The 230686-nt window shown below is 60.6% G+C and carries 208 protein-coding genes, 2 tRNA genes, 8 pseudogenes and 1 riboswitch (2 of these 219 only partly in view); of the genes and pseudogenes, 119 read left to right on the top strand and 99 right to left on the bottom strand.

All coding sequences use genetic code 11. The features are described 5' to 3' along the window. Window positions 1-480, top strand: the 3' portion of a protein-coding gene (locus AB4O22_RS19830) for a TetR family transcriptional regulator (RefSeq protein ID WP_003198664.1). It extends 153 nt beyond the left edge of the window; the window shows 480 of its 633 coding nt (coding positions 154-633); its start codon lies beyond the left edge, outside the window; its stop codon occupies window positions 478-480. Window positions 481-692: 212 nt separating this feature from the next. Here the strand turns inward: AB4O22_RS19830 and AB4O22_RS19825 are convergent, their stop codons facing one another. The 4 genes from AB4O22_RS19825 to AB4O22_RS19810 all read right to left on the bottom strand — a co-directional run bounded on the left by AB4O22_RS19825 (window position 693) and on the right by AB4O22_RS19810 (window position 4073). Further along, the gene (locus AB4O22_RS19825) at window positions 693-1319 is read right to left on the bottom strand and encodes a hypothetical protein (protein WP_013692457.1); all 627 of its coding nucleotides are present in this window, start codon (window positions 1317-1319) and stop codon (window positions 693-695) included. 183 nt (window positions 1320-1502) lie between these two features. Continuing rightward, the gene (locus AB4O22_RS19820; RefSeq protein WP_003198668.1) at window positions 1503-2552 is read right to left on the bottom strand and encodes an alkene reductase; all 1050 of its coding nucleotides are present in this window, start codon (window positions 2550-2552) and stop codon (window positions 1503-1505) included. A gap of 33 nt (window positions 2553-2585) precedes the next feature. Continuing rightward, a complete protein-coding gene (locus AB4O22_RS19815) occupies window positions 2586-3752 on the bottom strand; it encodes an MFS transporter (RefSeq protein WP_460097015.1) in 1167 nt (388 codons plus the stop codon). A gap of 18 nt (window positions 3753-3770) precedes the next feature. Continuing rightward, on the bottom strand, window positions 3771-4073 hold the full coding sequence (locus tag AB4O22_RS19810; protein ID WP_003198672.1) for an ArsR/SmtB family transcription factor: 303 nt from the start codon (window positions 4071-4073) through the stop codon (window positions 3771-3773). 156 nt (window positions 4074-4229) lie between these two features. On the opposite strand from AB4O22_RS19810, the gene AB4O22_RS19805 reads away from it, so the two are divergent. Continuing rightward, on the top strand, window positions 4230-4814 hold the full coding sequence (locus AB4O22_RS19805) for an acyl carrier protein phosphodiesterase (RefSeq protein ID WP_003198674.1): 585 nt from the start codon (window positions 4230-4232) through the stop codon (window positions 4812-4814). Window positions 4815-4927: 113 nt separating this feature from the next. Here AB4O22_RS19805 and AB4O22_RS19800 read toward each other — a convergent pair whose 3' ends face one another. Next, complete coding sequence (locus tag AB4O22_RS19800) at window positions 4928-5722, bottom strand: lysophospholipid acyltransferase family protein (protein ID WP_460097013.1); 795 nt, start codon at window positions 5720-5722, stop codon at window positions 4928-4930. Then, window positions 5722-6477, bottom strand: a complete 756-nt coding sequence (gene olsB / locus AB4O22_RS19795) for an L-ornithine N(alpha)-acyltransferase (RefSeq protein ID WP_003198679.1) — start codon at window positions 6475-6477, stop codon at window positions 5722-5724. Before olsB ends, AB4O22_RS19800 begins: the two co-directional genes overlap by 1 nt. A gap of 143 nt (window positions 6478-6620) precedes the next feature. Between olsB and AB4O22_RS19790 the strand changes: the two genes are divergently transcribed. The 5 genes from AB4O22_RS19790 to AB4O22_RS19770 all read left to right on the top strand — a co-directional run bounded on the left by AB4O22_RS19790 (window position 6621) and on the right by AB4O22_RS19770 (window position 10975). Further along, window positions 6621-7493 (top strand): acyl-CoA dehydrogenase family protein, encoded by an 873-nt coding sequence (locus AB4O22_RS19790; RefSeq protein ID WP_069971105.1) that lies wholly within the window; start codon window positions 6621-6623, stop codon window positions 7491-7493. A gap of 183 nt (window positions 7494-7676) precedes the next feature. Next, window positions 7677-8771 carry a serine hydrolase domain-containing protein gene (locus AB4O22_RS19785; protein ID WP_305443289.1) on the top strand — a complete coding sequence of 365 codons (1095 nt, stop codon included), beginning with the start codon at window positions 7677-7679 and terminating at the stop codon, window positions 8769-8771. After that, window positions 8768-9079 (top strand): hypothetical protein, encoded by a 312-nt coding sequence (locus tag AB4O22_RS19780; protein ID WP_003198684.1) that lies wholly within the window; start codon window positions 8768-8770, stop codon window positions 9077-9079. Before AB4O22_RS19785 ends, AB4O22_RS19780 begins: the two co-directional genes overlap by 4 nt. Before the next feature lie 128 nt (window positions 9080-9207). Then, a complete protein-coding gene (locus AB4O22_RS19775; RefSeq protein ID WP_460094637.1) occupies window positions 9208-9816 on the top strand; it encodes a YceI family protein in 609 nt (202 codons plus the stop codon). A 1-nt stretch (window position 9817) separates the two neighbouring features. Then, window positions 9818-10975 carry a phospholipase D-like domain-containing protein gene (locus tag AB4O22_RS19770; protein ID WP_460097011.1) on the top strand — a complete coding sequence of 386 codons (1158 nt, stop codon included), beginning with the start codon at window positions 9818-9820 and terminating at the stop codon, window positions 10973-10975. 129 nt (window positions 10976-11104) lie between these two features. On the opposite strand, the gene bglX is transcribed toward AB4O22_RS19770, so the two are convergent. Continuing rightward, window positions 11105-13396 (bottom strand): beta-glucosidase BglX, encoded by a 2292-nt coding sequence (gene bglX / locus AB4O22_RS19765; RefSeq protein WP_460097009.1) that lies wholly within the window; start codon window positions 13394-13396, stop codon window positions 11105-11107. A 251-nt stretch (window positions 13397-13647) separates the two neighbouring features. Between bglX and AB4O22_RS19760 the strand changes: the two genes are divergently transcribed. From AB4O22_RS19760 to AB4O22_RS19735, 6 genes are all read left to right on the top strand, one after another. Next, entirely contained in the window at window positions 13648-14256 is a 609-nt protein-coding gene (locus AB4O22_RS19760; protein ID WP_003198691.1) for a LemA family protein, read from the top strand. Window positions 14257-14392: 136 nt separating this feature from the next. Next, window positions 14393-15148 carry a TPM domain-containing protein gene (locus AB4O22_RS19755; RefSeq protein WP_460097007.1) on the top strand — a complete coding sequence of 252 codons (756 nt, stop codon included), beginning with the start codon at window positions 14393-14395 and terminating at the stop codon, window positions 15146-15148. A 27-nt stretch (window positions 15149-15175) separates the two neighbouring features. Further along, window positions 15176-15793 carry a TPM domain-containing protein gene (locus tag AB4O22_RS19750; RefSeq protein ID WP_460097005.1) on the top strand — a complete coding sequence of 206 codons (618 nt, stop codon included), beginning with the start codon at window positions 15176-15178 and terminating at the stop codon, window positions 15791-15793. A gap of 213 nt (window positions 15794-16006) precedes the next feature. Then, the gene (locus tag AB4O22_RS19745) at window positions 16007-17224 is read left to right on the top strand and encodes a class I SAM-dependent methyltransferase (protein WP_460097004.1); all 1218 of its coding nucleotides are present in this window, start codon (window positions 16007-16009) and stop codon (window positions 17222-17224) included. Between the two features lie 235 nt (window positions 17225-17459). After that, entirely contained in the window at window positions 17460-18041 is a 582-nt protein-coding gene (locus AB4O22_RS19740) for a DJ-1/PfpI family protein (protein WP_223470678.1), read from the top strand. 81 nt (window positions 18042-18122) lie between these two features. Continuing rightward, the gene (locus tag AB4O22_RS19735) at window positions 18123-18467 is read left to right on the top strand and encodes a YegP family protein (RefSeq protein WP_003198702.1); all 345 of its coding nucleotides are present in this window, start codon (window positions 18123-18125) and stop codon (window positions 18465-18467) included. A gap of 159 nt (window positions 18468-18626) precedes the next feature. Here the strand turns inward: AB4O22_RS19735 and AB4O22_RS19730 are convergent, their stop codons facing one another. Further along, entirely contained in the window at window positions 18627-19646 is a 1020-nt protein-coding gene (locus AB4O22_RS19730) for a DUF4917 family protein (protein ID WP_003198704.1), read from the bottom strand. Between the two features lie 140 nt (window positions 19647-19786). On the opposite strand from AB4O22_RS19730, the gene yiaY reads away from it, so the two are divergent. Then, the gene (gene yiaY, locus AB4O22_RS19725; protein ID WP_003198706.1) at window positions 19787-20935 is read left to right on the top strand and encodes an L-threonine dehydrogenase; all 1149 of its coding nucleotides are present in this window, start codon (window positions 19787-19789) and stop codon (window positions 20933-20935) included. Here the strand turns inward: yiaY and AB4O22_RS19720 are convergent. Then, window positions 20932-22095: an MFS transporter gene (locus AB4O22_RS19720; RefSeq protein ID WP_003198708.1), complete on the bottom strand. Its 1164-nt coding sequence runs from the start codon at window positions 22093-22095 to the stop codon at window positions 20932-20934. The genes yiaY and AB4O22_RS19720 overlap by 4 nt on opposite strands. A 13-nt stretch (window positions 22096-22108) precedes the next feature. Further along, window positions 22109-23344 carry an aminotransferase class I/II-fold pyridoxal phosphate-dependent enzyme gene (locus tag AB4O22_RS19715; protein ID WP_003198711.1) on the bottom strand — a complete coding sequence of 412 codons (1236 nt, stop codon included), beginning with the start codon at window positions 23342-23344 and terminating at the stop codon, window positions 22109-22111. 256 nt (window positions 23345-23600) lie between these two features. Between AB4O22_RS19715 and fos the strand changes: the two genes are divergently transcribed. From fos to AB4O22_RS19700, 3 genes are all read left to right on the top strand, one after another. Then, window positions 23601-24014 (top strand): fosfomycin resistance glutathione transferase, encoded by a 414-nt coding sequence (gene fos, locus AB4O22_RS19710; RefSeq protein WP_003198713.1) that lies wholly within the window; start codon window positions 23601-23603, stop codon window positions 24012-24014. 179 nt (window positions 24015-24193) lie between these two features. Further along, the gene (locus AB4O22_RS19705; RefSeq protein WP_003198716.1) at window positions 24194-25543 is read left to right on the top strand and encodes a sensor domain-containing protein; all 1350 of its coding nucleotides are present in this window, start codon (window positions 24194-24196) and stop codon (window positions 25541-25543) included. Between the two features lie 314 nt (window positions 25544-25857). Beyond that, a complete protein-coding gene (locus AB4O22_RS19700) occupies window positions 25858-26361 on the top strand; it encodes a DUF4142 domain-containing protein (protein ID WP_027911683.1) in 504 nt (167 codons plus the stop codon). Between the two features lie 89 nt (window positions 26362-26450). Here AB4O22_RS19700 and AB4O22_RS19695 read toward each other — a convergent pair whose 3' ends face one another. Then, window positions 26451-26855, bottom strand: a complete 405-nt coding sequence (locus AB4O22_RS19695) for a low affinity iron permease family protein (RefSeq protein ID WP_013692463.1) — start codon at window positions 26853-26855, stop codon at window positions 26451-26453. Between the two features lie 176 nt (window positions 26856-27031). On the opposite strand from AB4O22_RS19695, the gene AB4O22_RS19690 reads away from it, so the two are divergent. Further along, window positions 27032-27178, top strand: coding sequence for a hypothetical protein (locus AB4O22_RS19690; RefSeq protein ID WP_003198724.1), 147 nt, complete (start codon window positions 27032-27034; stop codon window positions 27176-27178). Window positions 27179-27329: 151 nt separating this feature from the next. Here AB4O22_RS19690 and AB4O22_RS19685 read toward each other — a convergent pair whose 3' ends face one another. From AB4O22_RS19685 to AB4O22_RS19675, 3 genes and pseudogenes are all read right to left on the bottom strand, one after another. Further along, on the bottom strand, window positions 27330-27740 hold the full coding sequence (locus AB4O22_RS19685; RefSeq protein ID WP_003198726.1) for a type II toxin-antitoxin system HicB family antitoxin: 411 nt from the start codon (window positions 27738-27740) through the stop codon (window positions 27330-27332). Window positions 27741-27780: 40 nt separating this feature from the next. Continuing rightward, window positions 27781-27957, bottom strand: a pseudogene (locus AB4O22_RS19680) (type II toxin-antitoxin system HicA family toxin); the annotation flags it as partial. 281 nt (window positions 27958-28238) lie between these two features. After that, window positions 28239-28868, bottom strand: coding sequence for a LysE family translocator (locus tag AB4O22_RS19675; RefSeq protein WP_223470681.1), 630 nt, complete (start codon window positions 28866-28868; stop codon window positions 28239-28241). A 144-nt stretch (window positions 28869-29012) separates the two neighbouring features. Here AB4O22_RS19675 and AB4O22_RS19670 point away from each other — a divergent pair, with 144 nt between their 5' ends. After that, window positions 29013-29492: an Lrp/AsnC family transcriptional regulator gene (locus AB4O22_RS19670; RefSeq protein ID WP_003198732.1), complete on the top strand. Its 480-nt coding sequence runs from the start codon at window positions 29013-29015 to the stop codon at window positions 29490-29492. 16 nt (window positions 29493-29508) lie between these two features. On the opposite strand, the gene AB4O22_RS19665 is transcribed toward AB4O22_RS19670, so the two are convergent. The 17 genes and pseudogenes from AB4O22_RS19665 to AB4O22_RS19585 all read right to left on the bottom strand — a co-directional run bounded on the left by AB4O22_RS19665 (window position 29509) and on the right by AB4O22_RS19585 (window position 45555). Further along, on the bottom strand, window positions 29509-29676 hold the full coding sequence (locus AB4O22_RS19665) for a type II toxin-antitoxin system ParD family antitoxin (protein WP_116643002.1): 168 nt from the start codon (window positions 29674-29676) through the stop codon (window positions 29509-29511). A 66-nt stretch (window positions 29677-29742) separates the two neighbouring features. Next, a complete protein-coding gene (locus AB4O22_RS19660; protein WP_460158232.1) occupies window positions 29743-30090 on the bottom strand; it encodes a DUF3077 domain-containing protein in 348 nt (115 codons plus the stop codon). Between the two features lie 573 nt (window positions 30091-30663). Further along, a complete protein-coding gene (locus AB4O22_RS19655; protein WP_003198738.1) occupies window positions 30664-30831 on the bottom strand; it encodes a hypothetical protein in 168 nt (55 codons plus the stop codon). Then, window positions 30819-31553, bottom strand: coding sequence for a zeta toxin family protein (locus AB4O22_RS19650; protein WP_460097731.1), 735 nt, complete (start codon window positions 31551-31553; stop codon window positions 30819-30821). Before AB4O22_RS19650 ends, AB4O22_RS19655 begins: the two co-directional genes overlap by 13 nt. Window positions 31554-31868: 315 nt before the next feature. Further along, the gene (locus AB4O22_RS19645) at window positions 31869-32429 is read right to left on the bottom strand and encodes a hypothetical protein (RefSeq protein WP_460097000.1); all 561 of its coding nucleotides are present in this window, start codon (window positions 32427-32429) and stop codon (window positions 31869-31871) included. A 126-nt stretch (window positions 32430-32555) separates the two neighbouring features. Then, window positions 32556-32629, bottom strand: a tRNA-Gly gene (locus tag AB4O22_RS19640). A 163-nt stretch (window positions 32630-32792) separates the two neighbouring features. Further along, window positions 32793-33677, bottom strand: coding sequence for an alpha/beta fold hydrolase (locus AB4O22_RS19635; protein ID WP_018606957.1), 885 nt, complete (start codon window positions 33675-33677; stop codon window positions 32793-32795). Between the two features lie 310 nt (window positions 33678-33987). Then, entirely contained in the window at window positions 33988-34680 is a 693-nt protein-coding gene (locus AB4O22_RS19630; RefSeq protein ID WP_223470683.1) for a pseudouridine synthase, read from the bottom strand. Between the two features lie 35 nt (window positions 34681-34715). Then, window positions 34716-34934, bottom strand: coding sequence for a cysteine-rich CWC family protein (locus tag AB4O22_RS19625; protein WP_003198746.1), 219 nt, complete (start codon window positions 34932-34934; stop codon window positions 34716-34718). Next, window positions 34927-35544, bottom strand: a pseudogene (locus tag AB4O22_RS19620) (GGDEF domain-containing protein); the annotation flags it as partial. The gene AB4O22_RS19625 and the pseudogene AB4O22_RS19620, both read right to left, overlap by 8 nt. 251 nt (window positions 35545-35795) lie before the next feature. Beyond that, window positions 35796-37573: pseudogene (gene atzF, locus AB4O22_RS19615) on the bottom strand (allophanate hydrolase). A gap of 22 nt (window positions 37574-37595) precedes the next feature. After that, entirely contained in the window at window positions 37596-41237 is a 3642-nt protein-coding gene (gene uca, locus AB4O22_RS19610) for an urea carboxylase (protein WP_460096996.1), read from the bottom strand. A gap of 241 nt (window positions 41238-41478) precedes the next feature. Then, a complete protein-coding gene (locus AB4O22_RS19605; RefSeq protein ID WP_003198754.1) occupies window positions 41479-42120 on the bottom strand; it encodes an urea amidolyase associated protein UAAP2 in 642 nt (213 codons plus the stop codon). Window positions 42121-42131: 11 nt separating this feature from the next. Continuing rightward, entirely contained in the window at window positions 42132-42857 is a 726-nt protein-coding gene (locus AB4O22_RS19600; protein WP_003198756.1) for an urea amidolyase associated protein UAAP1, read from the bottom strand. A 14-nt stretch (window positions 42858-42871) separates the two neighbouring features. Then, a complete protein-coding gene (locus tag AB4O22_RS19595; RefSeq protein ID WP_460096995.1) occupies window positions 42872-43660 on the bottom strand; it encodes an ABC transporter ATP-binding protein in 789 nt (262 codons plus the stop codon). Continuing rightward, window positions 43657-44472: an ABC transporter permease gene (locus tag AB4O22_RS19590; RefSeq protein WP_460096993.1), complete on the bottom strand. Its 816-nt coding sequence runs from the start codon at window positions 44470-44472 to the stop codon at window positions 43657-43659. The genes AB4O22_RS19595 and AB4O22_RS19590 overlap by 4 nt, the downstream gene beginning before the upstream one ends. A 15-nt stretch (window positions 44473-44487) precedes the next feature. Then, on the bottom strand, window positions 44488-45555 hold the full coding sequence (locus AB4O22_RS19585; RefSeq protein WP_460096991.1) for a putative urea ABC transporter substrate-binding protein: 1068 nt from the start codon (window positions 45553-45555) through the stop codon (window positions 44488-44490). Between the two features lie 60 nt (window positions 45556-45615). Beyond that, window positions 45616-45717, bottom strand: a riboswitch (guanidine-I (ykkC/yxkD leader). A gap of 304 nt (window positions 45718-46021) precedes the next feature. Here AB4O22_RS19585 and AB4O22_RS19580 point away from each other — a divergent pair. Beyond that, complete coding sequence (locus AB4O22_RS19580; protein WP_223470692.1) at window positions 46022-46432, top strand: hypothetical protein; 411 nt, start codon at window positions 46022-46024, stop codon at window positions 46430-46432. Between the two features lie 227 nt (window positions 46433-46659). On the opposite strand, the gene AB4O22_RS19575 is transcribed toward AB4O22_RS19580, so the two are convergent. Continuing rightward, window positions 46660-47772: an enoyl-CoA hydratase/isomerase family protein gene (locus AB4O22_RS19575; protein ID WP_003198766.1), complete on the bottom strand. Its 1113-nt coding sequence runs from the start codon at window positions 47770-47772 to the stop codon at window positions 46660-46662. Window positions 47773-47903: 131 nt separating this feature from the next. On the opposite strand from AB4O22_RS19575, the gene ung reads away from it, so the two are divergent. After that, window positions 47904-48596, top strand: a complete 693-nt coding sequence (ung, locus tag AB4O22_RS19570) for a uracil-DNA glycosylase (protein WP_460096988.1) — start codon at window positions 47904-47906, stop codon at window positions 48594-48596. 55 nt (window positions 48597-48651) lie between these two features. Here ung and AB4O22_RS19565 read toward each other — a convergent pair whose 3' ends face one another. The 5 genes from AB4O22_RS19565 to AB4O22_RS19545 all read right to left on the bottom strand — a co-directional run bounded on the left by AB4O22_RS19565 (window position 48652) and on the right by AB4O22_RS19545 (window position 54098). Beyond that, window positions 48652-49692, bottom strand: coding sequence for an AbrB family transcriptional regulator (locus AB4O22_RS19565; RefSeq protein ID WP_027911674.1), 1041 nt, complete (start codon window positions 49690-49692; stop codon window positions 48652-48654). Further along, complete coding sequence (locus tag AB4O22_RS19560; protein ID WP_003198773.1) at window positions 49685-51199, bottom strand: tripartite tricarboxylate transporter permease; 1515 nt, start codon at window positions 51197-51199, stop codon at window positions 49685-49687. The genes AB4O22_RS19565 and AB4O22_RS19560 overlap by 8 nt, the downstream gene beginning before the upstream one ends. Window position 51200: 1 nt before the next feature. Continuing rightward, on the bottom strand, window positions 51201-51662 hold the full coding sequence (locus AB4O22_RS19555; protein ID WP_003198775.1) for a tripartite tricarboxylate transporter TctB family protein: 462 nt from the start codon (window positions 51660-51662) through the stop codon (window positions 51201-51203). Between the two features lie 55 nt (window positions 51663-51717). After that, entirely contained in the window at window positions 51718-52710 is a 993-nt protein-coding gene (locus tag AB4O22_RS19550) for a Bug family tripartite tricarboxylate transporter substrate binding protein (protein ID WP_003198777.1), read from the bottom strand. A gap of 95 nt (window positions 52711-52805) precedes the next feature. Continuing rightward, complete coding sequence (locus AB4O22_RS19545) at window positions 52806-54098, bottom strand: OprD family porin (RefSeq protein WP_223470696.1); 1293 nt, start codon at window positions 54096-54098, stop codon at window positions 52806-52808. Between the two features lie 233 nt (window positions 54099-54331). Between AB4O22_RS19545 and AB4O22_RS19540 the strand changes: the two genes are divergently transcribed. Continuing rightward, the gene (locus AB4O22_RS19540) at window positions 54332-55003 is read left to right on the top strand and encodes a response regulator (RefSeq protein ID WP_003198779.1); all 672 of its coding nucleotides are present in this window, start codon (window positions 54332-54334) and stop codon (window positions 55001-55003) included. Further along, on the top strand, window positions 54996-56387 hold the full coding sequence (locus AB4O22_RS19535) for a sensor histidine kinase (RefSeq protein ID WP_013692481.1): 1392 nt from the start codon (window positions 54996-54998) through the stop codon (window positions 56385-56387). Before AB4O22_RS19540 ends, AB4O22_RS19535 begins: the two co-directional genes overlap by 8 nt. A 152-nt stretch (window positions 56388-56539) precedes the next feature. Here AB4O22_RS19535 and AB4O22_RS19530 read toward each other — a convergent pair whose 3' ends face one another. Both AB4O22_RS19530 and ygfZ read right to left on the bottom strand, forming a co-directional pair. Further along, window positions 56540-57361: an HDOD domain-containing protein gene (locus tag AB4O22_RS19530; RefSeq protein WP_003198785.1), complete on the bottom strand. Its 822-nt coding sequence runs from the start codon at window positions 57359-57361 to the stop codon at window positions 56540-56542. Between the two features lie 35 nt (window positions 57362-57396). Continuing rightward, the gene (gene ygfZ, locus AB4O22_RS19525) at window positions 57397-58338 is read right to left on the bottom strand and encodes a CAF17-like 4Fe-4S cluster assembly/insertion protein YgfZ (protein ID WP_460096986.1); all 942 of its coding nucleotides are present in this window, start codon (window positions 58336-58338) and stop codon (window positions 57397-57399) included. 149 nt (window positions 58339-58487) lie between these two features. On the opposite strand from ygfZ, the gene AB4O22_RS19520 reads away from it, so the two are divergent. Both AB4O22_RS19520 and AB4O22_RS19515 read left to right on the top strand, forming a co-directional pair. Further along, window positions 58488-58742 (top strand): FAD assembly factor SdhE, encoded by a 255-nt coding sequence (locus tag AB4O22_RS19520; RefSeq protein WP_003184348.1) that lies wholly within the window; start codon window positions 58488-58490, stop codon window positions 58740-58742. Then, a complete protein-coding gene (locus AB4O22_RS19515; protein WP_223470700.1) occupies window positions 58726-59178 on the top strand; it encodes a protein YgfX in 453 nt (150 codons plus the stop codon). Before AB4O22_RS19520 ends, AB4O22_RS19515 begins: the two co-directional genes overlap by 17 nt. On the opposite strand, the gene nadB is transcribed toward AB4O22_RS19515, so the two are convergent. Continuing rightward, on the bottom strand, window positions 59147-60763 hold the full coding sequence (gene nadB / locus AB4O22_RS19510; RefSeq protein ID WP_003198791.1) for an L-aspartate oxidase: 1617 nt from the start codon (window positions 60761-60763) through the stop codon (window positions 59147-59149). The two genes, AB4O22_RS19515 and nadB, sit on opposite strands and share 32 nt — an antisense overlap. 558 nt (window positions 60764-61321) lie before the next feature. On the opposite strand from nadB, the gene rpoE reads away from it, so the two are divergent. The 4 genes from rpoE to AB4O22_RS19490 all read left to right on the top strand — a co-directional run bounded on the left by rpoE (window position 61322) and on the right by AB4O22_RS19490 (window position 65148). Further along, a complete protein-coding gene (gene rpoE, locus AB4O22_RS19505; protein WP_003172477.1) occupies window positions 61322-61903 on the top strand; it encodes an RNA polymerase sigma factor RpoE in 582 nt (193 codons plus the stop codon). 31 nt (window positions 61904-61934) lie between these two features. After that, the gene (locus AB4O22_RS19500; RefSeq protein WP_460096985.1) at window positions 61935-62522 is read left to right on the top strand and encodes a sigma-E factor negative regulatory protein; all 588 of its coding nucleotides are present in this window, start codon (window positions 61935-61937) and stop codon (window positions 62520-62522) included. 13 nt (window positions 62523-62535) lie between these two features. Further along, the gene (locus AB4O22_RS19495; RefSeq protein ID WP_223470704.1) at window positions 62536-63483 is read left to right on the top strand and encodes a MucB/RseB C-terminal domain-containing protein; all 948 of its coding nucleotides are present in this window, start codon (window positions 62536-62538) and stop codon (window positions 63481-63483) included. 234 nt (window positions 63484-63717) lie between these two features. Then, window positions 63718-65148 carry a DegQ family serine endoprotease gene (locus tag AB4O22_RS19490; RefSeq protein WP_003198797.1) on the top strand — a complete coding sequence of 477 codons (1431 nt, stop codon included), beginning with the start codon at window positions 63718-63720 and terminating at the stop codon, window positions 65146-65148. 62 nt (window positions 65149-65210) lie between these two features. Here the strand turns inward: AB4O22_RS19490 and AB4O22_RS19485 are convergent, their stop codons facing one another. Next, window positions 65211-66644 carry a M48 family metalloprotease gene (locus AB4O22_RS19485; protein WP_003198799.1) on the bottom strand — a complete coding sequence of 478 codons (1434 nt, stop codon included), beginning with the start codon at window positions 66642-66644 and terminating at the stop codon, window positions 65211-65213. Window positions 66645-66742: 98 nt separating this feature from the next. On the opposite strand from AB4O22_RS19485, the gene AB4O22_RS19480 reads away from it, so the two are divergent. Beyond that, window positions 66743-66982: a sulfurtransferase TusA family protein gene (locus AB4O22_RS19480; protein ID WP_003198801.1), complete on the top strand. Its 240-nt coding sequence runs from the start codon at window positions 66743-66745 to the stop codon at window positions 66980-66982. Between the two features lie 29 nt (window positions 66983-67011). Then, complete coding sequence (locus tag AB4O22_RS19475) at window positions 67012-68082, top strand: AI-2E family transporter (protein ID WP_003198803.1); 1071 nt, start codon at window positions 67012-67014, stop codon at window positions 68080-68082. Window positions 68083-68226: 144 nt separating this feature from the next. Here the strand turns inward: AB4O22_RS19475 and AB4O22_RS19470 are convergent, their stop codons facing one another. After that, window positions 68227-68700, bottom strand: a complete 474-nt coding sequence (locus AB4O22_RS19470; protein WP_223470708.1) for a peroxiredoxin — start codon at window positions 68698-68700, stop codon at window positions 68227-68229. 10 nt (window positions 68701-68710) lie between these two features. Continuing rightward, window positions 68711-69271, bottom strand: a complete 561-nt coding sequence (locus tag AB4O22_RS19465; protein WP_003184325.1) for a glycine cleavage system transcriptional repressor — start codon at window positions 69269-69271, stop codon at window positions 68711-68713. A gap of 315 nt (window positions 69272-69586) precedes the next feature. On the opposite strand from AB4O22_RS19465, the gene dapA reads away from it, so the two are divergent. The 5 genes from dapA to AB4O22_RS19440 all read left to right on the top strand — a co-directional run bounded on the left by dapA (window position 69587) and on the right by AB4O22_RS19440 (window position 73275). Then, window positions 69587-70465: a 4-hydroxy-tetrahydrodipicolinate synthase gene (gene dapA / locus AB4O22_RS19460; RefSeq protein ID WP_003198806.1), complete on the top strand. Its 879-nt coding sequence runs from the start codon at window positions 69587-69589 to the stop codon at window positions 70463-70465. A 17-nt stretch (window positions 70466-70482) separates the two neighbouring features. Further along, window positions 70483-71598, top strand: a complete 1116-nt coding sequence (gene bamC, locus AB4O22_RS19455) for an outer membrane protein assembly factor BamC (RefSeq protein WP_003198809.1) — start codon at window positions 70483-70485, stop codon at window positions 71596-71598. Window positions 71599-71602: 4 nt separating this feature from the next. After that, window positions 71603-72361, top strand: coding sequence for an MBL fold metallo-hydrolase (locus tag AB4O22_RS19450; protein WP_003198811.1), 759 nt, complete (start codon window positions 71603-71605; stop codon window positions 72359-72361). Window positions 72362-72388: 27 nt separating this feature from the next. Next, on the top strand, window positions 72389-73102 hold the full coding sequence (purC, locus tag AB4O22_RS19445; RefSeq protein WP_223470709.1) for a phosphoribosylaminoimidazolesuccinocarboxamide synthase: 714 nt from the start codon (window positions 72389-72391) through the stop codon (window positions 73100-73102). 83 nt (window positions 73103-73185) lie between these two features. Next, window positions 73186-73275 (top strand) — tRNA-Ser (locus AB4O22_RS19440). Between the two features lie 207 nt (window positions 73276-73482). On the opposite strand, the gene AB4O22_RS19435 is transcribed toward AB4O22_RS19440, so the two are convergent. Further along, window positions 73483-73749 carry a hypothetical protein gene (locus AB4O22_RS19435; RefSeq protein ID WP_053162077.1) on the bottom strand — a complete coding sequence of 89 codons (267 nt, stop codon included), beginning with the start codon at window positions 73747-73749 and terminating at the stop codon, window positions 73483-73485. A 343-nt stretch (window positions 73750-74092) separates the two neighbouring features. Between AB4O22_RS19435 and AB4O22_RS19430 the strand changes: the two are divergent. The 3 genes and pseudogenes from AB4O22_RS19430 to AB4O22_RS19420 all read left to right on the top strand — a co-directional run. Further along, window positions 74093-74869, top strand: a pseudogene (locus AB4O22_RS19430) (HAMP domain-containing protein); the annotation flags it as partial. Window positions 74870-74938: 69 nt separating this feature from the next. Further along, on the top strand, window positions 74939-75727 hold the full coding sequence (locus tag AB4O22_RS19425; protein WP_373557672.1) for a methyl-accepting chemotaxis protein: 789 nt from the start codon (window positions 74939-74941) through the stop codon (window positions 75725-75727). Window positions 75728-75740: 13 nt separating this feature from the next. Then, window positions 75741-76487: a phytanoyl-CoA dioxygenase family protein gene (locus AB4O22_RS19420; RefSeq protein ID WP_460096982.1), complete on the top strand. Its 747-nt coding sequence runs from the start codon at window positions 75741-75743 to the stop codon at window positions 76485-76487. Between the two features lie 11 nt (window positions 76488-76498). Here AB4O22_RS19420 and AB4O22_RS19415 read toward each other — a convergent pair whose 3' ends face one another. From AB4O22_RS19415 to AB4O22_RS19405, 3 genes are all read right to left on the bottom strand, one after another. Then, window positions 76499-76867: a cupin domain-containing protein gene (locus tag AB4O22_RS19415; protein WP_223470711.1), complete on the bottom strand. Its 369-nt coding sequence runs from the start codon at window positions 76865-76867 to the stop codon at window positions 76499-76501. A 102-nt stretch (window positions 76868-76969) separates the two neighbouring features. Continuing rightward, window positions 76970-77776, bottom strand: coding sequence for a helix-turn-helix transcriptional regulator (locus AB4O22_RS19410; RefSeq protein ID WP_223470712.1), 807 nt, complete (start codon window positions 77774-77776; stop codon window positions 76970-76972). A 176-nt stretch (window positions 77777-77952) separates the two neighbouring features. Beyond that, window positions 77953-78144, bottom strand: a complete 192-nt coding sequence (locus AB4O22_RS19405) for a YegP family protein (RefSeq protein WP_069971090.1) — start codon at window positions 78142-78144, stop codon at window positions 77953-77955. Between the two features lie 281 nt (window positions 78145-78425). Here AB4O22_RS19405 and AB4O22_RS19400 point away from each other — a divergent pair, with 281 nt between their 5' ends. After that, window positions 78426-79349, top strand: a complete 924-nt coding sequence (locus AB4O22_RS19400; RefSeq protein WP_223470713.1) for a LysR family transcriptional regulator — start codon at window positions 78426-78428, stop codon at window positions 79347-79349. A 102-nt stretch (window positions 79350-79451) separates the two neighbouring features. After that, on the top strand, window positions 79452-79817 hold the full coding sequence (locus AB4O22_RS19395; protein ID WP_003198841.1) for a 5-carboxymethyl-2-hydroxymuconate Delta-isomerase: 366 nt from the start codon (window positions 79452-79454) through the stop codon (window positions 79815-79817). A 3-nt stretch (window positions 79818-79820) separates the two neighbouring features. Here the strand turns inward: AB4O22_RS19395 and AB4O22_RS19390 are convergent, their stop codons facing one another. Next, window positions 79821-80753, bottom strand: a complete 933-nt coding sequence (locus AB4O22_RS19390) for a LysR family transcriptional regulator (protein WP_223470714.1) — start codon at window positions 80751-80753, stop codon at window positions 79821-79823. A gap of 535 nt (window positions 80754-81288) precedes the next feature. On the opposite strand from AB4O22_RS19390, the gene AB4O22_RS19385 reads away from it, so the two are divergent. The 6 genes from AB4O22_RS19385 to AB4O22_RS19360 all read left to right on the top strand — a co-directional run bounded on the left by AB4O22_RS19385 (window position 81289) and on the right by AB4O22_RS19360 (window position 87786). Further along, window positions 81289-82656, top strand: a complete 1368-nt coding sequence (locus AB4O22_RS19385) for a glutamine synthetase family protein (RefSeq protein WP_460097730.1) — start codon at window positions 81289-81291, stop codon at window positions 82654-82656. 166 nt (window positions 82657-82822) lie between these two features. Beyond that, on the top strand, window positions 82823-84472 hold the full coding sequence (locus AB4O22_RS19380) for a phosphoethanolamine transferase (protein WP_460096980.1): 1650 nt from the start codon (window positions 82823-82825) through the stop codon (window positions 84470-84472). A 68-nt stretch (window positions 84473-84540) separates the two neighbouring features. After that, on the top strand, window positions 84541-85182 hold the full coding sequence (locus tag AB4O22_RS19375; protein ID WP_223470717.1) for a class I SAM-dependent methyltransferase: 642 nt from the start codon (window positions 84541-84543) through the stop codon (window positions 85180-85182). Between the two features lie 121 nt (window positions 85183-85303). Further along, entirely contained in the window at window positions 85304-86437 is a 1134-nt protein-coding gene (gene rnd, locus AB4O22_RS19370) for a ribonuclease D (protein ID WP_223470719.1), read from the top strand. After that, window positions 86434-86727 (top strand): YcgL domain-containing protein, encoded by a 294-nt coding sequence (locus AB4O22_RS19365; RefSeq protein WP_003198853.1) that lies wholly within the window; start codon window positions 86434-86436, stop codon window positions 86725-86727. Before rnd ends, AB4O22_RS19365 begins: the two co-directional genes overlap by 4 nt. 126 nt (window positions 86728-86853) lie before the next feature. Continuing rightward, window positions 86854-87786 carry a D-2-hydroxyacid dehydrogenase gene (locus tag AB4O22_RS19360; protein WP_003198855.1) on the top strand — a complete coding sequence of 311 codons (933 nt, stop codon included), beginning with the start codon at window positions 86854-86856 and terminating at the stop codon, window positions 87784-87786. A gap of 137 nt (window positions 87787-87923) precedes the next feature. Here AB4O22_RS19360 and AB4O22_RS19355 read toward each other — a convergent pair whose 3' ends face one another. Next, the gene (locus AB4O22_RS19355) at window positions 87924-88517 is read right to left on the bottom strand and encodes a nitroreductase family protein (RefSeq protein WP_003198856.1); all 594 of its coding nucleotides are present in this window, start codon (window positions 88515-88517) and stop codon (window positions 87924-87926) included. Between the two features lie 160 nt (window positions 88518-88677). Here AB4O22_RS19355 and AB4O22_RS19350 point away from each other — a divergent pair, with 160 nt between their 5' ends. Next, window positions 88678-89127 carry a YcgN family cysteine cluster protein gene (locus AB4O22_RS19350; protein WP_003198858.1) on the top strand — a complete coding sequence of 150 codons (450 nt, stop codon included), beginning with the start codon at window positions 88678-88680 and terminating at the stop codon, window positions 89125-89127. Between the two features lie 31 nt (window positions 89128-89158). Beyond that, window positions 89159-90388, top strand: a complete 1230-nt coding sequence (locus AB4O22_RS19345; protein ID WP_460096978.1) for a hypothetical protein — start codon at window positions 89159-89161, stop codon at window positions 90386-90388. A gap of 125 nt (window positions 90389-90513) precedes the next feature. Here AB4O22_RS19345 and AB4O22_RS19340 read toward each other — a convergent pair whose 3' ends face one another. Next, window positions 90514-90891 (bottom strand): YgaP family membrane protein, encoded by a 378-nt coding sequence (locus tag AB4O22_RS19340; protein WP_003198860.1) that lies wholly within the window; start codon window positions 90889-90891, stop codon window positions 90514-90516. Window positions 90892-90968: 77 nt separating this feature from the next. Continuing rightward, on the bottom strand, window positions 90969-91439 hold the full coding sequence (locus AB4O22_RS19335) for an RNA methyltransferase (protein ID WP_003198862.1): 471 nt from the start codon (window positions 91437-91439) through the stop codon (window positions 90969-90971). Window positions 91440-91624: 185 nt separating this feature from the next. Between AB4O22_RS19335 and AB4O22_RS19330 the strand changes: the two genes are divergently transcribed. Next, on the top strand, window positions 91625-91957 hold the full coding sequence (locus AB4O22_RS19330; protein ID WP_039010821.1) for a DUF2790 domain-containing protein: 333 nt from the start codon (window positions 91625-91627) through the stop codon (window positions 91955-91957). Between the two features lie 72 nt (window positions 91958-92029). Here AB4O22_RS19330 and AB4O22_RS19325 read toward each other — a convergent pair whose 3' ends face one another. The 4 genes from AB4O22_RS19325 to AB4O22_RS19310 form a co-directional block, all read right to left on the bottom strand. After that, window positions 92030-94189 carry a copper-transporting P-type ATPase gene (locus AB4O22_RS19325; protein WP_460096977.1) on the bottom strand — a complete coding sequence of 720 codons (2160 nt, stop codon included), beginning with the start codon at window positions 94187-94189 and terminating at the stop codon, window positions 92030-92032. A 2-nt stretch (window positions 94190-94191) separates the two neighbouring features. Beyond that, a complete protein-coding gene (locus tag AB4O22_RS19320) occupies window positions 94192-94440 on the bottom strand; it encodes a DUF2933 domain-containing protein (protein WP_460096975.1) in 249 nt (82 codons plus the stop codon). 290 nt (window positions 94441-94730) lie between these two features. After that, window positions 94731-95105, bottom strand: a complete 375-nt coding sequence (locus AB4O22_RS19315) for a YajD family HNH nuclease (RefSeq protein WP_003184246.1) — start codon at window positions 95103-95105, stop codon at window positions 94731-94733. Window positions 95106-95153: 48 nt separating this feature from the next. After that, a complete protein-coding gene (locus AB4O22_RS19310) occupies window positions 95154-95840 on the bottom strand; it encodes a spermidine synthase (RefSeq protein ID WP_003184244.1) in 687 nt (228 codons plus the stop codon). A gap of 72 nt (window positions 95841-95912) precedes the next feature. Here AB4O22_RS19310 and AB4O22_RS19305 point away from each other — a divergent pair, with 72 nt between their 5' ends. After that, window positions 95913-96200: a hypothetical protein gene (locus tag AB4O22_RS19305; protein ID WP_223470727.1), complete on the top strand. Its 288-nt coding sequence runs from the start codon at window positions 95913-95915 to the stop codon at window positions 96198-96200. A gap of 118 nt (window positions 96201-96318) precedes the next feature. On the opposite strand, the gene AB4O22_RS19300 is transcribed toward AB4O22_RS19305, so the two are convergent. Together AB4O22_RS19300 and AB4O22_RS19295 are read right to left on the bottom strand one after the other, a co-directional pair. Next, window positions 96319-96792, bottom strand: coding sequence for a cyclic nucleotide-binding domain-containing protein (locus AB4O22_RS19300; RefSeq protein ID WP_014337065.1), 474 nt, complete (start codon window positions 96790-96792; stop codon window positions 96319-96321). A gap of 163 nt (window positions 96793-96955) precedes the next feature. Continuing rightward, window positions 96956-99010 (bottom strand): S9 family peptidase, encoded by a 2055-nt coding sequence (locus AB4O22_RS19295; RefSeq protein WP_460096973.1) that lies wholly within the window; start codon window positions 99008-99010, stop codon window positions 96956-96958. A gap of 135 nt (window positions 99011-99145) precedes the next feature. Here AB4O22_RS19295 and AB4O22_RS19290 point away from each other — a divergent pair, with 135 nt between their 5' ends. The 7 genes from AB4O22_RS19290 to AB4O22_RS19260 all read left to right on the top strand — a co-directional run bounded on the left by AB4O22_RS19290 (window position 99146) and on the right by AB4O22_RS19260 (window position 105032). Then, the gene (locus AB4O22_RS19290; RefSeq protein ID WP_223470731.1) at window positions 99146-99643 is read left to right on the top strand and encodes an MFS transporter; all 498 of its coding nucleotides are present in this window, start codon (window positions 99146-99148) and stop codon (window positions 99641-99643) included. A gap of 32 nt (window positions 99644-99675) precedes the next feature. Then, window positions 99676-100452: a class II glutamine amidotransferase gene (locus AB4O22_RS19285; RefSeq protein WP_003198875.1), complete on the top strand. Its 777-nt coding sequence runs from the start codon at window positions 99676-99678 to the stop codon at window positions 100450-100452. A gap of 12 nt (window positions 100453-100464) precedes the next feature. Next, the gene (locus tag AB4O22_RS19280; protein WP_223470732.1) at window positions 100465-101007 is read left to right on the top strand and encodes a DUF2937 family protein; all 543 of its coding nucleotides are present in this window, start codon (window positions 100465-100467) and stop codon (window positions 101005-101007) included. Between the two features lie 304 nt (window positions 101008-101311). After that, window positions 101312-102598 (top strand): MFS transporter, encoded by a 1287-nt coding sequence (locus tag AB4O22_RS19275; RefSeq protein WP_223470733.1) that lies wholly within the window; start codon window positions 101312-101314, stop codon window positions 102596-102598. Between the two features lie 63 nt (window positions 102599-102661). Continuing rightward, entirely contained in the window at window positions 102662-103414 is a 753-nt protein-coding gene (locus tag AB4O22_RS19270; RefSeq protein ID WP_223470734.1) for a 5-oxoprolinase subunit PxpA, read from the top strand. Beyond that, window positions 103411-104115: a 5-oxoprolinase subunit PxpB gene (pxpB, locus tag AB4O22_RS19265; protein ID WP_223470735.1), complete on the top strand. Its 705-nt coding sequence runs from the start codon at window positions 103411-103413 to the stop codon at window positions 104113-104115. Before AB4O22_RS19270 ends, pxpB begins: the two co-directional genes overlap by 4 nt. After that, the gene (locus AB4O22_RS19260) at window positions 104112-105032 is read left to right on the top strand and encodes a 5-oxoprolinase subunit C family protein (RefSeq protein ID WP_223470736.1); all 921 of its coding nucleotides are present in this window, start codon (window positions 104112-104114) and stop codon (window positions 105030-105032) included. The genes pxpB and AB4O22_RS19260 overlap by 4 nt, the downstream gene beginning before the upstream one ends. Before the next feature lie 112 nt (window positions 105033-105144). Here the strand turns inward: AB4O22_RS19260 and AB4O22_RS19255 are convergent, their stop codons facing one another. Together AB4O22_RS19255 and AB4O22_RS19250 are read right to left on the bottom strand one after the other, a co-directional pair. After that, entirely contained in the window at window positions 105145-106323 is a 1179-nt protein-coding gene (locus AB4O22_RS19255) for a vWA domain-containing protein (RefSeq protein WP_003198888.1), read from the bottom strand. 34 nt (window positions 106324-106357) lie between these two features. Continuing rightward, on the bottom strand, window positions 106358-107203 hold the full coding sequence (locus AB4O22_RS19250; RefSeq protein WP_003184225.1) for an AAA family ATPase: 846 nt from the start codon (window positions 107201-107203) through the stop codon (window positions 106358-106360). Between the two features lie 198 nt (window positions 107204-107401). Between AB4O22_RS19250 and AB4O22_RS19245 the strand changes: the two genes are divergently transcribed. Both AB4O22_RS19245 and AB4O22_RS19240 read left to right on the top strand, forming a co-directional pair. Then, a complete protein-coding gene (locus AB4O22_RS19245; RefSeq protein ID WP_223470737.1) occupies window positions 107402-107578 on the top strand; it encodes a DUF4160 domain-containing protein in 177 nt (58 codons plus the stop codon). Window positions 107579-107619: 41 nt separating this feature from the next. Continuing rightward, window positions 107620-108120: a DUF2442 domain-containing protein gene (locus AB4O22_RS19240; protein WP_003198890.1), complete on the top strand. Its 501-nt coding sequence runs from the start codon at window positions 107620-107622 to the stop codon at window positions 108118-108120. Here AB4O22_RS19240 and AB4O22_RS19235 read toward each other — a convergent pair. Further along, complete coding sequence (locus tag AB4O22_RS19235) at window positions 108117-109193, bottom strand: DUF748 domain-containing protein (RefSeq protein WP_460096970.1); 1077 nt, start codon at window positions 109191-109193, stop codon at window positions 108117-108119. The genes AB4O22_RS19240 and AB4O22_RS19235 overlap by 4 nt on opposite strands. Window positions 109194-109340: 147 nt before the next feature. Here AB4O22_RS19235 and cysK point away from each other — a divergent pair, with 147 nt between their 5' ends. The 3 genes from cysK (at window position 109341) to AB4O22_RS19220 (ending at window position 112684) form a co-directional block, all read left to right on the top strand. Then, the gene (gene cysK, locus AB4O22_RS19230; protein ID WP_003198893.1) at window positions 109341-110315 is read left to right on the top strand and encodes a cysteine synthase A; all 975 of its coding nucleotides are present in this window, start codon (window positions 109341-109343) and stop codon (window positions 110313-110315) included. A gap of 226 nt (window positions 110316-110541) precedes the next feature. Further along, a complete protein-coding gene (locus AB4O22_RS19225) occupies window positions 110542-111480 on the top strand; it encodes an aspartyl/asparaginyl beta-hydroxylase domain-containing protein (protein ID WP_003198894.1) in 939 nt (312 codons plus the stop codon). A 340-nt stretch (window positions 111481-111820) separates the two neighbouring features. After that, on the top strand, window positions 111821-112684 hold the full coding sequence (locus AB4O22_RS19220; RefSeq protein WP_013692498.1) for a DMT family transporter: 864 nt from the start codon (window positions 111821-111823) through the stop codon (window positions 112682-112684). A gap of 121 nt (window positions 112685-112805) precedes the next feature. On the opposite strand, the gene AB4O22_RS19215 is transcribed toward AB4O22_RS19220, so the two are convergent. Further along, on the bottom strand, window positions 112806-113714 hold the full coding sequence (locus tag AB4O22_RS19215) for a DMT family transporter (protein ID WP_460096969.1): 909 nt from the start codon (window positions 113712-113714) through the stop codon (window positions 112806-112808). 130 nt (window positions 113715-113844) lie between these two features. On the opposite strand from AB4O22_RS19215, the gene aceK reads away from it, so the two are divergent. From aceK to AB4O22_RS19180, 7 genes are all read left to right on the top strand, one after another. Continuing rightward, the gene (aceK, locus tag AB4O22_RS19210) at window positions 113845-115566 is read left to right on the top strand and encodes a bifunctional isocitrate dehydrogenase kinase/phosphatase (RefSeq protein WP_114731094.1); all 1722 of its coding nucleotides are present in this window, start codon (window positions 113845-113847) and stop codon (window positions 115564-115566) included. A gap of 233 nt (window positions 115567-115799) precedes the next feature. Beyond that, window positions 115800-119711 (top strand): ATP-dependent RNA helicase HrpA, encoded by a 3912-nt coding sequence (gene hrpA / locus AB4O22_RS19205; protein WP_460096968.1) that lies wholly within the window; start codon window positions 115800-115802, stop codon window positions 119709-119711. Window positions 119712-120049: 338 nt separating this feature from the next. Further along, window positions 120050-121171 carry a beta-ketoacyl-ACP synthase III gene (locus AB4O22_RS19200; protein WP_460096967.1) on the top strand — a complete coding sequence of 374 codons (1122 nt, stop codon included), beginning with the start codon at window positions 120050-120052 and terminating at the stop codon, window positions 121169-121171. A 173-nt stretch (window positions 121172-121344) separates the two neighbouring features. Further along, complete coding sequence (locus AB4O22_RS19195; protein ID WP_460096966.1) at window positions 121345-121956, top strand: RNA polymerase sigma factor; 612 nt, start codon at window positions 121345-121347, stop codon at window positions 121954-121956. Beyond that, window positions 121950-122186, top strand: coding sequence for an anti-sigma factor family protein (locus AB4O22_RS19190; protein WP_003198910.1), 237 nt, complete (start codon window positions 121950-121952; stop codon window positions 122184-122186). Before AB4O22_RS19195 ends, AB4O22_RS19190 begins: the two co-directional genes overlap by 7 nt. A 223-nt stretch (window positions 122187-122409) precedes the next feature. Then, a complete protein-coding gene (locus tag AB4O22_RS19185) occupies window positions 122410-123720 on the top strand; it encodes an OprO/OprP family phosphate-selective porin (RefSeq protein ID WP_003198912.1) in 1311 nt (436 codons plus the stop codon). Window positions 123721-123862: 142 nt separating this feature from the next. Beyond that, window positions 123863-124987: a GNAT family N-acetyltransferase gene (locus AB4O22_RS19180; protein ID WP_003198914.1), complete on the top strand. Its 1125-nt coding sequence runs from the start codon at window positions 123863-123865 to the stop codon at window positions 124985-124987. A 16-nt stretch (window positions 124988-125003) separates the two neighbouring features. Here AB4O22_RS19180 and aqpZ read toward each other — a convergent pair whose 3' ends face one another. The 5 genes from aqpZ to AB4O22_RS19155 all read right to left on the bottom strand — a co-directional run bounded on the left by aqpZ (window position 125004) and on the right by AB4O22_RS19155 (window position 130276). Continuing rightward, window positions 125004-125693: an aquaporin Z gene (gene aqpZ / locus AB4O22_RS19175; protein WP_028236988.1), complete on the bottom strand. Its 690-nt coding sequence runs from the start codon at window positions 125691-125693 to the stop codon at window positions 125004-125006. Window positions 125694-126050: 357 nt separating this feature from the next. Continuing rightward, complete coding sequence (locus tag AB4O22_RS19170) at window positions 126051-127883, bottom strand: ABC transporter ATP-binding protein (protein WP_460106008.1); 1833 nt, start codon at window positions 127881-127883, stop codon at window positions 126051-126053. Window positions 127884-127966: 83 nt separating this feature from the next. Next, window positions 127967-128530, bottom strand: a complete 564-nt coding sequence (locus AB4O22_RS19165; RefSeq protein WP_003198920.1) for a peptidylprolyl isomerase A — start codon at window positions 128528-128530, stop codon at window positions 127967-127969. A gap of 4 nt (window positions 128531-128534) precedes the next feature. Beyond that, entirely contained in the window at window positions 128535-129338 is an 804-nt protein-coding gene (locus AB4O22_RS19160; RefSeq protein ID WP_223470745.1) for an alpha/beta fold hydrolase, read from the bottom strand. A gap of 14 nt (window positions 129339-129352) precedes the next feature. Next, window positions 129353-130276 carry a LysR family transcriptional regulator gene (locus AB4O22_RS19155; RefSeq protein WP_003198924.1) on the bottom strand — a complete coding sequence of 308 codons (924 nt, stop codon included), beginning with the start codon at window positions 130274-130276 and terminating at the stop codon, window positions 129353-129355. Window positions 130277-130326: 50 nt separating this feature from the next. Between AB4O22_RS19155 and AB4O22_RS19150 the strand changes: the two genes are divergently transcribed. From AB4O22_RS19150 to AB4O22_RS19135, 4 genes are all read left to right on the top strand, one after another. Further along, entirely contained in the window at window positions 130327-130641 is a 315-nt protein-coding gene (locus tag AB4O22_RS19150) for a hypothetical protein (protein WP_003198925.1), read from the top strand. 150 nt (window positions 130642-130791) lie between these two features. Next, window positions 130792-131391 (top strand): FMN-dependent NADH-azoreductase, encoded by a 600-nt coding sequence (locus AB4O22_RS19145; RefSeq protein WP_003198927.1) that lies wholly within the window; start codon window positions 130792-130794, stop codon window positions 131389-131391. A gap of 299 nt (window positions 131392-131690) precedes the next feature. Beyond that, window positions 131691-133559 carry an ATP-binding protein gene (locus tag AB4O22_RS19140; protein ID WP_460096964.1) on the top strand — a complete coding sequence of 623 codons (1869 nt, stop codon included), beginning with the start codon at window positions 131691-131693 and terminating at the stop codon, window positions 133557-133559. 142 nt (window positions 133560-133701) lie between these two features. Beyond that, complete coding sequence (locus tag AB4O22_RS19135) at window positions 133702-134568, top strand: carboxylate/amino acid/amine transporter (RefSeq protein ID WP_460096962.1); 867 nt, start codon at window positions 133702-133704, stop codon at window positions 134566-134568. A 111-nt stretch (window positions 134569-134679) separates the two neighbouring features. On the opposite strand, the gene AB4O22_RS19130 is transcribed toward AB4O22_RS19135, so the two are convergent. Next, entirely contained in the window at window positions 134680-135978 is a 1299-nt protein-coding gene (locus AB4O22_RS19130; protein WP_069971078.1) for a mechanosensitive ion channel family protein, read from the bottom strand. Window positions 135979-136171: 193 nt separating this feature from the next. On the opposite strand from AB4O22_RS19130, the gene AB4O22_RS19125 reads away from it, so the two are divergent. Then, window positions 136172-137518: a DEAD/DEAH box helicase gene (locus AB4O22_RS19125; protein WP_460096960.1), complete on the top strand. Its 1347-nt coding sequence runs from the start codon at window positions 136172-136174 to the stop codon at window positions 137516-137518. A 235-nt stretch (window positions 137519-137753) separates the two neighbouring features. On the opposite strand, the gene AB4O22_RS19120 is transcribed toward AB4O22_RS19125, so the two are convergent. Beyond that, window positions 137754-138029, bottom strand: coding sequence for a hypothetical protein (locus tag AB4O22_RS19120; protein ID WP_223470750.1), 276 nt, complete (start codon window positions 138027-138029; stop codon window positions 137754-137756). Between the two features lie 223 nt (window positions 138030-138252). On the opposite strand from AB4O22_RS19120, the gene AB4O22_RS19115 reads away from it, so the two are divergent. The 10 genes and pseudogenes from AB4O22_RS19115 (at window position 138253) to AB4O22_RS19070 (ending at window position 156805) form a co-directional block, all read left to right on the top strand. Beyond that, window positions 138253-139959 carry a ShlB/FhaC/HecB family hemolysin secretion/activation protein gene (locus AB4O22_RS19115; protein WP_460096958.1) on the top strand — a complete coding sequence of 569 codons (1707 nt, stop codon included), beginning with the start codon at window positions 138253-138255 and terminating at the stop codon, window positions 139957-139959. A gap of 23 nt (window positions 139960-139982) precedes the next feature. Beyond that, window positions 139983-152309, top strand: coding sequence for a two-partner secretion domain-containing protein (locus AB4O22_RS19110; protein ID WP_460096957.1), 12327 nt, complete (start codon window positions 139983-139985; stop codon window positions 152307-152309). Continuing rightward, window positions 152306-152590 carry a hypothetical protein gene (locus tag AB4O22_RS19105; RefSeq protein ID WP_223472343.1) on the top strand — a complete coding sequence of 95 codons (285 nt, stop codon included), beginning with the start codon at window positions 152306-152308 and terminating at the stop codon, window positions 152588-152590. Before AB4O22_RS19110 ends, AB4O22_RS19105 begins: the two co-directional genes overlap by 4 nt. Window positions 152591-152736: 146 nt before the next feature. Continuing rightward, window positions 152737-153126, top strand: coding sequence for a hypothetical protein (locus tag AB4O22_RS19100; RefSeq protein WP_223472337.1), 390 nt, complete (start codon window positions 152737-152739; stop codon window positions 153124-153126). Between the two features lie 308 nt (window positions 153127-153434). Then, a complete protein-coding gene (locus AB4O22_RS19095; protein WP_317846394.1) occupies window positions 153435-154109 on the top strand; it encodes a hypothetical protein in 675 nt (224 codons plus the stop codon). 103 nt (window positions 154110-154212) lie between these two features. Next, window positions 154213-154698: an AHH domain-containing protein gene (locus tag AB4O22_RS19090; RefSeq protein ID WP_317851100.1), complete on the top strand. Its 486-nt coding sequence runs from the start codon at window positions 154213-154215 to the stop codon at window positions 154696-154698. Window position 154699: 1 nt separating this feature from the next. Next, window positions 154700-155296 (top strand): imm11 family protein, encoded by a 597-nt coding sequence (locus tag AB4O22_RS19085; RefSeq protein ID WP_223472335.1) that lies wholly within the window; start codon window positions 154700-154702, stop codon window positions 155294-155296. 105 nt (window positions 155297-155401) lie between these two features. Further along, window positions 155402-155651, top strand: a pseudogene (locus AB4O22_RS19080) (transposase); the annotation flags it as partial. Window positions 155652-155694: 43 nt separating this feature from the next. Beyond that, on the top strand, window positions 155695-156144 hold the full coding sequence (locus AB4O22_RS19075) for a hypothetical protein (protein WP_223472334.1): 450 nt from the start codon (window positions 155695-155697) through the stop codon (window positions 156142-156144). A gap of 106 nt (window positions 156145-156250) precedes the next feature. Continuing rightward, window positions 156251-156805, top strand: coding sequence for a hypothetical protein (locus AB4O22_RS19070; protein WP_223472333.1), 555 nt, complete (start codon window positions 156251-156253; stop codon window positions 156803-156805). A 93-nt stretch (window positions 156806-156898) separates the two neighbouring features. Here the strand turns inward: AB4O22_RS19070 and AB4O22_RS19065 are convergent, their stop codons facing one another. From AB4O22_RS19065 to AB4O22_RS19040, 6 genes and pseudogenes are all read right to left on the bottom strand, one after another. Beyond that, window positions 156899-158284: an IS4 family transposase gene (locus AB4O22_RS19065; protein ID WP_223472332.1), complete on the bottom strand. Its 1386-nt coding sequence runs from the start codon at window positions 158282-158284 to the stop codon at window positions 156899-156901. A gap of 249 nt (window positions 158285-158533) precedes the next feature. After that, on the bottom strand, window positions 158534-158923 hold the full coding sequence (locus tag AB4O22_RS19060; RefSeq protein ID WP_223472331.1) for a barstar family protein: 390 nt from the start codon (window positions 158921-158923) through the stop codon (window positions 158534-158536). Window positions 158924-158925: 2 nt separating this feature from the next. After that, entirely contained in the window at window positions 158926-159279 is a 354-nt protein-coding gene (locus AB4O22_RS19055; protein WP_411740649.1) for a guanyl-specific ribonuclease, read from the bottom strand. Beyond that, complete coding sequence (locus AB4O22_RS19050; RefSeq protein WP_223472330.1) at window positions 159225-159593, bottom strand: hypothetical protein; 369 nt, start codon at window positions 159591-159593, stop codon at window positions 159225-159227. Before AB4O22_RS19050 ends, AB4O22_RS19055 begins: the two co-directional genes overlap by 55 nt. Window positions 159594-160038: 445 nt before the next feature. Then, window positions 160039-160164 (bottom strand): hypothetical protein, encoded by a 126-nt coding sequence (locus AB4O22_RS19045; protein WP_263292854.1) that lies wholly within the window; start codon window positions 160162-160164, stop codon window positions 160039-160041. 12 nt (window positions 160165-160176) lie between these two features. Continuing rightward, window positions 160177-160347: pseudogene (locus AB4O22_RS19040) on the bottom strand (DUF6862 domain-containing protein); the annotation flags it as partial. Between the two features lie 258 nt (window positions 160348-160605). Between AB4O22_RS19040 and AB4O22_RS19035 the strand changes: the two are divergent. After that, window positions 160606-161013 (top strand): hypothetical protein, encoded by a 408-nt coding sequence (locus AB4O22_RS19035; RefSeq protein WP_223472329.1) that lies wholly within the window; start codon window positions 160606-160608, stop codon window positions 161011-161013. A gap of 21 nt (window positions 161014-161034) precedes the next feature. Here AB4O22_RS19035 and AB4O22_RS19030 read toward each other — a convergent pair. Both AB4O22_RS19030 and AB4O22_RS19025 read right to left on the bottom strand, forming a co-directional pair. Then, window positions 161035-161226 (bottom strand): annotated as a pseudogene (locus AB4O22_RS19030) (addiction module antidote protein); the annotation flags it as partial. Between the two features lie 52 nt (window positions 161227-161278). Beyond that, on the bottom strand, window positions 161279-161551 hold the full coding sequence (locus AB4O22_RS19025; RefSeq protein ID WP_223472328.1) for a hypothetical protein: 273 nt from the start codon (window positions 161549-161551) through the stop codon (window positions 161279-161281). A gap of 589 nt (window positions 161552-162140) precedes the next feature. Between AB4O22_RS19025 and AB4O22_RS19020 the strand changes: the two are divergent. Continuing rightward, window positions 162141-162418 (top strand): annotated as a pseudogene (locus tag AB4O22_RS19020) (BrnT family toxin). Further along, the gene (locus AB4O22_RS19015; protein ID WP_053186480.1) at window positions 162396-162653 is read left to right on the top strand and encodes a BrnA antitoxin family protein; all 258 of its coding nucleotides are present in this window, start codon (window positions 162396-162398) and stop codon (window positions 162651-162653) included. Before AB4O22_RS19020 ends, AB4O22_RS19015 begins: the two are co-directional and overlap by 23 nt. 192 nt (window positions 162654-162845) lie before the next feature. Here AB4O22_RS19015 and AB4O22_RS19010 read toward each other — a convergent pair whose 3' ends face one another. Continuing rightward, window positions 162846-163577 (bottom strand): DUF899 domain-containing protein, encoded by a 732-nt coding sequence (locus AB4O22_RS19010; RefSeq protein WP_223472327.1) that lies wholly within the window; start codon window positions 163575-163577, stop codon window positions 162846-162848. Window positions 163578-163889: 312 nt separating this feature from the next. On the opposite strand from AB4O22_RS19010, the gene AB4O22_RS19005 reads away from it, so the two are divergent. Continuing rightward, window positions 163890-164282 carry a transcriptional regulator gene (locus tag AB4O22_RS19005; protein ID WP_223472326.1) on the top strand — a complete coding sequence of 131 codons (393 nt, stop codon included), beginning with the start codon at window positions 163890-163892 and terminating at the stop codon, window positions 164280-164282. A gap of 140 nt (window positions 164283-164422) precedes the next feature. On the opposite strand, the gene AB4O22_RS19000 is transcribed toward AB4O22_RS19005, so the two are convergent. From AB4O22_RS19000 to AB4O22_RS18990, 3 genes are all read right to left on the bottom strand, one after another. After that, a complete protein-coding gene (locus AB4O22_RS19000) occupies window positions 164423-165289 on the bottom strand; it encodes a DUF6279 family lipoprotein (RefSeq protein WP_223472325.1) in 867 nt (288 codons plus the stop codon). A gap of 81 nt (window positions 165290-165370) precedes the next feature. Beyond that, the gene (locus AB4O22_RS18995) at window positions 165371-166087 is read right to left on the bottom strand and encodes a TorF family putative porin (protein WP_223472324.1); all 717 of its coding nucleotides are present in this window, start codon (window positions 166085-166087) and stop codon (window positions 165371-165373) included. 195 nt (window positions 166088-166282) lie between these two features. Continuing rightward, window positions 166283-166471: a hypothetical protein gene (locus tag AB4O22_RS18990; RefSeq protein WP_172436054.1), complete on the bottom strand. Its 189-nt coding sequence runs from the start codon at window positions 166469-166471 to the stop codon at window positions 166283-166285. A 339-nt stretch (window positions 166472-166810) separates the two neighbouring features. Between AB4O22_RS18990 and AB4O22_RS18985 the strand changes: the two genes are divergently transcribed. Together AB4O22_RS18985 and AB4O22_RS18980 are read left to right on the top strand one after the other, a co-directional pair. Continuing rightward, window positions 166811-167647, top strand: coding sequence for a CvfB family protein (locus tag AB4O22_RS18985; protein ID WP_013692512.1), 837 nt, complete (start codon window positions 166811-166813; stop codon window positions 167645-167647). A 397-nt stretch (window positions 167648-168044) separates the two neighbouring features. Next, window positions 168045-169499, top strand: coding sequence for an NCS1 family nucleobase:cation symporter-1 (locus tag AB4O22_RS18980; RefSeq protein ID WP_013692513.1), 1455 nt, complete (start codon window positions 168045-168047; stop codon window positions 169497-169499). Here the strand turns inward: AB4O22_RS18980 and AB4O22_RS18975 are convergent, their stop codons facing one another. Further along, window positions 169500-170672: an MFS transporter gene (locus tag AB4O22_RS18975; RefSeq protein ID WP_223472323.1), complete on the bottom strand. Its 1173-nt coding sequence runs from the start codon at window positions 170670-170672 to the stop codon at window positions 169500-169502. Window positions 170673-170775: 103 nt separating this feature from the next. On the opposite strand from AB4O22_RS18975, the gene ptrR reads away from it, so the two are divergent. Further along, window positions 170776-171669, top strand: coding sequence for a putrescine utilization regulator PtrR (gene ptrR / locus AB4O22_RS18970; protein WP_003198970.1), 894 nt, complete (start codon window positions 170776-170778; stop codon window positions 171667-171669). Window positions 171670-171808: 139 nt separating this feature from the next. Continuing rightward, entirely contained in the window at window positions 171809-171937 is a 129-nt protein-coding gene (locus AB4O22_RS18965; RefSeq protein ID WP_003198971.1) for a PA1414 family protein, read from the top strand. Window positions 171938-172144: 207 nt separating this feature from the next. Here AB4O22_RS18965 and AB4O22_RS18960 read toward each other — a convergent pair whose 3' ends face one another. The 4 genes from AB4O22_RS18960 to speB all read right to left on the bottom strand — a co-directional run bounded on the left by AB4O22_RS18960 (window position 172145) and on the right by speB (window position 176651). Beyond that, the gene (locus AB4O22_RS18960) at window positions 172145-173533 is read right to left on the bottom strand and encodes a sodium:solute symporter family protein (protein ID WP_027911617.1); all 1389 of its coding nucleotides are present in this window, start codon (window positions 173531-173533) and stop codon (window positions 172145-172147) included. 186 nt (window positions 173534-173719) lie between these two features. Continuing rightward, window positions 173720-175234, bottom strand: coding sequence for a purine-cytosine permease family protein (locus AB4O22_RS18955; protein WP_223472349.1), 1515 nt, complete (start codon window positions 175232-175234; stop codon window positions 173720-173722). A 49-nt stretch (window positions 175235-175283) separates the two neighbouring features. Further along, the gene (locus AB4O22_RS18950; RefSeq protein WP_043042754.1) at window positions 175284-175691 is read right to left on the bottom strand and encodes a YybH family protein; all 408 of its coding nucleotides are present in this window, start codon (window positions 175689-175691) and stop codon (window positions 175284-175286) included. Between the two features lie 9 nt (window positions 175692-175700). Further along, the gene (gene speB, locus AB4O22_RS18945; RefSeq protein ID WP_003198979.1) at window positions 175701-176651 is read right to left on the bottom strand and encodes an agmatinase; all 951 of its coding nucleotides are present in this window, start codon (window positions 176649-176651) and stop codon (window positions 175701-175703) included. Between the two features lie 298 nt (window positions 176652-176949). On the opposite strand from speB, the gene AB4O22_RS18940 reads away from it, so the two are divergent. Further along, complete coding sequence (locus AB4O22_RS18940; protein ID WP_003184133.1) at window positions 176950-177843, top strand: LysR family transcriptional regulator; 894 nt, start codon at window positions 176950-176952, stop codon at window positions 177841-177843. 2 nt (window positions 177844-177845) lie between these two features. After that, the gene (locus AB4O22_RS18935; RefSeq protein ID WP_460096952.1) at window positions 177846-178442 is read left to right on the top strand and encodes a tRNA-uridine aminocarboxypropyltransferase; all 597 of its coding nucleotides are present in this window, start codon (window positions 177846-177848) and stop codon (window positions 178440-178442) included. 149 nt (window positions 178443-178591) lie between these two features. Here the strand turns inward: AB4O22_RS18935 and AB4O22_RS18930 are convergent, their stop codons facing one another. The 3 genes from AB4O22_RS18930 to AB4O22_RS18920 all read right to left on the bottom strand — a co-directional run bounded on the left by AB4O22_RS18930 (window position 178592) and on the right by AB4O22_RS18920 (window position 183722). Beyond that, window positions 178592-179956 (bottom strand): HlyD family type I secretion periplasmic adaptor subunit, encoded by a 1365-nt coding sequence (locus AB4O22_RS18930; RefSeq protein WP_460096950.1) that lies wholly within the window; start codon window positions 179954-179956, stop codon window positions 178592-178594. Between the two features lie 218 nt (window positions 179957-180174). Then, entirely contained in the window at window positions 180175-182334 is a 2160-nt protein-coding gene (locus AB4O22_RS18925; protein ID WP_028237341.1) for a type I secretion system permease/ATPase, read from the bottom strand. Between the two features lie 29 nt (window positions 182335-182363). After that, window positions 182364-183722, bottom strand: a complete 1359-nt coding sequence (locus tag AB4O22_RS18920; RefSeq protein ID WP_223472322.1) for a TolC family outer membrane protein — start codon at window positions 183720-183722, stop codon at window positions 182364-182366. A 455-nt stretch (window positions 183723-184177) separates the two neighbouring features. Here AB4O22_RS18920 and AB4O22_RS18915 point away from each other — a divergent pair, with 455 nt between their 5' ends. Next, window positions 184178-192025, top strand: coding sequence for a retention module-containing protein (locus AB4O22_RS18915; protein WP_460096948.1), 7848 nt, complete (start codon window positions 184178-184180; stop codon window positions 192023-192025). 67 nt (window positions 192026-192092) lie between these two features. On the opposite strand, the gene AB4O22_RS18910 is transcribed toward AB4O22_RS18915, so the two are convergent. Together AB4O22_RS18910 and AB4O22_RS18905 are read right to left on the bottom strand one after the other, a co-directional pair. Next, window positions 192093-192488: a YbaN family protein gene (locus AB4O22_RS18910; protein ID WP_003198995.1), complete on the bottom strand. Its 396-nt coding sequence runs from the start codon at window positions 192486-192488 to the stop codon at window positions 192093-192095. Between the two features lie 8 nt (window positions 192489-192496). Continuing rightward, window positions 192497-193084: a UPF0149 family protein gene (locus AB4O22_RS18905; RefSeq protein WP_003198997.1), complete on the bottom strand. Its 588-nt coding sequence runs from the start codon at window positions 193082-193084 to the stop codon at window positions 192497-192499. 438 nt (window positions 193085-193522) lie between these two features. Here AB4O22_RS18905 and recQ point away from each other — a divergent pair, with 438 nt between their 5' ends. The 3 genes from recQ (at window position 193523) to AB4O22_RS18890 (ending at window position 198274) form a co-directional block, all read left to right on the top strand. Further along, complete coding sequence (gene recQ / locus AB4O22_RS18900; protein WP_223472821.1) at window positions 193523-195649, top strand: DNA helicase RecQ; 2127 nt, start codon at window positions 193523-193525, stop codon at window positions 195647-195649. Between the two features lie 117 nt (window positions 195650-195766). Beyond that, a complete protein-coding gene (locus AB4O22_RS18895; RefSeq protein WP_003199001.1) occupies window positions 195767-196201 on the top strand; it encodes a MarR family transcriptional regulator in 435 nt (144 codons plus the stop codon). 114 nt (window positions 196202-196315) lie between these two features. Beyond that, window positions 196316-198274 (top strand): FimV/HubP family polar landmark protein, encoded by a 1959-nt coding sequence (locus tag AB4O22_RS18890; protein ID WP_460096946.1) that lies wholly within the window; start codon window positions 196316-196318, stop codon window positions 198272-198274. 181 nt (window positions 198275-198455) lie between these two features. Here the strand turns inward: AB4O22_RS18890 and AB4O22_RS18885 are convergent, their stop codons facing one another. Beyond that, entirely contained in the window at window positions 198456-200657 is a 2202-nt protein-coding gene (locus AB4O22_RS18885) for a patatin-like phospholipase family protein (RefSeq protein ID WP_223472823.1), read from the bottom strand. A gap of 71 nt (window positions 200658-200728) precedes the next feature. On the opposite strand from AB4O22_RS18885, the gene AB4O22_RS18880 reads away from it, so the two are divergent. After that, window positions 200729-201016, top strand: coding sequence for an Rdx family protein (locus tag AB4O22_RS18880; RefSeq protein ID WP_003199006.1), 288 nt, complete (start codon window positions 200729-200731; stop codon window positions 201014-201016). Here AB4O22_RS18880 and AB4O22_RS18875 read toward each other — a convergent pair. Both AB4O22_RS18875 and AB4O22_RS18870 read right to left on the bottom strand, forming a co-directional pair. Further along, a complete protein-coding gene (locus tag AB4O22_RS18875) occupies window positions 201010-201900 on the bottom strand; it encodes a DMT family transporter (RefSeq protein WP_053162091.1) in 891 nt (296 codons plus the stop codon). The two genes, AB4O22_RS18880 and AB4O22_RS18875, sit on opposite strands and share 7 nt — an antisense overlap. Before the next feature lie 208 nt (window positions 201901-202108). Next, the gene (locus tag AB4O22_RS18870) at window positions 202109-202858 is read right to left on the bottom strand and encodes a helix-turn-helix transcriptional regulator (protein WP_367862299.1); all 750 of its coding nucleotides are present in this window, start codon (window positions 202856-202858) and stop codon (window positions 202109-202111) included. A gap of 135 nt (window positions 202859-202993) precedes the next feature. On the opposite strand from AB4O22_RS18870, the gene AB4O22_RS18865 reads away from it, so the two are divergent. Beyond that, window positions 202994-203812, top strand: a complete 819-nt coding sequence (locus tag AB4O22_RS18865; RefSeq protein ID WP_003199013.1) for a UDP-2,3-diacylglucosamine diphosphatase — start codon at window positions 202994-202996, stop codon at window positions 203810-203812. A gap of 124 nt (window positions 203813-203936) precedes the next feature. On the opposite strand, the gene AB4O22_RS18860 is transcribed toward AB4O22_RS18865, so the two are convergent. Further along, window positions 203937-204527 (bottom strand): HD domain-containing protein, encoded by a 591-nt coding sequence (locus AB4O22_RS18860; RefSeq protein WP_436263084.1) that lies wholly within the window; start codon window positions 204525-204527, stop codon window positions 203937-203939. Between the two features lie 14 nt (window positions 204528-204541). Next, the gene (locus AB4O22_RS18855; RefSeq protein ID WP_460096943.1) at window positions 204542-204853 is read right to left on the bottom strand and encodes an Mpo1-like protein; all 312 of its coding nucleotides are present in this window, start codon (window positions 204851-204853) and stop codon (window positions 204542-204544) included. 160 nt (window positions 204854-205013) lie between these two features. Between AB4O22_RS18855 and AB4O22_RS18850 the strand changes: the two genes are divergently transcribed. After that, complete coding sequence (locus AB4O22_RS18850; protein ID WP_223472826.1) at window positions 205014-206075, top strand: AraC family transcriptional regulator; 1062 nt, start codon at window positions 205014-205016, stop codon at window positions 206073-206075. On the opposite strand, the gene AB4O22_RS18845 is transcribed toward AB4O22_RS18850, so the two are convergent. Beyond that, on the bottom strand, window positions 206032-207486 hold the full coding sequence (locus AB4O22_RS18845; RefSeq protein ID WP_003199020.1) for a TrkH family potassium uptake protein: 1455 nt from the start codon (window positions 207484-207486) through the stop codon (window positions 206032-206034). The genes AB4O22_RS18850 and AB4O22_RS18845 overlap by 44 nt on opposite strands. Window positions 207487-207648: 162 nt before the next feature. Between AB4O22_RS18845 and AB4O22_RS18840 the strand changes: the two genes are divergently transcribed. Further along, window positions 207649-208212: an NAD(P)H nitroreductase gene (locus AB4O22_RS18840; RefSeq protein ID WP_223472827.1), complete on the top strand. Its 564-nt coding sequence runs from the start codon at window positions 207649-207651 to the stop codon at window positions 208210-208212. Window positions 208213-208506: 294 nt separating this feature from the next. On the opposite strand, the gene AB4O22_RS18835 is transcribed toward AB4O22_RS18840, so the two are convergent. From AB4O22_RS18835 to phhA, 3 genes are all read right to left on the bottom strand, one after another. After that, a complete protein-coding gene (locus AB4O22_RS18835; protein WP_223472828.1) occupies window positions 208507-209700 on the bottom strand; it encodes an amino acid aminotransferase in 1194 nt (397 codons plus the stop codon). Next, window positions 209700-210056, bottom strand: coding sequence for a 4a-hydroxytetrahydrobiopterin dehydratase (locus AB4O22_RS18830; RefSeq protein WP_003184087.1), 357 nt, complete (start codon window positions 210054-210056; stop codon window positions 209700-209702). Before AB4O22_RS18830 ends, AB4O22_RS18835 begins: the two co-directional genes overlap by 1 nt. A 98-nt stretch (window positions 210057-210154) precedes the next feature. Continuing rightward, window positions 210155-210940, bottom strand: coding sequence for a phenylalanine 4-monooxygenase (phhA, locus tag AB4O22_RS18825; protein ID WP_003199027.1), 786 nt, complete (start codon window positions 210938-210940; stop codon window positions 210155-210157). A gap of 290 nt (window positions 210941-211230) precedes the next feature. Here phhA and AB4O22_RS18820 point away from each other — a divergent pair, with 290 nt between their 5' ends. The 16 genes from AB4O22_RS18820 to AB4O22_RS18745 all read left to right on the top strand — a co-directional run. Next, on the top strand, window positions 211231-212790 hold the full coding sequence (locus AB4O22_RS18820) for a sigma-54-dependent transcriptional regulator (RefSeq protein WP_460096941.1): 1560 nt from the start codon (window positions 211231-211233) through the stop codon (window positions 212788-212790). 121 nt (window positions 212791-212911) lie between these two features. Beyond that, complete coding sequence (locus AB4O22_RS18815; protein ID WP_123351120.1) at window positions 212912-213613, top strand: WbqC family protein; 702 nt, start codon at window positions 212912-212914, stop codon at window positions 213611-213613. A gap of 51 nt (window positions 213614-213664) precedes the next feature. After that, a complete protein-coding gene (locus AB4O22_RS18810) occupies window positions 213665-217210 on the top strand; it encodes a glycosyltransferase (RefSeq protein WP_460096939.1) in 3546 nt (1181 codons plus the stop codon). Window positions 217211-217255: 45 nt separating this feature from the next. After that, complete coding sequence (locus tag AB4O22_RS18805; RefSeq protein ID WP_032833238.1) at window positions 217256-217984, top strand: class I SAM-dependent methyltransferase; 729 nt, start codon at window positions 217256-217258, stop codon at window positions 217982-217984. Next, the gene (locus AB4O22_RS18800; protein ID WP_027912753.1) at window positions 217981-218829 is read left to right on the top strand and encodes an NAD-dependent epimerase/dehydratase family protein; all 849 of its coding nucleotides are present in this window, start codon (window positions 217981-217983) and stop codon (window positions 218827-218829) included. The genes AB4O22_RS18805 and AB4O22_RS18800 overlap by 4 nt, the downstream gene beginning before the upstream one ends. After that, window positions 218826-219803, top strand: a complete 978-nt coding sequence (locus AB4O22_RS18795) for an ATP-grasp domain-containing protein (protein WP_223472832.1) — start codon at window positions 218826-218828, stop codon at window positions 219801-219803. The genes AB4O22_RS18800 and AB4O22_RS18795 overlap by 4 nt, the downstream gene beginning before the upstream one ends. Further along, complete coding sequence (locus tag AB4O22_RS18790) at window positions 219784-220461, top strand: metallophosphoesterase family protein (RefSeq protein WP_460096937.1); 678 nt, start codon at window positions 219784-219786, stop codon at window positions 220459-220461. The genes AB4O22_RS18795 and AB4O22_RS18790 overlap by 20 nt, the downstream gene beginning before the upstream one ends. A 51-nt stretch (window positions 220462-220512) precedes the next feature. Then, entirely contained in the window at window positions 220513-221664 is a 1152-nt protein-coding gene (gene rffA / locus AB4O22_RS18785; protein WP_460096935.1) for a dTDP-4-amino-4,6-dideoxygalactose transaminase, read from the top strand. A 174-nt stretch (window positions 221665-221838) separates the two neighbouring features. After that, entirely contained in the window at window positions 221839-222576 is a 738-nt protein-coding gene (locus AB4O22_RS18780) for a flagellar basal body rod protein FlgF (RefSeq protein WP_003199043.1), read from the top strand. 49 nt (window positions 222577-222625) lie between these two features. After that, the gene (gene flgG / locus AB4O22_RS18775; protein WP_003199045.1) at window positions 222626-223411 is read left to right on the top strand and encodes a flagellar basal-body rod protein FlgG; all 786 of its coding nucleotides are present in this window, start codon (window positions 222626-222628) and stop codon (window positions 223409-223411) included. A 72-nt stretch (window positions 223412-223483) separates the two neighbouring features. Then, a complete protein-coding gene (gene flgH, locus AB4O22_RS18770) occupies window positions 223484-224179 on the top strand; it encodes a flagellar basal body L-ring protein FlgH (protein ID WP_003199049.1) in 696 nt (231 codons plus the stop codon). A 45-nt stretch (window positions 224180-224224) separates the two neighbouring features. Continuing rightward, a complete protein-coding gene (locus AB4O22_RS18765; protein ID WP_161796644.1) occupies window positions 224225-225295 on the top strand; it encodes a flagellar basal body P-ring protein FlgI in 1071 nt (356 codons plus the stop codon). A 10-nt stretch (window positions 225296-225305) separates the two neighbouring features. Continuing rightward, window positions 225306-226610 carry a flagellar assembly peptidoglycan hydrolase FlgJ gene (flgJ, locus tag AB4O22_RS18760; RefSeq protein ID WP_460096934.1) on the top strand — a complete coding sequence of 435 codons (1305 nt, stop codon included), beginning with the start codon at window positions 225306-225308 and terminating at the stop codon, window positions 226608-226610. A gap of 10 nt (window positions 226611-226620) precedes the next feature. Then, complete coding sequence (gene flgK, locus AB4O22_RS18755; protein WP_460096933.1) at window positions 226621-228687, top strand: flagellar hook-associated protein FlgK; 2067 nt, start codon at window positions 226621-226623, stop codon at window positions 228685-228687. 13 nt (window positions 228688-228700) lie between these two features. Next, complete coding sequence (locus tag AB4O22_RS18750; RefSeq protein WP_027912747.1) at window positions 228701-230266, top strand: flagellar hook-associated protein 3; 1566 nt, start codon at window positions 228701-228703, stop codon at window positions 230264-230266. A gap of 109 nt (window positions 230267-230375) precedes the next feature. Next, on the top strand, window positions 230376-230686 hold the 5' end (the start) of the coding sequence (locus tag AB4O22_RS18745) for a glycosyltransferase (RefSeq protein WP_223472836.1). Its footprint extends 3271 nt past the window's final position; the window shows 311 of its 3582 coding nt (coding positions 1-311); its start codon is at window positions 230376-230378; its stop codon lies beyond the right edge, outside the window.

Genomic DNA, 230686 nt, shown 5'->3' with positions numbered 1-230686 from the left:
TTCAGCAACAAGGCGGACCTGCTCCAGGCCATGCTCGATACCCTGCACGAGCCGCTCGATGAGTTGGCCCGTGCCAGTGAGAATGAAGAGGAGCTTGATCCGCTGGGCTGTATTCGCAAGCTGCTGGTACGGTTGTTCCAGCAGGTGGCCCTGGACCCGAAAACCCGGCGCATTAATGAGATTCTGTTCCATAAGTGTGAATTCACCGATGAAATGTGCGATTTGCGCCAGCAGCGACGCGAGGTCAGCCTCGACTGCAATGTGCGCATCGCCCTGTCGTTGCGCAATGCGATGAAACGCGGCCAGTTGCCGGATGATCTGGATCCCGAAAGGGCGGCAGTTGCCATTCATGCCTACATCGACGGCATCTTGTACCAATGGCTACTGGCCCCCGACAGCTTCGCCCTGGCGGCTGAGGCCGAGCGCTGGGTGGAGATCGGGCTGGACATGCTGCACTTGAGCCCTAGCCTGCGCAAATGAAACAAAATGCGTAATTGCGTCGGTTTGTGTCAATACGTCCACGTAAGGATGCTTTTATAAACCGCCACTGGCGCGGTTGATAGGCAATCAGCGGCGAATTTTGTAGGAAATTTGTTTCGCGCCTGTCAAAACGGATGAAAATTCCGCTCAGGCAAGGGCGTCTGAAGTGGTAGGTAGATGCCCCGTCAGACCGATCTGACGGGGTCGCCTGTTCAGCTCAGTGTGATCTCCACGGTAAAACCATACGGTTCCTCATTGGACGAATGAATGATCCGGGTCACGCATTTGATGGGGGTTGTGCCGATAGAGGCCACCTTGTTTGTTCGGACGGGTGTCAGCGTTGGTGAAATAACACCGAAAGAAGTATTGACGCGTAAACCGAAGTCGAAGCGAAAGCCGAGAGCCTGGTCGCCAAATATAATAAAGCGCTTGAATATATCCTTGCTGCGACTGCCCAGTGGTCTGGAATAAAAGAAGTCGAACTTCAGGGCTTGGATATCCCAGGGGAGAATATTCATGAACGCTTGCTCGTCGGCATTCAAGCTGAGATCGTTTTCGCCGACTTCAAGGGGCTGGTCGGTATGATTGATTAACTTCACCAGGAAACGGCTGCGGTTTGGGCGCACGCTTTCCTGTCTCCAGGCTTGAAGCTGCCTGTTGACATCGTCGTTCTGCCTGGCCTTTTCCATCAAGGCCTTGAGCATCTGGGTATAGTCTTGCGTGTCGAGCGACTTGATGTATTCATACAGGATCGTCAGTGGCGCGTAGTTGAATTGGGAGAGTAGGTTTTCGTAAATACTGCTGCTGACCGGTTGAGCGTTTTCAGTGAGGTTGTTCACTTTGAATTCCTTTTCAATATTGGTTGTTAGTGGCTGTGCTACGACAGCTCGGTTTGTTTTGTTGTTGGCGATAATATGATGAGTTGAACGGTTTTTAGAAAGTTTGGAAGTTTGACCGGATATTTAAAGGTAAATAAAAAGCCCTGGCTCTTTCGAGGCAGGGCTTTTTTTACCGGCTATTAATTAGAGCACAGGGTAATCGATGTACCCCACCGGCCCTTTGCCATAGAAGGTTTCCGGATGTGCTTCGTTCAGTGGTGCATCGGCTTTCAAGCGTGCTGGCAGGTCCGGGTTGGCAATGAACGGCACTCCGAAGGCCACGGCATCGGCCTTGCCCTCGGCCAGCCAGGCATTGGCGCTGTCCTTGGTGAAGCGTTCATTGGCGATGTACGGGCCGCCGAAAGCCTGCTTGAGTTGCGGGCCGATGCTGTCATCGCCTTCCTTTTCACGGGAGCAGATGAAGGCGATGCCACGCTTGCCCAGCTCGCGAGCCACGTAGCTGAAGGTTTCCAGGCGGTTCTCGTCACCCATGTCATGGGAGTCGGCGCGCGGTGCCAGGTGCACGCCAACCCGGCCGGCGCCCCAGACTTCAATGGCCGCGTCGGTCACTTCCAACAGCAGGCGGGCACGGTTTTCCAGGGAGCCCCCGTAGCTGTCGGTGCGCTGGTTGGTGCTGCTTTGCAGGAACTGGTCGAGCAGGTAGCCGTTGGCGCCGTGGATTTCCACGCCATCGAACCCGGCAGCCTTGGCATTCTCGGCACCGACGCGGTACGCCTCGACGATGTCGGCGATTTCAGCGGTTTCCAGTGCGCGTGGGGTCGGGTAGTCGGCCAGCGGACGCACCAGGCTCACGTGGCCCTTGGGTTGGATCGCGCTGGGCGCCACCGGGGTTTCGCCGTTCAGGTACGACGGGTGGGAGATCCGGCCCACGTGCCACAGTTGCAGGAAGATCTTGCCGCCAGCGCCGTGGATCGCCTTGGTGACGTTGGACCAGCCGCGCACCTGGTCGTTGGACCAGATGCCCGGGGTGTCCGGGTAGCCCACGCCCATCGGCGTGACCGAAGTTGCTTCGCTGAGGATCAGGCCGGCGGAGGCGCGTTGCACGTAATATTCGGCCATCAGCGCGTTGGGCACGCGACCTGCGTCGGCGCGGCAGCGGGTGAGCGGGGCCATGATGATGCGGTTCTTCAACTCGATGTCGCCGAGTTTGATGGGGTCGAAAATAGTCGCCATGAAATACAACCTCGAAAGTGGAAGGGTTAAAAATCAGTGAGTTGCCGGCACCAGGTCGGCATTACCGCCCTGGCGGAAAGTGATCAGGGTGACCAGCAGCGCCAGCACGGCCAGCGCGCCGGCGGCCAGGGGCACGGAGGTCAGGCCCAGGCCATGGTCGATGACACTGCCGCCGACCCAGGCGCCCAGGGCGTTGCCGATGTTGAAGGCGCCGATGTTCAGGGTGGACACCAGGTTGGGCGCATCTTTGCCGAAGGTCACCACGTTGACTTGCAGGGCCGGCACGGCGGCGAAGCAGGCGGTGGCCCAGAGGAACAGGGTGATTTCGCTGGGGATCAGCGCCACGCTGGTCCAGCTCAATACGGTGGACACCACGGCCATGGTGAGGAAGACGCCCATCAGCGTGTTCGCCAGGCTCTTGTCCGCCAGCTTGCCGCCGATGATGTTGCCCAGGGTCAGGCCCAGGCCGATCAGCACCAGGGTCCAGGTCACGCCGCGGGGCGATACGCCGGTCACTTCACCCAACAGCGGGGCGACATAGGTGAACAGGGTGAACACCGAGGCGGAGAACAGCGCGGTCATGCTCAGGGACAGCCACAGGCCGGCCCCCTTGAGCGCTACCAGTTCCGAGCGCATGTTGAGTGTTTCTTCATCGCGCTTGGCCGGCAGGAAGCGGATCAGGCCGATCAGCGCAATTACGCCAATCACAGTCACCGCCCAGAAGGTCGAGCGCCAGCCGGCTTCCTGGCCCAGTGCGGTGCCCAGCGGTACGCCGAGCACGTTGGCCAGGGTCAGGCCGGTGAACATCAAGGCCACGGCCGAGGCGCGCTTGTTGGGTGCCACCAGGCCGGCGGCCACCACCGAACCGATACCGAAGAACGCACCGTGGCACAGGGCCGTGACGACCCGGGCGAACATCAGCACGTTGTAGTCGCTGGCGATGGCGCAGAGCAGGTTGCCGACGATGAAAATCCCCATCAACACCACCAGGGCGGCCTTGCGCGGCAGCCGGGCGGTGGCCAGGGCCATGAACGGCGCACCGATGGCCACGCCCAGGGCGTAGCCGGTCACCAGCCAGCCGGCGCCAGGAATCGACACACCCAGGTCGGCCGCCACGTCGGGCAACAGGCCCATGATGACGAACTCGGTGGTGCCGATGGCGAAGGCGCTCAGGGCCAGGATCAGGAGTGAGAGGGGCATGATGAGGTCCTTGTCAGGTCAGAGCTCTTGGCTCATTTGCTTGAGGAACTGCTGGATCACTTCCTCGTTGCGTTTGAAGAAGTGCCATTGACCGACCTTCTGGCTGGTGATCAGCCCCGCCCGTTGCAACACCGCCAAGTGCGCAGACACCGTGGATTGCGACAGGCCGCAACGCTGGTCGATCTGTCCGGCGCAAATGCCGAATTCGTGGTTGTGCAACTGTTCCGGGAACTGGACCTTGGGGTCTTTGAGCCAGTTGAGGATGTCTCGCCGTACTGGGTGCGCCAGGGCTTTTATTATTTCGTCGAGGTCGAGGGTCATGGTTGGCAAGCTCGGGGTTGATAAAACGCTATATCGCGATGGAGCGAACCTTAAATCGTTATTTCGCGATATACAAATATGGATTTGATCTGAATGCCGAACAAATCGCTATATCGGGTTATAACGATATTGGCAGGGTGGTGCTAAGCTGCGGCCATGAACTATCTCGCGCACCTGCACCTCGGCGGCCCTGGCCGGGAACAACTGCTCGGCAGCCTCTACGGTGATTTCGTCAAGGGACCGCTGCAAGGGCTCTACGACCCACGGATCGAAGCGGCGATTGCCCTGCATCGGCGCATTGACATGTACACCGACCGCCATCCCGTGGTGGACATCGCGCTGTCGCGCTTTTCCACCGTGCGACGGCGCTATGCCGGGATCGTGCTCGACGTGTTTTTCGACCACTGCCTGGCCCGGGACTGGACGTTGTACAGCGAAGGGCCGCTGCTGGAGTTCACTTCCCGGGTGTACCAGGTACTCGGCACCGAACCGCAGCTGCCGGGGCGCCTGGCGCACATCGCGCCGCATATGGCGGCGGATGACTGGCTGGGGTCTTATCAGGAGTTCGAGGTGCTTGGGCAGGTGTTGCGCGGCATTTCCCGCCGTTTGTCCCGGCCCGAGGAACTGGCCGGGGCGATGCCGGAGTTGATCAGGCTCTATGAGCCGTTGAGCGAAGATTTTCGGTTGTTCTACCCGCAACTGCAGGATTTTGCTCAAAACCAAGTCACGCTGCAGGACTAATTGTGGGAGCGAGCTTGCTCGCGATAGCGGTGTATCAGCCAGCACATCTGCTGAATGTTAAGCCGCTATCGCGAGCAAGCTCGCTCCCACAAGGGGCTGCGTAGCGATCCGAATCAGGCCGCAATCGCAGCAGGTCGCATCGGCGCTTGCTGTTTCTCTGGAAGCGCCCCGAACAACGCCCTGTGCACCGCCTGCTGCGCCTGGAATGCCAGTGCCGCGCGTTCCTGGCCGTGGCAGGCAATCGGTTCCAGCAGATGGATTTCCACCTCACCCCGATCATTGGCAAACAAGCGCATCAGGTGCGACAGCAAATCATCATCGCCAATGAACGGCGCCAGCGAGTCCGGCTCGCCGTTGCGCAGGTAACGGATCGCCACCGGCTGTAACGCGACATCGGCATCGATGGCCGCCGACAACAAGCGGCCGTGGAAGGTGCGCAGGGTGCGGCCATCGGTGGTGGTGCCTTCCGGGAACATCAACAGCGGATGGGCTTGTTCCAGGTGACGGCTCATTTGCTTGCGAATCAATTGGCTGTCACCCGAACCGCGCCGGATAAACAGGCTGCCGGCCTTGGCTGCCAGCCATCCGGCGACCGGCCAGGTGCGCACTTCGGCCTTGGACAGGAACGACAGCGGCGTGAGCATCCCCAGCAACGGGATGTCGGTCCAGGAAACATGGTTGCTGACCCACAGCATCGGCCGTTGCGGCAGTTGACCGTGGACGGTGACTGAAAAGGGCAGGGCACGGCTCAGCCGTGCCATGAAGAACCGTGACCAGCGCTGGCGACGGACCATCGAGTTGGCGATTCCTGCACGTTCGAACAGGCCGAACACGCTGGCCATGCTCAGGCCCAACGCCACCACCAGCAATACTCGCGCGATTCGCGCGTACACCCGCAGCCGGCTCATCAGACCGCCGCCTTGAAGTGGCGGGCGTAGCGCGGGCAGAGCTCGTCGCGCTTGAGCAGGATGAACACGTCGGCCACCTGGAAATCCTCGTCCCAGCACGGTTCGCCGCAAATCTTCGCGCCCAGGCGCATGTAGGCCTTGAGCAGCGGTGGCATCTCGGCGATGACGTTGGACGGCACGTCCAGGGTCGGCAAGGGTTTTTTCGGCACGGCTTGTAGGTGTTCGGTGCACAGGTAGCGTTCGCGCAGACGCTGCATGATCGCCTGGGCCTGGATACCGCCGTCCTGCATCGGAATGCTCGCGCAGCCCATCAGGTAGCTGTAGCCGCCTTCGTTCAGGACTTCGGCCAGTTCGCCCCAGAGGACCGCGATGGTGCCGCCGTTGCGGTAGGCCGGGTCGACGCAGGTACGACCGATTTCCAGGATTGGGCCCTTGAGGTGGACCAGGCCGTGGAGGCTGAATTCTTCTTCGCTGTAGAACCGGCCCAGGCTGCTGGCGGCCTGGTGGTCGAGCAGGCGAGTGGTCGCCACGAGGCGGCCGGTGTTCAGGTCGCGTACGCCGATGTGGGCGCAGTGAACATCATAGTCATCCATGTCCAGACCCATTTCCGCGCCCTTGAGCTTGGCGTTGAATTCGCCGCTGAAGACGTTGAAACGCAGGGCCTGTGCTTCTTGCAAGGCTTGGGCGCCGATCAGGCGTTCGGCTTGCAGGCGGCGTTCATTGCCGGTGTCGCTGATGCGGGCGATCTGGGTCATAGCGAATCTCCGTGCGGGCTGTTCAGTTGCAGCCTGTCGACTTTCTTTATGCAGCCATGTTGTGCAAAGTCAGGCTATGTAGCCCCGGTGTCATCGCCATGAAGCTTTGGTGATGCTTATATGACAGCCCTCGAGGAGCCCCCATGCCCTGGCACACCCTGATCGAACGCGGCGAACGCCTGCCCGCCCATCCGGACCTGGCCGAAGGTTATGCTGCGTTGTTGCAACGCTTGGGGCCGGTGACGCCGTTCGAACTGGCCGTAACCGGGGCGCGGTTGATGGCGACACCGGGGCTGGCGTTTCTGGTGGGGTATCAGGCGGCGCTGCGGGTGCTTTGGCCCAGCGCGCCCCAGAGCCTCGGCGCCTTGTGTGCCACCGAACAGCGCAGCCTGCGCCCGGCGGACATGCAAACCCGCCTCGACGACTTGCGCCTGAGCGGACGCAAGGATTTCGTCACCGCCGGCGATGCCGCCGAGTGGCTGCTGATTGCCGCTCGCTGCGAAGCACCCGGTGAAACGCCACGGCTGAACCTGGCAGTGGCCTATGCGGGTGAGCCCGGCGTAACCCTGGAAAAACTGCCCGCCATTGCCCTGATGCCGGACATCAGCCATGGCCGGGTCCTGCTCGACGGCGCGTTGTGCGAGTTGCTGGCGGGCGACGGTTGGGACGCCTACGTCAAACCGTTCCGCACCCTGGAAGACCTTTATGTGCTCAGCGCTATGACTGCCTGGTTGTATGGCGTCGGGCAGGAATCTGCCTGGCCCCAGGCACTGCAATTGCGCCTGCTGGCGTTGCTCGCCGGTTGCGCGGAGGTGAGTCGGCATAACCCGTCCAGTGCGGTCGGGCATGTGCTGCTGGGCGGGTTGTTCGCCCAGTTCCAGGGGCTCGACGGCGAACTCAACGCTGCCCTGGCCGCCGGGCCTGCGACGTGGCGCGAGATGTGGACGCGGGATAAAGGGGTGATGGAGATTGGGGCGGCGGCGCGGGCCAAGCGCTTGGCCAAGGCGTTGGGTTAGTCCTTCAAGCGACTGACCCCTGTGGGAGCGAGCTTGCTCGCGATAGCGGAGTGTCAGCTAAGCATATGGCGACTGACAAACAGCTATCGCGAGCAAGCTCGCTCCCACAGGGGGGCACACAAGCCTCGAAACTGTCATCAAGTCTGAATAGGCTCTGAAGGTTCAATCCTGCGAGCCCCAAGCATGTCCAAAGGCTGGTTCCTGATCCCGCTGCTGTTGCTCAACCTGAGCGCCCACGCCGAAGACTGGCCCGGCGAGCAATGGCCAATTGGCTCGACCCCGAGCGGGCCAGCCATCGAAACCCTGGAGCAATACGCCTTCCCACCCCGGGACGATGCGAGCCGCGAGGGCATTCGCACCGACGCGCTGCTGGTGATCCAGGACGGTCGGCTGGTCTACGAACGCTACGCCGGGCCGACCAGCGCCCAGACCCCGCACCTGACCTGGTCCATCAGCAAAAGCCTGCTGGCGACGGTGTTTGGCGTGGCCTACGGTGAAAAACTGTTTGGCCTGCAAGACCCAGCCGCCAAGTACTACCCGCCACTGAGCCGGCACCCGGGCCTGACCTTGGCCGATCTTTTCCACTGGGCCTCAGGCCTGGACTGGCAGGAAGACTACGAATACGCGCCGCTCAACTCTTCAGTGGTGGCGATGCTTTATACCCGTGGGCGTCATGACATGGCGGCGTTCACTGCGCAGCATGAAAGCGCCAGTCCGCCGGGGCAGGCGTTCCGTTATTCCAGCGGTGACAGCAACTTGCTGGCGGTGGCCTTGAAAACCATCGTCGGCCCGGTGCGCTACCCCGACTACCCCTGGACGGCCTTGTTCGAACCCCTCGGCATCCGCCACGCCACCTGGGAAACCGATACCAGCGGCACGTTCGTGGGATCGTCCTATGCCTACCTCACCGCGCGAGACCTAGCGCGTGTCGGGTTGTTGATGCAACGGGACGGTCGCTGGGGCGAACGGCAACTGATCCCCAAGGCGTGGGTCGCGTTCAATCGCCAGCCTTTTGCCCACTTCCAGGCCGGCCAGGACGAAGCCGTGCCCGGCGGGCATTGGTGGCTCAACCACGCCGCCGATCCGGCAATCCACCCCTGGCCCGATGCGCCGCCGGATACCTTTGCTGCGCTGGGCCATTGGGGCCAGGCGCTATACGTCATCCCCAGCGCCAAACTGGTGATCGTGCGTTACGGCGACGACCGCGACGGCAGCTATCGCCATAACGAACTGCTCAAGCGCGCCATGGCGGCGTTCGCCGGGACGGTGCAACCATGAAGCGCAAAGTGTTGCTCACCCTGTTGTCGGTGCTGCTCATCGCCCTGTTCAGTTGGGTCTGGCTGGAGCGGGTGGCATTGCGGGCCTTCCCCGACATCATCAGTGCCTACACCGCCAAGGAATACTGCTCGTGCCGCTACGTGATGGAGCAATCGGCGGACTACTGCCGTGGCTATGTGAAGCAGTCGGTGCCCATCAGCGACTTTCTCGAGACCGCTGAAGCGAAACGCATCACCGTCAGCGGGTTGGGGCGTAGCAACAGCGCGCGGTGGATGGGGGAGCGGCAGGGGTGTCGGTTGGAGCCCTGAACCAACCTTTGGCAAGCCCTGCTCCCATAGATAAACCCCTTCACCCCAGGTTCTCTGTATTCCTGGGCAGTTGTTGAAACAGACAGTTTGCAAGCGCCCTCGGCCCGGTTAAGGTTCGCCACAGGTTTATGTGCCCTGCGAGTGTGTATGTTCAAGCGGTTTTCCCTCACGCTGCCGCCAGCTTGCTGCTGGCCTGCGCCGCGCTGCCAGCCCAGGCCGACTGGTACCTGGACGGCGAGTCGTCGCGGCTGTCGTTTATCAGCAGCAAAAACGGCAATGTTTCCGAGGTCCAGCGTTTCCTGGTGCTGCACGGTCAAGTCCAGCCCGAGGGCTTGGCGCGCCTGGAAGTGGAGCTGGAATCCATCAACAGCGGCATTCCTCTGCGCGATGAGCGCATGCGGGCCGAGCTGTTCGAGATCAAACAATTTGCCGAAGCCACCGTCACCGCCAAGATCGACCTGGCGCCGATCCAGGACCTGGCCAGCGGCGCGCAGTTGGAATTGCGCCTGCCGCTGACGGTGAACCTGCACGGCAAGCAGCACGAATACAACGTCGAACTGCTGGCGACGCGCCTGGACGAACGCCGCTTCCAAGTGGTGACCCTGGAACCGGTGGTGCTCAACGCGGCGGATTTCGATCTGGCGCCGGGGCTGGAAAAGCTGCGAAACCTGGCCGGGTTGTCGGCCATCAGCCTCTCGGTGCCGGTGAATGCGGTGCTGATTTTCACGGCGCGCTGACATGAGCGGCGCGGTTTTTCCCTGGCGAGAAGGCAATCGCTTCGAGCTGTTGATCGATGGCCCGCAGTTCTTCCCGCGCATGCTGGTGGAAATCGCCCGTGCCCAGGAACAGGTCGAGCTGGAACTCTATCTGGTGGAGGCGGGTACTTGCGCCGAGGCGATGGTCCAGGCGCTGGTGCAGGTCGCCGAGCGTGGCGTTCGCGTGCGGTGCCTGTTCGATGACTACGGCAGCCTGGCGTTTACCCTGGCCCTGCGCAAGCGTCTGACCGAGGCTGGGGTGGAGTTGCGTTTCTACAATCGCCTGAGCTGGCGCCGCTGGGTGCGCAACCTTTACCGGGATCACCGCAAGCTGTTGTTGGTAGACCAACGCTTGGCGGTGGTTGGCGGCACCGGGGTGACCGATGAATTCTGGAACCCCCTCGACGACCGCAGTGAGTGGCACGAGGTGATGGTGGAAATAGTCGGCCCGCTGGTGCTCGACTGGCAGTTGCTGTTCGACCGCCAGTGGCTCGCCAACCGCCATCGGCGAGCCTGGAAACCGGCGTCCAACTTCGGCTTGCCGCGTCTGCCGCGCGTACCACCGGTGGGTGAGGGCATGGGCCGGGTGGCGTATGCCGACGCCCGCCAGCATCGCGACATCCTGCAATCGCTGTCGCGGGCATTGAACAGCGGCCAGAAACGCATCTGGATGGCGACGCCGTATTTTTTGCCGACCTGGAACGTGCGCCGTTCCTTGCGCAAGGCCGCCGCCCGCGGCATCGACGTGCGCCTGCTGCTGACCGGCCCGCGCACCGATCACCCGTCCGTGCGCTACGCCGGGCACCGTTACTACCCGCGATTGCTCAAGGCTGGCGTGAAAATCTTCGAATACCAGCCATGTTTCCTGCACCTGAAGATGGTGCTGGTGGACGACTGGGTCAGCATCGGCTCCTGCAACTTTGATCACTGGAACCTGCGCTTCAATCTGGAAGCCAACCTCGAAGCCCTGGATTCCAGGCTCAGCAGTGCAGTGGCGGCCAGTTTCGAGCGGGACTTCACCCAGAGCCTGCAAGTCAGCCTCGACGCCTGGCAGCGCCGGCCATTGTGGAAGCGCTTCAAGCAGCGGGTGTGGGGGTTGGTGGATCGGGTGGTGGTGAACTTGCTGGATCGACGCGGTTAAGCGCTCACCGAAAACCAATGTGGGAGCGAGCTTGCTCGCGAAGGCGGCCTGACAGTCGATGATGCAGTGACTGATAGGCCCTCATCGCGAGCAGGCTCGCTCCCACAAGGTTATTGCAGTGTTATTGGATCAGAGCAACTCAAAACTCTGCTGCTTCACTTCCTGGGAGTCCAGGCCGATCTGCACGTTGAACTTGCCCGGTTCAGCCGCGTACTTGAGTTGGGCATTGAAGAACTTCAGGTCGTCCTCGGTGATGGTGAAGTGGATGACTTTCTTCTCGCCGGCCTTGAGCATCACCTTGCGGAAGTTCTTCAGTTCCTTCACCGGGCGAATGATCGAGCCGGTCACATCCTGGATGTACAGCTGCACCACGGTTTCGCCGTCACGCTTGCCGGTGTTTTCCAATGTCACGCTGGCATCGAGCTTGCCGGTCTTGTTCAGCGTGGTCGACGACAGGGCCATGTCCGACAGGCTGAACTCGGTGTAGCTCAAGCCGTAACCGAACGGATAGAGCGGGCCGGTGGTGTCATCGAAATACTGCGAGGTGTAGTTGCCCGGCTTGCCCGGTGTGAATGGCCGGCCGATGCTCAGGTGGTTGTAGTAGGTCGGAATCTGCCCCACCGAGCGTGGGAAGGTGATTGGCAGTTTGCCCGATGGGTTGTAGTCACCGAACAGCACGTCGGCGACGGCGTTGCCGCCTTCGGTGCCGCTGAACCAGGTTTCCAGGATCGCATCGGCCTGCTGCTTCTCGTCCAGCAACGCCAGCGGACGGCCATTCATCAGCACCAGCACCAGAGGCTTGCCGGTAGCCTTCAAGGCCTTGATCAGCTCGCGTTGGCTGGCCGGGATGTTCAGGTCGGTACGGCTCGACGATTCATGGGACATGCCACGGGACTCACCCACGGCGGCCACCACCACATCGGCATCCTTGGCGGCTTTTACCGCTTCGTCGATCAGCTCCTGGGCCGGACGCGGGTCGTCTACCACTTCCGGGGCATCGAAGTTGAGGAAGTTCAGGTAGTCGAGCACCTTCTTGTCGTCGGTGATGTTGGCGCCACGGGCGTAGATCAGCTTCGAGTCAGCGCCCAGGGCGCGGGTCATGCCGTCGAACAGGGTGACCGACTGCGCCGGCCGCCCGGCCGCAGCCCAACTGCCCATCATGTCGATCGGTGCCTTGGCCAACGGGCCGACCAGGGCGATTTTCGCCGTCTTCTTCAGGGGCAGGGTCTGGTTGCGGTTTTCCAGCAGGACCAGGCTGCGGCGCGCCACGTCACGGGCATCGGAGCGGTGCATGCGGCTTTCGGCGTAGGTGTCGGCCGGGTCGTCCTCGGCCTTGCCGATGCGCAGGTACGGGTCCTTGAACAGGCCCATGTCGTATTTGGCCGCGAGCACTTCGCGCACGGCGTTGTCGATGTCGCTCTGCTCGATTTCACCGGCCTTGAGCAAGCCTGGCAGTTCCTTGCCATAGAGCGAGTCGTTCATGCTCATGTCGATGCCGGCCTTGATCGCCAGTTTCGCCGCTTCGCGACCGTCCTTGGCGACGCCGTGCTTGATCAGTTCGAAGATGGCGCCGTGGTCACTGACCGCCAGGCCCTTGAAGCCCCATTCCTTGCGCAGCAGGTCGTTCATCAGCCAGGTGTTGGCCGTGGCCGGCACGCCGTTGATGGAGTTCAGCGCGACCATCACCCCACCGGCACCCGCGTCGATGGCGGCGCGGTAGGGGGGCAGGTAGTCCTGGTACATTTTCAGCGGACTCATGTCCACGGTGTTGTAGTCCCGGCCGCCTTCCACCGCGCCGTACAGGGCGAAGTGCTTGACGCTGGCCATGATGCTGTCGGCCGCGTTGGCGCCGTTGCCCTGGAACGCCTTGACCATCACCCCGGCGATGCGCGACACCAGGTAGGTGTCTTCGCCGAAACCTTCGGAGGTGCGGCCCCAGCGCGGGTCGCGGGAAATATCGACCATCGGCGCGAAGGTGATGTCCAGGCTGTCGGCGGCCGCTTCCTTGGCCGCGATGCGGCCGGAATGGTAGATCGCGTCCATGTCCCAGCTCGAGGCCAGGGCCAGGGGAATCGGGAAAATCGTGCGGTGGCCGTGGATCACGTCATAGGCGAAGAACATCGGGATCTTCAACCGGCTGCGCATGGCCGCGTCCTGCATCGGACGGTTTTCATCGCGGGTGATGGAGTTGAACGTGCCACCGATGTTGCCGGCGGCGATTTCCTTGCGAATCATCTCCCGGGGCATTTCCGGGCCGATGCTGATCAGGCGCAATTGGCCGATCTTCTCTTCGAGGGTCATCTGCTTCATCAGGTTGCTGATGAAGGCGTCCTTGTTCTCTATGGGGGCTGGCAGGTTGTCGGCAAATACGGGGTGACTGGCCAGACTGACAAACAGGCCCAGCAAACACAGCTTCTTCATGAATAATTTTCTCGCAAGCCTAAAGGGCGGTGATCAGGACACGCCGGTCAGCCAAAATGTGAGGAGCGGCTATTGTTGTTCAGTTAAATGCAGCACACTTTCGAACCCATTGGGCTGAACTTAGTTTCGCACTGCGCATCTTTTAGCCCATCGACCCGTTTCAATCCAGTGCGGCGGCAGATTATGCCCCAGGCGCCGGTGAGATAGGTGGCCGTGTTTTTCCAATGTCATGCAACGGAGAGCTCCACCCGATGAATCCACGACTGAACCACCTTCGCAGCTTGCCGATGCTGGCCCTGATGCTGCTCACTACGTTGCTGGCCGGTTGCGGCATCAATAACATCCCGACCCTGGACGAACAGGCCAAGGCCGCCTGGGGCCAGGTGCAGAACCAGTACCAGCGCCGCGCCGACCTGATTCCCAACCTGGTGGAAACCGTCAAGGGCTACGCCCAGCACGAGCAGGAAACCCTGACCGCAGTGATTGAAGCGCGGGCCAAGGCGACGTCGATCCAGGTCGACGCCAGCACCCTGGACAACCCGGAAAAACTCAAGCAGTTCCAGCAGGCCCAGGACCAGCTGACCGGCGCGTTGAGCCGGCTGATGGTGGTGTCCGAGCGTTACCCGGACCTCAAGGCCAACCAGAACTTCCTGGCGTTGCAATCGCAGCTTGAAGGCACCGAGAACCGCATCGCCGTGGCCCGCCGCGACTTCATCCTGGCTGTGCAGAAGTACAACACCGAGATCCGCACGTTCCCGGGGCGCCTGTGGCACAGCGTGATGTACAGCGACCTGCCGATCCGCGAAACCTTCGAGGCCACCAGCCCCAATGCCGAAAAAGCCCCTGAAGTGAAGTTCTGAAAAAACTGTGGGAGTGAGCCTGTGGGAGCAAAGCTTGCTCGCGATGAACGATAACGCGGTCATTGGAAAGACCGAGGTGCCTTCATCGCGAGCAAGCTCAGCTCCCACACCAGCTCGCTCCCACACAGGAGTTCCAATGCGCGTGTTGAAATTTGGCCTGGTGCTGTTGCTCTGGGTGTTTGCCATCACGGCCCAGGCCGAGCTGAAGTTTCCGGCATTGACCGGGCGGGTGGTGGACGCCGCCCAGATGCTCGAACCGTCGGTGCGCGCACAACTGGAAGCGCAGCTAAAGGCCCATGAACAGGCCACCGGCGAACAGGTGGTGGTGGTCACGCTGGCGGACCTGCAAGGCAGCAGCATCGAAGACTTCGGCTACCAATTGGGGCGCCATTGGGGCATCGGGCAGAAGGATAAAAACAACGGCGCGCTGCTGATCATCGCCCGGGATGACCGTAAACTGCGCATCGAGGTGGGCTACGGCCTGGAGGATCGCCTGACCGACGCGCAGAGTTCGGTGATCATCAACCAGGTGATCACCCCGGCCTTCAAGACCGGCAACTTCAACAAAGGCATCAGCGATGGTGTCGCGGCGATGCTGGTGGTGCTGGGCGGCAGCCCGTTGGACGAGCCGGCGCCGGCATACAGTACGGACGAGCAGCAAGAGCCGAGTGATTTCGTCGAGCGCCATCCCGGGCTGTTCGTTTTCCTGGTGATACTGTTTATTTTGACGATATTGGTCTGCCAGATGCTCGGTATCCTGCCGACTGGTAGTGGCGGCTCGGGCGGTTCCGGTGGGGGCGGTTTCAGCGGCGGAGGCGGAGGCGGAGGCGGCGGGGGCTTCAGCGGTGGCGGTGGCAGTTTCGGGGGCGGCGGTTCGTCGGGCGGCTGGTGACAATAATAATGAGCAGGCACTTTTAACATGGCATTACTGACTGAACACGAACAACGCAAGGTCGCCGAGGCCATCGCCCGGGTCGAGCGGCATACCGACGCCGAGCTGGTCACGGTGCTGGCCGCCCGCGCCGACGACTACGCTTATATCCCGCTGCTGTGGGCCAGCCTGCTGGCCCTGGTGATGCCCGGCGTGGTCCATTACCTCTCCGGCTGGCTGACGATGCACAGCCTGTTGCTGGTGCAGTGGGTCAGTTTCATTGTGCTGTGCCTGGTGTTTCGCATCCCCCGGATCACCACGCACCTGATCCCCCGCTCCGTGCGTCACTGGCGGGCCTCCAACCTGGCGCGCCGGCAATTCCTCGAACAGAACCTGCACCACACGGTGGGCAGCACGGGAATGCTGATCTTTGTCTGCGAGGCTGAGCGGTACGTGGAAATTCTGGTGGACGAAGGCATTTCCAAGCGCCTGGACAACAAATGCTGGGATGCCATCGTCGCAGCGTTCACCCAGCAGGTTCGCCAGGGGCAGACCTTGCAGGGTTTCGTGACCTGCATCGAAGCTTGCGGCGAATTGCTCAAGGAGCACGTGCCGGTGACCCACGAGCGCAATGAACTGCCGAATCGGTTGGTGGTGCTGGGCTGAAAATTTCCTGCCAGCACAAGCCTGTGGGAGCAAAGCTTGCTCGCGATGAACGATGGCTCGGTTTAGCCTGCTGGATCGCGGTGTATTTATCGCGGGCAAGCCTTGCTCCCACAGAGGCTACTGCTCGCCACGCGAACTTTTCCGTGCCCTCGCTGCCCATCCCCCCTAAAATACCGCCATTCCCGATTCGCCCCGCCCCGAGGCCGCTTGTCCATGTCTGCCACCGCAACGCCCGTCCGTCCCGCGCCGGATCACCACGCCCAGTTCATCGAGCTGTTGCGCACCAGCCTTGAACAAAACGCTTTCATCAAACTGGTGCTGGCCAAGTACGTGGGTGAAGAAGCGGAGCTCCAGCGGCTGATCATCAAGCAGCTGACGGTCAAGGACCAGCCGTGCCTGTCCTTCGTCTACCGCTACAAGACCCGCGACATCACCAAGAATTTCCCGCTGGCCGAAGGGGTGCAAACCATTGCTGCGCTGTTGCCGGCATCGTTCAAGAACGCGCATTTGCTGGCGGTCACCGACGAGGCCCAGCTGGAGTACAGCAAGAAGGGCAAGAGTTCGCTGTTCAAGAGCAAGCCCCAGCAACTGCGGGAAGTGCCATCTGCCGAGCACAACCGTGAGAAAAATCGCTTCCTCGACTTGAGCCGGCCATTTCTGGCCGACCTGGGCGTGACCAACCACAAGCACGAGCTGATTCCGGCGATGTCGCGCAAGTGGAAGCAGATCAACAAGTTCATCGAGGTCTTCAGCCATGCGCTGACGTCTTCGCCGCTGGCCCTGGACAAACCGGTGCGGGTTTCGGATTTCGGTTCGGGCAAAGGCTACCTGACGTTCGCCATCCACGATTACCTGCGCAACACCTTGCAGGCTGAAGGCGTGGTGACCGGAGTCGAGCTGCGCGAAGACATGGTCAAGCTGTGCAACGAAGCCGCTGCGGGCCTGGAACACCCGGGCCTGAGCTTCCAGCACGGTGACGTGCGCAGCGTGGCGCCGAGCGCGGTGGATGTGATGATCGCCTTGCACGCCTGCGACATCGCCACCGACTACGCGATCCACATGGGCATTCGCTCGGGCGCCTCGATCATCATGTGCTCGCCGTGCTGCCACAAGCAGATCCGCTTGCAGATCCAGAGCCCGGCCTTGCTCAAGCCGATGCTGCAATACGGCCTGCACCTGGGCCAGCAGGCGGAAATGGTCACCGACAGCTTGCGAGCGCTGTTCCTGGAAGCTTGCGGCTACGAGACCAAGGTCTTCGAGTTCATTTCCCTGGACCACACTAACAAGAACAAGATGATCCTGGCCGTCAAACGCGCCGAACCTGCGGACCCCACCGAGCTGCTGGCCAAGATCCAGGAACTCAAGGCCTTCTACCACGTTACCGAGCATTGCCTCGAAACGCTGCTGCGTGCGGATGGTTACCTCGCCTGAAGCAGCTATACCGAACCCTGTGGGAGCAAAGCTTGCTCGCGATGAGGACGACACGGTTTAACTGCTAGAACCGCGCCATCGTTCATCGCGAGCAAGCTTTGCTCCCACAGGACTCGCTCCCACAAGGGGCTGAGGTGCAGCCCGTCAGGTAATGAGCGGTTATCGCTCGCCTGCCAACACTCCGGACTACCTTTAATGCGTTAACCACCCACGCATTCCCAAAGGAGCCCTTCCCATGCCCGCCAAGAAAATCCTCATGCTGGTCGGCGATTACGTCGAAGATTATGAAGTCATGGTGCCGTTCCAGGCCCTGCAGATGGTCGGCCACACCGTGCACGCCGTGTGCCCGGACAAAACCGCTGGGCAGACGGTGCGCACGGCGATCCACGATTTCGACGGCGACCAGACCTACAGTGAAAAACCGGGGCACTTGTTTGCCCTCAACCATGACTTCGCCAACGTCCAGGCCGCCGACTACGACGCGCTGCTGGTGCCGGGTGGGCGAGCGCCGGAATATCTGCGCTTGAATGAAACCGTCCTGCAACTGGTGCGCGATTTCGATCTGGCGGGCAAGCCGATTGCTGCGGTGTGCCACGGTGCGCAGTTGCTGGCGGCGGCGGGTATTCTCGAAGGGCGTGAATGCAGCGCCTACCCGGCGTGTGCTCCGGAAGTCCGGCTGGCGGGCGGGACCTATATCGACATTCCCGTGACCCAAAGCCATGTCCAGGGCAACCTCGCAACCGCACCGGCCTGGCCTGCGCACCCGAGCTGGCTGGCGGGTTTCCTGACGCTGCTGGGCACGGCCATTACCTTGTAATGACGCTACACAGCGAACTGGCGGGGCAAGCGCGGCGGGTCTTTACTCTCGGGGCATGTCTTCATTGCCAGGAGAAAAATCATGTCCGGATGGTACGAAATCAGCAAAAGCAGCAGTGGCCAGTTTCGGTTTGTGCTCAAGGCGGCCAACGCCGAGACAATCTTGACCAGTGAGCTGTACACCACCCGCAGCGGTGTCGACGGTGGCATTGCTTCGGTGCAGAAAAACAGTCCGTTGACCGAGCGTTATGAACTCAAGAACACCAAGGATGGCCATCCGTACTTCAACCTCAAGGCTGCCAACCATGAAGTGATTGGCAGCAGTGAAGCTTATTCATCGGACGCCGCCCGGGACAAGGGCATCGCCAGCGTAAAGGCCAACGGACCGACGACTGTCATCAAGGACAAGACCGTGGCTGCGCTCTGACGGGACGGCAACAAGGGCGCCTAGCCTGTGGCGGGGGAATTATGTGTGGGGGCAAAGCTTGCTCGCGATGCAGGCGCTGCGGTTGTGCAGGCTAACCGAGTCATCGTTCATCGCGAGCAAGCTTTGCTCCCACACATGGATCCCCTCTCCACACGTGTTTTAAACCTCCACCGGCACCGACAGTTTCGGATCGCCCAGCGGATGGCTCTTGGCATCGAAGAAGCGCAATTGCACTTCCAGTCCCTGGAACACCTTGGCGTAATGCCGCTTCTGATGCTGGATGAACGCCTGGCTACGGGGATAGATTGAAATCGCCACGGTTTTCGGTGCGGCCAGGCGCAAGGCTTGCACAATGTGGTTGTCCTGCTCGCCCAGGGCATGGCCGAACAGGCACAGGTTGTCGCCGTGCTGCAGCAACTGGTCGTAGCAGAACGACAGGTAATCGCTGCTGCGGATGGTCTTGAGCTTGTCCTGGCTTGGGCCTTCATTGACGAACAACGGTACGTCGTCGAGGGTCTTGATCGTGTTGTTGATGGCGAAACTGCCCAGCAGGGTGCCTTCGGTGGACGTGAGCTTGCGCGCCGTGCCGTCCTGGTTGCGCACCATGTGCAGGCCGCCGTGCAGGTACAGCAGGCGCGGTTTGTCCGTGGTCGCCCGGCTCAGGTCGAAACTGTGGTCTTCGCCGAAGAACAGGTCGCTGATGCTCTCGGGTGCCTGCTGGATCGCCCAGTAGTTGAGCAGGTCGTAGTTGCTGGTGAACACCGTGCGGTAGCGGCTCAGCTCCTGGTTGAGCGTCGCCAGGGTCGACGGTTGCACCAGGCGCCATGGGATGTGCACCGCATGCACGGTGTTGATCAGCGCTTCCTTGATCGCGTAATAGCGGTTACGCGGGGCGGCGGAGCTGACGGCCAGGGCCTTGTTGACCCGACTGGTGGTTTTCAGCGCAGCGAGCACCTGTTCGAAGCTGCGCGTCTGCATCGCATCGAACACGCTCAGTTCCGACGGGCTCAGGGGTTTCTCCTCGACGGTGCGGGCATTTTCGAACAGCGAGTCATAGCCGAAATCATCCCACACTGCGCGGCTGGCCCCATTGCCCACCAACAGGCCGCTGAAGGCGGTGTCGGCGCGCAAGGCCTCCCAGTCTTCGAGCCGGGTGTCGTATTCCTGGAAATCGGTCATCGCAAGGATCATCTCAAAACGTGGCAAAGGCAGGGCGCGACTTTATCACGACCCAGTCTTGAGCCAGATCAAGATGCGTCATGACTACTCGGTCATTCTGTAGGCCCTGCCGATCCGGCCTCAACCAGGAGCGTGACCCCATGAGCAGCACTTTTTTCATTCCCGCCGTGAACATCATGGGGCTCGGCTGCCTCGATGAAGCGATGACCGCTATTCGCAACTACGGCTTTCGCAAAGCTTTGATCGTCACCGACGCGGGGCTGGCCAAGGCCGGCGTCGCCACCAAGGTGGCCGAGTTGTTGGCGATACAGGACATCGACTCGGTGATTTTCGACGGCGCCAAGCCCAACCCAAGCATCGCCAATGTCGAGCTCGGGCTGGGGCTGCTGAAGGAGAGCCAGTGTGATTTCGTCGTATCGCTGGGTGGCGGTTCGCCCCACGATTGCGCCAAGGGCATCGCCCTGTGCGCCACCAACGGCGGGCAGATCCGTGATTATGAAGGTGTCGATCGTTCGAGCAAGCCGCAGTTGCCGCTGATCGCCATCAACACCACGGCGGGCACCGCCAGCGAAATGACCCGTTTTTGCATCATCACCGACGAGACACGCCACGTGAAAATGGCGATTGTCGATCGCAACGTCACCCCATTGATGTCGGTGAACGACCCGGCGCTGATGGTGGCGATGCCCAAGGGCCTGACAGCCGCCACCGGCATGGATGCACTGACCCACGCGATCGAGGCTTATGTCTCCACTGCGGCCAACCCCATCACCGATGCCTGCGCCCTGAAGGCCATCACCCTGATCAGCAACAACCTGCGCCTGGCCGTGCGTGACGGCAATGACCTGGTCGCGCGGGAGAACATGGCCTACGCGCAGTTTCTCGCGGGGATGGCGTTCAACAATGCATCGTTGGGTTTCGTGCACGCGATGGCGCATCAGCTGGGTGGCTTCTACGACCTGCCTCACGGCGTATGCAACGCGGTGCTGTTGCCTCATGTGCAGAGCTTCAACGCTTCGGTGTGTGCCGTTCGCCTGACCGACGTGGCCCATGCCATGGGCGCCGATACGCGCGGCTTCAGCCCGGAAGAGGGCGCCCGCGACGCCATTGCGGCGATCCGTAAACTGGCCCTTGACGTGGATATTCCGGCCGGTTTGCGTGATTTGGGCGTACGCCTCAATGACGTACCGGTGCTGGCCGCCAACGCCTTGAAAGACGCCTGCGGCCTGACCAACCCACGGGCGGCGGACCAGCGGCAGATCGAAGAGATTTTCCGCAGCGCGTTCTAAGCGACCCGGGGCGGCACGAACTTCACACAGAGCATCGCCGCCGCCCCCAACAGTGCGCACAACGCCGCCAGCGGCCAGGCCTGTTGGCTCAACAACAGGCTGGCCATGGCACCGATCACCGAGGCCATCAGTTGGTGCAGGAACCCACTCAACGCCATGGCATACGCGCCGGCCACCGGTGAGCCTTCGTTGGCCAGGGACAGGCTGATGGGGTAGATCAACGACTGGCCAAACACCGCGAAGCAATACGGCAGCCAGAAGAGCAGCGCGATGCTGCTCAGGGTGAGGCTGCCTGCCAGCATGGTCATGCTCCCGCCCAGCACCAGGGCGATGCCCCAACCCATCATTCGCCGTTGACCGGTACGCAGTACAAAAGCGTTCACCACCAGCGCCCCAAGCAAGTACGCGGCACTGACCGGCCAGCCCAGCAGGCCGTATTCAATGGGCGACCAGTGGAAGCTCTCCTGCAGGATCAGCGGCGCGGCGGTGTTGAAGGCGACGATCACGCCGTAACCCAGCCCACCCGCCAAGGCCGGCAGCAGGAACGCGCGTCGACGCAGGATCTGCCCGTAGATGCTCCACGCCGATTGCCCGTTGCCGGCTTGCACCAGCACCGGGAACCTGGCCCGGGACACCGCCGCTGCCATCGCCAGGCTGACGGCGCCCAAGCCCTGGAAAATCGCCTCCCAGCCGAAAGCGGCCTGGATCAGCGAGCCCAGGTACTGGCCGATACCGAGGGCAATCACAAAGGCGATCGATATCCAGGACAGCGCCTTGGCCAACAGATCGCCGCTGAAACTGTCCCGAATCAAGACCCGCGCCATCACCGAGATACCGCTGGCGCCGATACCCTGGATCAACCTGAGCGTCAGGAACGCCTCCACGGTTGTGCCCAGCGGCAGGGCCAGGTTGCCCAAACCGTACAACCCCAAGGCCGCCAGCAAGACCGGCTTGCGCCCCAACCGCTGGCCCAGGCTGCCCCACAGCAACATCGGCAGCGCCATGCCGATCAGGTACACCGACAAGCCCCAGGAAACCCGGGACGCATCGGCGCCCAGGTCCCGGGCGATATCGGGCAGGGCCGGCAAGTAGATGCTCATGCCCAGTTGGGCCAGGAAAACGGTGGTGCAGGTGACGATCAGGGTTGTACGGTTCTTCATCGAGCGTCCTGTCTCAAGGGCGGATGTCACGCCCGTGGGTCAGCAGCAGTTCGGTGATCTTTTCGCAAAACGAGCGAATCACGTTCGGCTCCATATCGGCGCGCAGGGTAATGCGAATGGCGGCCTTGCCTTGCGGCACCACGGGGAAAAAGACCGCTGAAGTGAAATACCCCAGTTCGGCCAGTTCGACGGCCAGGCTGTTGGCCAGGGCCGCTTCACCGCAGGGCACCATGCGGATTGCCATGGGATTGCCGCGCTGTTCAGTGCGCACGAGGCTGTCGAAGAAGCGGATATTAGCTTGCAAACGCTCCTGCAGGGCGCTGAATTCTCGACTGCGGTGCAGGCGGATCGACGCCATGCCGGCGCCGATGGCCGCTGCGTTCAGGCTCTGGGACCAATTGCTCGGGCCACCGTAACGCTGCACCAGCGCCTTGTGCCGTTCACTGCCAAACATGACCAGCCCGCCACTGGCGCCGAATGACTTGGCCAATGAAGCAACGATCAGGGTGCGTTCATCCACGGCAGGGACGCGCGAACGGACCAGGCCTGCGCCGGACTCCCCGACCGCAGACAGCGCGTGGGAGTCGTCCAGATAGAGAAACAGGCCATAGCGCTGCTTGAGATACATCAGGCTGTCCAGGTCCGCCAATCCGCCCATGCTATAGGCGCTGTCGGCCACGTACGCCACGCAGCGCTGGCGTTTGCACAGGTCTTCGATGAAATCCATGTCGTTGTGCGGGCAGGTGACGACCTGGGTTTCATCGGCGCAGGCGGCCTTGCTGTGGTTCATCGAGTAATGGGCGTGTTTGTCGAACACCATGACCGGCGAACACTGGTTGGTGAACGCGCCGCTGGCCAGCAGCGGCAGGATACCGGCGCTTGCCGCACTGCACGACAGAGCACTGAGGCAACTGGCGCCAAACAGCTCCGACAATTGGGTTTCGTACTGGTCCAGGATCGCCAGCTTGCAGCGATTCCTTGAGTTGGCGACCCGCAGGGTTCCGGTTTCCCACAGGGCAGTCATGGCGCCGTCCAGCAACGCGGGGTGATAGTCCAGGCCCAGGTAGGACGTGGTACAGAAGTGATGGAAGGTGCGACCGTATTGGTCGACCAGCACATTGGGTGTCTTGACCTCGACATTCAGCCCTGAGATTTTTCCGGCTTCGGTGCCCTGCCAGTTCTGGTCTGCGAGGGAAATCACCTTGCGGTAGTGAGTGAAATGATGGGGCGCTTGAGCAGTCTGGTTCATGGTGCGATTACATTCCTTGATGAGTGGTGCTGTCCGTGGGTGTTTCGATAGCGGTGTGTTTCCAGACTTTACAGATTGTTGTGCAGGGCTTTGAATCGGCTGTTTCCGGCGTGCTTGAGTGTCACTGGAGAGTTCTGCGTAGGACTTTGCCTAGGGCCTTGGACGGGGAATCCGTCGGCGATGTCGGAGCTTGGAAGTACCCTGGGTTCGCCCCAAGCCCGCTGGGTTATCACTCTTTTCTGAAGGTTGCTTGCTGATGCTCTCAGGCCTCAATCATCTGACCCTTGCCGTCACCGACCTGGATCGCAGTGTGGTTTTTTATGGCGAGCTATTGCAGCTGCGTCTCGAAGCCAAGTGGGACCATGGGGCCTATTTGTCGCTGCCGGGTTTGTGGTTGTGCCTGGCTTTCGACCCGTTGCGCAGGCCTGAGCCGGTGGCGGACTACACCCATTACGCTTTCAGCATCGATGCCGAGAGTTTCCCAGTGCTGGTGGCGCGGCTGAACGCGGCCCAGGTGTCATCGTGGCGCGACAATCGCAGCGAGGGTGATTCGTTCTACTTTCTCGACCCGGACGGGCACAAGCTCGAAGTCCATGTGGGCGACCTGGCGTCCCGGTTGAAGGCCTGCCGGCAGGCACCGTATGCCGGTATGGCGTTTTTTACGGAGTGAAGGGCTGCGTTGAAGCGAGTGGCTGCATCTCCCGGGCGTTTCGCTCCCTACAGTCGATCCCCTGCGCTATCCTCATCGGTATTGGTGGGGCGCGTCGGTCTCGCTCGTTGTATCGGCGTCACGAACTGACGATCACCCGCTTCGCTCACCGTTGCATTATCCGGATGACCTCCAGCCCCATGGACACTCGAAGTTCCGCGCCGCTGGCCAGCTACATCGACCTTCTGCTGGACGCCGTGTGTGCCGTCGACGGCCAAGGGCGTTTCGTGTTTGTCAGTGCTGCCTGCGAACAGATTTTTGGCTACACCCCGCAGGAGCTGATCGGCCAGCCGATGATCGACCTGGTGCACCCCGCCGACCGTCAGCGGACCCTTGAGGCGGCGCGGGAGATCATGGACGGCGAGCCCAAGCTCAATTTCGAGAACCGTTACCTGCGCAAGGACGGTCGGGTGGTGCACATCCTGTGGTCGGCGCGCTGGTCGCCGGTGGACCAACTGCGCATTGCCGTGGCCCGGGACATCACCGAACGCAAGCAGGCCGAGTCCCGGCAGGCGGCGTTGTATGCGATTTCCGAGGCGGCCCATGCCGCGGCAGACCTGCTGGCGCTGTTCAAGCGCATACACCTGATTATTGGCGAGTGGCTGCCGGCGCTGAATTTTTCGGTGGCGCTGTATGACGAACAATGTTCGCAACTTAACTTCCCCTATCACGTCGACGACCGGGAAGGGCAGCCGGAATTGCCGGGCACGGTCACCGGGCGTTTGTGCGCCGAAGTGATTCGCAGCGGCCAGCCAATCCTGCTGACGCCTGGTTGCAACGACTTGCCGCCGGGGTTCGACGACCTTGTAGCGCGGCCAGATGCGCCGTGTTGGCTGGGCGTGCCGCTGAACTCGCAGAGCGGCACGATTGGCGCGCTGATCGTCAAGAGTGCGCCGCACAACGAGCGCTACACCGAGCAGGACAAGGAACTGCTGCAATACGTCTGCGCACAGATCACCGTCGCCATCGAGCGCAAGCAATTGCACGCCCGGTTGCAGCACATGGCTCAGTACGATCAATTGACCCAGGTGCCCAACCGCGAATTGCTCCGGGAGCGGTTCAAGTGCGCACTGGCAAGCGCGCGCGCGGCGTCCGGGCGCATGGCCTTGCTGTACATCGACCTGGACCGTTTCAAGCAGATCAACGACACCTATGGCCACGGGGTTGGCGACATGCTGTTACAAGCGGTGGCCAATCGTCTCAAGGGCTGTATCCGCGACACCGACACCGTGGCACGTATTGGCGGGGACGAGTTCGTGGTGCTGCTGCACAGCATCCAGGCCTTGGAGGATGCCCAACGCGTGCAGGAAAAAATCCGCCATGCACTGGCCCAGCCGCTGCGTCTGGACGGGCACTGCCTGAGCATCGAACCGAGCATCGGCGTGGCCTGTTTCCCCGACCATGGCACTGAAGATGTTGCCCTGTTCCGCCACGCCGACGAGGCGATGTATGCGGCCAAACGCCAGAATCACAGGGTGTTCGGTATCTGATAGCGTGCCACCGTTCGTCGTGGCACAAGCACCTTTCTCAAACCTTCAGCCCATATCCAATTCGAATACAAGAAGGGCTCTGCGTGCCCTGCATTCGAGAATAGGGAGGGTTGGATCATTCCCGGCCCAAGCGGTATTTATCTGGCAAACATTGCTCATGATCGAACGAAGGTGTCCGAAGCGGGTCGCAGAAGTGGGAGAACCACCATCACGACCGTCGAAAGCCAAGTCGGACATCTCGCTGAGTATTCATGGCTGGTTCTGATTCAACGGTGGATAACCCACCAGAACTTTCATCAGAGGAGGGCGCGACCATGAGCCGTATGGCCAGCTTTTTTCGCACCACCAGTGTTGTCGTGTTGATGGGCCTGGGCGCCAACAGTGCCTGGGCCCAATCGCCTGCCGAATTCATCAACGATGCTTCAGCCAAAGGCATGGCCGACATCGAGACAAGTCGCATGGCCCACGGGAAAGCCGAATCCAGGGAGGTCAAGGACTACACCATCATGGTGATCAACGACCGCACCACGGCCAATCAACACCTGGCGAAGATCGCCAAGAAGCTCGACTTGCCTGTCGCCCCCCGGGAAGAGGTGGCGGACAAGGCCAAGGCCCTGATGCCGCAGGTCAAGGAAGGCGAGTCGTTCGAGGCTGCGTATGCCGCCACCCAGGTCAAGGCCACCGAGGAGGCCATCGCGCAGATCCAGCAAGAGGCCCAGACCACCGAAGTGCCGGAGATCAAGGCCTTCGCCGATGAAACCCTGCCTAAACTGCAGACCCATCTCGAAATGGCCAGGGCGCTGCAAGCCAGCCGCTGATCCGCTGCGTTTTTTGTATTCAGGGCCGGGACGTTCGCGTCCCGGCTGATTTTTGCCCGCCAAAAGGAGAACCTTCCAGCGCGTCTGCGTCAGCACTGGTTCAGGTCTACTTTGTTCTTTTCTTCCAGCCCTTCAAGACTCTTGGCTTCGCCGTGACCCATGGCCTGGTAATGCTTTCTCAGCGCCTCCAGTTGCTTGAGGTCCAGCGACTCAAGGCCGAGCATTGCATTCTGTGCCTCCTTGGTCGCTCGCAATAACTCATCGACCTTGAGGTGCAAGATGTCGGTATCGCGGTTCTGCGTGTTTTGAATCAGGAACACCATCAGGAAGGTAATGATCGTCGTTGATGTATTGATGATCAGTTGCCATGTGTCATTGAAGTCGAAAAGCGGTCCGCTGAGGGCCCAGAGCGCCAACAACACGATGGCCCCCAGAAACGTCTTGGGGCTCCCCGCCCAAAGGGCCAGTTTTTGCGCGATTTTTGCGAAGGTCATTGCTGTGTTCCTTATGGATGCACCTGTCTGGTGTGACAGCAACGAAACGGTGAAAATTCTGCTTACATTTTCAGGCGCCGCTGTTCGGCAGGGTTTTTCGTGCAGCCTGAAAATCATCGCAACCAATTGCCGTGTTGGCGGGTCACTCCTTAAGGCCCTCAGCTTCGGAGTCCACCATGAACCTCGCACGCACTGTTTGCCTTGCCTGCTGTTTGTTTGCCCTGCAAGGCTGCTTCGACAACTCGGGTAACGAGACCAAGGACAACACCGATGGCACCAAGTCCTCGGTGCAGATGCAAGAGTCTGGAGCGGAAAAGAAATAGGCAGCCCGCAACCCCTCGAATGGGCTGTCGCAAAACCCTGTGGGAGCGAGCCTGCTCGCGATGGCGTCGGGTCAGCAACATCAAGGGTGTTGACGTACCGCTATCGCGAGCAGGCTCGCTCCCACAGGCTCTTTTCTCCAGCATTGATTGCTCACCGCCCTTGCTGCAACACCTTGAGCGCTGCCGAAGCCAGGAAGCCGGAACGGCTCTTCTCTTCAGGATGGTGCAACACGTATTCATCAATACGATTGAGCAGATAGCCGGGCAACGTGATGTTGAGTTTCTGCGCCTTGCCCAGGTACTTGGTCACATCGATGTCCACCAGCGCCCAGGTGCAGCCGGCATATGCCGGATTGGCGGCGTGCAAGGTGACGGTGTTGGCCGAAGGAATCGGCGAGCCGTCCTCAGCCAGAACCTCGAAATGCCCCTCGATGGCCTCACGCGCCATCGCCATGGCCTCGTCCAGGTCATCGCCTGCGGAAAAGCATCCGGGAATATCCGGTACTTCAACACCCCAGGCGTGCTTGTCATCGCCCATGGAAATCGCAATCGGGTAAAGCATATTCATCGTCCTCCGGGAACGTCGCGCAACGGGCCGGCTGAAGCAGCGCCTGTTGCAAAATACTGATGGCCGTTTTCTTGAGCAGGTCCTTCTTCGGATGAGGAACCGTGACCAATCCCGGCTTGGTCGGGTGCTTGAAGTGATGGTGGCTGCCCCGAACCCGCACCAGATACCAACCGTCTGCAATGATTTGGCTTATCAAGAATCGGCTATTCACAACACCTCCGTGTGGTGTGCTTGGTGGGTACTATACCTACTGAAAATGAATGATCAACACTATAACCACCGAAGGTGGCCTCGGCAGGTATGCGCAGTCATCGCAACGAAGTCTAGAAGCGGCGTCGCACAAGGGCGGCAGAGGGGCGGGGTGGGTTTATTTCGGGATGTGAAACCGGACGAAAATGCTTGTGTGGCGAGGGAGCTTGCTCCCGCTGGGGTGCGAAGCAGCCCTGGATTTACAGCTCAAATACCAGGAGCCACTTCGCGAAACTACGGTCGCTATGACTGCTGCACAAACGTCAGCCGTACCGCAAAACCAATCAGAAGACTGCCAAACAGCCACTGCTGTACGCGCTGGGCCGAAGGCGAACGCTGAAGCCAGCGACCGAGTGCGACACCCACCAACGCATAAGCGCTATCGAACAGCAGGCCGACGCCGACCAGTACCACGCCCAGGGTCGCGAATTGCCCTAGCACTGGTCCGCCTTGTGGATCGATGAACTGCGGCAACAGCACCGAGCAAAACAGCAAGGCCTTTGGATTGAGCAGATTGGTCAGGAGCCCACGCCGAATCGCCTGGTGCCAACGCCGCTTTCCGGCCTCGACAGCGGCGTATTCAAAATTCGGCAACAAGGTGGTCCGCAGGCATTGAAAACCGATCCATAACAAGTAGGCCGCCCCGGCCAGACGCACGACATCGAACGTCCACGGCGCGGTCTTGAACAAGGCCGAAAGCCCCAACGCCGCCAATGCAACATGACACCCACGAGCAACCCCCAGGCCCACCGCCGTCGCCAGCGCCGCGCCCCTGCCCTGACGGGCACCGGTTTGCAGCAGCAGAATCATGTCCGGCCCGGGCAACAGATACGCCACCGTCAACGCCATCAAAAACAACCCGAGCTCTGCCATGCCACACCCCTTCATCAACGATTCGCAAGTGCCCAGTCTATGGCTGAGAGGCAGGGCAGGTGGTTGCGAAGTCATCTTCTAAAGCTTCGCGAATTGGCATAACCTGCCACGTATCTGCATCATCCAATCGGAAAATGCCAACTTATGAAACTGGACGCCTTCGACCGTAAAATCCTCGTCGCGCTGCAACGAGACGGCCGCCTGAGCAACGTGCAACTGGCCGAAGAAATCGGCCTGTCCCCGTCGCCCTGCTTGCGCCGCGTGCGGATGCTTGAAGAAGCCGGTGTCATTCGCGGTTATCAAGCCGTCCTGGACCGCGACGAAGTGGGCCTCGGGCTGACGATCTTCGTCGGCGTCAAGGTCGAACGGCACAACGACGAGCGAGCCGAAGCATTTCGCCAGGCAGTGACGGCATTGCCCGAAGTGATCTCGGCGTTCCTGGTATCGGGCGAGTCGGATTTTCTACTGCAAGTCGTGGTGCCGGACCTGCGGGCTTATGACCGTTTTGTCACGGGGCATTTGTTGAAATTGCCCGGCATCAGCGATATCCGGAGTAACTTTGCGATCAATACGGTGAAGACGCCGGGGGCGTTGCCGTTGGGGCATTTGCCTGGGGCTGAATAGTTTTTACGATGGGGATTTATCCACGTCCTAATAACATTCGCTGTTTGAATGCGTCGGGATTGAATGGGCGAGGGGGGCCGCTGGACTCACCGTCTTCAAGGGCCGAGCGGATATCCTTCAGTTCGGCATTACGTTCCTGAGCGCGCTGATTGGCAACGGTTATAGTTTTTCGAACGCTTCCCATGCTTGAGCCTCTAGGGACGTCGGTATTGCTAAGCCCCGCTGCGAAAGAAGCAGGGCTTAGCGCTGTCTATCGGATGGGGTTCCCTATGTCCCCATTCTCAGGACTTACTGTCGATCTACTGCGCCTCGGATTTTTCTTGGACTCAGCCGCCGGCCTTGGCGTAATGACCTTCACAACGTCATCAATCACCGCCTTGCTCATCTCCAACAAAAAGTGCGCAGCCCAGGCGTATCGGTCGGTGCTCTTTTCAAACGCCGCGTCTTCGGCAAGCCGGTGAGCGAGATGCAAAAGATCCGACGCTCGTTCCAATGCCTCTTGGATGGGGACACCGCCGTTGACACGGAACAGTGCTCGATCAGCGGAATAGTTGAAGGGGGTGTAGCCGATGGTTTTTAGCTCAGTGTTTTCGTTCATGGCCTGCCCCCGTCGATCGAGAAACAGTAGGTTCGAGGCCTGAGCGTTGGCTGGTTTGAATGTGATTTGATTTGCTGCGAGGTACGCATTGTCTAGCTCCCGTGAAGCGCGGTTGCTTGACTCACGGGTTTCCAAGCCCGATCGCCTGATTTGCAGCGACGTCTGGGAGAGTAGCCATCGAAGGACAAGGGCAACAAGGCGAAAACTCGCCGAAAAGCCAATTAAGCGCACCCCCTACGCAGTTTTCGGATTTTGCCTACAAATCTCCCGGGGACATGCGATACGTGGCGAGGGAGCTTGCTCCCGCTGGGTTGCGCAGCAGCCCCTCTTGTGAGCGCTTCGCACTCAAGCGGGAGCAAGCTCCCTCGCCACGGGACTCATTTATTCTCAGTACTATTGTCTATCTTTCCTTCAACGGTCCCGTTGTTGAGGTTGTGCAATGTCTCGTTGGCCGTAGTCAGCTTTCCAAAGCTTGCCGACGAGCCCGTAGGCGCCAGAGCGTGAAAAGCAGGTTAACGACAGAATGAAAAAGCCCGGCGTTAGGCCGGGCAGTTTTGGAATCCAGTAACGTGATCAGGCTTGTTTTGCACGTGCAGCCAACATCACTTCATTCTGTTTTTTGGTAGCTTCGGTCAGCACTTCACTGTAGACGCGTTTTTTTTCTTCCGATTTCGCATTACGAATGAAGTCTGCGAATGGGCTCGTGGACTCCTTTGTGGATCCGAGTTTCATGGTAAACATGGAGTTGCTCCGTCATTTATCCCAAGCATGGCCATCAGCTCGTGTCGCGTATGCTTCTCGGGGATATGGTAGTCGATCTTGTCAACGCCAGCCTTGTAAAGGCGCCCAGAATTATCAATGTGCTTCACAAGCAGATCGACATGTAGATTCTTGCCAAACTCTAGCTTAAGTGTGTTTACCACGTCACGTGCTGCAAAGTATTGGTCGACGAAATGCTCAGGTCGAATCCTCCGTCCTTCGGCTTCCTCACGGGCCGTTACAAAGGCCCAAGCAAGCCTAGGATCTTGATAGACGTAGAGTATTTGTACAAATCTCCCCTTGTCGAGGCACCGCTGCACATTTTTCCTCGCAATCTCTATATTTGAAAGAGTCCCATCCAGCAGAAAAGACTGCTTTCGATCTGGGGCGAGGTCAATCAGCTTCTCAACAAGAATTGAAACGGCACCTTGGAAAAGCCAGGCATTGCCACCCTGATACGCTTCAAATTCGTTTCTGAGCTCGTCTGGATCAATTCGTAGGATGGGCGTATCACAGAAAAGGTTCAGCAGCGCTAAAGATGCTTCTGTTTTACCCGCGCCCGGCGACCCCGCCATGAAAACCGAAACAGGTTCTTTTTCGGGGGGATACTTGGTCTGATCCGTGAGCCGCTTGCCAATAGCCTTCTTGTTTGATCGGGAAAACCTGATCGCGTCATCCCAGATGGCCTGCTCTTCTCCCGTCATTCCAAGCCTTTTGTCTTCTTGCACTGAATGCGGACCCTCTTCGTGTGACTGGTGATTTGCCGTTTGTGCTCCGGGCTTTACCGTACCGCATGCGACAGCTGGGAGGGGGAATTACGACGTAATCCGCCGTGCTTACCTTGTCCAAGTGTTTCTAACCTGGAGGTGGCAAGGCCCCATTGGCCGGTGCGCTTCGCATAGCTAGTAGGTGATGAATCGAGATGTGCGTCACATGACATGACGCAGAGATCCGCCTCAGTCAATGGCTTCACTTTGAGCGTCTCTTGGTGACAACAGATCTGTATTGCGATGAAGAATTTAAAAAGCGCCTGCTACGCAACGCCTCGCAATAGCCTTCAGCATGCGCCGACGGATAAGCCCGCTGACCGGACGAATCAAATACCAATACGACGTAAAACTTCGCAATGCATCCGCGTCGAGGCAATGCACCCGTGTCTGCGTGGTGACCCTCGTCAAGCCCGGTCGCAGCAACTGGCAGGTGAAGCTAATGACCAGCTTCACATTCCCCGGCTCATTGAACAGCTCGAACGCTTCGGCATCCGCGACAACGACTTGGCCGTAGTCGGCTTTCCACAGCTTGCCGGCGAGCCCGTAGGCGACTTCTATGTCGCCGTTGCGCTGAAGCAACGTGAAATTATCCATGCCGAATGAAGCGCGTTGATCAGCGCCTGGGTGCCGAGATCGACCCAACAGGCGCATGGGGAGTTCGCGAAGCTTGATTGCATACCGAAAAAAACGGTCGTCTTCGGGGCGGTGGGCGAGGATTGCCGCCATGGCATGGGAAGGGTCTGCGGGGATGTCCACGGTATGCAATTCACTGAACTGATACGTAGGCAGATATGAGTCAATCAGGTGCATCCTTGCTCTCCTTCATAGGTACTCGGGCGCCAATCCCACAAAATTCCAGACCAAAAAAAACCGGCCACCAAGAGCCGGTTTTTTAATCCCCCGCCAAAAACGTACGACGCAGGACCAGAATTCGATTGGAGCGGGTGAAGGGAATCGAACCCTCGTTATCAGCTTGGGAAGCTGGAGTAATGCCATTATACGACACCCGCTCAGAGCGGCTGACTTTGTACCAGATGTGGACACGGATTTGAAGTTTTTCTTCACTCCGCGTGCGGTCAGTCGTCTATGCGAGCCTCAAACCAGAGCGGTCGTTGGCGGGCAAGCCCCGTTGCTGAAGGCGCAGGACGGGGGGGTGCTCGCCAGGACTCGGTTTCAGATAGCCAGTGCATGGTAGCCCTGCACGTAGCTATAGCGCGGACGGCTTTCGTGGTGTTCCGGTGTGAGGAAACCCAGCAAGGCGTTACGGCTGTCGCGGCAGGCGGCTTTGTGTTCCATGTCCAGGAAGTGCCCGGTGGCTTGCAGTGTGCTGAAGCTGCTGTGCTGCACGTGATCGGCAAAGAGCCTGGCGTCGTCGGCCGCGGTGTATTCGTCCCATTCGCCGTTCAGGAACAACACCGGCACGTTGATTTTTTTCGCGGCGTTGACGTAGCACAGCTGGTCGCTGTGGAGGACATCGCTGATGTGGAAGTGCATTTGCCCGTACTCATGCTCGGCCAGGCTGCTGACATGGCGATAGTTGAAACGCTTGAACAGCGGCGGCAAATGCTTGCCGATGGTGCTGTTGACCAAGTGCCCGACACGGTCGCCGTCCAGGCTGCCGAGGTAATCCACACCGCGTTCCAGGTAGTCGCGCATCGGCGCATTGAGCACCGGCGAGAATGAACTGATCACGGCTTTTTCGATGCGCCGTGGCCGCTGCGCCAAAGCGGTCAGCGTGGCGGCGCCGCCCCAGGAAAACGACAGCACGTGTTCGGCGGCGAAGTGGTCGATCAGTTCCAGGAGAATCTGGCCCTCGATCTCTTTCGTCAACATTTGCTCATGTCGGTTGTGAGCTTTTGACTTGCCCGCGTAGGGTTGGTCGTACAGCACAACATTGAATTGCGGGTAGAGGTTTTTGGCGGTCTGTGCAAACGACGCGGTAGTGGCCATTGAGCCGTTGACCAGAATGATGGTCTTTTGTGCGGCGTCTGCGCGATAGAACTCCGTGTAAACCCGATACTGACCCTGTATATCCAGCACAGCGATTTCTGGCCTCATGTCATAAGACTCCTGGCAAGCGGGTATGCGCGCAATGAGATTGCACGGGCAATGTGACAGGTAGGCATTCGCCTGGAAGATAAGGCCCATGTCGATCCAAAAAAACGGTCGACGGGTGTTGTTATAGGCGGGCAGTTCGCCGGCGGGACAAGGCGGAACCTGAGGGTTCCAGCCGGCAAAAGGTTTCTTGGAAGTATGTTGTGACTCATCGGTCACATTTCGGCCGACGGTTTGATTCAAGCAGGGGGGCGACCGTTGCGCAAGTACCTATCGGAAAATTGTTCGACACTTCTGCCCAGCGGTAGCGGGTTCAGATGAGATGGACTTCTTCAGGGCTCAAGGCGCGGTACTGGCCCGGCTCGAGATGGGCGTCCAACGTCAACGGGCCCATGCGCTCGCGGTGCAGGCGCAGCACCTTGTTGTTGAAGTGGCCGAACATGCGCTTGACCTGGTGATAGCGCCCTTCAACGATGCTCAAGCGCGCCGATCTGGGCCCCAGCAGCGTCAGCTCTGCAGGTTGGGTGGTGAGGTCTTCGAAGGCAAAGTACAGGCCCCGGGCGAAGGTATCGGCGTATTCGGCCGTGATGATTTGCTCGGTTTCGACGTAGTAGACCTTGGGCAGTTTGGTCTGCGGTTGGGTCAGGCGCCGCGACCAGCTGCCGTCATTGGTGATCAGCATCAGCCCTGTGGTGTTGAAGTCCAGGCGCCCGGCGATGTGCAGGTCGTTCTTGTCCGGTTCGTCCAGCCAGTCGAGCACCGTGGGGTGTTGCGGATCGCGGGTCGCGCTGACACAGCCGGGTGGCTTGTGCAGCATGAAGTAGCGCGCCGGCCGGCCTGCTTGCAGCACGTCGTGGTCGACTTCTACACGGCTGAATTCACGGACTTGTGCATGGGGATCGCTGACGGTCTGGCCATCGATCCGCACCCTGCGTTCCACCAGTAGCAGGCGCACTTGTTGGCGATTGAATCGCGGCAGATTACTGAGGAAACGGTCGACGCGCATGGGCAGTTCAGGCAAGGCAGCGGAGGGCGGGCATCTTACGCGATCGGCTGGGGCTTGGCGCGCAACTGGGCTTCGACCTGGGCGCAGCGTGGGCACAGGCAGGACTGATCGCGCAGCTCGGTTGGCAATGCCTCGAGCACGGCCGGGTCGATGCTCACGCCGTAACACCAGCAGGCGCGGTCGGCGGTTCGTGGGTCGGCCAGGGTGCAGTCGTTGGCACCGCCGCAGGCCGGGCAAAGGTCGGGTTTATTCATAACTGGAGTGAGGCATTTCCACGCAGGTTCGGTTGCACCCGGTCTGTCGGGCGCGTTGCAGCGCATGATCGGTCCGCGACAGCAGGCTGTGCAAGGTGTCTTCGTCCTGCAAGGTGGTGAGGCCGAGGCTGACGGTGACCAGCAATTGTTTTCCACTGCAGAAATAGCGCTGCTTTTCGATGTGCTGACGAATTTTCTCTGCGATTTTCAGACTGGTCTGTCCATCGGTGTCCTTGAGCAGGACGGCAAAGGCTTCAGTGCTCCAGCGACACACGATGTCCGAATGCCGCAGGCTTTGCGTCAGGTCGCGCGCGAACCCGGTCAGCAGTTGTTCGGTGGCGATATGACCATGGGTGCTGTCCAGCCGCTTGAACTCGTCCAGTTCCACCAGCAGCGCAGTCAAGGGTTTGGGCTCGCGCTGGGCTTCATGCAGGGCTTGCACCGCCAGCAGGTCGAAGCCACGGCGATTCGGCAATTCGGTCAGGCTGTCGAGGGTGGCCTGGGCATCGATGCGTTGTTGGTAGCTGTTGATCAACCGATAAAGGATTGCCAGGACCGCCAGCGTCACGAGTATGCCGATCAGCAAGTTCAGATACAGCGTCTTGAGGATGTTATCGCGTACCGAGGCATGGGCTGCGTAATAGCCCAGCAACGCAATGATCAGGAAACCAGTACCCAGCAGCGCCACCACGGCCAGGAGCGGCTTGCGCTGGGAATACAACGGCGAACGGAACGACATGGCGATTCCCTTGGCGCAGACCCAATGAAGTCAGTTTAGTGGCCTTGTGGGAAAAGACATTCGGATTTGCAGGTTTGTAGGACCATGGTGAGGGAACAGGCTCCCTCACCACAGATTCGGCTTTATTCCAGGCTACGCAAATAAGCCCGCCATCCCCCCAGATGACTGATGTCCCGTGCGCCTTCCAGGCCATACGACTCGCAGATGAATCCGCTTTCCCAGCGACCATCGGCCAGTTGCACCTTGCCCAGCCCCAACGGTGCGGGGATGCCAGTCAGGAATGAACCCAGTTCGCTGCTCGGCAGTTCCCATATCTCCACCTCGATTGCCACGCCGCCCTCGCTGACCCGAAGCATGCCGGGGCGCAGGAGAGGGCCGCCGGCCAAGGCATAGAGGCGGTAATCCGCTGAGCTTTGGGTGGCCTCGATCAGACGCGCACCGCGTTGCTTGAGCTGACAGTTCAGCGCCAACCCGTCCAGGTGTGCGCCACACACCACCAGCCGTGCCAGGTCGTGGCGCGCCGGGTTGGCGGGCGCTGGCAAAGTCGTTTCCTGTTGACGCTGCAGGGCATCGGCCACGCTCAAGAGGTATTGGTCGGTGAAGGCTCGACCGAACAGCGTCACGCCCCAGGGCAAGCCGTTGGCCATGAACGTACTGGGAACAGCAACGGCGGCGTAGTCCAGCAGGTTCATGAAATTGGTGTAATACCCCAGTTCCGAGTTGCGCAGCACCGGTTCGGAGGCCAGTTCGGCGAGGGTCACCGGTCGGCCGATGGTCGGGGTGATTACGCAATCGAGCGCGTCCATGGCCCGGTCGCATTGGGCTTTGAGCGCTTGCAAACGGTAGCGGGCGCGGAAGGTTTGTACGCCATCTACCGTAGGCGCTTTCGCCAGGACGGCGCGGATGACCGGCAGTACGGCCTCCGGCTCACGCTCCATCAAGGGGCCGGCAACGCTGTAGCGTTCGGCCACCCAAGGGCCTTCATAAAGCAGCCGCGCTGCTTCCAGGAACGGCGACAAGTCCAGTTCCACGGCTTCGCCGCCCAGGCGTTCGAGTCGCTCGATGGCTTCCAGAAACAGTTGCGGACCTTCCTGGCAGCCGAAAAATGCCAGGTCCTGCTGGCGCGGCACACCGAAGCGAAAGCGCCGGGGCACGCCGAACGCGGCGCCGTCGTTCCACTGCGGGTTGTGGCGGCTGTAGTCGTCACGAGGGTCTGGACGGGCCGTCAGCGCCAAGAGCTGGCTGGCTTCCTTGCTGTCGCCGTGAAGGTCGTGACGCAGTCCAGCGTGCGACAGGCCGGGACCACGCCCGCCGTGGAGATCAACCCCAGGGTGGCTTTCAATCCCACCAGGTTGTTCAAGGCTGCGGGCACTCGACCGGAGCCGGCGGTGTCGGTGCCCAAGGCAAAACTTGCCACGCCCAGGGCCACGGCCAGCGACGAGCCGGCGCTCGAACCGCCTGCGGGATAGTCGGGCAGCACGCTGTTGCGGCAGGCGCCGTAGGGCGAGCGAGTGCCATTGAGCCCGGTGGCGAATTGGTCGAGGTTGGTCTTGCCCAGGGGGATCGCGCCCAGTGCCAGCAACTGCTCGACAATGGTCGCCGAGCGTGGCGGTACGTAGGCAAATGCCGGGCAGGCGGCGGTGGTCGGAATGCCGGCCAGGTCGATGTTGTCCTTGATGGCAAACGGCACGCCGTACAGCGGCAGGCTCTCCAGGTCGCGGCTTTCCAATGCGGTCAGGTAGGGTTCCAGTTCTTCGGCCGTCAGCAGGTGAATGAACAGGTGATAGTCCGGGTTCAGCGCCGCGGCTTTTTCCCGCAGGCCCAGCAGCAATTGGCGTGGCGTCAGTTCGCCGTTGCGATAGGTCGTGCGCAGGTCGTCCAAGCGAAGAGAGAGGTTCATGGTGTTAATCCTTTGATTGAGTTCAGTCACGGTCCAGCACCACGACGCGCTGTCCGGCGCGCACTGCCGAACCTGGCTGGACGCGCACCTCGCGCACCACGCCGGCCGAGGGTGCAAGCAGCGGGATTTCCATTTTCATCGACTCGAGAATAACCAGCACATCACCGGCGGCGACCCGTGCGCCAACGTCTACCTGCACCTGCCAGAGGTTGCCGGCGATGTGGCTGTCGACACTCAGTTGACCGTCAGTCAGCGGCGAATCTTCGCTCGGTGCGATGGCCGGTTCTTCACTGTCGAAGTGCGCCTGGCCACTGGCGATCCAACGCTCGCGCTCGGCGTCGAAGGCGCCTTGTTGCCGTTGGCGGAACGCGGCGATGCCGTCGGCTTCCTGCACCAGGAAACGCTGGTAGTCAGCGAGGTTGAGCTGGCTGTGCTCGATCTCCAGATCGAAGCGGCCCAGGGGGAAGTCCCGACGGATGCGCAGCAGTTCATCGGCGCTGACCGGATAGAAGCGGATCTGGTCGAAGAACCGCAGCAGCCAGGGCTTGCCGTCGAAGGCGGCGACGTCCCGATAACGGTTCCACATCTGCAACGTGCGCCCGACGAACTGATAGCCGCCAGGCCCTTCCATGCCGTACACGCACATATAGGCGCCGCCGATGCCCACCGAGTTTTCCGCGGTCCAGGTGCGGGCCGGGTTGTATTTGGTGGTCACCAACCGATGCCGTGGGTCGAGCGGCGTGGCGACCGGCGCGCCGAGGTAGACGTCCCCCAGGCCCATCACCAGGTAGCTCGCATCGAACACCGTGCGTTGCACCTCATCGAGGTTGGGCAGGTCGTTGATGCGCCGGATGAACTCCAGGTTGCTCGGGCACCAGGGCGCGTCCTTGCGCACCGTGGTCATGTATTTTTCGATGGCCAACTGACAGGCCGGATCATCCCAGGACAGCGGCAGGTGGACGATGCGCGACGGCACTTGCAGGTCCTGCGCGGCGCACACGGCGTCCCACTCACCGGCGACGATATTCAGCAGATCGGCCAGGGGCATTTGCTCGGGTTGGTAGTGCACTTGCAGCGAGCGAATGCCCGGCGTCAGGTCGATCACGCCGGGCAGGTGTTTGTGTTCCAACGCCTGCATCAAGGCATGAGCGCGAAAGCGCAGCACCAGGTCCAGTTCGGGGGCGCCGATTTCCAGCAGCAGGTGGGTGTCGCCGGCCAGGCGCGCGACCAGGCGGGTATCGTCCTGACCGATATCCAACACCACGGGCGACACCATCCCCTGTGGGAGCGAGCTTGCTCGCGATAGCGACGGGACATCCAGAATCGATGGGATTGACAGACCGTTATCGCGAGCAAGCTCGCTCCCACAGGGGGACCATTGCAGGGCCAGTGAGCGCGCGGTCGATACATCCACCGGCACAAACCGCACCTTGTCCCCCGCCTTGAGCTGCCCCAACTGCCAGAGGTCCGCTTCGATCACCGTCACCGGGCAGACGAAACCGCCCAGGCTCGGGCCGTCGGGGCCGAGGATGACGGGCATGTCGCCGGTGAAGTCCACGGCGCCGATGGCGTAGGGGTTGTCATGGATATTGGAAGGGTGCAGCCCAGCCTCGCCGCCGTCGGCGCGGACCCATTCGGGTTTCGGCCCGATCAGGCGGACGCCAGTGCGGCTGGAGTTGAAGTGCACTTCCCAGGCCGTGTCGAAGAACGTCTGGATGTAGCGCTCGGTGAAGTATTCGGGCGCGCCGTGCGGGCCGTAGATCACGCGGATCTGCCGCACGTTTGGCAGTTCCAGGATCGGCGCGCTCGTTGGCGGCAGCATCGCGTGCTCATCCAGCGGTGCCAGGTGCAACACGTCACCGGTACACAACGCCCGTCCGCCATGGCCGCCGAACTGGCCGAGGGTGAAGGTGCTTTTACTGCCCAGGTAATCCGGCACTTGCACGCCGCCTTGCAGGCACAGGTAGCTGCGCGCCCCGGCCCCAGAGATGTTGCCGATGGCGAGGGTGGCGCCGGCAGCAATCGACAACGGCGTGTTCATCGGCACCGGTTCACCGTCGAGCGTGAGGGCAATCACCGCACCGGTCACCGCCACCCGCGCGGCGCAGTTGAAGCGCAGCAGCGGCCCGTTCATGGTGATTTCCAAGGCCGCCGCGCCTTCTGCGTTGCCCAAGAGGCGATTGCCCAGGCGCAGCGAACGGCTGTCCATCGGTCCCGACGGCGGCACCCCCACCGCCCAATAACCGAGGCGGCCGGGATAGTCCTGGACGCTGGTCTGGGTGCCGGGGCTGAGTACTTCAACGGTGTTGGCGCGATAGACCAGCGCTTCCAGGCAGCGGGTCCAGGGCTGGCCGCTGGCAAACGGTGTGTCGAGGAGAATCTGTTGCAGGTAGTGGCGGTTGGTCTCGACGCCGTACAACAGGCTTTCGTCCAGCGCTTGATGCAAGCCCAGGCGCGCCTGCTCGCGGGTCGGCGCCCAGCGAATGACCTTGGCGATCATCGGGTCGAAGTAGGGCGGGATCTGGCAACCGGCCTCGACCCAGGTGTCGATGCGCAGTGACTTGCCGTCGGCCTGGGGAAATTTCACGGCAGTCAGCAGCCCCGGGCTTGGTTGGAAATCCCGGCCTGGGTCCTCGGCATACAAGCGCGCCTGGATCGCGTGGCCCTCGGCTTTCAAACCTTGGCCCAGTTCGCTCAGTGGCGGCAAATCACCGGCCGCCAGTTGCACCATCCAGCGCACCAGGTCCACGCCCCACACCTGCTCGGTGACGCCGTGCTCCACTTGCAGGCGGGTGTTCACTTCGAGGAAATAGAAGCGCCCCGCGTCGCTGTCGAACACGAACTCCACGGTGCCGGCGCTGCGGTAGTTCACGGCCTGGGCCAGTTGGATCGCCGCTGCGCAGAGTTCATCGGCCATGCCCTCGGGCAGGTTCGGCGCCGGGGTCTCTTCGAGGACTTTCTGGTTGCGCCGTTGCACCGAGCAGTCGCGCACGCCCAAGGCGATCACCTGGCCCAGGCCATCGCCGAATACCTGCACTTCCAGATGCCGCGCACGTTCGATGTACTTCTCGATGAACACTCCGGCGTCGCTGAAGTTGTTCTGGCCCAGGCGCTTCACGGTTTCGAAGGATTCGCTCAGGTCGGCGGCGCTGCGGCACACACGCATGCCGATGCCGCCACCGCCCGCGGTACTTTTGAGCATCACCGGATAGCCGAGCTGAGTGCCCGCCAATAGCGCGGCATCGAGGCTGTCGAGCAGTTCGGTGCCTTCGAGCAGTGGCACACCATGTCGGCGCGCCAGGTCGCGGGCGGTGTGCTTGAGGCCGAACACGCGCAGTTGTTCTGGCGTCGGACCGATGAAGGCGATGCCAGCGGCCTCGCACGCTTGCGCGAAGGCGGCGTTTTCCGAGAGAAAGCCGTAGCCGGGATGGATCGCGGTCGCGCCGCTGCTTTTAGCAATCGCCAAAAGCTTGTCCACCGCCAGGTAAGTACCGGCCGCCGCGCCTTCGCCCAGGCAGTGGGCTTCATCGGCCTGCAAGATATGCAAGCTGGCGGCGTCGGCCTGGGAATACACCGCGACGCCTTCGACCTTCAGCTCACGCAAGGTCCGCAAGATGCGGCAGGCGATGGCGCCACGGTTGGCGATCAGGATTTTTTCGAACATGGCATTGCCCCCTCAGGCATGCGTACTGCCTGAACTGGGATGCGGGCCGTCCCGCAGTTTTCGATGGCCGCCGGGGTCGTCCCTGGCGACAAACCTCCAAACACCACTACCCCCCTGTGGGAGCGAGCAGGCTCGCTCCCACAGGGGATGGGTGGTGTTTATAAAATCTGTGTTTATTTGATGCACTGCCCCGACCGGCTCTGGCACAACACAAACAACCAGCGGCGCAGGCGGGTGAGTTTCAGTTCCATATCAAGAGCTCCGCTGGCGTAGGGTTGTAGGCGTTGCACGGGTTGTTCAGTTGCGGGCAGTTGGAGATCAACACGATCACGTCCATCTCGGCCCGCAGGTCGACGTATTTCCCTGGCGCCGAGATCCCGTCTTCGAAGGTCAGGCCGCCATCGGCGGTGACCGGCACGTTCATGAAGAAGTTGATGTTCGGTCCGATGTCGCCCTTGCCCAGCCGACCGTCGTGGGCGCAGGCTCGCAGGTAGTTGTCGCGGCAGCTGTGCATGTAGCGTTTTTCCAGGGCGTAGCGCACGGTGTTGCTTTCCTGGGCGCAGGCCCCGCCGAGGGTGTCGTGGCGTCCGCAAGTGTCTTCGACGATGGTCAGCATCGGGTGGCCGAGGTTGGAATACAGCACGCTGCCGGTGCTCAGGTAGACGCTGTTCTGCCGGCGCAGGGTGCGCTGCACGTCGTAGCGTTCCTTGGGGTTGGCCAGGCTGTAGAACAACGTGTCGACCGCCTGGTTGCCTTCCAGGTCGAGGATGCGCAGGGTCTGGCCGGCCTTGACCTCTGTCAGCCACGGTTCCCCGGCGGGAATCGTGGCGCGGTAGACGGCGGTATCGGGTTGCTTGTGTGCGGTGGCGATGGTGAGTGACATGGCTACGATCCTCAGGCGAACAGGCGGTCGGTGTTGATGAAGCCGCGCTGGTTTTCCGGGCGCGAATGGCGGCAGTGCTCGGCGACGCTGGCGTCGGCGTTCATCCAACTGAGCTTGAGCGGTTGCGGGGCGTATTGCGGGTTCGGGTCCATCGGATGTTGCAGCGCGGTCAGCACCACCAGGGTGTCCATCGGCGCGTACAGCTCGATGTAGTCGCCGGCCTGGGAGTTGCCTTCAACGAAGTGAAAGCCGCCAGCCTCATCGACATCGACCCGGCTGAACAGGTTGAGGGTCATCAGCAGGTCGGACAGGCCCAGACCCCATTTACCCAGCTCCACCAGCAGGTTGTCGGTGCCGTTGCGAAAGAAGCCGTTGCGCAGTTCCTGGTAGCGGCCCTGACCGTATTTTTCAGCGACTTCCTCAGCGCAGAGCACGCCGCCGAGGCTGTCGCTCCAGCCGCAGGTATCGGCGGTGATGGCCGCCAGCACCCGGCCCATGTCGGAGTAGAGGCAATGGCCGGCGGTAAGCTTGGCGGTGTGTTGGCATTTGAGGCTGTCGGGCAGGTTCAGGCGTTCGGTTTTTTCGTTGGCGTTGAGCAGCGTCAGACTCACGTTGGCCCCGCCGCGCAGGTCGGTCAGGCGCAGCAGTTGGCCGCGCTTGAGCACGAAGGAACGGTGGCCGCCGCCGGGCAGCAGTTCTTCGGCGAAGGGTGTAAACAATTGGGTCGAGTCGGTCATGGGGAGAGCTCCTTTCAAGCGATACGCAACGTGCCGGCCAGTTCGGCGGGCAGGGCGTCGACGGCGGCACGGGCGGTGCGGCGGTCGCTGTTCAATGGAATGTCGTAGGTAATGCGTGCGCCATAGGCGCCGGGGGCGTGCGGGTCGCTGCGGACCTTGTCGAACACCAGCAGGCGCGTACCGAGGCTGAAACCTTCGGACAGGTCATGGGTGACCATGAACACCGTCAGCCGGGTTTCGCGCCACAGCTCAAGCAACAGGGCGTGCATGTCTTTGCGAATGCCCGGGTCGAGGGCGCCGAAGGGCTCGTCCAGCAGCAGGACACGCGGCTTCATGATCAGTGCCTGGGCAATCGCCAGCCGCTGTTGCATGCCCCCGGACAGTTGCGCCGGGTATTTATCCAGCGCATGGCCGAGGCCGACCTTGTCCAGCAGTTGCGCGGCTTCTTCGCGGGCCTGGCGCTTGGCGCTGCCGAACAGCCGTCCCAGCAGCGGCGAGCGCGGCAACTCCAGGCCCAGGGCCACGTTGTCCAGCACGCTCAGGTGCGGGAACACCGAATAGCGCTGGAACACCACGCCCCGGCTGGCATCCGGCTCGCCGGCCAAGGGTTCGCCATCCAGCAGAATCTGTCCGCGGCTGGCGCGTTCCTGGCCCAGCAGCAGGCGCAGGAAAGTCGACTTGCCACAACCCGAGGCGCCCACCAACGTGCAGAACTCACCCTCAGAGACGCTCAGGTTCAAACGCTCCAGTACCACCTGATCGGCATACTGTTGCCAGACGTTGTTCACGGTAATGAAGCTCATGCCTTTGCCCCCTCGTACCAGGGGAACGCCTGCCGGGTCAGGTGCTTGAGGCCCCAGTCCATCAGCCAGGCGAGCAGGGTGATCCACACCACGTACGGCAAGATCACGTCCATCGCCAGGTAACGACGCACCAGGAAAATCCGATAGCCCAGCCCATCCGTGGAGGCGATGGCTTCGGCGGCGATCAGAAACAACCAGGCCGAACCGAGCATCAGCCGCAGGGAAATCAACAGGCGCGGCAGCAGTTGCGGCAGCACCACCCGCAGCAGCAGGGTCCAGGTCGACGCACCGAGGGTCTGGGCCTTGATCAACAGCTCGGGCGGAATTTCCCGGGCGCGCTGTTCCAGGTCGCGGGCCAGGCACGGCGTGATGCCAATCACGATCAGCATCACTTTCGACAGTTCGCCCAGCCCGAAGACGATGAACAGGATCGGCAGGATGGCCAGCGGCGGCACCATCGACACCACGGTGAGCAACGGTGACAGCGGTGCGCCAAACAGTGGCAACGTACCGGCGGCTATGCCCAGGCATAACCCGGCCAGGGCGCTGATGCCCAGGCCGATGGCCAACCGACGCAGGCTCGACGCGGTGTCTTGCCAGAGCAGGTATTCGCCGCTGCGGGCATCGGCGGTGAAGGCCAGGCGTTTCACCGCATCGGCCATTTGCACGGCGCTGGGCAGGAGCTTGTCGTTGGGGTTGTCCGTCAACCGTTCGGCCGAGCCCATGAAGTAGGCGAACAACACCAGCGCGAATGGCAGGATCACCAGCAACAAGCGGCTGGGACGATCCGGGTAGCGGTTGATCAGGCGCATGCCAGGTCCTCCGGTTTACAGCTTGGCGTCGGCGGCCAGCTGTACGTAGGTCGGGTCAAAGCGCAGCTTGAGGTTGGCCTTGTCGCCGCGGGTCACGCCATTGGCGAACGTCATGCCGACCGCGTCGGTGCTCTTGGCGCCTTCGCCCAACAAGCCGTGCTGGAACGAAAACTCGGCCACCTTGCCCATGGTGGCGGGCAGTTGCTCGCTGGTGGCGAAACTCAGGGCTTCCTTGGGGGTGGCGAACAGCTTGGTGGTGTCCAGTTGCGACTGGAAGCCGGCCAGGTCGGTGCCCGAGGCTTTGGCCATGTGTTCCAGCGCTGTCTTGCTTGCGGCGTTTTTTGCGTTCATCAGCGCCACCACTTCAAACCAGGCGCCGGTCAACGCTTTGCCCAGGGCTGGGTTGTCCTGGAGGGTTTGGGTGTTGACCACCATCATGTCCATGATCTCGCCGGGAACCTGGCTGGAATTGAACACTTCGCTCACGCCTGGCTGGGCCTTGATGTCCGAGAGCATCGGGTTCCAGGTGGTGACGGCCTTGACCTGGTCGGTGTTGAAGGCGGCGGAGATGTCGGCGTCGGAGGTGTTGACGACTTTCAGGTCTTTCTCGGCGAGGCCTACCGAATCCAGGGCGCGGGCCAGCAGGTAATGGGACACCGAGAGCTCCACCAGGTTGACGTCCATGCCCTTGAGGTCGGCGACTTTCTTGCCTTCGCCCTTGAGGACGATGCCGTCGTTGCCGTTGGAGAAATCGCTGATGATCAGTGCGGTGCTGTCCACGCCACCGGCGGCGGGAATGGTCAGGGCGTCCATGTTGGTCATGGTGCAGCCGTCGAACTGACCGGCGGTGTACTGGTTGATGGATTCGACGTAATCGTTGAGCTGCACGACATCGATCTTGATGCCGTATTTTTTCGCCCATTTATCGACGATGCCTTGGCTACCGGCGTATTCCCAGGGCATCCAGCCGGCGTAAATGGTCCAGCAGACGCTGAAGTGGTCTTTTTGGGCGGCGGCGGATGAGAAGCTCGCGAGGGCCGAGAGGGCGGAGAGGAGCAGGGCGGACAGACGAAGCTTGAGCATGGTAGTTCTCCAGTTGATCAAGGGCGGACAGGAGCAACGCGGCACCGCGAACGGTGGCTTGTCTCCCGGGCTTTTGTCCCGCCGTGTAACCTCAACTGGAGGTCGCCAACTCTCGGACCAGCCACTCGCCAGAAGCGAGCCGGAACCCTAGTCAGCCATTGCAAATTGTGGTGCCGCGAACCTGTGATGACTCCTGCACGGAATTTGTTAAAGCGAGAGCCGTGCCAATTCGGGCAAAAGCCCGAGCCAGAGAGGTCAGCTGTTGAGGAGGGATGATTGAGGGCGGGTTTGTGCTTGCTTGTGGTGCCGTCGCGCACCGGAAGAGGGCGACGAACGACATGTTTCTAGTTGTTGCCAGGTCGCACCAGATTCCGATTTTGCTGTCTGAATATGCGTCAGTCACACAAAGTTGGCTGCCGCCCATCAGCGTCGCTGATGTGGCCCATTCGCGGTCCAGGAGGCCGCCATGTATCGACGACTGCTGCTCATTGCGTTTCTCGGTTTGACTCTTTCGGCATGCGTGCCTTATTACGACGGAGACTCGAGCTACTACCGTTCCGATGTCTACACCTCACCGGCGCCGGTCTATTACGGTGGCGGGAGTTATTATTCGGCTCCGCGTGGCTATTACGCACCGCGGTATTACCAACCGGCGCCGCGCTATTACTCGGCACCGCGTTACTATCAACAAGGCCCACGCTACTACTCGCCACCGCGAGCGGCGTACCGGTCTTATCCGAATCGGGGTGGCTGGGACGGCCATGACCGGGGCGGCTGGAATGACGACCGAGGCGGTCGAGGCGGACGTGATCATTGGGGACGCGGCGACCGCGATCGTGGACGTGGCGATCGCGATGGACGCAACAGCCACCGCTGACCTTTGGGCAACAAAAAGCGGCGCATTGAGCGCCGCTTTTTTTGTGCCTGCAATAAACCCTGTGGGATAACTTTTGTGGGAGCGAGCTTGCTCGCGATGACAGGGGATCAGACAGCTTCCCGGTGACTGGCATACCGCTATCGCGAGCAAGCTTTGCTCCCACAGATGTCACTCTCACAGAATGTCACTCTCACAGAATGTCACTCCCACAGGTGTCACCCAGGGCTTTACTCGTTGGACAAATCCGCCAACGGATGCCGCCCCTCCCACGCCTTGTGAAAGTGCGCCTCGACCGCCGCTTCGGGCACATGGTTGATGTCCGGCCAGTGCCAACGGGGCTTGTGGTCCTTGTCGATCAGCCGCGCGCGCACGCCTTCGCTGAATTCCGGATGGCGACAGCAGTTGAGGCTCAAGGTGTATTCCATCCGGAACACGCCGGCCAAGGACAAATGCCGGGCACGGGCGATCTGTTCCCAGACCAGATAAGCGGTCAAGGGCGAACCTTCGGTCATGGTCTTGGCGGCGCGGGCGATCAGCGGGTCCGAGTGGTCCACCAGCAGGCTGAGGGCTTTCCAGGCACAGCGCACATCGCTGACATCCAGCCATTCATCGATTTTCTGCCGACGTGGCAGCCATTGGGCTTCGGGCATTTGGCCGACCGCTTCCTGTTGCAGGGCCTTGAGCAGGCTGTTGAGCTGCATCTCGGTCTGTTCCTGCCAATTGAGTTGCAGCAGGCCTTCGATCAGGTCGTCCTGTTGTTCATCCAGCAAAAAGCGGTCGGCCAGGTCCAGGTCGATGGCGTCCCGGGCATTCATGTGGGCGCCGGTCAGGCCGAGAAACAGGCCGAGCTTGCCGGGCAGGCGCGACAGGAACCAACTGGCGCCGACATCCGGGTACAGGCCGATGCTGATCTCCGGCATGGCCAGGCGACTGCTTGGCGTGACGATGCGGATACTCGCCCCTTGCAACAGCCCCATGCCGCCACCCAGTACATAGCCATGCCCCCAGCACAGCAAGGGTTTGGGGTAGGTGTGCAGGTTGAAGTCCAAGCGGTATTCCGCCGCGAAGAATTGCGCAGCCAGCGGCGGCACTTCGCCGGGATGGGCACGGCAGGCCTCCACCAGGCTGCGCACTTCACCGCCGGCGCAAAATGCCTTGGCGCCATTGCCGCGCAATAACACACAAACGACCTGCGACTCCCGGGCCCAGGCATCGAGACGATCACGCAAGGCGTTGATCATCGGCAGGGACAAGGCGTTCAGGGATTTTTCGGCGTCCAGGGTGGCGATGCCGATACGGGCACCGTCGATGCCGGTGAGCTCTTCGAAGTGCAGATTCATCGTGACCTCGATCAGAAATTTGAATAATCAGTATGACCGCTACGCAGGAAAGTGCTGGTTCTGCGTCAGATCAATTGACAAGCCATGTAGGCTTTCCTAGGGTGCGCCCATTGTTTTTACCGGATGCAACCATGACTGCCGACGACCGTATCAAACTCGAACCGAGCTGGAAGCAGGCACTGCGTGCCGAGTTCGACCAGCCCTACATGGCAGAGTTGCGCGAATTCCTGCGTCGGGAATACGCCGCCGGCAAGGAGATTTATCCACCGGCCCCGCTGATTTTCAATGCCCTCAATTCCACGCCGCTGGACAAGGTCAAGGTGGTGATTCTTGGCCAGGACCCGTACCACGGTCCGGGCCAGGCCCATGGCTTGTGCTTCTCGGTACAGCCGGGTGTGCCAGCACCGCCGTCGCTGGTGAACATTTTCAAGGAATTGAAGCGCGACCTGAACATCGATATTCCCAACCATGGCTATCTGCAAAGCTGGGCCGACCAGGGCGTGTTGCTGCTCAACACTACCATGACCGTGGAGCGCGCCACCGCCAACGCCCATGCAGGCAAGGGCTGGCAGCACTTCACCGACCGAGTCATCGAAGTGGTCAGCGAACACCAGCAGAACCTGGTCTTCCTGCTATGGGGCGCCCATGCCCAGGGCAAGCAGAAGCTGATCGACGCCACCAAGCACCTGGTGCTGACCTCGGTCCACCCGTCGCCGTTGTCGGCTTATCGTGGTTTTCTGGGGTGCGGGCATTTCAGTCGGGCCAACAAGTTCCTCGAACAACATGGCGAGGCGCCTATCGATTGGCGATTGCCGGTGCTTTAAATGGTCGGCAATAAGGGCCCCATCGCGAGCTTGCTCGCGATGGGGGCAACTCGGTCTACAAGTCCGAAGCCGGCTTGCGCATCCAATACCTGAACAACGGCTCCGCCAGAAACAGCACGAACAACAACCGCATCACCTGCAACGCCGTCACCAATGGCACCGACAGTTGCAACGTCTCGGCCGTCAGGCTCATTTCCGCGATACCTCCGGGCATCATGCCCAGGGTCAGTGAACGCAGGTCCAGCTGGGTCAGGGTGCTCAGGCCCAACGCCGCGAGAGTGGCGATCAGCATCGTCAACACCGTGCCGATCAGGGTACGCCCCATGAACGACGGCGCCCGACGAAAGAACTGCCGGTTGAAATGACAACCCAATCCGCTGCCGATCAACCACTGGCCGACCTGGCTGGCGCCGTTGGGCAGGCCGATGTGCAGGTCCCAACCGACGCTCACCGCCGCACTCACCAGCAATGGTCCGAACAACCAGGGATTGGGTTGGCGCAAGCGCTCCCAGACCCAGGCGAGCAGGGCGCCCGCCGGGAACAGCACCGCCAGCCACAGCCAGTCCACCGTCGTGGCGTGTTGCACCGGTGCGCCTTCACCCAACAGGTACTTGAAGGCCGCCGGCACGCACAGCACCACCACCAGCACTCGCAGGCTCTGGCCCGCCGCAACACGACTGAGGTCTGCGCCGTTGCGGGCGCCGAGGTTGACCATTTCGCCGGAACCGCCCGGCATGCTCGAGAAGAACGCGGTGGCGCGGTCCTCGCCGGTGCGACGCATCAGCCAGACACTCACCACGCTGGACACGCTGGTGATCAGCGCGCCGAAGAAGATCAGGCCGAAGTGGCTCAGGACCTGCTCCATCACCACCGGAGTGAAGTGCAGGCCGATACCGATGCCCACCACCCATTGGCCGCATTTACGGCCGCCGGGGATTTCCATCAGTTGCCACGGCGTAAGACAGCGCACCAGGATGATCGCCAGCAACGAGCCGACCATCCAGGGCAAAGGCCAGCCGATCAGGCTGGCCAGGTAACCGCCGGCCAGGCCGACCAGCGGTGTTCCCCACCATTGTCTGAATATCGCCTCAGACATTGGCCAGGGCGCGACGTTGTGCGGCGCGGCGACGCCAGATCCGCACCAGTGGCATGAACAGCATGATCGCCGTCAGCACCCAGCAGCCGAAGGTGATCGGACTCGACCAGAGGATCTCCAGTGCACCGTTGGAAATCGACAGCGCACGCCGCAGGTTCTGCTCCATCAGGCCACCGAGGATGAAGCCCAGCAGCACCGGCGACAGCGGGAAGTCCAGCTTGCGCAGGATATAGCCGAAGATGCCGATACCGATCATCAGGAACAGGTCGAAGGTGGTGGCATGCACCGCATAGACACCGATGCCGGTGATGATTGCGATGACCGGCACCAGCGCCCAGTTCGGCACGGCCAGGATGCGGGTGAAGATGCGGATCATCGGGATGTTGAGGATCACCAGCATGACGTTGGCGACGAACAACGACGCGATCAGGCCCCAGACGATGTCCGGTTGTTGCTGGAACAGCAGCGGGCCAGGGGTGATGTTGTACAGCGACAACGCACCGATCATCACCGCAGTGGTGCCCGAGCCGGGAACGCCGAGGGTCAGCATCGGTACCAACGCACCGCAAGCCGCGCCGCCAATGGCGGTTTCCGGGGCGGCGAGGCCGCGCTTGTCACCCTGACCGAACGTGCCACCAGCGCCGGCAATGCGTTTTTCCGTCATGTAGGCCACGGCACTGGCCAGGGTCGCACCAGCACCCGGCAGCACGCCCATGATGAAACCGAGTACGCCGCAGCGCAGGTTCACGGTGAAGACCGACGCGGCTTCCTTGAAGTTGAACATCATCCGCCCGGTAGCTTTCACTGCCTCCTGGCCGCGATGGGTTTTTTCCAGCAGCAACAGGATTTCGCTGATGGAGAACAGGCCCAGCACCAGCACGACGAACTGGATGCCGTCGGTCAGGTGGATGTTGTCACCGGTGAAGCGGTACACGCCGCTGTTGGCATCGATCCCGACACTGGACAGGAACAGGCCGATCAGCGCCGCGATGAAGGTCTTGAGCGGTCGGTCGCCGGCCATGCCGCCGAGGCAGACAATGGCAAACACCATCAGGACGAAATATTCCGCCGGCCCGAAGGCAATCGCCCATTTGGCCAGCAAGGGTGCGAACAACACCATGCCGCAGGTGGCGATGAACGCGCCGATGAACGAACTCCACGCCGACAGCGACAACGCCACGCCGGCCAGGCCTTGGCGGGCCATCGGGTAGCCGTCGAGGGTGGTCATCACGGTAGAGGCTTCACCCGGGATGTTGAGCAGGATCGAGCTGATACGTCCGCCGTATTCGCAACCCAGGTACACCGCGGCCAGCAGGATCAGCGCCGATTCCGGCGGCAGCCCCAGGGCAAAGGCAATCGGGATCAGTAGCGCCACGCCGTTGATCGGGCCCAGGCCCGGCAGCAGGCCGACCACGGTGCCGATCAGGGTGCCGGTCAGTGCCGTGACGAGGTTGTAGGGGGTCAGTGCAACGCCAAAACCCTGGCCGAGATAATTCAGGGTATCCATATCAATTCTCCAGGACGTCGAGCAGGCCCAGGGGCAGCGGCACGTCCATCAGCTTGTCGAACAACAGATAAAGACCGATGGCCATCAGGCTGATGATCACCACGCTCGGCACCCAGCGACCGCCGTAAAGGCGCGCCATCGGCACGCCGATCAGGATGCTGGCAAGGATGAAGCCCAAGGGTTCGAAGGTCCCGGCGAAGACCAGCAGCAGCACCACGCAGATACCGATTTTCTGCAAGGTTTCGCGGTCCAGGTGCGGGTCTTCGTCGCTGTGCACGATGGGCGTAGGGCGAAACAGCATGTACAGCAATGCCAGCCCCATCAGCCCGAGCATCAGCAAGGGAAAGGCGCGGGGGCCGACCGGTTCGTAGGAAAAGGCGGCTTGATAGGGCCAAGCCATCAGCGCCAGGCCGATACAGACCAGTAGCAGCACCGCGGCAAAAATACGTTGGATGGTGAGCATGACTAACTCCTGGGCGGCGCCGACAGTGCCAGCGCCGCCGCGAGAACAGAGACGGTTACTGGATCAGGCCGAACTCTTTGGCCAGCACCTTGTAATCAGCCACTTGTTTCTTCACATAGGCGTCCAGTTCCGGGCCGGTCATGGCGAACGGGAACAACTCGCGCTGGTCGCGCAACTTGGCGAACTCTTCGGAAGCCAGCAGTTTGTCGAACGCGTCTTTCCACCAGGCGTAGTCTTCGTCGCTGACCTTTGGCCCGAGGTAGAAGCCACGGACCACTGGCCAGAGGATGTCGTAGCCTTGTTCGCGAGCGGTCGGGATGTCTTTCATTTCCGGCTCGTCCAGGCGTTTATCGGAGAACACCGCCAACAGACGCATGTCACCACTCTGGATGTGCGGCATGGAGTCGGAAATGTCCGTACTGCCGACCTGAATATGACCGCCGAGCAGGGCAGTGGCGATTTCACCGCCGCCTTCGAGTGCCACGTAGCGCAGTTTGCGCGGGTCGATACCGGCAGCCTTGGCGATCAGGGCGGTTTGCATCCAGTCCTGGCTGCCGACGGTGCCGCCGGAGCCGATCACCACCGAGCCTGGATCTTTCTTCAGGGCCTGTACCAGATCGTCGAGGTTCTTGTAGGGCGAATCGCTCTTCACTGCAATGGCGCCGTAGCTGGTACCAACGGCCGCTAGCCAGCGCACGGCGTTTTCATCGAAACGACCGAACTTGCCTTGCGCCAGGTTCAACAGCGAACCGCTGGACCAGGCCACCAGCGTACCGGCGTCGGCCGGACGCTGGGCGACCACTGCGTTGTAGGCCACCGCGCCGACACCGCCGGGCATGTAGGTCACCCGCATGGGTTTGGTCAGCAGTTTCTGGTTGACCAGCGCGCTTTGCGCCAGTTTGCACGTCAGGTCGAAACCGCCGCCCGGTGCTGCCGGGGCGATGCATTCGGGGCGCTTGGGCTCTTTGGATGGATCAGCGGCGAGCAACTGCCCGGCGAACATCAGGCATCCGGCGGCCAGGGCTACTTTACGCAGTGATAGGTTCATTATCGTCTCCACAGGAGTTGTTGTTGTTGTTGTTGTTGTTGTTGTGTGTTGCCAGTTGGGTGCTGCCGGATCCTCGCGGCTCCGGCAGCCTTCGGTTACCAGAGTGCGACGCTATAGCTGACCAGCAGACGCATTTCATCGGCATCGCGGGCTGAATAATTGGAACGGTAGGTCGCGTTGCGCAGGCGTACGGCAACGTCTTTGAACGTGCCGCTTTGCACCACGTACTTGATCTCGCTGTTGCGTTCCCATTCCTTGCCGCTGTCGCCATTGCGCAGCGAAATGTTGTCGCCGCTCACGTAGCGACTCATGAAGCTCAGTCCCGGGATCCCCAGCTTGCCGAAGTCATAGTCGTAGCGCGCCTGCCAGGAACGCTCGTCGGCTTCGGCGAAATCGTTGATCTGCACGAAGTTCACCAGGTACGGGTCGCTGCCATCGACATAGGGGAAGGCACTGTCACCGGACATGTGCTGGTAACCGGCGCTGATCTTGTGGCCGCTCAAAGCGTAGCTCACCAAGCCATTGAGGGACTTGTTGTCGATCTGGCCGCCGCGGGCCGCGCCCTGGTCATCACTGATCGCCAGGCGCAGGTCGGTGCTGAACGTACCGGGGCCGATGGCATGGGAGGAGACCAGGCCGAGGAAATGCTGGTTGTAGACTTCGCTGAGCTGGGCGAAGTGATAACGGCCGGTGATCTTGTCGGTGAACTTGTAGTCAAGGCCGCCGAAATTGAAGTGTTCGCCGGCCACGCTGCCGGTGAAGCGGCCGTTCTTGTTGTTGAGGGCGATGTCCTCGTAGTTGGTGTCGTCGCGATCCTTGGCGTTGTTCAAGCGACCGCCGGTGAAGGTCAGGTTCTTGATTTCGTTGGAGGTCAACAAGCCGCCTTCGAAGGTCTGCGGCAGGATGCGCCCATCGTTGGGCTTGAGAGTTGGCAGTTCTGGAATCAGGCTGCCGATTTTCAGCTCGGTGGCGGAGATCTTCACCTTGCCGGTCAGGCCCAGCTTGGAATATTCGTCAGCGGCGCGACCGTCATCGTGGGTGGGTAACAAGCCGGTGCCGGTACGGTCCGGGCTGGAGTCGAGCTTGACCCCGAGCATCCCCAATGCATCGATGCCGAATCCCACGGTGCCTTCGGTGTAACCCGACTGCAGGTTGAGCATGAACCCCTGGGCCCATTCGTCACGCTTGGATTGCTGCGCGCTGGTGCCGTCGCGAAAGTCGCGGTTGAAATACATGTTGCGGGTTTCGAAGGTTGCCGTACTGTCTTCGATGAAGGCAGCCTGGCTCATCGGTGAAAAACCGGCGAGGGCGGCGGCACTGGCCAGGGCGGTCTGGTTGAAGCGGGAAAGGCGAGCAGGCGCTGGGGCCTGGAGCTGCATGGACAGCATGGTGGTACTCCGCTTTATTGTTCTTATTTGGCGAAAACGCTTCGAGGCGTTTTTCGTTCGCGATGTGCGTCGCGACGGCAGCCGAAACTGTCCGTGGGAGGACTCTAACGGCCCAACCTTTCGCTAACCTTTCAAAAGCTTTCAGCGTGTTTTTTGCCTTCACAGTGGCGGATGCGGCTGTAAACTCCGCGCCAAAGAATGGTGTCGGCCATCCCTGAATCGAGGAATAACCCATGCGTGTCCTGCTCGTCGAAGACCATCTGCAGCTCGCCGAAAGCGTTGCCCAGGCGCTCAAGAGCACCGGTTTGACCGTGGACGTGCTGCACGACGGCGTCGCGGCTGACCTGGCCTTGAGCAGCGAGGAATACGCGGTGGCGGTCCTGGATGTCGGGCTGCCGCGCATGGATGGTTTCGAGGTGTTGGCGCGTCTGCGGGCCCGTGGCAAGACCTTGCCGGTGCTGATGCTGACCGCTCGCAGCGACGTCAAGGACCGTGTCCATGGCCTGAACCTCGGCGCCGACGATTACCTGGCCAAGCCATTCGAGCTCACTGAGCTGGAGGCCCGGGTCAAGGCACTGTTGCGCCGTAGCGTGCTGGGCGGCGAACGCCAGCAGCGCTGTGGCGGGCTGGTCTATGACCTGGACACCCGCCGCTTTACCCTCGACGATGAACTGTTGACCCTGACGTCCCGCGAGCAAGCCGTGCTGGAGGCGTTGATCGCCCGGCCGGGGCGGGTGATGAGCAAGGAGCAACTGGCGGCCCAAGTGTTCGGCCTGGACGAAGAGGCCAGCCCCGACGCTATCGAAATCTACGTCCATCGCCTGCGCAAGAAGCTCGATGGTCATGCGGTGGCGATCGTAACGTTCCGCGGCCTGGGCTACCTGCTGGAAAATCGCAATGCATAAGCCCGACAGCCTGCGCTGGCGGCTGCTTCGCAACCTCGCGCTGCTGCTGGTGGTATTGATGCTCGCCAGCGGCTTGAGCGCCTACTGGAACGGTCGCGAGGCTGCAGACACCGCCTACGATCGGACCCTGCTGGCCTCGGCCCGGACCATCGCCGCGGGCCTTTCGGCGCGTGACGGCAGCCTCAGCGCGGATGTGCCCTACGTGGCCCTGGATACTTTCGCCTACGACAGCGCCGGACGCATTTATTATCAGGTCAATGACATCGACAAGAAGCTGATTTCCGGCTACGAAAACCTCCCCGGCCCGCCGCCCGGCACGCCGCGCACGGACGATTACCCAGCCTTGGCACGTTTTTACAACGCTCGCTATCAGGGACAGAACGTACGAGTGGTCAGCCTGCTCAAGGCCGTGAGCGAGCCGAACATGAACGGCATGGCGGAAATTCGTGTGGCGGAAACTGAAGAGGCGCGGGTCAGCATGGCCCGTGGGCTGATGGCCGACACGCTGTTGCGCCTGGGCATGCTGGCCGTGGGCGCGCTGCTGTTAGTGTGGTTTGCGGTCAGCGCGGCGTTGCGCCCGCTGGAGCGCTTGCGCACGGCGGTGGAGGAGCGCCAGTCGGACGATCTGCGGCCGTTGCCGCTGGTGGAAGTGCAGCACGAATTATGGCCGCTGGTGCGGGCCCTCAACCATTTCACCGAGCGCCTGCGCGGGCAATTCGAGCGTCAGGCGCAGTTCATCGCCGATGCCGCCCATGAGCTGCGCACGCCCTTGGCCGCGCTCAAGGCGCGTCTTGAGCTGGGCTTGCGTGCCAGTGAACCGGCGACCTGGCGTGAAACCCTGGAAACGGCGGCCCAAGGCACGGACCGGCTAACCCACCTGGCTAACCAGCTGCTGTCCTTGGCGCGTGTGGAAAACGGCGCCCGGGCCATTGCCGAGGGCGGCGCGCAGTTGCTTGATCTCAGTCAGTTGGCCCGTGAGTTGGGCATGGCCATGGCCCCGCTGGCCCATGCCCGAGGGGTGGCGCTGGCCCTGGAAGCCGACGAACCGGTATGGCTGCGGGGCGAGCCGACCTTGTTGAACGAGTTGTTGAGCAACCTGGTGGACAACGCCCTGGCCCATACCCCGTCGGGTGGCAATGTAATCCTGCGGGTTTCTGCGCCGGCCGTGCTGGAGGTCGAGGACGATGGCCCCGGCATTCCGCTGCACGAGCGGGACCGGGTGTTCGAGCGCTTCTATCGACGCAACCAGCAAGTGGCGGGTTCGGGGCTGGGATTGGCGATCGTCGGCGAAATCTGCCGTGCGCACCTGGCGCAGATCACCTTGCACGACGGGCAGGAGCGCGGGTTGAAGGTGCGGGTGAGTTTTATCCCAGGCGCAGACTGATCCTGTGGGAGCAAGGCTTGCCCGCGATGATGGCGACACGGTCTTTATATAAAACGAGGCGCCTGTTTCGCGAGCAAGCTTTGCTCCCACAAATCCTGTGCCACAGGTCACAGATTCAGGCTTGACTACGCGTTCGTAGGTGTCCGACCTGCTTAATAGAACATCGACCGCGCTTCTTCGATATCCGCACACCGTGCCTTGTTCTCCGGGTCGATGCCCAGTTTCTTGAAGGCGGGAACCCCGAACACGTCAACCTTGCTCAGGGGATGGTCGGTGTCCTTGTAGCAATACAGCGCTGCGACCTGCACCAGGTCGACATAATCGATTTGCTTGGAGTCCCGGGTGAAATCCAGATACAGCCCCGGCAGTTTCACCAACCGCTCCGGAAACTCCCAGACGCTGAGTAGTTTGTCCCCCAGCACCGGGTGAATCGTTTCGATGACGTGGTTGAGGCTGACCGGGTCCGACAGCAATTCATTGTTGTCTTGCGCATACGTCAGGATCGGCAGCACGCCGATCTGGTGCACCAGCCCACCCAGCGCGGCCTGGTCGGGCTTGAGTTGGGTGTAACCGCGACACAGCGCATAGCTGACGCCGGCGATCTCCAGGCTCTTGCGCCAGACTTCGCGCATCTTCAGCTCCACTACTTCGGAGCGGGCGTGGAAAATCTGCTCCATGACCAGGCCGATGGCCAGGTTGCTGCTGTAGTTGACGCCCAATCGAGTGATGGCCGTGTGCAGGTCGGTGACTTCCTGTGTGGCGCGCAGCAGTGGGCTGTTGACCACCTTTATCAGGCGTGCCGAGAGAGCCGTATCGCGGCCGATCACTTTGCTCAGGTTGCTGACGCTGATTTCCGGGTCTTCGGCGGCCCGGCGAATCTGCAGGGCCACTTCCGGTAATGTTGGCAGAACCAAGTCATCGTTATCGATGGCTTGCACCAAATCCCGTTGGACCTTATCCGCCAAATCGCTCATTTCGGTTCTCTAGGGTATTGCGGCAAATGCTGCGATCAGCGCTGGATTTCGCGGTCGCGATCCAGTTCGTAAGGCAGGTCCAACAATTGAAGGCTTGGGCCTTCCAGGCTACCGAGGTGCAAATTGTCGTCTTCTGCTGCTTCGGCCTGCAATACCGCAAGCAGTTCAATATTCCCCTCGCCGCGGGCGGCAATAACCACTTCGCCGATGGAGCTGCCATGCGTGGGGGAGAACAGCGCGGTGCCAGGCTCTGGCAGTTCGCTGGCGTCCAACTGCAGGCGGTACAGGCGTCGCTTGAGCTTGCCCAGGTATTGCATGCGGGCGACGATTTCCTGGCCGGTGTAGCAGCCTTTCTTGAAACTGACGCCGCCGATGGCTTGCAGGTTGAGCATCTGTGGGATGAACAGCTCGCGGGTGGCCGGCATGACCTGGCCGATTCCGGCGCGGACCTGGCCCAACAGCCAGGGGTTCAGATCCGCTTCGGCCAGTTCTGTGCCCAGGCGGGTTCGCAGTGTCTGGGCCTGTTCGGCGGGCGCCCACAGTTCAGCGCGGCCGGGAGATACGCGGATGGCGATCAAGGCTTCATGGCGAGCCACGCTGTCGGTGTCCCCCGGTAGTTCGAGGCCCAGGCCGGCCAGCGCCTTGTCGGCGTTTTCCAGGCCGAAGCGAACCCAGGCCGCGCTTTCGTCGGTGAGCTTGGATTTGGAGAACACGGCATATTTTTTCAGGTCGGCCAGTTGCGACTCAAGCAGTTCGGCGGCCATGGCCATCAACACGCCGTCGCCTTCGAGCAGGATACGGAAGCTCGATTGCATCCGGCCTTTCTGGGTGCAGCGGGCGCCGAGGCTGGCCCGGCTGTCACTCAGGTAGTCGAGGTTGCAGGTCAATTGGCCTTGCAGGAATTTGCCGGCATCCACGCCGCGGACCGCAAGGACGCCTTCGTGGGACAGGGTGCAGAAAAAAGCGGAATCAGCCATGGGTCATCGCAGGGTAAAAGGTCTGGTAGACATCATAAGGGGGCGCCCTTGAAATGGGTAGTTCACAAAGGATCGATGGTGCCCTGCCAAAGCTGTCTGTTCCGCTGCGGCGGGGCCTGTATACTTGCGCTCTATTTGAGGAGCGCTCCATGGTCGAAGATGTTGAACTGAATCGCCTCTACTGGCACAGCCGCCGCGGCATGCTTGAGCTGGACGTGTTGCTGGTGCCATTCGTCAAAGAGGTTTATCCCCATCTCAATGAAGTGGACCGCGCGTGTTATGTCCGCCTGCTCGAATGCGAGGATCAGGACATGTTCGGCTGGTTCATGGAGCGCAGCGAATCCGAAGACCCTGAGTTGCAGCGCATGGTCCGGATGATTCTGGACCGTGTCCAACCCAAGTAATCGCTTCGAATGCCGCTGGCAGGCCTCCGGGCAACTGCTGGCAGCCTATCTGCTGGCCCAGGTGTTCGCCCTGGGGTCGTTGTTCCTGTTGTCCGTCCCCTCCGGGGTCGCGGTGCTTGGCGTCGCATTGTGCCTGGCCCATGGCGCCTGGGTGATTCCCCGACATTTATTGCTGACTCATCGCCGGGCCATTTCCCGGTTGCGTCGAAATGCCGCTGGCTGGCAACTCTGGAGTCGGGCCGACGGGTGGCGGGCTGTGCAGCTGCGCCCCGATAGCCTGGCGCTGCCGATGATCGTCGTGCTGCGCTTTCGCGTGCAGGGGGAACGGCGGGTCCGCTCGCTGTGTGTGCCGCGCGACGCGCTGGCGCCGGATATCCATCGGCGCCTGCGGGTACAGCTCAGGTTCAGTCGGCGTAGGTGGGCGGCACCAGGATAGTGTCCAGTGCCTCGGGCAGCAGGTTCGGGTAGTCCAGCGTGTAATGCAGCCCCCGGCTTTCCTTGCGCTCCATGGCCGAGCGAATCATCAGTTCGGCCACCTGGGCCAGGTTGCGCAACTCGATCAGGTCGCGGCTGACTTTGTAGTTGCTGTAGAACTCGTCGATTTCATCCAGCAGCAAGCGCACCCGATGTTGTGCCCGTTGCAGGCGCTTGTTGGTGCGCACGATGCCCACGTAGTCCCACATGAATCGCCGCAGTTCGTCCCAGTTGTGCGCGATGATCACGTCTTCGTCCGAATCGGTGACCTGGCTGGCGTCCCACGAGGGCAGGGCGGCAGGAACGGCAATCTGCGGCAATTGCGCCAGGATGTCTGCCGCCGCCGAGCGGGCGTAGACGAAGCATTCCAGCAGCGAGTTGCTGGCCATGCGGTTGGCGCCGTGCAGGCCGGTGAAGCTGGTTTCGCCAATGGCATACAGCCCAGGCACGTCGGTACGGCCCTGTTGGTCGACCATCACACCGCCGCAGGTGTAATGCGCCGCCGGCACCACCGGGATCGGCTGCTTGGTGATGTCGATGGAAAACTCCAGGCAGCGTTCGTACACCGTCGGGAAGTGACTCTTGATGAACGCTTCGGGCTTGTGGCTGATGTCCAGGTAAACGCAATCGATACCCAGGCGCTTCATTTCGTGGTCGATGGCCCGGGCGACGATGTCGCGCGGTGCCAGTTCGGCGCGCGGATCGAAGCGCTGCATGAAGCGTTCGCCGTTGGGCAGCTTCAGGTGGGCACCTTCGCCACGCAAGGCTTCGGTGATCAGGAAACTCTTGGCCAACGGGTGATAGAGGCAGGTGGGGTGGAACTGGTTGAACTCCAGGTTCGCCACCCGGCAACCCGAACGCCAGGCCATGGCGATGCCATCGCCGCAGGCGCCGTCGGGGTTGCTGGTATACAGATAGACTTTCGCTGCGCCGCCGGACGCCAGGATGACGAAACGTGCGCCGTAGGTGTCGACTTCACCGGTGCCGCGATTGAGCACGTAGGCACCGAGGCAGCGATCACCGTCCAGGCCCAGGCGTTTTTCGGTGATCAGGTCGACCGCGACGCGCTGTTCCAGCAGTTCGATGTTCGGCCGCAGTCGCGCCTGGGCGAGCAGGGTCTTGAAGATCGCCGCACCAGTGGCGTCGGCCGCATGGATGATGCGCCGATGGCTGTGACCGCCTTCGCGCGTCAGGTGGAACTCGAAACCGCCGTCTTCGGTGCCCGATTGTTCGTCACGGGTAAACGGTACACCCTGATCGATCAGCCACTGGATGGCTTCCCTGCTGTGTTCCACGGTGAAACGCACCGCTTTTGGATTGCAAAGGCCACCGCCGGCGTTGAGGGTGTCCTCGACATGGGATTCAATGGTGTCGGTATCGTCCAGCACGGCTGCGACACCGCCCTGGGCCCAGAAGGTCGAACCGTTGGCCAGGTCGCCCTTGCTCAGTACTGCAATGCGCAAATGCGCAGGCAAAGTCAGTGCAAGGCTCAATCCGGCGGCTCCGCTGCCGATTACCAGAACATCGTGTTGAAACTGTTGGCTCATTCGAATGGTTTCCGCTCAAGGCGACCCGGGTCGGGGTTGGCGCAAGACACCGGTTCAACGGGTCAGGCAGCCACGCAGCCCACTAGTATATAGAGGGGGGATCGGCACAATAGCCGGGCATTCATGGCAATGTGAAACCAGCGTGACAGAAAAGCGACACGCTTCGTCGGATCGCCGTTTTTGGTACAACGTCGATAAGGCCGCCGTTTCGAGGACAGAACGCTGTTTATCTCGTCACGGTTGCCTGGTATTCAGTGTGCAGCGCTATAAATAGTGGGAACTTTTGCCAAGCGCCTACGTTCAATAGACGGTTGTCTGCAAAAGGGAGCAGCGTCGGGTTGGTGCAAGATTTCGATTGGAGTCTCTGCCGTCAGGCCCGGTGACAGATTATTCGCGCAGCCGGGGAATCTCCTGCTGCGTTTTTCGTGCGTGCCGAGATCAGAGCGCGCCGGAAACTTGCTTGGAAGGGGGAGAACTTTTGCGAAAAGCCCGAGTCTATGTTTGCAAGCCCGGTCAATTAGTAATGCAAGCCTCCTTCGAGCTTATCGAGGAGTGTTCATGCTAACCCAGGAAGAGGATCAGCAGCTGGTCGAGCGCGTCCAACGCGGCGACAAGCGAGCTTTCGATCTGCTAGTGCTTAAATACCAGCACAAAATTCTCGGGTTGATCGTGCGTTTCGTGCACGACACCCATGAAGCGCAGGATGTCGCTCAGGAAGCCTTCATCAAGGCCTACCGCGCACTTGGAAATTTTCGCGGGGACAGCGCGTTTTATACGTGGCTTTACCGCATCGCCATCAACACGGCGAAAAACTATCTGGTTTCACGCGGCCGTCGGCCGCCGGATAGCGATGTAAGTTCTGAAGATGCCGAGTTCTATGATGGCGATCATGGCCTCAAGGATCTCGAATCACCGGAACGTGCGTTGCTGCGGGATGAGATTGAAGGCACCGTCCATCGAACCATCCAGCAACTGCCCGAAGATTTGCGTACGGCTTTAACTTTACGTGAGTTCGACGGTCTGAGTTACGAAGACATTGCGAGCGTCATGCAATGTCCTGTAGGCACCGTGCGCTCCCGGATCTTCCGCGCCCGGGAGGCCATTGATAAAGCCCTGCAACCTTTGTTGCAGGAAAACTAGAGACAGCGGCGACAGCCAAGAGAGGAACGCCATGAGTCGTGAAGCCCTGCAGGAATCGCTGTCCGCAGTGATGGATAACGAAGCGGACGAACTGGAATTGCGTCGGGTATTGAATGCCTTCGACGATGTTGAAACCCGTGAGACCTGGGCTCGTTACCAGATCGCCCGGGCCGTGATGCACAAGGACTTGTTGCTTCCACGCCTGGACATCGCTGCGGCCGTTTCCGCTGCATTGGCTGACGAAGCCGTACCGGCAAAAGCTTCTCGCGGACCATGGCGCAGCCTGGGTCGCCTGGCAGTAGCCGCTTCGGTCACCGTGGCCGTACTGGCCGGTGTACGCCTGTACAACCAGGATGAGATTGCTGGCGTGCAGATGGCGCAGCAGTCCAACCAGCCAGGCCTGACCGCTCCACAGGTCAAGGGTCCAGCGGTACTGGCCGGCTACAGCGAAGGCTCGGAAACCGCAGGCCCAATGGTCAATGGTGTTCTGCAAGGCCAACCTGGCTGGCATGATCAGCGTCTGCCCAACTACCTGCGTCAGCATGCTCAGCAAGCTGCCCTGAAAGGTACTGAAAGCGCGCTGCCTTACGCCCGTGCAGCCAGCATGGAAAACCGTTAATTAAGGAAAACCATTGCGCGCCATACCTCTATTCATGCTTCTGCTTGGTGGCTGGTGTGCAATTCCAGCCCATGCCGATGAGGCTCAGGATTGGTTGAACCGCCTGAGTCAAGCCGAGCAACAGCAGAGCTTCCAGGGCACTTTCGTTTACGAGCGCAACGGTAGTTTTTCTACCCATAACATCTGGCATCGCGTCCAGGATGGCAAAGTCCGCGAGCGGTTACTCCAGCTCGACGGCTCGGCACAGGAAGTCCTGCGCATTGATGGGCATACTCAATGCGTCAGTGGCTCCTTGATCGCAGGGCTGGGCAATACGCCTGACGGCACCTCACGTACGCTCGATCCGCAAAAACTCAAGAATTGGTATGACCTGGCCGTCATTGGCAAGTCGCGCGTGGCCGGGCGTCAAGCGGTCATTGTGGCGTTGACGCCCAAGGACCAGCATCGCTATGGCTTTGAGCTGCACCTGGACAAAGAGACCGGCTTGCCGCTCAAGTCCCTGTTGCTCAACGACAAGGGCCAGTTGCTCGAACGTTTCCAGTTCACCCGCTTGAATGTCGCCGCGCCGACAGACGGTGATCTGCAAGCCAGCGCCGAATGCAAGGCTGTCGCGCAGGATCCCGCCAAGGTCGTCGCGGTGAAGGCCGCCTGGCACTCGGACTGGCTTCCGCCTGGTTTCGAACTGTCCAGCAGTGCCGTGCGCAAGGACCCGGACACCCAGGTCCAGGTCAACAGCTTGATGTACGACGATGGCCTGGCGCGCTTCTCGGTGTTCCTGGAGCCGCTGAACGGTGCCAATGCCACCGATACTCGTACTCAGCTCGGCCCGACGGCTGCCGTCTCCCGCAGGCTCACGACGCCCCAGGGCGAAATGATGGTCACGGTGGTTGGTGAGATTCCTATAGGCACGGCGGAACGGATTGCGCTTTCCATGCGCTCCGACGTCACGGCGACTCAATAACCTGCTGGCTGCATGGGTGGTTCGATTGCGCGAGAGGCTGATGATGCCAGGGCTTGATCGAAATGCCGAAACTTCCTGTCAGTATTTTCATTTGCAAAAACCCAGCTTTTTTTCTATAGGTCAGAGCCGCTCGGCCCTGGCCTTGTCTGTTTCCGGAACAAAAATACCGGCGTATCTTTTCCTGGTATGCCTTGTTCCATATCGCTTAACCATGCTCGTCGTAACGGGAGCCGTATGTCGATACCACGCTTGAAAACCTATTTTTCTATCCTTGCCACCGTGCTTGTGCTCGGCCAGGCCGTTCCTGCCGTGGCGGTCGAGTTGCCCGACTTTACGCAATTGGTCGAGCAGGCTTCGCCCGCTGTAGTGAACATCAGCACGACCCAGAAGCTGCCGGATCGCCGCGTCTCGGACCAGCAGATGCCGGACCTGGAAGGTTTGCCGCCGATGCTGCGTGAGTTCTTCGAGCGTGGCATGCCGCAACAACCCCGTTCGCCCGGTGGCGGTCGCCAGCGCGAAGCGCAATCCCTGGGTTCGGGCTTCATCATTTCGCCTGATGGCTACATTCTGACCAACAACCATGTGATCGCCGATGCCGACGAAATCCTGGTACGCCTGGCCGATCGCAGCGAGCTCAAGGCCAAGTTGATCGGCACCGATCCACGTTCTGACGTGGCGCTGTTGAAAATCGAAGGCAAGGACCTGCCCGTGCTCAAGCTGGGCAAATCCCAGGACCTGAAAGCCGGCCAATGGGTCGTGGCCATCGGTTCGCCGTTCGGCTTCGACCACACCGTGACCCAGGGTATTGTCAGCGCCATCGGTCGCAGCCTGCCGAACGAAAACTACGTGCCGTTCATCCAGACCGACGTGCCGATCAACCCGGGTAACTCCGGTGGCCCGCTGTTCAACCTCGCGGGTGAAGTTGTCGGCATCAACTCCCAGATCTATACCCGTTCGGGCGGCTTCATGGGCGTGTCCTTCGCGATTCCGATCGACGTTGCCATGGACGTGTCCAACCAACTGAAAAGCGAAGGCAAGGTCAGCCGTGGCTGGTTGGGCGTGGTCATCCAGGAAGTGAACAAGGACCTGGCCGAGTCGTTCGGGCTGGAAAAACCAGCCGGTGCGCTGGTGGCGCAGATCCAGGAAGGTGGCCCGGCTGCCAAGGGCGGCCTGCAAGTGGGGGACGTGATCCTGAGCATGAATGGTCAGCCGATCGTGATGTCCGCCGACCTGCCGCACTTGGTGGGTGCCCTCAAGGCTGGTGCCAAGGCCAATCTGGAAGTGATTCGTGAGGGCAAGCGCAAGAACGTCGAATTGACCGTCGGCGCCATTCCTGAAGAAGGCAAGGAGTTGGATTCGCTGCCCAAGTCTGGCGTCGAGCGCAGCAGCAACCGTCTGGGCGTGGCTGTGGCCGAGCTGACCGAAGAGCAGAAGCGCACCCTGGAGCTTCAGGGCGGTGTGGTGATCAAGGAGGTGCAGGATGGTCCTGCCGCCCTGATCGGCCTTCAGCCGGGCGATATCATTACGCACCTGAACAACCAGGCCATCGGGTCCGCCAAGGAGTTCACCGACATCGCCAAGGCGTTGCCGAAGAATCGTTCGGTCTCGATGCGTGTCCTGCGCCAGGGACGTGCAAGCTTCATCACCTTCAAGCTGGCCGAATGACCGGTTAGCGGCTGAAAAAAAACCGCCTCGAGAGAGGCGGTTTTTTATTGTCTGGCAAATACTCAGCCCATCATGTCCTTGACCATGCGTTCCTGCTCCATGAGTTCCCGCTGTCGTGCATCGATGCGTGACGACAGGGGGAAATTGGTGCCGGCGCGCCGTTTGGCGAAGTCCAGCTGCTGAATGGCCTGACGGTAGTCGCCCACCAGTGCGAAGTACTCGGCACGAGCCTGATGCAGGCCGATGATGTTGCCCGACAACCCGCGGGTCTCGGCCACCATGTACCAGACGTCCGGATCGTCCGGGCGGGTCTTGAGCAGGTTCTCCAGGGCCTTCTCGGCATCGGCGGGGCGGTTCTGCTTGAGCAGCAGGTCGACGCGTACCTGGTTGAGCGGATAGTTGCCCGGGTATTGGCTCAGCATCCGGTCGACGCGCGATTGAGCGTCGGCCAGTTTGTTGCTGGTGATGTCCAGATCCACCTGGGCGAGGTTGTAGATGATCTCGTTGGGCGATTTGGCCAGCAACGGCTTGAGGTTCTCCCGTGCTTCATTCAACTGGCCACCCTTGATCTGCGCGATCGCCAGGCCGTAGCGCGCCACGTCGTTCTTCGGATTCTCATCCAGCTGTGCTCGGAAACGCTTGGCGCCCAGGCCCGGGGTTTCTTCATAGATCAACTGGACCCGTGCGCGGATCAGTTGATAGCGCACACTGTCCTCGATACCGCCCGGCTTGGCCTGTTCGGCGCGGTTGCGGGTGTCGGCGATCCGGGATTCGGTCACCGGGTGAGTCAGCAGGAATTCCGGAGGCTTGGCGTCGAACCGGTATTGGCGCATCAGGCGTTCGAACATGGTCGGCATGGACCGCGGGTCGTAGCCGGCCTTTTCCAGGTTCTGGATGCCGATGCGGTCGGCTTCCTGTTCGTTCTGGCGCGAGAAACGCCGTTGTTCCTGGATGGCCGCGGCCTGGGTCCCGGCGATGGCCGCGATCCCGGCGTCACCGCCACCGGCGGCGGCAATCACGATGCCGGCCAGCAGCGCGGCCATCATTGGCACCTGCATGCGCTGCTGGGCTTCGACGCCACGGGCGAAGTGGCGTTGTGACAAGTGCGCCAGTTCGTGGGCCATGACCGAGGCGTATTCGCCTTCGGTCTGTGCATTGAGGAACAGGCCGCCGTTGACCCCGACGATTCCGCCAGGTGCGGCGAAGGCGTTGAGCTGCGGGCTGTTGATCAGGATGAATTCCAGGCGTCGGTCGTTGACCTGGCTGGTTTCCACCAGTTTATAGACGCTGGATTCGACGTAGTCCTTGAGCTGTGGGTCGTTGAGCTGTGAAACCTGGCTGCGCAGCAGGGCCAGCCAGGCGCGGCCCAGTTGGTGCTCCTGTTCTGGCGAGACGATGGCAGAACTGGCGTCGCCAAGTGACGGCAGGTCGTCGGCGAAGCCCGGTGAGGCAAGCAGGCAAGCGAGCGTCAGCAGGGTGGGGCGCAGAAATGTCATGCACGAAGCCTTAGTCGACAAAGACCTTACTGTAGCCGGACACCGGGCCCGGGACCAGATATTCTAGGCCGCTCAACGATGTGCCGCGGAGTGAACCCATGACTGATGCTGTAGCCCACGATGCCGAACTGGACGCCAGCGGCCTGAACTGTCCGTTGCCGCTGCTCAAGGCCAAGCTGGAACTCAATCGCCTGGCCAGCGGCAGTGTGCTCAAGGTGATCGCCACGGATGCGGGTTCCCAGCGCGATTTCCGCACCTTCGCCCGATTGGCCGGTCATACGCTGCTGCATGAAGAAGACGATAACGGCGTCTACCGTTACTGGCTGAAAAAGGCCTGAAAACCGACAGCGTCTCTTAAGGATTTTTAATGTTCAAAGTGTTACGCGACTGGATCCAGCGCTACTTCTCCGATGAAGAGGCTGTGGTCCTGGCAGTGCTGCTATTCCTGGCCTTTACCGCCGTGCTCACCCTGGGCGGCATGCTGGCGCCGGTGCTGGCGGGGATGGTGCTGGCGTACCTGATGCAAGGTTTGGTCACGACCCTGGAACGCTTGCGGTTGCCGGGTGCGGTGGCGGTGGGCTTGGTGTTCGCCCTGTTCATGGGCTTGTTGTTGGTGTTCATAATCGTGATCGTGCCGCTGCTCTGGCACCAGTTGGTGACACTCTTCAACGAGTTGCCGGGGATGCTTGCCAAATGGCAGTCCGTGCTGTTGCTGTTGCCCGAGCGTTATCCGCACCTGGTGTCCGACGAGCAGGTGTTGCAAGCCATTGAAGTCGTGCGCGGCCAGATCGGCAAGTTCGGCCAGTGGGCGCTGACGTTTTCGCTGTCCAGCCTGCCGCTTTTGGTCAACATCATGATCTACCTGGTGCTGGTGCCGATCCTGGTGTTTTTCTTCCTCAAGGACCGGGAAATGATCGGTCGTTGGGTCCGTGGCTACCTGCCTCGTGAGCGGGCGCTGATTACCCGGGTGGCCCAGGAGATGAATCGGCAGATCGCCAACTACATTCGCGGCAAAGTCATCGAGATTTTCATCTGCGGTGGCGTGACCTACATCGGCTTCGTCGCCCTGGGGCTCAATTACGCCGCGTTGCTGGCGCTACTGGTGGGCATCTCAGTGGTGGTGCCTTATGTCGGCACCGTGGTGGTGACAGTGCCGGTGGCCTTGATTGCGCTGTTCCAGTGGGGTTGGAGCGATCAGTTCATCTATCTGATGGCGGTCTACGGGATCATCCAGACGCTGGACGGCAATGTGCTGGTCCCGCTGCTGTTCTCCGAGGCGGTGAACCTGCATCCGGTGGCGATCATCTGTGCGGTGCTGCTGTTTGGTGGGCTGTGGGGGTTCTGGGGGGTGTTCTTCGCGATTCCCCTGGCGACGCTGTTCAAGGCGGTGCTGGATGCGTGGCCGAGCAAGGAGCCGATTGTGGCGCCATTGTTGTAGTTTGAGTAATAGGGTGAGGCTTATGGCCCCATCGTCGGAACGCCGCCCGGAGCAAGCTCGCTCCCACATTGGATTGAGGGTGTTAATCAAATCCCTGTGGGAGCGAGCTTGCTCGCGAAGGGGCCAGGACAGGCAGTGAAAGATTCAGGCCTTGTTGAGTGCCTGAGCCGCCGCCAACACCGCATCCACATGCCCCGGCACCTTCACGCCACGCCATTCCTGGCGCAGCACGCCGTTCTTGTCGATCAGGAATGTACTGCGATCAACGCCCAGGTATTCCTTGCCATAGAGCTTTTTCAGCTTGATCACGTCGAACAGCTGGCAGACGGCCTCGTCCTTGTCACTGATCAGCTCGAACGGGAATTCCTGTTTGCACTTGAAGTTCTCGTGGGACTTGAGGCTGTCCCGGGAGACGCCGAACACTTCGGTGTTGGCTGCCTGGAACTGCGCATGCTGATCGCGAAAACCCTGGCCTTCGGTGGTGCAGCCCGGGGTGCTGTCCTTGGGGTAGAAGTAGATCACCACCTGCTTGCCCTTGAGGGCGGCGAGGCTGACGGTCTGCCCGCTGGTGGCGGGTGCCTGGAAATCGGTAACCGGCTGGTCGACTGCAACGGCCATGAACGCTTCCTTACATTGGGTTTTGTGGGCGCCACGGTTCGATCAGGGCATCCAGGTTCATCGCATCGGCGAAATCCAGGAACTGATCGCGCAGCCAACTGATCTGGGTGCCGGCGGGCAGGGTCACGGTGAACGTGGCATTGAGCATGGTGCCGCCGGTCTGCGGGGCCTGGTAGGTGTCGCAGGTCAGGTTTTCCAGCTCGACGTGGTGGTCCATGAAGAACTGGCACAGCTCGTTGATGATGTCCGGACGGTAGGCCGAGCTCACATAGGCCACGTAGGGCAGGGCCTGGGGACGGTTCTCCAGCGCGGCGCTACGCACCACGTTGACGGTGAAGGCATGCTTCTTGGCCAGCACCGGCAGGCTGCCTTCCAGGCGAGCCAGGGCGTCCCAGCTGCCGGAGATCTCGAGCACGAGCGCACTGCATTCGCCATGACGGGTCAGGCGTGAGGTCACGACGGCGCAGCGATTTTCATGGCTGGCGCGGCACAGGACGTTAGTCAGCTCCATGGGGTTGGCGCCAAGGGCACTGATAACAAGGAATTGTTCGCGGACTGTGGGGGTGGACATGCAGCATTCCTAAAGCGATGAGCGGTCGGTACTTTTGCCGCTCGACACAGCGCCAGGCCCGGAAAAACGAACGGCTCAAGCCTTGTGCCCAGGGTTGCGCTGCATTCCGCGACAGCAGGAACGCACCAGGACAAACCCGGGATCGGGGCTTGCGGCGACGAAAACGGAGGCTGGAAACCGGCGTATGAGCTTGTCGGTACCGATCAAAGCCTGAAGGGTAGCGAAAACCATCGCCAAGGGGAATGGTAGTTCGCTTGTACAAGCATCTTGGCGCCAGTACCATTACCGCTCTCTTTTTCCGGCAGGAGCGGTTTCATGATTGCGGGCAGTATGGTGGCACTGGTCACACCCATGGATGCACAAGGGCATCTTGACTGGGCCAGCCTCAGCAAACTCGTGGACTTCCACCTTGAGAACGGCACCCATGCCATTGTCGCCGTCGGTACCACCGGCGAGTCGGCAACCCTCGACGTCAATGAGCACATCGAAGTCATCCGTGCCGTGGTCAAGCAGGTCAACGGTCGCATTCCCGTCATCGCCGGCACCGGCGCCAACTCGACCCGCGAGGCCGTCGAGCTGACCCGCAACGCCAAGGAAGCCGGTGCTGACGCCTGCCTGCTGGTTGTCCCGTACTACAACAGGCCGACCCAGGAAGGCTTGTACCAGCACTTCAAGCACATTGCCGAAGCCGTCGACATCCCGCAGATCCTCTATAACGTTCCCGGTCGTACCTCCTGCGACATGCTGGCCGAGACCGTGATCCGGCTGTCCACGGTGCCGAACATCATCGGTATCAAGGAAGCCACCGGCGACATGAAGCGCGCCAAGGCCATTCTCGATGGCGTGAGCAAGGACTTCATCGTGCTGTCTGGCGATGATCCGACAGCGGTCGAGCTGATCCTGATGGGCGGCAAGGGCAACATCTCCGTCACCGCCAACGTTGCCCCACGTGAAATGGCCGACCTGTGCGAGGCCGCGCTCAAGGGCGACGCCGAGACTGCACGGGCAATCAACGAAAAACTGATGCCGTTGCACAAGGACCTGTTCATCGAGGCCAACCCGATTCCGGTGAAGTGGGCCTTGGTTGAAATGGGCCTGATGCACGAAGGCATCCGCCTGCCACTGACCTGGCTGAGCACCCCCTGTCAAGAACCGCTGCGGCAGGCCATGCGCCAGTCCGGCGTCCTGGTTTAATTGAGGAAGTACAACGCATGAAGCGAATGGCCGGACTTTCCGCACTTGCCTTGATTATCTCCAGCACCAGCGGCTGCGGATGGATCTGGGGACCGGAAGGTTACTTCCGCGACCGTGGTAGCGATTACCTGCAGGCGCAACAGACTGCACCGATGCAAATGCCGCAAGACGTCAACGTTGCCAAGCGTCTGGATCCGCTGCTGCCGATCCCGCGCAACGTAGCCGACGACAGCGTCAAGGGCGAATACATCGTCCCACGTCCACAGCCGCTGTCGGCCGTGGCCGATGCCAGCGACTACACCCTGCAGAAGAGTGGCGACTCCAGTTGGGTCATGGGCCAGCATCCACCGGCCGAAGTCTGGCCTGTGGCGATCCAGTTCTTCCAGGACAACGGTTTCCGCCTGGACGAACAGCGCCCGCAAACTGGCGAGTTCACCACCACCTGGCAGCGCTCCGATGAACTGTCCGCCAGCATGGCCAAGCGCATGAGCGCCGCCGGTGTCGCGGCCGACAGCGAAACCCGCGTGCGGGTGCGTATCGAGCCGGGCGTGCAGCGCAACACCAGTGAAGTCTATGTGGTCAGCGCCGAGCGACCTGCCGGCAGCACCGCCGACGTGGCCTTCACCAACCGTTCGGTCAATACCGGCCTCGACGCTGCACTGGTGGACGACATGCTTGCCAGCATGAGTCGTACCGCGGAGCAGGGCGGTTCGGTCTCGATGCTGGCGTCCAAGGAGTTCGATGCGCCGAGCCGCGTCAGCCTGAGCGAAGACGGCAGCGGCAACCCGGTGCTCAACGTCGGCTCCGACCTGGACCGTGCCTGGTCGAGCGTTGGCCGTGCGCTGGAGCAGGGCGAATGGCGCGTTGAAGACATCAACCGCAGCCTGGGCCTGTACTACATCAACCTCGCTGAAAAGGCCGAGAAGAAAGACGAGAAGCCTGGCTTCTTCAGTGGCCTGTTCGGCAGCAAGCCGGACAAGGAAGAAATCGAAGCCCGCGCCGAGCGTTACCAGGTTCGCCTGAGCAAGGTCGGCGACAGCGTCCAGGTCACCGTCGAGAAGAACATCAACACCGTGGCGCCGGCCGATGTGGCCCGCAAGGTGTTGAGTGTGATTCAGGACAACCTGGGCTGATCCGATGCGTTTTGCCGTTCTCGGCAGCGGTAGCCAGGGGAACGGCACGCTGGTAGCCAGCGCCGGCACGTATGTGTTGGTCGATTGTGGTTTCTCCCTGCGGGAAACCGAGAAGCGCCTGTTGCGCCTGGGTGTGCACCCGGCGCAATTGAGCGCGATACTCGTGACCCACGAACATGCCGACCACGTGCATGGCGTGGGTTTGCTGTCTCGGCGCTACAATCTGCCGGTGTACCTGAGCCGTGGGACACTGGAAGGCCTGCGCAAGCCCATCGAGCCGGCCGGGTTCGTGGCCGGTGGCGAGCAACTGCGCATCGGTTGCCTGGATATCAGCGTGGTCAGCGTGGCGCACGATGCCCGGGAACCGACGCAATATGTGTTCAGTGACGGCGAGCGGCGCTTTGGGCTGCTGACCGACCTGGGGTCGTATTGCGACAGGGTGATGGACAGTTACCGGGACCTCGATGCGTTGATGATCGAGTCCAACCACTGCCGCGACATGTTGGCGCGTGGTTACTACCCGTACTTCCTCAAGCAGCGGGTAGGCGGGGAACACGGACATTTGAACAACCACCAGGCAGCGTTCCTGGTGGCCGAGTTGGGCTGGCAAGGCCTGCAACACCTGGTCCTGGCCCATCTGAGCAGCAAGAACAACCTGCCGCAGCTGGCCCGGCAATGTTTTGTCGACACCCTCGGGTGCGACCCGGACTGGCTGCAACTGGCCGATCAAGATTCAGGGCTCGACTGGCGACATATCGCCTAGCCCACTACTTAGCAAGCGGAGCCCATCATGGAAAAACGTGAAGAACTCTACCGCGGCAAAGCCAAGTCGGTTTACAAGACCGACGACGCTGACCGCTTGATCCTGCTGTTTCGCAACGACACCTCGGCGTTCGACGGCAAGCGCATCGAACAGTTGGACCGCAAAGGCATGGTGAACAACAAGTTCAACGCCTTCATCATGCAGAAACTCGAAGCCGCCGGCGTGCCGACCCAGTTCGACAAGCTGCTGGGCGACAACGAATGCCTGGTCAAGAAGCTGGACATGATCCCGGTCGAATGCGTCGTGCGTAACTACGCCGCCGGCAGCCTGGTCAAGCGCCTGGGCGTGGAAGAGGGCTTGAAGCTCAACCCTTACACCTTCGAACTGTTCCTGAAGGACGACGCCAAGGGCGACCCGTTCATCAACGAATCCCACGTCGTGGCATTCGGTTGGGGCACCGCCGAGCAACTGGCTCGCATGAAGGAATTGTCCCTCAAGGTCAACGAAGTGCTGACCAAGCTGTTCGACGACGCCGGTCTGCTGCTGGTGGACTTCAAGCTTGAATTCGGTGTGTTCAGCGACGGTTCCATCGTCCTGGGCGACGAATTCAGCCCGGACGGCTGCCGCCTCTGGGACAAGGACACCAAGAAGAAGATGGACAAGGACCGCTTCCGCCAGGGCCTCGGTGACGTCATCGAAGCCTACGAAGAAGTCGCCCAGCGTCTGGGTGTGCCGCTGTAATCGACGCAAGCATCTGATAGCACGGAAAAAATTTCGCTCGGGGGTTCGCTTCCGGCGAATGTGCTGGTATGATGCGCGCCACTGGAGAGATGCCGGAGTGGCCGAACGGGACGGATTCGAAATCCGTTGTACTGGCGACAGTACCTAGGGTTCAAATCCCTATCTCTCCGCCATTATTGTGTATGACTAAGCCCCTGAAATGGTTGAACATTTCAGGGGCTTTTTCGTTTTCGTCATCTGTCAGTCTGGCGTAAATCCTGTGGGAGCAAAGCTTGCTCGCGATTGAGGTAAGCCAGCTAACAACGATATTGGCGACTCTACCGCTATCGCGAGCAAGCTTTGCTCCCACAGACTTTATCTCTAGCTGACAAGTATTATCCCTAGGCAGGTTCCGCATCCAAGCGTCGCGCTATGACATCGAGCACGTCGCAACCATCCCTCAAGGGAATGCAGCACAGCTGTGCAAAGTCCTGAAGGACCACTGAGTCGCTCGGAATGTCCCCTCGCATGGCGAGGTTCTCTAAAAGCTGGGTAACCGCGCGAATTCTATAGCCCGCCGTGTCGAGCAGGATGTGCAAAGGCGCGCAGGTATCGACGAAGAGGGGTTGATCGTCGGCATTACTGGTAAGAGCCATGTATCTATTCATTTCAAACACCATTTGATTGAGGGGCTTCTTACCATTTGTTATCGAGTCGCCAAACCCAAGCCGCTCTTACGAGCGACGTTTGGACTATAGAGCCCTTCTGGAGAAATCATCAATCAGATGATGAGTCAGAAAACTCCCTAAATTATGTGGGCGGGAAATGTCAGAAAATTCCCCGCAGCTATTGCCTCCACCCACCTTTTTTATCCCGCTCAACCCCCTCCGCGACCTGCATAACCCCGGTGTCCGCCAGACCCAAAGCTTTGTAACAATTGGACTAATGGTCTATAGCTCAAGGCATGACTGCCGATAGGCAAGTTAATCCCCATGAAAGGAGTGTCACCCCATGCCGCGGTTTTTTGCCGATCTGGGCTTTCGCTGGAAAATCACCCTGCCCATTGGGTTCCTGGCGTTGCTGTTGGTGCTGATGGGGTGGTCGGGCATGCGTGGCATCGGTCAGGTGACGGAGTCCAGCACGCAATTGACCAAGCGCTACCTGCCGGCCATCAGCCTGTTGCTCAACGCTGATCGTGATCTCTACCAGGCCTTTGTTGCCGAGCGCAGCCTGCTTGGGGGCAATGCGGGCAGTCATTCCGAGGCGCTGCGTGCCAGTCATCGGGACAATCTGAAGCAAGCTTATGATCGTGTGCAGAAATATGCCGCGATGCAGCCGAGTGCCGAGGCGTTGGCGCTGGTCAGTCAGTTCAATGACCGTTTCGCACAGTGGTCGCAGGTTTCGCGGCAGGTGGTCGAGCAGGCCGCGAGCAATCCCCTGGCGGCCAGTGCGCTGAGTTTTGGTGACGGTGAAAGTAAGTTCGACACCATGCGCGATGCCATCGACAAGCTCGGTGAACTGGAAGACGAAGCGTCTCTGCGCGAGGGGCAAGCGGCGATTGACCATGGCCAGGCGGTTGGGGTGCAGCAGGGCGGTATCTTGTTGGTGGGTCTGCTGGGTTGCATCCTGCTGATTGTGGCCTTGCCAATGGTCGTGCTGCGTCCAATGCGTCGACTGTTGCACCGTGTCGAACAGATCGCCGAGGGCGGTGGCGATCTGAAGGGCCGTCTTGAGGTGCGTTCGGCTGACGAGCTGGGCCAGCTTGGCAGTGCGTTCAACCGTTTTCTCGATAAGCTGCAGCCGTTGATTGCCGAAGTGGGCCGCGTGACCGGGGAGGTGGATGCCGCCGCGCGGGCCATGGCCAATATGGCCGCGACCAATGACAAGTTGATCAGCAGCGAACACGCGGCGCTTGACCAGGTCAGTACGGCGGCGACCCAGATGAGTGCCGCAGTGCATGAGGTGGCACACAATGCCGTGAACGCGTCGGACGCCGCCCAGCAAGCCAGCAGTCAGTCTCGCGACGGCACCGCGGTTGTCAACAGCACCATCGAATCGATCCGTCAGTTGGCCCAGGAAGTGGAGAGCGCTTCGGGCACCATCGAGGCATTGGCCCTGGAAACCTCCAGCATCGGTGCCGTGCTCGAGGTCATCCGGGGCATTGCCGAACAGACCAACCTGCTCGCACTGAACGCTGCCATCGAGGCGGCCCGGGCGGGCGAGCAAGGCCGCGGTTTTGCTGTCGTGGCCGATGAAGTCAGGGCCCTGGCGGCGCGCACCCAGGATTCGACCAAGGACATTCAGGTGCGTATCGAACGGCTGCAAAGCGGTGTTGCCAAGGCCGTGCAAGCCATGCAGGTCGGTAGCAGCAAGGCTCGTGACAGTGTCGAACGTGCGGCGGGGGTCGATCAGGTGCTCAGTGGCACCAGCGGCTCGATTCTGCGGATCAACGACATGGCTGCGCAGATCGCCAACGCCTGCGAGGAGCAAAGCAGCGTCACCGAAGAGATCGCCCGCAACATCTCCGACATCCGCGACTTGTCCAACGAAGCGGCAGCGAACTCTGCCCAGAGCATGCAGGCTAGCCAACAGCTGTCCAGCCTGTCGAGAAACCTGGCAGAACTGACCGGCCGTTTCCGCACCTGAAACAGGGGGTGTCGTGTCTACTGACGAGCAGCTGCAAGCCCTGCATCAGGACGGTTTCGTCCTGATGCCCGGTGTGTTGGATGCCCGGCAGATCGCCGACCTGCGCCATGCCATCGACCAGTTGAAGCCCCGGCATTGGGACTACAGCGGCGTCATTGATCATTACAAATGCGTGTTCAATCGCAATCCGTTCTGGCTGCCGTTCCTGGATGTGGCCGGGGTGATCGAGCTGGCCGAGGCGGCCCTGGGCGATGATTGCCATGTTATCGGCCAGACAGCCTGGCGCTGCCATCCCGGTTTTACCGGGGCGCCGTTGCACCTGGATTATCTGGCGATGCAATTGCCGCCAGGGCTGTTGGCCGACCCTGCCTTTGAACTGCCGATGCAGGTTTTTACCGCGCAGTTTTACCTGGATGACATCGACGCCGACTTGAGTCCGACCCAGGTCATTGCGGGCAGTCACAAGGCCGGCCGGGCGCCGGTGAAGGGCGAAACGCAGTGGCAAGGGCGCTCTGCGCAGCCGGTGCTGTGCCGGGCGGGCGATGTGTTGATACTGCGCAGTGAGTTATGGCACGCCGGTAGCGACAACCGCACCGCCGACCGCACGCGCTACATGCTCCAGGTGCACTACGGCCGGCGGATGGTCGCGCAGAAGTTCTCACCTTATCTGCACTGGCAGTTCAACCCTGTGGTCTTGGCCGCCGCGACACCTCGTCAGCGGCGGTTATTGGGCGATCACCAGGAAGCTGAATACGATTGAGCCTGGCTCAGTCAGATCCACACATCATTGACCGCCGTTCGCTCGTTGGTTTCCTCGCCGGTATTGAGGACACCACGGGGTTCGATCAGCAGCAGTTTCACTTCGTGTGCGGCGCTGGGCTTGTGCTCGACACCTTTTTTGACCACGTACATTTCGCCCGGGCCTATGGTTACCGCACCGTCGCGAAAGTCGATACGCAACTCGCCCTCCAGCACGATGAAGGTTTCATCGGTGTCGGCGTGGGTGTGCCAGATGAATTCGCCTTCGAGCCGGGCGATCTTGAATTGGTAGTCATTCATTTCGGCCACGACTTTCGGTGCCCATTGTTCGTGGAACAATGCGTATTTCTGAGCGAAGTTGATGGGGGCGTAGCGGGTCATCGAGTCATGCTCCTCAGGTGGGTGGTGAGCTGTACCTTACTGTCGGAGCCTGGGTGCGTATTGGATGATCGTGCAGCTTTTTGCCGTGCGCGGCCTCAGCCTTCAGCGCAGCATTTTCAGCCAGCGTGCCGGTGAAATACCGAAGGCCTGGGTGTGCAGTCGGGTCATGTGGCTCTGATCGAAAAAACCACTGGCCAGGGCCACTTCGCTCAACGGCATGCCATGCAATACCAGGCGCCGGGCTTCGTTCAAGCGGCGCAGGGTGATGTAGCGATAGGGGCTGGTGCCGTACAGTGCCCGGAAATCCCGGGACAGGCTCCATCGATCCCGGCCGCTGGCCTGCACCAGGTCATCCAGTGTGATCGCCTGGTGGAGGGCATCGTGGATGAACAGGCGGGCACGCTCCGCCGCCGGGTAGTCGATCAGCCGCCGCCCACGGCGGCTGCCGGCCGCGATGTCGAGTGCCTGGGCCACATCGTAGATGGCGTCCTCTTCCTCCAGCGGGTCGAGGGGATGATCCAGGCCGTTCAATAGTCGACGGGTCGCGATATTGAGGCGAGGGTCGTTGGACAATCCTCCTTCGATGAAGGGCAATGGCTTGCCCCCCAGCACTTGCTGGATCACCGAGGGTTCTATGTAGAACATCCTGTAGCGAAAACCCTCGCTGGTCCCGGCTTCGCCATCGTGCACCTCGTCCGGGTGCAGGACGATGGTGCCGCCGGGCTGGCTGTGGCGTTTGCTGTGGCAATAGTTGAAGCTCTGCACGCCGGAAAGGGTGATCCCGATGGCGTAGGTGTCATGGCGATGGGTGGTGTAGCCATGCCCGCTGAAATAGGCCTCGATGCGTTCCATTTTCCTCGATTCGGGCGCGCGTACCAGCCAGTCGCGATTATGGATTGATCGAGTCATTGCACCAGCCTCCTGCTTTTGTCCGCATACCCTACCGCAAAAAAAGCTGAACCGGTGTAGGAGCTGTCGAGTGCAACGAGGCTGCGATCTTTCCCCAGACACTTGAATCTCAAGCGAAAGATCAAGACCAAAAGATCGCAGGCTTCGCCAGCTCCTACAGAGCCCTCGTGGCGCTGTCAGATCTCCTTAACAGGCGTTTCACCCTGGACGTTCTTTATCAGCCCGATGACGTGGAGGCAGTCACTCTTGTTCACATAGGATTCGCCACTGGCGATCGTTTCGTGGTTGCCGGCTCTCAAGCGCCAGCGCCACTGGCCTTTGCCGCTGCTCTGGGTGCCTCGGGTCTGTCGATAGATTTCAAAATACATCGGTTCGCTCCCTGCGATTCATTCAGTCAAGACATGCGTTGGGCATGTGGCTGCCAGCCTAGCCAAGTGGGTGGTTTTGGCTACGGGAAATTCGTTTCCATTGGTTATCAAATATTGCTGGCAGAACCCGGATCGAACAGGCGACCGTTTATGTCCTTGCTTTGCCTGGCCGAAAAAGCCCGGGGACTGAAGTTCCTGGCGGTGAAGTGAGCCTTTTTGCGCATAGACGCGCAGCCCCTGGCGTTTCTACACTGCATCCAATCAAGGATCGAGGGCAGTGGATGAACCGCAACGAATTGCGCAAGGCCGACATCAACCTGATGGTGGTTTTCGAAACGCTGATGCTTGAGCGTAACGTGACACGGGTGGCGGAAAAACTGTTCCTGGGCCAACCGACCATCAGCTCGGCCCTCAATCGTTTGCGCAAGATGTTCAACGACCCGTTGTTCATTCGCGTCGGCCACCGCATGGAGCCGACGGCCCGGGCTGAAGAAATCATCCGGCATCTATCTCCGGCGCTCGATTCGCTGTCGGTGGCCTTGAGCCTGACCCACGATTTCGATCCCAGCAGCAGCACCATGACGTTCCGCATCGGCCTGTCGGACGACGTCGAGTTCGGCCTGTTGCCGCCCCTGTTGAGCAGCCTGCGGCAAGAGGCGCCGCAAATCGTGTTTGTGGTGCAGCACGTCGATTACTGGCGCATCCCCGATTTGCTGGCATCGGGCGACATCACCGTGGGCATCAGCCAGACGCGCGGTCTGCCGGCCAATGCCAAGCGCAAGTTGTTGCGACACATCCAGCCCCGCGTGTTGCGCGCCGATGCGTCGGACACGCCGCTGACCCTGGACGAGTATTGCGCACGGCCTCATGTGCTGGTGTCCCATACCGCGAACGTCGCCGGGTTTGCCGATGAGTGGCTGGCCGAGATCGGACGCACGCGCCAGGTCGTGCTATCGGTGCCGCAGTACAGCGCATTGCCGGCGTTGCTGGCCGGCACGGACCTGATCGCCAGCCTGCCGGACTATACCGCCGCCGCCATGGCGGCTTCGGGGCAACTGTTCAACGAACCCTTTCCTTTCAAGACCCCGACCCTGGATTTGTCCATGGTCTGGCTGAGCCATGTCGACAGTGACCCGGCCGAGCGCTGGTTGCGGTCGCGGTTGGAGGCCTTCATGGGCGAGCGTGGGGTCTTGGCGCAACCCTGACCGGGCCCGCTGCGAAACAAAACCTGCCCCAACGTTTAAAGTCGAGGTAAGGTTGTGACGGCTGAAATCCCCTTGTCATATTTTCGAATCGGAGTCGAACACATGCCTCACCTGCACATGGAGTACACCGCCAACCTGCCCGAGCTGAAGGCCGATGTCGCATTGCTGCGCCTGAACAATGCACTGGTGGCTTCCGGTCAGTTCGCTGCCGAGCTGGACATCAAGAGCCGGGCCGTGAAACTCGAGACTTTCCGGGTGGGCACGGGGTTGGGCGAGCGGGGTTTCGTCCACGTGAAGCTGGCCTTGCTGAGCGGTCGCTCGCCGGAAATCAAGAAGCAACTGGCCGATAGCCTGCTGGCCGTGATCCAGGAACTGGGGCCATGGCCGGCCGACGTTAGCGTGCAACTGTGCGTGGAAATCCTCGACATCGATCGAGGCCCGTATGCCAAGGCCTTGATCGGTCAATGACGATCAGGTGTCGCGGGCGGCGCAGGCCTTGATGATCTGTTCGCGCAGCCAGGTGTTGGCACTGTCCTGATCGACGGCCAGGCTCCACTGCATGTTCAGGGTGAACCCCGGCAGGCCCTGGGGCACTTCGTGATGATTGAAGATCGCCTCGTTGGCCAGCAGTTTCTGGATACGGCGGGGCAGGGTCAGGATGAAGTCGGTGCCGGTGATCATCTTCAGTGCGGCACTGTAGCTGTTGGCGCGGGCGGCAATCTGGCGTTGATGCGCCTGCTGCGACAGCCAGCCGTCCACCATGTTGGTCGCTGACGACCAGGGTGTCGGAAACACGTGTCGACGCCGTACGAAAGACTGAAGGCTCAGTTGCGGCTCAAGTGGCGTCGCCCGTTTATCCACGACACAAACCAGGTCTTCCTCCAGCAACTGCCGGGATTTGAAATCGGCATGGTTGCTGTGGAAGTTCGGGCCGAAGCAGATCACCAGGTCCAGGCTGCCGTCGCGCAACTCTTCGGCGGGGATGTCGGCTTCGAGCTTGTGCACGTTCACCACCACCGGCAGATTGGCGTAATCGAAGCCTTGCAGCAGTTGCGGCAGGATCAGTTGTTCGAAATATTCCGGTGCGCAGATATTGAAGGTAATGGCTTGCCGGGTCGGATCGAAGGTGGGTGTACCGGCATGGCACAGGTTGATGCTTTGCAAAATGGCGCGCACATGGTCGTACATGCCTTCGGCCTTATAGGTAGGGCGCATGCCGGTGCGGGTGTTGATGAATAGCTCGTCTTCGAAACAGGTTCGCAGTTTCTTGAGGCAATAACTGACGGTTGACTGACTGACGCACAATGCCTCGGACACGCCGGTGACACTGCTTTGCTCGTACACGGCGCTAAACACCATGAGGTCTTGCATGTCGAGCTTTCTGAGGGAGTTACTGTTCAGCATCCGTTCTGTCTCTCGCTGTGCTCCTTGCGCGATTTTGCGCAAACCAGGCTGACGATCCTAACGGAACGATCGTGCCAAGAGAATGCCGGGCAGGCGCTTTCATGGTCGGGAACGGGACAGATAATGTAGGGAACACGACGTGTCGATCAACGAATGTTTGGTTTGCCTATGTTTAGTTCGCTGCGATCCAAGCTCCATCAAATCCAGGTTTAACCTCCCGGGGTGCCGTGGGACGCTTGCTCGATGTGTTTTCTGTGATGCGCTCATGGACGGTTGGCTCCTGGCATTCCAATACCCTTCATCTGCCGCGGTCGATCCGGTCGGCCGGTTCACGCCTGCCATGGCCCCAACTCTTAGTGCGTTGCCTTCCGAGCTAGCCTTTTGGGCGCTCTGGCATTGCCGTCACGCCCGTCCTCCAGATACTCGTATTACCTGTTGATCATTCGCAGTGCTCGCTCAATGGCGAGCACAGACTGACGGTGCCTTGTCGCCCGTCCGACATGGAAATACGAGCCTTCCCATGAGCCTTGCCAAGATTTCTTTCGCCCCCGTGCAACACGCCCAGGCGTTCCTCGCGCAGAACCCTGATATCGAACTGTTCGAGCTGTTCATTCTCGACAACAACGGCGTGCCCCGGGGCAAGTTGTTGCATCGGGACGAGTTGCTGGCGGTCTTCGAAAGTGGCCGGCCACTGCCCAGTACGATTCTCGGGCTGACCGTCAATGGCGATGATGTGGAAAATTCCGGGCTGGTGTGGGACGTCGGTGACATCGATTGCCGTGCCTATCCCCTCAGCGGCAGCTTGCAGCGCATGCCGTGGCGACTGATTCCCACGGCCGCCGTGCAGGTCAGCATGCATCCCCGGGAAGGAATGCCGGCGACAATCGCCGATCCACGTTATCTGCTCAGCCAGGTGATCGAGGCCTTGCAGGCCGACGGTTATTACCCGGTGATGGCGGCGGAGCTGGAGTTTTATCTGCTGGACGCGCAACGCGACAGCCAAGGCCGGCCACAACCGGCGCGCGATGCCGACGGTGGCCGACCGCGTGCTACCCAGGTCTACGGTTTGCGCGAGCTGGAGCAGATCGAGCCGTTCCTGGTCGACCTGTACGCTGCGTGCAAGCTGCAAGGCATTCCGGCCCGGACCGCCATTTCCGAATACGCACCCGGACAAGTGGAGATCACCCTTGAACACCGCAGTGATGCCTTGCAAGCCATGGATGAAGCGGTGCGCTACAAGCGACTGGTCAAGGGCGTGGCCCACAAGCACGGCATGCAGGCCTGCTTCATGGCCAAGCCGTTCGATCACTTGGCGGGCTCCGGAATGCACATGCATGTCAGCCTGGCGGACCGCGATGGCCACAATTTGTTTGCCAGTGAAGCCGCCGATGGTACGCCGCTGTTGCGCCAGGCAGTGGGTGGGATGCTCGACACCTTGCTCGATTCGCTGTTGATGTTTTGTCCGAACGCCAACTCCTACCGGCGCTTCCAAAGCAACAGCTACGCACCGCTGGCGGCGACCTGGGGTGTGGACAACCGTACGGTGAGCCTGAGGGTGCCGGGTGGCCCGGCGTTCTCGCGGCACATCGAGCATCGTATCTGCGGCGCCGATGCCAACCCTTACCTGGCTGCGGCGGCGATATTGGCCGGCATTCATCGCGGCCTGCGTGAACAGTGCGATCCCGGGAAGCCTGTCGAAGGCAACGGCTACGCCCAGGCGACCGAGTTGCTGCCCACCGACTGGCTCACCACCCTGCGTGCCCTTGAGGCATCGGCCTGGGCGCGGAAAGCGTTTGGCGATGAGTTTCTTGGCGTTTATCTGGCGGTCAAGCGCGCCGAATACCGTCAATTCATGGGGGAAGTCGGGGAGCAGGACTGGCGCTGGTATCTGAACCAGGCGTGAAGACGGCTGGCCAGCGGTTTCTTAAATAATTATTTAGTAGCAACTTTTTCACGAAAAATTGATGGTGGGCTACCTAAAGTTTGTGCTGCCGTAGGAAATGAATTTTTCACATTTTCCTGCGGCACTTCTTTTTCAAAGAGCAACTTTCAGGAAATCGTCAACCATCATGCTGACCATTAAAGCCGTGCGCCCCGAGTGGGTGACACTGGCCGCCAGTGCCTTTTTGTTAGTGGGTTTCAACATCGTTCTCTGGCAACACCTGCTGGCGATCACCACGGCTGATGCTCGTGGCCTGCTGATGTGCCTGGCGTTTGGCCTGATGATTTTCTGCGCGTTCAACCTGATGTTGACGCTCGTGGCCTTCCGTCCGCTGCTCAAGCCCGTGCTGATGCTGTTGTTCCTGATCAGTGCTGGCGTGGCGTATTTCATGGCCCAATACGGCGTATTGATCGATGCGGGCATGTTGCGCAACTTTGCTGAAACCAATGCCACGGAAGTCCGCGACCTATTGTCGCTGAAGTTATTCATGTATCTCGGATTATTGGGGGGGCTGCCTTGCTGGTTATTGTTCAAGACCCCGATCAGCTACCGTCGCTGGCCCAAAGAGTTATTAAGTAAGTTGCTGGTCGGTGTGGCCTCGGCCGCGGTGATTGGCATGGTCGCCCTGGCCAACTACCAAGGCCTGTCTTCGTTGTTTCGCAACCACCACGAGTTGCGCTTGATGGTCGTGCCGAGCAATTACATCGGTGCTTCGTTCGGCTACTTGCGTGAGCAGGTCGCGTCGGCCAAGCAGCCGTTCATCACCCTGGGCGAGGACGCGAGCCGCAACCCCGCCTGGCAAACCCACGGCCGCAAATCCCTGACCGTGCTGGTGGTGGGCGAGAGTGCCCGGGCCGAGAACTTCGGCATCCTCGGCTATAACCGCGACACCACACCGACACTGGACAAAGAGGCCGGCCTGATCGCCTTCACCGACGTGCAGTCCTGCGGCACTGAAACCGCCGTGTCGGTGCCTTGCATGTTTTCCAACATGGGGCGCAAGAACTACGACGCCAGCGTCGCCAAGAATGAAGAGGGGTTGCTGGATGTGCTCAAGCGCGCCGGGCTGGAGGTGATCTGGCGGGACAACCAGTCTGGCTGCAAGGGCACCTGCGACCGGGTCACCGTGCAGGATGTGAGCAATCTGAAGGATCCAACCCTGTGTGCGAGCAGCGAATGTCGTGACGAAATCCTGCTCCAGGGGCTGCAGCATTTCATCGACACCCTCGATAAGGACACGGTGCTGGTGCTGCACCAGATGGGCAGCCACGGGCCGGAATACTTCAAGCGCTATCCCAAGGAGTACGAGCATTTCACCCCGGTCTGCGAAAGCAACGCGCTGAACAATTGCAGCCGCGAGAGCATCGTCAACGGCTACGACAACACGCTGGTGTACACCGACCATGTGCTTTCGACCCTGATCGATCTGCTGCGGGCCAACCAGGACAAGGTCGATACGGCCATGCTGTACCTGTCGGACCATGGCGAGTCCCTGGGCGAATACAACCTGTTTCTCCACGGCACGCCCTACATGCTCGCCCCGGAGCAACAGAAGCACGTGGCGATGCTTGCCTGGTTTTCCGACAGTTATCAGAAGTCTTTTTCGGTCGACACCCATTGCCTGCAAATGAGTCGGCAAAAGCCATTGAGCCAGGACAACCTGTTTCACTCGATGCTCGGGCTGCTGGAAGTCAACAGCCAGGTCTACAACCGGGATCTGGACCTGTTCGCCAACTGCCGCGGTGCGGTGATTGACGGTGTCCTGGCGCGGGAGTGACGGCCTGGACCTTTTTTTCACGCAGCGTTGTTTAACCTGTCATCCATCCAATCCCAAGAGCCGTTCGTATGTCCGGGCTACCCCCATCCACCGTCGAGCTTGAGTTCGCCAGGCAGCATGACCAGGAGCATGCTCAGGTCTGCTGTCGGCCGACGCCTCGACGATTACGCCTGGCGTTCTGGCGCGACGAACACATGGTGCGCAACGCCCTGAAGGTGGCGGGCGAACCCGGGTTGGTGCTGGATGTAGCCTGTGGCGCGGGGCGGTTCTGGCCGGTGCTGGCCGAGCACGCCAACCGGGTGATCCTGGCGGCGGACCCGTCGCCGGACATGCTCGACCATGCGCTCACCCACCATGGCGGCGCGTTGCTCCAACGGGTCAAGACCTTCCCGAGTTCAGCGTTCACCATCGGGCTGTCGGCCAACGCGGTGGATTGTATTTGTTGTCTGCAACTGTTTCGCCACGTCAGCGCCAGCGAGCATCGCCTGGCGCTGTTGCGCGAATTTCATCGGGTCAGTCGCGACACGGTGATCATTTCGGTGCAAATCGAAGGACGTCTCAAGATCGGCCAGGCGCCGCAACGGAGCCTGGCCGATAAGGCCAATCTCGAAGCCGAGTTTCGCCAGACCGGTTTTAACGTGCTCTGGCATCAGGATTTCCTGCCCGGTTTCGCGCTGACGCGTGTTTATGTATTGCGTAAGACCGGTTAAGTCCTGATGTAGGACTATTCTTGCTTTTTCGCAGGCGATTTCTCTTAGGCTGCTGCTCTATGGATGCTCGCAATCGCCGGCGGCGATATATACTGCGCGCCATTCTTCAAGGGAGAGCCGTGTGGCCATCGATATTCACTGGATTCGCGACAACGATAGCCTCGGTCAGTTTTGCGCCGAGTGGCAGCAGTTGCCATTCGTCGCCCTCGACACCGAATTCATGCGGGTCGACACTTTTTACCCGATTGCCGGTTTATTGCAGATCGGCGACGGCAAGCGCGCCTACCTGATCGACCCCTTGACCATCGACAATTGGCAACCCTTGGCCGCACTGCTGGAAAACCCGGCGGTGCTCAAGGTTTTGCACGCCTGCAGCGAAGACCTTGAAGTGCTGCTGCGCCTGACCGGCAGCCTGCCTGCGCCGCTGTTCGATACTCAATTGGCCGCTGCCTACCTGAACCTGGGTTTCTCCATGGGCTATTCGCGGCTGGTGCAGGAAGTGCTGGGTATCGAGTTGCCCAAGGGCGAGACCCGTTCCGACTGGCTGCAACGGCCCCTGTCCGAGACACAGATCAGCTACGCGGCAGAGGATGCCGTGCACCTGGCAGAAGTTTTCGTACTGCTGCGCCCGAAGCTTTCCGACGAAAAATACCGTTGGGTCCTGGAAGACGGCGCCGAACTGGTGGCCAACCTGCGTCGCGAAGTCGACCCGTACGAGGTCTACCGCGAGGCCAAGCTCGCCTGGAAACTGTCCCGCGCCCAATTGGCCGTGCTGCGCGAGCTGTGCGCCTGGCGCGAGCGCGAGGCGCGGGCCCGTGACCTGCCGCGCAATCGCATCATTCGCGAGCATTCGCTGTGGCCCCTGGCCCGTACCCAGCCGGATAACCTCGGCGCGTTGGCGAAGATCGAAGACATGCACCCGCGCACCGTGCGCCAGGACGGCCAGTTTCTGCTGGACCTGATCCAGCGCGCCGCCAGCGTGCCGCCCGAGCAATGGCCGCCGGCGGTGGCCGAGCCTTTGCCCATCGAGGCCGCGGCCCTGGTCAAGCGTCTGCGGGCGCTGGGGCAGGCTGAAGCCGAGCGCCTGGAAATTGCCCCGGAGCTGATGCTGCGCAAGAAAACCCTCGAAGCGCTGATCAAGAGCGGCTTCCCCGAGGGCCCTTACCAATTGCCCGATTCGTTGCGTGGCTGGCGCCGCGAATTGATGGGCCAGGCGCTGCTCGACAGCCTGGCCACTGCCGGAGAACAGCCTTGAAACGTATCTGCTCCATCTACCGAAGCTCGAAGAAAAACGAGATGTACCTGTATGTGCTCAAGAGCGATGCCTTGGAGCGTGTACCTGAGCCGTTGATGGCCGCCTTTGGCAAGGCGATCCATGCCTTCGACCTGGTGCTGAGCCCCGAGCGGGCGCTGTCCCGGGAAGACATCAACAAAGTGCTGGAAAACCTCGACACCCAGGGCTATCACTTGCAGATGCCGCCGGCCGAAGACGAGTACATCGAGCATTTGCCCGAAGAGTTGCTGCGCCGCAACGACCCGGTCTGACGCTATTGGAGGCATCTGTCCTGGGTGCCTCCTTAAACACACTGGAATGGTTTATTGACGACGATCGCAGGGATGGAGCGACACTCTGTCGGCGATTGTCTGCACTGTTTTTGAAAGGTTTGATTCATGCGCGTTCTGATTGCCGAACACGACCACCCGGTGTACGCCCAGCTTCTGCGTCAGGCGGCACCCGATATTGAAGTCCTGACCAGCGGCGACTCCGCCGAACTGTCGCGACTGGCCACCGATTGCCCGGTCTGGCTCGGCCAGCCTGATCTGTTGGCCACCCTGTTGCGTCAGGGCCATAGACCCAGCTGGCTGCAATCGACCTGGGCAGGCATCACGCCGTTGCTGGCCGAGGGTTTGACGCGCAATTACCGTCTGACCCGTGCGGTGGGCATTTTCGGCCAGGTGATGGCCGAGTACGTGCTGACCTACATGCTCGGCCATGAGCGCGAGGTGCTGGCACGTCTGGTCAGCCAGGTCGAGCGCAAGTGGGACAACCGCCAGGGGCAAGGCCTGGCCGGGCGCAAGGTGTTGATCGTCGGGACAGGGGATATCGGCCAGCGTGTGGCGCAGTTCCTCGTGCCGTTCGGTGTGCAGTTGTATGGCGTTGCCCGCGAAGCCCGGGCGTTGGCGCCGTTCATCGAGGTCGGGGCGCTGAAGGATCTGCCACGCCTGGTGGGCGAGGCGGATTACGTGATCAATCTGCTGCCCAACACACCCGATACCCATGATGTGTACGACGCGGCGCTGTTCAAGCAATTCAAGCCGACCGGCTTGTTCATCAACGTCGGCCGTGGCGTCGCGGTGGTGGATGCGGACCTGGTGCAAGCCCTGAAGGAAGGGCACCTGGCCGGTGCGGTGATCGACGTCTGCCGCCAGGAGCCGCTGCCGCAGCGCCACCCCTTCTGGACCGCCTGGGGCCTGCTGTTGACTGGCCACAGCTCGGCACCGACCTCGCCGCCGATGATGGTGCAGTTGTTCCTGGAAAACCTGCGGGCCTACCAGGCGGGCGACGCGCTGCGCGGTGAAGTGGACTTCACCCGGGGCTACTGAAGCCATCCCCGATCAAACTGTGGGAGCGAGCTTGCTCGCGATAGCGGTGCATCAGTCGACATCAATGTTGGCTGACCTGACGCCATCGCGAGCAAGCTCGCTCCCACAGTGGTTATTTCAGTGATCACAAAACAGGGTTACAGGCTGAAATCGCCTTCTGCCACCAGTTCGCTCAACGGCCGGCGCGGGCTTGGGGTTTCGCGGGCCTGGAGGTATTCGGCCAGTGTCGATTTGTCCCCCAGCTTGCCAATCGCCACGGCGGCGTGCAGGGCGTAGCCTTCCGGGATCTTCAGTTCCTTGCGGGTCAGTTCCTGGTCGAAACCGGCCATGCCGTGGGTATGCCAGCCGCTGAGGCTGGCTTGCAGCGCCAGGTGGCCCCAGGCCGCGCCTGTATCGAAGGTGTGGGACTGCGCTGGGGTTTCTTCGGTGGCGCCGGGCACGGCGAAGGTGGTTTTCGAAACAATGATCACCAGTGCCGAGGCGTGTTGGGCCCAGCCGCGGTTGAATTCATTGAGCAGGCCCAGGAAACGCTCCCAATTCGGCGTGTCGCGGCGCGCATACAGGAAACGCCACGGCTGGGAGTTGTACGCCGACGGCGCCCAGCGTGCGGCCTCGAAGAAGCCCAGCAGGGTTTCTTCGGCAATGGTCTCGCCGGTAAAGGCGCGGGGCGACCAGCGCTCGATGAATTGAGGGTGAATCGCGTAATCGGCAATGCGGGGATTGGCACTCATGGGCTTACCTGGCTGGGGTTTGGAAACTCAATGAAGCAACCTACGTCCCGCCGCCCGGCCTGACAAGTCCCTGCCTACCGACAGTCGCCAATGCTTGGCCTGAAGAGGCCCGGGCACTAGACTGTCGGCCTTTTCACCACCTGATGTTGATGCTTGAGCCATGGCCGCCAAAGTCGAACCGTTCTGGAAACGCAAAACCCTTGATCAGCTCGATCCGCAGGAGTGGGAATCGCTGTGCGACGGCTGTGGCCTGTGCTGCCTGCAAAAACTCGAAGACGAAGACGACAACAGCGTCTACTACACGCGCATCGCCTGCAAACTGCTGGACCTGAAAACCTGCCAGTGCACCGACTACCCCAACCGCCGCGACTTTGTCCCCGACTGCATCCAGCTCACGCCGGGCAAGGCCGATGAGTTCAAATGGCTGCCGCCGACCTGCGGTTATCGGCTGGTCAGCGAGGGCAAGGACTTGCCGTTGTGGCACCACCTGGTCTGCGGTGATCGCGATGCCGTGCACCACGAACGCATTTCCCAGTCCGGGCGTATGCTGGCCGAAGGCAGCGTGCCGGAAGACGATTGGGAAGATCATCTGATTTTCCGCGCCGGCTGAGCCGCCGGGCGGCGCGCCCCAGGGAGAACCCATGGCTGCAGGATTGAAACGGATGCTGGCCGCCGGGCTGCTGGCGATGTGCGGGCCGCTGTGGGCGGCGCAGAAAGTCGATCTGGATTATCACGTGCACCTGTTGCCCCAGAGCGATCAGGCCGAAGTACTCCTGACACTGGCCCGGGGAGCGGCGGTGCGCAGCCTGGATTTCGACCTCGGCGACGGCAGTCGCTACAGCGATTTCAAGGCCGACGGCCAGTGGCAACTCACCCCCGGCAAAGAGGCGCGAGGTGTCTGGCGGCCGGCAGCCGACAAGGCCAGCCTGAGCTACCGCGTGCGCATCAGCCATGCGCGCAAGAACGCCACCTTCGAAACCCGCATGACCCCGACGTGGGCGTTACTGCGCGGCGACGACCTGGTCCCGTCGGCCAAGCTCGACCAGCAGGACGGCGTCGAACTGGTAGCCCGTCTTGAAGTTGAATTGCCCAATGGCTGGAAAAGCATCGAGACGCCCTGGCCGCGCATCGGCAAGCAACGTTTTCGCATCGACAACCCCTCGCGCCTGTTCGACCGCCCCACGGGCTGGATGCTCGCCGGCAAACTGGGCAGCCGCCGCACCCGCCTGGGCGAAACGGAGGTGACGGTGGCCTCGCCCCAAGGCCAGGGCATGCGCCGGATGGATGTGCTGACGCTGCTGACATTCGTCTGGCCGCAGGTACAAGCGCTGGTGCCGCGCCATCCGGCCAAGTTGCTGATTGTCGGTGCCGGTGATCCGTTGTGGCGTGGCGCCCAGGCCGGTCACGACTCGATCTACCTGCACAGCCGTCCGCCGCTGGTCAGCGAGCGGGGCAGTAGCCCGTTGTTGCGGGAGTTGGTGCAGGCGCTGGCTCGGGTCAATGATCATGATCGCAGCGACTGGATCAGCGAGGGGCTGACCGAGTACTACGCCATCGAACTGCTGCGCCGCGCCGGTGGCCTGAGTGATGAGCGCTATCAGACCCTCAATGACCGGCTCGCCCGCGACAGCAAGGGCGTCACCACCTTGCGCGGCGAACAGATCAGCCCCGGGGCAGTGGCCAAGGCGGTGTTGCTATTGCAGGAACTGGACCGCGAGATTCGCCTGAAAACCCGTAACAAGCGTTCGCTGGATGATGTGTTGCAGGGGGCGATGCGGCTGGAGACAGTGGATACCAAGGAGTTCGTTCAGCTCAGTGAAAGTGTCCTGGATGGGAGCTCTACTGTGCTGGATACCAAGTTAATTCAGTAATACCGCTATCGCGGGCAAGTCTTGCTCCCACAGGATTGAGTCGTACCAAATATCTCATCCGGCGAAGATCCAGTGTGGGAGCAAGGCTTGCCCGCGATGAGGCCATCAGCCTCACCACAAAAAAATCAGAGCCCAACCTTCGGCGAATCCAGCGAATCATTCCCCGTCACCGTAGCCGTACCAGTCGCCGCCTCGGCATTGGCCTTCAGGCGACTCAGCTCATCACCGGCCTGTTCGATGCGAGCGCGGGCGTTGCTGAGGTTCTGCCGGTTCTTTTCCAACAAGGCCTTGGCCGAGCAATGCCCGGTGATCCCCCGCGCCAGCGCCATGCCGCCGATCGCCAGTTGAGCCAGGCCGAGCACACCGCCACGGCGCAAGCCCTTGCCCATCATCAGCACACCGCCAGCCAGTGAGCCAATGCGTTCCCAGCCATGCACGTTTTGTGGCGGATGGGATTGGAAAGGGGTGGTCTCAATCGGCTCGAACGGATTGTTATCGCTCATGATCTGTCTCCAGTGTGGGAATTGGTATAAAACTGACTGCCCGAGCGAATGCCTTGTTCAATCGAATGTTGCACCGATCAGCGGAATTGCGGCCCCGAACGGGTGTTGTTGCCTTTGGCCATGCGGTCATACAGCACGACGTTGACGGTGGCGGCCAGGTTCATGCAGCCGGTGGTGGGGATGTACACCACGTCTTCGCACCAGTCGCGAATGTCCTTGTCCAGCGAACCGTCTTCCGGGCCGAAGATATACAGCGCCCGGTCCGGGTGAGTGTATTCGGGCAGTGGGCGAGCGCCCTCCACCAGTTCCACGGCCACTGGCACACAGCCCAGGGGCAGGATTTTCTTCAGGTCGTCGATACCGATCAGCGGGATGTCGTAGTGGACTTTCTTGGTGTCGGTGACGAAGTCGGCGGCACGCTCATAGCGCTTGCCGGTGTAGAACACCGACGCCACGCCGTAGCAGCCGGCGGCACGCATGACCGAACCGACGTTTTCCGGTGACTTGGGGTTGAACAGACCGATGCAGCTATAGCGTTTGTTGGCCACGGGCGGGGTGCCTTTGGGGAAAAGGCGCGATTATACGGGGAATGGGGCTGCGTGTTCAGTTTGTGAGTGGGGGCTGATGGTCGGTTACCCATTCACGAACCTGACCAATCGGTAACGTCCCCGCCAGCGTCGTGAAAGGCACCAGTCGTTATGGTTTGCCTGACAAATGACTGCCGGAGTTCCTCATGAAGACCCTTGATGCCTTGCTCGCTGTTTCGATCCTGTCCCTTTCTTCCCTTGCCTTGGCGGAAGGCGGAGGTGACCGGGTTTATGGCCAGATGATCCAGAACAATCAACTGGCCATGGCGCGATACGCCGCCGAAAACGGCAAAGCCGTCGCCGAAATCGTTCATTACGAATACGGCATGAACCTCGATGTAAAAAAAGTGGTGAGCATTACGCCGGCCAATAAAGGCTGTGGTGTCGGACCGTCGCGCATGACTTACGAAGACTCGAACGGCAAGCTCAATACTGTGGAATATAGGCTCCTGGGTGATAACTGTCCGAATGGCGGCTGATTACCGTCTCGTTTGTTCTCCTTTGGTTTTGAGACGGTCAGGCGCCCTGGTGGCGCCTGTTTTTGGCGCGGATTATTGTGCTGGCGTGTTACGCAACCTCAAGGCATTGAACACCACCGACGCCGAACTCACGCTCATGGCGATCGCGGCAACCATGGGCGAGAGCAAGTGACCGGTCAGGGGATACAGCAGGCCGGCAGCCAACGGAATACCCATCGAGTTGTAGAGGAAGGCAAAACCGAGGTTCTGGCGCATGTTTCTAACGGTTGCCACCGAAAGGGTGCGGGCCCGCAAGATCCCCATCAAATCGCCTTTTACCAAGGTCAGTTGGGCGCTGTTCATCGCCACGTCCGTACCTGTCCCCATGGCAATGCCTACGTTCGCCCGAGCCAGGGCGGGCGCATCGTTTATTCCGTCACCCGCCATCGCAACCTGGCGGCCATCGCGCTGCAGGTCCGCCACCAGGCGCTCCTTGTCCTCGGGTTTGACTTCGCCGTGGACCTCTTCAATGCCCATCTCCCTGGCCACGGCGCGTGCAGTGGTGAGGCCGTCGCCGGTGGCCATGATGATTTTTATGTCGTGAGCCTTGAGCCGGCTGACCGTTTCCCTGGAGGTCGGCTTGATCGGGTCCGAGACGGCCAGCAACCCGGCCAGTACACCGTCGACTGCCATGTAGATAATGCTGATGCCTTGCGCGCGTAGCTGCTCGGCCTGTTGTTGCAGTGGGCTGACGCTGATGCTGGCGGCTTTCATCAGGGCGGTATTGCCCAAGTGGACCTGCTTGCCGTCCACCTGGCCACTGACACCGATGCCGCTGCCGGACTCAAATGAAGCCGGCTTGATCAATTCAAGATGTTCGGCTCGTGCGTGATCGACGATGGCGTGGGCCAGGGGATGCTCGCTGCCCTGGTCGAGGCTGGCGGCCAACAGCAGCACCTGGCGGTCGTCGAAGCCCTGGGTGGCTTTCACGCTGTGAAAGGCCGGGCGCCCTTCGGTCAGGGTGCCGGTCTTATCGACGATCAGCGTGTCGATCCTGCACAAGTTCTCGATGGCGCTGGCGTCCCGGAAAAGCACGCCCAGGCTGGCAGCCTTGCCGGTGGACACCATGATCGACATGGGGGTTGCGAGCCCCAGCGCACAGGGGCAGGCGATGATCAGCACGGCGACGGCATTGATCAGCCCGAAGACCCAGCCGGGTTCGGGACCTAACAGCCCCCAGCCGAAAAAGGTCAGTACGGCGATGGCAATCACGCCCATGACGAAATAGCCAGCGATCACGTCGGCCATGCGCTGCATAGGAGCTTTCGAGCGCTGGGCCCGGGCGACCATCTGGACAATTTGCGCCAGGACGGTCTCGGCGCCGACCTTCTGCGCCGTCATCACCAAGCTGCCGTGGGTGTTGATCGTGGCGCCGATCAGGCTGTCCCCGGCGCGTTTGATCACCGGAACCGGCTCGCCAGTGAGCATCGACTCGTCAACGGCACTTTCACCTTCGAGCACCGCACCGTCGACCGGGACCTTTTCACCGGGCCTGATCCGCAGGCGGTCACCCTGATGGACGTGGGTCAGGGGAATGTCCTGCTCCTGGCCGTCGGCATTGATCCGGCGCGCGGTTTTGGGGGATAGCCCCAGCAGCGACTTGATGGCGGCCGACGTCTGCGAGCGTGCCTTGAGCTCCAGCATCTGCCCCAGCAAGGTAAGGGAGATGATCACCGCGGCGGCTTCAAAGTAGACGCCGATCCGCCCCTCTTGCATGAACGTGGCGGGAAATCCTCCGGGCCAAAACGTGGCTGCGACACTGTAGAGATAGGCCGCCGCGGTGCCCAGGCCAATCAGGGTCCACATGTTCGGGCTACGCTGGCGAACAGAGGCCACTGCCCGCACAAAAAACGGCCAGCCTGCCCACAGGACCACGGGCGTGGACAGGAAAAACTCGACGAAATTTTGCGTTGCGCCGTGAAACAGCGACAAGGCGTGCCCCGCCATGGCGAGCACCGTGACGATGACCGTCAACGGCAGGGACCACGAGAAGCGGCGGGTGAAGTCCTTGAGTTCTGGATTGTCCTCTTCTTCCAGCGCGGGCATCACCGGCTCCAGCGTCATGCCGCACTTGGGGCAGGTACCGGGGCCGGGTTGGCGTATTTCCGGGTGCATGGGACAGGTGTATTCAGTCGCCATGTCGCCGCTGGGCGCTGAAGCACTGTGGTGAACGTGCACTGGAGTGTCGGGCATGGCTAGGAACCCTCCTGATCCCTGCGGTTGACGGGGGATTCGCCATGTCGTCCATGACCGCCATGGCCGTGTCCGAAGATATGCATCAAGGGACATATCAGGAGAATCAGGTACGGCCAATTCGCCGCGATGTGGCTGAAGTGTTCTCGCGCCAGATAGAAGAGGCCGATGGCCAACAACATGATCAAGACAATGCCGGTCTTGCCCCGCCAGAATGGCGTTGCGCCCGCTGAGGGTTGATGAGTGCTCATGGTTTCGCTCCTTCAGGCCGGGCGAGCCACCGCCACCGATAACCACAGAATAGGCAGGGAGGGCTCTGGCAGATTGATATTCATCAACCTTGGCTTACTTCACCTGCAAATGAGGGAAGTAGCGGGCATGCTAAAGGTGCGAAGCTGTCAGCGACCTGACGGGGGCATTGCAGATTTGTCAGCGGGGCCATGAAGCGGCCCAGGCAGCCGCTCCACAGTCGGGTGAGAGGATTGGATCTGTGGAGCAACACTTTGCAGCGCAAGATAAACCCGCTCGCCACAACGGCCAGTTACTCGTCCTTCTTCATCAACCCGGCCAGTGCGGCGAAGGGGTTGTGGGTCGCCTTGGCGATTTTCGGGGTGCTCAGGGAGCCGTCGCCGAAATATTGCTGGTCGGTGTAGCGCGAGTGTTCGTTGTCGTGGCAGTACAGGCACAGCAGTTCCCAGTTGGAACCGTCCTGCGGGTTGTTGTCGTGGTTGTGGTCGCGGTGGTGAACGGTCAGTTCGCTCAGGCGCTTGCCGGAAAACTCACGGGCGCAGCGGCCACAGACATGGGGGTACATTTTCAGGGCTTTGTCGCGGTAGCCCATCTCCCGGTCGCGCTGGGCATCGGCGAGGATGCGGTCCAGCTTGGCGGTGTTGGACGGTGGCGTTGACGAACTCATGGGTTCACCTTTGTAGACAAGACGGATGACGGTTGGATAGAGTTTAGCTCAGCCCTTGAGCTTCTCGGCAATCCAGATGGTGTGGCGGGTGCCTTTGTTGCCATGGGCGAACACTTGCACCTCTTCGGCCTTGAAACCGGCCTTCTTCAGCTTGTCGGAAAACTGCCGGTCAGCGCTGGCCGACCAGACCGCCAGCACGCCCTTGGGTCGCAGGGCCTTGGCGCAGGCGGCCAAGCCTCCCGCCGAATACAGCCAACTGTTGGCTTTCTGGGTCAGGCCTTCCGGGCCGTTGTCGACATCGAGCATGATCGCGTCGAAACCCTGGGGTTCGGCTTGCAGCACCTTGGCCACGTCTTCCATGCGGATAACTGTGCGCGGGTCCGACAGCGGCCGCCCGGCTTTTTCACCCAGTGGGCCACGGTTCCACTCCACCACGCCGGGCACCAGTTCGGCCACCACCACTTCGGCGGTCTTGCCCAGGTGCTTGAGGGCCGAGGCGAGGGTGAACCCCATGCCGAGGCCGCCGATCAGCACGCGCGAGCCAGGACGACCGGCGACCTTGCGGCAGGGGATCTCTGCCAGGGCGTCTTCGGAACCGTGCATGCGGGTGTTCATCAACTGCCCGCCGTCACCGCCCTGGATCTTGATGACGAAGTCTTCGCCGTACTCGAACAGGCACAGGGCACCGCCGTTATCAGGGATGGGTGTGGTGTCGAGCAGAACGAAACGTTTCATGGAAATCTCGTAGGAGGGCAAACCGCGCGGTAACGACTAGCCTTAAAGCAGACAATAGCCACGGAGCCATTGATGAAGTGCATCATTCTAACGGCCATTGCCCTGGCGGCGCTCTCAATTAGTTGCGCCCAGGCTCAACAACCGACGATTCCGGTCAACCCGCCTAGCATTCCCGGGTCGCCTGGCACCGCCACTCCCATGCCCTATCCGCCGGTTACGCCCAACGGTGTGCCCAAGGCTGGCCCCGGAAGCGGCGGGCCGCCCTTGCTGCCCCCCATCGAAATGCCCAAGCCGCCCAAGGACCAGTCGATACCGGGTATGGAGCCCAAGCCGGTGAAGGCCAAGTCGCCAGGAGGGTAGATCGAGAGCCTGTGGGAGCGAGCTTGCTCGCGATGGCGGTGTATCAGTCAACATTGATACCAACTGACCCGACGCTATCGTGAGCAAGCTCGCTCCCACAGGTATTGTGGTCTGGCTGTCAGACCTGCTGCGACAACAACTGCCCATCAGCCATGCGCAGGCGCTTGGACAGGGAGACGGCGAGGGCGCGGATGATCTTGGCGGCGATCTTGGGAGCATCGTTGAGCATTTTTTCCAGGGAATCCTTGCCCAGGTTCAGCAACTGACAATCACTGGCGGCGATGCAACTGGCCGAGCGCCGTTCGCCGTCGAGCACGGCCATTTCGCCGAATGCCCGGCCACTGCGCAGCGTGGCGATGGTCACGGGCTGGCCGTCGGGGCCGGTTTTCTGCACGGCCACCTGGCCGGTGTGGATGATGCACATGAAGCTGCCGGCATCGCCCTCGCGGAAAATCGCTTCACCCTCGGCGATGGCGCTGATGCTGAAATAGCCCGACGCCGCAGCGAAGTCGACAGGCAGCAACTGGTCGAACAGACCGCAGTCCATCAACCAGTCGCGGATTTCTTTATTCAGTAAGGTTGGTTCTGACATGTCGGCACGGTCTTTTTCTTGTGTTTTCTACAGGTTCGGGCTGGCCCGGGTGTAAGAGATCCGTGGGACAGGCTCTTGTGGGAGCAAGGCCTTTCCCACATTGGGCTGGGTTACAGCAAGGCCCGGCGCATGCAGCTAAGACCCGGCCATCCCACAGAGTTCCTCAGGCCACCCTCAAAACCTTCAAGACAAATGCATATTCGAGCGCTACGTCACGCAATCCCTGGTAGCGCCCACTCATTCCGCCATGGCCGGCGCCCAGTTCGGTCTTGAGCAGCAGGGGGTTGTCGTCGGTTTTGGTAGCACGCAATTTTGCCACCCACTTGGCCGCTTCCCAGTACTGCACACGGCTGTCGTTGTAACCGGCGATCACCAGCAGCGCCGGGTAGGCCTGGGCGCTGACGTTTTCGTACGGGGCGTAGGCCCGGATCCGATCATAAACGTCCGGCTCCTCCGGATTGCCCCATTCGTCGTATTCGGTGACGGTCAGCGGCAAGTCCGGGTCGAGCATGGTGTTGAGCACGTCGACGAACGGCACCTCGGCAATCGCAACCTTGAACAGCTCCGGGCGTTGATTGAGCACCGCACCGATCAGCAGGCCACCGGCGCTGCCGCCGCTGATTGCCAGTTGCTCGGCGGTGGTGAAACCGTTGCTGATCAAATGTTCGGCGCAGGCGATGAAGTCGCTGAACGTGTTGTGCTTGTGTTCCTGCTTGCCGGCGCGATACCAGGCTTCCCCCAACTCGCCGCCGCCGCGCACATGGGCGATGGCAAATGCTACGCCGCGGTCAAGCAGGCTCAGCCGCGAATGGGAGAACCACGGGTCGAGGCTTTCGCCATAGGCACCGTAGCCGTACAGGTACAGCGGTACCGGCTGGCCGAGGGCTTCGCGCTTGACCACCAGGCTGATGGGCACTTGGGTGCCGTCCGGTGCTGTAGCCCAAAGCCGCTGGCTGACGTAGGCATCGGCGTCGAACGGGCCCAGTACCGGGGTTTGCTTGAGCACTATCTGTGCGCCGCTGGCCAGGTCCAACTGACGGATCTGCGCCGGACGGTTCAGGGCCTCGTAGCGCAGGCGGATGCGGTCGCTGACGAACTCCAGGCTGTTCTGCACATGTAGGCTATAGGCTGCATCCGGCAGTTGCACTCGATAGGCCGGCAAGCCTTGCGGGTGAACCTCGATGATCGGCAGGCCGCCTTCGCGCAGGCTCAAGGTCATGGCTCCGGCGTTCAGGCTCAGGCCGTCGATCATCACCGTGTCGCTGTGGGGGATCAGGTTCTGCCAGTCGGCCTCGGTCGGCGCCACACCCGTGTCGGCGGCCTGGTACAGGGCGAAGTTGATCCCGTCGCGGTTGCTGCGGATCAACCAGGTCCATTGGCCATCGAGCAGGCCGTGGTCGACGTCGTATTCATGGTTTTCCACGCGGGGCGCCAGGCAGGTAAAGGGGCGCTGCGGTTGCGCGGCGTCCAGTACCCAGATTTCACTGGTGGTCTTGCTGCCCAGGGACAGGATCAACTGCTTTTCCGAGCTTGAACGGTAGCAGTGCAGGAAGAAACGCCCGTCCGGCTCATGGAACACTTCCTCGGCGGCAGTGCCGTCCAAGCGATAGCGCCAGAGTTTGTGGGGGCGGTGAGTGTCGTCCAACTCGCCGAAAAACAGCGTCAGGCTGTCATTGGCCCAGGTCATGCTGCCGTCGCAATCGGCGAAGGACAGTTCGCTGACCTTGTCGTTGGACAATTCCTTCACGAACAGGGTGTAGATCTCGTCGCCCGTGGTGTCCAGGCTGTAGGCCAGGCGCTGGTGGTCGGGGCTGATACTGAAGGCGCCCAGGGAAAAGAAACCACCGCCGGCCAGCACGTTCGGGTCCAGCAGCAGTTGTTCGCGGCTTTCATCCACGCTCAGGCTGTCATCGGCCGGACGCGGGCAGCGGTAGTGGCGCGGGTATTCGTCACCGGCCGTGGTACGGGTGTAATACAGGTACGGGCCCCAGGGCGAGGGCAGCGACAGGTCGGTCTCGAGGATCCGGCCCTTGATCTCCTGGAACAGGGTTTCGCGCAGTTCGGCCTGGTCGGCGAGTTGCGCTTCCTGATAGCTGTTTTCCGCCTTGAGGTAGTCGAGCACGGCGTCGGTGTCGCGTTCCTGCAGCCAGGCGTATGGGTCAACACCGGGGTCCCTGCGGGCAATCGGGGCGTTGGAAACGTGGGCAGATAGGGACATGAAAGGCTCTCGAACGTTGTACGAAAAGGGACACGTGGCCCGGACAGAATCAACCACGCGGGCCATTCGCCAGACGCCGGGGCAGCCTGACGAGCGAAAAGCCGTTACTATAAGCGTCTCTTTGCCTGCCTTGCCATGGACACCATGACCGAGAATGACTATCTGATCGCCTGGGGCCTCTACGCCTTTGCCGCCCTGGGCTGCCTGCTGGTGTGGATGCGCATGACCCGCTGGATGTGGCGCTGGTTGCGCGAACCGCTGCGGTTGCTGATGGCGGTGCTGCTGTTTTGCCCTACCATCGTTGATCCGGTGAAGGACAGGGCCGCCCCGGCCTTGGCCATTGTTGCCCTGGACGTGTTGTTCAAAGTCGGCAACAACGTCTGGCGGGCGGCGTCCGATCTGCTCATGTACGGCATGATCGCCTTCGGCCTCTACCTGGTGATCGTGCTGATCCGCTTCCCCATCGAGCGCGCCACCAACGCGCGCAAGGAACGGGCCGCCGCCGCAAAAGCCGCCGCCGCGGCCGATGAGCCGGAGGACGAGCCACCGTTCGGCGTGGCCGGTGATGACCGTTACGGTCGCCCGCCCGTGCCGAGCAACCCCCAGCGTTCGCGTATCGAACCGCGCCTGTAACCGGGCCTGCCCCTTGAAGCGAGAGTTCGAGCATGTGTGAGTTATTGGGCATGAGCGCCAATGTGCCGACCGACATCGTGTTCAGCTTCACCGGGCTGATGCAACGCGGCGGCAAGACCGGGCCGCACCGGGACGGCTGGGGCATCGCCTTCTATGAGGGCCGTGGCCTGCGCCTGTTCCAGGACCCGGCCGCCAGCAGCGAATCGGAAGTGGCGAACCTGGTGCAGCGCTATCCGATCAAGAGCGAAGTGGTGATCGGGCATATTCGCCAGGCCAACGTCGGCAAGGTCTGCCTGTCCAACACGCACCCGTTCGTGCGTGAGTTGTGGGGCCGCAACTGGTGTTTTGCCCACAACGGCCAGCTCGCCGATTTCCAGCCGGGCGTGAGCTTCTACCGCCCGGTGGGCGATACCGACAGCGAAGCGGCTTTCTGCGATCTGCTCAACCGCGTGCGCCAGGCCTTCCCCGAACCGGTGGAGGTGGAACAATTGCTCCCGTCGCTGATCGAGGCCTGCGCCGAATACCGCAGCAAAGGCGTGTTCAACTGCTTGCTCAGCGATGGTGACTGGCTGTTCTGCTATTGCTCGACCAAACTGGCCCAGATCACCCGTCGCGCGCCGTTCGGCCCGGCGCGGCTCAAGGATGTGGATGTGATTGTCGATTTCCAGGCTGAAACCACGCCCAACGACGTGGTCACGGTGATCGCCACCGAACCGTTGACCGAAAACGAAACCTGGACCCGCTACGAACCTGGTCAATGGAGCCTGTGGCGACGCGGTGAATGCGTCAGCCACGGCCGGACCGAATAAGGACGTCACGTTATGTTGCTCAGTTATCTACGGCTGGTGTTGTTCGCGGTGGGCCTGTTGGTTGGGGTCCAGGTGCCGGGCTTCATCAATGATTACGCCAAGCGGGTCGAGGCGCACCTGATCGAGGCGCAGACCGGCCTGCAAGGGTTCCAGGGCACCGCCAACCAGTTCTTCAAGGGCGACATGCAAGCCCTGGTGGCCCATTACCGCGCCAGCGAAGACCCGATCTTTCGCAGCGACGCCGACAGCCTGAACACCTTGCTCATGCGCCAGCAGGCTCTGGACAAGCAATTCCAGGCGATGCAAGGCCCGTGGTACATCCGCATGCTGCAAGTGGCACTGGCCGCCGATCCGGACATCCGCAAGGAAACCTGGAATGGCTACAGCTACCAGATCCTGTTGACCCCCGAGGCCATGATCTGGGGCATCAGCGGTGCGTTGTTGCTGTCGTTCGGCCTGGAATGCCTGTTCCGCCTGATCGACTGGGTGGTGCTGGGCGGCAAGCGCCTGCGCCAGGGCCGGCCGATTGAAGAGCGCGACCTGCGCGGGCTCTGACCGCACGACTGATCGTTCCCACGCGCAGCAAAGGGATGCATCCCGTGACGCTCTGCGTCACCTTCCAGAAGCGGAACGCGGAGCGTCCCTGGCGGTGTTCCCACGCGGGAGCGTGGGAACAATCGATCGCGGTTGTCACAACGGCGTTCAGCCAGGCCCTCAATCCCACCCAATCAAGTTTTTCTTATGACCCAGCCAAGGTTTTATTCGTTGGACGGGATCGGCCGCGCGCTCAAGAATCGACGCATCGGTCTCCACGTCAGCGTCGTCGAGACTTACAACAATAAAACTGCGGAGAACCACCATGAGTGCACCCGACACGCTCGGCGTCCCCCAACCCCAGGCCCGTTCCGGCCCATTTGACTGGTATCGCAACATCAACCAGCAGGAACGCCGCACCTTCTGGAGCTGCAAGATCGGCTACGCCCTGGACGGCATGGACACGCAGATGCTCAGTTTCGTGGTGCCGACCCTGATCGCGATGTGGGGCATCACCACTGGCCAGGCAGGCCTGATCCACACCAGTACCTTGATCGCTTCGGCCATTGGCGGCTGGGTGGCGGGCATTCTCTCGGACCGCATCGGTCGGGTGCGCACCCTGCAACTGACGGTGCTGTGGTTCGCCTTCTTCACCTTCCTGTGCGGCTTTGCCCAGAATTACGAACAACTGTTGATCTCCCGCACACTGATGGGCTTTGGCTTCGGCGGCGAGTGGACTGCCGGCGCGGTGTTGATGGGCGAGGTGATCCGCGCCAAGGACCGCGGCAAGGCGGTGGGCATGGTGCAGTCGGGTTGGGCCCTGGGCTGGGGCATGACGGCGATCCTGTATGCGCTGCTGTTCTCGGTATTGCCGCCGGAAGACGCCTGGCGCGCCTTGTTTATCCTGGGTATTGTCCCGGCGATATTCGTGATATTCGTCCGGCGCCTGGTCAAGGATCCGGAAGTCTATAGCCAGGCCAAGGCCCGGCAAACGCCGAGCAATCCGGCGAAGTTCTACGAGATCTTCGCCCCCGGCATACTCTTCACCACCCTTCGTGCCTCGTTGCTGACCACCGGTGCCTTGGGCGGTTACTACGCCATCACCTCCTGGTTGCCAACGTTCCTCAAGAATGAGCGTGGCTTGAGCGTGTTGAGCACCGGTGGCTACCTGGCGATGGTGATCGTCGGTTCCTACGTTGGTTACGTCATCAGCGCGTACCTGTCGGATATCCTGGGTCGGAAAAAGAACTTCGTCCTGTACGCCATCGGCTCCTTCACCATCGTGCTGCTGTATACCCAACTGCATGTGAGCAATAACGTGATGCTCTGGCTGGGCTTTCCCCTGGGTTTCTTCGCTTCGGGCATGTTCAGCGGCATGGGCTCCTTCCTCACCGAGCTGTTCCCGACCCGCATTCGGGGTTCGGGCCAGGGTTTTTGCTACAACATCGGTCGCGCGTTGGCGGCAACGTTCCCGCTATTGATCGGCCTGCTGAGCCAGAAAGTGCCGCTGAGCGTGGGTATCGGAGCGTTCGCCGCAGTGTCCTATGGCGTGGTGATCCTCGCGGCGTTGAGCCTGCCGGAAACCCAAGGCAAGCAATTGGAAGCTGAGTAACTGATAACCTGCGGGCACGTGTCCCACAGTTAAACGAAGAAAGAACCTACAGGAGCGTTCACCGTGAGCCGCCTGCTATTGAACTGCGACATTGGCGAAAGCTTCGGCAGCTGGACCATGGGTCTGGACGCCGAGGTCATGCCCTTCATCGATTGCGCCAACATCGCCTGCGGCTTTCATGCCGGCGACCCGAGCATCATGCGCAAGACCGTCAGCCTGGCCCTGAGCCACGGCGTACGAATCGGCGCGCATCCGGCGTATCAGGACCTGGCGGGCTTCGGCCGGCGTTCCATGGCCTACGGTGCCCAGGAATTGCAGGACTTGCTGCACTACCAGATCGGCGCCCTCGACGGCATCTGCCGGGCGCAAGGCGGGCGGGTCAGCTACGTCAAGCCCCATGGCGCGATGTACAACGACATGATGGCCAATCCGGCGCAACTGCGCGCGGTGATCCAGGCCGTCGCGGCCTATGATCGGCAACTGCCGCTGATGCTCATGGCGACCCGGGACAACAGCGCCGCCCAGGCCTTGGGCGACGAGTACGGCCTGACCCTGTGGTTCGAAGCCTTTGCCGACCGCGCCTATGACAGTGCCGGTCGCCTGGTTTCGCGGCAAGCGCCGGGTGCGGTGCACCACGATCCCGAGGTGATTATCGGGCAGGCCCTGACCATCGCCCGCGGCGATGCGTTGACCGCCAGTGACGGCAGCGCCTTGAGCCTTATGGCCAACACCTTGTGCGTACACGGCGACAACGCCAGCTCCGTGGCGGCCGTGCAACGCATCCGCGAAGCCCTGGACCGGCAGAGTGCGCCATGAGACCACGCTTGGAAGTGGTGGCGGTGGACTGCTTGATGGTGCGCCTGTTCGATGAGATCGCCGAGGCCAACATGCCCTGGATGCTCGCCGCCAGCGAGCGTTTGCGAGCGGTGTTTGCCGAGCATCTGATTGACCTGGTGCCGTCCTATACCACGTTGATGGTGCACTACGATTTGCTCGCCCTGAACCCGGTGCAGGCTCGTGAGTTGATCGACGAGGCGTTGAATAACCTTTCACCAGATGCCCGGTCCGCCGGCCAATGCCACGTGCTGCCGGTGTGGTACGACCTCCGTGTCGGGCCGGAGCTGGAGCTGCTGGCGAGCCGCAGCGGGTTGACGGTCGCCCAGGTGATCCGCCGCCATAGCGAACGCGAGTACCAGGTGTTTGCCCTGGGCTTCGCTCCCGGCTTCGCCTTCATGGGGCTGGTGGACGAGGAACTGGCCGCACCGCGCCTCGACACGCCACGCAAGCGCGTGGCAGCGGGCAGCGTTGGTATTGCCGAGCGCCAGACCGCGGCGTATCCGGTGATATCGCCCGGTGGCTGGAACCTGATCGGTCGCACCCCGACCAAACTGTTTGATCGCGAGCGCGATGGCTACAGCCTGATGCAGCCGGGGGACACGGTGCGTTTTGCTCCCGTGGACCATGCCGAATTCATCGCGCTGGGTGGCGACGACACACCGTTGGAGGCCCAGGCATGAGCCGGTTGTTGATCGAGGCCAGCACCCCGCTGTGCCTGTTGCAGGACGCCGGCCGTTTCGGCGTGAGGCATCTGGGCGTGACCCAAGGTGGCGCGGCGGACTGGTTGTCGATGGCCTGGGCCAATTGGATGCTCGGCAATGTCCTGGGAGCCGCGGTGGTGGAGATTACCCTCGGTGGTTTCACCGTGATGGCCGAAGAGGATTGCGTGCTGGCGCTGGCCGGGGCGGACCTGGGCGCACGGATAGACGGCCAGGGGGTGGCGTCGTGGCGCTTCTTCAGCTTGCGCAAAGGTCAGGTGCTGGCGCTCACCCAGCCCGTGCTCGGTGCCCGGGCCTACCTGGCAGCCCCCGGCGGTTTCAATGCGCCTGCGGTGCTGGGCAGCCGGGCGACGGTGGTGCGTGAGGAACTCGGTGGCCTGGACGGGCGAGGGCGGGCGCTGAGTCGCGGCGAGCACCTGAGCTATTCAGGCGCGGTGACGCCTCGGCCCATGCCGCACACGCGGATTCCGGACTTCCAGCAAGCGCAGCCGCTGGACTTGATCCTGGGAGCACAGAACGGTGCGTTCAGCGGGCAGAGTCTGTTCGACGCGTTCAACACCCCATGGACGCTGGACAGTCGCGCCGACCGCATGGGCATGCGCTTGCTGGGCACGGCGTTGGAGTACCAGGGGCCGGCGATGATTTCCGAGGGCATCCCGCTCGGTGCCGTGCAGGTGCCGCCGGATGGCCAGCCGATTGTGCTGCTCAACGACCGGCAAACCATTGGTGGTTATCCACGCCTGGGCGCCTTGACCCCGTTGGCCCTGGCCCGGCTGGCGCAATGCCTGCCGGGGGCGCAGGTGCGGTTGCGGCCGGTGGTGCAGGAGGTTGCGCATCGGCAGCAGGTTGAGTGCCTGCGGTATTTTCATCACAGCTAGAAGCTTCGTCGGAGCGCCGCCCGGAGCAAGCTCGCTCCCACAGGGAATCTCAGTGTGACGAAGATCCAGTGTGGGGGCTTGCTCGCGATGAGGCCCTAAAGGGCACCAAAGATCACTTGGAAAGAAACCGCATTCCTTCCTCCAACCCCCGCAAGGTCAGCGGGTACATCCGGTCCTCCACCAACTCGCGGACGATGTTGGTCGAGGCGGTATAGCCCCAGGTGTCCTTGGGGTACGGATTGATCCAGATGAGCTTCTTGTACTTTTCCATGAAGCGCTGCATCCACACATAACCGGCTTCTTCGTTCCAGTGTTCGACGCTGCCGCCGGCCTGGGTGATTTCATAAGGCGCCATGGCGGCATCGCCGATGAAGATCACTTTATAGTCGGCGCCGTACTTGTGCAGCAAGTCCTGGGTCGAAGTGCGCTCCGAGGTGCGGCGCAGGTTGTTCTTCCACACCGATTCATAGACGAAGTTGTGGAAGTAGAAATACTCCAGGTGCTTGAACTCGGTCTTGCAGGCCGAGAACAGTTCTTCGCAGATCTTCACGTGGGCATCCATCGAGCCACCAATGTCGAACAGCAGCAACAACTTGACGGTGTTGCGTCGTTCCGGGCGCATCTGGATGTTCAAAAGGCCGGCATCGCGGGCGGTGTGGTCGATGGTGCCGTCGATGTCCAGCTCTTCGGCCGCACCCTGGCGAGCGAACTTGCGCAGGCGGCGCAGGGCGATCTTGATGTTGCGGGTGCCCAATTCCACCTGGTCGTCGAGGTTCTTGTACTCGCGCTGGTCCCAGACCTTCACGGCCTTGCCCTGGCGCTTGCCGGCGTCGCCGACCCGGATACCTTCGGGGTTGAAGCCGCCGGAGCCGAACGGGCTGGTCCCGCCGGTGCCGATCCACTTGTTGCCGCCGGCATGGCGTTCCTTCTGCTCTTCCAGGCGCTTCTTGAACTCTTCGATCAGCTTGTCCAGGCCACCGAGGGACTGGATCTGCGCCCGCTCTTCGTCGGTCAGCGAACGCTCGAATTCCTTGCGCAACCAGTCTTCGGGAATCAGCGCCTGGAGGTGATCGTCGAGTTTCTCCAGGCCGTTGAAGTAGGCGGCGAACGCCCGGTCGAACTTGTCGAAATGCCGTTCGTCCTTCACCAGGATCGCCCGGGACAGGTAATAGAACTCGTCCATGTCGGCGAAGATCACCCGCTGTTTCAGCGCGTTGATCAGGTCCAGCAGTTCGCGCACCGACACGGGCACCTTGGCGGCGCGCATCTCATTGAACAGGTTAAGCAGCATGGCAATCGCCCTCGCTCTTGTTAGACGAAGAGGATCAGCGAGTGCCGCGACGGCTCATGAACGCCAGGCGCTCGAGCAATTGCACGTCCTGTTCGTTCTTGACCAGGGCGCCGGCCAGCGGCGGGATGGCCTTGGTCGGATCACGTTCGCGCAGCACCGCTTCGCCGATGTTGTCGGCCATCAGCAGCTTGAGCCAGTCCACCAGTTCGGAGGTGGAAGGCTTTTTCTTCAGGCCTGGTACCTTGCGCACGTCGAAGAACACGTCCAGCGCTTCGCTGACCAGGTCCTTTTTGATGTCCGGGTAATGCACATCGACGATTTTCTGCAGGGTGACGCGGTCGGGGAAGGCGATGTAGTGGAAGAAGCAGCGGCGCAGGAACGCGTCCGGCAGTTCCTTTTCGTTGTTGGAGGTAATGATGATGATCGGCCGTTGCTTGGCCTTGATGGTTTCGTCGGTCTCGTAGACGTAGAACTCCATCTTGTCGAGTTCCTGCAGCAGGTCGTTGGGGAACTCGATGTCGGCCTTGTCGATTTCATCGATCAGCAGGATCACCCGCTCCTCGGACTCGAACGCTTCCCAGAGCTTGCCCTTCTTCAGGTAGTTGCGCACGTCGTGGACCTTGTCCACGCCCAGCTGCGAGTCCCGCAGACGGCTGACCGCGTCGTACTCGTAGAGGCCCTGGTGGGCCTTGGTGGTGGACTTGATGTGCCAGGTAATCAGGCGCGCGCCAAAGGACTCGGCCAGTTGTTCGGCCAGCATGGTCTTGCCGGTGCCCGGTTCGCCCTTGACCAGCAATGGTCGCTCCAGGGTGATGGCGGCGTTCACGGCCAGTTTCAGGTCATCGGTGGCCACATAGGCGCTGGTGCCTTCGAACTTCATCTGCAATTCCTCGAACGGTGTCGCCGGCCTGGCGAGGCGGGGCGCGCTAAATAAATATCGTGCCCGACTATAACGCGGCGCCCCGCCGACTGTGAACGCAGACGCTGTATTCAGTCTCTGAATGGGGCGTCACATGTTGACTCAGTCTCGGCGCCTTGCCAGTATTGCATATGGCCAAATTGGCTATATGTTTGGCGTATGTCTACTAAATATCGATTCAGAGATACCTACCGCATTCAATTGCGCGAAAGGGACCATCCTCCGCCCCATGTCCACCTCACCGGTGGCGGGCTGGACGTAGTCCTGAGGCTGGACCCCGTCGAAGTGATGACGGGCCGGGCGCCGACATTGATCATCAAGGAAGCGCTGGACTAGGTCAGCGCCCATCAAGCGCAACTGCTGGAGGATTGGCAACGATGCTACCCATGAAACGGCCGCGGCTGTCGGCTGTGCAGGTCTTATTACCGTTCAGTCTCGAATTGACGTTCATTGATGGGCAGCGGCTGACGCTGGACATGAGCGCCGATGTGCAACGTTATCCGGGCTTGCAGCCTTTGCTTGAAGAGGGCGCGTTTGGAGGCGCGAGTCTGGGGGACGATGGCTGGAGCGTGGAATGGCCCGAACCGGATATCCAGATCGGTGCCGATACCCTTTATCTGGATGCACTGGCGCAGAACGCCGTGGATGAAAATACCCGCATCTTCATCAATTGGCGCGCCCGCACCGGCTTGTCTTTGAACAAGGCCGCCGAAGCGCTTGGGGTCAGCGCTCGCAGCATCACTCGCTACAGCAGCGGTCGCGAGGCTGTGCCGCGTTCGCTGGCCTTGGCATGCCTGGGCTGGGACTCATTGCAGCATGGAGCGGGAATAGCGGCAGCAGAAGCGCCCGGCCGCTACACCGTCACGCGCAAGCCCTAATCGGTCGTCGGCGGCGGTTGTTCATAACGGGCATTGAAGGCCTCGACGAAACCATTGCGCAGGATCTGCAGGAAGGCTTCGAAGGCGCTGATGTCCTGCTGGTGAACATTGCCGCTGAGTTCCACCCGGGTGGCGAACTGGTTCTTGCGTTGGTTCTTGAGGGCCGTTTCGCCCGTGCCGACTAGCGCTTCCCAGACCGAGCGGAAGATGTTCTTGTTCTGGTTTTCCACGTCCTGCTGCCAGTCGAACACATCGACATCGCGCAGCAATGGCTTGATGTAGCCGCTGAGCTTGCCGTTGTCGGCTTGCGCCTCGATCACCAGGTCGCCGTGGCCGGCATTGAAATCGAACTTGCCATAAGCCGCGGCGAAGTCGTTCAGGCGCTTGAGTTCGATGTTCCTGGCCCGCAGGCGGAAATCGAACTCCTCGAAGTTGCTCAAGGGGTCGAAGGTGGCCTGCATTTCCAATGGCGCGTGTTCGGCCACCAGGGCCTTGCCCTCGAAACGGGCGTCGCGCTTGCCTTTGGTGTCGACCACGTTGGTCAGGTTGTAGAAGCTGGCGTTGACCTCGGTGGCCCGCAGGTTGACCGATGGCTTGGAGTTGAAATTGCGAAAGGTGACCTTGCCATCCCGGATGCGCACTTCGTTGAGGGTAATGGGCAGCAATTTGCCCAACTGCTCGCGCCAGTTGGTGCCCTGGCCGGTCTGGGAGTTCTGGCGGTTGGCGCCGCCGTCAACGAAGTTCACTTCGGCGCGGGCGAATTCAACCTCGGCGACCACCGCATGGTCATACCACAGCGAGTGCCAGCTCACAGACAGGTCCACCCGCGGTGCGCTGACGAACGGCACCGGGACCTTGCCGTCGACCTTGACGATTTCCAGGCCATTGATCCGGTAGGCACCGCGCCACAGGGCCAGGTCCACGTCGGTGATCCGGCCGCGATAATCGCCCATGTCGGCGAGTTTGTCGTTCAGGTAGTCGCGTACCAGATAAGGCAAGGTGAAATGCAGGGCCACCAGCACCGCGGCGATGGCGGCGAAAACCCACAATGGCCAACGGTATCGACGCTTCATGTCAGTCAGTCTCCAGCGTTTGTTGAGGGAGCGCCTTCTAATGCCATTGACTGCTGCAACAACGGGAACGTTCGGTGCAACTGGACGCCCATGGGCAACAGGCATACCTTTAAAGGCTTACATTCCCGCTGCATCAAGGACCCAGCCATGAGCCGTATATTCGCTGACAACGCCCATTCCATCGGTAATACGCCGCTGGTGCAGATCAACCGCATTGCCCCGCGCGGTGTGACCATCCTGGCCAAGATCGAGGGGCGTAACCCAGGGTATTCGGTCAAGTGCCGGATCGGCGCGAACATGATCTGGGACGCTGAAAGCTCGGGCAAACTCAAGCCGGGCATGACCATTGTCGAACCGACTTCTGGCAACACCGGGATCGGCCTGGCGTTCGTCGCCGCCGCCCGTGGCTACAAGCTGATGCTGACCATGCCCGCCTCCATGAGTATTGAGCGACGCAAGGTGCTCAAGGCCCTGGGCGCGGAGCTGGTGCTCACCGAGCCGGCGAAGGGCATGAAAGGGGCCATCGACAAAGCCACCGAGATCATGGCCAGCGATCCAGCCAAATACTTCATGCCGCAGCAGTTCGATAACCCGGCGAACCCGGCGATCCACGAAAAAACCACCGGCCCGGAAATCTGGAACGACACCGACGGCGCGGTGGACGTGCTGGTGGCCGGCGTGGGCACCGGCGGCACCATCACCGGCGTTTCGCGGTACATCAAGAACACCTGTGGCAAACCGATCCTGTCGGTGGCGGTCGAGCCCGAGGTTTCGCCGGTGATTACCCAGGCGATGGCGGGCCAGGAGATCAAGCCCAGCCCCCACAAGATCCAGGGGATCGGCGCCGGGTTCGTGCCGAAGAACCTTGACCTGTCGATCGTTGACCTGGTCGAGCGGGTTTCTGACGACGAGTCCAAGGCCATGGCCCTGCGCTTGATGCAGGAGGAGGGCATCCTCTGCGGGATCTCTTGTGGCGCGGCGATGGCCGTGGCCGTGCGCCTGGCGGAAAAACCGGAGATGCAGGGCAAGACCATCGTCGTGATCCTGCCGGATTCGGGCGAGCGGTACTTGTCGAGCATGTTGTTCAGTGATCTGTTTACCGAGCAGGAGATCCAGCAGTAACTGTCTGCAGGATGTGGCAGGCGCTTAAATCGCATTTGGAAAGGGGTGTTGACGGGCGTCAGCCACAGTTCAGGTCACGCATGGTAAGAAGGGAATTATTGCGTAATCCTCAACAGTGAATGTTGCGCCAGACGGTTTCCTGGCCAGGCCATGATCTATAACATGGCCGGCCGCTGCGCTGGGCTGATGGTGTTACGTAAGGTGTTTTTGGACAAGGAGTTATAAAATGACCGTTTCGTTCGTCGCCAAGGCCTCGGTGTTGCTGCTGTTTTTGGGCAGTACGCTGTATGTGCATTTGCGTGGCAAGGCGCGTTTGCCGGTGTTGCGTCAGTTCGTCAACCACTCGGCGCTGTTCGCCCCCTATAACACCTTGATGTACCTGTTCTCTGGCGTGCCCTCGAGACCTTACCTGGACCGCAGCAAGTTCCCCGAACTGGATGTGCTCAAGGACAACTGGCAAGTCATCCGCGATGAGGCCATGCACCTGTTCGACGAGGGCTACATTCGCGCTGCCGAGAAGAACAACGACGCGGGTTTCGGCTCGTTCTTCAAGAAGGGCTGGAAACGTTTTTACCTCAAGTGGTACGACAAACCGCTGCCGTCGGCCGAGCTGCTGTGCCCCAGGACGGTCGCGCTGGTCAGCCAGATCCCCAATGTCCGGGGCGCCATGTTTGCCCTGCTGCCGGGTGACAGCCATCTGAATCCCCACCGAGACCCTTTCGCCGGTTCGTTGCGTTATCACCTGGGGCTGTCCACTCCCAATTCCGACGACTGCCGGATCTTCGTCGATGGTCAGATCTACGCCTGGCGCGACGGCGAAGACGTCATGTTCGATGAAACCTATGTGCACTGGGTCAAGAACGAAACCCCGCAGACCCGCGTGATTCTGTTCTGTGATGTCGAGCGACCCTTGAAAAGCCGGTTGATGACCCGTCTCAACCGCACCATCAGCGCGTTCCTCGGCCGCGCCACCGCGCCACAGAATCTGGATGATGAACACGTCGGTGGCATCAACCGGGCCTATGCCTGGAGCAAATCGTTCAGCGACGGCATCAGTGGCCGGGTCAAGCAATTCAAACGCAAGCATCCCAAGGCCTACCGGGTGATGCGGCCCGTGTTGGCAGTGGTGGTGCTGACGGCGCTTGGCTATTGGTTGTTCGGTTAAATATTGCGTTGTCCATCGGGCGCTGGTTATAGTCAGCGCTCTTCGGGTTTTCGAACCCACCTCTTCAAGAGATCGGCTCATGCCTGCATCCCCTGTCATCGCGGTCGTGGTTCCAGCGTTCAACGCTGGCGTCGTGCCGTGTGGGAGCCAGCAGCCTGCGCAGATCGGTCAATACCCTCCACCTGTCCGTAGCTCATCGGTGTACGCCGTCGTATCACCGCCGGGTGTTGGCATTCAGGGCTGATCGGCAACGGTTGCCTATCCCCTGTGCCCGCCTGAAAAAACTACTGGACTTCAGCCTCGGCTGAGTTGGCTTTTTGCCTGACTACAGGTGGTATCCATGTTTTCCCTTTCCAAAAACGCCTTGTTGGCGGCGGCTTCCACGAGCCTGTTCGTTTTGCTGTGGAGCAGTGGGGCGATCTTTTCCAAGCTGGGCCTGGCCCACGCTTCTCCCTTCGCCTTTTTGCTGATCCGTTTTGCCATTGCGCTGTCGGCGCTGGTGCTGTTGATTCCGTTGCTCAAGTTCAAGCTGCCCAAGACCGGCAAGCCGATGCTGTACGCGGCGACCACCGGGTTGGTGCTGCTGGGCGCCTATCAGATTTTTTATCTGCTGGCGCTGCAAATGAGTGTCACGCCGGGGGTCATGGCAACCCTGATGGGCGTGCAACCGATCCTGACTGTGGTGCTCATGGAACGGCAGCGTTCCTGGTCGCGGATGTTCGGCCTGATGCTGGGGTTGGTCGGGTTGATCATGGTGGTGTACCAGGGCATCGGCCTGGCCGGCATGTCCCTGGCCGGGATGATCTGCGGGTTGCTGGCGCTGGTGAGCATGACGGCTGGTTCGATCATGCAGAAGCGCATCACCGACAACCCCCTGGGCACGCTGCCGGTGCAGTACCTGGCCGGGCTGGTGCTGTGCGCGGTGTTCGTGCCGTTCCAACCGTTTCACTTCGAGTACAGCACGGGGTTTTTCGTGCCGGTGTTGTGGATGGGGCTGGTGGTGTCGGTGCTGGCGACATTGCTGCTGTACCGACTGATCGCCCGCGGCAACCTGGTGAATGTCACCAGCCTGTTCTACCTGGTGCCGGCGGTGACGGCGATCATGGATTACCTGGTGTTTGGCAACCGGCTGGCGTTGTTGAGCTTACTGGGGATGGTGCTGATCATCGTGGGGTTGGTGTTTGTGTTTCGTAAAAGTCGCTGAGCTTTGGCTGCTCGTTGACCGAGCAACCGCCATCGCGGGCAAGCCTTGCTCCCACAGGTTATGTGTAGTCCTTGTGGGAGCAAGGCTTGCCCGCGATGGCATCTTGCGCCGCGCCGATGAACTACCGGGCAGACGCTTCAGCCGGTTTAACAGCCGCGGGCTTGAGCACCAACCACAACGCCGCCGCAATCAACACCCCGCCATACAGATGCGCCATCCCCAACGGCTCATCCAGCAACAACGCCCCCCACAGCACGCCGAACGGCGGAATCAGGAAGGTCACGGTCATGGATTTGACCGGGCCGATGGAACTGAGCAGGCGGAAATAAAGGATGTACGCCAGCGCAGTACACACCAGACCCAGCCCCAGCAGCGACAACCAGACGCTCCAGCCACCCCAGCTGGCCGGTGGTTGGCTGATGACGCTGTAGCCAAACAGCGGCAGCAAGAACACCGTGGCGCCGAACATGCTGCCCAGGGCCGAGAGACGGCTGTCCAAGCCACCTTGCTGATCGAGCCAGCGCCGGGTGAGGAAACCGGCAAAGCCGTAGCAGGTCGTGGCCAGCAGGCAGGCAAGGGCGCCCATCAGCAGTTGCAGGTCGAACGCTACCGGGCCGGCGCGGGTCAGGATGCCGACGCCGAGCAGGCCCAGGCAGACACCGCTGACCTTGGCTGGGGTGAGTTTTTCGCTGAAGAACAAGCCGCCGATCAACACCCCCATCAACGGCGTGGTGGCGTTGAAGATCGCCGAGTAACCGGCCGGCAGCACCTGGGCCGCCAACGAATAGAACGTGGCCGGAATGCCCGAGTTGATCAGGCCCAGCCCCATCACGACTTTGAGCTTGCCGCGAAAATTCCAGTCGACGCGCATCAGGGCCAGGATCACCAACAGCCCGACGAAGGCGATGGACACGCGAAAAAAAGCAGTGGGGATTGTGCCAATGACGGGGGCGATAATGCGCATGAACAGGAAACTGGCGCCCCAGATAGCGGCCAGTGACAGTAAACGCAGGATATCGACGAGGTTCACGAGTCATTCCTTCCTTGATTGGGCGGCAAGTGTCGCCGCCCTGAATAGCGATGGCAATGGTTGCGTTGCTGCGTGATTGGCCTCTAAGCTCAGTCGCCAATAACAAGCATGACCCGCCGAGGTTTACCCTATGCCGCAGCCATGGCCCGCCATCGAAATCGCCCGTTCGATACTCGACGGCTTCGACGATTATCGTGAGCATTTCCGGCAGATCACCGACGGCGCCCGCGCCCGGTTCGAGCAGGCACTGTGGCTGGAGGCGCAAGCGGCTTCGGCGGCGCGCATCAACTTGTATGAAGAAAAAGTCTTCGAAACCGTTGCCAGGCTGCACAAGGCCTTCGATGACGAAACCCTGATGGACGTGAGCTGCTGGCCGCTGGTCAAGAGCGCCTACATCAGCCTGATCGACCTGCGCTTCGACGATGAGCTGTCGGAAACCTGGTACAACTCGATCTTCTGCGGGTTGTTCAGCCACGACCTGATCAGCGACGGCACCATGTTCATCCATACCACCCGGCCCAGCCTGCGTCGGGCCCGTGCCGCCCAGACCCGCACCTACAAACCCCAGGGGCAGTTGGATCGGATGCTGGCGAGCGTGTTCGCCGATTACCGTTTCAGCGAGGACTACGCCGACTTGCCGGGTGACCTGCGGCGCCTCGAAGCGCAGTTGCGCGAGAACCTGCCGGACTGGGTCTGCAAGGACCCTGAGCTGACGGTGGAGTTGTTTTCTTCAGTGCTCTATCGCAACAAGGGCGCCTACCTGGTGGGCCGGATCTACACCCGTGAGGACCAATGGCCGTTGGTGATTCCGCTGTTGCACCGCGAGGGCCGGGGTATCCAGATCGATGCGCTGATTACCGACGAGGCGCAGGTGTCGATCATCTTCTCGTTCACCCGCTCGTACTTCATGGTGGACGTGCCAGTGCCGGCGGAATTCATCGGCTTTCTCAAGCGCATCCTGCCGGGCAAGCACATCGCCGAGTTGTACACCTCCATCGGTTTCTACAAGCATGGCAAGTCCGAGTTCTACCGAGCGTTGATCAACCACCTGGCGAACACCGACGACCAGTTCATCATGGCCCCGGGTGTGCGCGGCATGGTCATGAGCGTGTTCACCCTGCCGGGCTTCAACACGGTGTTCAAGATCATCAAGGACCGTTTCTCGCCGTCGAAAAACGTCGACCGGGCCACGGTGATCGAGAAGTACCGCCTGGTGAAGAGCGTCGACCGGGTCGGGCGCATGGCCGATACCCAGGAATTCGCCGATTTTCGTTTTCCCCTGAGCAAGTTCGAGCCGGCGTGCCTGGAGGAACTGCTGGACGTGGCGCCGTCCACGGTGTCGGTGGAAGGCGACACGGTGCTGATTCGTCACTGCTGGACCGAACGGCGCATGACGCCGCTGAACCTGTACCTGGAAAACGCCAACCAGGACCAGGTGCGCGAGGCGCTGGAAGACTATGGCCTGGCCATCAAGCAACTGGCGGCGGCCAATATCTTCCCCGGCGACATGCTGCTCAAGAACTTCGGCGTGACCCGCCACGGCCGCGTGGTGTTCTACGACTACGATGAAATCTGCTTCCTGACCGAAGCCAACTTCCGCCACATCCCCCAACCCCGTACACCGGAAGACGAAATGGCCTCCGAGCCCTGGTATTCCATCGGCCCGCTGGACGTCTTCCCCGAAGAGTTCCCGCCGTTCCTGTTCGCCGACGCCGGGCAGCGCAAGCTGTTCGACCAGTTGCACGGCGAGTTGTACAACGCCGACTATTGGAAAGGCCTGCAAGAGGCGATCCGGGCGGGGAAGGTGATCGATGTGTTCCCGTATCGGCGCAAGGACCTGGACAACGAATAACCCTTTGGGACGCTCCGCGTCCCAAAGGGCCGAACGCAGAGTGTCCGTTGAGGAATTCCCACGCGGAGCGTGGGAACAAGCCAACACCTGTGGGAGCAAAGCTTGCTCGCGATACAGGCGCCTCGGTCCCCCGGGAGACCGCGTCATCTTCATCGCGGGCAAGCCTTGCTCCCACATGTACGCAAATCTGCGACAATCGCCCCCTGCTCAAACCGACGACCCTTGCGTACCTGATGACTGACCAAGCCCCTGCTATCGACAAGCTGCTGAAAAACCTCGACCACGCCATGCTCGCCGACCGTCACCGGTTGCGGCGCCAGTTGCTCGAGCTGCGCAAGAAACCCGACGAGGCCAAGCTGGCCCAGTGGGTGACGCGCATGCAGGCGTCGTGCGATCAGGTGCTGGCGCGCAAGGCGAGCCTGCCGGTGATTCGCTACGACGATAATTTGCCGATTGCCGCCAAGCGCGACGAAATCAAGGACGCGCTGCTCAAGCACCAGGTGCTGATCATTGCCGGCGAAACCGGCTCGGGCAAAACCACGCAGTTGCCGAAGATCTGCCTGGAAATCGGTCGTGGCCAGCATGGCTTGATCGGCCACACCCAGCCGCGGCGGATCGCCGCGCGCAGTGTGGCGAGCCGGGTGGCCGAGGAACTGGCCACGCCGTTGGGCGCGCTGGTGGGTTATCAGGTGCGGTTCGAGGACCAGAGCGATGCCAACACCCTGATCAAGCTGATGACCGACGGCATCCTGCTGGCCGAGACCCAGAATGACCGTTACCTCGAGCGCTACGACACGATCATCGTCGACGAAGCCCACGAACGCAGCCTGAACATCGACTTCCTGCTGGGTTACCTCAAGACCCTGCTGCCACGCCGTCCGGACCTGAAAGTCATCATCACCTCGGCGACCATCGACCTGGAGCGTTTCTCCAAGCATTTCGATGACGCGCCGATCGTGGAAGTCTCGGGTCGCACCTTCCCGGTGGAAACCTGGTATCGCCCGCTGACCCTGGAGCAGGACGAGGAAGGCAACCGGGTCGAGGACGACTTGACCGTCGACCAGGCAATCCTCGCCACCCTCGACGAAATCGCCGCCTACGAGCGCAGCGAGCGGCGCAGCCCTGGGGACGTGCTGGTGTTCCTGCCGGGCGAGCGGGAAATTCGCGACGCGGCGGAGATGCTGCGCAAGGCCCAGCTCAAGCACACCGAGATTCTGCCGCTGTATGCGCGCCTGTCGCCGGCTGAACAGCAGCGGATCTTTCAGTCCCATCCGGGCCGTCGCGTGGTGCTGGCGACCAACGTCGCCGAAACCTCGCTGACCGTGCCGGGCATCCGCTACGTGATCGACAGCGGCACCGCGCGCATCAGCCGCTACAGCTATCGGGCCAAGGTCCAGCGCTTGCCCATCGAAGCCATTTCCCAGGCCAGCGCCAACCAGCGCAAGGGCCGCTGCGGGCGGGTCGAGCCGGGGATCTGCGTGCGGTTGTACAGCGAAGAAGATTTTCTTGGACGGCCGGAATTCACCGACCCGGAAATCCTGCGCACCAACTTGGCGGCGGTGATCCTGCAGATGCTGCACCTGCGTCTCGGCGAGATCACCGATTTCCCGTTCATCGAGCCGCCGGATGGCAAGGCCATCAGTGACGGTTTCAACCTGCTGCAAGAATTGTCGGCGGTGGACCGCAACAGCCAGTTGACCCCGCTCGGTCGCCAGTTGGCGCGCCTGCCGGTGGACCCGCGCATGGGCCGGATGCTGTTGGAAGCGGCGAAGCTGGGCAGTTTGCAGGAAGTGCTGATCGTCGCTAGCGCCATGTCGATCCAGGACCCGCGCGAGCGTCCGCCGGAGCGCCAACAGGCGGCGGACCAGGCCCACGCCCAGTGGAAGGATGCGGATTCGGACTTCGCCGGGCTGGTCAACCTGTGGCGCGGTTTCGAAGAGCAGCGCCAGGCCCTGACCGCCAGCCCGCTGCGCAACTGGTGCCGCAAGAACTTCCTCAATTACCTGCGCCTGCGCGAGTGGCGTGATTCCCATCGGCAGTTGAGCCTGATCTGCCGCGACATGCAGCTGAGCCTCAACAAAGAACCGGCCGACTTCCCGAAATTGCACAAGGCGGTGCTCTCGGGCCTGTTGAGCCAGATCGGCCAGAAAACCGAAGATGGCGACTACCTCGGTGCTCGCCAGCGACGGTTCTGGGTCCACCCCTCGTCGGGCCTGGGCAAGAAGCGTCCGCAATGGCTGATGACCGCCGAGTTGGTGGAAACCACCAAGCTGTATGCGCGCATGGTCGCCAAGATCGAACCGGACTGGATCGAACCGCTGGCCGGGCACCTGATCAAGAAAAACCACTTCGAACCCCATTGGGAGAAGAAGCGCGGGCAGGTGGTGGCCTATGAGCAAATCACCCTGTTCGGGCTCATCGTCGTCGGTCGCCGGCCAATGCATTACGGGCCGGTGGACCCGGTGGTCTCCCGTGAACTGTTCATCCGCGAGGCGTTGGTGCGCGGCGAGATCCAGTCCAGGGCCAAGTGCCTGAGTGCCAATACCAAACTGCTGGAACAACTCGACGAGCTGGAGGCCAAGGCCCGTCGCCGCGACATCCTGGCGGACGAGGATACCCTGTTTGCCTTCTACGACGCGCGCTTGCCGGCCGAGATCCACCAGACCGCGACGTTCGACAGCTGGTACCGGATCAACAGCCAGAAAGACCCGCAACTGCTGATCATGCGCGAAGAAGACGTGCTGGCCCGCGAAGCCAGTGAAGTCACCGCCGCGCATTACCCGGACACCTTGCGCGTCGGCGACCTGACCTTGCCGCTGAGTTATCACTTCGAGCCCAACCATCCCCGCGATGGCGTGACCCTGCGAGTGCCGGCGCCACTGCTGCCGATGCTGCCGCCGGAACGCCTGGAATGGCTGGTGCCGGGGGTGATCGAAGCCAAGTGCATCGCCCTGGTGCGCAACCTGCCCAAGGCCTTGCGCAAGAACTTCGTGCCGGTGCCGGATTTCGTCAAGGCGGCGCTGCAGCGCATCACCTTCGCCGAGGGCTCTTTGCCGCAGTCCCTGGGCCGTGAGCTGCTGCGCATGACCGGGGCGCGGGTCAGTGACGAAGCCTGGACCGAAGCGGCCCAGCAGGTGGAAAGCCACCTGCGCATGAACCTGGAAATCGTCGACGGCCAAGGCAAGTTCCTCGGCGAGGGTCGTGACCTGGCCGAGCTGACGGCGCGTTTTGCCGAAGCCAGCCAGGCCGCCCTGGCCGTACCGCAAACGGCGAAAAGCCAGGCACCGGTGGAGGCGAAGGTCTTCGCCCCGGTGGCCGAGAAAACCCAACAGAAGATCGCCGGGCTGTCGATGACGGTCTACCCGGCGCTGGTGGAAGAGGGCGGCGTGGTCAAGGAAGGGCGTTTCCCGACGCCGGCCGAAGCCGAGTTCCAGCATCGCCGCGCCTTGCAGCGCTTGTTGATGCAGCAATTGGCCGAGTCGGCCAAGTTCCTGCGCGGCAAGCTGCCGGGGCTGACGGAGCTGGGCCTGCTGTACCGCGACCTGGGCCGCATCGACAGCCTGGTGGAAGACATCCTGCTCGCCAGCCTCGACAGTTGTGTGCTTGAAGGCGAAGCGAGCCTGCCCCGTGACGGCGCCGCGCTGGCCACCCTGGCCGAGCGCAAGCGCGGCGGCTGGACCGAGCACGCCGAACGCCTGGCGAAGCTGACCCTGGACATCCTCAAGCTCTGGCATGGCCTGCAAAAACGCTTCAAGGGCAAGATCGACCTGGCCCAGGCCGTGGCGCTGAACGACATCAAGCAGCAACTCAGCCACCTGGTGTACCCGGGCTTCGTCCGCGAAACCCCACATCAATGGCTCAAGGAACTGCCGCGCTACCTCAAGGCCATCGAGCAACGCTTCGAGAAGCTCGGTAGCCAGGTGCAGAAGGACCGGGTCTGGAGCGGCGAGCTGTCGAACCTCTGGGCTCAATACCAGGCCCGCGCCAGCAAACATGCCCAGGAAGGCAAGCGCGATCCGCAACTGGAGCTGTACCGCTGGTGGCTGGAGGAATACCGGGTGTCGCTGTTCGCCCAGCAACTGGGGACCAAGGTGCCGATCTCGGACAAGCGCCTGGGCAAGCAGTGGGGGCAGGTGGAGGGTTGATGGCAAAACCCGTCAACTCCTGTGAAACCCCTGTGGGAGCGAGCTTGCTCGCGATAGCGGTGTATCAGTCAACATCAATGCTGGCTGAACCAGCGCTATCGCGAGCAAGCTCGCTCCCACAGGGTATGGTGTTGTAGTGAAGGGAGAATGGGCCAAACGCCAGCGTTTATGGCAAACTTCGCGGCTATAAATGCCGGTCCCGTGGTTTTGAGCTTCAATGCCCCGGGCGGATCGGAATAAAGCGATGCCAGGGCTGCTTCCCCGGATGGGAAAAGTCCCTTTGTGTATTGGTACGTCGGTGCCAATGCTTTCTGCCTGAACAGATCAGAGACACGACCATGCATAACGTCGTCATCAGCGGCACCGGCCTGTACACCCCGGCCAACAGCATCTCCAACGAAGAGCTGGTGCAATCTTTCAATACCTATGTCGCGCAATTCAACGCCGACAACGCCGACGCCATCGCGCGCGGTGAAGTCGAGGCCTTGACCGAATCCAACGCGGCGTTCATCGAAAAGGCCTCCGGCATCAAGAGCCGCTTTGTCATGGACAAGGACGGTATTCTCGATCCACAACGCATGACCCCACGCTTGCCCGAGCGCTCCAACGACGAGTGGTCGGTGCTGTGCGAAATGGCCATCGGTGCCGCGAAGCAGGCCCTGGAGCGCGCCGGCCGCACCGTCGCCGACATCGACGGGGTGATCGTCGCCTGTTCCAACCTGCAGCGCCCGTATCCGGCCATCGCCATCGAGGTCCAGGAAGCCCTGGGTATCGAAGGTTTCGGTTTCGACATGAACGTGGCCTGTTCCTCGGCCACTTTCGGCATCCAGGCAGCGGCCAACAGCGTGCAACTGGGCCAGGCCCGGGCGATCCTGATGGTCAACCCGGAAGTGTGCACCGGTCACCTGAACTTCCGCGATCGCGACAGCCACTTCATCTTCGGCGACGCGGCCACCGCCGTGATCATCGAGCGGGCGGACCTGGCGACTTCGCTGTACCAGTTCGACGTGGTCAGCACCAAGCTGCTGACCAAGTTCTCCAACAACATCCGCAACAACTTCGGCTTCCTCAACCGCGCCGCGCAAGAGGGCGCCGGTAGCCGCGACAAGTTGTTCGTCCAGGAAGGCCGCAAGGTGTTCCGCGACGTCTGCCCGATGGTGGCCGAGCTGATCGGCGCTCACCTGGAAGAAAACCAGCTGAACGTAGGCGAGGTGAAGCGCTTCTGGCTGCACCAGGCCAACCTGAGCATGAACCACTTGATCGTGCGCAAACTGCTGGGACGCGAAGCCACCGAAGAGGAAGCACCGGTGATCCTCGACCGCTACGCCAACACCAGTTCGGCCGGTTCGGTGATTGCGTTCCACAAATACCAGGATGACCTGCCCAGCGGCTCGGTCGCCGTGCTCAGTTCGTTCGGCGCCGGTTATTCGATTGGCAGCGTGATTTTGCGCAAGCGTTGATCCACTGTTGCTGCGTCGATTTTTTTGTGGGGGCAAGTCCTTGTGGGAGCAAAGCTTGCTCGCGAAACAGGCGACTCGGTTTATGGAGGACCGCGTCGCCTGCATCGCGGGCAAGCCTTGCTCCCACATAAGTCCCCGCCACAACCGCGATCTATCCAGCAATAGGGCATTGAATGACGGTCACCGATGACAGCCTCCTGCTCCAACGTCTCCTGGCCGGTGAGCAGCAGGCCTACAGGGAACTGGTCAGCGCCTACCAGAGCCCGATGCGCGCTGTGGCCTATGCCATCGTCGGCAGTCGCCATGTCGACGAAGTGGTGCAGGACGCGTGGCTGTCGGTGGTGCGCAATCTCGGTGGGTTCCAGGGGCGTTCCAGCCTCAAGACCTGGCTGTTGACCATCACCGCCAACGCCGCCAAGGGGCGCTACAAGCAGAACCGTCGGGAGGTGTTGCTCGACGATCTGCCGTCACCCCATGGCACCCTCGGCGATGATCGTTTCGCCGCCGATGGTCATTGGCTGCTGGCGCCGTTCGCCTGGCACCAGGACACGCCTGAGGCGCTGCTCACGATGGAGGAATTACGCGATTGCCTGGAGCACACATTGCTCAGCCTGTCGGAACTGCAAGGCAGCGTGCTGAACCTGCGGGAACGCCAGGGGCTGGAGCTGGAAGAAATCTGTAATCTTCTGGATATTTCGCTCTCCAATGTGCGAGTGCTGTTGCATCGCGCCCGGCTGAAAGTCTTCGCGACCGTTGAACATTTCGAGGAAACCGGCGAATGCTGACCTGCAAGGAACAAGTGGCGCGCTCCAGCGATTATCTCGACGGCCAGTTAAGTTTTCGTGAACGCCTGATGGTGCGTCATCACCTGATGTTCTGCCCCAACTGCCGGCGTTTTATCCGCCAGATGCGCCTGATGCAGGCGACCCTCAGGAAACTGCCGCAACCGCCGATCCCCGACCTGGATCACCTCGCCGAGAAACTCGCCGCCGAGCGTCGCAGAAACATCCGCTAAACCGCGATACACACCAACCCCCTGTGGGAGCAAGCTCGCTCCCACAGGTTCTCCATGGCTGGATTTGTTATTCCCATTCGAAGTAAAAAGTTCCGCTGTCATAAAATCTTTATGTGATAGCAACTCGCCTGACACAACCCATCGCCAAGATCCCCTCCCAACACCAGCGGGCCCAGTTCCGCGTGTTTTCTAACGCATAGACTACCAACAGGGGAATTCTTCGATGATCCGCAAGCACTTCGCAGGTGTTGCCGCCAGCGCACTGGCAATGGCAGTAACCGCCCAGGCTTTCGCCGGCACCGTCACTACCGATGGCGCCGATATCGTAGTCAAAACCAAGGGCGGCCTTGAGGTCGCTACCACTGACAAAGAGTTCAGCTTCAAGCTCGGTGGTCGTCTGCAGGCTGACTACAGCCAGTTCGATGGTATCTACACCGACAACGGTAAATCGGCCGACGCCGCTTACATCCGTCGCGCCTTCCTGGAACTGTCCGGCGTGCTGTACACGGATTGGGCCTACACCATCAACTACGACATGTCCCACAACAGTGGCGACTCCGATAACGGCTACTTCGACGAAGCGTCCCTGGCCTATAACGGCTTCAAGCCGGTCTCGATCAAGGTCGGTCGTTTTGACCCCGATTTCGGCCTGGAAAAAGCCACCAGCTCCAAGTGGGTGACTGCACCTGAGCGTAACGCCGCCTACGACCTGATCGACTGGGCCAACAGCCATCAGAACGGCCTGGGCATCCAGGCTTCCAGCACCTTCGCCGATTCGTTCTATGCCTCGGCTGGCGTGTTCAGCAAGGACACCGACGACACCGACGGCGACAGCGTCAAGCAAGTCAACGGTCGCTTTGTATTCGCACCGATGCACGAAGCCGGCAACGTGCTGCACTTCGGTTTGAACGTGGCCTCGCGTGACGTTTCGGACACCGCGTTCGACGCACGTTACCGCTCCCGCCTGGGCATGCGTGGCGTTGAAACCCTGGGTGGCAACGACGCCGGCCCTAACGGCAACCGTCCGGTCCTGGGCGGCGCCAACAACTCGCCGGCCGGTTCGTACGACACTGACACCGCCTTCGGCCTGGAAGCCGCTTTCGCCATGGGTCCTGCGTCGATCCAGGGTGAGTACATCTCCCGCAAGACCAAGGCTGACAGCGCCGCCTTCGAAGACATCAAAGGCCACGGCTTCTACGTCCAGGGTGCCTACACCCTCACCGGTGAATCCCGCGGCTATAAAGTCGGCAAGTTTGACGCGATCAAGCCTCAGAACAAATCCATCGGCGCCTGGGAAGTGTTCTACCGCTTCGACAGCATGACCGTCGAAGACGACAACATCACCACTGCCTCGGCGACTCGTGAAGTAGGCGATGCCGAAGCCAAGGTGCACAACCTGGGCGTGAACTGGTACGCCAACGAAGCGGTGAAAATCTCCGCTGCCTACATCAAGGCCAAGACCGACAAAGTCACCAACGCCAATGGCGACGACGATGGCGACGGTTTTGTGATGCGTGCCCAGTACGTGTTCTAAATCGCGTTGACTTGATACACCGCTCTGACTTCATCCGTTAAAGCGCTCCTTTGAACCCCGCCTCTGGCGGGGTTTTTTTATGTGCGCCCGGTCAGGATCGGCGATACTCGCTCCATCCGTCGTCTGGCTATCGAGGAATCGCATGCCGCTTCACGTCTTGGACAGCCTGTCCGCCATCGCGCCGCCCGAGTGGGACGCGCTGGTGCCCGCCAATCAACCGTTCCTGCGCCACGCCTTCCTGAGCACCCTGGAAGACAGTGCCAGCCTGGGCCCGCAATCCGGTTGGCAAGCCGAGCATTTGCTGCACATTGAAGACGGTCATCTGCTGGCGGCCTTGCCCAGTTACCGCAAGTGGCATTCCTACGGCGAATACGTGTTCGACCACGCCTGGGCCGACGCTTGCGCCCGCGCTGGCATCGACTATTACCCCAAGCTGTTGACGGCGGTGCCGTTCAGCCCGGTCAGTGGCCCGCGGTTGCTGGCGGCGCGCGGGGAAGATGGTCTGGAGCTGCTGGGCAGCTTGCCGGGGTACCTGGAGATCGAAGGGCTTTCCAGTGCCCACATCAACTTCACCGATGCCTTCACCGACGCGGCGCTTGCCGGGCAAGAAGGCTGGCTGCAGCGGATCGGCTGCCAGTATCACTGGCAGAATCGCGGTTATCGCGACTTCCAGGATTTTCTCGATGCGCTCAGTTCCCGCAAGCGCAAGCAGATGCGCAAGGAGCGTGAGCAAGTGGCGGGGCAGGGCATCGCGTTCGAATGGCTCGAAGGTCATCAGTTGGACGAGGCGCAGTGGGATTTTGTCTACGCCTGTTACGCCAACACCTACGCGATACGACGGCAGGCGCCTTACTTGACCCGAGCGTTTTTCAGCCTGCTGGCCGAACGCATGCCCGAGGCCATTCGCGTGGTGCTGGCCAAGCAAGGTTCGCGGCCGGTGGCGATGGCGTTCAGCCTGGTGGGTGGCGACAGTTTCTACGGACGTTATTGGGGCTGCCTGGCGGAGTTCGACCGCCTGCACTTCGAGACCTGTTTCTATCAAGGCATGGACTACGCGATTGCCCATGGCTTGCAGCGTTTTGACGCCGGTGCCCAGGGTGAGCACAAATTGATTCGCGGGTTCGAGCCGGTGATTACCCGCTCATGGCATTACCTGCGCCACCCTGGTTTGAAAGCGGCGGTCGAAGATTTTCTCGCCCGGGAACAGGAGGGTGTGCTGGCGTATGCCGAAGAGGCGAAAACAGCACTGCCTTATCGGCAGTGCTGATTTTCGCGGGTGTGACTCAGCGGTTTTCCTGGCCCAGCCAGCGGTACGAGACACCGCCGATGACGGCACCCAGCAGCGGCGCTACCCAGAACAGCCACAGTTGCTCGATGGCCCAGCCACCGACAATCAGCGCCGGACCGGTACTGCGGGCCGGGTTGACGGACGTGTTGGTGACCGGAATCGAGATCAGGTGAATGAGCGTCAGGGCCAGGCCGATGGCAATCGGTGCCAGCCCGGCGGGCGCACGTTTATCGGTGGCGCCGAGGATGATCAGGATGAACATTGCCGTCATGACCAGCTCGGTGACAAAACCGGTCGCCATCGAATACCCACCCGGCGAATGCTCGCCATAACCGTTCGCTGCCAGGCCGGACGCGGCCAGGTCAAAGCCTTCCTTGCCGCTGGCGATGAAGTAGATCAATGCGGCGGCCAGTACACCCCCTATGACTTGGGCAACGATGTAGGCAGGCAACTCCCTGGCCGGAAACCGCCCGCCCACGTACAAGCCCACCGACACCGCCGGGTTCAGGTGGCAACCCGAGATATGCCCGATGGCGAATGCCATGGTCAACACCGTCAGGCCGAACGCCAGGGCAACCCCCAGCACGCCAATCCCGGAGGCGGCCAATACCGCGCTGCCGCAGCCGCCCAATACCAGCCAGAACGTACCCAACAACTCAGTCGTTGAACGTTTGAGTAAAGACATAAGCTTCCTTGATAAAACAGTCGTGATAATCGGTTATGCATCCAGCAGTATTACGACAGGTTCATCTCCAGAACCTGGGCTGAGTACAGCAGAGTGCTGCAACAAATCCAGCGACAAAAAAACCGCCAGCGTCATGGACGGTGGCGGTTTTGGCCGTGGTCGAGGGGGGAGTATGTCGTTGCGGTGCGGGCTAAATGGATCCTGGACAGAATTTTTCAGAATGGCGCTCGGACACTGGGCTGTGGGAGCAAAGCTTGCTCGCGATGCAGGCGCCTCGGGCCATCCGGGAGACCGCGTTATCTTCATCGCGGGCAAGTCTTGCTCCCACACGATCCCACACCACCTGTCTGTAGAAGCTCAGTCGATCCCCACAAACCCCCCGGTCTGATGCTGCCACAATCGGGCATACAACCCGCCATGGGCCAGCAGTTCGGCATGGCTGCCGGTTTCGGCGATGCGGCCATTCTCCAGCACCACCAATCGGTCCATCCGGGCGATGGTGGAGAGGCGGTGGGCGATGGCGATCACGGTCTTGCCTTGCATCAAGGTCTCGAGGCTTTCCTGGATCGCCGCCTCGACTTCCGAGTCCAGCGCTGACGTCGCTTCGTCCATGATCAGGATCGGCGCGTCCTTGAGCAGTACCCGCGCGATAGCGATGCGCTGGCGCTGGCCGCCGGACAGTTTCACGCCGCGCTCACCCACATGGGCATCGAAGCCGGTGCGGCCTCCGGCGTCCGACAGCAGTGGGATGAACTCATCGGCCCGGGCCTTGCGCACGGCTTCCCAGAGTTGCGCATCGGTGGCGTCGGGTTTGCCGTAGAGCAGGTTCTCGCGAATCGAACGATGCAGCAGCGACGTGTCCTGGGTGATCATGCCGATGCGTTCGCGCAGGCTTTCCTGGCCGACTTCGGCGATGTCCTGGCCATCGATGAGAATGCGCCCGCCTTGCACGTCATAGAGGCGCAGCAGCAGGTTGACCAAGGTGGATTTACCCGCGCCGGACGGGCCGATCAGGCCGATTTTCTCGCCGGGCTTGATGGTCAGGTTGAGGTCGCCGATCACGCCACTTTTCTTGCCATAGTGGAAATCCACGTGCTCGAAACGCACCTCGCCCCGGGCCACGGCCAGAGGCTTGGCCTGATCGCGGTCGGTGACACTGACCGGCTGGGCGATGGTCTGCAAACCATCCTGGACCATGCCGATGTTTTCGAAGATGCCGGTGACGACCCACATGATCCAGCCGGACATGTTGACGATGCGTATCACCAGCCCGGTGGCCAACGCGATGGCGCCGACGCTGATCAGCGACTGGGTCCAGAGCCACAATGCCAGCGCGGTGGTGCCGACGATCAGCAGCCCGTTCATGCTGGTGATGACCAGGTCCATGCTGGTCACGACCCGGCCAGCCAACTGGGCTTTTTCGGTCTGCTCCTGGATGGCTTCGCGGGCGTATTGCTGTTCGAAATTGGTATGGGCGAACAGCTTGAGGGTGGTGATGTTGGTGTAGCCATCGACGATCCGCCCCATCAGTTTGGAGCGGGCATCGGACGACACCACCGAGCGCTCCTTGACCCGTGGCACGAAATAGCAGAGTGCGCCGATGTAGGCGGCAATCCACATCAGCAGCGGGATCATCAGGCGCCAGTCGGCTTCGGCGAACAGCACCAGGGAACTGACGGCGTAGATCAGCACGTGCCACAGGGCATCCACGGCCTGAACCGCCGAGTCACGCAGGGAGTTGCCGGTCTGCATGATGCGCTGGGCGATGCGCCCGGCGAAGTCGTTCTGGAAGAAATTCAGGCTCTGCTTGAGCACGTAGCTGTGGTTCTGCCAGCGAATCAGGCTGGTCATGCTGGGGCTCAGGGTCTGGTGCACGAGCAGGTCATGCAGGGCCACGAAGATCGGCCGGAAGATCAGCGCCACCACGGCCATCCAGGCCAGCTCCAGGCCATGGACCTTGAAGAAGTCCACATTGGGCGTGCCCTGGGTCAGGTCGATGATGCGGCTCAGGTAGCTGAACAGCGCCACTTCGATCAGGGCGCCGATCAGGCCGACCACCAGCAGTACGGCGAAGCTGGGCCAGACCTGTTTCAGGTAATAGGTGTAGAAGGGCAGGACGCGGTTCGGTGGGGCCGAGGTCGGGGCGTCGCGGAAGATATCGATCAGTGTTTCGAAACGGCGATAAACCATCAGTCAATGCCCTGGCAAGGGCTCTCCTTTTTGCTATGGGCGGCGGGGGATCACCGCGCCACCCAGGCTTGCCGTGTGCCTCTTCAGTCGACGCGCTTGGCCGACTTGATGAGCACAGGGTCGATCGGCACGTTTTGCATGCCTTGTTTGGTCGTGGTCTGGGAGTTGACGATGATGTCCACTACGTCCATGCCCTTGACCACTTTGGCGAACACCGCGTAACCGGCGTCACGGCCCGGGTCGAGGAACGCGTTGTCGGCCACGTTGATGAAGAACTGGCTGGTGGCCGAGTCCGGGTTGGAGGTGCGCGCCATCGACAAGGTGCCGCGAACGTTGTGCAGGCCATTGCTGGCTTCGTTCTTGATCGGTGCCTTGGTGTCTTTTTGCTGCATCTGTTGGGTAAAGCCGCCGCCCTGGGCCATGAAGCCCGGGATCACGCGGTGAAAAATCGTGTTGTTGTAGAAGCCGCTGTCTACGTACTCAAGGAAGTTCTTGGTACTGATGGGGGCCTTGACCGGGTCCAGTTCGATTTCGATCTGGCCGTTGGTGGTGTCCAGTAATACATGCGGTGCCTTGGCGGGTGTCGCAGCCATCAGGTTGGCGGCAAACAGTACGGTGCCGGCGGCAAGGGCGATTTTTTTCAGCATGGGGTCAGTGATCCTGAGTGGTGGAATCGGTTGCGGTCAAAAAGTCGAGCAGGGTTTGGTTGAAGCGTTCGGATTGATCCAGCGGGGTAGCGTGCCGTGAATCGGCGATGACCACCAGCCGTGCGTCGGGCAGCAGTTTTACATAGGCTTCTTTCAGCGCCACCGGGGTGTAGTCGTGGTCGGCGCAGATGACGAGGGTTGGACAGGCAACCTGCGAAAGTCGTTCCTGAACGCCCCAGCCTACGATCGCATCGAAGCTGGCGAGATAAGCACGTTTGTCGTTCTTTGCCCAGCGCCGGGCCATTTCCAGGCGTAACTCGGTTTGTTCGGGCTTGGGGAACAACTTGGCGCCGAGGGCCTTGCCGATGGTTTCCAGGCTGAGCAGGCGCATCAGGCTCCAGCGCTTGAACCATTGCCAGCAATCGTCGGGCGTGCGGACTTTGACTTCGGGCGCGCTGTTGACGATGCACAGGCTCTTGAGCCGTCCGGGGTCATCCACTGCCAGTTGAAAACAGATCATGCCGCCCATGGACCAGCCCACCAGATGCACCGGGCCCAGGCCCAGGTGTTCGATCAGGGCGCTCAGGTCGGCGCTGAAACCTTCGATGCTGTAGCGCCCGCGCGGCTTGTCGGAGCGACCGTGGCCGCGCACATCCACCACGATCAGGTGATAGTGGGTGGACAGCACCGGGATCTGTTTTTCCCAATCCTGGGTACTGGAACCCAGCCCGTGGACCAATACCAAGGGCGTGCCGTGGCCGTATTCCTCGTAGTGCAGGTTGCAACCTTCGTGCTCGAAATAGGCCATCGGTGAACTCCTTGTCAGGCTTGTTCAGGGGCTGCGAACGGCGCATCCAGTGGCGCGGTGTCGAAGGTGCGCAGCAATTCGATCAGGATCTGCGTGGCCGGGCCCAGGGGTTTTTCCTTGTTCGAATACAGATAGAAGCTCGGGTTGCGGCTGCCGCCCTGATCCAAGGGTAGCTGTTTAAGCGTGCCTTCCTTGAGTTCCCGCTCAATCATGTGCCGGGGCAGCCAGGCGAAGCCCAGGCCGCTGCCTACGAAGGTCGCGGCGGTGGCCAGGCTGCCGACGGTCCAGCGCTGCTCGGCGCCGAGCCAACCCACGTCGCGAGGTTGCTGGCGTCCGGAGTCGCGGATCACCACTTGCAACTGGCTCTCCAGATCCTGGAACGTCAGCTCGCGGTTGAGGCGATGCAGGGCGTGTTCGGGATGGGCCACCGCGACGAATTCAACGTCGCTCAATTCTGCCCCCAGATAGCCAGGAATGCTGAAGCTGCTGATGGCCAGGTCGGCCACGCCTTCGAGCAGCACTTCTTCGACACCCGACAACACTTCTTCGCGCAGCCGCACCCGGCAGCCACGGCTTTGTGGCATGAACGCCGTCAAGGCGCGAACGAGGCGGGCGTTGGGGTAGGCCGCGTCGACCACCAGGCGCACTTCCGCTTCCCAGCCTTGCTCCATGTGGTGGGCCAGGTCTTCCAGTTGGCTGGCCTGTTTCACCAGTTGCCGGGAACGGCGCAGCAGTACGCCGCCGGCCTCGGTCAGCACGGCCTTGCGACCATCGATGCGCAGCAACGGTACGCCGAGCTGATCCTGCATGCGGGCCACGGTGTAGCTCACTGACGACTGGGAGCGATGCAGCACTTCAGCGGCCTGGGCGAAGCCACCGTGGTCGACCACGGCCTGCAAGGTGCGCCATTGATCAAGGGTCACGCGGGGCGCTTTCATATCGAGCTCCTCTTGTCCTAAGCTGGCAGTCCCTTGGTGGAGACTGCCGAATGAAGAAAATCTGTTGTGTGGTGCTGGCCTTGCTGCCACTGACTGCGTTTGCCTACCCGATCGATGTGGAAAAACACCTCAACGGCCTGAGCATCGACTACAACGCCTATGACACCGATGCCGATATCGGTTCCATCCAGGTCAACAACTACGGCAGCACCGACGCGGCTTGTACCGTGGTCTTCAGCAATGGCCCTGAAGCACCTCGCACCCGCAAGATCGAAGTCGCCGCCGGCAAGTTCAAGAACGCCACGGCCAAGTTCAACCGCAACATCATCAAGCTGCGCATCAAGCTGACCTGTCAGCCGAAATAGCCCTGCAGTGGGGCAGGCAATATTGCTTGCTCCGCTTATAAACGAATTTATCGATGCTTTACAGCAGTTATTTGCGCTTTTTCATCGATATGCTCGCGTTTAATCTTCACTCCATCGACTGACAACATTCTCAGATGGAGCCTACAAGCCATGTCCCGCGTTCTGATCATCGAAAGCAGTGCCCGCCAGCAAGACTCGGTGTCCCGTCAACTGACCCAGACCTTTATCAGCCAGTGGAAAGCGGCGCACCCGGCCGACGAAATCAGCGTTCGCGACCTGGCCATCAATCCGGTGCCGCATCTGGATGCCAATCTGCTGGGGGGCTGGATGAAGCCGGCCGAGCAGCGCAGCGACGTTGAAAACGCCTCGCTGGAACGCTCCAACCAACTGACCGATGAACTGCTGGCCGCCGACGTACTGGTGATGGCTGCGCCGATGTACAACTTCGCCATCCCCAGCACCCTGAAAGCCTGGCTCGACCACGTGCTGCGTGCCGGCGTGACGTTCAAATACACCCCCACCGGTCCTCAAGGCCTGCTGGCCGACAAGCGCGCTTTCGTGCTCACCGCCCGTGGTGGCATTCACGCTGGCGGCAGCTCTGACCATCAAGAACCCTACCTGCGCCAAGTGATGGGCTTCATCGGGATCCACGACGTGACCTTCATCCATGCCGAGGGCATGAACCTGGGCGGCGACTTCCAGGAGAAAGGCCTGAATCAGGCCAACGCCAAACTGGCGCAGGTCGCCTGATCCGTTAATCCTCGGATAATCGCCAGGTGGTCTAGTGACTTGGCGCTTCCCTTCAAACCGTTTTGCGCATCGAACCTCCCTTTGCACTTATTGCTCCTGAGTGCATCAGCCCGATTGAACGCGTTAGCGAGATCGGGCTTTTTTTTGGGGAAATGGAAACAACGATCCTTTAAGATGAGCGGCCCTTAAAGCCTTGAGGGGTGGAAGATGTGCAGGCCCAGGCTTCTCCCGGATTTGGCAAGTCTCTCGATGCCTGCTGTGGTAATTTATGCGCGCAATTACAGTAGGGAGACTGTGATATGTTCAAAGTCAGACGGAAAACATGGGCTTTATTCCTGGCCTATCTCATAGGGGCAAGTGGCTATATCTACTACCTCTATGTCGAGACGCAAAGCGTCCTCACTGACAACATCAATAATAAATTGCTGCATGCCGCGCTGGGCGCTTCAGCCATCCTCGGCGACCGTTACCATGACAACCTGGTCGATAAACAATCCAAATCGCAAGCGCAGGACTGGGATACCATCCAGCGGCTTTCCGGCTTCAACGAGTCCATGGGTACTGCTTTTGTCTATAGCGTGATCAAGCGAGATGCAAAGGCCTACCTGATCAGTTCCAGTGCATCGAAAAAAGAAATTCAAGAGAAGAATTTCGTGCGTTTTTTCGACCCTTATCCCGATGCCAGCCAGGCTTTACTCGATAGTTTTAAGCGCACCGAGCCAACCTGGATCGACTATTCGGATCATTGGGGTGATTTTCGCGCGGTCTTTGTCCCGTTAAAATCACAAGACGGTACGGTGTATGTTGTCGGGGCGGAAATTACCTTGGCGGACTACTACCAACAACTTAATCATGACTCCCTTTACCACATCATCCTGGCCATCCTGGTATTTCTCGCTCTCCTCCTTTTGCGCATGCGCACTCATCTGCAGCAATTGCGGGTCAATGAGCAGGTATTGAATCAGGCGAAAAATGCCGCCGAGGACGCTGATCGTTCAAAAACCAGCTTTCTGGCAACCATGAGTCATGAAATTCGCACCCCGATGTACGGTGTCATTGGTGCGACCGAATTACTGGCCCGGTCTGCCCTGGATCCCGAGCAACGCCGTCTTCTTACAACGATTCATTCCAGTGGACGGACCCTGCTGTCTCTTATCGATAACATTCTCGACCTTGCCAAGATCGAAGCAGGCAAACTTGAATTGAAACCTCGTGTTTTCGAAGTGAGAGCACTGGTTTCATCCTGTATGGAACTAATCCGACAAAATATCCAGGACAAACCCATCGTGCTGGAGGCGCAGTTTTCCCCGGACGTACCGCCTTTGGTCAAAACCGATATGGATTGCCTTCGCCAGATATTGATCAACTTGCTGGGCAATGCGGGCAAATTTACCGAAGTCGGAAAAATATCGCTCCTGGTCACCACCAGCGGCTACGGCTCCCAAGCGTGGCTCGACTTCTCCATACGCGATACCGGCATCGGTATCCCCACGGAACAGCAAGACAATCTGTTCAAGCCCTTTGCCCAGTTCAAAGGGCCGGCCAGTCAACGCTTCACTGGGAGTGGGTTGGGTCTTTCCATCTGTAAGAACCTGCTTGAGGCGCAGCAGGGGACTTTATCGTTCACCAGCGAGCCTGGTGTCGGCTCGACATTCTCCTTCTCTCTCCCCCTGGCGCTTTTTTCAGTCTCGGAAATACCCATCAAGGATGATCATGCGGCGGTTGGCTTCGACTCGTCTTTTGCCGAGGATTATCCGCTCGATATCCTTCTGGTGGAGAACCATCCGGTGAGCCAGAAAGTGGCCATGGCGATGCTACAAGAGTTGGGTTATGCACCCGACCTTGCGTCAGATGGCCTGGAGGCGGTCAATCGTTGCATGGCTTCGATGCCAGCGATCATTCTGATGGATATCAACATGCCCGTGATGGATGGGATGGAGGCTGTGCGTAGGATCCGCGAATTGCCCCAGGGTGATACTTGCTACATCGTCGCATTCACCGCGAGTGTTTTTTCCCGCGAGATAGAGCGTTTCAGGGCTGCTGGTGCCGATGACATCTTGACCAAACCGGCAAACTTCCAGGCGCTGACCCGAGTGCTTCAGCGTGCCGCCAGCCATCGGCACCAGCCTCAGGCCACTTCTTGGGTCGTGGATGAAATTCCAAGTTAGCGGGGAATCTGTGGGGGCGAGCTTGCTGGCGATGGCGGTGGGTCAGAAATACAGAGGCTGACTGACACTCCGCCATCGCCAGCAAGCTCGCTCCCACCGTTCAAAACCGCTATCTTCGCCGCCATTCGAAACGAGGGGCGGTATGGGCTATCTACTTTTTGTGACATTGATCCAGGCGTTTTCCTTCAGCCTGATCGGCGAGTACCTGGCCGGGCATGTGGACAGTTATTTCGCGGTGCTGGTGCGGGTGTTGCTGGCCGGGCTGGTGTTCATTCCGCTGACGCGCTGGCGCCAGGTGGAGCCGGTGTTCATGCGCGGCATGTTGTTGATCGGCGCCTTGCAGTTCGGCGTGACCTACGTCTGCCTGTACCTGAGCTTTCGAGTGCTGACGGTGCCCGAGGTGCTGCTTTTCACCATCCTGACGCCCCTGCACGTGACCTTGATCGAAGACGCGCTGAACCGTCGCTTCAATCCCTGGGCGCTGATTGCGGCGCTGGTGGCCGTGGTCGGTGCGGCGGTGATTCGCTACGACCGGATCAACCCGGATTTCTTCATGGGCTTCTTGCTGCTGCAACTGGCCAACTTCACTTATGCGGCTGGTCAGGTGCTCTACAAACACCTGGTGGCCCGCCACCCGAGCGACCTGCCGCATTACCGGCGCTTCGGTTATTTCTATCTTGGTGCGCTGATGGTGGCGTTGCCGGCTTTCCTGCTGTTCGGCAAGACCAACTTCTGGCCTGAAGCGCCGCTGCAATGGGGCGTGCTGGTGTTCCTCGGCCTGGTCTCCACCGCGTTGGGGCTGTACTGGTGGAACAAGGGCGCGTGCCTGGTCAATGGCGGTACGCTGGCGGTGATGAATAACCTGCATGTGCCGGTGGGGCTACTGGTGAACCTGCTGATCTGGAACCAGCACGAGGCACTGGGGCGGTTGCTGCTGGGTGGGTCGGTGATATTGGCGGCGGTGTGGATCAGCCGGTTGGGGGTACGCCAACCTCAGCCTTCGCCCTGAACACTGTGGGAGCGAGCTTGCTCGCGATAGTGGAGTATCAGTCAGCATCTATGTTTCTGACACACCGCTATCGCGAGCAAGCTCGCTCCCACAGGGGAATGGGGGTTGGCTTTAGACCACCTGCTTCTGCGGCTCCGGCAGGTGGCTCGCCCCCAGCACCGCCGGCAGCAGCCCCGAACGCAGGTCCGTGCCGCTCGGCTGCTGGTACAGGTTCAACCCGAACTCCGGCATCACCGCCAGCAGGTAATCGAAAATATCCCCCTGGATACGTTCGTAGTCGGTCCACGCTGTGGTGCGGGTGAAGCAGTAGATTTCCAGCGGGATGCCCTGGGCGGTGGTCTGCAACTGCCGGACCATGCAGGTCATGTTCGGCTGGATCTCTGCGTGGCTTTTCAAATACGCCAATGCATAAGCGCGGAAGGTGCCCAGGTTGGTCATCCGCCGACGGTTGGCCGACATCGCCGCGACGTTGCCCTGGGCCTCGTTCCAGGCCTTGAGTTCGGCCTGCTTGCGGCCGATGTAGTCGGTCAGCAGGCGCACCTGGGTCAGGCGCTGTTCTTCCTCGTCGTGCAGGAATCGCACGCCGCTAGCGTCGATGAACAGGCTGCGCTTGATCCGCCGCCCGCCGGACTGCTGCATGCCGCGCCAGTTCTTGAACGACTCGGACATCAGGCGCCATGTGGGGATCGAGACGATGGTCTTGTCGAAGTTCTGCACCTTGACCGTGTGCAGTGTGATGTCCACCACATCACCGTCGGCGCCGACCTGGGGCATCTCGATCCAGTCGCCGACCCGCAGCATGTCGTTGCTGGTCAATTGCACGCTGGCGACGAACGACAGCAGGGTGTCCTTGTAGACCAACAGGATTACCGCCGACATCGCACCCAGGCCCGACAACAGCAACAGCGGCGAGCGGTCGATCAGGGTGGCAACGATGATGATCGCGCCAAACACATACAGCACCATCTTCGTCAGTTGCACGTAGCCTTTGATCGAGCGGGTACGTGCATGCTCGGTGCGGGCGTAGACATCCAGCATGGCGCTGAGCAGGGCACTGAGGCTCAGCACCATGAACAGGATGGTGAAAGCCAGGGCGACATTGCCCAGGAAAATCATGCTGGTCTTGCTCAGCTCCGGCACAAGGTGCAGGCCGAACTGGATGATCAGCGACGGCGTCATCTGCGCCAGGCGATGAAAGACCTTGTTCTGGCGCAGGTCATTGACCCAGTTCAAGGCCGGTTGGCGCCCCAGCAACTTGGCAGCGTGCAGGATCAGGTAGCGCGCCACACGGCCAAGCACCAGGGCGATGACCAGCAGCAACATCAGGGCTAGGCTGGAATGCAGGATCGGGTGCTGGTCAAGGGCACCCCAGAGGTCTTGGAGGTTGACCCAGAGTTGTTTGATGTCCATGGACGAAACGGTTCTTCTATAAAGACGCGACGGTGCGATTAGAGCATTTAAGCCCGGTCAAGTGACCGTTGATGCAATAACGGCTGATAAAAATGCACTGATTTACCGCCGTTTGTATAAAGAAACTCGGCCTTCGCGCTCGAAACCGTTACCCTATGCAGCTGTTTTTTTGCATTTCTTCGAGGTAGCACCCGTGTTTTCCCAATTCGCCCTGCACGAACGCCTGCTCAAAGCCGTGGCCGAGCTTAAATTTGTCGAGCCAACGCCGGTGCAGGCAGCGGCTATTCCGCTCGCGCTCCAGGGGCGTGACCTGCGGGTGACGGCGCAAACCGGCAGCGGCAAGACCGCCGCGTTCGTGCTGCCGATCCTCAACCGCCTGATCGGCCCAGCCAAGGTCCGCGTCAGCATCAAGACCCTGATCCTGCTGCCAACCCGTGAACTGGCCCAGCAGACCTTGAAGGAAGTGGAGCGCTTCTCGCAGTTCACCTTCATCAAGTCCGGCCTGATCACCGGCGGCGAAGACTTCAAGGTCCAGGCCGCCATGTTGCGCAAGGTGCCGGACATTCTGATCGGCACCCCAGGGCGGATGATCGAGCAGTTGAACGCTGGCAACCTCGACCTCAAGGAAGTCGAAGTGCTGGTGCTGGACGAAGCCGACCGCATGCTGGACATGGGCTTTGCCGAGGACGTGCAGCGTCTGGTGGACGAATGCACAAACCGTCAGCAGACCATGCTGTTCTCCGCCACCACCGGCGGCTCGGGCCTGCGCGAGATGATCGCCAAGGTGCTGAACAACCCTGAGCACTTGCAGCTCAACGCGGTCAGCCAACTGAATTCCACCACCCGCCAGCAGATCATCACCGCTGACCACAACCAGCACAAAGAGCAGATCGTCAACTGGTTGCTGGCCAACGAGACCTACGAAAAAGCCATCGTCTTCACCAACACCCGGGCCATGGCCGACCGCATCTACGGTCGCCTCGTTGCCCAGGAATACAAGGCGTTCGTGCTGCACGGCGAGAAAGACCAGAAGGACCGCAAGCTGGCTATCGACCGCCTGAAGCAGGGCGGCGTGAAAATCCTTGTCGCCACCGATGTTGCTGCCCGTGGCCTGGACGTGGATGGCCTGGACATGGTCATCAACTTCGACATGCCCCGCAGCGGTGATGAATACGTGCACCGCATCGGTCGGACCGGTCGTGCCGGCAACGACGGCCTGGCGATCTCGCTGATCTGCCACGGCGACTGGAACCTGATGTCGAGCATCGAGCGCTACCTCAAGCAGAGCTTCGAGCGTCGCACTATCAAGGAAGTCAAAGGCACGTACGGCGGACCGAAAAAGGTCAAGGCGTCGGGCAAGGCCGTTGGTGTGAAGAAGAAAAAGGTCGACGCCAAGGGCGACAAGAAGAAGGCCGGCGCGAAGGCCCCGACCAAACGCAAGACCGCCAACCGCCCGAAGACCGACGCCCCGTCGCTGGTCAGCAAGGACGGCATGGCCCCACTCAAGCGCCGCAAGCCAGAGGCGCCGGCGGCTGAGTAAGTCAGCGTTAGCGTTGTATGAAAAAACCGGACCTTGGGTCCGGTTTTTTTATGGGTGAGTACTCAAACTCAAGTCCAGCGCAGGGCCCCTGTGGCGATGGGAATTTGTGGGAGCAAAGCTTGCTCGCGACACAGGCGCCTCGATTTCTGAAAGACCGCATCGCCTTCATCGCGGGCAAACCTTGCTCCCACAAATAACCTCGCCACAAAAGCGGGTTGGGCTCGGCTGTGGCTAATCATCCCGCTTTCTTCTCCGCGTTCTTCAGCTCTTCCAGGCGCTTATCAATCAGCTGGCACTTATCCGGCACATCCTTGCTGGCAGTCTCCAGGTCCATGGCCTGCAACTCATCGTTGATTTCCTTGGCCTTGGCCGGGTTCTGTTCGGTGAGTTTGGTCACTTCATTTGCCAGTTGTTCGCGCTTGGCAGTCGCTTCCTCAGGCGTACAAGTGGCCCAGGCGGGCAGGGCGCAGGTGAGGGTGGCGGCGAGGGTGAGTTTCAAGAGGGTTTTCATGGCAGGGCCTCAGATTCCTTGTTGGGCAGGTAATGGGTTGAGGCTGGGGTTGGGGGGAAAGTTCATTTGCGGGCCTGTGGCCTGCCAATCCCCCGCCCCCCTGGTTTCAGATGAATGGTTCCCGCAATAGCTTCAAAGCCCCCATCCATTTAGTTGACGCCAAAATGATGGCTCTTTAGTATCGCGCCACTATTTTGATGTCATTTTTCTCGAGGGATCGAACATGTCCTCACCCGCCTTTTGGGCGAGGTTGTGCGTGGCTTTGCTGTGCCTTTCTCCGCTGACCCTGGCTCACGCCGCCCCCACGCCTGGCGACACGGATCTGATTCGCGAGCGCCAGAACCGTTTGCTCGAAGAGCAGCGCCGGCGCCTGGAGGAACTCAAGGACTTGCCCGGCAAGGAGGCGAAGCCGAGCCAGCCGACCGCACCGGCCGATACCCGTTGCTTCCCTATCAAGACCATCGAGCTCAAGGGCGCCGACAGTCTTTCCGCCGGCGAGCGCGAGCGCCTGCTCAAACCCTACATCGGCCAATGCCTGGGTGTGCCGCAGCTCAACGAGTTGCTCAAGGTCATCACCGACCACTACATCGAAAAAGGCCTGGTCACCAGCCGCGCCTATCTGCCGCAGCAGGATCTTTCCAGCGGTCAGCTGCAAGTGCTGGTGGTGGAAGGGCGGCTGGAAGGCCTGAAGGGCGCCGAGAACAGCAAACTGTCGGACCGCGAGTTGGCGATGGCCTTTCCCGGCCAGGCCGGTGACTTGGTCAACCTGCGGCAGATCGAGCAGATGGTCGATCAGCTCAATCGCCTGCCGTCGAACCAGGCAAAGATGGAGCTGACGCCCGGCCAGAACGTCGGTGGCAGTGAGATGCGCGTTACCAACGAACCGAAAAAGCCTTGGCGCGCCGGGTTGTCGCGCAGCAACGACGGCCAGCGCAGCACCGGCGAGCAGCAGTGGGGCAGCAGTTTCGAGTGGGACAGCCCGCTGGGCCTGGCCGATCAGTTGATGTTGCGCGGCGGTCACGACGCGATGACCGACCACCAGCACACCTCCCGCAACGCCATGCTCTATTACAACCTGCCGTTTGGCTGGTGGAACGTCAGTTACACCTACAGCCAGAGCGAGTACCGCTCGCAGATCCCGGCCAACGGTTTCAACTTCAAGCAGACCGGCGACAGCCAGAACCATCAGTTGCGGGTCGAGCGGGTGATCCACCGTGATGCCCTGAGCAAGACCTCCCTCAACACGGGCCTTTCGTACCTGCGCACCAACAACTTCATCGAAGACAGCAAGCTCGATGTAAGCAGCAATCGCCTCAGCGAAGCCCTGTTCGGCATCAACCATGGCCGGCGGGTTGGCAATGCTTTCGTCAACCTCGACCTGGGCCTGCAAGAGGGTATCGGCGCCTTCGATGCCCAGGGCGACAACGATCCGGGTCCCGGCCAGGCCGATGCCCGCTACCGCAAATACACCGCCACCGCCAGCTACCTGCAACCGTTCCAGGTGTGGGGCGAATCCTTCAGCTTCAGCAGCCTGATGACCGGCCAGCGCAGTGAAGACGTGCTGTTCAGCCCCCAGCGTATGAGCCTGGGCGGGCAATCGTCGATTCGTGGCTACAAGGATCAGTCGCTGTCCGGCGACAGCGGCGGTTACTGGCGCAACGACTTGCGCTGGAGTCGCCCGGTGACGCTGGAATGGCTGCGCCCGGTATTCGCCGAATACGGCACCAGCCTCGGTTATGACCAGGGCGTGATTCGTGGGGATCGCTACAACGGCGACCAGCACGGGCGCATGTCGAGCAACTCGCTGGAGCTGTTCGCTCGTGGTGAACACCTGAACGCCAGCGTCACCTTCGCCCACTCCCTGGAACGCCCGGATGCCCTGACCGAGCGCGAAGCGCCGATCTACTTCCGCGTGGATGTATCTATTTAACGCTGCAGTAACGAGACCCGATCATGGACGACCGCCAATACGCCTTCCTGGCCTGCCAACCTTCCGCTGCCCTGAAAAACCGCGAGCGGTTTCTCGGCATGCCCAAGCGCGGCCTGGCGTTCCTGCTGGCCAACGTCATGTTCTGGCAGCCCATGTGGGCCCAGGCCGAAGGCATTGTGGTCAGCGCACCGGGCACCGGCCTGGACCGGGCGGGCAATGGCGTACCCATCGTCAACATCGCCCGACCTAACGGCAGCGGCCTGTCCCATAACCAGTTCCAGGATTACAACGTCGGCAGCAACGGCGTGATCCTCAACAACGCCACCGCCCGCACCCAGTCCACGCAACTGGGCGGAATCATCCTCGGTAACCCGAACCTCCAGGGTTCAGCCGCCACCACCATCCTCAACGAAGTCAGCGGCGGCAACCCCAGTCAGTTGCGCGGCTACACCGAAGTGGCGGGGCAGTCGGCTCATGTCATCGTTGCCAACCCCTACGGCATCACCTGCAACGGCTGCGGCTTCATCAACAGTCCGAAAGTGACCTTGAGCACCGGCAAACCGGTGGTGGAAAACGGCCAGTTGAGTCGCTATCAGGTGGACCAGGGCAGCGTCACGATTGAAGGCGCGGGCCTGAACGCGAATAACGTCGATCACTTCGAAATCATCACCCGCAGCGCCAAGATCAACGCCGAGATCCAGGCTAAGAACCTGACCATCATCGCCGGGCGCAATGACGTCAATGCCGACACCCTCAATGCCACCGCCCGCGCCGATGACGGCAGTGCGAAACCAGAACTGGCTATCGACTCCTCGGCCTTGGGCGGTATGTACGCAGGTGCCATCAAGTTGGTGGGCACCGAGGCCGGCGTTGGCGTGAAGCTGGACGGCAAGTTGATCGCCAGCGGCGGCGACATCCAGCTCGATGCCAATGGTCATTTGAGCATGGTCGATACCTCGGCCACGGGCGCGGTCAATGTCAAAGCCGCGAGCCTCGATGCGCGGGGAGCGGTCTATGCCGGCACGACCCTGAACGCCCAGACCCAGGGCAATCTGACTAACCAACAAACCCTCGCGGCGCGGGATGGCATCACGCTGAACGCGGGTGGGCAGTTGAGCAACAACGGCATTATTGAAGCCGGGGTGAACGCGGATAACACGCGCAATGCTTCGGGGGATGTGAGCGTTACTGCGAATACGCTCGATAACCACGGTAAGAGCATCGTTGCCAGTCGTAACCTGACGGCCAATGTGGCGCAGGCGTTGAATAACCAGGGCGGGACCCTGAGTGCCGGGCAAACCGCTACGGTCAACGCCGGGACGCTGGATAACCAGAATAAAGGCCGCGTGTTGAGCAGCGGTGCGCTGAACATCACCGCCGATAAGCTGCTCAACGCCCAAGGCGTAGTCAGCAGCAATGGCAACCTGACGGCCAATATCGGGCAGTTGAACAACAGCAGCGGCGGACTCAACAGCTTGAGTAACGTCACGTTGCGCGTTGTCTCGCTGGATAACGTGGCAGGTCTGGTGGCGGCCGGCCAAGGGCTCGACATCAACGCCAGCGGCCAGGTGAACAACCGGAGTGGGCGCCTTTCCGCCAGCAAAAGCGTTCAGTTGACCGCTGCGTCACTGGACAACGCGGCAGGCCGATTGCTCAGCGACGGAGCGCTCACCGCCAGCATCTCGACGCAGTTACTCAATCAGGCCGGGTTGTTGTCATCGGCTGGCCTGTTGACCCTCAACGCAGCCAGCCTGGACAACAGCGGCGGCAACCTGGGCAGCGATGCGGACCTGAGCGTAAACGTCGGCGGCACGCTGACCAACCTCGATGGCGAGATTTCCAGCGCGGGCCTGACCCGGCTCAGCGCGATGGCCCTGAATAACAGCAACGGCCAGGTACTGGGCGACAGCGCCTTGAGCATTGATCTTGGCGACGCGCTGGACAACCGCAAAGGCGTGCTCGGCTCGGGCAAAGTTGTGGATATCAAGGCGGCCAGCCTGAACAACAGCAACGGCGGCCAATTGATCAGCGACGGCACCCTGAGCGCGCGCATCAGCGGTTTGCTGGACAATCAGAACCAAGGCCAAGTGGTTGCCAAAGGCGTAATTGACCTGCAAACCGGCAGCCTCTACAACCGCAGTGGTCGCCTGGCCGGCAACGACCTGCTGACCTTGCACAGCGATTCGCTCGACAACCGTGGCGGGAGCATCCGCGCCGACAAGGCGCTGCAATTGACGGTCGATCAGCTGGATAACCGTGATAACGGCATCATCACGGGCAAAAGCAGCGTCAACTTCGAAGGCTCGCGCCTGGACAACAGCGCGGGTCTGCTGACCAGCGTTGGCCCGCTGACGTTGAAGGCCGCTGAAGTGCAGAACGGCCTCGGTCGTATCTCCAGCCAAACCGACCTCACCGCCGTGATCGATACCCTGCAACAACAGGGCGGTTCGCTGGTGGCCCAAGGCAATTTGAGCCTGACCGGCAAGACGCTCGATAACCGCAACGGCGGTTTGGTCGGCACCACAAAAGCGCTGGATATGCAGGTCGGGCAGATCGACAACCGCGCGGGCGAACTCTCCGCAGGTCTTGGCCTTAAGGTGGGCGGCCAGCGCCTGGACAACAGCGAGGGTGGCAAACTCATCGCCGGCACTGACCTGGAAGCGACAGTCGCTGAGCTGATCAACCAGAGCAAAGGGCTGCTCCATGCCCAAGGCCAAATGACCCTGAGCGGCACCACGCTGGACAACAGCGAAGGCGTGCTCAACAGCCTCAACGGCCTGGTGATCACCCTCGATAACGCACTGTTGAACAACAAAGGCTTGATCAGCAGTGAAGGCGAGTTGAGTGTCGACGCAGGCAGCCTCGATAACACCGCGGGCAGCCTGAGCAGCGCCGCTCTGTTGTCGATCATCAGTGCTGGCGCGTTGATCAACCAGGGGGGCTCCATCAGCACCGACGCCGCGTTGACCCTCGAAAGCGCCAGCCTGGACAACAGCCAAAAGGGCCTGATCTCGGGCAAGGCCGCGACCCAGGTCTCCACCGGCGCCCTCAACAACAGCCAGGGCGGGCGCCTGACCTCGGGCACTACGCTCACGCTCAACGCCACGCAGGTGAACAACGCCGCAGGCCGTATTGCCAGCAGCCTAGCCCTGACCGCGTCGGTCACCGGGCTGGATCAACAGCAAGGTGAACTGTTCAGCAACACCGGCCTGAGCCTGGACCTGAACCACGGTCAGTTGAACAACCAGGGCGGTTTGATCAACGCCTCGGGTGCGTTGCTGCTGAGCAACCTCAAGGACGTCAACAACCAGGGCGGGGAAATCTCCAGCCAGCAAGCGTTCACTCTGTTGGCGCAAAACCTGGATAACAGTGGCGGGAAATTGCTGAGTAACCAGGGCTTGGTGCTCAGAGTTGCCCAAGTGCTGAACAACGTTCGAGGTGCCATCTCGGCGGCCTCGGTGGACAGTCGCAGCGACAGCCTGGACAACCGCGATGGCCTGATCAGCAGCCGTGACCGCCTCGACCTGAATGTTGCAACCGTGCTCGACAACCAGCGCGGCTCGTTGATTGCCGATGGTGCGCTGCTGCTGGTTGCCGATCACCTGGACAACCGTGCCGGGAATATCGCCGGCAAGACCGGGCTCGATGCCACCCTCGACAGCTTCGATAACCGCCAGGGCACGCTGATCAGCACCGACGCCCTGACGCTGAAGGCCGCCAGCCTCGACAACCGTCAGGCCGGTTTGATCGGCGCGACAAAAGCGCTGGATCTCGACGTTGACGATCTCGACAACCGTGGCGGTGAGCTGTCGGGCAACGCAGACGTCACGCTGATCAGCCAGAATCTCGACAACAGCGACGGCGGCCAGGTATTTGCCGGGCAGTCGCTGAAACTGACGGTCGATAAGCTGCTCAACCTCACCAAGGGCCTGCTCAGTGCCAAGACTCAGCTAAGCCTCGATGGCGGGTCCCTGGACAACAGCGGCGGTTACCTGATCAGCCAGCAGAACCAGCGCATCAACCTGAGCCGCGATCTGCTCAACACCCAGGGCCAACTCAGCAGCGAAGGCACGCTGAATGTCAGCGCCGCCAATCTGACCAACACTGGCGGCAGCCTGTCCAGCGCGGCGGACCTGACCGTGCACAGCCTGGGGCGTCTGGACAATCAGGGTGGCGAACTGGTCACCGACGGCGCGTTGCTGCTCACCAGCACGGCACTGGACAATCGTCAGCAGGGCAACATCAGCGCTAAAGGCGCGGTAAACGTCACCACCGGTGCGTTCGACAACAGCCAGAAAGGACGGCTCAACAGTGGCAGCACGCTGAACCTCACCGCCGCCCAGGTCAACAACCAGGAGGGAGGTCGCATCGGCAGCCAAGGCGCGTTGACCGCGTCGGTTGCCGGCCTGGATCAACAGGGCGGTCAATTGTTCAGCAACACGTCGTTGAGCCTGGACATGAACAACGGCCAGCTCAACAACCAGAGCGGCTTGATCAACGCCCCCGGCGTGTTGCTGCTGAAAAACCTCAACGGCGTGAACAACCAGGGCGGCGAAATTTCCAGCGCCCAAGCCCTCACCCTGGCCGCTGCAAACCTCAACAACGATGGTGGCCGGCTGCTCAGCAACCAGGGCCTGACCCTGCGCATCGCCCAGGCGCTGAACAACGTCAAAGGCATGATCGGCGCAGCCAGCGTCGATACCCACGCCCAAAGCCTGAACAACAACGGCGGCACGCTCACCAGCCGTGGCAACCTCGTCCTGACGATCGATCAGCAACTGGATAACCAGGCCCAAGGTCTCATCAGCGCCGCGCAGTTGCTCACGCTCAACAGCGGCGACCTGAACAACCAGGGCGGCAGCGTGCTGGCGGGCGGAACCTTGCTTCTCAATGCCATGGCGCTTAACAACGGCGCCAACGGCCTGATCAATGCCCAGGGTGACCTTACGCTCACTGCCAATGCGCTGGACTCCAGCGACGGCGGCGAAGTGTCGGCCAAGGGCGATATGAACCTGACCCTCGCCGCGCTGACCCAAAACGGCGGGCGCCTGCTGGGCGATCAAGCCGTCACGCTGAACCTGGGCAACCATGACCTGAACAACCGCAATGGCCTGATCACCGCTAAAGGTCCGTTGACCATCAACGGCCTGCGCGACCTGAATAATCAGGGCGGTGAAGTTTCCAGCAGCCAGAGCTTCACCCTGGCAGGACGCATCCTCGATAACACGGGCGGCAAGCTGATCAGCAGCGACCTGCTTACCCTCAACGCCACCAGCCTGATCAATCAGAACGGCCTGATCTCTGGTTGGCAAGGGCTGCAGGTCACTGGTTCCAGTCTTGATAACCGCAACAACGGCACACTCTCCAGCCGCAATGGAGACGTCGGCGTCACCCTCAGCGGGGCACTGCTCAACAACGCTGGCGGTGCGCTGGTCGGCCAGAAAAACCTCACCGTCAGCGCCGCCAGCCTGGATAACCGTGGCGGGATTCTGTCCAGCGGCAGCGACCAGACTCTGACCGTCACCGGCGGTGTGCTGAACAACGCCCAAGGCGGCTTGATCGACAGCGGCGCGACTCTGGTCATGAAGGCCATGACCCTGGGTAACGCTGGCGGCACCGTCAACGCCCAAAACGCGCTGAACTTCACCGGCACCACACTGGACAACAATGGCGGCAACCTGATCGGCAACGCGGCCGTGACCCTGGACCTGCTCGGCGCCCTGACCAACACCAACGGCAAGGTCGCCAGCGTCGGCCCACTGCGGGTCGAGCACGCCACGCAGATCAATAACCAGGGCGGCCAGATCGCCAGCCAGGGCTTGTTGACCTTGCTCACCGGGGGATTGGATAACCGCAACCGCGGCACCGTCGCGGCCAATGATTTGTTGGTCTTGAATACCTCCGGCGCAGTCCAGAACGACGTCGATGGCTTGATCTACAGCCAGAACGGCGGCGTGGACATCGACGCGACCAGCCTTACCAACGGCAAGGGTGTAGTGCAAAGCCAAGGGGATTTGAAACTCACCGTCGATACGGACATCGATAACCAAAGCGGTCGAATCCAAGCCAAGGCCGGCGATGTGACCATAACGGGTCGCCATCTCGATAACCGTGGCGGCGTGCTCGCCAGCCTGCAAGGTTTGCTCACCACGCAACTGACCGGCGTGCTGAAAAACGGCTACGACCTGAACAACAACCGCCAAGGTGGCATCACCCAGGCCCAGCGCCTGAACCTGACCGCCCGGGGCGGCCTCGACAACTATGGCGGACGCATTTCGGCGCAAACCGGCGATGCCATCGTCGTCACCCGCAACTTCGACAACCGCAACGGCGGCCTGTACGCCAAAGGCAAGGTCAACGTCACCGGTAACGACTTCGATAACAGCGGCGACAACGACGGCCAGATCGCGGGCAGCCAGATAGACCTGGACCTGACCGGCGCGCTGAACAACCGCCTGGGTATTATTGAGAGTGACAGCACCCTGGCGGTCAAGGCGGCGAGCCTGGACAACCAGACGGGGCAGTTGCGTGCGTTGGGTAGCGGTGGCAAGACCAACTTCCAGATTGGTGGGCTGTTCGATAACCGTAACGGCACCCTGGAAACCGCCAACAGTGACCTGACCCTCAATGCCGCGAGCTTCCAGAATCTGGGCGGCAGCTTATTGCACGTAGGCAGCGGCACCTTTGATATCTCCACGGCCAACATCACCAATGCCGGTGGCAGCGTCGTTACGCGCGGCGGGCTGACGCTTACGGCCGACAACTGGACCAACAGCAGCGTGATCCAGGCGGGGCGGCTGACCGTCAACGTCAATAACCTGAGCCAGACCAGCACCGGGCAATTGTTGGCATTCACCAGTTTGGTGGGCAGTGGGGGGAACTGGAGCAACGACGGCCTGATTGCCAGTGATGGCTCCATCAGTCTCACGTTGGGCGGCAACTACGGTGGCAATGGGCGTATGTCGAGCCTTGGTGGCCTTGCCTTGACTGCCGCGCAACTGAATCTGAACGCGGCCTCCAGCATCGCCGGTGGCGGTGACTCTACGGTAAACATCGCCGGACAACTGACCAATGCCGGGCGACTGACTTCCAATGCGAACCTGACTGTTGGAGCTGGAAGCCTGAACAACACGGGTACCTTGGGTAGCGCACAATCGTTGAGGGTTAAAACTCCTTCATTGATGAACGATCATGGCCTGATTTTCAGCGGTCAGGACATGGCCCTTGAAGTTGGCAACGCGACCAACAGCTATGGCGACTTCTACAGCCTGGGTGATCTTGACGTTAAAGGCTACAACGGCGCGGCGCGGACCAGCGTCCTCGAGAATATTTCCGGGGTCATGGAAAGCGTCGAGGACATGTCTATCAATGCCACCACTCTCAACAACCGTGGTGAAAAATTCGAAGTCTCCCGCAAGTTAATCTCATCGTTCATTGCCGTGCATTGCAACGATTGCAGAGGAGATACCTATTACGTCGATTATGGGCTGCGTGAAATCTACGAAGGGTCGGTGGTCGACCAATCTCCAACGGCCAAGCTAACCGCCGGCGGTAACTTCACATTCAGTGGTGGGGATTTCCTCAACAGCCGCAGCGAAGTGACGGCGGCTCGCAACATCACTATCGCTGCCAACAACTTCAGCAATATCGGTGCAGCCGGTGGGACCATTGAGCGCACACGGATTTTCAGCGCGCCGGGGATTACCGACGGTACGCACAATCGATTTGCCCTAGGGGCGATGTGGGAGTTCAACAAGCGCAACGATAACGGGCCGCTGACGTTTCACTACATCGATAATGCCGGTCAGTTCCGTACTACCGACTACGCCATGGAGAAGTATCAACAGAAAGGTAGTGAAGAAGAGCGCATGATCTTGGTGGACAGCGTAACCAAGCAAAAACTGCTGGGGTATGGCGCATGGCATAAGCCCGAGCGTTATGAGACTTCCGAATACAACCCCAACAATCTGCTGCCTCTGCCTGCCGAACTCACCCGCTTTAACGTGAGCAGCGATGTGGAGGTTTCCCGGGACGGCGGAGCTGTTCAATCAGCAATCGTCCAGGCGGGTGGCAAAGTCAGCATCAATGCTGCGCAAACCCTTACCAACAGCGTCGTACACGAAGATTATGCGTTCAGTACGGGCGTGGACCGTCGGCAAAACACGCTTGGGGGCGGTACCGGCAAGCCGCTACTGGTGCATCTAAACAGTCAGCTACCGCCTGATCTTTCCAAGCAACAAGTCAACCCGTTGAGCTTGCCAGGCTTCGTCTTGCCGACGGGGCAAAACGGCTTGTTTCGCTTGAGCGGGCAGGGTGGGTCGGCTCAACAGGTAACCCCGACTAGCGTTGGGCCGCAAAACTGGAACATGGGCAGTGCCTCGATCGGCGCTGCCCAGCGTCAACAAAATTTGCCTGAAACTCAGGCTCGTAGCGTCCAGGTCGGTGCTGTCGCCCCGGTGGCAGCCACTGATCGGCAACTGGCCCTGATCAGTCGTCAAACCAACAACGGTAATGTGAACGCTAGTGCGCTCGATGTCAGCGCGCCCGTCGAAAACGATGGCCATTCCCTTCCGATGCCCAGCCGCAACAGCGGTTCGGGCCCCAGCGTAAATCAGACGACCAATGTCGTCCCGTTCGTGGGCAATACAGTAGCCAGTCAGACACTCGCGCGGGTTCAGGGTTTGCCGGACACCTCGTTCAAAACCAACCCACAGAAATACCTCATCGAAACCAACCCGGTGCTGACCGAGTTGAAACAGTTCATGAGCTCGGACTATTTGCTCTCCAACCTGGGTTACAACCCCGACGAGAGTCAAAAGCGCCTGGGTGACGGGCTTTACGAACAACGTTTGATCCAGCAAGCGGTTGTCGCTCGCACCGGACAACGTTTCATCGACGGTCAGACCTCCGACGAGGCGATGTTCAAGTACCTGATGAACAACGCCATCGCCAGCAAGGATGTCCTCAACTTGTCGGTAGGTGTCACCCTTACGGCGCAACAAGTCGCCGCTCTGACCCACGACATCGTCTGGCTCGAAGAACATGAAGTGAATGGCGAAAAGGTGTTGGTACCGGTGCTATACATGGCCAACGCCGATAACCGATTGGCCGCTAACGGGGCATTGATCCAAGGCTCGGATGTAACGTTGATCGCAGGTAAGGACCTGATCAACGCCGGGACGCTGCGAGCCAGTAACAACCTCTCTGCTACTGCCGGCAACGATCTGGTCAATAGCGGACTGGTGGAAGCGGGGAATCGATTGGACCTGCTGGCCGGCAATAACCTGGTAAACAAGGCTGGGGGGATTGTCGCCGGGCGTGATGTGAATCTGGTTGCGGTCAGTGGCGACGTGATTAACGAGCGCACCGTGACGGCTCAGGACTCACGATATACCAACACAACGCTCCACCGCGATTACATTGACAGCGCCGCGCGCATTGAAGCCGCCAACGAACTGACGATCTCAGCCGGCCGTGATGCCATCAATACCGGGGTAATGAAAAGCGGTGGCGATACTTACATCGATGCCACGCGTGACATCAACGTCCTTGCCGTGGAAGAGCGCAACTCTGGACAAAAACCACGCTTTAACAGCGAAACGATCACGCAGCATAGCGCCAGCATTGAGGCTGGGCGAGACCTGACGCTGAAGAGTGGGCGTGACATCGCCGTGGTTGCCAGTGACATCTCTGCCAAGCGCGATGTGTCAATGACCGCAGTCGAAGATCTGCAGCTGTCTTCCGATGCGGATGAGAGCCATAGCTATTCCAAGGTTCGCAAGACAACCCGTCAGACGGACAACGTCGATCAGGTTGCCGCCACCGTGGACGCAGGAGGCGACGTTTCGCTTAAGGCTGGCGGTGACATGACGTTGGTGTCCAGCCGGATAACAGCGGGGGACGAAGCGTATCTGATGGCGGTAGGGAAAGTGGAATTGCTTGCCGCCCAGAACAGCGATTACTCGTTGTATGACATGAAGAAAAAAGGCGGCTGGGGCAGCAAGAAAACCCAGCGCGATGAAGTTACTCATGTAACCAACGTTGGTACCGAGATCAGCACCGGTGGTGATCTGACGGTCCTCAGCGGTGGCGACCAACGCTATCAAGTTGCCAAGCTTGAAAGCGCTCAGGACATCAAGCTGAGTAGCGGCGGCGCCATTACTTTTGAAGGCGTAAAGGACCTTCACCAGGAAAGCCATCAGAAAAGCCGCAACAGCATGACCTGGAACTCTGCCAAGGGTCGCGGCAACACCGATGAGACCTTGCGTCAAAGCCAACTGATTGCCCAGGGCGACTTGGTTATCAACGCCGTCAACGGCTTGAACATCGACATCAAGGACATCAACAAGAACACCGTCAGCCAGACCATCGACGCCATGGTCAAGGCCGACCCGGGTCTAGCCTGGCTCAAGGAGGCCGAGGCGCGTGGCGATGTGGATTGGCAACTGATCAAGGAAACCCACGAATCGTTCAAATACAGCAGCTCGGGCATGGGGCCGGCGGCGATGCTGGCGGTGATTATTATCGTCACTGTTCTGACGGCCGGCACGGCAAGCGCGGCGGTGGGAACAGCGGCCGGTGCGACGGCGGGTTCAGGCACGGCGATGGCGGCAAGTGGGGTCGCATCCGGTGCAGCGCTGACGGGGGGAGCTGCCGTTGGTTCCACTGTTGGGGCAGGGCTGGGGAACATAATGGCCTCCGCTGCGCTGACCTCTATGGCCAGCGGTGCGGCAGTCAGCGCTATCAACAACCAAGGTAATTTGGGGGCTATAGCCAAAGACGTCTTTTCTTCCGACAGCCTGAAGGGATATGTGCTGGCGGGCGCGTCAGCGGGGATCGCATCGCAGTTCGGATTTAACCCTACGACACTGAAGTTTGATCTCGCCAGCGCACAGAGCGTGGCTCTCAAAGTGGCAGCTGACGCTGCGGCCAAGACAGCAATTATGGGGGGGAGCCTCAAGGACAACCTGGTGGCTTCTGCGTTGGGTTCGGCCATCAGCATTGGTGGGGCTGTTTCGGCCAATAAAATTGGTGATATCACCGCCTTCAGCGACGGAAAACTTTCCAAAGTCGTAATGCATGCGGCTTTGGGTGGGTTGATGGCCGAGGCGATGGGAGGGGACTTCCGTTCGGGGGCAATTGCGGCGGGCGCGAATGAGGTACTGGTAGATTTCCTCGCGGACAAGTTATTACCGAAAGGTGTAAGTAAAAATAGCCTGGAGTACCAGGAAGGCGTCAGCAAACTGTTGGCCGCGTCAGAGCTTGTAGGCGTGCTGACCACGGTAGCAACTGGAGGTGATCCATCCATCGCCGCTACGGTTGCGGCTAATGCTACTCAGAACAACTTTTTAAATCATACGGAGAACTCTGAGCGTTTCGAGGCCATTAAAGGCTGTAAGGCAGGAGATCAGAAAGCTTGTGCTCGCAGGGATGAACTCAATCAGCTGGACGTGAATCGTGACATGGCTGTTTGGGCTGCATGTGACGGAGCAGCAACAAGCTCTGCCTGTACCACCGCACGGACAGAGGCCCAGATAGCTCGATTTGACTTGTTGAGGCATCAGAATACCTCGCAAGCGCAAGAACAGATGCAGCAAGCTTTGAAAGACCCAGACTTGATGAACTTCACGATTCAGGGTGAGTTGCGCAGCATCAAAATGCTCGACGATGCAGTCATTCGGCAAATTTCGACTAGCATCAGCAAGAGCCTATTTTCGATAGGAACTGACCTGGCGCCGGGCGTGGGCGATGTAAAGGCCTTTGCAGAAGCCGAGGACGCATGGGACTATATTTTTGCGTCGATAGGCGTGGTTCCTGGCGTTGGTGATGCCTTCGCGCTGGGGTTGCGTAAGAGCAAGCAACTGCTCAAAGATGGCAAGGCGCAGGAAGCCAGTGAGTTACTTGAAAGCCTCGCAAATCGCGCTTCAGGTGCAAAAGCAGCGCTTCCTAGTTCACCTCAGCCAGCGCCACTAATTAGTGATCTCGGATCAAATTACAGAGTTATCACGCCCCGTGGTCCAGGTGCAGCAGAAGGCCCATTGCCCCCTGGATATACACCAGTATCCCGCTGGGTTTCCCCTGAAGAGGTTTCTCAGTGGATGCAAAATGGAGGGACGGCTATTCCCAATGGCGTTGGAGCTGGTGGACGTGTTTACGTGACGGCTCCGGGTGCGGCTAAGCCAGGCGGGACTGGTCCTATTCGTATAGACTTTGCCGTTCCAGAGAAGGCTATCAGTCAGGGTGGGAAGCCGGAGTGGGGGCAAATTTTTCAACCCAATCAGAGTTCACCTATTTACAACGTTAAGATTAATATGCCTGATGGTATAAAAATTCCAGGAGTAACACCGTGAGTTTTATTAGTGTTGTTGAGTATGGGATCGTTATTCGCCGGCAAGAGTTGGCATCTAAATTTATAGATGTTGATAGGTTGTCAGCGGTGCTTGAGTTTGATGCGCCACTTGATATAAGTGCTGATTTGGTTTCCTTTGGACCCTGTTTTGGAGGAGAGGCGACGGATGAGCTTACTCGACGCTTAGAGGCACTGGGCTTGCAATATGTTGATGATTTTTTTGTGTTTTCTGGCGAGTTTCCATTGTGGTGTAAATTTAAAGTAGCCATAAATTCTGATTAGGTACAAAAGGGACGGGCCAGGTTATCCCTGATGCAATAAGCCCCCCCAAGCTCAGTTCGGTTGAAGACCTGTTTGGGCAGACATTTGAAAGTATCCCGCTGTCGCACCTTCCCAATTGGAAGACCGGTTCGCTTGTAAATGATGGGGTGTTGGGCGAGCAACTGGCCCTGCAAACCCTTAACGAGAAAACCGGCCTCAATTTCAAACCTCTGCAAAACAGTAGCAACCACGGCTGCGATGGCTGCGCGGTGGCGATCAATGGCGATACGATTACCGTGGTGGTGATGGATGCGAAGTCTTCGGTGAATGGTGTGAGTAAGGCCGGTACGCCGCATGGCGACCCGAGGACGCGGTTGGAGGGGTGGCTGGGTAATAGATCAATTGCCGACTCTGATCCTGCTTTACGCGATGCTTTGCAAGCGGCGTTGGATTCAGGAAAAGCCAAGGTTCAAGGTGTAACAGTCAAAGTCGGTGTTCCCGCCCCCAGTAAAACAGGTGTAGCAGAATTTAAGGTGGAACCATGGACCAAGAAGTAATTCAGTGCGAGCGCTCGGGCGTAAACCCGAAATGGCCCTCCTACAAAAGTGTACTGGGGCGCATAGCCAAGGGGCCATACGTCTCAGATGACTACGAGTTTAATGGCATCCGTGAATATGTTGAGCGCGGCGATGCATTTGCGAAGCCATCAATGCCTGTACCGAATAGTGACAACGTTACGCGTAGTAGCTCCGAATGGATGGCCGTCACACGAGCCCACAAGGTAATGGCAACCGCACCAGATAACCCGCAATGGCTTCTGGAATTGGCCCATTGGCTGCGCTATTACCAAGTAGGAATTTGGCAGTTGTTCTTCTGGGCGGGCCAGTTCGACATTATTGCCAAAGCGGCAGGCAATGATCGACGCCGCCAAAACTACAGCATCCAAACCGCCACCAATATGATGGCCGCCATGGCGATCCTAGGCTGGAAGGATGCTGTCATCCATCAGGGCTATCTCACCCATGCGGCTCTCAACCGTGGGCATCAATTAGTGATTGAGTACGAAGAGCAACACCGCCGCGTCCAAGCCTTTATGCTGCGTGTGTTTGCCGATTGGGTGGGCGATGTCTCGCATCAATGGCCTGCTTATGCTTACGACGAACCCATCTACGAAGCCTTGTTGGCCAAGTGGCGCACTCCCAGCCCCGACGACCTGATGCCCTGCCTGTTGGTCGCGTGTGACCGCCACACTTGGCAAACCGGCAAAGAGAGCCAGAAGAATTCCTACGACTTCAATCAGGACTGGCACTTGGAGCGCGTGCCGGTGGAAATTCTCTATATCCTGCGCCTGCGCCAGTGGGAAGGTTTAGCCAATCCGCAGAAGATTGATCATCCGCTGCTGGCCGCGCCCTTTGACCAATTGCCGTCCGAGCAACCAGTGCCTGAGTTGGACGAGTTGATGCAAGGTGTGCTAAAGCGCGCAAGGGAAGACTGGCCACAGTACGATGAAGTGCTGTCTTTGCCAGCATTGAAGAGTTGAATAGGTACAAAAGCTACAGGAGAAATATCGCCCACGAGGCCGCTGGCTTTACCTTCACCTGAGTTTAATGTACCGAGTGAATATCGCCTGACTCGAAACGCAGATGGCACTGCCACCGTCGAGGGACCCCGAGGTGGTTTGTACAACTCAACTGGGCGTTATACTGCCGATGGTAAGCCCGTGTACCGAGATAACAGTGGGGGGTACGTCACGTTGGACGGGGGAAGGATTAACGTTAGTGCGCCGGTTAACTACGAGTCAATTCCGATACATCATATCTGTACTGATAAAATGTACTTCTGGTGCGAATGGGCAGATAGCCTGGACAAAAGAGTATCAGCGCTTCTTTGATGGGGCGGATCTTAACATCAATCGCGCAACTGAAAATTTAGTCGCGGTGCCAGGGCATAGAGGGCCGCATCCCATAGAGTATCACCAGTATGTATATGGGAGCCTGGAACAGGCTACTAAAGGCTTAGCACCTGGAACACCAGCCTATAAAGCGGCTGTTACAAAGACGTTGGATGGAATTAAGAAGGAAGCAGTGATCGTGGGCAGTGAAATTAATAAGTGGCTTACTAGGAATTGATATGAAATATTATTTACTGCGTCAGGATCTTTCTGTCTCCGAAAAGTGGGTTCTCGGCGATGTGAGGCATGTGGATAATTGGAATTTTAGTGATCCCCCAGTTAACTTCATGGAGCCTGGCAGATATACGCTTGATGTCAGATTCGACGGCGTTGAAATTGACTATTCTCTAGCGGGCTACGCGAGTGTTCCAGTCCTGAGTGAGAGAGCTCGAAATTCACTCATAGGTTTGTCTGAAGTCGATCAACCTTATCAAAATGTAGTCTTTGAGCCTGTTGATATTGAGGGGAAACAGGTTTCCCAAAATTATTTTCTAATGATCATAGAGACACAAATAGATTGTGTAGATGAAGAGTCTTCAAGTTTTACAAAATTTTCAGTTGATGATCCTGTACGGCCGGACATGGCAGGTCAATACCGCGCGTTTTATAATTTGGCGATAGATGAGTCAAAAGTGGGGGCTTTCCATATTTTTAGGATTAAAAAATATTTGGGTGCAGTTGTAGTGAGCGAAGAAGTGAAACGTCGATTTGAGGCTGTAGGAGTGGTGGGGGCGGTATTTGAGTCGGTGAGTGGCGATAAGGTTACTGTTGCATAAAGGAAGTAAAGTGTAGGTCACAATGGTACAAAAATAGGAAAAGTGGACGGGTTTATTTTTTGATTCTTTGCTACGTTGAAAGCTTCCACGGAGGAGGAATCAAACATGCCCAGGATGGGACGTATTGTTTTACCGAATTACCCACACCATATCGTACAACGCGGTCATAACCGTCAGGTGGTGTTTGCCGTCGCCGAGGATTATCAACGCTACCTCACGGACCTGCGTGAACTTAAGGATGCATTTGGCGTAAGGGTCTATGCCTATTGTCTGATGCCACTCATATTCATTTGGCGCTGGTGGTGGGATATCGGTCGCTGGGCTGGGGCAGTTGATGAAGGCTCTGGCACCACGTGTGCTGTTTGAACCTATTAAGGACTTAATTAGGTAGGTTGTTTATGCTTGATAAGCAGATATACGATTTGACAGCGCGGGATATCGAAGGATATGGTGTTTGGTATTTTCCTATGGATGAAACTGTCGAGGACGAGCTAACAGTGCGTCCTGTATGCTCTAGGGAGATTGTTGATGTTGGATTTCAAATCATTGTCAGAGCTTGGTTTGAAACTCATCGCGGTGATCGATATGTAGGGTATATATACTGGGGTAATAGTTCGGATATTGGTCATCTTCAACCTGTTATGTTTGTTGGCGTGGACCAATGCATTAATTTCTGGAGTGGAATATGTGAGCCGGTTTGGGAGAGTTATTCCCTCCAGTTGCAATCACTTCGTTCAGATTTTCCTATCTCATTCTCATCGGAAAGTATTTTTGAATTAATCAGTGTGTCTGGGGTTTTGCAAGGCTTGTACAGTTTTGAGGACGATCGGGTGATGGTATTTGTATGAGTAATCAAAAGTGTGGTGTTGATGGGTTCATGACTCAATGTGTCATTTAATGATTTCAATTGCTTTACGTCTGAGCAGATTTTTATTTATTTACAGGGGTTAATCAATGCGCTGTTTCAACCTGTCTCTCCTTCTGTCCACGACGTTACTCTTGTCAGCCTGCAACACAACCCCCTACGACAAGGCCACCATCTACTATGACCGGCCACAATTCCCCTCGCAGCTCGTCAAGGATTATCCAGAACTGACCGGCCCTATCCTGCAACATGGTCGTTGCTCTCTGATCGTTTCCACCCCCGGCTCGAACACTGGCACCTACTATTTCTGCACCTACGCGTTGACCGGTAATGATCTGTACGTTCAGGGTTGGGACGCCAAAGCGTTGAAATATGTGGAGATCGCTCATGTGGATATTTCGGCGCTTAAAAACATTTCCCTGTATACGATTTTTCGGACCAGTCAGCTCCAGATGACGGAAGAACGGCGTCAATTAGCGCTGAGTGCATCTATTGATGAGGGCGGCTACATCGACTCGGCAGCCACCAAGGAGCTGTTTGATGCGATCAAGCGAAAAGGCGTGCCCGTGGTAAAAAGCGATGGCATGATCAGCCCACCCACAGGGCCCTCGCCGATAATCATCCCAGTGGTTATTCCAAAGTGAACAGAACGAGGATGCAGTGATAACGAGGACAAGCTCTCAGGGAAAAGGGGACAGGAAAAGGGGGACGGAAAAGGGGACAGATTTGAATGGCACTTACTTAACCTTCTTCGGGTGTCCATTCTTCTTGACCTCTGCCCTTGCTGATCGACGTGTTTTCATCAGCATGGGGTAAGGCTTGGGCCTTCGCTTTATGGCGCGCGGCTCAATCCTGCCGGGACGCTTTCCGACACGTTTCTGGCTAATCAGCTCAAGCAGATTCAGCATCTGATCTTCTTGCCCTTGAACCCCGTACTGCCTCAACGCAAGGCACAGCCGAAGGCTATGTTTGAAGCTCAGTTCACGAGGCAGGCAGTCGACCAACAGAGCTGATTGCGCCATGAGCATCCGTATCAGGTTGTGCGCCAGCAAGTAGATCCACAACTCCTTGACGGCCATACCCGGCGTCTTGCAGCTCAGTGCTTCAAGCCCCAGCGTAGTCTTGAGGTTGCGCAGATCCAGCTCCACATGCCATCGGTCTTTGAACAGTGATTTGAGGGCAGCTTTGGGCACCTGCTGTGGACAATTCAAAGTAGTGACCAGGATTTTCCCTCCGGCCTTCAACTCACGTACTGTCAGCGTTTCAGGTGCCTCGTCGTAATAGGCCTGGCTCATCCAGGACGGCTTTGCCTTGGGCTTTTTCAACTCAACCAAATGATCTTCCGACCCCAAGGACTTTCCCAATTGAAAGTCCGTGCTACGCCGTCGAGCGCCGTATTGTTCGAACACCCCGTCCACGCCTCGATGTTGCAATTCACACAACAAAAAGTAGGTTGCGTAGTAGGCATCGCCCAGCACAATGTCACCTCGTTCCAAGGTATCGAGCATGGTCCTGAGCAGCGTCTGCTCATCACCTCCTTTACCGCGAAAACGTCCCAACGAGGCATCCAAAACAGCACCGCTGGCGAGGCAAACAATTCCCACCAACCGGCAGATGGGAAAGCCCAGTCCGGCTTTCTGCCCACGAGATTGCGGATAGGCCTCTTGGTTGGCCGGCGTATCCGGCAGGGTGATCGTAGTGCCATCCACGAGACGCACAGGTCGCCCCCTCCAACGCCATGATGACGGAGCCCGGTTGCTCATCGATGACCCCGTGGAGCGCAACAAGGTTGAAACCATCTCCACCGGCAACCGCGCTCTGGCTTTGCAGTAAGCACCGGTATGAATACTGTTGGGTTTCAAACCCTCGCAGGAGCGTTTGATAGAAAAATCATTCACGGCATTCTGACAGGAGCGATCGGCGCTCATCGCCTGGGACAAAAACAGGGACAGTGTTTCGGTCGGGGGGAATAATCGCTGGCGATGCTTGGGTATCGACGACTCGATACCCCGCAATAGCTCTGGATCGGTGAGCAGCTTGAAGAAAGCATGGGCATTGCTGTTCGTGGCGTGCTGGCGCATACGGTGCTGTTGATGTCGGACGATTTGGCGTCTACGATTCACTCGGGCTGTGTCCTTGCTTGATCGGTGTGTGTTCGCAACTATCACCGTAGACCAAGGCCAGCCTTTTTTCATTTCTTGCAGCCGTATCAGCTAGTTAGCCGTTAAGTAAGTGCCATTCAAATCTGTCCCCTTTTCCCTGAGCCTGTGTAGGTACTTCCCACAGGTCTCTTCAATATTCCAACTTCTTGATTTCCTGTAAGAAAATTCGGGAATTCCTCAGGGTCTGTCCCCAGTTCCCTCCTGCACCTCTTACATAACAAACACCAAATGGAATGGCGTTCCGCTTTTCGCCCAGTATTCAGCAGCTTCCAGCCAGGCTGTTGCAAAACACCCCAACGCATATGGGGCCTGAGACCATCCTTTAACTGCTTCGCGCAGAACGAGACAATAACTGTCAGCAGGGAACCAATCCATATCAACCAGACACTCGTCAAGAGCGTCCCAGTTATTACCAAAATAATCCGGAAATTGCATTGCCGACGCGACAACTGCAAACAAATCCTTATCTGACCTTACATTCGCTATTGAGCCTGTAGCTACCAGGCCCCCTAGAGTGTCTAACGCATTCTTAAATTCCTCAGCGCGGACAAAGTGGATCGAAACTGCCGAGACTTTTTTCAAGTAGCTCATACTCGTCATGACTACCTCCTGATCGGATCAACCTGGATGAAATTTTCGTAATGATCTTCTGCGTAGTACGTCCTGCCGGAGTTCGCATCTTGAACTACACGACGTTTGGCGCGATTATTAGCGCCTGGTGTATCAACGGTATACTCACGGTAATCTCCCTCTGGAAGCTTACCTTCTTTGTTCCTGAAAATGGTTCCATCTTGCTTATAGGGAAAAGGACCGCCAGTTTCGATACGATCAAGGGTCTTATTTACCTCAGCTATACGATCAGCATCCTTGAGGGGAAGATTCCTAGCCCCTTTTGGACCAACTAATCTTCGACAATTATATCTACAGCTTTCCCCTTGATAGCTACTCGACCCCAGTCTCCGGTCAGTTCATAGCCACCATCACAACCAACAAAACTGTCTATATTCCCATAATCGAACTCGCCCGAAGCATCTGCATATGCCATAAACCTCCTATCAAGCCATTCGAAAGAATCTACATTTAGAAAGCGCAAAAAAATCTTTCTATAGCAATGTTTCTCTCCTTCTTGTGGCTTTTTATATTTTGGATGATTTTCAGTAAGAACTGCTTCTAACTCAAAGACTAGAGAGCCCTCCCTCTCACAAACAGATAAAACATAGCTATCTTCGAGATAGATATTTGAAAGCGAGGGGATTTCATAATAATTCATATTTATCCTCACAAATCAAAGTCAATTGACGTGTGATTATCCGGACTTTTTCTTGTTACCGGATTACCAAAGGCGTCTGTTCTTTGACCTGTCGCGCTTTTAAACTCAACATGTGGATCAGCACTTCCTGGCGCCCGCGAACTGCCTTGTTTGATTGTCACACGAGGAATGCCATTCGCGTCAAGATATTTGAGAGGGCCACCATCAGTCTGAACAGGCTTCCAACCTTGAGCTTCCGCATATAGCTTCAACTCGCTAGCTTTTGGCGTTCGACCGGGTTCAAAAATCTTATTAATGCCTTTTGCACCATCCCCTACAACCCCAACCTTAACCCCGGTTTACCACCCTTCCCCCCAGCAGTCGACGAGAACAGATCCGCCCCCGGAAACAGCGCATCCAAAGCAGCGTCCGCCAGCAGCCCCATCACCTCGCCATTTTCAGACCGTCACTTATCTACAATGCTGATGTTAATGGCTTGTTGGTTATTCTGCGTAAAGAACAACAGGGCTAACGAACGCCCCATATTGCCGGAGAGTCTGACCTCATCCAGCAATTTCTGATTGGCGGGCATTTCATCCACCAACCGCTGCGTAACGCTCGCGCACCTCGTTGGGTCCTCTCGGCAGACCTGTGCAAACTCTTGGTTCCGAACAGTGTCAAGTTTGTTGTAATAATCCCTGACGGCCTGGCACTCGGTTTCTGATGTGCAAGTGCTCAGTTTCTGTTCTTTTTCGACTAGGTCCGCATGAAACAGGTAGTTGAAGGTGGTCGCGTTCTGTAAAAAAGGGGACAGATTTGAATGGCACTTACTTAGCCGCTAACCAATTGACCTGAAAGAGAAAAACTGAAAATGGCTGGTCCTGGTCTACGGTGATAACTGCGAACAGACTCCAACGAATCAAGGACACAGCCCCAATGAGTCGTAGGCGTAAAACTCTCCCGGTTACCCTTTTGCTCATTTGCTTGGAAAAAGGCTTTAAAATCGCGCTCCCGTCCCTTTCGGAGCGCTGCCGTGCCGCGTTTTCTTCCCCTGATGTTGTTGCTTTTCCCTTGCCTGGCTTCGGCACTTCCCGCCCTGGAGAACACCGAGCTTTACAGCGGCACGGCCAGCGACTGTCGCGATGTCGACCTTTCTACCTGGCAACATCCAACTCGCACAGTCTTGGAGAAAAATGACATCAAGCTGGAACGGGTGCAGCTGTGCAATGGCGGGCACTATCCGATTTTCCAGGTGCAATTGCCCTATGACCCACGGGGCCAGACCAAAAATTACTTTTTGGAATTGTACGAGCAGATGAGGAGGGCTAACGGTAAATGGCCCTACGCCTTGGTGGCTAGCAGCGATGCGGTGGTGGTGTATGTCAGCTATTCGAAAGACGACAGGATCGCCTTGGATTACGAGAGCTATGCGGTGCCGTAAACGTTCCTTCCTGAAGGATTAGTACCGCTGTTCGCGGGACACGCAGGTGTCCCACCTCGGTTCGATCATCCCCTTGGCACGTTCGACTGTTCCCATCGCTTTGGCGATATAACTTGCATCGCCGGTTTCCAGGGCATCACTCATGAACTCCGAAATGGCCTCTGGAGTGCTGAGGTATTCTGCGGGATCAAATTCTGTGAAGGTCTCAATCATTTTTTGCTCTCCACGCATGTGAGAACGGCGACCCAAAGGTCGCCCGTTTTCATTACTCCGCTGCCTGCGCCCGCAACCGCCTTCCAATCACATCCATTACGTCACACCCGTCGCGCAACGCTATCGTCAGCATCTTGCAAAAGTCCGAAAGCACCAGCGTATCGGAGCTGATATCCGAGCGGAACGCGATATTTTCCAGCAGTTGGGTCACAGCGCGGATGCGGTAATCGGCGGTTTCGAAGAGGACATCGAGCGGAGCTTCGGTGTCGATGTGCAGGGTGGCCGGGGTGCAGTCGATTCCGGTGATGGGCATGTATCTGGTCATAAGCAGAGCCTCGAAAGTTGATGAGTCTCTCTGTAGATCGGGTCGCCAAACCCGGTCGCCTTTTTTGGGCGACGAGGGACTATAGGTAGGCCTGCTCCAATGCCACAAGACACCGCTTTCCGAGCTTCATGTAGGACGTTTGGCCTGGTATTTGTCGGCTTAAAGCAAGCGACTGCTGCGCAGTCGAGCGGGAGCAAGCTCCCTCGCCACGGGGCGGTGCTCGATTTGAGGATTGTGCTTAGTCGTATCAGCAACCGTGGGGCTTTCCTCCTTCGTATTCACCGTGATGCGAAGTCAGTCCCTCGTTTCCTACTACGACCTGTTTGCCATCATATCTGTCCATTTCGCAGGAGGTTTCCACCTCTGTGCAGGACCTTTCGTACTTTTTTACAGGATGCGTCTGATTTCAGATGGACGGTTACGACAGTAATCATCGGGAAAGAGGCGTCATGCGTCGAACACGGTTGCGCCTTCTGAGCTGTTTCCAACGTCGCTAGTGATCCGATGGGCATCTCAGCGAGCTACCGGGGCTGTGTATTTCTGCAGAGGAAAGTAGTGTGTATGTACGTAAGTAAGTACAGAAGGTCCCATGCTATTTGAATGGGACGAAGCCAAGAACCGGGCCAACATTCTTAAGCACGGCATCGACTTCAACGACGTGCCGGGCATTTTCCAGCATCCGATGCTGGTCTTCCACGATGACCGAATGGCTTACGGGGAGAGCGTTGGATCACTATCGGATTGATCAAAACGTTGATTGGCGTGGTCGTGTATACCGAACGGCGGGACGATGTGATTCGCATCATCTCCGCCCGAAAAGCCACTAAGCAGGAGGCCATACGTTATGTCGAAAACATCGAAAACTGACTGGGAGCGCTTGGCCAAGTTGGATGATGCGGACATTGATACCAGCGATATCCCCGAATTGGATGAGGACTTCTTCCGTCGCGCCGAGCTGCGTGTGCCGGTAAAGCAGGCGGTGACTATTCGCCTTGATGCCGATGTGGTTGAGTGGTTCAAGGGGCAGGGCGCGGGCTATCAGACACGCATCAATCAGCTTCTTCGCCAATACATGCAGGCCCAGCAGGGCCATCGGCGATGAGCAAATTAATACTATGAAGCGGGCGGCTGAGAAGCCGCCCGTTGTCATTAATTCTGTTACGTGTGCCCGCAGCTCTCCGATTACATCAAACGCTATCGCGTAGCGCTGTGGTTAAGGCAAAACAGGCGACCGCTACGCAGTCGAGCGGGAGCAAGCTCCTCGCCACGTCGCTCGACTGGACGGCCTGACGTATCAGCTGTGGCAGCAACTATGGGGCTTGGCCTCTTCGTATTTATCGTGGTGCCGCACCCAGTCCATGATTTCGTCTTCGTTGCGGCCCTTGGGCGTCAGGTCGAGGTAGTTGTAGGTGCCGATCAGGATGTCGAGGCCGCGGGCGTAGGTGGAGTAGGTGTGGAAGATGTCGCCGGCTTCGTCGCGATAGAAGACGCTCAGGCCGGGGAGTTCGCCTTCGGTGGTGTCGGTTGTTTCGTAGTTGTAGGTGGCTTTTCCGGTGGCGGTGTCTTCGGCTTTGAAGCTGACGCCGAAGTCGTAGTTGAAGTCGCAGCCTTCGGATGAGACCCAATCGAAGGCCCAGCCCATGCGGCGCTTGAAGGGTTGGAATTCGGCGAAGGGCGCGTGGGAGGCGGCCACGATGGCGACGTCGTGGTGGGCCAGGTGTTGGTTGGCGCCGTCGATGTGGTCGGACAGGAATGAGCACCCTGGGCAGCCTTCTTTCCAGCCTTCGGCGAACATGAAGTGGTAGATGATCAGTTGGCTGCGGCCGCCGAACAGGTCGGCCAGGCTCAGTTCGCCGTGGGGGCCTTGGAAGCGGTAGGGTTTTTCGATTTTTACCCAGGGCAGGGCGCGGCGTTCGGCGCTGAGTTTGTCTCGTTCGCGGGTGAAGGCTTTTTCGTGGGCCAGGTGTTGGCGGCGGGCGGCGAGCCATTCTTCCCGCGAGACGACTGGATGATTCTCTACGTTCATGGTGATTTCTCCTGCGTGGCAGAGCCGCTGAGTCGGCACTTTCTGTAAGTGGTCGTCTGGCGCTGGATGAATTCGACAGGCCGCCGGTCGGTTTGTGAAATGGCCCACAAGAAGCTTGAACGCGATTCCCCGGCACACCGCGCGGCTGGGTTCAGGGCTGCTTCGCAGCCCAACGGGGATAAATCCCCTCGCCACAATGAATCGGGCAAGCCTTAGGTGAGCAGCGTTGCGCCGGTAAACCCGGCTGAACGGCGGCGCGACGCCTCGGTCACAACCTAGGTAGGCATCTCACTCTTTGGAGGATGGACCAGGATGACGACTTATAACTGGGACTTGATCGAACGGTTGTTGCACGAAGTGCAGAACGGCGCCGGTCACAGCTTTGCTCCTCGGGCTTACGCGGAGGAATACGCGGCGGCGAAAGGGGCTGAAGGCGAGGCGATCGATAACCTCGATCATCTGAAAGCGGTTGCCGGGGAGTACGAGAAGTTGCTGCTGGAGCGTGGCTATATCGAGCCGCGGCCGGAGGAAGAGGGCGGCAATGGCGAGAATTTTGTGCTGACGCCGCGTGGCTCGCGGTTGTTGAGCCTGATCGACAGCAGCATCCCGGGCAATGATCATCCGCGCCAGGTGCTGGATGAGCAGGAGGATGCGCTGGATGAGTTTACGTTTGATGAGTTGGCTTCTAAGGCGCAGATTGCCTGACAGGCCTGCACTGAACCCTGTGGGAGCGAGCTTGCTCGCGATAGCGGTCTGACATTCAACAGGTGTGTTGCCTGTTCAACCGCTATCGCGAGCAAGCTCGCTCCCACATTGGATCTCACTGGTTTTAAGTCAGTACTTACTCAGGTTCGTGCTGCTTTCAGGCACTTCAAGTCAGTGAAATCCTTCTTCACACCGTCGATCTTCTTCAGAAGCCGTTCGCGCTGGGGCGGGGTGCTTTCGGCCATCAGGTCCACCAGCAGGCTGCGGGCCTGGGCTTCGGTTTTGCTGAAGGCTTCGCGGTAGGCGGGGGTCCAGAGGCTTTCGCGGTTGACCAGCAATTGTTCGATGCGCTTGGGGAAGTCGGGGCTGTGGCGTTGGGCCACGGCTTCGCTGAACTGGTTTTGCCAGTGGGCGCGGTTGGCGATCCATTGCTGGTTCTGGTCCCCCAGGGCGGTGGACCAGGCCATCACCCGTTGGCGCTGGGCGTCGGTGAGCGGGCCGAGCCAGTCGTCCAGGCGTTTGACCATGCGGTCGCTGCGTTCCTGGATCTGTTCCTGCAACGTCGGCTTGAGGTACTGCTGCTGGCGTTTGCGCTGGTCCTTGACGAAGGCGGCGTCCATGTCATCGACTTGGTCGTCGTTCAGGCCTTGCAGCAGTTCGATGGCCGAGGGGGTGATTTCCCGGGCGGTTTCGGCGATGGCGGCCTCGGCTTCCCGGGTGCGTTGTTGCAAGGCTTCGTCGGTTACCTGGTCGGTTTGTACCATGGTCTTGAGGCGATCCAGCCAGTCGAGGTAACCGGGCAATTGGGTGGTGCAATGCCAGGTCAGATGGTCCTTGAGGCGTTCGTTGAACCAGTCTTTTTGCGCGCCTCTGATGTCCAGGTAATCGTTGAGGGTCCAGGGAATGATCAGGTCGAGGTTGCGGTAGGCCAGGCCTATGCGGCTGCAGGCGGTGAGCGTCAGCAACAGGGTGATGAACATGGCAGAGCGGGTCAACCAGCGCGGCATGAGCGAGTCCTTGCGAAGGCGGAGGTGCTTTGTTTGAGCATCGCAGACGCGCGGCAGTTCAGCCGATTAAATGCGTAACGCTTAGTAAAAAGGGTGGGCCATCTTGAGGGTCAGCAGGCTGTCGCATTCGCTGTTGTGGCCGGAGTATGCCGAGCAACTGCTGCCGCTGAGGCTTGAGTCGCTGTAGATCAGGTCCAGGTCGAGGCCCTTCCACGGGCGGGAAATTTTCAATGACCAGTCGCTGAAACTGCCGACATAACCGTTCTCGACCGAGACCGGTGTGTTGAGCTGGTGGGTGGTGTATTTGGCGCTGATGCCAATTCCGAACGGTATGTTGCCGCCCAGGTCGGCAAACAGCGTGCTGTTCTGTTTGTCCGGGTCGTTGCTCAGGGCCGCGCCGAAACGGCTGCCAAGCACGGTCAGGCCGCCGTAGAACTCTTGGCTGTCGAGGGTATCGACGGTGGGGTAGCTGTAGTGGATCAGGCCGACTTCGTAGCCCAGGGTCTGGTCGAAGGGTTGTTTAAAGCCCATGTAGGAATCGACTTCAAGGTCGGCGGAAGGTGTCAGGCCGGCGCTGGGTGACCACTGGCCGACGTACCAGCCGCTGTCGTGGCTCAGATCCAGGCCACCGTGGAACGAACCGCTGCTCGACGGCGTGACCAGGCCCTCGGCCATGCTACGGCTGGGCGTGGTACCAAGCTTGAGGTCGAAGTCGCCGAGCTCGCGCTGGAACACCTGCCCCTGAGCGAGGGAACAGGTCATTAGGCTGATCATCAGCAGAACAATAGGGATACGCATGCTTCACTCCATGAATAGCGAGAAGCAGGATCGGTCAAAAAGCTGAAACGCTTGAGCTAGAGAGGTGAAAGCATACCGGCGAATGCTCGGCTGTGAAGGCCGTTCGTCGATTGATGGGAAATGGGTGGGGCGGGGGAGGGTTCCAGTCCAAGCGCTTCGAAGCTCAAAGCGCTTTGGGACCAGGTGACGCGCAGGTTACTTCTTGCCCAGGCTGATCTGCTTGGACGGGCCGAATGTCTGGCCGCTGACGCCTTTGGCAATTTGCTGGATCTCGCCGCCGGACTTGAGGAACGCAGCGATCTGGTCGTTGATCGACTCGCTGGTTTCAACGGCTGGAGCTGGCTTTGATTTGCTGTTGGATGCTTTTACGCGCATGACGACCATTAACCTGTAGATAATTAATTGGGCCAGGCATCGTACAGGAAATACTTGACAATTGCTTGGTAAATATCCTTCTGAATTATCGCTGTCGTGACGGGAATAATAGACGACTCTCCTGCAATTATTGCCCTAAGCCTCTGTTTTAAATAACAACCGGGGGAGAAATAGGGCGCCGATGGCGAGCGATACGCAGCGCCGCTCGCCTGACGAATGGCCGTGGCTGGGGCGAAAGCCCAGGAAAATCAATGGTTGTGCAGGGCCTTGCTGGCAAACCTTGCCTGCAGCCACGAATCGCGCTGCAAAACCGGGTAGAATGCCGCCCACGCAATGAGGGTATTGGAAATGGCTTTAGTCGGGCGCTACAACAGTTTGCAAGTGGTTAAACACACTAACTTCGGTTTATATCTGGACGGCGGTGCGGACGGCGAAATCCTGCTGCCCAACCGTTATATTCCCAAGGATATTCCCAGCGAAGATGAAGACTGGCTCAATGTTTTCATTTATCTGGACAGCGACGACAAACTGATCGCTACCACGGAAAAACCCAAAGTTCAGGTCGGTGAGTTCGCCAGCCTGAAAGTGGCTGAAGTCAACAGCATCGGCGTGTTCCTGGACTGGGGCCTGCCCAAGGATCTGCTGCTGCCGTACTCCGAAGAAAAGCGCCAGATGACCGCTGGCGAGTACTGCGTGGTACACGTCTACCTCGACAAGCACACTCGCCGCATCACCGCCACAGCGCGCCTGGATCGTTACCTGGACAAGACGCCGGCCAACTACACGCCTGGCCAGGAAGTGGATTTGCTGGTCGCCGAAGCCACCGACATGGGGTTCAAGGCGATCATCAATAACAAGCACTGGGGCCTGATCCACAAGAACGAAATCTTCAAGTTCATGCGCGCCGGCAAGCAGGAAAAAGGCTTCATCAAGGAAATCCGCCCGGACGGCAAGATCAGCCTGAGCCTGCAGCCCGTGGGCCAGGAAGCCGCCACCAGCCTTAACGCGAAGATCCTCGCCAAGTTGCGTGAAAACAACGGCACCCTGCCGGTCAGTGACAAGAGCGACCCGGTGCTGATCAGCAGCCTGTTTGGCGTGAGCAAGGGCAACTTCAAGAAAGCCATTGGTGCGCTGTACAAGAATGGGCAGATTGTCATTCATGCCGATCGCATCGAGCTGAGCTGATCTTCAGTCGAGCCACTCATCTGTGGCAAGTAAGGGTTTTATGTGGCCAGCGAGGCCAGCTGTGGGAGCAAGGCTTGCCCGCGATGAAGGCGATGCGGTCTTTCTGAAACCGAGGCGCCTGTTTCGCGAGCAAGCTTTGCTCCCACATAGCGGTGCGCTGCGACTTTCCTCTGTATACAAAACCCTGCACCTTTAGCATGCACCCGCGCCCTGTTCGTGGGCGCATGCCTGCGCTTGCCCGGCTTAAACCCCCGCTGCACACCCCGGTTTGTCTCATATTTCGCGCCTATGGCACGCATTCTGCGTAGCAACGCGTATACAAACCATGCCGGCTCCCGTGCGCAGTATGGTGAGCAGATCGATACGGGGGCACGGCGGTACTCAAAGGAGCCCCGCAATGTCCGAGCAATTGCCCAACGGCTACAGCCCCCGCCTCTATAACGAGGACCTGGGCCCGCTGCCGCAGAAATGGAATTGGTACAACATCTTCGCCTTCTGGATGAGCGATGTGCACAGTGTGGGCGGCTATGTGTTTGCCGCCAGTCTGTTTGCGTTGGGGTTGGCGAGCTGGCAGGTGTTGATTGCCTTGCTCGGCGGGATCTGCATCGTGCAGTTGATCGCCAACCTGGTCGCCAGGCCGAGCCAGCAGGCGGCGGTGCCGTATCCGGTGATCTGTCGGCTGGCGTTCGGGGTGTTCGGGGCGAATATTCCGGCGGTCATTCGCGGCTTGATCGCCGTGGCCTGGTACGGCATTCAGACGTACCTGGCTTCCAGTGCTCTGATCATTGTGGTGCTACGGTTTTTTCCTTCGATGGAAGCCTACGCGACGCCGCATTTTGCCGGTTTGTCCTACCTGGGCTGGTTCGGTTTCCTCAGCTTGTGGTTTGTCCAGGCGCTGGTGTTCTGGACCGGTATGGAATCGATCCGTCGTTTCATCGACTGGGCCGGACCGGTGGTCTATGCCGTGATGTTCCTGTTGGCCGGTTGGATCGTGTGGAAGGCCGGTTGGAGCAATATCAGCTTCACCCTGGCGGAAAAGTCCCTGTCTGGTTGGCAGGCGTTTGGCCAGGTGATCGTGGCGACGGCGTTGGTGGTGTCGTACTTTTCCGGTCCGACCCTGAACTTCGGCGATTTCAGCCGTTACTGCCGGAGCATGTCTGACGTACGCCGGGGCAATTTCTGGGGGCTGCCGGTGAATTTCCTGGCGTTCTCCCTGGTCACCGTGGTGATTGTTTCCGGGACCTTGCCGGTGTTCGGCGAAATGCTTCATGACCCGATCGCCACTGTGGCGCGCATCGACAACAGTGTGGCCGTCTTGCTGGGCGCCTTTGCCTTTGTGACCGCCACCATCGGCATCAACATTGTCGCCAACTTCGTCTCCCCGGCGTTCGACTTCGCCAACGTCGCGCCCAGCAAGATCAGTTGGCGCGCTGGCGGCATGATCGCGGCGGTGGCCTCGATTTTCATCACGCCGTGGAACCTGTTCAATAACCCTGAAGTGATCCACTACACCCTTGACGTGCTGGCGGCGTTCATCGGTCCGCTGTTCGGGATCTTGCTGGTGGATTACTACCTGATCAAAAAGCAGCAGATCGACGTGGATGCGTTGTTCAATGACGGGCCGAGCGGGCGTTATTACTACAGTGGCGGCATCAACTGGACCGCGGTGAAGGCGTTGATTCCGGCCACGTTGATGGGCGTGGCGATCACCTTCACGCCGCTGCTGCAACCGATGGCCAACTTTGCCTGGTTCACCGGTTGCTTCCTTGGTGGGGTGTTGTATTTCGCTCTGGCGCGCCGCGAGCCGGCCGCGCAGCTGAACAAATCCCTCAGCCCGGCCGGCCAGGCCTGATCAACGCAGGGCAGTCTGGGCGCAAGGCCTCGCCGCGCCCTGGCTGGCGGGCCGCAGCAACAGGCCGCCGGCCAGCAGCAGACCGCTGCCGGCGATGATCAGCGCCGGTTGCAGGCCGCCGCTGAAATGGCTGCTCAGCGCCGCCAGCAGTGGCCCGCTGAGTTGGCCCACGGCAAAACAGGCGGTCAACAGGCCAGCGTTGCGCTGGGTGGCGTGGGGCGCCAGTTCCCGGGAGCGCAGCATCACCAGTTGCATGCAGGCCAGGAACGGCGTGCCACACAGGATCACGCCCAACGCCAGGCCCGGGCCGCTGCCCAGCAGGCAGGCAAATACCCCAGCGGCTTGCAGCCAGAGCGTACCGATCAGCCAGCGACCGGTGGTGTTCGGGTTGGGGCGACGCAGGCTGACCAGCAACACACCGGTGGCGGCGGCCAGGCCGAAGCAGGGCCAGAACAGGTCCGCCAGCCATTGCCCGTGGAACTGCGCCGAGGCCATTTGCGACAGGAACGTGGCCGGAATGATGTAGCCCACGCCATACAGGGCGTACACCACGCCCAGTCGAGCGATGCCACGGTTCGGCGAGGCGGGAACCGGCGCGGCAACGGTCGCGGTCGCGGCGGGTTGCGGCAGGATCGGCAAAATCACCAATAGCATCGCCAGCGCCACGCCGGCATACACCAGCCACAGGGTCGCGGAGGTCTGGCCCAGCAGGTTTGAGCCCAGCGCCAATAAGCCTGTCAGAAAAATCCCCAATCCAGGTCCAGCAAATACCAGGGCGCCGAGCCGTGGCCGTCCCGCTGCCGCTGCCAAGGGCTGGCTCAGGGCGGTGATCATCACCAGCACCCAGGCACTCGCCATGCCGGTGCCAAAGCGCAATGCCAGGTGTGGCCAGAAACCCCAGGCCCAGAACGAGGCCAAGGTCAGCAATACACACAGCCACAGGCCGCCGAGCAACCGCCGCCGCACCTGTTCCGGACGGCGGGCGAACATGGCGTCCAGCGCACCGAGGAAATAACCCAGGTAGTTGGCGGCGGCAATCAGACCGGCGGCGGTCAAGTCGAGCTGACCTTCGCCGATCAAATGAGGTAACTGGGGCGTAAGGGCGAAGCGGCCAATGCCCATGGCCATCATCAGCGCGATGAAACTGCCGAGCAGGCGAATAAGAGGTGACATGGTCGTTCTCCAGCGTCGAGGCGAATGACCGTCAGGCTAGGACCGATTGACTTTCATTAAAAATGAATAATAGTGAGTAACTTGTTCTTTTTTGGAGAAGGTTGTGGAGTTCAGCCAACTACGGATTTTCCAGGCCGTGGCCGAGGAAGGTTCCATCACCCGGGCCGCCGAGCGTCTGCACCGGGTGCCGTCGAATCTTTCGACCCGGCTCAAGCAGCTTGAAGAGCAACTGGGCGTGGACCTTTTCCTGCGTGAGCGTCAGCGTTTGCAGTTGTCACCGGCAGGAAAAGTCCTCTTGGACTATGCGGCCAAGCTGTTCGCCTTGCACGACGAAGCCCATGCGGCGGTGCAGGGCGGGCAACCGGCCGGGGACTTCCTGCTGGGCACGATGTACAGCACGGCGGCGACGCATCTGCCGGACTTGCTGGCGACTTATCACCGGGCGTATCCGGCGGTGAACCTGCAAGTGCAGTCCGGGCCGAGTGGCGAATTGCTCGAGGGCTTGCTCACCAATCGGCTCGACGCGGCGTTGGTGGACGGCCCGCTGGAGCTGGCGGGGCTGGATGGTGTGCCGTTGTGCGACGAGCGGTTGGTGCTGATTACCGAGGCCGATCATGCGCCGGTACGCAGCGCGCTGGATGTGCAGGGCCGCGCTGTGTTCACGTTCCGGCGAGGTTGCTCCTACCGGATGCGGTTGGAGGCCTGGTTTGCCCATGACCACGCGACCATGGGCCGGGCGATGGAAATCGAGTCTTACCAAGGGATGCTGGCGTGTGTGATCGCCGGGTCCGGGGTGGCGTTGATGTCGGAGTCGATGCTCGCCAGCCTGCCGGGCCGCGAGCGGGTGGCGGTGCACCCGTTGGTCGAGCCGTTTGCCAGTGCCACGACCTGGCTAATGTGGCGCAAAGGCATGGTCGGGGCCAACCTCAATGCTTGGATTGAATTGCAACAACAGGCTTGGCCGCGAGCGTCCATGACGACGGCGCAATCGGCTTGAACTCCGGGAGGTAGATTTGGATCAATTCAGTAACAGATCATTGCAAACTGAGACGAGCATTGCGTAGAACATCGGACTATTATCAGTGCGAAGGGGCCACAGTAATTTGCCGCTCGTACCACCCTGAGGGGGCACCACGATGAAAGAGAAAATCCAGAATTGGCTTCACGACCTGGGTGTCGCGCTTGGCCTGATCGAGCCACCGATGCAACCGGTACCGATCCGCACCGATGACGAGCAACGCCGCCGCCAACCGCGCCGCCGGTAAACCCACCAGGATTTGGAGAGATCGCAGTTGCGGACCATTTCAGTCGAGATGGCCCGCAACTGCGATCTTTTTTATGCCTGAAGACAACCAATGTGGGAGCGAGCTTGCTCGCGATAGCGGTGGACCGGCATGCATTCATGTTGAATGTACCGCCGTCATCGCGAGCAAGCTCGCTCCCACAGGGATCTCATTGCCCAGGGTTGTCGGTCAAACCACCTTGGCCACCACGCTCGGCCGTGGCGACAACAAGCTCACCAGCACAAAACTCACCAGCGCCACGCTCAGGCTGTAGTAGATCGGCGTGTTGGCGTCCAGGCCGTCCTTGAGCATGAAGAACAGCGCGGTCAGGAAGCCCAGCGACATGCTGCTGATCGCGCCGGCGGTGGTGGCGCGTTTCCAGTAGATGGCACCGATCAGCGGGATCAGCATGCCGCCCACCAACAGGTTGTAGGCCAGGGTCAGGGCGCTGATGACGTCACTGACCACCAGGGCGATCACCAAGACCACCGCCCCCATCAGCAGGGTCGCGATGCGGTTTTCGTGGACGTCGCCGCTGCCGCTTTCACGGCCCTGGCGCAGACGGGGCAGCAAGTCCTGGACCACCGTGGTGGACGCGGCGAGCAGGCCTGCCGCAGCGGTGGACATCAAGGCTGCCAGGGCCGCGGCGATCACCAATCCACGAATGCCGTTGGGCAGGCTGGTCTGGACGATGCTGGCGAAGGCGTTGTTGACGTTTTCCAGGTCCGGCAGCAACACCTTGGCCGCCATGCCGATCAACGCACCGGCCAGGCCGTACAGCACGCAGTACAGGCCGGCGGCGGTGCCAGCCACTTTGGCCACGCCTTCGCTGCGAGCGGTGAACACCCGCTGCCAGATGTCCTGGCCGATGAAGATGCCGAAGAAGTAGATCAGGAAGTAGGTGAGGATGGTGTCCCAGCCAATCGCGGTGAAGTCGAAGTAGCTGGCTGGCAATGCCGCCACCATCGCGTCCCAGCCGCCGGCATCGACGATGGACATCGGCATCAGCAGGAACACCAGGCCAACGGTCATGATCAGAAATTGCACGATGTCGGTGAGGGTCAGCGACCACATGCCGCCGATGGTGGAATACAGCACCACCACGCCACCGCCCACCAGGATCGACACCCAGAACGGCAAGCCGAACAGCACCTGCATCACGGTGCCGATGGCGATGGTCGAGGTGGCGCCGATCATCAGCGCATAAACCAGCATGATCAACGCACTGGCCTGGCGCGCGGCCGGGTTGTAGCGGCGCTCCAGCACCTGGGTCACGGTGTAGATCTTGAGCTTGAGCAACGGCTTGGCGAGGAACAGGCTCAGGCCGACGATGCCCAGGCCGATGGCGCCGCACAGCCAGAATCCGGAAATGCCGTAGACGTAGCCCAGGCGCACGGTGCCAATGGTGGACGCACCGCCCAGCACGGTGGCGGCCATGGTGCCCAGGTAAAAGCCCGGGCCGAGATTGCGCCCGGCGACCAGGTAGTCGTCACGGGTTTTGGCGCGGCGCATGCCGTACCAGCCGAGGGCGATCATGCCAGTGGCGTAGAGAAGAACGACGATTAAGTCCAAAGCCATGGTGGCGTGTCTCCGATTGTCTTTTTTGTAGTGAAGTCGGGGCGAAACAGTGCACTGATCGTTCCCACGCTCTGCGTGGAAATGCCGCCCGGGATGCTCCGCGTCCCTGCATGACGCAGAGCGTCACTGGCTGCATTCCTACGCAGTGCGTGGGAACGAGCAACACAGGGATTTCGTTTGCTCGGATCAGGCGGTTTGCCTGAGGGCGGGTTTATCGATAGGCACCGAAGCGTCCTTGCTCCGCGGATCCCCTGGCCCATACACCGCCGCCGGCTCTGGAAACAGGCTCAGCAGTACCAGGTACACCACCGAGGCCAGGCCCAGGGTCACCGGCAGGCTGATGTCGATCCCGCCAGCCAGTTCCCCCAGCGGCCCGACGAACTGCCCCGGCAGGTTGACGAAGCACAACCCAACCAGCGCGCTGGGGATCCATGCCCCCAGGCCGCGCCAGTTCCAGCCGTGGCTGAACCAGTAGCGCCCGCCGGTTTCGCCGCGAGTGAACACTTGCAGGTCATCCGGGCAGTAGAAGCCGCGGCGTACCAGCAGGCCGATGATCATGATCACCATCCACGGCGTGGTGCAGGTGATGATCAGCACGGCGAAGGTCGAGACGCTCTGCACCAGGTTCGCCGCGAAGCGGCCGATGAAGATGAACGCAATCGACAGCACGCCGATCAGCAGCGTCGCCTTGACCCGCGACAGCACCCGTGGAAACACGCTGGACATGTCCAGGCCGGTGCCATACAGCGATGTGGTGCCGGTGGACATGCCGCCGATCACCGCGATCAGGCACACCGGCAGGAAGAACCAGCTCGGCGAAACCGCCAGCAAGCCGCCCACGTAGTTGTTGGCCGCGATGTAGTCCGGTGCCTTGATCGCCACGATGGTGGCGGTGGCGAGGCCGAACAGGAACGGGATCAACGTCGCCAGCTGCGCAGCGATCACGGCCAACATGATGCGGCGCTTGGGCGTGTCGCGAGGGATGTAGCGCGACCAGTCACCCAGGAACGCACCGAAGGAAATCGGGTTGCTCATGGCTACCAGCGCCGCGCCGATGAACGCCGCCCAGAAGCCCGGCTGGCCGAGGCTGACGGTGCCGGCGAACTGGCTGTCGAAGGTCGGTGCGAAAGCCAGGATGCCCAGCAAAAACAGCAGGCTGGCGGCCCATACGGCGATGCGATTGACCCACAGCATGAAGCGGAAGCCGTAGATGCACACCGTCAAGACCAGCAGGGCGAACAGGCCGTAGGCCAGGCCCAGGCTCAGGTCGGTCTCTGGCACGCCGATCAGCCGCTTGGCGCCGCCGATCAACGCGTCCCCCGAACTCCACACCGACAGCGAGAAGAACGCGATGGCGGTCAGCAACGAGAGGAACGAGCCGACGATTCGCCCGTGCACGCCGAAGTGCGCACCGGACGACACCGCGTTGTTGGTACCGTTGAGCGGGCCGAACAGGCCCATGGGCGCAAGGATGATCGAACCCACCAGGACGCCCAGCACAATGGCCCAGACCCCGGCCTGGAATGACAGGCCGAACAGCACTGGGAAACTGCCGAGCACGGCGGTGGCGAAGGTGTTGGCGCCGCCGAAGATCAGGCGAAACAGGTCGCTTGGGCCGGCGGTTCGTTCGTGGTCCGGGATCTGTTCGACCCCGAAGGTTTCAATTTGCGTAAGGCTGTTGTCGTTATTGTTATGCATGATCTGCTCCGATCATAAAGGCGCGCCCGTCGTGTGCGGGCGTCACCTGTTGCTAAGGGATTGGCAGCCCTTCCGGCATTGCGGACAAATGTTCGTGGCAGGCCAGCCATAGGCCTTGTTGTTCTTGGCGAAACACAATGGTTTCGCGCTCCTGGCTAAAGTGCAGCTCCCCTTGCATGCGCAGCTCGGTGGCCACGTCATGGATGAAAATCGCCACGTCCCCTTGCAGGCTGACGAAGGCGTTGCTCGAGGTGCAATTGAGCACCTCGAAGCCATCCTCGGACCGCCAGCGATCCCACAACGCCTGGTAGGCATCGCGCGATAGCAGGGGCTGTTCGAGGGTGTAGAACACGAAACTCGCATCGGTGGTGAACGCGCCGAAGTAGGCGTCGCGGTCATTGCGGGCGAAGGCCGACACCAAATTTGCGGCGGCCTGGAGCACCTGGTCCTGTTCGCTCATGGGCGCACCTCAGCGATGAACCACGCCAGGCAGTACGCAGAGCATCTCGTACAGCAGGTTGGCGCCCAGCAGCGAGGTGTTGCCGGTGGTGTCGTACGGCGGCGAGACTTCTACCAGATCGCAACCGACCAGGTCGAGGCCCTGGCAGCCACGGACGATTTCGATCGCCTGGATGGTGGTCAGGCCGCCGATTTCCGGGGTGCCAGTGCCTGGCGCCCAGGCCGGGTCGATACCGTCGATGTCAAAGCTCAGGTACACCGGGCCGCCGCCGACTTTCTCACGGACTTCGGCCATCAGCGGGGCGAGGGATTTGTGCCAGCACTCTTCGGCCTGGACCACGCGGAAACCCTGGTTGCGGCTCCAGTTGAAATCATCGGCGGTGTAGCCCTGGGCCCGCAGGCCGATCTGCACCACGCGGTCGCAATCGAGCAGGCCTTCTTCCACGGCGCGGCGGAAGGTGGTGCCGTGGGCGATCTTCTCGCCGAACATGTGGTCGTTCACATCGGCGTGGGCGTCGATGTGCACCAGGCCGACCTTGCCGTGTTTCTTGTGGATGGCCCGCAGGATCGGCAGGGTGATGGTGTGGTCGCCACCCAGGGTCAGGGGGATGACGTTGTGTTCGAGGATCTTGTGGTACGACTCCTCGATGATCCGCACCGCGTCCAGCAGGTTGAAGGTGTTGATCGGCACGTCGCCGATGTCGGCCACCGACAGCGAGTCGAACGGCGCGGCGCCAGTGGCCATGTTGTAGGGGCGGATCATCACCGATTCGGCGCGGATCTCCCGCGGCCCGAAACGGGTGCCGGCGCGCAGGGAGGTGCCGATGTCCAGCGGCACGCCAACGAACGCAGCGTCCAGGCCGGCAGCGGTTTGCAAATGGGGGAGTCGCATCATGGTGGCGATGCCGCCGAAGCGCGGCATTTCGTTGCCGCCCAGTGGTTGGTGAAGAATCTTGTCCACGGGTAGGGCCTCATCGTTGTTTTATTTATCAGGGGCCGATTCTGCGAAAAGCCTGGGATGGGAAGAATCGCTGGGGGCAAATACTTAGTTCAGATTTTTCTAAACTAACGCGGGGTGGGGCGATAGACTCGCGATTGATCTGTTGAAGCAACACTGTGGGAGCAAGGCTTGCCCGCGATGAAGTTCATGCGGTTTCCTCTAGAACCGAGGCGCCTGTATCGCGAGCAAGCTTTGCTCCCACAGATAAATCCCCTCGCCACAAAGTTTGCAGTGACCTGTCTGTATGGAGACACCCCCAATGGCCAACGCTCTACCCGACCTGAAACTGCTGCGCATTTTCGTCAGCGTGGTCCGGCACCAGGGTTTCGCCAACGCTCAACACGAGCTCAACCTGTCCACGTCGGCCATCAGCACCTACATGAGCCAGCTTGAGTCGGCCCTGGGCCTGGTGTTGTGTCATCGCGGCCGGGGCGGGTTCAGCCTGACCAGCAAGGGCGAGTTGTTCCATCAGGAAACCTTGCGCCTGTTGGGCGAGCTCGAAGGGTTCGAGCAGTACGCCGCCGCGCTCAAGGGGGAGCTGCGCGGCACCTTGAACCTGGGGGTGATCGACTCCACCGTCAGCGATAAGGCCTTGCCATTCGCCGAAGCCATCGGTGCCTACAGCCAGGAGCATCCGGCGGTGCATTTGCACCTGTCGGTCATGAGCCCTTACGAGTTGCAACTCGGTGTACAGGACAACCGCCTGGACCTGGCCATCGGTGCGTTTTCCACGCGCATGAGCGGGCTGGTCTACATGCCGCTGTACCGTGAGCAGCACTGGTTGTATTGCAGCAACCGTCACCCGTTGTTCAACGAGCGGCGCATCCCCGAGCAGGTCATCACCCAGCAGCGCATGGTCGGGCGCGGTTACTGGAGCCAGGCCGAACTGGCTCGCCATGGCTTCAAGCACAGCGCGGCGACGGTGGAGAGCATGGAGGCGCAGTTGATCCTGGTGTTGTCCGGGGCCTACGTCGGTTACCTGCCTGAACACTACGCCCAGGCTTGGGTCGACAAGGGCGACTTGCGCGTGCTGCTGCCGGCGACCTTCGGCTATCAGGCGCCGTTTTCGATGATCGTGCGCCGTGGCCGCAGCCGCGAGCCGCTGATCCAGACCTTCCGCGATTTGCTCAAAGCTCAACTGAATCAGGCCTGATCATGTCCAGAACTCAATGCCCGCGCTGTCAACGACCGCAAAGCCACTGTCTGTGCCCGTTGATCCCCAGCCTCGACAGCCGCACCCGCGTCTTGCTGTTGCAGCATCCCAGCGAAGTGAACCATGCCTTGAACACCGCCCGCTTGGCGGCGTTGGGGCTTAACAACGCTGAACTGATCGTGGGCGAGGTGTTCGAGGATTTGCCCAGGTTGCTCAATCAGCCGGGTTATCAGGCGCGGTTGTTGTTTCCGGCTGACGATGCACAACCGCTGCAAGCCTATGCGCCCTGCGATGAGCCGTTGCTGCTGGTCGTTCCCGACGGTACCTGGCGCAAGGCGCGCAAGCTGTTGCACCTCAACCCGCTGCTGGCGGCGTTGCCGAGGGTTACGTTGGCCGAGGGCGGGGTGTCTCGTTATCGTTTGCGCAAGGCACCGGGGCCGGGAGCGTTGTCGACGGTGGAAGCGATTGTCCAGGCGTTGCAGGTGCTTGAGGCGCCGGCGAGCTTCGAGGGGTTGCTGAGGCCGTTCGAGGCGTTGATCGAGGGGCAGATAGCGGCGATGGGGGAGGAGGTTTTTCGGCATAACCATGCTGGGAAATAATGGTTGTCCTCGCTGACGCCATCGCGAGCAAGCTCGCTCCCACAGTTGATCTTCAGTGCACACAAGATTTGTGGTCGCCACAGATCCAATGTGGGAGCGAGCTTGCTCGCGATGGCGGCCTCATGACCAGAGAAGAGCCCAGCTGGAACCTACCGCTCGCGCATTGCCTCGGTCCGCGCCTTCAACACCGGCTTGAGCAAGTAATCCAGGACACTTTTCTCCCCAGTGATGATGTCCACCGTCGCGACCATTCCCGGAATGATCAGCAAGGGCTTGGCATCCCCGCCCAAGTGGTTTTTGTCGGTGCGCACCTGGATCAGGTAGAAGCTGTTGCCCTTGTCGTCGGTAATGGTGTCGGCGCCGATCAGTTCGAGTTTGGCGCTCAGCCCGCCATAGATCGTGTAGTCGTAGGCGCTGAATTTGACCATGGCTTTCTGGCCCGGGTGCAGGAACGCCACGTCCTGAGGGCGGACCTTGGCTTCGATCAGCAGGTTGTCTTCCAGGGGCACGATTTCCACCATGTCGTTACCTGGCTGCACCACACCGCCGATGGTGTTGACCTTCAGTTGCTTGATCACCCCATGCACCGGCGAGACTACGGTGGTGCGGGTCACGCGGTCGTCGATGGCGATGCTCGAGGCGGTGATTTTCGACAGTTCGGTGCGCTTCTCGTTGAGGTCCTTGGCTGCCTCGGAGCGAAAGGTCTGCTCCGATTCGTCGATCTTGCTTTTGATCTCGTTGATCGCCGATTCCGCCCGGGGAATGGCCAGGGTGGTGGCGTTGAGCGAACCGCGGATTTCCACCGCGCTGCGTTTGAGCCGCAGGATCTCCACCGGTGATACCGCCCCGGTGCGCACCAGCGGGGCAGACATGTTCATTTCTTCTTGCAGCAAGGCCAGGGCCGAGCTGAACTGGCCTTGCTTGGAGCGAAACTCTGCCAGTTCCTGGGTCTTCTGCCGCAGCTGTTCGGTCAGGGTGCGTTGTTCGCTGGCCAGGCGCCGTTGCCGTTGTTCGTACAGTGAACGCTCGTCCTCGGCCACTTGCGGGGCCTTGGCGATCACCTCGGTTGAAAGCTTGAACGGCCGGCCCTCGGCCTCGGCCGACAGGCGCTCGACCTGGGCGGTCAAGGCATAGCGGTCGGCCTCGCTCTCGCCCTTGTTCGACAGGAAACGCGTGTCGTCCAGGCGCAGCAGGGTGTCGCCCTTGTTCACCATCTGGCCTTCACGGACGAAAATCTCAGTGACGATGCCACCCTCCAGGTTCTGGATCACCTGGATCTTGCTCGACGGAATCGCCTTGCCTTCGCCGGTGGTGACTTCCTGCAACACCGCGAACTTCGCCCAGACCAGCCCAGTGATGATCAACCCGGCGGCCAGCCACACGGTAACGCGCGAGCGGCGCGGCGAATCCTGCAGCGTGGCGCCGGCGGTTTCCGGCATGAACTCGCTTTCGGCGCTTTTGCTGAAACTGCCGAAGTAGCTTCGGGCGGCTGAATCCGGTGTTTGAGCAGACATGGGGCGGTACCCGTCAGTGAGAGAAAATAAAGCCAAACACATACCTGTGGCTTGAGAGGGTTATCTGTGGGAGCAAGGCTTTTGTGGGAGCAAGGCTTGCCCGCGATACAGGCGCCTCGGTTCCAGTGAGACCGCATCGGCTTCATCGCGGGCAAGCCTTGCTCCCACACAAACCTGTTCCCACACAAACCTTGCTCCCACAGGTTGCGGTGTTGTTTCTATACCGCCGCGGAGCCCACCCGGCCCTTGCGCAGCGCATCGATCACCGCCTCTTTCGGGCCATCGGCCACGATCCGGCCGTTATCCAGCACCACCAGGCGGTCCACCAGGCTCAGCATCGAGGTGCGGTGGGTGACCAGCAGCACGGTCTTGCCCTGCACATGGGTATGCAGCTTTTGCCGCAAGACGTCTTCGCTGCTGTTGTCCATGGCGCTGGTGGGTTCGTCCAGCAGCAGGATCGGCGGGTCGAGCAGCAAGGCCCGGGCCAGTAGCACGGCCTGGCGTTGGCCGCCGGAGAGCAGTTGCCCGCGCTCGCCCACCGGGCGGTCGAAACCTTGGGGATGTTGGCGCGCCAGTTCGGTGACACCGGTCAGTTCCGCCACTTCCAGCATGCGCGCGTCGCTGATGTAGCGGGCGCCCAAGGTGAGATTGTCCCGCAGGCTACCGGCCAGCAGCGGCAGGTCATGGGCGACGTAGCCGATCTGTTGGCGCAGGTCGGCGACGTCCAGTTGCCGCAGGTCCAGGCCGTCGAGCAGCAACTGGCCTTCCTCCGGCGCGTAGAAACCCATCACCAGGCGCGCCAGGGTGCTCTTGCCCGAGCCACTGCGGCCGATGATCCCGACCCGTTCGCCGGGCTTGAGGCTGAAGCTGATATTGGCCAGCGCCGGAGTGCTCTGGCCGTTGTAGTGGAAGGTCACGCCACTGACGTCCAGCGCGCCCTGCAACTGGGTGCGATCCAACGGCCGTTGTTTGGCATCGCGTTCCTGGGGCAGCGCCATCAAGGCATCGGTGCTGCGCATGGTGAGCTGGGCTTGCTGGTAACGGGTGATCAGCCCGGCGATCTGCCCCAGCGGCGCTAGTACTCGGCTGCCGAGCATGTAGGTCGCCACCAGCGCGCCGACGCTGAGGTTGCCGGCGATGATGCTGTAGACCCCGGCGACGATGGTCGCCATGCCCGCCAGTTGTTGCAGGAACAACGTGCCGTTGGTCGCCAGTGCCGACAGATTGCGCGCATGGCTGTCCAGGCGGGTGAGGGCGCCGTGGGTGCTTTCCCACTGATGCTGGCGCTCGCTCTCGGCGCTGCAGGCCTTGAGGGTTTCCAGGCCGCCGAGGGTTTCGATCAGCAGTGCCTGGCGCTGGGCGCCCAGCGCCAGGCTTTTTTCCACGGTGTCGCGCAGGCGCGCCTGGATGATCATTGCGAAGACAATGGTGATTGGAAACGCCACCACCGGAATCACCACCAGCCAGCCACCCAGCAGGCCGATCACCACCAGCATCAGCAGGGCGAAGGGCAGGTCGATCAGGCTGGTGAGGGTCACTGCCGTGAGGAATTCGCGCAGGCCCTGGAAGTCGTGGATGCTCTGGGCGAAGCCGCCGATTGTCACTGGCTTGGCCTTCATCGCCATGCCGGTGATGCGCTCGAACAGGGTGGCGGAGAGAATCACGTCGGTTTTCTTGCCGGCGGTGTCCAGCAGATGGGCGCGCACTACCCGTAACACCAGTTCGAAGCCGGTGCCGATCAACAACCCCACGGCCAGCACCCACAAGGTCGACGTGGCCTGGTTCGGCACCACGCGGTCGTAGGTCTGCATGACGAACAGCGGCACCATCAGGCCCAGCAGGTTAATCAGGAAACTCGCCAGGATCGCGTCGCTGTACAGCCAGCGCGACAGTTTCAAGGTGTCGCGAAACCACGCCTCGACCCGCGGCACCAGGGGCGCGCGCAGGTCTTCGAGTTCATGGCGCGGCCGGGCGAACAAGGCCTGGCCACTGTAGTCGAGGTTCAGTTCCTCGCGGCTGACCCACTGCTCGCCGCCGTCGGCTTCGCTGGGCAGGATCAGCGCCTTGCCATCCTCGCCCCAGCGCCTGAGTACCGCACAGCGGCCCCCCGCCAGGATCAGCATCACTGGCAGGTTCAGGGGCGAGATATCCGCCAGCTCACGACGCAACAGTCGCGCCTGCAAGCTTGCCCGGGCCGCTGCGCGTGGCAGCAGGTCCAGGCTCAAGCGTTGGTGCGCCATAGGAAGCCCGGCGCTGAGGCTGGCGCGGCTGACCGTCGCACCATGGAGTTTGCAGAGGATCAACAGACCGTCCAGCAAGGGATCATCGAAATTCAGGCGCGGATCGGCGCCAAGGGTTGCGGGTTCCATGCTGGTCACATTGTTCGCTCCCATTTTTTTGGAGGGGGCTACTTCAGTTCCGGCAGCCGAGCCTGGTTCTTGACTTCGGTCTGCGCGACCGCATCGGCCGGCAGCACGATCCGTTGTTTGTGCAGCAGCAGGCCCATGTTCGCCAGTACCCGGTACATCGAGTACTCCTCGGTGTAGCGCACCTCGGTGTAGCGACGGTTGGCGTTGTACAGCTCGTTTTCGCTGTCGAGCACGTCGAGCAAGGTCCGCTGGCCGAGACCGAACTGATCCTGGTAGGCGGCGCGCACGCGGGAAGTGGTTTCGGCGTATTCGCGGGCGGTGGGGGTCTGTTTACGGGCGTTGAGCATCGCGTTCCAAGCCAGGCGCGTGTCTTCGTTGAGCTGGCGCAGGGCATTGTTGCGGATGTCCATGGCCTGGTTGATCTGGTGAGCATTGGACGCCAGCCGCGCCTTGTCGCTGCCACCGCGGAACAGGTTGTAGTTCATCACCACGCCGACCCGCCAGTTGTTGTCGTGGCCTTCTTCACCACCGATATTGTTATTGGCGCCCACCGCCGCCTCGGCGTCGAAGCGCGGGTAGAACGGCGACTTCGCCACTTCGTACTGGCTCTCGGCGGACTGTATGTCGGCCTGGGCCGATTTCAGGTACGGGTTGTTATCCACCATGCTTTGCTGGGCGTCGCGCAGGTCGGCAGGCAGTTCGCCTTTGGTCGAGGGCGGCGTTTCCAGTTCATCGGGCATGCGCCCGACCACGCTGTAGAAGTTCGTCTCGGCGTCGGCCAGGTCGACCTGGGCGGTGTCGTAGTTGTTTTCCGCCAGGGCCCGACGGGCGTTGGACTGGTCGGAGTCGGCCGTACTGCCCACCCCGCGCTGGGTGCGCAGGCCGATCTGGTCGTTGACCCGCAGGTGCGCTTGCAGGTTGTTCTTGGCCAGGGTCACCAGTTCGCGACGCTTGAGCACTTCCAGGTAGACCTCGATGGTGCGCAGCGCCAGATCCTGGGCGGTGCCCTGGGCGTAATAGGCCCGGGAGTTGACCACGCCCTGGGTGCGTTCCACTTCATTGGCGGTGTTGAACCCGTCGAAGATCATCTGTCGCAGGCGCAGCTCCGACTGGGTGTAGGTCAGGATATTGGTGTGGTGATTGCCCAAGGCCCGGGTGTTGGTGTTGTCGCTATAGCCACGACCGTAACCGGCATTCAAATCCACCGACGGGAAAAAGCCCCCTCGGGCGACCTTGACGTCTTCATTGGCCGACAGACGGCTGTCCACCCGTTGTGCCAGCTCAGGGTGAGTGGCAATGGTGCTCTGGATCGCTTCGGTCAAGGACATGGCCTGCGCCTGAGAGGAGCAGGCCATGGCCAGCAAAACCGCGCTGCAGAGGGGGGTTAGAACGCGCATGGGGTGCATCTCCTGAGGTCCGTAGTGCTTCGCTTGTCGCCAAAATATTGACGTGTTTAAGATCAAAACCGTTTCAACCTTGTAACAACACAGCTAAGAACATCCTGAGCAAAACCTAAGAAGAATTTCTCATAAGACTTATGCCGAAAAAAACTTATGTACTTGAAAAAAACCGGCACATTGTTCAAAGCGAAAGCCTTTGAATCTGCGGGTTCTGACGGCTTTTAGGCGTCAATAAAAGTTCCATGCAGATTTTTAAGCAATGTGAAGAAATGTCGAAAGGGCGATCTGTGAGGTGGTTTTTGGTGACGGTTTTTTGTCGTTTTGGCGAATTGCTAGCACCTTCTTCTTTCACGAAAGCTGGCAGATTTTCCAGCTTTTTGGATCGCCAAACCTGAGGACGGATTCTTCACTCAGACAGGTGCCGATTGCGGTCGGCAACGGAGGAAATGCACATGGCAGCGCTCATCGGTATCGTCAGCAAAGTGGTCGGGCAAGTTTTCGCAGAAGCGGCCGGTGGCCTGCGGCGGCCTCTGGTCGAAGGCGATCGGCTTTATGCCGGCGAACACCTGGTCACCGGTGCCGAAGGGGCCGTGGCGGTTCATCTGCAGAACGGCCAGTCATTGACCCTGGGTCGCGGAAGCGACCTGACCCTGACCCCGCAGTTGCTCGCCAACCATGCGCCTCATGTCGATACGCCTGACGCGGCGACACCGAGTAATGCGCAACTGACCGATGTGCAAAAGCTGCAGCAAGCCATCGCTGCCGGTGCCGACCCGACCCAGACCGGTGAAGCCACGGCCGCCGGCCCCGAGGGTGGCAACCCGGGGGGCGTGGGCGGCGGGCACAGTTTTGTGCTGCTGGAAGAAGTCGGTGGGGAGGTCGATCCGCAGATCGGTTTTCCGACGGCCGGGTTCAATGGGATTCCCGAGTTTCCACAGCTGCGCCTGGCCGGTGATCCGGATAACACGGGCGACAATGCAACCGTGCCGCCGGTGACACCGGATAACCCGGTGACCCTCGACGGGGTCGATGTCGAGGGCGGCGAACTGACCATCAACGAAGCCAATCTGGCCGATGGTTCGGCCAGCAATCCGGGGGCGCTGGTGCAAAATGGCACCTTCACGGTTTCCGCGCCTGACGGGCTGAGCAGCCTGAGCATCGGCGGCATCAACGTGATCACCGGCGGTGTGCCCGCAGGCTTCCCCCAAACCGTCACTTCGGCGCTGGGCAACACGTTGACCATCACCGGCTATGACCCGGCCACGGGTGTGGTCAGCTACAGCTACACCCTGACGGACAATGAAACCCATCCTGCCGGTGGCGGTGCCAACAGTATCACCGAGCAGTTCCCGGTGGTGGCCGTCGACACCGACGGTGACACGGCCACTGGCACCCTGGACGTCAACATTACCGATGACGTGCCCCAGGCGATCGACGACAGCCACGCCAACACGGCGTCGGAAACCCTGGTAACCCTCACCGGCAACGTATTGCCCAACGACCATCAGGGCGCCGACCGGATTCCCACCGGTCCCGACAGCGGGCCGATCATTGGCGGCACGTTCACCGGCACCTACGGCACCCTGGTGCTCAACCCCAACGGCATGTACACCTACACCCTGAACACCAGCGACCCGCAATTCGTCGCGTTGCATGGCGGGGGCAGCGGCACCGAGACGTTCACCTACACCCTGACCGATGCCGACGGTGACACCAGCACCGCGAACCTGGTGCTGCAAGTACACAACAACGATGACCCAGTGATCATCACCGGCCTCGACACCGACGGCGGTGAGCTGACGGTCCAGGAGAAAAACCTCAGCGATGGCAGCAGCCCGGATGCACCGGCCCTGACTCAAAGCGGCACGTTCACCGTGACTGCGTTGGATGGTGTGCAAACCTTGAGTGTTGGCGGCATTAACGTCGTCACCGGTGGCGTGGCAGCCGGTTTCCCACAGTCGATTACCACCGCACTCGGCAATACGCTGACCATCACTGGCTACAACGCCACCACGGGCGTGGTCAGCTACAGCTACTCCTTGCTGGACAATGAAACCCATCCAAACGCCAACGGCGCCAACAGCGTTAGCGAACAATTTGCTGTAGTCGCCACTGACGACAACGGCACCACAGCCAACGGCAACCTGGACGTCAATATCGTCGATGACCTGCCTAAAGCCGTGGACGACAGCAACGCCAGCACGGCTTCGGAAACCCACCTGACCCTGACCGGCAGCGTGCTGACCAACGATACTCAAGGTGCGGACCATGTGGCCTCCGGCCCAATCACCCCCGGCACTTTCACCGGTACTTACGGCACCCTGGTGCTCAATGCCGACGGCTCCTACACCTACACCCTCAACACCGCCGATGCCGACTTCAAGGGCCTGCACGGTGGTGGCGATGGCAGCGAAACCTTCACCTACACCCTGACCGACGCCGACGGTGACACCAGCACCGCGAACCTGGTGCTGCAAGTACACAACAACGATGACCCAGTGATCATCACCGGCCTCGACACCGACGGCGGTGAGCTGTCATTGCAGGAGAAAAACCTCAGCGATGGCAGCAGCCCGGATGCACCGACGCTGACTCAAAGCGGCACGTTCACCGTGACTGCGTTGGATGGTGTGCAAACCTTGAGTGTTGGCGGCATCAATGTGGTGACGGGTGGCGTGGCAGCCGGTTTCCCACAATCGATTACCACCGCACTCGGCAATACGTTGACCATCACTGGCTACAACGCCGCCACGGGCGTGGTCAGCTACAGCTACACCTTGCTGGACAATGAAACCCATCCAAACGCCAACGGCGCCAATAGCCTCAGCGAACAGTTCGCAGTGGTTGTCACCGACGATAACGGCACCACCGCGAACGGCAACCTGGACGTGAACATCGTCGACGACTTGCCTAAAGCCGTGGATGACAGCAACGCCAGTACAGCCTCGGAAACCAATCTGACCCTGACCGGCAGCGTGCTGACCAACGATACTCAAGGTGCGGACCATGTGGCCTCCGGCCCAATCACCCCCGGCACTTTCACCGGTACTTACGGCACCCTGGTGCTCAATGCCGACGGTTCCTACACCTACACCCTCAACACCGCCGATGCCGACTTCAAGGGCCTGCACGGTGGTGGCGATGGCAGCGAAACCTTCACCTACACCCTGACCGATGCCGACGGTGACACCAGCACCGCGAACCTGGTGCTGCAAGTACACAACAACGATGACCCAGTGATCATCACCGGCCTCGACACCGACGGCGGTGAGCTGTCATTGCAGGAGAAAAACCTCAGCGATGGCAGCAGCCCGGATGCACCGACGCTGACTCAAAGCGGCACGTTCACCGTGACTGCGTTGGACGGTGTGCAAACCTTGAGTGTTGGCGGCATCAATGTGGTGATGGGTGGCGTGGCAGCCGGTTTCCCACAATCGATTACCACCGCACTCGGCAATACGCTGACCATCACTGGCTACAACGCCACCACGGGCGTGGTCAGCTACAGCTACACGCTGCTGGACAATGAAGCCCATCCAAACGCCAACGGCGCCAACAGCGTTAGCGAACAGTTCGCAGTGGTTGTCACCGACGATAACGGCACCACCGCGAACGGCAACCTGGACGTGAACATCGTCGACGACTTGCCTAAAGCCGTGGATGACAGCAACGCCAGTACAGCCTCGGAAACCAATCTGACCCTGACCGGCAGCGTGCTGACCAACGATACTCAAGGTGCGGACCATGTGGCCTCCGGCCCAATCACCCCCGGCACTTTCACCGGCACCTACGGCACCTTGGTGCTCAATGCCGACGGCTCCTACACCTACACCCTCAACACCGCCGATGCCGACTTCAAGGGCCTGCACGGTGGTGGCGATGGCAGCGAAACCTTCACCTACACCCTGACCGATGCCGACGGCGACACCAGCACCGCGAACCTGGTGCTGCAAGTACACAACAACGATGACCCAGTGATCATCACCGGCCTCGACACCGACGGCGGTGAGTTGACGGTCCAGGAGAAAAACCTCAGCGATGGCAGCAGCCCGGATGCACCGGCCCTGACTCAAAGCGGCACGTTCACCGTGACTGCGTTGGACGGTGTGCAAACCTTGAGTGTTGGCGGCATCAATGTGGTGACGGGTGGCGTGGCAGCCGGTTTCCCACAGTCGATTACCACCGCGCTGGGCAACACCCTGACTATCACCGGTTTCAACGCTGCGACTGGGGTGGTCAGCTACAGCTACTCCTTGCTGGACAACGAAGCCCATCCAAACGCCAACGGCGCCAATAGCCTCAGCGAACAGTTCGCAGTGGTTGTCACCGACGATAACGGCACCACCGCCAACGGCAACCTGGACGTGAATATCGTTGATGACCTGCCGACCGCTCATGCCGACTCTGCCTCGGTGGATGAAGGTGGGACGGTCAGTGGCAACGTCCTGAACAACGATGAAGGTGGTGCCGACGGACCGGCTGCGAGTGGTGCCGTGATCGGTGTGCGTGCAGGTAACGACACCTCGACTCCGGCGATTGGCGGCTTGAACACCCAGATCAACGGCACCTACGGCTACCTGACCCTGGACGCCAATGGCAACGCCGTCTACCACGGCAACCCGAACACCGTCAGCGCCCCGGGCGCGACCGATGTTTTCACCTACACCGTGCGTGATGCCGACGGTGATGAAAGCACCACCACCATCACCATTGATGTCCACGATATCTGCCTCGTCGCCACCCCCGACCACGAAATCAGCGTCTACGAAAAAGCCCTTGACCTGAACCAGGACGGCCAGGACCTGGCCCCCGGCACTGTCACCGGCAGCGCCCCGAGCGCCACCAGCGAAACCGCCAGTGGCAGCCTTGTCGGCTCGATCAGCGGTGCCGTTGGCGCAGTGACCTTCGCGCTGGTGGGCAACGCCAACGGTGCCTACGGGCAACTGTCGCTTCAGCCCGACGGCTCCTACACCTACACCCTGACCTCGCCAGCCACGACGACGCCCCACGCCAACGATGGCCCGAATGTGCTGAGCGAAAGCTTCACCTACCAGGCCACTGACTCGTTGGGCAACACCGTCACCAGCACCATCGTCATCGACATCGTCGACGACGTGCCAAGCGCCCATGCCGATTTCACCTCGGTGGTGGAGGGCGGCACGGTCAACGGTAACGTGCTGGACAACGACGTACTTGGCGCGGATGGCGGCATGGTGATCGGCGTACGCGCCGGCAATGACACCTCAACCTCTGCTGTCGGTGGTCTCAACACCCAGATCAACGGCACCTACGGCTACCTGACCCTGGACGCTAACGGCAACGCCGTCTACCACAGCAACCCCGATGCTGTCGGTGCAGCAGGCGCGACCGATGTCTTCACCTATACCGTGCGTGATGCCGATGGTGATGAGAGCACCACCACCCTCACCATTGACGTGCACAACAGCTGCCTCATCGCAGAAACCGACCACGACGTTACTGTCTATGAAAAAGCCCTCGACCTGAACCAGGATGGCCAGGACCTTGCCCCTGGCAGCGTCACCGGCAGCGACCCGAGCGCCACCAGCGAAACTGCCAGTGGCACCTTGGTCGGTTCAGTCAGCGGTGCCACTGGCGCCGTCTCCTTCACCCTGGTGGGCAACGCCACCGGCGCCTACGGCCAGTTGTTGCTCCACCCGGACGGTTCCTACACCTACACCCTGACCTCACCAGCCAACACCACGCCCCATGCCAATGATGGCCCGAACGTGTTGAGCGAAAGCTTCACCTATCAGGCCACGGATTCCCTGGGCAACAGCACCACCGGCAGTCTGGTGGTCAGCATCGTCGATGATGTACCGAAGGCCGTTGCGTCCGAGCGTTCGGTCACCGCGGTGGAGATCGATTCGAACCTGCTGATCGTGCTCGACGTGTCCGGCAGCATGGCCGATGACTCCGGTGTACCGGGGCTTTCGCGGCTGGACCTGGCGAAACAGGCGATCAGCGCCTTGCTCGATAAATACGATGACCTGGGGGATGTGAAAGTCCAGCTCGTGACGTTCAGCAGCAGTGCCACCGACCAGACTTCGGTGTGGGTCGACGTGGCGACTGCCAAGTCGCTTCTCTCCAGCCTGTCGGCGGGTGGCGGGACCAACTACGACGCGGCAGTGGCGACGGCCAAGACTGCGTTTGTCACTTCCGGGCAACTGACCGGCGCGCAGAACATCGGCTACTTCTTCTCGGACGGCAAGCCCAATTCTGGCCTGGAAACCGGCACGGCAGACGAGGCGGCGTGGAAAGCCTTCCTTGATGCCAACGGCATCAAGAACTACGCCATTGGCCTGGGCGACGGTGTCAGTAACGACTACCTCGACCCGCTGGCCTACGACGGCAGCGCTCATACCAACACCAACGCAGTGGTGGTCACCGACCTGAACCAGCTCAATTCGGTGCTCTCCGGCACGGTGCAAGGCGCGCCGGTTACCGGCAACCTGCTGGGCGAAGGCGGTTCGTTCGGCGCCGATGGTGGGTTTGTCAAAAGCCTGGTGGTCGATGGCACCACGTACAGCTATGACCCGACGGCCAACGGTGGCCACGGTGCACTGAGCACCAGTGGTGGGGTCAACCATGGCAGTTTCAATACGACCACCAACACGCTGAGCATTGCCACCGCCCATGACGGTACCCTGGTGGTCAACCTCGATACCGGTGCGTTCAGCTATACCTCCCAGACCGCCACCAGCGTATTGATCACCGAAAACATCGGCTACACCGTCAGTGACAACGATGGCGACCTGGCCAGCTCCAGCCTGGTGGTCAAAGTCGTGCCCAACAGCCCACCCGTGGCGATGGACGACAACATCATCACCAACGTGCTGTCGGGCAACATCGTGGTACCGGGCGAATTGCTGCTGGGCAACGACAGCGACGCCAACGGCGATCCGCTCACCGCGTCACCCACCAGTTTCAATACCGGTTGGACCGCCAAAGGCGGGGATTTCACCGGCAGCACCGGCACGGTCAGTTTCACCGGTAACAACGTGCAGTCGATCAACCTCAATCGCAGCGCCTTCGTCGCCAATGCCGCGACCATGACGGCGGTGCTGGTGGTCAGTGGCGCGCTGGGTGCGGTTTCCAACAATAATGCCAACGATGAAGACCGCCTCAACATCAGCCTCAAGCAGGGTGAAACCCTGACGCTGGACCATAACCTGGCGGGTGGGCATATCACCCTCGAGTACTCTCTCAACGGTGGGCCTTTCATTGCGATCAGCGACGGCGCCTCGTTCACTGCCGCGGCGGATGGCAACTACCAGATCCACGTCACCAACATCCCCAATCCCGGCGGCGGCAATTCCAACGCTGCGGAAAATTATCAACTGACCATGACCGTCAACTACGCCGGCGCCCAGGACAGCACCCCGGATTACCACGGCAGCTACACTGCCAGCGACAACCATGGCGGTAGCGACAGTGCTGCGGTGGACATCAGCTACCAGGCGGGCCATACCCTGACGGGCACCACCGGGGACGATGTGCTGTTGGCTGGTAACGGCGACAACATCCTCAATGCGGGCGACGGCAACGACATCCTCAGCGCAGGCTCGGGCAACAACACCCTGCACGGCGGGGCAGGCAATGACCTGCTCTACAGCGGCGCGGGCAACGACCTGCTCGATGGCGGTACGGGCAACGACACTGCGAGCTATGCCCACGCGAGCGCCGGGGTCACGGTGAACCTGGGACTGTTGGCGGCGCAGAACACCGTGGGCGCCGGCACCGATACCCTGACAGGCATCGAAAACCTGGTCGGTTCGAACTTCAACGATACCCTCACCGGTGACGGCGCCAGCAACCGCATCAACGGTGGATTGGGCCATGACGTGCTCAACGGCGGTGGCGGCGATGACCTGCTGATCGGCGGCCTGGGCAACAACACGCTCACTGGCGGCAGCGGTGCCGATACCTTCCAATGGCAGGCAGGCAACAGCGGCCACGACGTGATCACGGACTTCTCGCCCGGCGTCGACAAACTCGACCTGTCCCAGCTGTTGCAAGGGGAGAACGGCAGCACCGCGTCACTGGACGATTACCTGCACTTCACCATCAGCGGCAGCGGTGGGTCGGTCATCACCAGCATCGACGTCAGTGCCATTGCCGGTGCCACGCCGAACCAGACCATCGATCTGGCGGGCGTCAACCTCGCCAGTCATTACGGCGTCACGCCCGGCGCAGACGGCATGATCGCAGGCGGCGCGGATACGGCGACCATCATCAACGGAATGCTCAACGATCATTCTTTGAAGGTGGACACGGTGTGAGGTGAGCTGAAACGACAAAACCCGTCATGTCCAGTCTGGACATGACGGGTTTTGCTTTTGTGGCGGCTCAGGGTTTGCGCAATGTCTTCTGCTTGAGGATATAAACCGTTACCAGCACCGCACTGGTGAGCATGAACCCCCGGGCCCACGGCAGGGGCACCAGGTAGCAGGAAAAGAGGATGCTCGCCCACATCAGCCCGATGGCATAGACCTTACCCTTGAGCGGGATGCCGTTGCCGCTGAGGTAGTCGCGGATCCACGGGCCGAGGCGGGGATGTTCTACCAGCCATTGGTAGAAGCGCGGCGAGCTGCGGGCGAAACAGGCGGCCGCCAGGAGCAGGAAAGGGGTGGTGGGCAGTACGGGGACGAAGATGCCGATGACCCCCAGCGCTACGCTCAGCCAGCCAATGGCCAACAGAACGTAACGCAGGATCAGCGGGCGATTGCCGACTGGCGAGGGCACCCGGTCACTCAGTGGTGGCGAGGCTTGAGGATCGCCGGTTTCTCGTCCGGTGCGTTGCACAGCAGGTACAGGGCCGTGAGGGCTTCGGGGATCTGGACAATCATGTCGTCCATCAGGTTGGCGTCGGCGGCGATGTCGGAAAATTCCGGTTGCTCATCGAACAGGCCGGAACCGACCATGATCGGCAGCAGCATTTCGCTGACTTCCTCTTCGGCGGTTTCGAACCAGGCGGCTTCGCGCAGGAACACGCCTTCCATGAAGCCGATGCACCAGCCACGCAACTCCGAATCATCCGGATCATCGCCCAGGTCCAGGTCGCACGGCAGTTCGAATTCTTCGTCGGAAGCCAGTTGGCGGGCGATGTGGGCCTTGAGGCCGACCAGTGTGGCTTCGATTTCGGCACGCTGGGCTTCGTCGCTGTAATGCGGCTCTTCGGCGAACAGGGCGTCGATCCACTCACGGTCCGGCACCGTTTCTGCGCAGATGGACAGGGCGGTCAGATAGCCGTGAGCGGCCACGTAGTCCAGCGCCTCTTCGTGCAGCTCATCGGCGTCGAGGAAGACTTGCAGGCGGGTCAGTTGCTCAGCGAAGGACATTACGGGCTACCTTGGGGAATAAACAATGCGGGAATTCTAGGCCTTCTTGAGCGCCCAGGCCAGCCGCGTGGCGTATTTGCCTCTTGAAGGCCAGGGGTGGACACAAATGGGGGGGGCGCCGCAGATCAAATGTGGGAGCGAGCTTGCTCGCGATGAGGGCGGCACATCCAGCACCTTCTCAAAATGACCCACCGCTATCGCGAGCAAGCTCGCTCCTACAGGGACTTGTGGCAACGGAAGCAATGTATGGGTATCCCTAGCCGCTAGCACCTCCTGTCAGCAGCCCCCTTTGCAACGAAGGCCTCGGGTATACTGCCGCGTTTTGTGATGCCCTGCGGCGTCCCGCCGGTTCGAAACGCACACTTACGATTTGCCGGTGCAGCGTTTGTGATTCTGAACCAGCCTTGCAGGGATGTTTCGGTGATTTTTGGAGTTTCTATGCTCGAACAGGCTCAACGCGTCCTCAAGGACATCTTCGGCTACGACAGTTTCCGTGGCCGCCAGGGTGCCATTATTGAGCGCGTGGCCAACGGTGGCGATGCCCTGGTGCTCATGCCCACCGGCGGCGGCAAATCCTTGTGCTTCCAGGTCCCGGCGCTGTTGCGCAACGGCCTGGCCGTGGTGGTCTCGCCGCTGATCGCATTGATGGACGACCAGGTTGCGACCCTCGAAGAGCTGGGGGTTGCCGCTGCTTCGCTGAACTCCACCCTCAGCGCCGAGCAACAGCGGGACCTGGCGACACGCATCAAGCGCGGCGAAGTGAAGATGTTGTACCTGGCCCCGGAACGCCTGGTGCAGCCGCGCATGCTGGCGTTCCTGCAGAGCCTGGAAATTGCCCTGTTCGCCATCGACGAAGCCCACTGCGTATCCCAATGGGGGCACGATTTCCGACGCGAATACCTGCAACTGGGGCAGTTGGCGGAACTGTTCCCCGACGTGCCGCGCATCGCCCTGACCGCCACCGCCGACAAGCGCACCCGCGAGGAAATCGTCGAGCGCCTGCACTTGCAGAACGCCGAGCGCTTCCTGTCCAGTTTCGACCGTCCGAATATTTTCTACCGCATCGTACCCAAGGAGCAGCCGCGCAAGCAGTTGCTGGCGTTCCTCGCCGAGCGCCGCAGTGATGCCGGCATTGTCTATTGCCTGTCGCGCAAGAAGGTCGATGAAGTGGCGGCGTTCCTGTGTGAGCAGGGGTTCCCGGCGCTGCCGTATCACGCCGGCCTGCCCAACGACCTGCGGGCCTATCACCAGAAGCGCTTCCTCAACGAGGAAGGCCTGATCATGGTGGCCACCATTGCGTTCGGCATGGGTATCGACAAACCCAACGTGCGCTTTGTCGCGCACCTGGACCTGCCCAAGTCCCTTGAGGCGTATTACCAGGAAACCGGACGTGCCGGCCGTGATGGCTTGCCGGCCGACGCCTGGATGGCCTACGGCCTGCAAGACGTGGTGATGCTCAAGCAGATGCTGCAGAACTCCGAAGGCGACGAGCGCCACAAGCGTCTGGAACAGCACAAGCTCGACGCGATGCTCTCGCTGTGCGAGGAAACCCGCTGCCGCCGCCAGACCTTGCTGGCCTATTTTGACGAAGACATGCCCCAGCCTTGCGGGCATTGCGACAACTGCGTCGATGGCGTGGAAACCTGGGACGCCACCGAACCGGCCCGCCAGGCCTTGTCGGCGATTTTCCGTACCGGCCAGCGCTACGGTGTCGGGCATCTGGTGGACGTGTTGCTGGGCAAGGACAACGAAAAGGTCCGCAGCTTTGGCCACCAGCACCTGTCGGTGTTCGGCGTGGGCAAGGCGCGCACCGAGGGTGAGTGGCGTTCATTATTCCGACAACTGGTGGCCCGCGGTCTGGCCGACATCGACCTGGAAGGCTACGGCGGCCTGCGCCTGAGTGCGACTTGCCGGCCGTTGCTCAAAGGTGAGGTCACCCTCGAACTGCGTCGTGACCTCAAGCCGGCAACGGCGGTCAAGAGCAGCAAGAGCCAGGCCAGCCAACTGGTACGTGGCGAAGAGCGCGATCAATGGGAAGCCTTGCGGGCCTTGCGGCGCAAGTTGGCCGAGGAGCACGGCGTCCCGCCGTACGTCATCTTCCCCGACTCGACGCTGCTGGAAATGCTCCGCAGTCAGCCCACCTCCCTGGCGGAAATGGCCCAGGTCAGTGGTGTGGGCGCGCGCAAGCTGGAGCGGTATGGCGAGGCCTTCCTCCAGGTCCTGGGTGGCGAGGCCGAAGCACCGAAAGCGGTGGCCGATGTACGTCACGAACTCATTACGCTGGCCCGGGCCGGCATGACGCCGTTGCAGATCGCCGGGCAACTGCAGTGCTCGGAAAAGAACGTCTACACGATGCTGGCCGAAGCCATTGGCAAACAGCAGTTGTCCCTGGAACAGGCGCTGGATCTGCCCGAAGAACTGATGGGAGAGGTGCAGGATGCCTTCCTGGATGGCGAAGGCGAGTTACCGCCAGTGTCTGAAGTTGCCGCACTGTTTGTCGGACGGGTTCCCGAAGGCGTGCTGTATTGCGTCAGGGCTGCGTTGCAGTCGGAATTTGAAGTCTGATCAGTGGGTTGCGTGCCTTTAACGATTCAGTACAAGGTGAACCTTGCTTGAATCCAAAGCTCATGCTTAGCTGACTAATAATTAGTTTTTCTCTATTTCAGATCTGATGAGTTTTTTATGCCGTTAACCGATCAACACCGTTTTGGCATGCAGTTGGCGCAAATGTCTCGAGGCTGGCGTGCCGAACTGGATCGCCGCCTGGCCGGGCTGGGCCTGTCCCAGGCGCGTTGGCTGGTGCTGTTGCACCTGGCCCGTTTCGAACAGGCGCCGACCCAGCGAGAACTGGCCCAGAGCGTCGCCGTCGAAGGCCCGACACTGGCCCGGTTGCTCGACAGCCTGGAAACCCAGGGGCTGGTGCAGCGCCAGGCCGTGGCCGAGGACCGCCGGGCCAAGAAAATCGTGCTCTGCGCACCGGCCCTGCCGTTGATCGAACAAATCGAAACCATTGCCACGCAACTGCGTCGTGAGCTTTTCGAAGGTGTCGACGAAGCGGACATGCGTGTGTGCATGCGGGTCCACGGTACGATCCTGGCCAACCTGGAAAAATCCTGAGGCATTATCCCTGGCGCCAGACTTTTGAGATTCGGCGATTAGCGAACTATAACCAGTACTAAGTGATCGTATTGGATGCGTTTGCGCTCAGTCTGGTAGTCGAAAGGGATACCCATGCTTGAAAGTTTGCAGTCCACGTTGCGCAGTTGGGTCAACGTGTCGGTCGTCGTGGGTGCCCTGGGGTATTCTGCCTTGGCGTCGGCGCTGGGGCTGGGGGACATCACGCTCCATTCCGCCCTGAACCAGCCGTTGCGCGCCGATATCGCCCTGGTCGATGTGGCCGGGATCAGCGAGGGCGATCTGTCGGCCAGCCTGGCGAGCCCGGACGATTTCAGTCGTGCGGGTGTGGAACGGGCGTTCTTTCTCAACAACCTGCGCTTCACGCCGGTGTTGCGCGGGGAGCGCAGCTTCATTCGGGTGACATCCAGCAAACCGGTGGAGGAACCCTTTCTCAACTTCCTGGTGCAGCTCAATCAGCCCAACGGGCGCCTGCTGCGAGAATACACCGTACTGATCGACCCGCCGGGCACACCGGGTATCGTGCCGGTCCGTGATGAACCTTCCCAGGCCCCTCAATCCATCAAGCCGCCCCCGGCGGTACAGGGCAAGCGTTACACCGTCGTGCAGGGAGACAACCCCTGGATCATCGCCAAGCGCCTGCATGACGCCGGTAGCAACGCGTCGGTCAATGAGTTGATGCAAGGAATCCAGGCCTTGAACCCCGGCAGTGACCGGCTTTCCATCGGCCAGCACTTGTTGCTGCCCGACTCGGCCGTGCTGCCGACTTCGGCTGCAGCCCCTGCTGGCCAGGCCCCCGCCGCGCCCGATGAGCAAATGGCCGCCAGCGTGCTGCAAAACCAGCAGCAACAGAAGACGATCGATGAACTGCAGGCCCGGCTCCAGGCCCAGGACGAGGAAATCGCTGGCCAGCGCAAGCAGATCAGCGAATTGCAGGCCCGGCTGGCCGAGGTTGCACCAGCCCCTGTTGCATCGACACCACCGCAACCGGCGCTTCCTGCAGCGGAACCGGCGCCGGACGCGCAACCCGCTACAGAACCGGTAGCAGAGCCAGAGGGCGTCAATTGGACATGGGTGGCGGGGCTGGTGGGCCTGTTGGGGTTGCTGGCGCTGTTACTGTTCGTTCGGCGTCGGCAGCAGCAGGCCGAGTTGGAACCGATGACCGGGCGTCCCGAGCCGATGCTGGAGGAGGACGACGAAACCTATGCATCAATCCCCGATACGGAGCCGTCCGAGACTGCGGCATCGTTCAACAACGGGGATACGCCCCTGGGCGATGTGCTGGAGGGCGTCGGGATCTACTTGACCTACGGTCGGTTCACCGAGGCCGCAGGGCTGTTGCGCGCCGCGTTGCTGGCGGAGCCGGAACGCACCGACCTGGGCCTCAAGTTGCTGGAGGTACTGGGCAAGCAGGGCGATGTCATCGGTTTCCAGGCCCAGGAACATCATCTACTGGCACAGGGTATCGATGCCGGGACGTTGGAGGAGATCCGCGGGCGCTATCCCAAGGTTGCCATTATCGCCGCGCCGACAGTGGCGTCGGTACAACCTCAGGTACCGGTTTTTGCACCTGCACCTGCTCCGGCACCGGCACCTGAACGTGAACCGGTGCCCGGTGACGAGTTCGAGTTGGACCTGGATGCACTGTCCATGGAAACCAGCTGGGACCTCGCCGATGCCCAGGACAACACGGTTGATAAGGAGGCTGTTTCACCCCATGCCGCCGAGAGCTTTTCGCTTTCAGGTTTTGACGAACCGGAGCTGCAATGGGAAGCGCCACTGGAGACCGAGTCCCTGGACGATGCCTTCCTCGATAGCTTTGCCGACGAAGAACAGTCGCTGGAACTTGAGCCGCTGGCACTTGAACCTGTTTCCCTGGACACCCTTTCCCTCGAACCTCAGGTCCCTGAACACTCGGTCAAGCTGGAACAGGCACAGAATTGCATCGACGATGGAGACCTGAAAACCGCCGTCTCCCTGCTTGAAGAACTGCTCGAGGAGGGCGACGAACCCCTCAAGCAAACCGCCCGGGTGCTGCTGGCGGGGATTCGCTGAGGTAGCAGCACAGTCAACATCACCGACACTGACCCGCCGCTATCGCGAGCAAGCTCGCTCCCACAGGGATTTGTGGTGAACAGCCATTGCGCAGACACCCATGGACCCCTTGTGGGAGCGAGCTTGCTCGCGATAGCGGCCTGTCAGGCTATCAATCCAGCCCAGGCAAACGCCTATCCCCTCAAAACGTCTGCCCCAGGTTCAGATACACCGCCTGTTCATCATCGTCGTTAAAGCCATAGCTGAAATTCAGTGGCCCCAGCGGTGTATCGAAACCGAGGAAAATGCTGGCGGCGTTGATGTAGCCGCTGTCGAATTCGTTGTCGTTGTTCCAGGCCCGGCCGCGTTCCAATGAGCCGCCGATGTACAGCGGGAAGTCCAGTGGCAGGTAGGCCCGCGGTGTGAGGCGGCGGTAATACACGGCGCGCATCAGGCTGATGTTCTGCCCGGACACCCCGTCTTCGCGAAAGCCTGACAGTTGCCGCGCGCCACCGAGCACAAAGCTGGACGTCACGACTTCAGCAGTGTCCAGTGTTCGTCCGTAGCGCCCGCCCAGGATGAAGGTATCCGGGCCGCTGCTCAGGGCCTTGTCCAGCTTGAACTCCCATTGGCGGTAACGCTGGTCGGAACCCAGCCCCGGTTCGTATTGGCGCCAGCTCAGGCCGATGTCTTCCCCCTCGTGGGGGAAATACACGTTGTCGAAGGAATCGAAGGAGTACTTCAGCTCATAGAAACCTTCATTGAAGTTTTCGCTGGGCTGGTCATGGTCGCCAATGCGCACATCCGCCTTGCCCCAGGCCTGGCCGACACCGAAGCGGATTTCGCCGTTGTTGCCGATCTGGCGGCCCACGTTCAGCCCGAAGCCATAGCGCTCGACGCGATACTGGGCCACCGGATCGTTGTCCAGGATCGACTCCACGTTGCGGGATTCGAATTGCCCGTAGGGGGCGATGAAGTAGCGCGAGCCGACATCCAATGGCTGGTAGAACTCGCTGTACAACTCCTGCTTGTCGCCGATCTGCGCCCGGGTCAGCCATTCGGCACCGAGGCGATTGATGCCGTTGACCCGATAGCTGGCTCCCAGGTTGAAAGCGCTGTCGCCGCGCATGTCGTCCGACAGGCTCAGCCCCAGCCGCAGGTAGTCGGTGCCGGTGCGTCTTCCCCGAGCGCTGATCACCAGCGTGTGATCCGGGCCCTTGCGGACCACGCGGTATTGCACCTGCTCGAAGTAATCCAGGCCGTACAGTGTGCCCATGTCGGTCTGCAGGCGGCCCAGGTCCAGCGGCTCACCGATCTTCTGGCGAACGTAATAGCGGATCACGTCATCGCCGACTTTCGAGTCGTTCTCCACTCGAATGGCGGTGATGACCGGCGTGCGCTCGCTGGGGGTGCGCGCGGCCATGAGCTCGGCGTCGGGCGCCTCGGACGGGCGTAGAGGAGCCAGGCGCGCCTCGAGTATCCGCGTGGCACGGTAACCGGCATCGATCATGTCCTGGGCCCGGCCGAAATCGGTGGAGCCAAAGCTCGCCAGCGCCGGCTGGATCAGCACGTCGTCTTTCTTCAGCGTTGCCAGTTGCTCTTCAGAGTTGCGCCGGGTCATCAGGGTGGTCGATTGGTTCAGCACGTCGACCACCGTGACCAGTTGCTTGCGGTTGCGCAGGGGCGTACCGATGTCGACCACGATGGCCACGTCCACGCCCATTTCCCGGGCCACATCCAGCGGGATGTTGTCGGACATGCCGCCGTCCACCAGCAGCCGGCCGTCCAGTTCCACCGGGGCGAATACCGCCGGGATCGACATGCTGGCGCGAATGACCTTGGGCAGGTGGCCTTTGCGAAACACGACTTTTTCGCCCGTGGCGATGTCCGTGGCGACTGCGCGAAACGGGATCGGCAGTTTGTCGAAGTCCCGCGTGTCGCTGGCGTGGGCCAGCAGGCTTTCGAGCAGCAGGGCCAGGTTCTGGCCCTGGATGACCCCCAAGGGCAGGCCGAGGCTGCCGTCGTCACGAAAGCTCAGTTTCTGTTTGACCAGGAAGTCCCGGTCATCCTGCTTGCGCCGGAATGGTACGTCCTTGCGCGGTGGCGCATCGGACAGAGCCTGTTGCCAGTCGATGCCCAGGGCGAGTTTTTCCAGTTCGTCGATCTTGTAGCCCGAGGCATACAGCCCGCCGATCACCGCGCCCATGCTGGTGCCGGCGATGGCATCGATCTTGATGCCTTGCTCTTCCAGGGCCTTGAGCACGCCGATGTGGGCCAGCCCCCGTGCGGCGCCGCCGGACAGCACCAGGCCGATTTTCGGGCGTGGCGCGTCGACGGCGGGCTCGTTGGCATGGCCGAGCAGGGGCAACAGCAACAGAAGCAGGAGGGGCAGGAGGCGGCGCATCGTCAATCTCGGGGCGGGCGATCAAAGGCGGGTATTATAGCGACGCCTTCGAACCCAGGAGTCCACCCGCAATGACCGAACACAAACCGGAAGTCGTCATCACCTATTGCACCCAGTGCCAATGGCTGCTGCGCGCCGCCTGGCTGGCCCAGGAGCTGCTCAGCACCTTTGGCGATGACCTGGGCAAGGTGTCGCTGGTGCCGGGCACCGGCGGTGTGTTCCACATCAGTTGCGACGGCACGCAGATCTGGGAGCGCAAGGCCGATGGTGGTTTTCCCGAAGCCAAGGTCCTGAAGCAGCGGGTCCGCGACCGGATCGATCCGGAGCGGGACCTGGGCCACAACGATCGGGTTCAGTGAGACGCGGCTTGGGCGCCAACCCCCGGTTTCTTTGAACCGCTCAGTTGGCTTGAGATCACGATGGCCGTGATGATCACCACGCCGCCCAGCAGCATGCGCAGGGTCGGGCTCTCATCGAACAGCCACCAGGCCATGGCGATGCCGTAGACCGGCTCCATGGCGAACACCACCGCTGCCGTGCGGGCCTTGATCACCGCCAGGCTGGCGACGAACAGGCTGTGGGCCAGGCCGGTGCAGAACACACCGAGCAAGCCGATCCACAACCAGTCGATGGGGCGAACGTCACTCAATTGTGGCGCGGCCATCGGCAGCAGGCACAACCCGACCACCACGTTCTGGCACAGCGCGGCCTGCACCGGCGGGACGTGCGCCGAACCGGCGCGGTTGGTCAATGACAGCAGGGAGAAGAGCAACCCCGAGAACACGGCCCACAGCAGGCCAGTGGTGGCGCCGCTGGCCAAGTCGAAGTTCGGCGTGACCAACACCAGGCCGACGCTCACCAACACCACCAACCAGATTTCATTGGCGCGAATCCGCTCGCGGAAGATCAGCCCTTCAAGCAGCACCGTGAAGGCCGGGAAGCTGGTGAACCCCAGCGTGGCGACCGCCACGCCGGCAACCTTCACTGCGATGAAGAAACTCACCCAATGCCCGGCCAGCAACAGCCCCCCAAGGAGCAATCGCCAGCCATCCTGGGCCCGCAGTTGCTGCCAGCGGCTGTTGCTGGCGAACCGGGCGAACATCGCCAGGGCGAGCACGGCGAAGACGGCGCGACCAAACACAATGACCGCCGGCGAGGCTGCGGCGAGTTTGCCGAATACACCGGTCAGGCCAAACATGAGTGCGCCGATGTGCAGGGCGCCGAGGGCGGTACGGGGTGTCATTTCAATCCTTTCAACAGACAGTGGGGCAACTGGCGAGTGTCTTCTGTGGGAGCGAGCTTGCTCGCGAAAGCGGTGGTTCAGGCAATGCAGATATTGACTGACAGATAGCAATCTCGAGCAAGCTCGCTCCCACAGGATCGTCCCCTAGTATTTAAGCGTGGGTGAGGCGGCAGTGTCTGTCGCGATCCTAGCGATTTTTAGCGCGAATCTATCGCTGACGCCGCAGCTTGCCCGGCGAGGCGCCGAATTCCCGCAGTACCGCCGCGGCGAAGGCACTTTGGGAGCTGTAGCCGACCCGGTGGGCGATCTCACCGATGGGCAACTGCGAATCACGCAGCAACGCTACGGCCTTGTGCAAGCGGCGGCTGCGGATGTAATCCATCGGGGTTTGCCCGCACTCGGCGACGAAGCGTGCGTGCAGGCGGGCGCTGGAGAGGTTGGCGATTCGCGCCAGGTCCGCCACTTGCAACGCATAGGCGGCGTTCTGGTCGATGTGGGCGTTGAGTGCGGCGTAGGGCAGGCGCCGGCCGCCGAGGGTTGCCTGGCGAGCGTTATTGAGACTCGCCAGCAGCAGCACCGCGCCTTGCTGGGCGATCACCGGATCGTCCACCGGGCTGCCCGCCAACCAACTGACCAACTGGCTTTGCCCCGCATCCAGGGGCAGGCGCGCGGTGTCGTCGAGCAAACGGCGGCTGGCGTCGGCGTGATCCCCCAGGCATTGCCCGACCCAATCATCACTGGGCACATCCAACACCAGGCAGCGGCTGCCGTGGGGGCTGCCGCAGCCGTGATGCGCGCCGGCCGGTACCACCACGAAGCTTTGTTGCACCACCTGGCTGCCATGCCCTTCGACCTCGAAATCCAGCGCGCCAGACAGCCCGAACACCAGTTGGGCATGGTCATGGCTGTGGGCGATCAAGTCGTGGCTGTAGTGGCGTAGCGTGAGGATCGGTCTCATCGCGGTCTCCCGTGTCAGGCCGCCAGCATACACCGAGGGCGCAACGCCCGGCGCTGTCATGCAATGGACTTGTGTTTGTCATAGGCCATTAACCGCTGGCGTGCACAGTGGCAAAAACGATCAGAGGGTTGCCCAATGACCAGCGCCGAGCTCGCCAGACCCAGCCGCAAACAGCGTGTTCGCACCCTGTGGATTTCCGATGTGCACCTGGGCACCCGGGATTGCCAGGCCGAGCACCTGTCGCAGTTTCTCAAGGGCTACCACGCCGACAAGATCTACCTGGTGGGGGACATCATCGACGGCTGGAAACTGCGCGGTGGGATGTATTGGCCCCAGGCCCACACCAACGTCATTCGCCGCTTGCTGACCATGAGCAAGCGCGGCACCGAAGTGATCTACGTCACCGGCAATCATGACGAGTTCCTGCGGCGCTATTCGAAGCTGATCCTGGGCAATATCCAGTTGGTGGACGAAGCGGTGCACGTCACTGCCGATGGTCGGCACCTGTTGGTGATCCATGGCGACCAGTTCGACGTCATTACCCGGTACCACCGTTGGCTGGCGTTCCTCGGGGATTCGGCCTACGAGTTCACCCTCACGCTGAACCGCTGGCTCAACCATTGGCGGGCCCGTTACGGCTACGGCTACTGGTCGTTGTCGGCGTACCTCAAGCACAAGGTCAAGACCGCCGTCAGCTTCATCAGCGATTTCGAAGAAGCCATCGCCCACGAGTGTGTGAAGCGCGAACTGCATGGCGTGGTCTGCGGGCATATCCACCATGCCGAGATGCGCATGGTGGGTGAGGTGGAATACCTCAATTGTGGCGATTGGGTCGAATCCTGCACGGCGCTGATCGAGCACTGGGACGGGTCGATCGAGTTGTATCGGTTGGCGGAGGCCCAGGCACGGGAGGCACTGGCCAAGACTGAGTTGAAAGTGACTGAGCCGGTGTAGGCCTTCATGACGCCATCGCGGGCAAGCCTTGCTCCCACAAGTACTCACCGCCTATGTAGAGCAGGCAACACCTGTGGGGCAAGGCTTGCCCGCGATGGACCGCGCAGCGGTCCCCAGCAATCTGTCAGCTGGAAGGCTGCTCCGTCATCGCCGCCTTGTAGATCGACTGCTTAGGCGCAGCAAACAGCCTTTCCAGCATCGGCTCGAAGAAACTCAACGGCAGCGTGTCGTACTCGGGATCGAACGCTGCTGCGTCATATTTCGCACAAAAGTCGACTGTCGCCTGATACTGCGGATGTTCGAAAAACTGCTCGCGCAGGTGCCGGTCCATGCCCAGGTGATGGAAGAAGTAATAGCCCTGGAAAATCCCGTGCTTCTCCACCATCCACAGGTTTTCCGCGCTGACGAAGGGCTTGAGGATCGCCGCCGCGATGTCCGGGTGGTTATACGAACCCAGGGTGTCGCCGATGTCGTGGAGCAGGGCGCAGACCACGTATTCCTCGTCCCGCCCGTCACGGTAGGCACGGGTGGCGGTTTGCAGGGAATGGGTCAGGCGATCCACCGGGAACCCGCCGAAATCGCCGTCCAGCAGCTTCAAGTGGGCCAGGATCCGGCCCGGCAATTGCCGGGCGTAGGCGCTGAAGTCGGCGGCGATGATCGCCCAGTCCTCCTGAGAGCCGTCCCGCATGTGGGTAAAACGTGCATGAGTGTTCATAGGCAATCCTTTGGCTAGAACGCCACCTTGCCCAGCAGCATGTCGCGGTACATGACGAAATCGCCGAGCAGGCTGTAGAAAGGATGCTGGAAGGTGGCGGGACGGTTTTTTTCGAAGAAGAAGTGCCCGGCCCAGGCAAAGCCGTAGCCGGCCACGGGCAGGGCGAGCCACAGCCACCCGCTCCCCACTACGAGGGCCATGACGAACACCAGGATGACCAGGGAGGTGCCGATGAAATGCAATCGTCGGCAGGTGCTGTTGCTGTGCTCGCCGAGGTAATACGGGTAGAACTCGGCGAAGGTATTGAATCGTTTGGCGTTTTCCAAGACTGCAGGCTCTTTGGTTATTGTTCTGGCAACCGATAAATCCAGCGGCTTACTTTGAGTCTAGAGCGATCACTTGCAACAGCCAGTGACAATGGGCGCCACTTTAGTATCCTTCGCAAATCCAGCCGTACCCTGCGGCTCGTCATGCAAGTAAAACGTCATGAACGAACGAACGACTTCTTCAAGCTGGGCGATGGGGATTGTCAAGGCGTTGGAAATCGACGGCCTGGATTGTCGGGTGCTGTTCAAGCAACTGGGGCTGGACTTTGATGCGCTGGACGATCCGGATGCACGCTTCCCCCAGGACTCGATGACGCGGCTCTGGCAACGGGCGGTGGAATTGTCCGGTAACCCGGCCATTGGCTTGAACATGGGTAAAGTGGTGCGCCCGGCCTCGTTCCATGTGGCGGGCTACGCCTTGATGTCCAGTCGCACGCTGGCGGAGGGTTTCCAGCGACTGGTGCGATACCAGCGAATTATTGCCGAAAGCGCCGACTTGAGTTTTCGTCGGTTGGAAGAGGGCTATGGGCTGATCCTGACGGTGCATGGCGACCATTTGCCCCCCACTCGCCAAAGTGCCGAAGCGTCCCTGGCCTGTGCGTTGGCCCTGTGCAACTGGCTGACCGGGCGTACCTTGCACCCGGTAAAAGTGCTGTTCCAAGGCACCGAACCCCTGGACCTGGCGCCTTATCAGCGAGCCTTCTGCGCACCGCTGGTGTTCGGCGCGTCTTATGACGCGCTGATTTTTGAGCGGGCCGACATGGAGGCGCCGCTGCCGACGGCCAACGAAGCCATGGCGCAGTTGCATGACCGGTTTGCCGGTGAATACCTCGCGCGTTTTTCGGAAAGCCGTGTGACCCATAAGGCACGACAAGTGTTGTGCCGACTGTTGCCCCAGGGCGAGCCCAAGCGTGACGTGGTGGCGCAGACGCTGCACCTGTCGCAGCGCACCTTGCAGCGGCGCTTGCAGGAAGAGGGCACCAGTTTCCAGAGTTTGCTTGAGGACACCCGTCGTGAACTGGCCGAGCAGTACCTGGCGCAGTCGGGCATGACGCTGCTGGAGATCGCCTATCTGCTGGGGTTTGCCGACCCAAGCAATTTTTTCCGGGCCTTCCGCCGCTGGTTCGACACCACGCCTGGCGAATACCGGGCACGGTTGGCGAGTCAGCCTGAAGCGGTCAGTGACGCCAGAACGCCGGGATACACAGCACGAACACCGTGATGATCTCCAGTCGGCCCAGCAGCATGCCTCCTGACAGAATCCACTTGGCCGCGTCCGGCAGCGGTGCGAAGTTGCCGGCCGGCCCGATGGTTTCCCCCAGCCCCGGACCGACGCCGGACACGGTACTGGCCGCACCGGTCAGCGCCGTCATCCATTCCACGCCCAGCAGCGACAGCAGCAGGGCGATCACGCAGATGGTGATGGCGAAGAAGAACGAGAACGTAAGGATCGAGCGGACGATTTCTTCGTCGAGGCGATGACCGTTGTATTTCTGCTTGATCACCGCGCGGGGGTGGATCAGTTGATTAAGGTTGGCCCGCAGCAGGATGTAGGCGACCTGGAAGCGGAAGATCTTGATCCCGCCGGCCGTCGAGCCTGAACAACCGCCGACGAACCCCAGGTAGAAAAACAGCATCAGCGAAAAATTGCCCCACAGGCTGTAGTCGCCGAGGGCGAAACCGGTGGTGGTGACGATGGACGTCACGTTCAGCGCCACGTGCCGCAGCGCCTCCAGCCAATGCAGGTCGGTGGTCGCCCAATACCAGGTGCCGAGCACCAGCCAGGTCACCAGCAACACCCCGATAAGCCCCTGGACCTGCTGGTCCTTGATCAGTGCCCGGCGATTGCCCCGCAACATCGAGACATAGAGGGCAAACGGCAGGCTGCCGAGGATCATGATGACAATGATGACCCAGTGCACGGCCGGCTGGGTCCATTTGGCCAGGGACAGGTCCGAGGTGGAAAAACCGCCGGTGGAGATCGCCGACATCGCATGGTTGATGGCATCGAACAGGCTCATCCCGGCCCACCAGAGCGCCAGGGTGCCGAGAATGGTGATGCCCACGTAGGACGCCACGATCAGCCGCGCCACCATGTGGGAACGGGGCATGACTTTTTCCGAGCGGTCCGACGATTCGGTCTGGAACAGCCGCATGCCACCGATGCGCAGCAAGGGCAGGATCGCCACCGCCATGCCGATGAAGCCGATACCGCCGAGCCAGTGCAGCAGCGAGCGCCACATCAGGATGCCCGGGGACATGGTGTCCAGGCCGCTCAGGACGGTGGCGCCGGTGGCGGTGATGCCCGACATGCTTTCGAAAAACGAGTCGGTGTAGCTGATCTTCTGGGTCAGCAGGAACGGCAGCGCGGCGAAGATACACACCACCAGCCAACTGCTGACGGTCAGCAAGTACATGTCGCGCGGGCGCAGGTGGATGTGTTCCGGGCGCCCGGGAAGCACCAGGGCCAGGCCGGCGAGGAAGGTAATCATGCTCGACCAGAGGAACGACGGCAGGTCGCGGGTGCGCTCGAAGACCATCAGGGTGGCCATGGGAACGACCATGAAGATCGCCAGGGTGATCAGGAAGATGCCGATGATGAAACCAATGATCCGCAGGGTCGGCAACGCCATGAAGTCCGCTCAGGCTGAAAAAGGAAGGGCGCCATTCTACCCGCGACAAGCGCCCTGTAAACCGGCACCCGGCGCCGAGTGGGCACCTGGCCGCGGAATTTGCGCTAACGAACTCGCCGCACAGCTACTAGAATAGCCGGACATTTTTTCAGGAGGTGGCCGATGCAGGCTCTCGACGCTTTGCTCAACCGTGTTTCCGTCCCGCGCCTGGTGGAGCCGGCCCCCACGCCGGAACAGCGCGAACTCATGTTCGCCGCGGCCATGCGGGCGCCGGATCACGGCCAGCTGCGGCCATGGCGTTTTCTGACAGTCGAAGGGCAGGCGCGGCATCGCATGGGCGAACTGCTGGCCGAAGCAGCGCGGTTCAATGACCCGCTGGTACCGGAAACCGTCGTGGAAAAGGCCCTCAACGGCCCATTGCGCGCGCCCCTGGTCGTGGTGGTGATCGCCCGTCTGCAGGACCATTTCAAAATCCCCAAATCCGAGCAACTGCTGGCGGCCGGCTGCGCAGCCCATGGCATCTTGTTGGCGGCGTATGCCCAAGGGGTTGGCGGCGTGTGGCGCACCGGTGAACTGGCGTACTCGCCGCATGTGGCCAGGGGGCTTGGCCTTGAGGATGGGGAGGAGGTGATCGGTTTTCTCTACCTGGGCACACCGCAGAAAGAAGCGCGCACGGCGCCGCAAGAGGATCTCGGGCAGTTTGTCCGCGAGTGGACAGGCCTGTAGGAGCTGTCGAGCGGGAGCAAGCTCTCATGGAATAAAATGCAACCATTTGATTTTTAAGGCTGAAAATACATATCGATCGTTCCCACGCTCCTGCGTGGGAATGTCGCCAGGGACGCTCCGCGTTCCGCTTCTGGAGTGTGACGCAGAGCGTCACGGGATGCATTCCCACGCAGAGCGTGGGAACGATCAAAAACAGATATCTCGTGGACGTCGCTCTAGTTCCCTGCGCGACAGCGCAGCGTCGAAGACGTGGCGGGGACTCCCTCGCCACAAAATCAACGGCCGACGGTGGTGTTATCTGCAAACGTCAGCAATCGCCTCGGCCAGCAGGTCCAGGCGCGTGGCGTCGATGCCGGCCACGTTGGCCCGGCCGGTGCCCACCATGTAGACGCTGTGGCGCTCACGCAGGTGCTTGACCTGTTCCGGCGTCAGGCCGGTGTAGGAAAACATCCCGCGTTGCACGCCGATATGGGCGAAGCGCTCGCGCAAGCCATGGGGTTCGAGGGCCTCCAGCAAGCCGCTGCGCAATTGCGCGATGCGCAGGCGCATGGCCTGGACTTCATCGGCCCACAGGCTCTTGAGTTCCGGGTTGCCGAGGATGGTCGCCACCACGGCCGCACCATGATCCGGCGGTGTCGACCACAGGTTGCGGGCGATGTTTGCCAGTTGGCTGCGGATGTCCACCAGCTTCTCGGCATCCCGGGCACAGACGATCAACGCACCCGTACGATCGCGGTAGAGGCCGAAGTTCTTCGAGCAGGAACTGGTGACCAGCACTTCCGGCAGGACCTGGGCAAACAGTCGGACCGCCCAGGCGTCCTGTTCCAATCCATCACCGAAGCCCTGGTAGGCGAAGTCGATCAGCGGCAGCAGGTCGCGATTGCGCACCACGTCCAACACCTGACGCCATTGTTCATGGGACAGGTCGAATCCGGTGGGGTTGTGGCAACAGGCGTGCAGCAGCACGACATCACCTTTGGGCGCCTGGCTCAGGGCCGCCAGCATCGCCTCGAAATCCAGGCGGTTATCAGCGCCCACGTAAGGGTAGTGACTGACCTTGACCCCGGCCGCGGCGAAGATGGTTTCGTGGATTGGCCAGGTTGGGTTGCTCAGCCATACGCCACGGCCCGGCAGGCATTGAGCGATGAAGTCGGCACTCAGGCGCAGCGCGCCGGTGCCGCCCGGTGTCTGGGTGGCGCCGGCACGTTTTGCGCTGATCAGCGGAGAGTCGGCGCCCAGCACCAACTCGTTGATCAACCGGCCGAATGCAGCGTCGCCGTGGCCGCCGATGTAGGTCTTGGTGGTCTGGCGATCCACCAGCCGTTGTTCAGCCTGTTTCACTGACTGAAGAATCGGCGTCAGGCCCCGGGCATCTTTGTAGACACCCACGCCCAAGTCGAACTTGCTCGGGTTGGCGTCCGCCCCGTAGGCCTCCATCAGGCCTAGGATCGGGTCGCCGGGTACCCGGCCGATGGCGTCGAAATGCATTACTTGCGGCCCTCTGCGGTCTTGGCCACGTCATCGGTGCGGGCGGCCATGATGAAGTCGTTGCGGTGCAGGCCCTTGATGGAGTGGCTCCACCAGGTCACGGTGACTTTGCCCCATTCGGTGAGCAGGCCTGGGTGGTGGCCTTCGGCCTCGGAAATTTCACCGACGGCGTTGGTGAACGCCAGGGCGTGCTTGAAGTTCTTGAACAGGAAAACTTTTTCCAGTTGCATCACGCCGTCGCGCACTTCGATGTTCCAATCGGGGATCTGCTTGATCAGCACCGGCAGTTCTTCGTCGCTGACTTGTGGGGCATCGGCGCGGCAGGCTTCGCAATGGGCTTGGTTCAGAGTGTTCATGGTGTGTTCCCGGATCGAATATTTGAAAACGTCGATGCACCCACGCTAAAGCAAAGCCGCGTTGTGCAACAGACTCAATTGAGATTAAAAGACGCGGTTCACGCAGCCTTTGGTGGGAATTTCGGGGCGTGCAAGCCCAGTTCCCGACCGCGCTTGACCATGCCCATGATGTCTTCGTGCGCCAGGTCGAACAGGCGCTTGAGCTCGGGCAGCACGAAATACACCGGTTGCAGGATGTCGATGCGATAGGGCGTGCGCATGGCTTCCAGTGGATCGAAGGCCTGGTGCTCAGGCTCGTCGGACAGGCAGTACACGGTTTCCTTGGGCGAGGACAGGATGCCGCCACCGTAGATGCGCCGGCCCTGCGGGGTTTCCACCAGGCCGAACTCGATGGTCATCCAGTACAGGCGCGCCAGGTAGACGCGTTCTTCCTTGGAAGCCTGTAGGCCGAGTTTGCCGTAGGTGTGGGTGAATTCGGCAAACCAGGGGTTGGTCAGCAATGGGCAGTGGCCGAAGATCTCGTGGAAAATGTCCGGCTCTTGCAGGTAATCCAGCTCTTCGCGGGTACGAATGAAGGTCGCCACCGGAAACTGCTTGCTGGCGAGCAATTCGAAGAAAGTCTGGAAGGGGATCAGCGCCGGTACCCGGGCGACTTGCCAGCCCGTGGTCGCGCCCAGCACTTGGTTGATTTCGCCCAGTTGCGGGATACGGTCGTGGGGCAGGCCAAGCTTGTCGATGCCGTCCAGGTATTCCTGGCACGCACGGCCTTCGATGACTTTCAGCTGGCGGGTGATCAGCGTATTCCACACCCCATGTTCTTCTGCGGTGTAGTGGATAAAACCTTGCGCATCGGGCTCGCGGGCCACGTACTGCGTCTGCTTCATGCTGCTCTCCTGCTGATTTCCCTCAGGGGGAAGACGTGTTGTTGTTATGTCCAGCGATGTATTAGAGATAACTCGAAGCAGGGGCTTGCGCAGCAGGCTGGCGAAAATGGATTGGGTGAGGGAATCGTCAATCCGTAAACTTTTCGTTACGAAATGGCGGCGGCTACAAGGTTGCTGGGATTTTCCGTTGGGAAACGGCCTACAACTGTCACATAATCTTGACGGTTATTTACGCTGCCGGGCAGAAAAACCTTGTGGCAGGGACCTTTTCATACACATCGGGCCTTTTCATGCGCATCAAAGTCCATTGCCAGAATCGCATCGGTATCCTGCGGGACATCCTCAACCTGTTGGTGGAGTACGGCATCAACGTCGCCCGAGGGGAGGTGGGTGGCGAGCATGGCAACGCGATCTACCTGCACTGCCCAAACCTGATCAACATCCAGTTCCAGGCGTTGCGTCCGAAATTCGAAGGCATTGCCGGGGTATTTGGCGTCAAGCGTGTAGGGCTGATGCCCAGCGAGCGTAGGCACATGGAGCTCAACGCCTTGCTCGGCGCCTTGGAATTCCCGGTGCTGTCCATCGACATGGGCGGCTCCATCGTAGCGGCCAACCGGGCTGCGGCGCAGTTGCTCGGGGTGCGAGTGGACGAGGTGCCGGGGATTCCCTTGTCCCGCTATGCCGAGGATTTCGACTTGCCGGAACTGGTGCGGGCCAACCAGTCGCGCATCAACGGCCTGCGGGTCAAGGTCAAGGGCGATGTGTTCCTGGCCGACATTGCGCCGCTGCAATCGGAGCACGACGACAGCGAAGCCATGGCCGGTGCGGTGCTGACACTGCACCGGGCCGACCGGGTTGGCGAACGTATCTATAACGTGCGCAAACAGGAACTGCGTGGCTTCGACAGTATTTTCCAGAGCTCGAAGGTCATGGCGGCGGTGGTCCGTGAGGCTCGGCGCATGGCCCCGTTGGACGCGCCGCTATTGATAGAAGGTGAAACCGGCACTGGCAAGGAGCTGCTGGCTCGCGCCTGTCACCTGGCGAGTCCGCGCGGGCAATCGCCATTGATGGCGCTCAACTGTGCCGGGCTGCCGGAGTCCATGGCCGAGACCGAGCTCTTTGGCTACGGGCCGGGGGCCTTCGAAGGTGCCCGGGCCGAAGGCAAGCTCGGCCTTCTGGAGCTGACCGCCGGGGGGACGCTGTTCCTCGACGGGGTCGGAGAGATGAGCCCGCGCCTGCAAGTGAAATTGCTGCGCTTCCTACAGGACGGTTGCTTCCGGCGTGTTGGCAGCGATGAGGAGGTGTACCTGGACGTCAGGGTGATCTGCGCCACCCAGGTCGATTTGTCCGAACTCTGCGCCCGGGGCGAATTCCGTCAGGATCTGTATCACCGCTTGAACGTGCTTTCCCTGCACATCCCGCCGCTGCGCGAATGCCTCGATGGCCTGGCGCCGCTGGTGGAGCATTTCCTCGACCAGGCCAGCCGCCAGATCGGCTGCGCCCTGCCCAAGCTGGCCCCGACGGCGATGGACCGTCTCAGTCACTACCACTGGCCGGGCAATGTCCGGCAACTGGAAAACGTGCTGTTCCAGGCGGTTTCCCTGTGCGATGGCGGGACGGTGAAGGCCGAGCATATCCGCTTGCCGGACTACGGCGTGCGTCAGCCCCTTGGCGATTTTTCCCTTGAGGGTGGGCTGGATGAGATCGTCGGACGCTTCGAGAAAGCCGTGCTGGAGCGCCTGTACTCCGAGCACCCGAGCAGCCGGCAACTGGGCAAGCGGCTGGGGGTTTCCCATACGACCATTGCCAACAAGTTGCGGGAGTATGAGGTTGGCAAGACTGAGCCGTAGCGGGGCGTTTTCCCCTGGTATGGGATTTGCTAGATCGTGGTCTATCCCCGCTTAATCTTAGAGGGTGGCGATTTTTTGACAGGGCAAAGGCCCGGTTTCGGCTGCGTACGTGAGGCTCAGGATGCAAAAGAAAATAGCTGTAGTGCAGTCGAACTACATCCCTTGGAAGGGGTATTTCGATCTGATCCGCAGCGTCGATGCGTTCATCCTTTATGACGATGTCCAGTACACCCGGAGTGACTGGCGCAACCGCAACAAGATCAAGACTGCCCAGGGTGAGCATTGGCTGAGTATTGCGGTCAAGAAGAAGGGTCGTCTCGGACAGTTGATCAACGAAGTCCAGGTCAGCAGTCCGGATTGGGCCGCCGCGCACTGGAAGACGATTGAGCAGAGCTACCGGCGCGCACCGTGCTTCGCCCAGATGGAGGCGCCGATTCGCGCGCTCTACGAGCAGGCTGCGGGACTCAGCCACCTGACCCATATCAACCACCTGTTTATTGCCGGCTTGTGCCCCCTGCTGGGGATCCACACACCGCTGTACCGTTCCGAGGACCTGGGAGGTGTGGAGGGCAAGAATGAACGCCTGATCCATCTATGCCAGGCCCTCGGGGCGAACGAATACCTCTCTGGACCCGCCGCCAGTCACTACCTCGACGAAGCGGCGTTCGCCACCAACGGGATCGCGGTTTCTTATATGAGCTATGCCGGCTATCCCGAGTATCCGCAGGTGTACGGCGAGTTCCAGCATGCGGTCAGCGTCATCGACCTGCTGTTCAATACCGGCGCGGACGCATCGGATTTTCTGAAGAAAAGGGCTGCCTGAGCAGGCCTTGCCAGTGACACCCTTTTGATTTGATTCTGGAGATTGCACCCGATGTCGAACCTTGCGCAGCTGGACGCTCATTCGCTCGAACAGGCGTTGGCGCGTCTGCGGCTGATGTATGCCAAGCCCGAGCATCCCTACTACTTCCTGGCGCCTGCATACCGTGAATCGTCGTCGGGCGTCGTCTCGCTGCACTACCTCTGCCATATGCTCAATCTCAGTGGTCGTGAGGCCTACATCTGCGGCACTGAAGTGGTCAATCCCGACCTCAAGACTCCGGTGGTCAGCTCCTCCATCAAACAGCGCCATATGGCCGCGGGCAAGGTGCCGATTGCCGTATATCCCGAGGTGTTCCCCGGCAATCCGCTCAACTGTTCGGTCGTGGCGCGTTTTCTCCTGAATTTCGAGGGGTTCCTCACGGGAAATGGCATGGACGCCGCGCCCACCGACTTGTTTTTCTATTACGCCGCCCGGCTCGCCGAGCACCGTGGCGACCCTGACGGCGACCTGTTGTGCCTGCCGACCATCGATGTCGAAATGTTCTCGACGGTGGGCGCAGGCGCCGTGCGCAAGGGTAGCTACCTCTACCAGAACCGCCATCCTCTGGATCAGATCGACTACTCGCAACTGCCTGCGGATATCCGCCTGCTGAGCATGGCCAACCCCTTGCCCCTGCCCGAGCTGGCCAAGGTGCTGCGCCATGCGGAAGTGATGTACAGCTACGAGTGGTCGATGACCTGCGTCATGGCGGTGCTGTGTGGCTGCCCGGTGATTTTCATTCCGGGGCATGGCGTCGACCAGCCACTGCTCGACACCAGTTTCTTTGGCAGTGTCGGCTTTGCCATGCTTGATCAGTCGGACCCGTTGGAACATGCGCGGGCAAGCCTCGGTGACGCCTTGCATCGTTACGTCGAACGCACCGCGTCTTTCTGGCAGCAGCTGGATGCGTTTATTGCAAAAACCCAGGCGACTGCCGCTCGAGAGGCGGTTGGCAATCGTCTGGGTGCGCTCGACTGGTTGCGCCAACGCTATCCTACGGCGCAGCAATTGCGTCTGATGAATGAGCGCTTGGCCAACTCGGCGGCGCCCAGCTTCACTGTCCTGGTCCGCGATGACGGCAATCAGTTGGCGCTGGCTCACACCCTGGACAGCCTCGATCGACAGTTGTACCAGCGCATCCATGTGTGCGTGATGGGAGCCGCTGACCCGGGGCGTGCCAACGTTCAGTGGTTGGCGTGTGATCCCAAGCAACCGGCAGCCGCGATCAATGGCTTGCTCGAGGGCGTCCAGAGCGATTGGGTCATGCTGGTGGAGGCGGGGGAGGAGTTCATCGCCGCAGGATTGCTGGTGACGGCTCTGAATCTGCTTGATGCGCCTGACGGGTGCCTGGCGGTGTACGCCGACGAGGCGCTGCGTACGGGCGGCGTGATCGACCTCTCGTTGCGACCCGACCTGAATCTGGATTTGTTGTTGGCGTTTCCGGCCAGCCATTCCCGTCACTGGATGTACCGTCGTGAGGCGCTGATGCGCTTGAACGGTTTTGATAATGCCTGCGGTGACGCCTTTGAATTGGCCTACCAACTGCGCCTGATCACCGAGTGCGGGATGGCGAGCATCGGGCACGTCAGCGAACCCCTGCTGATCGCCAACGAGGTGCGGCAGTCGGGAAGCGCTGATGAGCGTGCGGTCATTGATGCGCACCTTCAGGAACGTGGCTACGGCCAGGCGCGAGCGATTGCATTGGAAAAGGAGCCGAGCCGCTATCGTATCGACTACGGCCACGAGCGGCTGGCCTCGGTCAGTATTCTGATTTATCTGGAAGGACAGTTGACGAATTTCCAGCGTTGCCTGGAAAGCCTGCTGATGCAGACCGACGCTGTGGATTTCGAAGTCCTGCTGATTGAACCGGGCAACGACGAACCCGCCTTACTGGAGTGGCTGGGGCTGGTCGAGCAGATGGGCGAAGGCCGCTTCCAGGTGTTGCGTTTCATGCCGGGACAGTCTCGTGCGGCCATGTGCAACGCGGCGGCGCAGGAGGCGCGCGGCGAATATCTGCTTTGGCTCGACGCGCAAAGCGCTGTGCTTGAGCCCGGGTGGTTGCAAGCGTTGCTCAATCACGCCCAGCGTCCGGAAGTCGGCGCCGTGGGCGGCAAGTTGCAAGATAGCCAAGGTCGGATACGTCAGGCAGGTCTTGTCTTGGGACTGGGCGGAATTGTCGGTCGAGCTTTCGAAGGCTTGTCATCCCAGGCATCGGGTTACATGGAACGGCTTGGGCTTGAGCAGAACTGCTCCGCAGTGGGTGGTGAATGCCTGATGCTACGTCGGGACCTGTTTCTCGAGGCCGATGGCTTCGAGACCGATCCATTGCTGGCACCCTGGACTCATGTTGATCTGTGTCTGAAACTGCAGCAGGCGGGATACCTGAACGTTTGGACGCCTTACGCACGTCTGTTGACGGACGCTGTATCAGACACCCGTGCAAGCAGCGAGCAGGAGGATGCCTTGTTCGCTCGCTGGTTACCACAGTTGGCCCGCGACCCTGCCTACAATGCCAATTTTTCACTGCGCGTCGGTGAGGGGTTTGTCCGGGAAAACAAGGACCTGTGCTGGTATCCCCTGCAAGGCAGCGTGCCAAGGGTGCTGGTTTTTGTCACCGAGCAGCGGGCGGGAGCCTATTCGCGACTGGTTCAGCCGTTCAGCACATTGCTTGAAGCGGGGCAGGTCGAAGGCGCGGCTGTTTCTAGTTTGCTGTCGCCGGTGGAGATCGAACGCCTGGCGCCGACGACCATCGTGCTACAGCGCCCTCTGGATGATGCCGGGCTGCTAGCGCTGAGCCGCCTGAGGGCGTTTTCCAAGGCCTTCACCGTCTACGATCTGGACGGTTACTTGCCGCAGATGGAATTGAAGGGCGATTACTCAGCCGATGAACTGCTGGAGCGTCTGCGGTTCGGGATGTTGCAGGCCGATCGGGTGCTGGTTCCCACGCCAGCGCTGGCCGAACTGTTACAGGGTCAGCATGACGACATCCGCGTGCTGGAAACCCTGCTACCGGCTGCATGGGGCCGTGTACAAAGCAAGCGCCGCATGGGCTCCAAGCCACGCCTGGGCTGGCTGGGTGGGAAGGATGCTGAACTGCTGGCCGACGTGGTGCCCGCGTTGGCTGACGAAGTCGAGTGGGTGGTGCTCGGCGACGACTGTCCCGCAGCACTGCAACCTTTTTTGAAGGAACTGCACCCAAGTGTCGCGCAGCAGCAGTTGGCTGGGGCCATGGGAGCCTTGAATCTGGATCTTGCGCTGGTACCCATGGCCGAAACCCTGGGTAATGCCTGTTCTGGTGATTTACGTGTCCTGCAGCATGCCGCTTGCGGGCATCCGGTCATTTGCAGCCGCGTGCCAGGTTTTGTCGGCGGCGAGGTGTTGCCGTTGTCGCGAGTGAGTAACGAGGCGCAAGACTGGATCCGGGCGATTCGCTTGCATCTGGAAGACCGTGAGGCCTCTGCGACGCTGGGGGACGCCTTGCAGTCGACCGTGCGTGCGCAGTGGCTGCTTGAAGGCGAGCGCCTGGCCGCCTGGCGACGGGCCTGGTTGGCCGATTGATGTGTACGAATGACTACCTTTGCCGCGCAGCGGAGTGCATGTGACATGAGCAACGATCTTGATACCTTCATCGCAGCCTACAGCGACAGCTTTGGCTACGCGTATGACAACAACATCATTCTCAATTGGTATCCCCAGCGCATCATGGCGCTGTGCACCCAGACGCAAAGCCTGCTGGAGCTCGGTGTGGGCCACGGTTTCAGTACCCACCGCTTCTCGCAGTTCTTCAGTGGACACACGGTCATCGATGGCTCTGCATCGGTGATCGCCCAATTCAAGGCCCAATACCCGGATAATACGGCCGAGATCGTCGAAAGTTATTTCGAGACATTCGACACCGACAAGCGTTTCGATCTCATCGTGATGGGGTTTGTCCTTGAGCATGTCGAGGATCCACAGGTCGTGCTGCAAAGGTTCAAGCGCTTTCTTGCACCGGGTGGTCGTTGCTTCGTTCTGGTGCCTAACGGCGAGTCCCTGCATCGGCGGTTCGGCCATGCTGCCGGACTGCTTGGCGACATGATGGCGTTGGGGCGTGGCGATCTGGAGCTGGGCCATGTGCGCAGCTACTCGCTACAGACCTTGACGGCTGAACTGGAAGCCGCCGGGCTCCAGGTCGTGCGCAAGGAAGGCGTGTTTCTCAAGCCCTTCACCACCGGACAATTGAAAGAGTTGAACCTGGGGCCGGACATCGTCCAGGCCATGTGTACCGTGGGCATCGATTATCCGGAGCTCAGTTGTGCGCTGATGCTTGAAGCAACAGTCGCCCAGTCATGAAAAGCCTGGTAATTGGCAGTACATCAGTCATTGGCAAGGCGGTCGCCCTCGCGTTGTCGCGCCTTGGCGAAGTCAAGTTGGCGGGGCGCCGGGATGCCGATATTACTTTTGACCTCGCTAGCCAGGCGCCTTGCGCGTGCGACGAGCGCTTCGATGTCGTCGTGCTGGCCGCTGCCGATTTCGGCGGTCGTCAGCCGGACGATCTGGTTCGCGCCGAGCTGATCAACAGCGTCGGGACATTGGCTGCCTGCCGCCTGGCCGAACAATGCGGGGCGCGCCATTTCGTTCTGTTGTCGTCGCGTTCGGCCTGCGACCGGCCGGCGGATCCTTATTTCGGCATCTACTCGCTGTCCAAGCGTCATGCCGAGGAAGTGGCCAGCCTGTATTGCCAAGAGCGGGGCATGGCGTTGAGTGTCCTGCGCATCAGTCAGGTCTACGATAGCGGCGAGCAGTGCAGGCCTCACCAACCGTTGTTCTACGCCATCGCCGACAAGGCGCAGGCGGGGCAAGCCGTCGAGCTATATGGCAGCAACGACGCCAGGCGCAACTACCTGCACCTGAGTGACCTTGCCGAGGTCTGCGCGCGGCTGGCAGAGCAGGGCATTGCCGGCTTGTACAACTGCGGCCATCCCGAATCTCCCCGTCTTTCCGAAATTGCCCAGGCCGCATTCGAGGCGTTTGGCAAGCCGGTGGATGTCCGCTTCCTACCGGAAAAAAGCGATATTCCCGATCTGCCTCCTTTTGACTGTGCGCATGAGTTGTACAAGCAAATTGAGTTTACTCCGCAAATAGATGTTCGTCGGGGCTTTGGACTGATGAGAGCGCATCGGGAGAGTCTGTCATGAAGACCGTCATGGTGACCGGCGTAGGCGCCATCATGGGTTATGGCCTGCTCAAGTCGCTGCGTGAGGCGGCTCCCTCTGTTCGTTTGGTCGGCACGGATATCTACGACGACGCTGTCGGTCGCGGCTGGAGCGATGTATTCGTGCAGGCCCCGTTGACCGCAGACCCGGGGTACGGCCAGTGGCTGGGCGACACATTGGCCAGGTACAAGGTTGATCTGCTTATTCCCGGGATCGAACAGGATGTCCATTGGCTGTCGGACAACCGAGCGTTGTTGGCGACATTTGATTGTCAGGTCGTGCTCAACAACCAGGAACTGATCGACCTTTCCAGGGACAAGTGGGCAATGGACCAGGCGCTGGTGGCGCTGGGGGATGCCAGTCGTATTCCCAGCCTGCTGTCGGGGGATTTTCACTCGCTCAAGGCTGCCTTGGGCCTGCCGTTTCTGCTGAAGCCGCGCAGAAGCTACGCCTCCAAAGGGCTGGTCTGGGTTCGCGAGGAGCGCGACTTTACGCCTCACGCGGCACTGCTCGGTGACTACCTCATGGCGCAACCCATCATTGGCAGCGCGGCCGACGAATTCACCGTGGCGGCGTTTGGCGATGGCCGGGGGAGCACCGGTCCGATCATCAACTTCCAGCGCAAGTTGGCGTCGGACGGGTCCACCGCCAAGGCTTGGGTGTATCAGGATGATTCGCTGGATAAAACAGTCGCCAGGTTGTGCCGCGCCTTCAAACCGGTAGGCCCGACCAACTTGCAGTTCCGTCGTGGCAGCGATGGCTCCTGGAGCCTGCTTGAGATCAATCCGCGAATATCCTCGACCAGTTCGATACGTCGCGCATTCGGTTACAACGAGGCGGCCATGTGTCTGGATCATTACCTCGACGGCAAGGCACCGGCCCAGCCCACCATTCGTAGTGGTTTCGCTGTTCGTTATATAGAGGATTTCATTGTCTATGATCGGAATCATTTCTGACGTACATGGCAATTACAGTGCCCTGCGGACAGTGCTTGCCAAGCTGGATGAGCTGGGTGTGTCGCGGATTATCTGCCTGGGCGACACGGCCGGTTATTACAGCCAAGTCAATGAATGTTGCGAGGCCCTGCGCGAGCGAAACATTTTCTCGGTGATGGGCAATCATGATTGGTACCTGGCGAAGAATGAGCGCTGCCCTCGCTCCAATAGCGCCAATGCCTGCCTGGACTATCAGCAGGGCATCATCACTGCGCAGAACTTGGCCTGGTTGGGATCGTTCCCGGAGCGCTCGACCGAGCATGGATTGAGCATCGTCCATGGCGGCTGGAACGATCCGCTGGACGAGTACGTGCGACCCTCGCAAGCGTATTTCGCGCTGTTGCCCGGTCAGTATTTCGCGTCAGGCCATACCCATGTCCAGTACTTGTGGAGTGGCGAGGGCAAGGTCTATTGCAACCCTGGTTCAGTTGGTCAGCCACGTGATGGGGATGCTCGAGCAGCTTTCGCGACCTGGGACGGTGAGGCCTTCGCCCTGCATCGGATTGAATACGATATTGGTGAAACTCAACAGGCCATGAAGAGGGTCGGATTTACTCCGTACTTCTACGAAAATCTAGATACAGGCAGTCAGATCGGTGGGCGGATCAGTGTGGTTTGAGATTTTGTGCTGTGCGCCACTATTTACTATGCCCACCCAGGGAAGTTTGCAATGAGCAACGAAACGATACTCTTCAACCGCCCGTACATGACCGGCAAAGAGCTGGATTACATTGCCCAGGCCAAATTCGGCAACATGCTCGCCGGTGATGGCCCATTCACCAAGCGTTGTCACCGTTGGCTGGAGTCGCACACGGGTTGCAACACGGCATTGCTCACCCACTCATGTACGGCTGCGCTGGAAATGGCAGCGTTGCTGCTGGACATCCAGCCTGGCGACGAAGTCATCTTGCCTTCCTATACCTTCGTCTCCACGGCCAATGCCTTTGTGTTGCGTGGCGCGGTGCCGGTCTTCGTCGATATTCGTCCTGATACCCTGAACCTGGACGAGCGTCTGATCGAGGCGGCGATCACGTCACGGACCAAGGCTATCGTACCCGTCCATTACGCCGGTGTGGCCTGCGAGATGGACACGATCCTGGCTATTGCGCATAAGCATGGGCTGGCGGTGGTTGAAGACGCCGCGCAAGGCGTGATGTCAACCTACAAGGGTCGAGCCTTGGGCAGTATCGGAAATCTTGGGGCATTCAGCTTTCACGAGACCAAGAACGTGATCTCGGGGGAGGGCGGGGCGTTGCTGGTCAATGATCCTGCAATGGCATTGCAAGCCGAGATCATCCGGGAAAAAGGTACCGATCGCAGTCGATTCTTCAGGGGCGAGGTGGACAAATACACCTGGCAAGAGGTGGGCTCCTCGTTTCTGCCTGGAGAAATGACAGCAGCCTTCCTCTGGGCCCAGTTGGAAGAGGCGCAAGTCATCACCCATCGCCGCCTGGCGATCTGGGACTATTATCATGCTGCGTTGGCGGGACTTGAGCAGCAAGGGTTGCTTCGTCGTCCGATCGTTCCTGAAAATTGCCAGCACAATGCGCACATGTACTACGTGCTCCTCGCCCCTGGTGTGGAACGCCAGCTCGTTCTCGAGGCGCTCAAGAGCCACGCAATCTATGCGGTGTTCCATTACGTGCCGCTGCATTCATCGCCCGCTGGATCGCGCTATGGGCGGGTGCATGGCGCAATGGATATTACCGATGGTCATTCCGAGCGGCTGTTGCGTTTGCCGTTATGGCTCGGTCTATCCGCAGATCAACAAGACCGGGTGGTAGATGTGCTCGGCGGTGCTTTGGCAGCCCTTGCCACTTAGCGGCATAACACCGCCGGTTTTTCGACTTCGACACAATTGCGCAATAGCCTCCGCACCCCCAGAGCCCTTTGTTTTCCGGGCCTGGGCCCGCCAGAAAAAAGTTGGTCTGCAAATTGCTTAAGGCTGTGCAACACAGCAGTGGGCGGCAAACGTCCGGCATGCAGAGGAACGACAGTGGACAAGTACCTTTATGTGGCAATGACCGGCGCCAGCCAGAACGCACTGGCGCAGCGGGCCCATGCCAACAACCTGGCGAACATCTCCACCAACGGTTTTCAGAAAGACCTGGAACAGGCTCGCTCGATGCCGGTGTTCGGCGACAGCTTTCCGGCGCGGGCGTTTGCCATGTCCGAACGGCCTGCTACTGATTTCACTCCGGGTGCGCTGGTGGAAACCGGTCGTGACCTCGATGTCGCGGTGAGCGGGCCGGGCTGGATGGCCGTGCAGAATCCCGACGGCGGTGAAAGCTACGTGCGCACCGGCAGCCTCAATGTCGACGCCCTGGGCGTGCTGCGGGCCGGCAACGGCATGCCGGTGATGGGCAACGGCGGTCCGATCGCCGTGCCGCCAGAGCAGAAAATCGAAATCGGCCAGGACGGCACCATCAGCATCCGCGCCATGGGCGAAGGCCCGCGGGTGATGGCTGAAGTGGACCGCATCAAGCTGGTCAACCCGGACCTCAAGAACATGACCAAGGGCCTGGACGGTTCGATCCGGACCAAGGACGGCCAGCCGGCGCCCATCGATGCCAACGTGCAGTTGGTGTCGGGTTTCCAGGAAGCGAGCAACGTCAATGCCGTGGATGAAATGACCTCGGTGCTGGCCCTGGCCAAGCAGTTCGAGCTTCACGTCAAAATGATGAACACCGCCAAAGAAGGCGACGAGGCCATGGCTCGGGTCTTGCAGATCTAACCATTAACTAAAGCGTCGCGCCGAAAAACAGGCGTACGAGGAGAATCGAATGCTTCCGGCTCTATGGGTTGCCAAAACAGGTCTGTCCGCCCAGGACACCAACCTGACGACCATTTCCAACAACCTGGCGAACGTTTCGACCACGGGTTTCAAACGTGATCGTGCCGAGTTCCAGGACCTGCTGTATCAGGTAAAACGCCAGCCTGGCGCCCAGTCGACCCAGGACAGCGAACTGCCGTCGGGCCTGCAAGTGGGTACCGGTGTGCGCATTGTCGGCACCCAGAAAAACTTCACCGCCGGCAGCCTGCAAACCACCGAGCAGCCGCTGGACATGGCCATCGACGGTCGCGGTTTCTTCCAGATCCTGCAGCCGGACGGCACCACGTCCTACACCCGTGACGGTACGTTCCACCTCGATTCCAACGGCCAGATCGTCAATGCCAGCGGTTTCGCCCTGGAGCCGGCCATCATCATCCCGAACGATGCCCAGACGTTCACCGTGGGCCGTGACGGCACCGTGTCCATCACGGTGGCGGGCAACCCGGCCTCCCAAGTGATCGGCAACCTGCAGACTGCCGACTTCATCAACCCGGCCGGCCTGCAAGCGGTGGGCAATAACCTGTTCCTGGAAACCGCCGCCAGTGGCGCGCCGCAAGTCGGCACTCCCGGCCTGAACGGTTTCGGTACCACGCTGCAGAACACCCTGGAAACGTCCAACGTGAGCACGGTCGAGGAGATGGTCAACATGATCACCACCCAGCGCGCCTACGAGATGAACTCCAAAGTGATCTCCACCGCCGACCAGATGCTCTCGTTCGTTACGCAGAATCTGTAATCACGTCGCAACGTCCGTCATTACGTAGACAGGGCGGCCCCAGGGTCGCCTGCAACACCAAGAGGTAGGGTCATGAAACGCTTCGTATCTGTTCTGGCACTGAGTGGGATCACCGCACTCGCGGGCTGTGTCGCCCCGACACCCAGGCCCAATGACCCGTATTACGCCCCGGTGTTGCCGCGCACGCCGTTGCCGGCTGCCGCCAACAATGGCTCGATCTACCAGGCTGGCTTCGAGCAGAACCTGTACAGCGACCGCAAGGCCTTCCGGGTCGGTGACATCATCACCATCACCCTGAATGAGCGGACCCAGGCCAGCAAGAACGCCAACTCGCAAATGGACAAGACCAGCAATACCAGCGTCGGCCTGACGTCGTTGTTCGGTTCCAGCCTGACCACCAACAACCCGATCGGGGGCAATGACCTGAGCCTCAACGCCGGGTACAACTCTGACCGTGCCACCAAGGGCGACAGCAAGTCCGGCCAGAGCAACAGCCTGACCGGCTCGATTACCGTGACCGTCGCCGATGTGTTGCCCAACGGCATCATCGTCGTGCGCGGCGAGAAGTGGCTGACCCTTAACACGGGTGACGAACTGGTGCGCATCGCCGGCATGGTTCGCGCCGATGACATCGCCACCGACAACACGGTTTCGTCGACTCGGGTGGCCGATGCACGCATCACCTACTCGGGCACCGGTGCCTTTGCCGATGCGAGCCAGCCAGGCTGGTTCGACCGTTTCTTCCTCAGCCCGAAGTTCCCTTTCTAGGTGGCCCAGTTGAATCTTAAGCAGCTGTTGATCGGTGCCCTGGTAATGTCGGCAGCCTTTACCGCTCAAGCCGAGCGTCTGAAGGACATCGCCAGCATTTCCGGCGTGCGTTCCAACCAGTTGATCGGCTACGGCCTGGTCGTGGGCCTGAACGGCACCGGTGACCAGACCACCCAGACCCCGTTCACCTTGCAGACCTTCAACAACATGTTGTCGCAGTTCGGCATCAAGGTGCCGGCCGGCTCCGGCAACGTCCAGTTGAAAAACGTCGCGGCGGTGTCGATCAGTGCCGATCTGCCGGCGTTCGCCAAGCCTGGCCAGCAGGTGGATATCACCGTCTCGTCCATCGGTAACTCCAAGAGCCTGCGCGGTGGCACCTTGCTGCTGACGCCGCTCAAGGGTATCGACGGCAACGTCTACGCCATCGCCCAGGGCAACCTGGTGGTGGGCGGTTTCGATGCCGAAGGGCGCGACGGTTCGAAGATCACCGTCAACGTTCCGTCGGCCGGTCGCATCCCTGGCGGTGCGTCGGTGGAACGTGCAGTGCCGAGCGGTTTCAACCAGGGCAACAGCCTGACGCTGAACCTCAACCGTTCCGACTTCACCACCGCCAAGCGTATCGTCGACAAGATCAATGACATGCTCGGCCCAGGCGTGGCCCAGGCCCTCGACGGCGGCTCGATCCGCGTCACCGCGCCACTGGATCCGAGCCAGCGGGTCGATTACCTGTCGATCCTGGAAAACCTCGAGGTCGACCCGGGCCAGGCGGTGGCGAAAGTCATCATCAACTCGCGCACCGGCACTATCGTGATCGGCCAGAACGTCAAGGTGTCTCCGGCCGCCGTGACCCACGGCAGCCTGACCGTGACCATCACCGAAGACCCGATCGTCAGCCAGCCTGGTCCGTTGTCCAACGGCCAGACAGCCGTGGTCCCCCGTTCGCGGGTCAATGCCGAGCAAGAAGCCAAGCCGATGTTCAAGTTCGGCCCAGGCACTACCCTGGATGAAATCGTCCGGGCGGTGAACCAGGTCGGCGCGGCGCCAGGCGACTTGATGGCGATTCTCGAAGCCTTGAAACAGGCCGGCGCGTTGCAAGCCGACCTGATCGTGATTTGAGGACCGGTCCATGGACATGCGCAAGGGCACTTTGATCAGCGGGGATTCGGGCTCCTACTCGGACTTGAACCGACTGAACCAACTCAAGGTTGGCGACAAGAACAGCGACGGCAACCTGCGTAAAGTGGCTCAGGAATTCGAGTCGCTGTTCCTTGGCGAAATGCTCAAGTCCATGCGTTCGGCCACCGATGCGCTGGGCAAGGACAATCCGATGAACACGCCGGAAGCCAAGCAGTACCAGGAAATGTACGACCAGCAGTTGGCCGTCTCCATGTCCCGCGAAGGCGGTGGTATTGGCCTGGCCGATGTGCTGCTGCGCCAGATGTCCAAGAACAAACCGCTGGCGCCAGGCGAGGCGGCAAGCTTGTCGGCCGCCAAGCAGCAAGAGGCGCTGGACAAGGTCGCCAAGGCCGCGGTGCCAACGCCAGTGGCCGCCGGCACGCTGCCCGACGGTCCTCTTTCACGCTCCAACGGCCAGCGTCCGCTGTGGGCTTCCCGGGCGGTGAACGTGCCGCAAGGGGCGGGCGTGGGTACTCATCGCAATGACATGGAGCTGATCAACCAGCGCCGCCTGGCCTTGCCGCCGAAACTGGCTGACCGCCTGCTTGCCGGGCTGGTGCCTTCGGCCGCGGCCAACGCCGATGTGCCTGCACAGAACGTCCTGACGGATCGCGCCATCGCCGCCGTCAAGCCGGCGACTGGCGAATTGGCCAATGGCGACTGGTTGGCCGCACTCAAGGCCGCCGAGCCGAAAGGCGACATGCAGGTCTATGGCCGCGCCGTGGCCCAGCCACCGCTGGCACCGGCACGCAAGGCCTTCCGCGATGCCGACGAATTCGTCAACGCCATGCTGCCAATGGCCAAGGAGGCGGCCGACCGCATCGGTGTCGACCCGCGTTACCTGGTGGCCCAGGCCGCCCTGGAAACCGGTTGGGGCAAATCGGTCATGCGCCAGCCCGATGGCAGCAGCAGTCACAACCTGTTCGGTATCAAGGCCAGCGCCAATTGGAAGGGCGATTCTGCCCGGGCGATCACCAGCGAATTTCGCAATGGTGCGATGGTCAAGGAGACGGCCGAGTTCCGTTCCTACGCCTCGTACCGCGACAGTTTCCACGACTTGGTCAACCTGCTGCAAAGCAACAGTCGCTATCAAGATGTGCTGAAGTCTGCCGATAACCCGGAACAGTTTGTACGCGAGTTGCAAAAGGCCGGTTACGCCACCGATCCGCACTACGCCAGCAAGATTTCGAACATAGCCCGGCAGATGACGAGTTACCAAAACTACGCTTCTGCAGGCGCCACCACGACTTTATAAGGTCTGAACCATGAGTTTGCTCAATATAGGGATGTCGGGTCTGTCAGCAAGCCAGACTGCGTTGGTGACCACGGGTAACAACATCGCCAACGTCGATACCGCCGGTTATTCGCGCCAGCAGACCGTACAGACCACCAAGGCCTCGAACCAGTACGGCAACGTGTTCATTGGTTCCGGCACTACCCTGGCCGATGTGCGTCGGGTATATAACGCCTTCCTTGAAGCACAACTGAAAACCACCACGTCGCTCAACAGTGACGCGGCGGCCTATCAGGGCCAGATCACTCCGCTCGACTCCCTGTTGTCGGACAGCGGCACCGGTCTCAATGGTGCCCTGACCAAGTTTTTCGCCTCGGTGCAGAACGTCAACGCCAAGCCGGGTGACGATGCATCCCGTCAGTTGCTGCTCAGCGACGCCCAGGCCTTGAGCAACCGTTTCAATTCGGTTGCCAACCAGTTGACGGAGCAGAGCCAGAACATCAACGGCAACCTGTCGAACATGGTCGAGCAGGTCAATAACCTGGCGGCCACCGTTGCGCAGTTGAACAAGAAAATCGCCGAAGTCTCCAACGCCGGCGGCGCCCCCAACGACCTGCTCGATGCCCGCAGCGAAACCATTCGCCAGCTTTCGACGTTCACAGGCACGCAGGTGGTCGAGAACGGCAGCAGCCTGGACATCTACCTGGGTTCCGGCCAACCACTGGTGATGGGCAATACCGTCAACACCCTGGAAGCCGTGCCGGACAAGAACGACCCGGGACGCATCGGCATCCAGCTCAATAGCGGTTCCAGCTCCATGGACCTGACCTCGGTGCTCACCGGTGGCGAGATCGGCGGTTTGATGCGCTACCGCAGTACCGTGCTCGACCCGGCCATGAACGAGCTGGGGCGCGTGGCCCTGGTGGTCGCCGACCAGATGAACAGCGTCCAGGCTTCGGGCATCGACATGAACGGGGCCTTCGGTGCCAACCTGTTCACTAACATCAACAGCGCCGCGCAGATCAGCCAGCGCAGCGTTGCGTCGTTGAACAACAGCGCCGGCTCCGGCAACTTCAACATCGCCATCAAAGACTCCGGCAAGCTGACCACCAACGACTACAAGGTGACATTCACCAGCGGCACGGACTACACCGTCCAGCGCCTGCCTGACGGCACCTCGATGGGCGCGTTCAACACCGCGACCACCCCGCCGCCGGTGATCGACGGCTTCTCGATGACCTTTGCCAACGGTACCGCGGCCGTCGGCGACACATTCAAACTCACGCCGACCCGCAACGAGGCGGCCAATATCAAGACCGAGATGACCGACTCCAAGCGGCTGGCGATTGCCGCGCCGTTGGGTGCCGCCATCGTGCCAGGGGGCAGCGGTACGCTGACCATTCCGGCCAACGGCCAGCCGAGCATGACCACCAAGCTGGACATCTACGACGCCGCCACCACGACCATCGTCCAGAACGGCATCAAGAACTCCATGCCGGTCAAGGTGGTGTTCGGCGCGACGTCCGCCGATGGCACCAGCCAGGCTTATCAGTTGCTCGATGCCAAGGGCGTTCAGATCAGCAATGGCACGATCAAACCTGGGGAAAGCAACACCCTGAGCTTGAGTGTTCCGCTCAAGGATGCCAGTGGTGCCCCGATCATGGATTCGTCCGTGCCACCGGTACAACGCACCGTCATGTTCGACATGTCCATTGCCGGTGCTCCGTCCAACGGAGCGTCCATCAATGTCAGCCTCAGCCAGCCCGGCAGCCTGGACAACCGTAACGGTACTGTCCTGGCCGGCTTGCAGACCGCCAAGACCGTGGACACCGGTTCCTCCAGCAAGGGTATTTCCCTGAACGATGCCTACGGCAAGCTGGTGGAAGGCGTCGGCGCCAAGGCCGCCCAGGGCAAGCTCGACAGTGCCGCCACAGGTGCGATCCTGGACAACGCCAAGACCGCCCGCGATTCGCTGTCGGGCGTGGACCTGGATGAAGAAACCGGCAACCTGGTCAAGTTCCAGCAGTACTACACCGCGTCTTCGCAGATCATCAAGGCGGCGCAGCAAATCTTCAGCACTTTGATCAACAGTCTTTAAGGAGCCGTAGCCCATGCGCATTTCTACTTCTCAGTTTTACGAAAGCACGGCTGCGAACTACCAGAAAAACTTCGCCAAGGTGGTCAAGACCAGCGAAGAAGCCAGCAGCCTGGTACGTGTGAACACCGCCGCCGACGATCCGGTTGGGGCTTCGCGCCTGCTGCAACTGGGCAACCAGGCTTCGATGCTTTCCCAATATGAAGCCAACGTCACCACCATCAAGGCGACCCTGGGCACGACCGAAGCGGTGATGACCAGCATTGGCAACGTGCTCCAGCGCGCCAAGGAATTGGCCGTCAGTGCCGGTAACGCCGCCTACACCGACGCGGACCGTAAAGCGGTTGCCTCGGAATTGGGGTCGATCGAAGATCAGTTGCTGAGCCTGATGAACACCAAGGATGAAAACGGCAAGTACATCTTTTCCGGTTCCAAGGGCGATGTCGTACCGTTCACTCGCAACGGCGATGGCACCTACAGCTACAACGGCGACCAGGTGACCCTTGACCTGCCGATCGGCGACACCATGTCGATGGCCACCAACAGCACCGGCTGGGAAGTGTTCCAAACATCCGTCAACACCAGTCGCACCCAGGTCACCATGACCGCGCCGGCAGTGGATGATGGTCGCGTGGTGCTGACCAACGGCCAAGTGTCGTCCAGCGTGACGTACAACAGCCAGTTCCGCAGCGGCGAGCCGTACACGGTGGAATTCACCAGCGGCACCCAGTTGAAAATCACCGACTCGGGTGGCAATGATGTGACCGCCGAAGCCAGCAAGGGCGGGGTTATCGAGCCTAATAACCAGATCGGGCAGACTGTGAGCTTTCGCGGCGTCGACCTGACCTTGAACGTCAACCTTCATGCGGGCGACGTTGCCGGTACGATCTTGCCCGGCCACACGTTCACCCTGGCTGCCAAACCCGACTCGTTCACGCCTGCCCGCAGCCCGGGCAACGCCACCGCGACCCAGATCACCGGCAGCGCAATCACCAATCCGACGGACTACCACGCCAGCTTCCCGACGGGGTCGGCGGTGCTGAAGTTTACCAGTGCCACGGACTTCGACCTGTACGCCGCGCCACTGACCGCTGACAGCAAACCGGTATCCAGCGGCACCCTGGCGGGCAACGTCGCCACCGCATCCGGCGTGAGTTTCACGCTCAACGGTGCCCCGGCCGCCAACGATCAGTTCAGCATCGCGGTCAATACCCACGAAACGCAGAACGTCCTGGACACCGTGAACCAGTTGCGGACTGCTTTGAACACGCCGGCCGATGGCGACAACATCGCCATCCAGAAACTGAATGCGTCACTGGCTTCGGCTATCGGTAACCTGGCCAGCGGCACTGACCACTTGACCAGTGCATTGAGTTCGGTCGGTGGTCGTGGCCAGTCGCTCGATACCCAGAGCGACACCAATCAGAGCTTTGTCCTCGCCAACTCGCAGACCCAGTCGGCGATTCGTGATTCCGACGCGGCCGAGGTGATGACGCGCCTGACCTTGCAGCAGACTATGCTTCAAGCGTCGCAGTTGGCGTTCAGCAAGATCGCTCAATTGGGATTGTTCAACAAAATGTGATGCAGGGCAGGGACCGTGACGTTATAAGCGGTCCCTGACCCGTTCCTTATACGATTCAGGACGTCCTGCTCTCGCCTGAGTTGGCGCCCACCGGTTGAGAGCCAAGCGTGTGAAATCAGCTCCTCTTGTCAGCATTGCCATTCCCGCGTATCACCCACGCTTTTTCCGCCTCGCCTTGCAAAGCGCGCTCGAGCAGACCTACGAGAACCTTGAGATTGTCATCTGCGACGACTGCCGCACCGACGGAATCGAGCAGATTGTCCAGGAAATTGGCATGGGCTCCACTGTTCCGGTGCGTTACTTGCGCAACCCGACGCGGCTGGGGTTCCAGCAGAACCTGTTGCGCTGTCTTGAAGAGTCCCGGGGTGAGTTCATCAAGTTCTTGTGTGATGACGACCAGTTGCTGGCGTTCTGCGTCAG

The organism is Pseudomonas sp. S3_B11, from assembly GCF_054667715.1.
The sequence above is the reverse complement of the archived record's forward strand: the minus strand, read 5'-3'. Positions and strand labels throughout refer to the sequence as shown.

Coding starts and splice junctions, on each gene's coding strand:
- AB4O22_RS18930 (WP_460096950.1), bottom strand. CDS start 179,956: ATGTCTGCTCAAACACCGGATTCAGCCGCCCGAAGCTACTTCGGCAGT.
- AB4O22_RS18800 (WP_027912753.1), top strand. CDS start 217,981: ATGAAAAGCCTGGTAATTGGCAGTACATCAGTCATTGGCAAGGCGGTC.
- AB4O22_RS18950 (WP_043042754.1), bottom strand. CDS start 175,691: ATGAGCGAACAGGACCAGGTGCTCCAGGCCGCCGCAAATTTGGTGTCG.
- pxpB (WP_223470735.1), top strand. CDS start 103,411: ATGAGACCACGCTTGGAAGTGGTGGCGGTGGACTGCTTGATGGTGCGC.
- AB4O22_RS19325 (WP_460096977.1), bottom strand. CDS start 94,189: ATGCCCGACACTCCAGTGCACGTTCACCACAGTGCTTCAGCGCCCAGC.
- AB4O22_RS19120 (WP_223470750.1), bottom strand. CDS start 138,029: ATGAAAACCCTCTTGAAACTCACCCTCGCCGCCACCCTCACCTGCGCC.
- AB4O22_RS19705 (WP_003198716.1), top strand. CDS start 24,194: ATGGACACTCGAAGTTCCGCGCCGCTGGCCAGCTACATCGACCTTCTG.
- AB4O22_RS19250 (WP_003184225.1), bottom strand. CDS start 107,203: ATGAAGTTCGAAGGCACCAGCGCCTATGTGGCCACCGATGACCTGAAA.
- AB4O22_RS18905 (WP_003198997.1), bottom strand. CDS start 193,084: ATGTCCTTCGCTGAGCAACTGACCCGCCTGCAAGTCTTCCTCGACGCC.
- AB4O22_RS19275 (WP_223470733.1), top strand. CDS start 101,312: ATGAGTGCACCCGACACGCTCGGCGTCCCCCAACCCCAGGCCCGTTCC.
- flgG (WP_003199045.1), top strand. CDS start 222,626: ATGCTTCCGGCTCTATGGGTTGCCAAAACAGGTCTGTCCGCCCAGGAC.
- AB4O22_RS19290 (WP_223470731.1), top strand. CDS start 99,146: ATGGACACCATGACCGAGAATGACTATCTGATCGCCTGGGGCCTCTAC.
- AB4O22_RS19060 (WP_223472331.1), bottom strand. CDS start 158,923: ATGACGAGTATGAGCTACTTGAAAAAAGTCTCGGCAGTTTCGATCCAC.
- AB4O22_RS19650 (WP_460097731.1), bottom strand. CDS start 31,553: ATGACGGGAGAAGAGCAGGCCATCTGGGATGACGCGATCAGGTTTTCC.
- AB4O22_RS19735 (WP_003198702.1), top strand. CDS start 18,123: ATGTCCGGATGGTACGAAATCAGCAAAAGCAGCAGTGGCCAGTTTCGG.
- AB4O22_RS19010 (WP_223472327.1), bottom strand. CDS start 163,577: ATGAACGTAGAGAATCATCCAGTCGTCTCGCGGGAAGAATGGCTCGCC.
- AB4O22_RS19235 (WP_460096970.1), bottom strand. CDS start 109,193: ATGAAGCGTCGATACCGTTGGCCATTGTGGGTTTTCGCCGCCATCGCC.
- AB4O22_RS19645 (WP_460097000.1), bottom strand. CDS start 32,429: ATGCACCTGATTGACTCATATCTGCCTACGTATCAGTTCAGTGAATTG.
- AB4O22_RS19165 (WP_003198920.1), bottom strand. CDS start 128,530: ATGCTGAAAAAAATCGCCCTTGCCGCCGGCACCGTACTGTTTGCCGCC.
- AB4O22_RS19530 (WP_003198785.1), bottom strand. CDS start 57,361: ATGAGCGATTTGGCGGATAAGGTCCAACGGGATTTGGTGCAAGCCATC.
- AB4O22_RS19360 (WP_003198855.1), top strand. CDS start 86,854: ATGCGCGTTCTGATTGCCGAACACGACCACCCGGTGTACGCCCAGCTT.
- AB4O22_RS19560 (WP_003198773.1), bottom strand. CDS start 51,199: ATGGATACCCTGAATTATCTCGGCCAGGGTTTTGGCGTTGCACTGACC.
- AB4O22_RS19090 (WP_317851100.1), top strand. CDS start 154,213: ATGGCACTGCCACCGTCGAGGGACCCCGAGGTGGTTTGTACAACTCAA.
- AB4O22_RS19655 (WP_003198738.1), bottom strand. CDS start 30,831: ATGTTTACCATGAAACTCGGATCCACAAAGGAGTCCACGAGCCCATTC.
- AB4O22_RS19815 (WP_460097015.1), bottom strand. CDS start 3,752: ATGCCCCTCTCACTCCTGATCCTGGCCCTGAGCGCCTTCGCCATCGGC.
- AB4O22_RS19390 (WP_223470714.1), bottom strand. CDS start 80,753: ATGCTGAACAGTAACTCCCTCAGAAAGCTCGACATGCAAGACCTCATG.
- AB4O22_RS19750 (WP_460097005.1), top strand. CDS start 15,176: ATGGCATTACTGACTGAACACGAACAACGCAAGGTCGCCGAGGCCATC.
- AB4O22_RS19015 (WP_053186480.1), top strand. CDS start 162,396: ATGTCGAAAACATCGAAAACTGACTGGGAGCGCTTGGCCAAGTTGGAT.
- AB4O22_RS19690 (WP_003198724.1), top strand. CDS start 27,032: ATGAACCTCGCACGCACTGTTTGCCTTGCCTGCTGTTTGTTTGCCCTG.
- AB4O22_RS18915 (WP_460096948.1), top strand. CDS start 184,178: ATGGCAGCGCTCATCGGTATCGTCAGCAAAGTGGTCGGGCAAGTTTTC.
- recQ (WP_223472821.1), top strand. CDS start 193,523: ATGCTCGAACAGGCTCAACGCGTCCTCAAGGACATCTTCGGCTACGAC.
- rffA (WP_460096935.1), top strand. CDS start 220,513: ATGAGCAACGAAACGATACTCTTCAACCGCCCGTACATGACCGGCAAA.
- AB4O22_RS19635 (WP_018606957.1), bottom strand. CDS start 33,677: ATGAGGCCAGAAATCGCTGTGCTGGATATACAGGGTCAGTATCGGGTT.
- flgJ (WP_460096934.1), top strand. CDS start 225,306: ATGGACATGCGCAAGGGCACTTTGATCAGCGGGGATTCGGGCTCCTAC.
- AB4O22_RS19025 (WP_223472328.1), bottom strand. CDS start 161,551: ATGACCAGATACATGCCCATCACCGGAATCGACTGCACCCCGGCCACC.
- AB4O22_RS19700 (WP_027911683.1), top strand. CDS start 25,858: ATGAGCCGTATGGCCAGCTTTTTTCGCACCACCAGTGTTGTCGTGTTG.
- AB4O22_RS19075 (WP_223472334.1), top strand. CDS start 155,695: ATGCTTGATAAGCAGATATACGATTTGACAGCGCGGGATATCGAAGGA.
- AB4O22_RS18940 (WP_003184133.1), top strand. CDS start 176,950: ATGGCCAACGCTCTACCCGACCTGAAACTGCTGCGCATTTTCGTCAGC.
- AB4O22_RS19085 (WP_223472335.1), top strand. CDS start 154,700: ATGAAATATTATTTACTGCGTCAGGATCTTTCTGTCTCCGAAAAGTGG.
- AB4O22_RS19780 (WP_003198684.1), top strand. CDS start 8,768: ATGAAGCGCAAAGTGTTGCTCACCCTGTTGTCGGTGCTGCTCATCGCC.
- AB4O22_RS19435 (WP_053162077.1), bottom strand. CDS start 73,749: ATGAATAGATACATGGCTCTTACCAGTAATGCCGACGATCAACCCCTC.
- AB4O22_RS19685 (WP_003198726.1), bottom strand. CDS start 27,740: ATGCTTTACCCGATTGCGATTTCCATGGGCGATGACAAGCACGCCTGG.
- AB4O22_RS18845 (WP_003199020.1), bottom strand. CDS start 207,486: ATGGCGTTGCCGACCCTGCGGATCATTGGTTTCATCATCGGCATCTTC.
- yiaY (WP_003198706.1), top strand. CDS start 19,787: ATGAGCAGCACTTTTTTCATTCCCGCCGTGAACATCATGGGGCTCGGC.
- AB4O22_RS19045 (WP_263292854.1), bottom strand. CDS start 160,164: ATGCCCGCCAATCAGAAATTGCTGGATGAGGTCAGACTCTCCGGCAAT.
- AB4O22_RS18830 (WP_003184087.1), bottom strand. CDS start 210,056: ATGAACACTCTGAACCAAGCCCATTGCGAAGCCTGCCGCGCCGATGCC.
- AB4O22_RS19670 (WP_003198732.1), top strand. CDS start 29,013: ATGAAACTGGACGCCTTCGACCGTAAAATCCTCGTCGCGCTGCAACGA.
- AB4O22_RS18750 (WP_027912747.1), top strand. CDS start 228,701: ATGCGCATTTCTACTTCTCAGTTTTACGAAAGCACGGCTGCGAACTAC.
- AB4O22_RS19245 (WP_223470737.1), top strand. CDS start 107,402: ATGTCTACTAAATATCGATTCAGAGATACCTACCGCATTCAATTGCGC.
- AB4O22_RS18960 (WP_027911617.1), bottom strand. CDS start 173,533: ATGGCTTTGGACTTAATCGTCGTTCTTCTCTACGCCACTGGCATGATC.
- olsB (WP_003198679.1), bottom strand. CDS start 6,477: ATGACCCAGATCGCCCGCATCAGCGACACCGGCAATGAACGCCGCCTG.
- AB4O22_RS19805 (WP_003198674.1), top strand. CDS start 4,230: ATGAACTATCTCGCGCACCTGCACCTCGGCGGCCCTGGCCGGGAACAA.
- AB4O22_RS18965 (WP_003198971.1), top strand. CDS start 171,809: ATGAAAGAGAAAATCCAGAATTGGCTTCACGACCTGGGTGTCGCGCTT.
- AB4O22_RS19565 (WP_027911674.1), bottom strand. CDS start 49,692: ATGTCTGAGGCGATATTCAGACAATGGTGGGGAACACCGCTGGTCGGC.
- AB4O22_RS19240 (WP_003198890.1), top strand. CDS start 107,620: ATGCTACCCATGAAACGGCCGCGGCTGTCGGCTGTGCAGGTCTTATTA.
- AB4O22_RS18860 (WP_436263084.1), bottom strand. CDS start 204,527: ATGAACACTCATGCACGTTTTACCCACATGCGGGACGGCTCTCAGGAG.
- AB4O22_RS18895 (WP_003199001.1), top strand. CDS start 195,767: ATGCCGTTAACCGATCAACACCGTTTTGGCATGCAGTTGGCGCAAATG.
- AB4O22_RS19465 (WP_003184325.1), bottom strand. CDS start 69,271: ATGTCCACCCCCACAGTCCGCGAACAATTCCTTGTTATCAGTGCCCTT.
- bglX (WP_460097009.1), bottom strand. CDS start 13,396: ATGAAGAAGCTGTGTTTGCTGGGCCTGTTTGTCAGTCTGGCCAGTCAC.
- AB4O22_RS19485 (WP_003198799.1), bottom strand. CDS start 66,644: ATGACATTTCTGCGCCCCACCCTGCTGACGCTCGCTTGCCTGCTTGCC.
- AB4O22_RS18815 (WP_123351120.1), top strand. CDS start 212,912: ATGCAAAAGAAAATAGCTGTAGTGCAGTCGAACTACATCCCTTGGAAG.
- AB4O22_RS19580 (WP_223470692.1), top strand. CDS start 46,022: ATGTATCGACGACTGCTGCTCATTGCGTTTCTCGGTTTGACTCTTTCG.
- AB4O22_RS19695 (WP_013692463.1), bottom strand. CDS start 26,855: ATGACCTTCGCAAAAATCGCGCAAAAACTGGCCCTTTGGGCGGGGAGC.
- AB4O22_RS18885 (WP_223472823.1), bottom strand. CDS start 200,657: ATGCGCCGCCTCCTGCCCCTCCTGCTTCTGTTGCTGTTGCCCCTGCTC.
- AB4O22_RS18870 (WP_367862299.1), bottom strand. CDS start 202,858: ATGAGACCGATCCTCACGCTACGCCACTACAGCCACGACTTGATCGCC.
- AB4O22_RS19315 (WP_003184246.1), bottom strand. CDS start 95,105: ATGAGTTCGTCAACGCCACCGTCCAACACCGCCAAGCTGGACCGCATC.
- AB4O22_RS19545 (WP_223470696.1), bottom strand. CDS start 54,098: ATGCTGTCCATGCAGCTCCAGGCCCCAGCGCCTGCTCGCCTTTCCCGC.
- AB4O22_RS19180 (WP_003198914.1), top strand. CDS start 123,863: ATGCCGCTTCACGTCTTGGACAGCCTGTCCGCCATCGCGCCGCCCGAG.
- AB4O22_RS18880 (WP_003199006.1), top strand. CDS start 200,729: ATGACCGAACACAAACCGGAAGTCGTCATCACCTATTGCACCCAGTGC.
- AB4O22_RS19745 (WP_460097004.1), top strand. CDS start 16,007: ATGTCTGCCACCGCAACGCCCGTCCGTCCCGCGCCGGATCACCACGCC.
- AB4O22_RS19490 (WP_003198797.1), top strand. CDS start 63,718: ATGTCGATACCACGCTTGAAAACCTATTTTTCTATCCTTGCCACCGTG.
- AB4O22_RS19630 (WP_223470683.1), bottom strand. CDS start 34,680: ATGCGCGTCGACCGTTTCCTCAGTAATCTGCCGCGATTCAATCGCCAA.
- AB4O22_RS19555 (WP_003198775.1), bottom strand. CDS start 51,662: ATGCTCACCATCCAACGTATTTTTGCCGCGGTGCTGCTACTGGTCTGT.
- AB4O22_RS19660 (WP_460158232.1), bottom strand. CDS start 30,090: ATGAACGAAAACACTGAGCTAAAAACCATCGGCTACACCCCCTTCAAC.
- flgH (WP_003199049.1), top strand. CDS start 223,484: ATGAAACGCTTCGTATCTGTTCTGGCACTGAGTGGGATCACCGCACTC.
- ung (WP_460096988.1), top strand. CDS start 47,904: ATGACTGCCGACGACCGTATCAAACTCGAACCGAGCTGGAAGCAGGCA.
- AB4O22_RS19070 (WP_223472333.1), top strand. CDS start 156,251: ATGCGCTGTTTCAACCTGTCTCTCCTTCTGTCCACGACGTTACTCTTG.
- AB4O22_RS19480 (WP_003198801.1), top strand. CDS start 66,743: ATGACTGATGCTGTAGCCCACGATGCCGAACTGGACGCCAGCGGCCTG.
- AB4O22_RS19730 (WP_003198704.1), bottom strand. CDS start 19,646: ATGACCGATTTCCAGGAATACGACACCCGGCTCGAAGACTGGGAGGCC.
- AB4O22_RS18795 (WP_223472832.1), top strand. CDS start 218,826: ATGAAGACCGTCATGGTGACCGGCGTAGGCGCCATCATGGGTTATGGC.
- AB4O22_RS18835 (WP_223472828.1), bottom strand. CDS start 209,700: ATGCATTTCGACGCCATCGGCCGGGTACCCGGCGACCCGATCCTAGGC.
- AB4O22_RS19135 (WP_460096962.1), top strand. CDS start 133,702: ATGGGCTATCTACTTTTTGTGACATTGATCCAGGCGTTTTCCTTCAGC.
- AB4O22_RS19155 (WP_003198924.1), bottom strand. CDS start 130,276: ATGAAAGCGCCCCGCGTGACCCTTGATCAATGGCGCACCTTGCAGGCC.
- AB4O22_RS19200 (WP_460096967.1), top strand. CDS start 120,050: ATGCATAACGTCGTCATCAGCGGCACCGGCCTGTACACCCCGGCCAAC.
- AB4O22_RS19395 (WP_003198841.1), top strand. CDS start 79,452: ATGCCTCACCTGCACATGGAGTACACCGCCAACCTGCCCGAGCTGAAG.
- AB4O22_RS19775 (WP_460094637.1), top strand. CDS start 9,208: ATGTGCCCTGCGAGTGTGTATGTTCAAGCGGTTTTCCCTCACGCTGCC.
- AB4O22_RS18985 (WP_013692512.1), top strand. CDS start 166,811: ATGGCTTTAGTCGGGCGCTACAACAGTTTGCAAGTGGTTAAACACACT.
- AB4O22_RS19185 (WP_003198912.1), top strand. CDS start 122,410: ATGATCCGCAAGCACTTCGCAGGTGTTGCCGCCAGCGCACTGGCAATG.
- AB4O22_RS19220 (WP_013692498.1), top strand. CDS start 111,821: ATGTTTTCCCTTTCCAAAAACGCCTTGTTGGCGGCGGCTTCCACGAGC.
- AB4O22_RS19520 (WP_003184348.1), top strand. CDS start 58,488: ATGGTCGAAGATGTTGAACTGAATCGCCTCTACTGGCACAGCCGCCGC.
- AB4O22_RS19255 (WP_003198888.1), bottom strand. CDS start 106,323: ATGCTGCTTAACCTGTTCAATGAGATGCGCGCCGCCAAGGTGCCCGTG.
- AB4O22_RS19605 (WP_003198754.1), bottom strand. CDS start 42,120: ATGTCACTCACCATCGCCACCGCACACAAGCAACCCGATACCGCCGTC.
- AB4O22_RS19760 (WP_003198691.1), top strand. CDS start 13,648: ATGAATCCACGACTGAACCACCTTCGCAGCTTGCCGATGCTGGCCCTG.
- AB4O22_RS18805 (WP_032833238.1), top strand. CDS start 217,256: ATGAGCAACGATCTTGATACCTTCATCGCAGCCTACAGCGACAGCTTT.
- AB4O22_RS19375 (WP_223470717.1), top strand. CDS start 84,541: ATGTCCGGGCTACCCCCATCCACCGTCGAGCTTGAGTTCGCCAGGCAG.
- hrpA (WP_460096968.1), top strand. CDS start 115,800: ATGACTGACCAAGCCCCTGCTATCGACAAGCTGCTGAAAAACCTCGAC.
- AB4O22_RS19600 (WP_003198756.1), bottom strand. CDS start 42,857: ATGACCGACTCGACCCAATTGTTTACACCCTTCGCCGAAGAACTGCTG.
- AB4O22_RS18875 (WP_053162091.1), bottom strand. CDS start 201,900: ATGACACCCCGTACCGCCCTCGGCGCCCTGCACATCGGCGCACTCATG.
- AB4O22_RS19285 (WP_003198875.1), top strand. CDS start 99,676: ATGTGTGAGTTATTGGGCATGAGCGCCAATGTGCCGACCGACATCGTG.
- aqpZ (WP_028236988.1), bottom strand. CDS start 125,693: ATGTCTTTACTCAAACGTTCAACGACTGAGTTGTTGGGTACGTTCTGG.
- AB4O22_RS19225 (WP_003198894.1), top strand. CDS start 110,542: ATGACCGTTTCGTTCGTCGCCAAGGCCTCGGTGTTGCTGCTGTTTTTG.
- AB4O22_RS18765 (WP_161796644.1), top strand. CDS start 224,225: ATGTCGGCAGCCTTTACCGCTCAAGCCGAGCGTCTGAAGGACATCGCC.
- uca (WP_460096996.1), bottom strand. CDS start 41,237: ATGTTCGAAAAAATCCTGATCGCCAACCGTGGCGCCATCGCCTGCCGC.
- purC (WP_223470709.1), top strand. CDS start 72,389: ATGGAAAAACGTGAAGAACTCTACCGCGGCAAAGCCAAGTCGGTTTAC.
- AB4O22_RS19345 (WP_460096978.1), top strand. CDS start 89,159: ATGGCTGCAGGATTGAAACGGATGCTGGCCGCCGGGCTGCTGGCGATG.
- AB4O22_RS19770 (WP_460097011.1), top strand. CDS start 9,818: ATGAGCGGCGCGGTTTTTCCCTGGCGAGAAGGCAATCGCTTCGAGCTG.
- AB4O22_RS19130 (WP_069971078.1), bottom strand. CDS start 135,978: ATGGACATCAAACAACTCTGGGTCAACCTCCAAGACCTCTGGGGTGCC.
- fos (WP_003198713.1), top strand. CDS start 23,601: ATGCTCTCAGGCCTCAATCATCTGACCCTTGCCGTCACCGACCTGGAT.
- AB4O22_RS19110 (WP_460096957.1), top strand. CDS start 139,983: ATGGACGACCGCCAATACGCCTTCCTGGCCTGCCAACCTTCCGCTGCC.
- AB4O22_RS18850 (WP_223472826.1), top strand. CDS start 205,014: ATGAACGAACGAACGACTTCTTCAAGCTGGGCGATGGGGATTGTCAAG.
- AB4O22_RS19535 (WP_013692481.1), top strand. CDS start 54,996: ATGCATAAGCCCGACAGCCTGCGCTGGCGGCTGCTTCGCAACCTCGCG.
- AB4O22_RS19305 (WP_223470727.1), top strand. CDS start 95,913: ATGAAGTGCATCATTCTAACGGCCATTGCCCTGGCGGCGCTCTCAATT.
- AB4O22_RS19350 (WP_003198858.1), top strand. CDS start 88,678: ATGGCCGCCAAAGTCGAACCGTTCTGGAAACGCAAAACCCTTGATCAG.
- AB4O22_RS19675 (WP_223470681.1), bottom strand. CDS start 28,868: ATGGCAGAGCTCGGGTTGTTTTTGATGGCGTTGACGGTGGCGTATCTG.
- AB4O22_RS19790 (WP_069971105.1), top strand. CDS start 6,621: ATGCCCTGGCACACCCTGATCGAACGCGGCGAACGCCTGCCCGCCCAT.
- AB4O22_RS19160 (WP_223470745.1), bottom strand. CDS start 129,338: ATGGCCTATTTCGAGCACGAAGGTTGCAACCTGCACTACGAGGAATAC.
- AB4O22_RS19595 (WP_460096995.1), bottom strand. CDS start 43,660: ATGAGCTTCATTACCGTGAACAACGTCTGGCAACAGTATGCCGATCAG.
- AB4O22_RS19590 (WP_460096993.1), bottom strand. CDS start 44,472: ATGCGCCTGATCAACCGCTACCCGGATCGTCCCAGCCGCTTGTTGCTG.
- AB4O22_RS19400 (WP_223470713.1), top strand. CDS start 78,426: ATGAACCGCAACGAATTGCGCAAGGCCGACATCAACCTGATGGTGGTT.
- AB4O22_RS19380 (WP_460096980.1), top strand. CDS start 82,823: ATGCTGACCATTAAAGCCGTGCGCCCCGAGTGGGTGACACTGGCCGCC.
- AB4O22_RS18865 (WP_003199013.1), top strand. CDS start 202,994: ATGACCAGCGCCGAGCTCGCCAGACCCAGCCGCAAACAGCGTGTTCGC.
- AB4O22_RS19585 (WP_460096991.1), bottom strand. CDS start 45,555: ATGCTCAAGCTTCGTCTGTCCGCCCTGCTCCTCTCCGCCCTCTCGGCC.
- AB4O22_RS19280 (WP_223470732.1), top strand. CDS start 100,465: ATGTTGCTCAGTTATCTACGGCTGGTGTTGTTCGCGGTGGGCCTGTTG.
- AB4O22_RS19310 (WP_003184244.1), bottom strand. CDS start 95,840: ATGAAACGTTTCGTTCTGCTCGACACCACACCCATCCCTGATAACGGC.
- AB4O22_RS19740 (WP_223470678.1), top strand. CDS start 17,460: ATGCCCGCCAAGAAAATCCTCATGCTGGTCGGCGATTACGTCGAAGAT.
- AB4O22_RS18935 (WP_460096952.1), top strand. CDS start 177,846: ATGTCCAGAACTCAATGCCCGCGCTGTCAACGACCGCAAAGCCACTGT.
- cysK (WP_003198893.1), top strand. CDS start 109,341: ATGAGCCGTATATTCGCTGACAACGCCCATTCCATCGGTAATACGCCG.
- AB4O22_RS19425 (WP_373557672.1), top strand. CDS start 74,939: ATGGCCAATATGGCCGCGACCAATGACAAGTTGATCAGCAGCGAACAC.
- ygfZ (WP_460096986.1), bottom strand. CDS start 58,338: ATGGCTGATTCCGCTTTTTTCTGCACCCTGTCCCACGAAGGCGTCCTT.
- AB4O22_RS19550 (WP_003198777.1), bottom strand. CDS start 52,710: ATGAACCTATCACTGCGTAAAGTAGCCCTGGCCGCCGGATGCCTGATG.
- AB4O22_RS19340 (WP_003198860.1), bottom strand. CDS start 90,891: ATGAGCGATAACAATCCGTTCGAGCCGATTGAGACCACCCCTTTCCAA.
- AB4O22_RS19330 (WP_039010821.1), top strand. CDS start 91,625: ATGAAGACCCTTGATGCCTTGCTCGCTGTTTCGATCCTGTCCCTTTCT.
- phhA (WP_003199027.1), bottom strand. CDS start 210,940: ATGAAGCAGACGCAGTACGTGGCCCGCGAGCCCGATGCGCAAGGTTTT.
- AB4O22_RS19190 (WP_003198910.1), top strand. CDS start 121,950: ATGCTGACCTGCAAGGAACAAGTGGCGCGCTCCAGCGATTATCTCGAC.
- AB4O22_RS19800 (WP_460097013.1), bottom strand. CDS start 5,722: ATGAGCCGGCTGCGGGTGTACGCGCGAATCGCGCGAGTATTGCTGGTG.
- AB4O22_RS18820 (WP_460096941.1), top strand. CDS start 211,231: ATGCGCATCAAAGTCCATTGCCAGAATCGCATCGGTATCCTGCGGGAC.
- AB4O22_RS18980 (WP_013692513.1), top strand. CDS start 168,045: ATGTCCGAGCAATTGCCCAACGGCTACAGCCCCCGCCTCTATAACGAG.
- AB4O22_RS19475 (WP_003198803.1), top strand. CDS start 67,012: ATGTTCAAAGTGTTACGCGACTGGATCCAGCGCTACTTCTCCGATGAA.
- AB4O22_RS19295 (WP_460096973.1), bottom strand. CDS start 99,010: ATGTCCCTATCTGCCCACGTTTCCAACGCCCCGATTGCCCGCAGGGAC.
- AB4O22_RS19410 (WP_223470712.1), bottom strand. CDS start 77,776: ATGACTCGATCAATCCATAATCGCGACTGGCTGGTACGCGCGCCCGAA.
- dapA (WP_003198806.1), top strand. CDS start 69,587: ATGATTGCGGGCAGTATGGTGGCACTGGTCACACCCATGGATGCACAA.
- rpoE (WP_003172477.1), top strand. CDS start 61,322: ATGCTAACCCAGGAAGAGGATCAGCAGCTGGTCGAGCGCGTCCAACGC.
- AB4O22_RS19145 (WP_003198927.1), top strand. CDS start 130,792: ATGTCCCGCGTTCTGATCATCGAAAGCAGTGCCCGCCAGCAAGACTCG.
- AB4O22_RS19785 (WP_305443289.1), top strand. CDS start 7,677: ATGTCCAAAGGCTGGTTCCTGATCCCGCTGCTGTTGCTCAACCTGAGC.
- AB4O22_RS19720 (WP_003198708.1), bottom strand. CDS start 22,095: ATGAAGAACCGTACAACCCTGATCGTCACCTGCACCACCGTTTTCCTG.
- AB4O22_RS18840 (WP_223472827.1), top strand. CDS start 207,649: ATGCAGGCTCTCGACGCTTTGCTCAACCGTGTTTCCGTCCCGCGCCTG.
- AB4O22_RS19300 (WP_014337065.1), bottom strand. CDS start 96,792: ATGTCAGAACCAACCTTACTGAATAAAGAAATCCGCGACTGGTTGATG.
- AB4O22_RS18920 (WP_223472322.1), bottom strand. CDS start 183,722: ATGCGCGTTCTAACCCCCCTCTGCAGCGCGGTTTTGCTGGCCATGGCC.
- AB4O22_RS19195 (WP_460096966.1), top strand. CDS start 121,345: ATGACGGTCACCGATGACAGCCTCCTGCTCCAACGTCTCCTGGCCGGT.
- AB4O22_RS19260 (WP_223470736.1), top strand. CDS start 104,112: ATGAGCCGGTTGTTGATCGAGGCCAGCACCCCGCTGTGCCTGTTGCAG.
- AB4O22_RS19355 (WP_003198856.1), bottom strand. CDS start 88,517: ATGAGTGCCAATCCCCGCATTGCCGATTACGCGATTCACCCTCAATTC.
- AB4O22_RS19415 (WP_223470711.1), bottom strand. CDS start 76,867: ATGACCCGCTACGCCCCCATCAACTTCGCTCAGAAATACGCATTGTTC.
- AB4O22_RS18790 (WP_460096937.1), top strand. CDS start 219,784: ATGATCGGAATCATTTCTGACGTACATGGCAATTACAGTGCCCTGCGG.
- nadB (WP_003198791.1), bottom strand. CDS start 60,763: ATGAGCCAACAGTTTCAACACGATGTTCTGGTAATCGGCAGCGGAGCC.
- AB4O22_RS19050 (WP_223472330.1), bottom strand. CDS start 159,593: ATGAATTATTATGAAATCCCCTCGCTTTCAAATATCTATCTCGAAGAT.
- AB4O22_RS19820 (WP_003198668.1), bottom strand. CDS start 2,552: ATGGCGACTATTTTCGACCCCATCAAACTCGGCGACATCGAGTTGAAG.
- AB4O22_RS19755 (WP_460097007.1), top strand. CDS start 14,393: ATGCGCGTGTTGAAATTTGGCCTGGTGCTGTTGCTCTGGGTGTTTGCC.
- AB4O22_RS19450 (WP_003198811.1), top strand. CDS start 71,603: ATGCGTTTTGCCGTTCTCGGCAGCGGTAGCCAGGGGAACGGCACGCTG.
- AB4O22_RS18995 (WP_223472324.1), bottom strand. CDS start 166,087: ATGCGTATCCCTATTGTTCTGCTGATGATCAGCCTAATGACCTGTTCC.
- AB4O22_RS18990 (WP_172436054.1), bottom strand. CDS start 166,471: ATGGTCGTCATGCGCGTAAAAGCATCCAACAGCAAATCAAAGCCAGCT.
- AB4O22_RS19005 (WP_223472326.1), top strand. CDS start 163,890: ATGACGACTTATAACTGGGACTTGATCGAACGGTTGTTGCACGAAGTG.
- AB4O22_RS19665 (WP_116643002.1), bottom strand. CDS start 29,676: ATGGGAAGCGTTCGAAAAACTATAACCGTTGCCAATCAGCGCGCTCAG.
- flgK (WP_460096933.1), top strand. CDS start 226,621: ATGAGTTTGCTCAATATAGGGATGTCGGGTCTGTCAGCAAGCCAGACT.
- AB4O22_RS19405 (WP_069971090.1), bottom strand. CDS start 78,144: ATGTATTTTGAAATCTATCGACAGACCCGAGGCACCCAGAGCAGCGGC.
- bamC (WP_003198809.1), top strand. CDS start 70,483: ATGAAGCGAATGGCCGGACTTTCCGCACTTGCCTTGATTATCTCCAGC.
- AB4O22_RS19320 (WP_460096975.1), bottom strand. CDS start 94,440: ATGAGCACTCATCAACCCTCAGCGGGCGCAACGCCATTCTGGCGGGGC.
- AB4O22_RS19000 (WP_223472325.1), bottom strand. CDS start 165,289: ATGCCGCGCTGGTTGACCCGCTCTGCCATGTTCATCACCCTGTTGCTG.
- aceK (WP_114731094.1), top strand. CDS start 113,845: ATGCCGCAGCCATGGCCCGCCATCGAAATCGCCCGTTCGATACTCGAC.
- AB4O22_RS19170 (WP_460106008.1), bottom strand. CDS start 127,883: ATGGTTTATCGCCGTTTCGAAACACTGATCGATATCTTCCGCGACGCC.
- AB4O22_RS19470 (WP_223470708.1), bottom strand. CDS start 68,700: ATGGCCGTTGCAGTCGACCAGCCGGTTACCGATTTCCAGGCACCCGCC.
- AB4O22_RS19150 (WP_003198925.1), top strand. CDS start 130,327: ATGAAGAAAATCTGTTGTGTGGTGCTGGCCTTGCTGCCACTGACTGCG.
- AB4O22_RS18975 (WP_223472323.1), bottom strand. CDS start 170,672: ATGTCACCTCTTATTCGCCTGCTCGGCAGTTTCATCGCGCTGATGATG.
- AB4O22_RS18890 (WP_460096946.1), top strand. CDS start 196,316: ATGCTTGAAAGTTTGCAGTCCACGTTGCGCAGTTGGGTCAACGTGTCG.
- AB4O22_RS19715 (WP_003198711.1), bottom strand. CDS start 23,344: ATGAACCAGACTGCTCAAGCGCCCCATCATTTCACTCACTACCGCAAG.
- AB4O22_RS18810 (WP_460096939.1), top strand. CDS start 213,665: ATGTCGAACCTTGCGCAGCTGGACGCTCATTCGCTCGAACAGGCGTTG.
- AB4O22_RS19115 (WP_460096958.1), top strand. CDS start 138,253: ATGTCCTCACCCGCCTTTTGGGCGAGGTTGTGCGTGGCTTTGCTGTGC.
- AB4O22_RS19810 (WP_003198672.1), bottom strand. CDS start 4,073: ATGACCCTCGACCTCGACGAAATAATAAAAGCCCTGGCGCACCCAGTA.
- AB4O22_RS19500 (WP_460096985.1), top strand. CDS start 61,935: ATGAGTCGTGAAGCCCTGCAGGAATCGCTGTCCGCAGTGATGGATAAC.
- AB4O22_RS19575 (WP_003198766.1), bottom strand. CDS start 47,772: ATGAATCTGCACTTCGAAGAGCTCACCGGCATCGACGGTGCCCGTATC.
- AB4O22_RS19540 (WP_003198779.1), top strand. CDS start 54,332: ATGCGTGTCCTGCTCGTCGAAGACCATCTGCAGCTCGCCGAAAGCGTT.
- AB4O22_RS19140 (WP_460096964.1), top strand. CDS start 131,691: ATGTTCAAAGTCAGACGGAAAACATGGGCTTTATTCCTGGCCTATCTC.
- AB4O22_RS19625 (WP_003198746.1), bottom strand. CDS start 34,934: ATGAATAAACCCGACCTTTGCCCGGCCTGCGGCGGTGCCAACGACTGC.